Source organism: Desulfuromonas svalbardensis (assembly GCF_055389415.1).
This window is the reverse complement of sequence record NZ_AP042416.1, coordinates 2,765,917-2,996,602: the sequence shown is the minus strand read 5'-3', so window position 1 is coordinate 2,996,602 and position 230,686 is coordinate 2,765,917. Positions and strand designations below refer to the sequence as shown.

Genomic DNA, 230,686 nt, shown 5'->3' with positions numbered 1-230,686 from the left:
GTGTTATTTAAAATTCGTACGCCAGTTGTGCGGTGAGGGACTTACTATTGTCGTCGCTGCCACCGTCATGTTCGTCATAGTCTTTGTCGTATGCATATTCTAAGGTCAAAGCGGTGTCTTCGAACAAGCTGATACCAATACTAGCCATGAAGCGTTGTTCCGGTAAGATTCCAACTAGAGCTTTGCTGCCTTGGCATGCCAAAGCAAAGGCCATTTCGTTACCTACTAGTTCAACAACGACAGCTCCTTCAATGTTGAATGTGTAGGGATTGATCTTTTCGCCCTCAACATTCAGATCTTCTAGGGCCAAAATATACTCTCCAATGAGAGTAACATTGCCGATACCGAGCACACCTTGGACGCCAAAACCTGAGATATAGTCTCCTGCAACGGCTGCATCGCCAAATTCTTCAGTTAATAGGTCGGAATCGAACAATGAACTGGTGTAGCTGGTGTCAACGGCAACATTCCAGCCCCCTGCTTCAAAGCTGTAACCCACATGAGCGCCATATTGTTCAATGGTGCTGGAATCATCCCCTTCGCTGGTGTCACCGTTAAAGGCATAGAGTGCGCTGTGCCAGTTTTCTGCTCCGAAGCCAACTTGAAGGGCGGTCTCTTGCGTCTCAGCCATTTCAAGGGTTAAAGGATCAGAGATCATGAAGGTGGTGAAGTTACCAAAGGGGACATACATCCTACCGGCACTAAGGTAGAAGGGAGTTTCTTTGCTATTACCGATCGTGACAAATGCCTCGTCGATTACAACATCGTCGTCATCTCCTTCTTCGTAGAGAAACAACACATGGCCCTGAACCCAAGGGTGGGCCTGAGCATCAATGGCCAATTCTACGGTGGCCAGTTCGAGGCCACTACTGTTATTACCGCCAAAGTCATTAGTGTGGTTGGCTTCCACTTCAACTACGCCGCTCAGCGTGAGGCTTTGGACCACTTCCTCAGCAATCTGATGTTGTTCCCCTTTGCTGATGGTGGGTTTTTTAATGGTGTGAGGTCCCCCGGTTTGAACTACCGAAAGACGTTGTGCGAGTAATTCATCGACTTTTTTCTCAATTAGGCGTTGCATCTCTGCGCTGAGTTGTTGGTTCGATCCATTTTCGTTGGCTAGGGCGGGTAGGGTGCATAACAGTAGAAGTGCTGCAAAAAGTAGAGCGGTGATTCGTTGGTGTCGCATTTTTTACCTCGCGAGTATGATGGCTGCAAAAGCAGCGAATAAAAAAATCCCCGCAATACTGTATTATTGTATCGCGGGGATGCCGTTTTTCATCCACTAATTTATGAGCAATGCTGCCAAACCACGAAGTTTTTTCTACGATGAGAAATAAACATATAGCGAAAAGTAAGATAGTCCTTAATCCACGAAGGCTGATCTATTTGGCAAACATCATCAAGTAGGTCTTCTGGCTTCCAGGTCATTCTACTAATCACACCTTCCCACTTTGTATTGTCCAAAGCAGTGGTTGTTGTGATGTTCGTCACTGGTTACAGCGGCGGGACCGCGACGGATTTGCACCGTCTTCCCTTTGTTGTCCATTTTTAGTTTGGATAACAGCCTTTAATGGCACTCAATTGGCTATTCATATAGCGCACTGAGTTATTAATGGTCAATCGCTATTTATTGTTGGTCCAAATTTAACGAATAAAATGGAAAAATTAAAACAGTGGCTAGTTTTAGATGGATGATTTAGTCTTGGGACTTATTAAAACTGTTCGGTTGATTAGTTTTTTCTCTGAATTAGAGTAGAGTGGATTGAATCGTGTTTCCTCTTAAGCGTAATAGTTTGTATAAAATACTCTTTCTTTGCATTCTGTGTATTCAGTGCCTCTCTCTTCAGTGCATGGCAGCAAATGAAGAGATAACGGTTCAGTCAAAACAGTTTGTTTCTGAACGGCATAGTTCGTTGTTTCATCGAACATTCTGTCGCAGTTTGCTCTCTGCCCCTAAAAAGATCTCCTATGTTGAGTGTGATCGTCTACATTTAACACCTTGTCAGATCTGTATCTCCTCTGCCCTGAATGATCGTCTAAAGTCTGATCTACATAAACGACGTTACGAACAACAACAACAGATACGAGCTGAGAACGCCAAGAAAAAAAGGGCCGCTGTCCTTAAGAGGCAACAGCAACGACGCGAGTCCCTTCAACTGGAAAAAGAGCAAGAGGCGCGTCAGCAGGTGATTGAACGTCGTCAACAAGCAAAGGATAGAGTTGCAAGAGACGGTGCAGAAGTTGAAAAAGAGCAGCAACGAGCGCAACAACTTTTGGAGCTACGCCATCAACAATATAGAGTTGATGTTGAGAAAATAAAACAACGACTTAAAGAGATTGAGGTCGCATTTACGGTGCAAAATGTCAGTGGGTTTTCATTACCAAAACATTTTTTTTCCATCCAAACTCATATTGTCGGTAATCTCGATTTCCCCCTCGACAAACAATCAATCCGTTATGGCTACACCATTCAGTGTAATGACTCATGCTATGCTTATTCCATACATGATAACAGTGCACCGCTTACCTTTTTGTCGACAAGCAACATAGTGCGTCCCACGATTACTGTCACGACTAAGTACTTTCTGGAAACAGAACAGACTGTTCTTCTTGAGGATGAAAATTTTAAAATAGCCTTGCATAAAATTAGTTATGCCGCTCCGTTGTCAGTTGATATATCCATTAGGAATAAAAGTAAAACAGTCCAAAAAATTGAGAAGATGTCAGTTACACTTAATGATATCACTTATTATTTTGTACTAGACTCAGTTCTCATTCTTCCACCAAAATCATCCCTCAGTCATTTGATGGTCGATATCTTTTCTCCTGATCCAACAATCACTTTATCGCCCCAAATACAGCGACTCAGTCAACCACTCATTTATAGTGATCTGTTTAAGCTTCGCAACAATGTTCATTTAGCACTGTCAGTGTATTGCAAACAGCAATCTATTGATCAGAATACCCCTGAATTTCACCAACAGATTGAGGTGCCTTTGAGAGATCTTTTTTATCAGTAATGTAGATATCTTCTATTGGTTGTTAAGCTCGATGTTCGTGGTAGGTATTGGGGGGGGGCAACCTTTCCAGTGCTCAACACGTTAGATGGAGGCTTCTTAGCAATATTGAAATCAGAATTTGTTTGGACACCAGCAGAGCGAATTCATCATTGAGTTAACCTGTGTAACTCTTTATCGATAGTAATTACATAAAAAGTGTAACAGTACTCACGTAATGAATAGTGGCTATTTCAGTGAAACACTCTTTGTTGTTTGAAAAAGGTCAGCCCTAGGGCTGGCCTTTTTTCGTAGATAGATTATCGTTGTATACATGATTTACCAATCCTGAGAATGGATGGTTTTGATCTCGCTGTGAGTGGAGAATATTCTACACTTGATAGAATATTCTCCATGTTTAGATGCCCCGTTAGGATTAGTCATAATCTAACTGACTGTAATTAATGGATTAATCTTTGTTGGCATACACTGTGAAGATATCTCATGTAGATGAAGTTAATTTGAATCACAACACAGGAGAAAATTATGAAAAGACATTGGTTAGTATTGATGATTGTTATGATGCTGTCGTTACCTGCATTGGCGCTAGCAAGCAATTGTTGCCCGAGCGAAGCAGCAACGGGAACAATGAATCATGAGCAAGGCAGCATGGCTATGAATGGTGAGATGATTATGCTCGGCGCTGAAGTGAAAAACGGAGTAAAAGGGATGGCCCACCTCAAGGATGTGAGCGCAGCAATGACTAAGATGGGGATGACCACCACTCATCACCTGATGATGATGTTTTCCAATGTTCAGAGTGGACAATCCATGGAGCAAGGTAGTGTGGCAGTCAAGGTGACCACGCCTTCAGGACAGCAACTCAAGGCGCTGAAGTTGATAGGAATGCAGGGGCATTTCGGCGCGGATGTGACTTTGGATGAAACGGGAATCTACCAGCTTAGCATCGGTACTCGGTTGGATGATGGGAAAAAACGGATCTACACATTTAGCTATGATAACTAGCAGGCTGTCGGACTTGACACGAACCTACTGCGAATCAGCTGGACTTTGCCCATATTCCCGTCCATTTTCGACAAATAGGCTCACTATTCGCTCTCAAATGGTCGAAAATCTGGTCTCAAGCCAGCTGTTTCTCGCTACGGCTCGTCAAACCCGACAGCCAGCTAGCAGGTGATGATTCAGACCTCCTCTGCGTATGTTTAGACTTGGTTTGACGATACGTGTTGCCAATTGCAGATCATTCATTGTGGCTCAGCCGCTTGTTGCCTTGGAGAATTTCTTTTTGGACGCTGATGTTTGTATTGTTGGCAGATAATGAACAGTTTGCGGGGTGAAGGTATCCATCCCTAAATGGAGGATATTATGATGTTCATTTTTCGTTGCATGATTTTTACACTTTTACTTTTTTCTACTGCGGCTAGCATCTCTTTGGCTGAAACGGAAAACTCCCCTGACCTTTTAGCGAGTATTGTTGCACAAGCTCTTGAAAATAACCCCGATCTTAAGGCTGCAACGGACCGCTGGCAGCTCTTTGAGCATCGGGTCGTTCCAGCGGGTTCACTGCCTGATCCATCTCTTTCATTTAGCCTTGTCAATTATCCTATTGATACGTTTAAGGGCGACCAGACCCCTATGACGGGTAAGGATATTAAGTGGACTCAGAAAATTCCCTATCCGGGAAAGCTCGCCTCCAAGGCTGGCATGGCTAGGCAGCAAGCGTATTGGTATAAGAGTGTTCTCGAAGATGCCAGACTATCCTTGGTGCAGAAAGTCAAGGATGCCTATTATGAACTCTATTTTCAAACCAAAGCCATTGTTGTCACCGAAAAAAGTCTTAAGATTTTGGACGACTTTACCCGCCTGACAGAAACGATGTACGAACTAGGTACAGGAATTCAGCAGGATGTGCTCAAGGCTCATGTTGAGCGTTCTAAGCTGATGGATCGACTCATCGTTGTTAAACAGCAGCGAGAAACAGCCTTGGCTCGACTCAACAGCCTGCGTAACCGACCCACCTGGGAGGCTTTGGATAATCTTCCCGAACTTATTTTGCCCCAGATGATGACCTCTATCGCAGCTCTCCAAGAGCGTGCTCTTGCAACACGACCCATTTTTGACGGCTATCGCTCCATCATTGAGCGAGCCAAACAGCAGCGCAAATTGGCTCGTCTCGATTATCGTCCTGACTTTACTCTTTGGGGTGGCTACCGATTTCGCGAGGAAATTTCAGGCGGAGATGACGGCACCGACTTTATCAGTGCTGGAGTAAGCATTAATCTCCCCTTTAATCGAAAAAAGCGTGACGAGGGTGTTGCCGAGGCAAGTTCTGCCCTGAGCATGGCCCACGCGCAAATGAACGAGATGCGTAATAGGGTGAAATTCAGCATTCATGATGCGTACATTCAAGCGGACAAGGATCGCACTCAGGCTCTGCTCTACCAAACCGGAATCATCCCCCAGGCCAAACAGGCCTACTTGGCCAGTCTCTCCGCTTATCAGGTCGATAAAGTTGATTTTCTGACTTTGTTGGATGGACTGATGGCTCTGTATCGCTACGAGGTTGAATATCACCGCGCTGCAACCGATTATTTGCGTGATCTAGCTCGTCTTGAGGCGGCTGTTGGTACTGATCTTGATCGCGATAGCACGTAAAGGTAATTGGATAAATATTAACATTGTTGGAGCTTTTTCTATGAAACAGCATATACAAAAAATAGTGGCAATTATTCTGGCATTCACCTTTGTTTTATTGGGTGGTGGCAACTATCTTTTGCACAGTTTCCACCAACGACAGCTGGGCCATTATGACGGACCCGGACATGTTCATGCTGAAGATCAGAAGTGGACCTGCGGCATGCATCCAATGGTGATCAGCGATGAACCTGGTTCCTGCCCAATTTGCAGCATGGATCTTACCCCTTTAAAATCGGGGATTGTTGAAGGTGATGTTGACACTTTAGGTGAGCGTAAGATCAAATACTGGGTTGCCCCCATGGATGCCACCTATATCCGCAACGAACCGGGTAAATCTCCCATGGGTATGGACTTGGTTCCCGTCTACGAGGGGCAGGCATCTTCGGGTTCTGTCATCCGTATCGACCCCGTAACCATCCAGAATATGGGTGTCCGTACCGATCTGGTCGAGCGCAGGAGTATCAGCAGGCAGATTAGTACCGTTGGACTGGTCGATTACGAAGAGCCGCACCAGTATTCGGTTAACACTAAAATTGCAGGTTGGATCGAACGGTTGCATGTCGCTGAAACTGGGAAAATGGTCAAGAAAGGCGATCGCCTTCTTGAAATCTATAGTCCCGAGCTGGTTAGTTCTCAGCATGAATTTCTCCTCGCTCTTCAGAACAAAGTAACCTTGGAGCAGAGTCCCTTTGCCGAGATCGGGGCTGGAGCTGGTCGCTTATTGGCTGCCGCTCGCACCCGTCTGAAACTATGGGATATCAGTGATCGTCAAATTAAAGAACTTGAAACAACAGGACAGGTCAAAAAGACCCTGACCCTCTATGCTCCCTACAATGGCATTGTTACCATGAAGTTGGTTAACGAAGGGGCCTATGTGAAATCAGGACAGGAACTTTTTCAAATCTCCGATATCTCCAGCGTGTGGGTTAACGCCGAGATTTACGAATACGAGATACCCTGGGTGAAACAAGGGCAACAGGCCACCGTTGAATTGCCCTATACCAATGGCGATTCTCTGACCGGTGAAGTGACCTTTATCTATCCTTACGTCGATGCTAAAACTCGCACTGTTAAGGCGCGTATCGAGTTTGACAGTCCGGGTTTAGAACTCAAGCCCAATATGTATGTCAATGTTGCCTTGCAGGCCGAGACCATTAAGGATGCGCTGACCATTCCCGTCGAGGCAGTTCTCGACAGCGGTGACAAGCAAACAGTGTTCGTCGCCCTCGGAAAAGGCAAGTTCGAACCGCGGCAGATTAAATCGGGCATGCAGGACGGTAACGGTTTTGTCGAGGTTAAACAGGGTCTTTTCGAAGGTGAGGCCGTGGTGACTTCGGCCCAGTTCATGCTCGACTCTGAAAGCCAACTGCGTGAGGCGATTCGCAAGATGTTAGAGCCGAAAAAAGATGAGAAGCCGGGTGGTAGCGTCGGGGTTGAGTCCGATGAAGGTGCTGACAATAACTTAGATGATCTGTTTTAGATGTTTGGTAGGTGGAATTCAATTCAAGTTTTAAGGAATCAGCCATGCTTGAAAAAATAATAGAGTTGTCGATACGCAATAAATTCATGGTGATCATGCTCACCATCTTCGCAATCGTCGCTGGTATCTACTCCCTGCGCAACACCCCGCTGGACGCCATCCCTGATCTGTCGGATGTGCAGGTGATCGTTTTTACCGAATACCCGGGGCAGGCTCCGCAAGTGGTGGAAGATCAGGTCACCTATCCATTAACCACCCAGATGCTGGCCGTCCCCCATGCTAAGACGGTGCGCGGTTACTCTTTTTTCGGCTACTCATTCGTTTACATCATCTTTGAAGATGGAACCGATCTTTACTGGGCACGCTCCCGCGTACTCGAGTATCTCAACTATGCTTCAGGAAAACTTCCCGCCGGTGTTAACCCTTCTCTTGGCCCTGATGCCACTGGTGTCGGTTGGATATATCAGTACGTGCTCGAAAGCGACAGGCATGACCTGCAGGAACTGCGCTCCATACAGGACTGGTATCTGCGCTACGAACTGACTGCCGTTGATGGGGTGGCCGAGGTGGCTAGCATTGGTGGCCATGTCAAGCAGTACCAAGTGGCTCTCGATCCGAAACGGCTCATGGCCTATGACATCTCCATTTCAAAGGTCAAGAAGGCAATTCAGCGCAGTAACAGCGATGTTGGTGGGCGACTGTTGGAAATGGCCGAAACCGAGTTCATGGTCCGAGGTCTGGGCTACATCAGCTCGGTTGCAGATGTGGAAAATGTGGTTGTTGACGTCGACGACAGTGGCACCCCTATCCTGGTCAGGGACATTGCTAAGGTCCGCTTGGGTCCCGAACTGCGCCGGGGGTTGGCTGAATCGGACGGTGAAGGGGAGGCGGTGGGCGGTATTATCGTCATGCGCGTCGGCGAAAACGCCTTAGCCACCATCAACAATGTTAAGGATAAGCTTGAGGAGCTCAAGGCCGGACTTCCAGAGGGAGTGACCATCAAGTCGGTTTACGACCGTTCTGGGCTGATTGAGAGGGCTGTCGATAATCTTACCTTCAAGCTTATCGAGGAATGTATCGTTGTCGCATTGGTGATCATCGTCTTTCTTTTCCACCTGCCGAGCGCTCTGGTGGTTATAGTTACGATTCCGGTGGCGATTCTGATCTCTTTCATCATTATGAATTCACAGGGGATCAATGCCAATATCATGAGTCTTGGCGGTATCGCCATCGCTATTGGCGCCATGGTCGATGCGGCCATCATCATGATCGAAAACGCCCATAAGCACCTGGAGCGCGACCGGGGCAAGAAACCCCACACTCAGATTATCATGGAAGCGGCGAAGGAGGTTGGGCCGACGCTGTTCTTCTCTCTGGCTGTAATTACCGTCTCCTTCATTCCGGTATTCACCCTGACCGAACAGGCGGGCCGACTCTTTAAGCCGTTGGCTTTCACTAAAACCTATGCCATGGGTGCTGCGGCCATTCTGGCTGTTACGTTGGTGCCTGTTCTTATGGTTTGGTTTGTCCGTGGTAAAATCACCCCCGAGACGGCCAATCCTATCAATCGGTTTTTGATTAGGCTCTACCATCCGGCCGTCGATTTCGTCCTCAAGTGGCGCAAGACCACCATCTTTGTCGCCTTTATGCTCATCCTTTCTACCGCTTGGCCGATAAGTAAGATGGGCTCCGAGTTTATGCCGCCGCTCTACGAGGGCGATCTGCTCTATATGCCTACCACCCTGCCGGGAATCTCTGTTGATAAGGCCAGAGAGTTGCTGCAGCAGACCGACCGCATCATCGCCACTTTCCCCGAGGTCCATCACGTCTTCGGTAAAGTAGGTCGGGCCGATACGGCGACAGACCCCGCGCCCCTTTCCATGTTAGAGACCACCATCATGCTCAAGCCTGAGGATGAGTGGCGCAAGGTTCCCGTGGATCGATTCTTCAGCGACTGGCCCGGGGGATTGAAAAAACCCCTCAACTGGCTGTGGCCGGAAGAGAAAACGATCTCGGTCGATGAACTGATCACCGAGCTGAACAACTCTATCCAGTTTCCAGGTCTGACTAACGCCTGGACCATGCCGATCAAGACCCGCATCGACATGCTCTCAACCGGTATCAAGACCCCAGTGGGGATCAAGATCATGGGCAACGACCTTGCCACCCTGAGTCGTATAGGCGAACAGGTCGAAGCGGTGGTCAGCGAACTGCCGGGCACCCTTAGCGCCTATGCGGAGCGAGTGGTGGGGGGGAATTATATCGACTTCACCATCGACCGCTTGGCGGCGGCCCGCTACGGATTAACCGTTGGCGATGTGCAGGACGTGATTGAGACAGCCATCGGCGGGATGAACATCACCGAGACCGTCGAGGGCCTTGAGCGTTACCCGGTTAATATTCGCTATGCTCTGGACTATCGCGATAGCCTCCCCGCGCTGAAAAGGGTACTGATCCCCACCCCTAGCGGTGCCCACATCCCGATGTCTCAGGTCGCCGATATCCAGATCACCAAGGGACCGCCGGGAATTAAGAGCGAAAATGCGCGACGTACCGCCTGGATCTACGTCGATATCAAGGGTATTGACGTCGGCACCTATGTGAAGCAGGCCAAGCAGGCCGTTACCGAACAGATTCAACTCCCTTCCGGCTACAATATCATCTGGAGCGGCCAGTTCGAATATATGGAGGAGGCTAAGAAGCGTTTGGCCCTGATCATCCCGCTGACAGTGCTAATCATCTTTGTCATCATCTATGTCAGTACCAAGTCGCTGATTAAGACATGTATTGTGTTTACCGCTGTTCCCTTCTCCATGGTGGGAGCCTTCTGGTATCTCTGGTATCTTGACTACAACATGTCGGTGGCGGTGTGGGTGGGGTTGATCGCTCTGGCTGGTCTGGATGCCGAGACCGGCGTGATCATGATCCTCTACCTGGGGCTGGCCGAAAAACTCTGGGGAGACAAAGGACGACTCAACAATCGTGGCGATCTGATGCAGGCCATTCACCACGGTGCGGTCAAACGGATCAGGCCAAAAGTGATGACGATCGGGACCATCATCGTCGGACTGGCTCCTATCATGTGGAGCACGGGGGCGGGCTCAGACGTTATGAAGCGCATCGCAGCGCCTATGGTGGCCGGGGTAACCACCTCGGGGCTCATGGAGTTGCTGGTCTATCCGGTCATCTGGTATCTGTGGAAAGGCTATAAGCTGAACAAATCCATCAAGCCCACCACCGATGGCGATATTGAAGAGAGTTGAAAATGCTCACCTGAATAGTGATAATGACACGTGTTGTCCAGCTTGCTCCCGATCCTAGGCGCAGGCTGGACAGGTGTGCTTGCTACGTGTAGATTATTCTACAGTTATATCTTTCTTTAATCCTAGTAGGCTGTCAGCCTGCTAGACAGGATTTCTATGTGGAAAAAAAATCGCGTTCGGATCCCGTTATTACTACTGTTGGTTGCCGCGATAAGCTCGCTACACTATTTTACCACCACCCATCATTCACATCTGCATGATATCTATCGCCGCCTGTATTACATCCCTATCGTGCTCGGTGGAGTGTGGTATGCGTTGCGCGGTGGTTTAGGGATGTCACTTCTGGTGTCGTTGGTGTACGTGCCTCATATTCTGATTCAGTGGCAACGGATGCCCATGGCCCATCCGGAACAGTATCTAGAGTTGTTGCTGTATAACGTGATCGGTGGCTTGACGGGTTTGTTAGTCGCCAAGGAACATGCGCAACGATTGCGTGCCGAGCAGAGCGCTAAGGAGTTGGGTGATAGTTACGATCAACTGCGACACCAGGCGGATATGATTTTAGAGATCGAAGATCAGTTGCGTCAGGCTGACCGATTGACAGCGATGGGGGAGCTTTCAGCAGGGTTAGCCCATGAAATTCGCAATCCGTTGGCCTCTATCCGTGGTACTGCCGAGATCCTTAAAGATGCTTTTGCCCCTGAACATCGCTATGCCGAATTTACCACGATTCTGATTAGTGAAGTGGATCGCTTGAATCAAGTACTGGAAGATTTTCTTCACTTTGCCCGTCCGTCATCATCGTCTCACCCCCATTTTTCGCCCTGCGAAATATTGCATGAAGTGGTGAAACTGACGGCTGTCAAAGCGCGAAAAAACACCATTGATATTCTTTGTCCTGATCTGCTGCTGCCGATAGCGGTAGGGGATAGTGCCCAGTTTAAACAGGTATTTCTCAATCTGGTTCTTAATGCTTTACAGGCCATGCCGCAAGGTGGGGCACTACGGATTGAAGTCCAACAGTTGCAACAGCGGGTGTTTCTGACGTTTTGCGACAGCGGTCCTGGGATTGCCGCAGCAGATCTGGATCAGGTGTTTCAACCCTTTTACACTACGAAGCAGGATGGAACTGGACTGGGGTTAGCCATCACCCAGCGTATCGTTCAGAATTCTGGTGGCCACATCAGTGTCAGCTGCCCAGAGACGGGAGGGTGTTGCTTTACTCTCGATCTAGCCGTAGCAGAGAATGTTCAATCGAGTGAGGAGCACCATGACTGAGAAGATATTGTTAATTGATGATGATCCTTCGTTGCGCCGAGTGATCGAATTTACTCTGGAGCAGGCTGGTTATAAGGTGTTGACGGCCAGCAGTGGCGAAGAGGGGTTGCAACTGTTTCGTCAGCACCGACCAGCGTTGGTGATCACCGATGTGCAGATGTCGGGGATTAGTGGTTATCAAGTGCTGGAACAAGTGCTGACGATAGAACCAACCACTATGGTGATGATCATCACTGCCTTTAGTACCGTTGAACAAGCGGTGGGGGCGATGAAAGATGGTGCTTACGATTATCTGACTAAACCGTTTAGCAACGATCAGTTGCGGATTGCTGTGGCGCGGGCGTTTGAGTTCCGCCAGTTACAACAGGAAAATACCAAGCTTAAAGACGTGCTCGCTCAGCACAACATGCAAAAAACGATAATTGGCGAGTCGTCAGTGATGCACCAACTGTTTGAACAGGTTGCTAAAATTGCTCCGACAACGGCAACAGTGTTGCTCAGCGGTGAAAGTGGTACAGGAAAAGAGCTGATTGCTCAACGCCTACATCAATTGTCGCCACGGTGCAAAGAGCCGTTTATTGCTGTTAACTGTGCAGCGATTCCTAAAGACCTGCTAGAAAGTGAGTTGTTTGGTCATGTCAAAGGGGCATTCACTGGCGCAGTGAAGGACCGTCGCGGTAAATTTGTTCTTGCCGATGGGGGTACCCTTTTTCTTGATGAGATCGGCGAGCTGCCCATTGATTTGCAACCAAAATTACTCAGGGCATTGCAAGAACAGCATATTGAACCAGTCGGAGGACGGCCACAAACGGTAGATGTTCGAGTTGTTACGGCGACTAACCGCGATCTATTACAGGCAGTACAGGATGGTTTGTTTCGCGAAGATCTCTATTATCGGTTGGCAGTCATACCACTAAAGTTACCGCCGTTGCGTCAACGACGCGACGATATTCCACTCCTGCTGCACCATTTTGTTTCGCAACATCCCAGTGGCCAAGGTGTAACGTTAACGGCTGAACTCGTCGAGGCTCTTAAAAGCTACGATTGGCCGGGAAATGTTCGCGAAGTGCAAAATGCCGTCGAGCAGATGTTAATCCTGCGTCAAAGTGATCAGCTTAATCTGACCAATATTCCCGCCCATATTGTGACGCCTCAGCGTTCAGTATCAGCTGTGCTTAACTTGCCTAATGAAGGTTACTCCCTCGAAGCCCTAGAGCGTGAAGCCGTTGTTCAAGCACTGCGCCATTGTCATGGCAACAAAACTCGTGCCGCAGCCTTTTTAAGAATTCCTCGACATACACTTCTGTACCGATTGGAAAAATATTCAATAGAAACACCAAAGTAAAAACGATAGTAATTTTCTCGATTGTTTTATTTTCTCTTGAACGCTAGTAACATAAAAAAAGGTTAGCTCGACTTTCGAGCTAACCTTTTTTTATTGTGTTGTTGCGTGAACTACTTATTCTGCGCCTCTGAACCAGAAGCGTAAGAGGTCATCAGCTCATGCGAGCTTCGTAGATACCACCTGCACCGTAGGCATAACGGTAGAGGAAATCATTAATATCTTGTAGTTGTCTTTCAGTCAGAGAATCCCACGAACCATTTTTTGCACATTTTGAGTAACGCTTTACAAATACCTGATCCCAGCCTCGTTGAGTTTTAGATTCGACATGTAAGAAGCTCGCTCCCACATCGTTGTTGCGTTGATGACAGCTTCGGCAGTTACTTTGGTATAACTTCCGACCTTCCCGCCACCATAGAGCCTCAGCCCCTAAGATTCTTCGGCAACGTTCAGCTTGTGTTAGTTGTGGTAGGCATTGATTAGGATTAGCCTCCTGTTCAGTCTGTTGGGCTAGAACTAAAAAGGGTGAGGAGAACAGCAAAACAGCTAAAATGAAAATACTCCATTTTTGCTTTATCATAATAATAACCTCCATTGTTTAGGTATTTGGTTGATCACTTTAATTGAGTTATATTCAAGCCATGGAAAGAATATTCATTTTATTGTTTATAATGATAAATTGAATAACATATATAGTCAAATAAAACTATTTTCAGTAAAGCAATCTATAGCTTTAGCCGTGACAAATCTTCCTTGTTTATTTTTTATTAGTGCAGTTGTAAATTTCACTTATTTCATAGAATTGAAAAGTTGGAATAGTAAACAAGTCAGGAAATCGATAGGGAAAGAATTCCACAATTCTCTGTCGGGTTCCTTAGATTGAAAATATAATCTATATGTTGTTTTCAGCCGTTGCTGGCTTTTGTTCGCTCATAATATTGCCTATCTAGAGGGGTAATTAAAATACGATCAGGAGTACACAATACTAAGATATTGCCAGTGTATGGGCGCTAGTGTTTGTCTGGATTTGTTTCATTGCTGTGCAGAAAGGAGTTCTCTTGGATTTAAATTGTTATTTCTGTATGATTTGTTCATGATTATAGTAACCCTCACACTCACAACGCCTCAGTTAGTGTTTTTCATTGAAGCGTATGCTCGAGAATTTGGCGTATCCCTCAATGAGTGCTCCCCTGCACCTTGCCCATTCACTAAAAACAAGATTCTTGCAGAGCTTGTCGATGTAAAATGCGAGCAACTCAATCATTTTTTTAAAAACCTGCACAAAACAGAACAAGAGTGGTTGAAATACAAACTCTCTATGACACATGCTGAGGTCTCAACTTGGCCACTTGATTCTTCGATTAACTATGAATATGGATCATACGGGAAAATATCCGCCGTATTTGGATTACTCCCTCAGCCTTTAGGTGTTTATCGACATTTAGTTTCCTGATTATCATTGAACTTCCGCCAAGCGAAACCAGTGCTCTAGACGACCATCAGTATTTTAGTAGCAACAAAGATCAGGCGGGAAATATACTCGGAAGACCAAACCGTCGAATGAAATATAGTGGTATTCAGGAAAAGTTTGAAATTAGTATCATGAATTTCTGTTCAATTTTTGGATATAAGGTGACTGCAAAGGCAATGCTGCTCCAGCAAAGGCTTCCCAGTATGAGATTGGTCATTTTAAGGCCATAATGGTAGAACCCTCCCCATACCCGAATAGGGTGATCACGGTTGATTACAGCAATAGGGCGAACACGCCAAGAATTGACATATTTTCTTTCTTTGCCCGGCTGTACAATACAATATTCCCACCAATTGCTATGTACTCGCCAATGCTCGATGGTTCGCCATGGGAAACGCAATTTAGTGCTGAGTAGTTTCCCCTGACTGCCAATCATTTCCCGATGTTTTTTAGTCATGATTTGTCCATTGCAGGTAAACGTGGTGGTTATTCGGACAATAATCACGGCATTATTTTTATCTTTGCTGGCATAGTGTTCTGCGACATGGCGTTTAATGGCAAAGTAGATTCCAGAACCAGCAAACGTTCCTGGGCCTACATACCATTTGCCCTCTTGAACGATTTTGGTTGCGGCATCTTTAAAGCTGGTGCCGTGATAAAAAGTAAGTGTAGGTAAAACGATTGAGATTCCCAGCATGAGTAAGCTGTTGAGTATGATTAAGAAACTGGTCATACAGAAAATAGCTGTTCGATGGGGTAAATAAAAAAACCAATCCTTAATATATTTGACTATGCTTATTTTTCGTGTCCGTCCACGTTTTGGCAGTATAAGATCGTTACTGGCATTGTCAAACATCACTGACCAGTAGAGAAACAGGTCAAAATAGATTGCGCTAACCAGTCTTAATGGTGTCATGAGTAGGTGAATTGCCAACCAGTATGTTGGTGAGATGAGGCTACAGAGTAGTAGCAAGTGGAGCTTGCGTGCTGAACTTCCCTTAGATTTCCTGTACGTGTTTCGTAGTGGATTATATAGCCACCATTGGCAGTAATTGAGAGCAAAAAAAATAGGTGACAAGTCCCATAATTTATTTTTCGAAACAAACGTCACCAATGGAATGAAAAACAATAGAAATATGATGAACAAACATGACAGCATTACCATTTTGTTCTCCAAGTTTGGCTGAAAGCATCATGTGGTCGGACCAAACCAACTTATTGTCTTCCGTTACAATGTTCCGGGTCCTGACGGTTAGCCGGTGGCTGTATCGATCCGGAAATCTGGTTGCAGGTTGGCCCAGTGTTGGCGAAGCTTTACCTTGTGTTTTTCGTTCATCGGCAACTCTTTGAGCTTGGCCGGCCACAAAGTGCGTGCAATTTCCATCACCTCGTATAAGTGGGGTTTGATGGCACGATAGGGAATGTCAGCGTGTTCGGCCCAGGCTTCAAAATTGTCGAATCCAGCCTCATACCATCTCTTTGTTTTCCCAAGATTAAGTGCAAAGTCCTGTTCGTCTTCAAAATAGACTCTGGTCGATACGATATCGTAGGCCGGTGCCAGTCGCGGTGTGATTTTATCACTGTAAATAAGGCTCCAGTTTTTCAGGTGGGCGTCCCCGTTGGCCAGCAGGATGTTTACCAGGAGTCGCCGGGCTAATTGCTGGGCGTCGCCAATTCCATCACCAGAAAAGCGGTAGATCAAATTCCCCATCTGCTCATAGTTGGTGAAATTGTACTTATCGTGCGCATACGCAAACATCACCTGCGCGAAGTCCTCGATGTGAATACGCGCGCCGTTGTCTCGGTCAAAGCGCTTGATGGCGTAGGCCAAGTTTTCATCCGGCAGGTTGATCGGCGGTAGGTTGTCGAGCTTGTTGAGCTCTACCATTTTGATTGGTGGCACATCGATGCCGGCCATTGCTGCCAGAGTCATGGCGGTATATTCGTTTGAAGGGACATCCTTATGCTGGGTCGAGGGGGTTTTGATAATCCAGTCACCCAGTGTTTCGTTGTTTGACAAGTTGTAGCGGCCGTCTTGGTGCTTCATGGAGAACTTCATCTGAACACCAGCCAGCGAGAAGAGCTTAGTGGTTTGAGGGTGTTCTATGATAACTGGCTCGGCAGTTCCTAAGTCGTTTAACAGCTCAGAGGATGTCTCGTCCGGCCCAGCAGGTGTAACGATTAGTGCCCCGGGCAGGTCCTGCCCGAGATACGATAAAATTTCAAATTCGTGGTCAATGTGAACTTTAAGAGTTCTGGTGATCAGTTCACGTAGCGAGCCTTCGGGAAGCATGTTAGACAAGACGGGGTGTAGTTTCTGTCTGCGGGACCATGCCTCCTGCATTAACTGTTCTGCGTCGGGTGAGTTAATACTGGTTGACAGGGTAAACGTCGGCCGAGCGAAATCGTCGCGGTACTCTTGATCAAAGACCAATCTGTTGTTCCCGGCTTTGTTAGTGATCAAATATCCCACCAGCGTGTCGTGAAGTGTCAGTCGCAGCAGTTTGTAGGTTTCGTTGCTACTCATCTCTTTTACCCAAAGGCCTTATGGTGCCTCTCCATGGGGAGTCTGAAAGCTTCCTAGGTGCTGAGGTGGGGCGATTTAGACTTTCTTCCTCTCTGGCTAGGGCAGGGGAAAATGCGCGTTCAATAATATTTGATAAGGCGGTCCTTTGTTCGTCTCTCTCTTCGTTCCCAGAGGGGGCGGTAGTGCGCACAAATTGTCTAGAACCAGATAAGACATCGAGACTTTTGCCCTGTATCTTCGGGATAAATTTCCCCCTGTGGCTGACAGGTGGAATTGCTATGTGCTCGATGGAATGGTTGTCCAGCGTGGTCGTTTCGGTTAATAGAGTAAGATCATTGTTCAGAATGGCGTGAACTAATAGCAGCTTCTCCTTGGGGATAATCATCAGTTCGCTGTTTAAGCCACTGGCGATCAGCTCCAAGGTTTCAAGGCGTGGATTTCCCTTTGCTTCAAGGCGTTGATACTGTTGGCGGGTCATTCCTATCCGCTTTTCCATATCGCTTTGTTTAAGGCCTCGCTGTTGGCGTAGGGTTTTCATCATTTTAAGAAGAGAATATACCATTGTCGGCTCCTATGTTGCTTTTAATTTGCTATGTAGTCATATTGGTTGCTTTTTGGGCTTCTGTCAACAAATGTGTTGCGTCTATAGTGGTTCGTAAGCAAATAAGTTGCTTTTATTGGTTATGTAGTCTTATGAGTTGCCTTGTGGCCCTTTGTCAATATATATGTTGCATAGGGTGAAATAGTGGAACATCATTTAGGGAGTCAGTTAAATAGGATTGGGGGCGGACAAAACCAACTTATTGATATGACAGTGGATATGTGTTCCTTCTTGAAATAAGTTTACACCTAGGGGACTTATTATGGTGAAGCCAGAGTTAACCGTCATCATATTTTCGGGCACGGCTGGCACATTACCTAGCGCTTACATAAATAGGAGTTTCTGCTCAAGTTCGCCTGTGACAGAAATCGATGGCAACAATGGCTGTTTGAAGCCAAGAAACGCTATGGTCTGAAAGCATTGCATTCGGCAGTAAGGCATTTGTAGACGGTATCAAGGGGAAGCTGCAACTAGGGCTAGCGGGACGAAAGAAGTAGAAAGCTAGCGATCATTTTGAACCGCGCGAGCAGGCGGCTACTTACAATGTTCATTTTGGGCTTGAAAATATTATTTTAAGCCAAGAATACACGTTTTTTGGGGGACTTTAAATGCTGAATAATCAATATTGATAGCTTGATTCGACCCCGTTTGGAACTAAAATATAATTTATATGTTATTTATTTTATGGTTATGTATAATATTTATGTTATAAAAGTATGGAAGATAAATAACACAAAGGTTATAAAATGAAATCAAAACATCGCCAAATCATGCGAGAGCAGCTGGATAGCACCTTTACTCATCTGTCCAATGTCAAGGGACTTCAACCCCCCGTTAAGGGATGGTTGCGTTCGATCCGTGAAGCTTTGGGGATGTCGGGTAAACAGCTAGGGGAGCGCGTGGGTGTCAGCCAGCCGCGTGTTGTGCGGATGGAAAAAGACGAAGTCTCTGGTGCCGTCACCATGAGAACCATGCGTCAGGCCGCAGAAGCGATGGATTGTATTTTTGTCTATGCCGTTGTTCCTCGCGCCAGCCTGAAAGAAACTATTCGCAATCAAGCCTACGAGGTGGCCGAAAAACGCCTGTCACGAACGTCTCACACGATGTTACTTGAAGATCAGCAGGTGTCTAGCGAGGAACGACGAAAGATGCTCGAATCAAAAATTGATGATTTGGCGCGCGAGATGCCAAATGATTTCTGGACGTAAAAATGATCCATTTTGAGTACCCCGAAGGGGCAACACCCCTTGATCTGGATGAGGCGCAAGGTCTTTTGCTGCCTCACATCAGGACCAGAGCTGAACTCGATCGCTGGGAGGAAGAGAACATTCTCGAAGCTGAAGATGTAGTATTTAGGCGTAAACAGAAAGACATACTGACTGAGAAATACGCATGCACTCTACATAAGAAGATGTTCGGTGATGTCTGGCGTTGGGCAGGTAAATTTCGTCGTAGTCAGAAAAATATTGGCATTGAGTGGATACAAGTACCTATAGCATTGCGTCAATTGTTTGATGAAGTAAATGGATGGCTTGAGTTTGATTCTTTTCCACCAGATGAAATTGCAGCACGGTTTCATCACCGTCTGGTCTCCATTCATGCTTTTCCCAACGGTAACGGCCGTCTGCACGTTTAATGGCAGATATACTTGCTGCTGACAACAACCTCTTTTTCGAGTTGATTGGCAACTTGAGCTAGGGGGGAGCTTTTGAAACTCTGGTGGGCATCGGTAACACGCAGGTAGAGTGTTTCAAGGGCGGTAGAATCGATGCCGAGCTGTAACTTGAACGGACTAAATCGCGATGTATCTATTTTTTCCTGATAATTTGATGTTGGTAGTTCCATGGCCGTGTCTCCTGAAATGTCCAACAAGTTATTTGTCTATGGTACTGATGTTACGGTAATTATATAGCACTCTTGGTTGTGGTTGTCTTGAGAAATGTCCTGTCAGTTGAGCACATGAAATAGGGGGTATGCTTGCGAATTATGGCTTTTAGCGAACTTCTTTAAAGCAGCGAGCTTTCACTTCCGTGTCCTGAAAATGTCTCAAATAAGCAATAGCACAAACAAAAAAAGGGTTACGCAAATGCGTAACCCTTTGATTTTTTATTCTGGTGCCGAAGGCCGGAATCGAACCGGCACGACCAGAAGCCATCGGTTTTTGAGACCGACGTGTCTACCAATTCCACCACTTCGGCACAAGCAAAACGGAGTATAGAGATAAGGGGGCTATGGGTCAAGCATTTATCTTGTGAAACTGTTTTTTCTTTGATCTGACATTTATTTACAGCCTGTTATTAATTTTTTTTATGCTAAACTTTAAAGATTAGAGGTGTTGATAACGTGTTGTATGGGGGAATGATGAGGGAGGCAATGTTTTGGACGGCTGATGGTAAGGGTGGCGGTGTCTGTGGTTTATGCCGCTTTCATTGTCGTATTGGCAGGGGTCAAAGGGGCCGTTGTGGCGTAAGGGAGAACCGTGAGGGGGGGTTGTATAGCCTTAATTATGGCCTAGCTGTGGCAAATTATGTTGACCCGATTGAGAAGAAACCTTTTTTTCATGTTTATCCTGGTAGTAAGAGTTATTCCATTGCTGCTATGGGGTGTAACTTCCGCTGTTTGCATTGCCAGAATTATTCGATCTCTCAGGTTGATTCGAAGCAGAGTGAAATTGCTGGTGTGCCGTTGTCACCGCAACAGGTTGTTGATGAGGCCTTGGCTTCGGGATGTCAAAGTATCGCCTATACGTATAGTGAGCCAACGGTGTTTTTTGAATATGTTTATGAAACAGCTCTTTTGGCGCGTGAGGTCGGTTTAGTCAATTTATTTGTTACTAATGGCTATATTGCTAAGGAACCGTTGCGTTTGCTTGCACCGTTGATGGATGCGGCGAATATCGATTTAAAAGGATTTTCCGCTGATTTTTACCGTAAGGTGTGCGGTGGCGACCTTGAACAGGTGCTAGAGAGCATCCTTTGTTATCGTGAGTTTGGCATTTGGTTGGAGTTGACAACGTTGTTGATCCCTGACTATAACGATGATGAAGTCGAATTAAAGGCTTTGGCGGCCTTTATTGTTAAAAACTTGGGTGAAGATACACCGTGGCATGTCACGGGATTTTATCCCACTTATCGGCTTACTGATGTTCCACCGACTCCAGTGGAGACATTATTGAAGGCGCAACAGGTTGGCTTTGATGCTGGCTTGAATTATGTTTATATTGGTAATACTCATAAGGATGGTGGTGAAAACACGTTCTGTTCTTCGTGTGGGCAAAGAGCGATAGTTCGGCGTGGTTTTGATGTTGTTTTAAATCGTGTAAAAAATGGACATTGTCTCAACTGTGGCACAATTATCGCTGGCGTGGGGATGGAACAGTTAGATTAAGATGGCGTCGCAAAAAGTCCGCCCACCTGCGTTGCAGCGTTTGTTCAAGACTTCGACATACAACATGTATGCCTTCCCCCTTGAACAACCACTACGCCTTGAGGGACGAAGTTTTTGCTTAGCCATCTATTTCGGTTTTGCGAGACCATCAGATTAAGGGAGCTTTTATGTCACAACCAATTGATAGACGTCGTGTTGATGATGGTCGTTATGCAGATGATCGGCGGGAGCGACGTGAACGAAGAATGGGGCCTGATAACTGGACGCGTTCGTTGCGGTGGTTTGCTTTCTCAGGCTGGAGTTTGGTTCTTGGGGCGTTTTTTTTGGTGAGTGTTGCTAAACCAAGATCGACCACTTTTTTTGCACGGATGAATAATTTATCGATGGAACGTGGCTGGAACATGGAATTGATGAATTATGTGTTTTGGATGTTGTTTGGCGGTATTATTGTGGGGCTGTTGGGCCTTGTGATCAATCTAATGCGTCGGCGGAGAAAACACGATTTCTTTTACTTCTCACTCATGGCACTTGGAGTTATTTCGGTGGTTAGTTTCTTTTGGGTGTTTAATCTGTAATGGCGTCGCAAAAAGTCCGCCCACCTGCGTTGCAGCGTTTGTTCAAGACTTCGACATACACCATGTATGCCTTCACCCTTGAACAATCACTACGCCTTGGGGGACGAAGTTTTTACTTAGCCATCTAATTCGTTTTTGCGAGACCATCATCGTTAGTCTTTGGTGTGAGCCAAAAGTCGTTGGCACTCAGTGGGTCGTAAAAACGCAGTTGTTCATAGCCGCTAAGTGGATGTTTTTTTTCTGACGGATTGCCCTCGTGGAGCAAGCGGTCAACGGTAATAAAGCTACCGAGGGCGGCACCATGTTTATCGAGTGCTTGGATAGCATACGCTGAACAGGTTGGATACATGGGACAACGCGGGCTATCTACCACAGAGATATAACGTTGAAAAAAACGAACGCCCTGTTTCAGTGGGTTGAGCAGTTCAGCATCAGTTGAGTGTTGCTGCGGCGTGGCGGTTTGTCCCCACGGCTGCCATGTTTGTGCTTTGCTGTGGGTCGTTATGAGGCTGAGGCAAAGGGTCAGTAGGCATAACGAGCTACGACAGCAGATATTTCGTACATCAATAGGTAACATCATCCCTATTTTTCATCACTTCTTGTCTTCTGATTGTCAGTATTCTCTGGCTTTATTTCACCAGCTTGTCCGTTTTCAGTCTCTGTGCTTTGTTGATAGAACCGTAACCGTTCGGCCATGATTTTTTCGTAGCCGCGCTCGACAGGGTGGTAAAATTGACGCCCTTGTAGGGTCTCGGGTAGATAGTCTTGCGCCTCGTAACCACTGGCTGAATTGTGGGCATAGCGATAGCCTGCGCCATAATTAAGGTCTTTCATCAATTGCGTTGGCGCATTACGGATGTGAAGTGGGACGGCCAGCGCACCACTTTGGCGTACTTCGGCAAGGGCATCGTTGATTCCTGCATATGAGGCATTGCTTTTGGGTGCTGATGCTAAATAGGTTGTGGCTTGGGCAAGAATAATGCGTGCTTCAGGCATACCGACAAAGTGGACAGCTTGTTGCGCCGAAACGGCAAGTTGTAAGCCCCTTGGGTCGGCATTGCCGATATCTTCAGCGGCCGATATCACTAACCGGCGCGCAATAAATAATGGGTCTTCACCAGCTTCAATCATCCGTGCCAGCCAGTATAGCGCGGCATCGGGATCAGAGCCGCGGATACTTTTTATAAAGGCAGAGATGACATTGTAGTGCTCATCCGCCCCTTTGTCGTAGCGTAGAGCGCGTTGTTGCAGTGTTTGCGAAATAAACGGCTCATCAATGGTGGCACCATTGGCTGTTTCAACAATGAGTTGGAGGTTGCCTAGTGCAACGCGTGCATCGCCTTGTGCGAGGTGGGCGAGTAGCTTAATGGCTGATTCATCAACATTGGTCGGCGGCTCGTCAAAACCACGTGGATCGGTTAGCGCTCGTTGCAGCAGTTGGGTAATCTCTTCGACACTGAGTGTTTCAAGCACAAAAACCCGCGCCCGCGAAAGTAGGGCGGCATTGACTTCAAAGGATGGATTCTCGGTGGTTGCGCCGATGAGAACAAGATCCCCCTTTTCGAGTGCAGGTAGAAACGCATCTTGTTGTGATTTATTGAAGCGGTGAATTTCATCGACAAAAACAATGGTGCGTGTCGCGTAGTGGGCGCGATCTTCTTGAGCGCGAGTGACGATTTGGCGAATATCTTTTACGCCATTCATGATGGCCGAAAAAAAGACAAAGCGGCTACTGGTGCTTTTGGCAATCACTTGAGCAAGGGTTGTTTTTCCTGTGCCGGGCGGCCCCCAAAAAATGAGGGAACTCAGTTGATCGTTTTCAATAATTAACCGTAACGGGCAGCCCTCGCCAAGCAGATGTGTTTGGCCAACCACTTCGCTTAAACATTGTGGTCGTAATCGTTCCGCTAGGGGTGTTTGATCGTCACTTATGGTGCTTGAAAAGAGATCCATAGGGCCTACGTCGCTTTGAGGGAAGTTCGATATCAACGTGTTACAGTTGATAATTAATTCAATGATAAATAGGAGATGGTTCGAGAAAACAACAGCCTCCTGATGACACGAAATGTTGGCACTGTAGCACAAATGAGCAACTCGTCTCAATGTTCGAGAATTGGCTGTCAGTGGATAGACTTTGCACGGGGTCTGTGTTAGGTTTTGCGCTGTGATATGATCCTTTTTTATGATGATGAAGAGATAAAGATAGGGGCAGTGATATGAAATCAATCGGTCTTTATGCGAAACGGTCTAATCCTGCTGCGGTAGATGTGGCTCTGGAGTTAAAGCGTTGGCTGTGTGAACGAAATATTGAAGTGTTGGTTGAGCGCAACTTGGCGGCTGACATGGGCGAACCTGAAGGGGTTGCTGGACGTGAATTGCCGCAGCGGGTTGAGTGCATTATTGTGCTCGGTGGTGATGGAACGCTGATCTCGGTGGCGCGTAAAGTTGGCGCATTGAATGTCCCGATTTTAGGAGTCAACTTAGGTAGCCTTGGATTTTTGACCGAAATTACTCTCGATGGGTTATACGATGAACTTGAACGGGTTCTCAGTGGTGACTATACCGTTTCAGATCGCCTTATGCTTGAAGCGGGAATTGTTCGTGATAACGAACAGGTTGCTGACTATCAGGTGCTTAACGATGTGGTGATCAACAAAGGTGCGTTAGCGCGAATTGTTGATATGGAGGTGTGGGTCGATGATCAATATCTCACGACGTTCAAGGCTGATGGCTTAATTGTTTCAACACCAACGGGTTCAACCGCTTATAACCTTGCTGCTGGCGGTCCTATTATTTATCCTGGTCTACACTGTTTGGTGATTACTCCCATTTGTGCTCACACGCTAACCAATCGTCCGATCATTGTTTCGGATGCGTCGGTCATTCGAATTATTATGCGAATTGATGAGGAGCGGGTCTTTTTTACCGCTGATGGTCAAGTGGGCATGGCACTACAGGCACAAGATGTGGTTGAAATTCGTAAGGCAAACATGTGTACTCACTTAATTAAGAGTGCTTCGAAAGAATATTTTGAAGTGTTACGAACTAAATTACGTTGGGGAGAGCGTTAAAAAACGATGCTAACCGATCTCAATATAAAAAACCTTGCTGTCATTGAGAAACTGCATGTTTCTTTTGGTCGTGGTTTTACCGTTCTTAGTGGCGAAACCGGGGCAGGAAAATCGATCATTATTGATGCGATGGGCCTATTGCTTGGCCAACGAATGCGTAACGATCTGGTTCGTAGTGGTGAAGATAGCGCCAGTGTTGAAGCGGTGTTTAGTCTCACTTCTCAGCCGTTAATCAGCCAAATGGTGGTTGATATGGGTTTTGATATTGAAGATGAGTTGCTGATTAAACGCACTTTGTCACGCCAAGGTAAAAATCGAGTTTATATTAATGGTTCATTGGCAACACTGGGCCAACTTCAGCAATTGGTTGCGCCGATGCTGGCTATTTTTGGCCAACATGATCAACAGCAACTTCAACGGGTCGAGAATCATCTGCAATTACTTGATGGCTTTGGGGAGTGTAGCGACCTGTTATCGGAGTATCAACAGCACTACCGTCAACATCTTCAACTTGAACAACAATTACAGCAAATGCAGCTGGCTGACCGTGAGCGCAGCGATCGCCTTGATCTACTTAATTTTCAAATTAACGAGATCTCTGTTGCGCAGCTTCAGGTTGGCGAAGATGTTGAACTGTCCACTGAGCGACTCAAATTACAGCATGCCGAACGCCTTTATTCTAAATGTCAGAATGGTTATGAGCAACTTTATGCTAACAGTGGTGCGGTGTGTGAGCAACTGGGCGCAGTCAGTCAGCAATTAGACGGCTTGCAAGAAGTTGATCCGCAACTCGAAGGCCCTATCTCTGCGATTAAAGATGCTCTGTTTTCCCTTGAAGATGCTGCGGCACAATTGCGGCACAGCGCTGAAGGGGTTGTTTTTGATGAACAACGACAGCGCGAGGTGGAGCAACGCCTCATTGTCATAGGCGAGTTGCAGCGTAAGTATCATCCTGAAATTGAAGGTGTTTTAGCGTATCAACAACAGCTCGAACAGGAGTTGGAAAGCTTGCACCATAGTGCTGCAACCATTGAGTTACTACAGGGGCAGATTGATCAGCAGCAGCAGACGTTATTAGCGGTTGGAAAAACCTTGTCAACGCAACGTTGCGATGCCGCCGCTCGATTGAAGAAGGCCATGGAACTTGAGCTGCACGGGTTGGCGATGGCCAATGCCTGTTTTGAAGTTCAATTTTCCAGCCTCGACAAACCTTCATCTCTTGGTCTTGAGCGGGCTGAATTTTATTTTTCGGCCAATCCTGGTCAAGAAACTCGTCCTCTCGCTGCTACAGCTTCCGGTGGTGAACTTTCGCGAATTATGCTCGCCCTACGCAAGGCCGCACCACGGGTCGATGCATTGGCGACGATGATTTTCGATGAGGTGGACGCTGGCATTGGTGGTGTCGCTGCATCGGCTGTTGGCGAGCGGTTATGTTCCGTTGCTGCTGGACATCAGGTGCTGTGTATTACCCATCTACCTCAGGTGGCAGCATATGGCGATAGCCAATATCGGGTAGAAAAAAATGTGGTCGACGGTCAAACTTCAACTCAATTAGTGGCGCTAGATTATGAGGAGCGTGTATTGGAATTGGCGAGGATGCTCGGTGGTGCGCAAATGAGCAGCCAAACTGTGGCACACGCGCGTGATCTTTTACGGCGCTGCCAACGGCCATCATTGTTTAGTGAGGAACTATGAAATTAAGAAAAGCCTACATTGGTGATGCCAGTGCTATCCACAAATTGCTCGTGGAGCATGCGGGGCAGGGGCTGATGCTTTCCCGCTCATTGGCTGAAATATATCAAGCGATCCGCTCATTCTATGTATTAGATCATGAAGGTGAAGTGCTTGGCACTGTTAGTTTACAAGTGTGGTGGCTCGATCTTGCCGAGGTTCGCTCTCTCGTCGTTGCCGATTCACTCGCAGGTCAAGGTTATGGGCGCAAGTTGGTTCAATCGTGTTTGAATGAAGCACAAGAGCTTGGCTTAAATCGTGTGTTTGCTTTGACTTATCAAGAAGAATTTTTTGGTCGACTTGGTTTTACCACAATCGAAAAAAATGAATTGCCCCACAAAATTTGGGGTGACTGTATGAAGTGCCCTAAGTTTCCAGATTGTGATGAGATCGCAATGGCGATTTCAGTCTGATTAAAGCAACTCGCTAGTGACGGGCCGTAGCGAGAAATAGACTGTTTGAGACCAGATTGTCGAGAATTTGAGAGCGAATAGCTGGCCTATTTGTCGAAAATTATCGGGAATATGGGCCAAGTCAGGCTGTTTCGCAGTAGGATCATGTTAAGTTCGACAGACTGCTTATTTTCTCACTAGAGGTTGTCAGCTCATTATGTTATTTTTCCCGCTAATATATAAATAATTCGTACTTCTAATAATAGATTGGTGAGCATGCTGTGTCGCCGAAACAAAGAGAGAGAGGGTTGCTTTGGATTTAGAACAGATGACCATTGATGCCACTCGAGACATCTTCGAGACTATGATCATGCTGGAAGTGAATGAACAACCTTCTTTGCCTGTGTTAGTAAGTAATTTTACCGATTCTATTTCAGGGATGGTTGGTTTAGCGGGTACGTGCCGAGGGATGGTTGCGATTCATGCGCCAACTGATGTTGCGATGTTAATCACCGCGCGGTTTTTAGGTTTGTCTGTTGATACCTTCAACGATGATGTCACCGATGCCTTTGGTGAATTAGCCAACATGTTAGCTGGTAGTATTAAAATGTACCTTGATGAATCGGGTAGTAATATCACCTTATCGGTCCCCTCTTATGTGTATGGTGCTGATTATCAGGTGGAATGTATTGCCGAATCAAATTGGGTGGTGATTCCATTTGAGTCCGATGACGGTGAATTTCTCGTTGAGCTGCAAATTGCCAAATAAACGTTAGTATTATTGTTGTACTGATATAAAAATACCCCCAGTGCTTCTTTCAGCACTGGGGGTATTTTTGTTTAAAAGGTCATAGCATCTTATTTGAGCTCGATGAAAAGTTTTCTGCTTTTATAATGTGTTATATGCGTTCAATCTGTAGCTCAGTGAGATTGATTTTTGCCGATGTCAGCGCCTCTTCGTTGGAGAGGATGGATATTGGACTCTGAGCTAACTTGTCGCTTAAATGTCGTTTGGCAACATCTAATAACTGCTCTTTTGTTACAGAGAGCAACCGAGAACGAAACTGTTGTCGCATGGCGTGCGTTAGACCTTGTTGGTGGTTGGCAAACTCATTGATGCCTCGTCCGCTTGGTGAAAGAGGGCGGTCGTAAGCGCTGAACACCGAAAGAACTGCTTCTTTAATCTTTTCATCATCAAAGTCACCCTGTTGTAGCCACTCTAACGATTGCTCATATACGGTCAATGTTCTCTCAAGTTGTGGGTCACGATACGACATCAATGAGAATAATCCAGATTCACTATTGCTCGTTGCCATACCGCCATATGCTCCCCCTTTTTCCCGAATTTCGCGATGGAGGTAATTGGCTTTTAGTAGCGCGGCTAACACTTTTAGTGGTGCCGTATCAACATGATTGAATGGTGTGGTGCGGAAAACACGAGTGACGTATGAAACTGGAATCGAAGTGGTCCATCCCAGTTGAATCGCTGTAGGTTCAATTGGAGCAATGGGTTGTGGTGCTACAATCGTTCTTTGTGGAATTTTGTTGATCAATTGTTCTAGTGTTGATTCACAATCTTTAAATTGTTTCTCTTCGGCGGTGATGGCTGCTGATAGGTTCTGACGATTTATAATCGCCGCAGCAATTTGTTGCATGATCTCGACCGTTTCATCAAGCTGTCCTGCTTTGAACTCTGAAACTTGCTTGATCAGTTTAAATTGGCTAAAACCTGACCATTGCTCTCTTTGTTTGGCGGCAGGTGTTAGCTGGCCCGCTGCTGCCCGTGCGGCATAACTGTGTCCAGAGCCAGGAATCGCATTTTGCCATGAACTTTTAATCTGACCGATGACGGTTGCGAGTCGCTCTTGGTCGGTAAAATCAGCGGCAGAGCATATATCCGCCAAAATAGCACCGAGTTGATCGATGTTACGATTGAGGGCTTTACCTCGTAGTTGAAATAACGGTTGGAAGGAATTTAAGTCATCGATGTTATCAAGGATCTCAACGCTGGCACGTATGCCACCAGTCCCAGCTTCTACGCGTTGTGCCATCTCCAAATATGTGAGTTTATCTGTACCAATTTGAGTGAGTAAGCTACTGAAAAGTGGCAGGTATGGGCGGTGTGATTCATCAATGTGGTCACACGTAAAAGACAGGTTGAGATAGCAGAGGCCATTGGTCGGCTGAGGATAGAGGTGTATTGTTTTCTCTGCAAGGTCAATGGTTCGACAGTCCGTAACGGATTCAGCAGGATCGATGTCAGCCATTTCCAGTGTAGGCAGGCAGCTCAGGTCTTCAATGCCCTCTTGAGAGTCCTGAAGTTGTTGAGCCTGTGTAATCAATTTTTGTTTATCGTCTGCACTGAGAGTTGCTTTAATCGCGCTTAAACGCTCTTTTTCTTGGTCGTCCATTTTGGGACCCAATTCAGGGTCAGGACTTAAGCACAGAGTCGTTCGATGTTTGTTCTCGAGTAACCACGTCTTGATTATGTCTTCAAAAAATGGTCCTTCAGCGAGTTTGTGTCGAAGCTTTTTTAAATTGTCGTCGAGTTGTAACGCTGAAATAGGGTCATTGCAATGGAGCCATGGGCCAAGAATCCGGAACATTAAACTGATGGCATAGGGGTAGCTATCGCCACCGACTTCACGGTTACTCAGTTCGAGGCGATGGATTGTCGCTTCAATGCGTTGTGTTGTGAATCCTTCATCAACAATTTGCTGTAATGTATCAAGAATCAATTGTTCGATTTCATCTGTTTTATCTTTGTCTGTACCTTGTAGGCCAACTGCAAAACAGGTTGTTCGATAATCATCATGAAATCCGCATCCCGGGCTGAGGTTAGTGCCTAAACCTGAATCAAGTAACGCCTTGTAAAGGGGCGCTGCTGGATTGCCGAGTAGGAGTTGTGAAAGTAATGTCAGAGCAAGGGTATTGAAGCTGTCAGAGATGTCACTGGTCAACCAACTCATGTGAACCATTGATTTGCCTGTTAGTGACTCTGCTGCATCAATTGGAAAAGTTTCACTTACTTTGACTGGCGTGGTAAGTCGTTTTTCTTGTGGAACCGTACTATCGACATCGCGTGCTTCAAAGAGGCTAAGAACCTGTTTCTCAATGATCTCTAAATGGTCAGTTAATTGAAAGTTACCATAGCTAAAGAAGCAGGCATTGCTCGGGTGGTAAAATTCGGCATGAAAGTCGCGCAGTTGTTGCCACGTTAAATTTGGAATGTCTTCTGGCTCGCCACCTGAGTTGTGATGATAACAGGTCGTTGGATAAAGATGACGAGTTGTTCGGCGTGATAACAAAGAGGCTGGGTCGGCCATGGCCCCTTTCATCTCGTTAAAAACGACCCCTTTAAATGTTAACGGTGAACTGGAGTCATTTGCTGTTTCAAATTCAAGCCGATGGCCCTCTTGAGTAAAATCACGTTCACGCAGCAATGGGAAAAAAGCAGCGTCGAGGTAAATGCCGAGTAGGTTGTAAAAGTCTTTATGGTTTTGGCTTGAAAATGGATAGCACGTCCAATCGCTTGCAGTGAAAGCGTTCATGAAGGTATTTAGACTACGTTTTAGCATCGTGAAAAACGGGTCACGAACAGGAAAGTTTTTTGAACCACATAACGCAGTGTGCTCAAGAATATGGGCGACACCTGTTGAATCGGATGGTGGTGTTTTAAAGGCAACAGCGAATAGATTATTGCTATCGTCAGCATCAATGTGTACAAATCTTGCTCCCGTAACATTATGCTTAATTTGGATGAGTGTTGCATTGATTTCGGGCAGTGCTGTGGTGTCAATGAGGCTAAAAGCTTCAGGGAGAGCATACGTTGACTGATTGTCGGTCATAGAGATTAATACCTTTATGGGTTGTCCTACTCTGAGTAGTAGGATAAAAATGCAAATAATAAATGATATACGAGTTATGGTGATTATAACTCATAATAGATGGTTGAAAATACACTATAACAGTTCCCTTTTCTAGTGCCTCTGCTAAGATGGGTTCTGTTTGTGTATTAAGCTTATTTCATTACTCAAAGAGAGAGGTTTATATGTTGCGTTATGTCATAATAGTTTTGTGCTTTTGTTTATTACCAGTATCTTCATTTGCATTCGGTGGCGCCGGATGCGGCGCAGGTGAGTGTAGTGATTGCCATAGTTTGACAAGCGATGAAGCCTTTAAGTTACTCCCTCCAGGGGCTGAGGAAGTGAATTCTGTTAAGTTTTCTGAAGTCGGCGGATTATGGGAAGTGAAAGGCCAAGCGCGTGGGCAGATGTTCACAGTCTTTATCGATTACTCGAAACAATACCTGATTGCAGGAAACATTCTGCGTATTAGTGACGGTGTTGATATCTCGCGCAACGTCGACGCTACAGAGCTTAATGCTGACGGAGCATTCTTAGTTGGCGATGCTAATGCACCCGTACAGGTTTTCGTTTTCACCGACCCGAAGTGTGGTCATTGTCGCCAGCTTCATCACGAGTTATATAAGGTTATTGAACAATTACCTCAGGTTGCATTTCGTATAAAATTGATGGCGATGATGACAGATATTAAAACAGTAAATAGTATTGTCTGTTCAGGCTCAATACAGGTGTTAGAGGATGCAATGGCTGATAAGCCCGTTGCCGAAATGACTTGTGACAGCCATGTTACCGATGCAACCATGGCATTTGCCAAACGCTGGAATATTCGTTCAACACCAACGTTGATTTTACCTGACGGTAAAGTGTTGCCAGGTGGCCGCCCCGCTACAGTATTGATTAATGAATTAACTCCCTATGTGGAAGCTGCTAAAGCAAAGTAATTTGGTCAAAGGACTAGCAAACTATCCTCTTTTACTAGAACCCTATTGCGAATCAGCTGGACTTGGCCCATATTCCCGTCTATTTTCGATAAATAGGCTTACTCTTCATTCTCAACTAGTCGAAAATTTGCTCTCAGGTCAGCAATTTCTCGTTATGGCTTGTCAATCTCGACAGCTTGCTAGCGCAAAGCTTGATTTAATGTCATCGATCTGTTAAAAGGATCATCAAAGTTTTACTTATCTTTTACATAAATTCAGGAGATTTAAACATATGGGTTTGATGACAGGAAAACGGGGAATTATTTTCGGTGTGGCGAATGATAAGAGTATTGCTTGGGGAATTGCCGAGCAACTTAAGGAGCAAGGGGCAACTCTGGCTTTTACTTATCTCAACGAGGCACTAGAGAAGCGCGTCCGTCCATTAGCTGAAAGCTTGGACGCTGAACTGATTCTTCCTTGTAATGTCAGCGATGATAAAGAGATTGAGGCTGTTTTTAAAGAGGTTGAATCTCAATGGGGTGAGTTGGATTTTGTTGTTCACGCTGTTGCTTATGCTGACCGTGAAGACCTCAAGCGTCCTTTCAGTCAAACCAGCCGTGAAGGTTTTGCCATGGCAATGGATATCAGTGCTTATTCTCTCGTGGCAGTAACACATTATGCCGAGCCGCTATTAAAAGAGGGTGGCAGCATTGTTACCTTGACCTATCTTGGTTCTGACCGTGTTGTGCCGAACTACAATGTTATGGGTGTTGCTAAGGCAGCTCTTGAGTCTTCGGTCCGTTACTTGGCCGCTGAACTCGGTCCTAAGGGGATTCGTGTTAATGCCATCTCTGCTGGCCCAATCCGTACTCTCGCAGCATCGGGTATCGCGAACTTCCGTGCTAAGATTAAGCTGATGGATGATCACGCTCCATTACGACGCACTGTGACTCAAAATGAAGTGGGTAATTCAGCTGTATATTTGTTGTCTGATTTAGGCAGCGGCGTAACAGGTGAAGTTCACCTTGTTGATGCTGGTTTTAACATTGTTGTAACTGCGTAATTGATTTTTACGTTGAATCATCATAAAAGTTGTTAAACAAAAAGGACCCTTACGGGTCCTTTTTGCGTAGGAGGTTGAGTGGACGTACTGGGTCAAACATCTGGATTAAAAGCGGCACAACTTAATGCCCTTGAACGCGTGTATCGTCGTCGCATTGATCCCAGTGAGGTGGTGTCAACCGAATTGGCGCGCTTTATCTGTGGTCTGTCCCATGAAATAAGGCGTCAAATTGGTATTCTTGTTGATCGAACAGGTTCGGTAAAATATGTGATGGTGGGGGATGATCGCGAGATTATGCTGCCAGATTTAACCGATTATGCTCTGGGTCGCAGTGGCTTGCGTGGACTTCGTTGTATCCATACTCATTTGAAAAATGAAGGCCTCTCTCAAGATGATTTAACAGATTTAGCGTTGCTTCGTCTCGATATGATGGTCGCTATCGGCGTCGATGTGAGCGGTTTTCCGGCCTCGGTTTATTACGCCCACATCCTTCCTGAAAATCCAACTAATCAGCAGGTTGAGCAACTTTTTTCACCAACTCTTAGCGCGTTAGATCTTAATTTAAAACAGTTTTTGCATGGTTTAGATCATGAGCTAGAGCGTGGACTTGAAATTGGCCACATTGACCTTTCCGATCCGCGTGAACGAGCTATTTTGGTCTCGGTGAGTCAAGCACGTCGCCGTGAGATCGATGATTCACTGTCAGAATTGAATGAGTTAGCGCGAACGGCGGATGTGTTGGTGTTGGATCAAGTGGTTCAGCGCCCGAAACGACTCAATCCTAAGTTTTTGATGGGTGAGGGTAAGATCAAAGAGGTGGTGATACGTGCATTGCAACAGCGCGCAACCATGCTGGTATTTGACCAAGATCTCAGTCCGACACAGGTACGATCCATCGCCGCTCTCACTGATTTAAAAGTGGTTGACCGTTCACAAATTATTCTCGATATTTTTGCCAGTCGAGCCCATACCCTTGATGGTAAAGTTCAAGTTGAATTGGCGCAGCTTAAATACATATTGCCGAGGTTGTCGGGTAAGGGCACGGAATTATCGCGCTTGATGGGTGGAATTGGTGGTCGTGGTCCCGGTGAAACAAAGCTAGAAATTGATCGTCGTCGTATCCGTGAGCGGATCACTCGCCTTGAAAAGAGATTGAAGCAGATGTCACGAGGTCGGCTACAGCGGCGAAGTCGTCGTGTTCGTGCCGAAGTGCCTATTATATCAATTGTTGGTTACACCAATGCTGGTAAGTCAACACTGCTTAATTCATTGACTCGAAGTGATGTGTTTACCGAAGATTTACTCTTCGCAACACTCGATACTTCGACACGACGGTTACGTTTTCCACTTGATCGAGAAGTGATCATTACCGATACCGTTGGTTTTATTCGTAAGTTACCACCGAGTTTGATGGGGGCGTTTAAATCAACTCTTGAAGAGTTGTCTGACGCTGACTTATTAATGCATGTTGTCGATCTGTCTAATCCTCGCTTTGAAGAGCAAATTCAAGCTGTTGAACAGATTCTTGCTGATCTTGATTTAGGTCATATCCCACACTTGTTAGTGTTTAATAAAATTGATCTTGTTGATCCTGAAGAGTGTGAAGCGTTGTGTCGTCGTTTTAAGGCGGTGGCTGTGTGTGCACAAAATCGTCAGAGTTTCGAAATGTTATTAGACCAACTGCAACAGCGCTTTTGGCATGCCGATGGCGCGATTAAAGCGAAGACTGATGAGCGCGGTAGTGTTGACAGTTGACCTGTTTTTCTATAGCCTTGGCCGGTATTTATTAGTTAATTCATCTATGCAACTGTTGCGTTATTTGGGACAATGAGATTTGAGAGCTATGAAGGATATTAAACGTTTCACCATTGGGTGCATAATTGCCGTTGTCATCAGTTTGACGGGCTGTGTGCCACTGTTCCAGAATAACACTACCGCGGTTGATGCCACGGAAGTTGTCTCCACTTCAGAGAATGTCATTGATCCAGAATGTGTTTTTTTGCCTGAGCAATCCCTAGCCTCTGCCGATGAAACCAGTGCCGATACCGAGTTGTTAACGCAATCGTTAACACCACCTGAAGAAACCGGAGTCGAAGTAGAGCCTGAGCCACTATTTGATTTCCCCGTGATTGAAAATGATCAAGTTCGCTATCTTATCAAGCACTATACTACAAACGGTGGTCGGCGGACTTTTACCCGCTGGTTAGAACGCTCGGGGCGTTATTTGCCGTTAATGCGTGAGATTTTTGCTGCTGAAGGTTTGCCCCGTGATCTTGCCACACTAGCCATGGTTGAATCGGGCTTTAATAGCAATGCTCATAGTTGGGCTAATGCTGTTGGTTATTGGCAGTTTATTGGTTCAACGGGTAAAATGTATGGCTTGGATAATGGCTGGTGGTACGATGAACGGCGTGATGTCGAAAAGGCGACGTTGGCTGCTGCCCAATATTTAAAGGATCTGCATAAGCGTTTTGATGGTAACTGGTATTTGGCAGTTGCTGCCTATAATGCTGGTCCAGGTAAAATGTCACGGGCAATTAGAAAATACCACACCACTGATTTTTGGGAATTATGCCATGGTGAATATTTAAAAGCTGAAACGAAGAACTATGTGCCAAAATTGTTAGCGGCGTTATTGATTAGTAAACAACCTGAACTGTATGGTTTTTGTGATCTGACTTATCAACAACCACTTAAATTTGATCGTGTCGTGGTATCGGAGGCAACGGATCTAGAACTGATTTCTGAGCTGACCCAGGTTCCCTATGCAAAAATCAAGTCACTCAATCCCGAGTTGAAACGTTGGTGTACACCCCCTGATGTTGACCATTATTCATTACGCTTACCCGTCGGAGCGAGTATCGGTTTTGCTGAAAAATATGCTCAGGTCCCAAGTCATGAACGGGCACGTTATAAGCGTCATCAAATTAAATCGGGTGATACCTTGCAGCACCTTGCTAAACGCTATGGTATTCGAGTCGATGATATTATCTCCCTGAATAAAATCAGCAACCCGCGTGCGCTAAAAATTGGTCAAGATTTGATTTTACCGTTGCACCGTGACTTTAGTTCGTTACCGTTAACGGAACTTGCCGATGATTATCAACATTCACGCCGAAAGCATTATACAGTGCGCTCAGGTGATAGTTTGTGGAGTATTGCCCGTAAGTGCGATGTGACGGAAAAACAAATTCGTGTTTGGAATCGTTTGGGTTGGTCGAACGTGATCCAACCAGGGAAAAAACTGTTGGTTTCTGCTCCGCGAAAAGGGCAAGCTCCACGCGGTGTTCAACAAAAGGTTCTTTATAAAGTTCGCTCTGGTGACACCTTGTGGGGAATCGGTCGTCGTTTTGCTGTTCAAACACGCCAGATACGTCAGTGGAACGGATTATCGGAAAATCATATTTTGCAACCTGGTGATACATTAACTCTGCTTGTTCGCGATGGAAAACGTTCGTAGTTTAGGTGGGAAGTACTTTGACTTTTCGTTGACTGATTGTTAGACTCTCGCACTTGTTGATAAATTGAATTTTTGAAATAATGAAAGGTATGATGATCGATGTTGAATTTTTTGACGGCTTTTGTTTTTGCAACTCTCGCGGCAGTGCCGCTTAATTTAGTTTATAAACTTGAGATTATATATTGTGGCTTAATATCAGTTGTGTTGTTTGCTGCTGTATATTTTCTCCTTTCACGTCGAACCATGAACAGGGTGATGGTTCTGGTTCAAAGTGCTCAACACGATATGCAAGCCAACCGTACAGAACGTGCGTTAGTAACGTTAAGGGGTGGTTTTAAATATGCAAAATGGCAATTCTATGTCAAAGGGCAGATCAATGCTCAAATTGGAACATTGCTCTATTTGAAAAAAGATTTTGCAAAGGCATTACCTTATTTGGAGAAGAGTTTTGTCCGCCACTGGGTAGCCATGTGTATGTTAGCTGTCAGTTACATGAAGCGTTCTAATCCGGCTAAAATGGCATCCACCTTTGAAAAAGCAGCAGCAGCTTCACGTAAAGAACCATTTGTTTGGAACCTATACGCATTTTGTCAGGATAAAATTGGTGAGCGCGATAGCGCCATTGCTACTCTGCGTAAAGGGATTAAGAAAACAGGTGGAGATGAGCGCCTCGAAGCTTCTATTGAAGCCCTACAGCAGGGTAAGCGGATGAAAATGGAAGACTATGGTGATCTTTGGTATCAGTTTCATCTTGAAAAAACAGGTGTGCTCGTTAAAAAACAAACAAAGGCAGCGCAGGGTCGACGTAAAATGCCACGCGTGTAATTAATTTTATGAGCAAAAAAAAGCAAAAACAGGCAGCAGCCCCTTTTAAAAGTAACCCCTTCGATTCTATGAAGGGGTTTTCTGTTTCTCAGTTAGAACGTGAGCCGCGACCTGAAAAAAAAGTTGAACACGTTGAGGTGAACGAGGTGGTTAAGGTTGAACCTGAGGTTGATTTTAACTCGGCGATGTCGCAACTCGGTGTTGTTTCACTTGATGACCAACTGGAGGATAGTGATCCGTTTGTTGTTGCTGAAGAGGCTGAAGAGCAAGAAGTTGTTCTAGCTAAAACACCGATAACAGATGAAGAGATTTTCCTTGATAGCTTGGGTGAACTAGATTGTGTTTTCAACGATCAATATGATGACAGTGACGCTGACGAGTTTGAGCCGTCCCGTGGTGGTGAACCGCGTCGGATGAAGCAATTACGTCAGGGTAAGCTAAAGCCTCAAGAAACACTTGACCTGCATGGTTGTTATCGTGAAGAAGCTCGTGAGAGGGTGCGTAATTTTTTAAAAAACCGTCATGCTGAAGGGGTGCAAACCGTATTAATTATTACGGGAAAAGGCAACCGTTCACCTAGTGGGGAGTCGGTGTTACGTTCTGATGTTGAAAGCTATTTAAAGACTCATTCTGCTGCTTGGGTAGTTGAGTGGGGGCGGGCTCCGCGACAATATGGTGGCGAAGGTGCATTGGTTGTTTTCTTACGCCAATCCAAAGAATGATCTTAAATTTATGTTGAATGATCTTATGTTTTAGGTAGGAGGAGAACGATGGCTCAGGATAAAATTTATGTTGTAGGTCACATTAACCCTGATACAGACTCTGTGTGTAGTGCCATTGCATATGCAGCACTGCGTGATCAACAGGGATTAGTAGGCGTTCAACCTGCCCGAGCGGGTAACATTAATCGGCAGACTGAATTTATTTTAGAAGAACTCGCTGTTCCTCAACCGGAATTGTTGCTTGATGTTTCTCCTCGAATCAGCGACGTGATTAGTGGTCAGCGACCTGTGACAATTGCTTCAACAGCTCCGCTTTCACGTGCTCTAGAGTTATTTCATCTTCATAATATCCGAATTTTACCTGTGGTTGATGAACAGAATCATCCTCAAGGAATGCTTTATCTTAAAAAAGTTTCGGAGCGCTTTCTCGTTCCCAGTCAGGAAAAAGAGTTAAGACGAGTTTCGGCGTCACCGCGTTCAATCTGCCAATGTTTAAAGGCTACGGCTTTGCATGAAGTGGATGCTGACGTCCAAGAGGATCTCAATCTTTATGTCGCGGCTATGGCCAGTGAGACCTTTCACGCCAAGATGGTTGCTCAAGATGTGCGTAAGATGGTGTTGATTGCGGGTGACCGCATTGGAATTCTGCGTGAAGCAGTGGAACTTGGGGTGCGGGTTCTTGTCGTGGTTGCCGGTTTAGAAATTCCAGAGGATGTACTAGAGGTTGGCCGCAAGAATGACGTTACCATTCTTTCTACAACATTTGATACTGCGACATCTACGTGGTTAACACGTTTGGCGACACCTGTCGCCTCGTTGGCCGAAACCAATTTTATTTCATTACGTGGTCAAGATCGATTAGATGAATTGCGCATAAGTCTTATGCACTCTGATGTGCCGGGGGTTGTTGTTGTTAACGATTCTGGCACCATTGAGGCTGTTGCAACTAAAAGTCATCTATTGAACCCATCATCAGTTAAATTGATTTTGGTCGATCACAATGAATTAGCTCAGTCGGTAGCAGGTGCTGATAAGGTTGAAATTATAGAGGTTGTGGATCATCATCGTTTGGGAAGTTTACAGACAGATAAACCAATTCGGTTTATCAATCAACCTGTAGGGAGTACCTGTACTCTTGTCGCGACATTATATCAAAATGCCGGCATTACCCCCTCCCCAGCGATTGCAGGGTTAATGTTGTCGGGTTTGCTCTCTGATACCGTGGTGTTAAAGTCACCGACAGCAACAGATGTTGATCGCGAAATTTCACAGTGGTTGGGCCAGTTATCCGGACTCGACCCTTATGAGTTTGGTCAACGAATATTCGCTTCGAGTAGTGCAATGAGTGCCTATGATTCGTTGGAAAAAGTGATCACAACAGATTTTAAAGTGTTCACTGCCAGTAATTTCCAGTTTGGTATTGGTCAAGTTGAGGTGGTTAATTTTCACGAATTTCATTCTTTAAAAGAAGATTTAAAAAGCGAGTTAAACTGTTTACGTGAAAATCGTTCTCTTGATATGGCGGGATTGTTGATTACCGATATTGTTGCAGGAACCAGTGAGCTATTGATTTCTGGTGATCGAAAATTGGCGCTTATTATGGGATACCCACAAGTCAGTGATGATTTATATGAGTTGCGAGGTGTTTTGTCGCGCAAAAAACAGCTAATTCCCCATCTGTTGCGAATTCTCGGTGCCTTACAGTAATCGTTTCGCCGGTTTAATAAAAAAAACCCCGTGAAGGAGGGGCATCACGGGGCAAAGCTTTGTAAATTTCACAAAGCAGCATGAAGCATAAACTATCGGAATCTTTCTTGTAAAACAACTTAAAATTTTCAACTAATTTGTTTTGCGCCGTATTGAGGGCACTGATGTTTTTTTGGAAGGGCGAGTCGCCTGATATAGCTGAATACGTCGAATTTAGAATTCGACTGTAAAAAATTCGACTGTAAAAATATAAATCAAAATAAAACAGGCGAACCATTCGGTTCGCCTGTTTTGTTTAGTTCATATTAATCTTGAGCTTTTAAATTATTTTTTACCACAACCATTGAGGGTAAAGAGTGCCTGAACAATATGACGTGCTTGATCTGAAACAACATGATAGTAGACTTCGACACCGTTACGTTCACCGACAATAATCCCTTTATTTTTCAATAATGCTAAGTGTTGAGAAACCGTTGCTTGAGGTAGCTCAAGACATTCCCATATTTTTTTAACATTACAGGCTTGAGAGATAAGGCCCGCAATAATTTTTAACCGAATGGGGTGGCCTAAAACTTTTAAGATCTCTGCTTCACGCTCGTAAGATTTGTTTTTGTCAAAAGCAATAGGTTTCATAGGTGATGTCCTTATTAATATATTATTTCGTTATCGATATATAATCAGTTGTCTATACTTAAAAATTGAATATATGAATATAGATCAAGTATAATATTACGTCAAGAGTGAAATCTCCATTTCTCTTGCCTTTTTAAGTGCTTATGAGTATCGTTTAGCCTGTTTTATTTAAGCCTAACTAGCTGTTTTGTTGGGCTATAGGTTTGTATTATATTTTAAGGAGTTTTTATGACCGTTTCAATTCTGGTCTTTTTTGTTGGTTTAGTTGTTCTTTATTATGGTGCTGATTTTTTAGTCGATGGTAGTTCGCGGTTAGCTCTGTCGTTTGGGGTTCGGCCACTGATTATTGGTATGACAATTGTATCTTTTGCTACGAGTATGCCAGAGTTAATGGTGTCTTTATTGGCGATAGGAAAAGGTTCGTCAGCAATTGCGGTTGGCAATATTGTCGGATCAAATATTGCAAATATCGGTTTGATTCTTGGTGTTTCAGCTTTGGTGTTACCGTTAAAGGTTCCGCGTGGTCTTTTGTGGCGTGAACTGCCATTTATGATTGGTGTAACGGTTGCCTTGTACGTAATGTGTTTAGATGGACAGCTAGGATTGACCGATGCGGCTGTTTTGCTAACCCTGCTCACCCTCTTTATCCTCTACTGTCTTCGTTACGCTCGTCATACTGGTACGGATCCTGTTGCACCTGAACAAGTTGTTGAAACAGAGCAGGGTCGTCGTGGCCGAGACATTTTGTATATTGTTGGTGGGATTATAGGGTTAGGTCTTGGTGCAAATTGGATGGTTTCATCTGCTGTGACCATTGCCCGTGCAATCGGACTGTCTGAATTGTTCATTGGCATGACAATTGTCGCCTTAGGGACGAGTTTACCAGAGCTTGCGGCTTCATTGATGAGTGCAGCAAAAGGTGAGATGGAAATCAGTATAGGCAATGTGATAGGTAGTAATATTTTTAATATTTTGTTTGTTCTTGGTCTGTGCCCACTGTTTCAACCAATTGTTATCGATCCTTCCGTTTTAAGTTTTGAATTGCCTATTGTGCTACTTTTTAGTTTCGCATTGATCCCATTATGCTGGCATCGATTTGAAGTGACACGACTAAAAGGTGCTTTTCTTTTAGCGAGTTATGTGACTTTTATTACGCTACTTATTCTTCGATGAAAAAGGTGGTTATCCTCGCTGCGGTCATTGTTTTTCTTTCAAATAATGCCTTAGCTGTTGCACCCCGTATATTTAATGAAACAATGCAGTGGTGTTTTAATTGTTCTATTTTATGGCTAGATTCAGTCGCTAAGCTCACATTGACAGTTGAACCACAACTTACTCCTAATACTTATCGCATCATACTGCAAGGAGATAGCCAAGGGGTTGTCGGTTGGTTAAACGGTGATCGACATCAATACTATGAGTCACTTGTGCGGTTAGATTTTCGTGGTCGCGTGACCTCTTTAACTCATATACAACACACACAAATAAACCATAATGGTCGACGTATCCAATATGGCTGGAAGCATATCTTTGTTGAACTTTCCTCTGTCGTTATCGCTGAACGATTGTGGGGAGGGAACGTTGTAGAAACAAAGCGTTACTTCCAAGAAGGTTCCACCTCATCAATTGATGAGAGGGTGACAGGTGATTTCCTGAGTGCGTTTTTCACCTTTCTCTCTGATAGATCACAACCCCTTGCTATCGGCTTGAAATATGACTTTTTGGTATTTTCTCCAGATGGTGACGCAAGACTTCATATTGAAGTAATAGGATTCAATGAAGCGCAAAATAATTGGCAATGCCTGATTAGCTCTGACGGAAATTGTCTTCCTGGTGATGTAAATAATTTGAAGTTTTATTGTGATGATAATCGAATTCCACTCTTTGGTGGCAGTGATACAGTCTTTGGCGGTGTTTCCATACGTGGAACACGCTGCGGGGGGGAACAATGAAAGATAGTTATGGTCAACCCGCGATGTTGCGCTTTTTGGTTATCCTAACGATAGCCTCAGGCACAGGACTGCAGGCATGGATGATCTTGTTCAACAATTTTGCAGTCGATATGGCAGGTTTAAATGGCCAGCAGATTGGTGTCATTGGTTCTGTACGAGAGATCCCAGGACTTCTCGCTTTATTGATTGTTTATGTGTTGCTCATTATTAAGGAGCATCGACTGGCTGCTCTATCGATTGTAACCGTTGGAATTGGTAGTATTGTTACCGGTTTTCTGCCGAGTTATACCGGATTAATACTTTCCACATTGATCATAAGTTTTGGATTTCACTACTATGAAACTACCAATCAATCTTTAACCCTTCAATATTTTGATACACATCAAGCGCCTCATGTGTTCGGTCGCTTGAAAAGTCTTGCTGCAGCGGTAAATATTGTTGTTGGCTCTTTGGTGTTCTGTCTTGGGTACTTTTTTGAATACCGGACTATATTTATCGTAATCGGGGTGATTGTCGTTGCGGTTGGTAGCTGGGGATTATTTCAAAATCCTGTGAGTAAAGATGTTGTTGTTCAGCATCGTCACCTTGTTGTGCGTCGTAAATATGGTTTGTTTTATTTTTTGACTTGTATGGCTGGGGCGCGGCGACAAATTTTTATCGCTTTTGCGGTTTTTCTATTGGTTAAGGAATTCAATTGCAGTGTTACCCAAATTGCTGCGTTGTTTGTGGTTAACAATGTGATTAATTATTTTTTGAGTCCATTGATTGGCCGCGCTATTGTCCATTTTGGTGAGCGCCGTGTCCTATCACTTGAATATAGCAGTTTGATTTTGGTTTTCTGCGGTTATGCTTTTGCAAATTCGTTGACAGTTGTGATGGTTTTATACGTTGTTGATCATATCTTTTTTAATTTTGCGATAGCCATTCGAACCTATTTCCAAAAGGTGGCTGACCCTCAAGATATTGCACCGAGTATGGCTGTGGCATTCACCATAAACCATATTGCTGCCGTAGTGATGCCGGTGATTGGTGGAGCGTTGTGGATGGTCGATTACCGTATTCCATTCATTGCGGGAGCTGTGATGAGTGCGATCTCTTTTGTGGCCGTTCAATGGATACGGGTACCGAAAATAGCGTAATTATTTACCTAGGTTACGGTTTGTCATAATGGTGCACATCAAATGCCTCAGTTTCTTCAGTTGGCATTAGGTCACGCATTGGGTTGTGGCGGAAAGCTACCTTGTTGTGAAAATAGTAAAACAGAGTGAATACAACGACGGCAACGTTGAGGTTGACGAAAACGGTAATTGCTGCTGTGCCGGCAATCATCATAATCTCGCGGTTGGTAACAAAGATTTTTTCATCAGCGTGGTCGTTAAAAAAATTATGTAGTAGTTCGTGGCGCTGGTGCATAAATTCAGCGAGATAGATCTGTAATGGCTTAAAATCAAAGACATCATAGCCAACCTTAATCAGCACACCAACAAATACCGCTTTAGGGATTTGGTTGATTAAGTCTTGAAATAAAATAATCTCAACGAGTACAAAAATTCCCACCATAATGCCAGCGAGTCGTAATGACGCTTTTTCTTTGAGCATGAGAACCGAACGGATCGTAGCTTGAGCTCCTGGTATGCCACCTATGAATGCAATCGCACTATTTGCGATACCTTGGGCTGCTAATTCGCGATCCTGACGTGTTGTCTCACCACCCATGCGGTCAACGACTAGTGATGTCAGTAATGTATCAAGATAGCAGAGTAGAGCAAGCTGAAGAGCAAAGGGAAATGCTTTAAAGAATGAAGCCATTGTAAAGCTGGTTGGGATTTGATTGTGCAGCAAGGCTGTCGCATCGCTCCAACTGCTAAGACTACCTGTTAATTGAACACGCTCAATGCCAAGGTTTAAGGCCAGAGTAGCACAGGTCATAATCACAATGGCAACAAGGGTAGGGGGAAGGTAGTGGGCTACGGGTCCAATGACTCGCCGCATAATAGGGCCAAGGGTGAAAATGAGGGTAACTGTTATAATGGCAATGGTGAGGTTTTGCCATGTTTCACCTGTCAAAGCGTGGTGGCCACTCCAACCAAAGATAGATTGAATTTGGCTGATCCAAATTAGTAGCGCAATGCCGCTCATAAATCCTGATATAACAACATTGGGAACCCAGGCGATAAAACGACCGAGGCGAAATATTGCCATAACCAAGAGCAGAATGCCGCTGAGGAGAAAAACGCTATTAATAAATTGATCGACGTTCATCCCGGCCGTCGACATAATATGTTCATGCGCACTGGCAACAACCACAGCACTTACGGCACTCATCGGAGCCGTTGGTCCTGAACATTGAATACGTGTTCCACCCAACAGTGAGGTAATGAGAGCAATAAGTCCCGCTGAAATCATTCCTGCAAAGGCACCGCGACCCGAGAGAATTCCTAGGGCGGCACCAAGGCTTAAGGCAACAAAGCTAACCGTTAAGCCAATAATGATATTATGGATGATCTCGGCACTTGAATTGTTCTTTTTGCAAGGCTGTGTACGGTCTACGGCTGAGGGCATGGAACTGGTTCTCCTCGAAGTCATTAGAAGGTTAGCGAGCCTGATGATATGGCCAGATAAGTTTTAGAATTACTAAATTAACTGAGTACTTTGCCTTGAAATTATTTTTTTTGCAAGGTCGTTTTGTAGAAAGATTATCTATTTTGTTAAAATAATCTTGATATGTATACAGGTAAATGCGAGATTTAGAAAATTAATTAAAATCATGGGGGGCTGATGCGCTTATTGTTGACTATGTTGATCGCGAGTTCAGTTTTTGTTGCACCACTCTGGGCAGAATCGTTTTCTGAAAACAGTTTACCTGAAATTACTGTAGTTGATACGGCAGCGATTACTACAGCGGGCTCTTCTGTGCTTGATAGGCAAACGTTACAATCGTTACCGCAAGGTGATGGCGCTATTACTGATCTTCTTAAAGTGTTGCCAGGGATTCAGTTTAGCGAAACAGATAATTCATCACTAACTGGTGGGGAAATATTGCCGGCTGAAATTTCTATTTCTGGTGGTCGCGTTTACGATAATAATTTCATGATTGATGGGATTAGTAATAATAGTTTACTTGATCCGACTTCTACAAACTCCAGTAGCCCAACTTTGGTTCCCGGTCATTCGCAGGAACTCTTTCTTGATGCGTCTCTGATCGGCACTATCTCAGTTCAACGTAGTAATGTCTCTGCTCGTTATAGTGGTTTTAGTGGTGGCGTGATTGATGTTGAAACACGTGATCCTTCTGGGGTATTTGGTGGCGAAATATCTGCAAGAACAACACGTTCTGAGTGGAGTAGTTTTCATGTTGATCGTGTAGACAATGAGGATTTTATAAATTCAGAGCAAGCTGACCAACAGCCGAAATTTCGGCAGTATTATGGTAACGTCAGTGTTGACGTCCCCCTTTCTAATACTATGGGGGTCTTGATGGCTTATTCCAAAATTTATTCACAGATTCCATTACAGAATTTTGGTGAAACACAGAAACAATATCGCGATAGGGAAAATCGATTTATCAAATATGTTTATCGTCCCACTGAAAAAACAACGTTTCGTCTAACGTACCTATCGACTCCTTACGAGGGGGAATATTTTCGAGATGGCGTCAAAGATAGTGACTATAGCATCGAGGGCGGCGGCTGGAGCCTGTATGCAAATTTGGAACACCAGTTCCGCTTTGGCGTTGCTGAATTTATCATTGGATTCAAGAAAAGCGAAAATTCTCGCACTGCGCCCCAAAATTATTTTAGCTACCGTAATACCGATTCCGTTGATTGGGGAGAGAAATTTAGTAAAAAAGGTGGCTATGGTAATATTGAAAAAGAACAAAAAACGTTGACGTTTGCCAGCCATTTTGAATTTGAGACTGTACAAACGGGCCCAGTACAACATCAATGGGTTACTGGTGTGACCGTTGAGAGAGTGGAAGGTCGTGAAGAAAGAACAGAGCAAACGACAAATTATAGTACATGGGTTACTGATGACAATGTGGTGTGTAGCGAAGGTGATATCGATTGTATCTCAGGAGAGCAGTTTGCGTGGTATCAAACAACTTATCCCGAATATTCGGCTGAAGGTGAATTGACATCATTGGAAACCTATCTAGAGGATAGCCTAATATGGGATCGTATAACGTTACGTCCAGGAGTCAATTTATCTTATAATGACTTGAATAAAAATATGGATTATGCCTTTCGTAATACTGTGTTCTTTGATCTATTCGCTGATGGTTCATCTATCCTAAGTGCCGGTTCAAATCGATATTATGGGAAAAGTTTACTCAGTCACGCTATTGCGGGGGAACGTAAAGAATATACAACGATGAAACGTAGTAAAGTTCTTGAGGTTGACAATACCCCCGAAGAGTGGGTGGATAAACCGCGTACTTCATTTCGACAAATTCAACTTTCTGATCTTAAAACACCTAAGGTCGATGAGTGGAGTGTTGCCTTTGAACAAGATTTGTTAGGTGGGCGGTTAAATCTTTGCTATATCGATCGTAATAGCGAGAATGGTTTGTCATTAGATATCATGAGTAAAGATGAGGATGGCTATATTTATTCTGAGTGGACGAACCTTGGTAATAGCCGTCACAAAGAAGTCACTGTTGCTTGGGAGCGTGAATGGGATCGGCACTTTCTGTTGGTAGATGGCACGTGGCAGCGTAGTTTCTCTACTAATGAAGATTATTCCGATAACTTTGAGCTTGAAGATTTTGAAGATCTAGTCTGGTATAAGGATCAGGTGAAACTTAAAACTGACTTGCCGCGTGCTGATTATAATCGTAACTGGTCTGCTAATTTGATCTATCGTGTGAACCTTGAGTATGGTTTTTCTTTTACTAATATTACCCGTTACCGCAGTGGCTATGAGGCGATAGGGAAGACCTATGAAGATGATCATCTTTTGCCGAATGGTGATGAAATTGATGTTTACGATGACCGTAGTTACCCCAGTTCAACAACCTTTGATTGGAAGCTAGAGTGGGAGAAGACTCTAACTGAGACTCAAACAATGACGGTAGCTCTTGATGTGTATAATGTTTTCAATCGTAAGTTATATGGCTATGATTATTCTAATAATAAAGTGACCTATCAAATGGGACGGCAATTGTGGGTCGGAGTTGATTACAGTTTCTAGTGATTAGTTATTGAGGGTGTTGGTTCACGAGTCATGGTCCAATTTTGATGTGGTGAATAGTGCAGTAAATCACTGTACTTTGTAAGCTGTTGTGTAGTGGCGAGTTGAAGGTCGTAGTAACCCTCTGTGGCTTCTGTTGGTAATTCAAACTCCACCAAGTTCTTACTTTGACTTTTAATTTTCAGCGGCTGCGGCAGTGAGTTGATGTACACGCCGATATCATTTATTTGGTAGATCCTGTTATCGTTAAAAGCAACTGCTGTCGTGGTTGGTAGTTCGCAAAGTATTTTCATCTTTAATGGGTCGCTAATGTCGACCACTGTCGTTTTTGTGCGGTTAGTTGTGATGTAAGCGTTATTCCCCTGTACGGCTATCTGATTACAGTATCCTGACAAATCTAAAGCGTCACCAATTATTGGTTTTTTCGGGTCTCTAATATCGACACTTAATAATCCCCTTTTCCCATTTGAAATCAATGCATAGCCATCCTTGATTACCATACCTCTCGTTCGCGAACTTTCTTCAACGGTTGCTGGGTATTTAAGTTCACCGATCAGTAACGGTAGTGTTTTTTTATTAATTTGGTAGATTTTTAATCCGTATGGCCTTGTTGCAAGATATAGACGGTTATCTTTTATGACATAGTTGTCATGTGGAAGTGAGATGAATGGCGTTATTTCTTGCGATATATTCGATTCCTCAAGATTGAGAACGAAGATGCCTACTAGTTTGGTGCCGAGGTATAACTTAGACTTGTCTACGATTAGCTTTTCAACGTATTCGGTCCATGTAATAATTTTTTTAGTTCGTATTAATACACTAGGGTTCAGGTTGATGATATGGATCTCGTTGTTCTGCAGCGCAACATATACATATCTATGATCCATGGTGATAGCAGTGATTCTTGCAGCAAAATTGATCGAGTCATATTGTGATATTGAACCGTTTTCAGATTCAGTGAAGAGGTTTAGTCTATAATTAGAAGAAATGGCAAAGTGTTTGTCTCGATGTAAGATATTCAGAGCGCGGCCATATGTTTTATTTAAATCGATTTTAGCTTGAGGTGTGGTGTTTTGCTTGGATGGATCAAAGATGGCGAACCCTTTTTCACCAAGGCACGCGATGAGGTAATTGTTGAAAAGCAATAAGCTCTGACATTTCCCTGTCGTTAAAAAGGTCTTTATGTGGGTGAGTTTGTAGTTGTCGGTTCGGTAATGATAGATATGGTGCGATCCGTTAGAAATATAAATATCATGGTCAACGGCACAAATCCCAAAGGTTGAGATATCTTCAATTCTGTAGCTACCTATCTCCTGAGTCAAACTATTGATTGTAGCAATATAGAGCCCTTTTATACCCATAGAGATGAAAATTGTGTCATCGATCTGTGCAAATTGAGTAGCAGGGTGAGGTAGTTCGATGGTGGTTATTCGTTTTGCCTTACGGGGGTGTGTTATATCAATGATATGCAGTACCCCTTTTTTGTTTTTTGAACCCAGAACATAGGCCCTGTTACCATTCTGATAAATACTCCTAAGAGTTCCTTCAATGTTTATTTTGCTAATTTCTTTTGGTGTGTCATCATGAATATCTAGGAGTATAAGGCCTTGTTTTGCTGTAACAATGATTGCTAAGTCATCTTTGATAGTACTGTCCATAATGGTTTCTTTTGGATTGATGGTAAATTTATGCTGTGGAGTTGATGGGTCAGATATATCAATATATGCAAGTCCAGAAGTACCTCCTGCAATGAGAGCTCGATCCTTTTCAATGGTTATATTCCAGGCTTTGAAATCTACATTAAGTGAAAGAACACCTGTTAATACAGGTTTTTTTGGATTGATGATGCTGTAAGAAAGAATCTCACTTGGAGCGTTTGCTACCCATAGGTGGTTTTTATCACCTGCAATGTTAAATGCACGTCCCCATGTGAATCGTGAACTTAGTGTGTCATGTTCTCTTTGCATGTTGGGGGTAAGTACTGCAGAGAAATTGGACGGTAGATTCTCGCCAGAAATGATGAGAATATTTTCGGTTTTGTTAAATGTGACTCGCGTAATTTCAGCAGGCTCACTTGGTTTTAACCTTATGAACCAAATCAATAAGATGATTAGAATAATCGTGTAGAGCAAGATGGCTAAAGGAAAAAAATATCTTTTGGGGTTGCTGAACTGTTGCAACGACATTTATTGCACCTCAGTATAAAAATTACACGTTGGTGATTCATTGTTTAAAAATTCGTCTACTTGATCTAGTAGCTCTTTTTGACGGTATGGTTTGCATAGGTAGGCATTCATCCCAACGGCTAAACACGCTTGGGTATTCTCATCACTCGCATGTGCTGTGAGGGCGATAATAGGAATTTGACTAGTTTGACGGATGATTTCAGATGCCCTATATCCATCCATGATTGGCATTTGACAATCCATCAATATTAAATCAAATTGTGAATTTTTAATTGCATCAATAGCTTGTTGCCCATTGCTGACCATGGTGAGTTGATAACCTTGCTGTTCAAGAATAAGTTGGACTAATCGTTGATTTGTTAAGTTATCTTCTGCAAGTAATATTTTTTTATCAGAGTGATTTGATACATCAGCGCAATATTTAACAGGTGAGGCTGTGACTGTTGGTTCGTTAATGTGTGAAGACATTACGGCCTGGTAAATATCTTTCACATGAACTGGTTTTGTCAGGCACGTTAAAATACCAAGCTGTTTTTGTGATTCTGTAGTGAGTGTTTGGCTGTGTGAGCTAATATAGATGATTTTATTCCTGAGTGGATGGTCATCTTCAGTGAGGAATGTCCTTGGCTCGCCAAGCAGAGTATTATCTATAAAGATGGTGTCAAATGATTGCGTAGGTTCATTCAATAGTTGCAGTAGCTTTTTTTTGGAATTGATTGTCGAATTCTTAGCTCCAAGTGCAGATAAGTGCGATGAGAGCATTGTCGATAGATCAAAATTGTCTGTAGCAATTAAAGTTGTTTTGTCTATTGTCTTGATAGGCTGTTGTCGTGGCGTCCGCTCGTATGTAAATGGTATTTTGAGCGTAAAGCAGGTGCCATGTGGAACCGTATCGCTAATCTCTATTGTGCCATTCATCAACTCAGTAAGCTGTTTTACAATTGTTAAACCTAAGCCTGTACCGCCGTATTTGCGTGTTGTTGAGCTGTCGGCCTGAGTAAAGGCATTGAAGACATCCTTTTTAGCTTGATCGCTAAGGCCAATCCCGCTGTCAGCAACTTTTAAAATGAGCAATATTATTTTATCGCTAATTTCATGGCACGATAAAGCAACTGAAATTTTTCCACTATTTGTAAACTTGATTGCATTCGAAAGTAAGTTGAGGATGATCTGACGAAGTCGCCCCGCATCGCCTTGAACAAGTGATGGGAGTTCAGGTGATGGAAAGGTTGTCAGCTCTAACCCTTTGTTAATAGCGTTATCAGCAAGCAGCTCAGCTGAAGTCTCTAATGCCGTGGTCGGGTTAAAAGTGGCGATCTCAAGTTCAAGTTTTCCTGCCTCAACCTTTGAGATATCAAGTAGGTCATTAAGAATATTTAGGAGTGATTCCCCTGAGGAGTGAATTGTTTTAGCAAGTTCTTTTTGCGTGTGATCCGTTACATTTTTTTCAAGTAATTCAGCCATCCCAAGGACACCAATCATGGGTGTGCGGATCTCGTGGCTCATGTTGGCTAAAAAACGCGATTTCGCCGCACTGGCTTCAATGGCTTCATTTCTAGCGAGTCCTAGCTTTTCGACGGTTGATAGCAACTCGATGTTACTTTGCTTTAGATCCGCCGTGCGTTTTGTTACTTGAGATTCAAGTTCAAAACTATGTGTTTGTAGAGCGAACTCACGTTTGTTTATCTGGTGCAACATGTCATTGAAGCTTGTCAATAATTCATCGACTTCAACAATATCATTATCTATTTCTGCCCCAATATCGGTAGCGTAAACTTTTTCACTTGTGATAATTTTCATTTGATCAACAAGTTGGTGTAGCGGCTGAGTAATATGTGTCCGCAGCCGAGCTGACATTAGGTACGCAATCGCCAGCGCAGCGCTGAGTATAACGAGTGCAGCAATGGTAAATAGCAGGAGGTTGCGTATTAGTACTTCTTGACTAGCTTGAAGGTAGACTGCACCAAGGTAGACGTCGTTATGAAAAATGGGTGAATAGATGCATAGTTTATTATTTATGAATTGGTGAATGATCTGTTTCTTCTGTATTGCGCGTTTAAGCTGTTCTGGATGGAAGGCGTTTATCTTTAGTTGTTGAGCAAAAGTGGTGCGATCACGGTTTAAATATTGTGCAAATACTTCATGCTTTTTATTCAACAGGTATGCAACACGGATTGTCTGTTCTGTTTTGAGTGTTTCAAGGATGGGGGTTGCTATAAAACTTTTGCGTAACGTGAGGCTTTCATGGCTGTTTTCACCAATAATTTTAGCTAGGGTCGACATCTTGTCGATCATACTATTGCGAAACGTTACTCCTTGCAGGTAGAGAGATACCAGTAGTGTGAGAAAGATCACTATTGAGCACGTGAGCATGACAATACGTGTTATTTTTGAGTTGATTGTTGCGTGATTAGGCTGGGGCATAGTGTTAATGATTGCTTTGGAATTAGCGTGCAAATGATTGGACTGCGACGGGACCACCACGGTCACGCTTAGTTAGCCATATTTAATCACATTATCGTATAGTTGATAGTTGGTTGCGTCAATGTAAATCTGATTGATTCAGTGTAAAAGAGTTTGGTATCTGGTGCTGTGCGAGGTATAACGATTAAAAATACATCGAATTCTATGTAGGTATACGTAAAGGTTATAAATATAAGATGAATGTCATAGATGTTACAGGGCTCGATAAACATTATGGGTCGCGTCAAATTTTGACTCAGGTCACTTTTGCTGTTGATGAAAAAGAAAAAATTGGTCTGATTGGTCGTAATGGCTGTGGTAAATCGACATTGCTTCGAATTCTTGTTGGTTTGGATGATCCCGATGGTGGCAGTGTGACTAAAAAACGTCATGCCTCCGTGGTTTATTTAGCTCAACAACCTGAATTAGATGGGGAGCTGACCGCAGAGCAGTATTTACAACGCTCACTTTCCGAAGTACATAGTCGAAGAGAAAGATACGAAGCTGTATGTCTAGAACTTGGTAACTGTCAGGCTGAAACAGCGGACACCTTGCTACAGGAGCAGCAGCAACTTCAAGAGTGGTTTGATCAACATCAAGCCTGGAATATTGATCATCGTATTGGTGATCTCTGTAGTCGCCTTGGTGTTGTGAATATTCATCAGCCCGTAGGCCAGCTTTCAGGGGGGCAACGTAAGCGGATAGCCTTGGCCGGAGTGCTTCTCAATCAACCAGATTTACTGCTACTTGATGAGCCAACTAACCATCTTGATGCCGAAAGTATCCGTTGGCTTGAGGAAGAATTGATCCGCTATCCCGGTGCCGTAGTGCTCGTAACTCATGATCGTTATTTCCTTGATCGTGTTGTGTCGCGAATGTTCGAAGTCGATGAAGGTAAATTTAAGATATTTACTGGCAATTATAGCCATTATCTTCAACAGAAGCAGGAACAACTTGAGACGAATAATGTGCAGCAAAGTCGATTACTTAATTTGTTGCGTCGCGAAGAAGCTTGGCTGCAACGAGGAGCGAAAGCACGATCCACAAAACAAAAGGCTCGAATTGATCGAGTAGGGAAGTTGCAAGAGCAAAAGCAAGGCCCGCAGCGTGGCGATTTAGCTCTACAGTTTTCAGCTGATCAAAAGCTTGGTGGAACGATTCTTGAGTTAGACCACGTAACATTACAGGCAGGAGACTTGCGTTTAATTGATGATTTGTCGTTGATGATGCGACCCGGTGAGCGGTTGGGAATTTTAGGACCTAACGGCAGCGGTAAGTCAACACTCCTTAAAACAGTTTTAGGGCAGGTGCCACTCGTTGCTGGAAAAATTACTGTCGGTCGGAAAACACACATTGGTTACATCGACCAACAGCGTAGTGGTCTCGACCCTAAAGTCCTCGTTCACGAGGTTCTCGGTGCAGGGGAATGGGTGACCGTTGCTGGGGTGAAGCGCCATAAAACGGGTTATCTTGAAGATTTTCTTTTTGATCATGCTGAACAGCGCAAACCTGTTTCAACTCTTTCCGGTGGTGAACGAGCTCGTTTACTCTTGGCGTTGTTGATGTTGCAGGGTGCTAATTTATTGATTCTCGATGAGCCAACCAATGATTTAGACATCCAAACGCTACAAGTATTAGAGCAGGCATTAATTGATTTTGGTGGCTGTGTACTCATTGTCACTCATGATCGCTACTTGCTTGACCGTATCGCCACGTCAATTTTGGTTTTTGGTGCCGATAGAGAAGCGATTTGCTATGCCGGCAATTATAGCGATATGTGCCGACAGCGTCAGTTAGCGGATGAGGCGCAAATTGTTGAAGAAACAGTCTGTGTTGTTGAAAAAAAACTGGTGACGAGACCTTCAACGAGAGCGCGGAGCGGTTTAACGTTTAAAGAAAAAAAAGAGCTGACTGAATTAGAGCAGAAAATTGAACAATTAGAAGATGAAAAAGCACAGGTAGAACATTCTTTGTCCGAACCTGGAAATGCATCTGTCGATCAGCTTACTGCGTTGGGAGAGAAGTTTTCCGAGGTCGAAAATCTTCTTCATAATTCGTATGAGCGTTGGGAAGAGCTTGAGTTGAAAAAAGAGAGCTAACTCACTTTGGGGTGGTGTTTGTTTACGACTTCCGTGTTGACTTTTTCTTGATATTTCGTATACAGTACACAGATTAATTTCAATGGATTGGTTGGTCTACACTACTATTATATAGATCAAAACTACTTATCTACTGGTTTTCTCAGTTAAAACCGTAATCTTTCTAGGAGGATCAAAAGAATGATCGAAGCGTATCTGCAACACGAAGCAGAGAGAAATGTACAGGGTATTCCTGCACTGCCTCTCAATCCCGCTCAAGCAAAAGGCCTATGTGAACTGTTGGTGACACCACCTGCAGGCAAAGAAGAGTTTCTTTTAAACCTTCTTAAGGAGCGCATCTCCCCAGGTGTTGATCCTGCTGCTGAAGTTAAGGCTGCATTTTTAGCTCAAATTATTAAAGGTGAGACCTCTTCACCTCTCGTAAATAAAGTTGAAGCAGTACAGATTCTTGGAACTATGATGGGTGGTTATAACATCCAGCCTTTGATCGGTGCTCTTGAGAACTCTGAGCTTGCTGACGAAGCAGCTTGTGCACTGAGTGGCATGGTTCTGATTTATGATGCATTTGATGATGTCTTTGCTCTGTGCAAAGCTGGCAATGCTGCAGCGAAGAAGGTAGTTGAGTCGTGGGCTGCTGCTGAGTGGTTCACCTCTAAGCCTGCACTAGCTGAAACCATCAAAGTTATGGTTTACAAGGTTGACGGCGAGATCAACACTGATGACTTCTCACCTGCTGGTGATGCATGGAGTCGTCCTGACATCCCACTTCACTCTTTAGCAATGGGAAAAACATCGTTCCCCGAAGGCAATGCTCAAATCGCTAAATGGCGTGCTGAAGGTCATCAGGTTGCATTTGTTGGTGATGTTGTTGGTACAGGTTCTTCACGTAAGTCTGCGTGTAACTCTGTATTGTGGGCCATTGGTGATGATATTCCTGCGGTACCAAACAAGCGTCGTGCTGGTGTGATTATCGGTGACGTTATCGCTCCGATCTTCTTTAACACTGCTCAAGACTCTGGTGCACTTCCATTGCGTATGGACGTTGGCAAAATGAACAGCGGCGATGTGATCACTATTGACACTAAGGCTGGTAAAGTAACGGGTGCTGATGGCGCAGAAATTTCGACATTTGAAATTGCTCCTAGTACTGTGAGCGATGAGTTCCGTGCTGGTGGTCGTACACCTTTGATCATCGGTCGTAAATTGACTGAGCGTGCATGTATCGCTCTTGGTATGCCAGTTCCAACGATGTTCATCGATGCGGATAATCCAGTACCTAAAGCGGGTCAAGGTTTCTCTTTGGCGCAAAAAATGGTTGGTAAGGCATGTGGCGTTGCAGGTATTCTTCCTGGTACAGCGTGCGAGCCTAAGATGACCACTGTTGGTTCACAGGATACAACGGGTCCTATGACTGCTGATGAGATCAAAGAGCTTGCTTGCTTGAAGTTCCAAGCTCCTCTGTTCATGCAGTCTTTCTGCCACACTGCCGCATACCCTAAGCCAGCTGATGTTAAGATGCACAACACTTTGCCAGCGTTTATTTCTGAGCGTGAAGGTGTTGCATTGAATCCAGGTGATGGCGTTATCCACAGTTGGTTGAACCGTCTATTGTTACCTGACACTGTTGGTACAGGTGGTGATTCCCATACTCGTTTCCCAATCGGTATCAGCTTCCCTGCTGGTTCTGGTCTCATCGCATTTGCTGGTGCTCTTGGTTTCATGGCACTTGATATGCCTGAGTCTGTTTTAGTTCGTTTTAAAGGTGAGCTTAACGAAGGTATCACTCTTCGTGATGCGGTTAACGCTATCCCTTACTACGCAATCCAACAGGGCCTTTTGACTGTACCTAAAAAGAACAAGATCAACATCTTTAACGGTCGTGTTCTTGAGATGGAAGGGCTGCCAAATCTTTCTGTTGAGGAAGCTTACGAGCTGACTGATGCTGCTGCTGAGCGTAGTGCTGCTGCGGGTTGCATCCAACTTTCTGAAGATACTGTTTGCACCTACTTACGCTCTAACGTTGCGTTGATGGAAAGCATGATCAAAGACGGTTATTCTCATGCGGGTACGTTGCAAAAGCGTATTGATGCTGTGAACGAGTGGTTGAAGAACCCTGAGCTTCTCAAAGCTGATAGTGATGCTGAGTACGCAGCAGTGATCGAGATCGATCTCGCTGATCTGACTGAGCCTATTTTGGCATGCCCAAATGATCCTGATGATGTGAAGCTTCTTTCTGAAGTTCAAGGTACAAAGATCCAAGATATCTTCATCGGTTCTTGCATGACAAACATTGGTCACTTCCGTGCTGCAGCGAAAATCTGGGAAGGCAACGTCTTTAATCCAAACGATCGCGTATGGATCTGCCCTCCAACACGTATGGATCAAGCTAAATTGAAGGATGAGGCACTTTTCGCAATCTTCAACCAAGTTGGTGCTCGTATTGAAACTCCAGGCTGCTCTCTGTGCATGGGTAATCAAGCGCGTGTTCCCGATGGTGTGAACATGTACTCCACATCGACTCGTAACTTCAATGATCGTATCGGTAATGGCGCACAAGTTTACCTTGGTGGTGCTGAGCTTGGTGCTGTGACAGCACTCAAAGGTGAGCTACCTACACCTGCTGAGTACTTGGCCATCTACAAAGAGAAAATTTCTCCTTGTAAAGATGAAGTATATAACTACCTTCAGTTCGACGAGCTTGGTGAGTTTGACGCTGTGTATAAGCGTTGCGATATTTAATCATCAGCTAAATGTTTGATAGAGATGGCCGCTTCGAATGAAGCGGCCATTTTTTATTGCTTCTGCACTGACAAAACTTTAATGTAACTAAGTGCTTGTACCTTTCTATCTGCAACGTAAATTACGTTGTCCCATTTTGGAGTGTGCATATGACAGGAAAAATTCGTCTCGTGAGTATGGTCGTGTTGTTACTGTTGGTCGTTGGTAATTGCTGGGCTGATCGATTTCGTCAGCTTTCTCTTGACCTCGCCGCGGGCGCACGTACCGATCAACTCGACTGGTCGTTTGCTGGAGTCAATAACGCACCAAATGTTCTCTCCGAGCTGGAGTGGGATGATCTGCAAATCTATCAATTGACTGCTGTTGGCACCTTGGTGGTTGAGAATAATCGAGTACCGTTTGCCACCTATTTGCGCTTCAAGGGTGGTTATGGTTGGATTGTTGATGGTGATGTCCAGGATTCGGACTACGATGGTGACAATCGCAGCGATGAGTATTCGCGATCCTACAGTGATGGCGGTGACGGGGATGTTTTCGACATTAGCGCCGCAATCGGGCCGCAGTTTAGTTTTTTTAACGATACGTTATTTCTCGCACCATTGGTCGGTTATTCATACTCTGAGCAGAACCTGGTTATGCAGGATGGCTTTCAAGCTGTTAGCGATAATCTTCGTGTCCCATCGGTAGGCTTTACCATGCCAGATCTCGATTCCAGTTATGAGAGTGAATGGAAAGGGGGCTGGGTTGGTCTCGATATGCGTTGGTTGCTTAGCGATCATTTTGTGTTTGATGGGACTGTTGAATACCATGATGTCGCCTATGATGCTGAAGCGGATTGGAACTTAAGCGACAAAATTTTTATTCACGAAGCGAACGGCGAGGGGATTGTTGCCGAGTTGGCTATGAAGTATTTACTTGGCGATCGCTGGGCGTTAGCTGTTGATGTTCGTTATTGCCGTTTTGAAACTGACTCTGGATCTAATAGATATGACACTCCGGGTGGTTCTGGGATATTGAAGCTCAACGAGGTTAATTGGGAATCGTTCTCTTCAAACATTGGAGTGAGCTACAAATTTTTCTAGTTGGCACCTTGGTGTTTTTGACTTAATTAAAATATAATCTCAACAAAAGGTTGAGTAGGGTGCAACGAAACCCAACGATAATCCAGCAACAGAGATCAGTATTTTGTTGGTTTGATTGAAAATGGCCGCTTCTAACGAAGTGGCCATTTTTTATTCAGTCAATTTATGAGGAAAGATATACCGTTAATCGCGTATCCGTTGACAAATTCCTTGGTAGCAATCGATGCGCCGATCACGTAGAAATGGCCAGATTCTGCGTACCTGTTCACTGCGCTTTAAATCGATTTGTGCATGTACTACGATTTCATCTTTTTCATTTGCTTGAGCGATAAACTCTCCCTGTGGTCCGACAGCAAAACTGTTGCCCCAAAAATTTGCTCCTTTAGTATGACCACTAGGGTCTTCTTCGAAACCCACCCGGTTAACGGCAATCACTGGAATGCCGTTTGCCACAGCGTGACCACGCTGAACCGTGATCCATGCATCCAGTTGTCGTTTTTGTTCGTCACTATCGTCGTGCGGATCCCAACCTATTGCTGTTGGGTAAATCAGAATATCTGCACCGGCAAGGGACATAAGACGCGCGGCTTCGGGGTACCATTGATCCCAGCAGACCAATATCCCAAGCTTACCTACACTGGTACTGATCGGATTAAATCCGGAATCACCAGGGGTGAAATAAAATTTCTCATGATAACCTGGATCGTCTGGAATGTGCATCTTACGGTAGGTTCCAGCAATGGTACCATCGCATTCGAAGACAACGGCTGTGTTGTGATAGACCCCTGGGGCTCGACGTTCGAACAATGATGTAACGATGACAATATTGTGTCGCTGGGCAATTTTTGAAAAATAATCGCTACTTGGTCCGGGTATCGTCTCTGCAAGGTCAAAGTTATCGCAGCGCTGTGTTTGGCAAAAATAGAGGCTGGTGTGTAGTTCTTGTAAAACAACCAACTGTGCACCGTCGGCAACAGCTTGATCAATCGCAGTGCTTGTTGTGGCAATGTTTTTCTCGCGATCGCCATTGCAGCGCTGTTGGACCATCGCGACATTGAGGTGGGTTCCTTTTTCAACTAAAGCACGTGTCATGTAGAGTTCCTTGAGGCAGTTGCATGGTCAAACAATGTAGCGACCCATGCTGAATGATGACTGAAGAGCAATTTATACCAACGATTTCATGGGCTGGAAATGCAGTTTGAATCACTTCAAGAGCACTTTTGTCAGCGGGATCAGCATAGGTTGGAACCAACACTGCACCGTTAATAATAAGAAAATTAGCGTATGTCGCCGGAAGGCGCTCGCCGTCATGGTCAAATTGTGCTTGAGGCCACGGTAGTGGTAACAGGTGATATGGTGATCCGTCAATAGTCCTGAATTCAGTAAGTTGCTGTTCCATTGCTTTGAGGTGTACAAAATGTTCATCAGCTCTGTCATCGCAAGCCGTATATACAATGGTATTATTCGGGCATAATCGTGCAAGTGTATCTATATGGGAATCGGTATCGTCACCAGTAAGGTAACCGTGATCAAGCCAGAGAAAGTTTTGAATCCCCATCTGTGTAGAAAAAAAGTGTTCTAACTGTGATTTACCAAGAGATGGGTTTCTGTTTCGGCTCAACAGGCATTGGCTTGTGGTTAGTAAAGTTCCTTGACCATCTGATTCAATGCTGCCACCTTCTAGGATCAGTGGTTGGGTGATCATGGGCGCACTAAAGGCATGTTGTTGTGCTAGGTGATGGTTCATTTGGTTGTCTTTGTCAGAGGCAAACTTTAATCCCCAGCCATTAAAGCCAAAATCATATAAAAGAGGCTTGCCGTCACCATACACAGTGATCGGGCCGCAGTCACGGGTCCACGTATCGTTCATATCGATGGCGTAGCACTTAATATTGTCAGAGTGAATATTCTCCTGATTGAGCCGCTGAAGAATATGATCAATATTTGCTGTGACAATCACTACTTTTTCGAAACGACAGATTTGTTTCACTAGTTGGATAAATACCTGTTCAATTTGATCTAGGATGTCAGCCCAATCGCTGTCGATGGTAGGCCATGAAAGCAGGATGCCATCTTGATTTTCCCATTCAGCAGGTAAGCGGATCTGTGCGTGATTCAAAGTTTTTCTCCACGGTAGACAGTATTGTGTTTTAGCAGGCTGTCGGACTTGACACGAACCTACTGCGAATCAGCTGGACTTGGCCCATATTCCCGTCCATTTTCGACAAATAGGCTCACTATTCGCTCTCAAATGGTCGAAAATCTGGCCTCAAGCCTGCTGTCTCTCGCTACGGCTTGTCAAGCCCGACAGCCTGCTAGGCTTGTGAAATTGATTCAGCACCAATTATGACACGAAACTGTCTGTAGTGAAATAGCTTGAAGTGGTGGGGAGATAATTCTGTGTTGCAGAGGTGGATGCCGAAAATAATCGGCATCCACCTTAGGAGTTAGCAGCCAGTTAGAGCGTCACTGCCTGCAGATGGTGCTTTTTGTGTTTTGATTGAAAGCTTTGCTTGGTCACCAACGGTAATTTTTTTAGCCTGATCTTTAGAAATTGTGATGGTGATCTCGGTCCCTTCAACCTTCGTAACTTCACCTTTAATGCTTTTAGCAAAGGCTTGACCGCTGAATGTTGCAAAAACTGCTGTGATTGCCAATAGTGTGATCCATTTTTTTGTCATGTTGTACCCCTTTGTTTAAGTGTGATGTTTACTGATCCAATGTCTGTTTACTTCTTATGGCACTGACTACAACTTGTTGGTGCCGCTTTGTTGCCTTTTTTCTTTTCCGCCTTGTGACAATTGAGGCAAAGATCGTGTCCCTCTTTTTTGTTGGTGATCGCAATTTGGGCTGGTTCTTCTCCTGTGTGGCATGCTGAACATTCCATTTTCTTACCATGCTCTGCATGGTTGAAAGTGACGGTTCCTTTTCCTGTGTAGCTGTACTGGTCGGCTGCAAAGGCACCGCTAATACCGATAAAAGTAAATTGAGCGAGAATGAGAGCGATGAGCAATACTTTCTTTTCCATTGTTACCTCCTTGAGTAAAGAAAAAATGTTTTCAACCTGTTGCAACCTTTTTACGTTATTTAAAACAAGTTATCAGTCGATATCTACCTGTATATAGCCCTATGTCGACAGCTATTCCTTTAATTTCAGGTGGTTATAGATGTTGAATTGTTTAACCTTGTTTACTGTTCGTTGCTCTTTCTAGGTAATTCTGCTAGAGTTCAATGCTATGGAAACAGTTGATATGGATAAATTTGAATCTACGGCCAATATTGATGGTGCTGCCATAAAGAAGATACGTGAGCAGCAAGCGTTGACTCAGCTTTATGTCGCCAAAATGGTTGGTGTTACGACTGATACCATCTCGCGTTGGGAGAACAATCGCTATCCAACGATTAAGAGGGCGAATGCACAACGGCTTGCTGAAGCTTTAGAAGTGTCTATAGATGACATTCTATGTAGTGACGCTGAAGACTCAACCCCGCCTGATGCTAATAACCGTCGTTTATCGCGAAAATTATGGCTACTGATCGGTGCCATGATCTGTTTATCTCTTACGATATTTATATTTTGGTTGTTTTACCGTCCTGAAATTAAATCTGAGAGAGTTTTACCGAGCTATGGTTCGCCCAATGCGGTGATCCCCGTTCAGTTACGTTTGAGTGGTGCAGGAGTTCGAGGTGTCGTACGCGAAACGCTTCCTCGTGGGTGGTCTTTTGTTGCCGCATCGCCTCAACCCGATAGTGTCGATCCTGAAACGGGATTAATTCGTTGGATTGTTCAATTGGATGAGAAACCGTTTAAAATTTATTATCTCGTCAAGATTCCAGTTGATTCACCCCTAAATCAGATGGCTGCATTTGATGGTGAGTTGATCGCCCATACGGCCACTGGTCGTAACCAGTGTGAATTGATTGGTGCCAACAAGCTCGTTGTGGCAAAGATCCATTGGGCAGATTTGAATGGCGATGGATTGATTGATGATGATGAGATGTTGGATGCCTCTTATTTAAGTGAAAATATGCCAAATTTGCCCTTAGATTTAGATGCTGTTGAAGAGCTTTGGATTGAGGAACAATATTACTGGAATGACGAATTATTGCGTTTTATGTCAGGAATTTCCCCTGAAAAGATTTCCCCTGAAGTTGACCACAATAAATAGCGTAATCACGTCCTTTTAGAGTGCCAATAGACACAGATTGTTTTATACTCTTTTTTTAAATTATTATTGCGTGCATGCTTGAATTGATCATTATCAAGTGTAATTCGTGTCTTTATTTTAGGTGAGCAGACTCATGGAACAAGTATTACAGATGTTGGACAGTGAAATGTCCTTAGTTGAGAAGCAATTTAAGCACGATCTCGATTCTGAAGTTTTATTGATACGTAAGGTTGGCGAATATGTGCTTGCCAGTGGCGGTAAGCGGATGCGTCCAATGTTGGTTCTTCTTGCGGCACGCTTAACGGGATATCAAGGCGATAAACACATTGGTGTTGCGAGTGTGGTTGAATTTATTCATACCGCGACGCTGTTACATGATGATGTTGTTGATAGTGCTGATTTGCGACGTGGTGAAGCTTCTGCCAATTCAGTGTGGGGCAATGAAGCCTCTGTTCTGGTTGGTGATTTCCTTTTTTCTAAATCATTTTCACTCATGGTTCGTACTGGTAGCTTATCGATTTTGCAGGCGTTGTCGGATGCAACGACTATGATGGCTGAAGGTGAAGTTCTGCAGTTGATCAGTACTTGTGACCTTGATTTGACTGAAGAGCGCTACATGCAGGTAGTTCGAGACAAAACCGCGGTGCTCATTGCCGCAGCGTGTCGCTGCGGTGGTGTCCTTAGTGAAGTTGATGAGGTTCAGGAGCAAGCCCTCAGTGATTTTGGTATGCATTTAGGGATAGCGTTCCAATTTATGGATGATGCACTTGATTATGTCGCTGATCAGGCAGAGTTTGGTAAAGCCTGTGGTCAAGACCTCGAAGAGGGCAAGATGACGCTTCCTTTGATAGAGACTCTGCGTAAATGTACTTCTGAAGAACGTGAAATGGTCGCAGACGTTGTTGAGAAAGAACTTCTTAGTGATGAGGATCTTGCCTCTGTTACCCAATTAATTCACAGTTATAATGGCATTGATTATACCCGAGTCCGTGCAAAGGATTTGATCGAAAAAGCTAAAGGTTGTCTTGATGTGTTTGACGCAAGTGAAACTAAGAGTGCTCTTTATGTGTTAGCTGATTACGTGGTGAGCCGTACAAAGTAGGTTGCGTAAAATCGCTGAAGTTAGTTCGTTAAATGCCCTTGTTTCGGTTCATCGATGCAAGGGCATTGTTGTTTTTGATCTATTAGACACCATGAAATTAAATGATAAATCATCATAATTTAAAAATGATATGAAATAAATTTAGCGCTTTATTACGATAAGGTAGACGTTAGGGCAATGTTGTCCCATGGAAGTTGTGACTAACACACTCTTTTTTTAGTCGTGGTAAATTATAACTCACCCTGTTTGGAATACTATCTGCATAAGTAATAGGTGATTTCAATTCAAGGTGAGAGAATCTATTTATGCAGCATGAAGAACTTGTCCATAAAAGCTTTTTTGATTTTTCAGATCGAAGTTATACGATTTGTATTTATCGACGTGGTGGGGACAGCTATATTGCCAAAACAGAATTCAGTCCTGAAGATATGATTATTAATGATGGCATGGACATGACAACCTTATTAGAAATGCATCGCCGATTATTGCCATTGGCGATCATTTCTCGTCAAATGCGCCCCCCTCAAAAAAAGTAGTGTATTAAAAAAGCCACTATACGATTTATCGTATAGTGGCTTTTTACGTTTAGAACTAATTTTCTATTGTTACTCTTCAATCTCTGGCGAAGTTTTCTTCGCTGTCGATGTTTGTCTCTTCGGTTTTGTTTCTTCGTTCGTGGATTGTTCTTCTTTGGTAGCCGCCTTACGAGGTGTTCTGCGTTTTACCGGTTTTTTTACTTCTGTATCTTTTTCGTTTGTTGTCTCAGCTGTTGTTGTCGTTTTATCAACGGTTGAACGACGTCGAACGGGACGTTTTGGTTTCTCCGTTACAACGGTTTCATCAGTTGTCTGTGTAACCGTTACTTCAGGTGTTGTCGTTTCAGGTGTTTTCTTTGTTGTTCTACGCCGGCGTGTTGGTTGCTTCTCAACTGATTCCTCTGCTGCGCTGTCAGTATCTCTGTCTACCACTTGTGTTGTTTCCACAGTTGCTGTCGTATCTTTAGCGGGAGCCGGAGCGGCTTTCTTACGAGGTGCCCGACGTTTTGGTTTTGCATCTTCCTGTGTTGTTGTGCTTAGTTCTTCAGCCGTTGATGTTTCTGTTGTTTCAGCAGCTTTTTTTGGCGTCCTACGACGGCGAACGGGCTTTTTCTCAGGCTCAACGTTCGGTTCCTCTTCTGACTTTGCTACGGTCGTAGAGGGCTGATCGCTGTTTTTCTCATTGTTCTCTGCTTCAGTCACCTTAGGTGCTGGCTTACGTCGTGGTGCTCGTCGTTTTGGTTTTTCTGTAGTAGTTTCCGTGTCCGCGGTATCATCCTTAACTGTATCGTCAGTGTTTTCTTCAGGTTTTGGTGTTGCTTTTTTTGCTGGGGCCCGACGACGTCTTGCAGGTTTCTTAGCGGGCTCATCCTGAATAACATGTTCAGATTGTTTGTTAGTTTCAGATGTACTAACAACAGAAGGGACTGTCTTATTTTCATCAGTTGTGGTTGGTGTTGCTGTTTTAGTTGATGCTGATGAAACCGAATTGTTTTCAGCTTCGGCTACTTCAGCTGTTTTTGGTTGTGTCGTTGATTCATCAGCTGAAGACGATTCGCTCTTCTCGTCCGTACTGTCTGTGGCGTTCGTATCGTCGGTTCTCTTTTGGTCTGGACGACGTCTGTTGGAACGCCGACGCCGACGTGGTCTTTTTCGCTCTGTTGTTTCTTGACTCTCTGTCGATGTTTCGTTGGTCTCTTCTGTCGTTGTCGTGTCAGCTTCGCTACTAGAAGGTTTTTCGGGGTTCTCTTCTGTGCTTTCATTGGATTGGCCACGCAATGACATATCCATATCAACAAGAGGTGCTGTTTCCGTATTGCTTCTATTTTCTTTTTGTTCTTGTGATTGTTTGATGACCTCAAGTTCTGTTTGCTCTGGTAAAAAGAGCGAATCGGCAGTGATCGAGATTGTCAGATTATAGCGTTGCTCAAGGTCATGTAGTTCGCGTCGTTTGTTATTGTGAAGATAGTTTGCAACATCAACCGCCGCTTTGCACAATACTTTGCTTACATTACCTTTAGCTGTACTGGCTTGGATTTGACGCAGCAATGAAACAGAACATGATTCTTCACTCTGAATGCGCCCCTTGCCCTGACAATGTGAACATACGCGATAAGCGCCTTCACCTAGATTCGCCTTAATGCGTTGGCGGCTCATCTCTAGTAATCCGAATTGATGGCTGATGCGGCCAACTGTCACGCGGGCTTTATCTATTTTTAAGGACGTTTTAAGTGCTTTTTCGACTTCGCGCGCATTTTTACGTTGGCGCATATCGATAAAGTCAATCACGATCAATCCGCCCATATCGCGCAGGCGTAATTGTCGAGCCACTTCAACTGCGGCTTCAAGGTTAACACGGTGAGCCGTTGCTTCAACGTCTTGTTCACTCGACATTTTCCCTGAGTTAACATCAATGGCAACGAGCGCTTCGGTTTGATCGAGGACAATGGAACCGCCTGATGGTAAGTTTACCGTATTGCTAGAAAGTTGAGATATTTGCTCTTCGATTTGATAGCGAGAAAAAATTGGTCGCCGTTCCTGGTGCAGTTTAACCAGAGAGACATGTTCAGGCATTACTGCTTTGAAAAAATCACGCGCTTCTTGGAATACTGCGCGGTCATCAATAAGAACTTCATCGATATCAGTACTGAAATAATCACGAATAGAACGGATGACCAAGTTTGATTCTTGGTAGATTAAGGCTGGAGCTTTAGCTGTTTCATTATGACTAATAATACTATTGTAGGTATTCAGTAGGTAATCGAAGTCACGTTTCAGCTCTTCTGCTGGCTGATCGATGGCTGCGGTACGAATGATGTAACCCATGTTTTCTGGCAGTTCGAGCCCTGCCATGGTTTGTTTGATCCCTTTGCGCACTGAGTCATTGTCAATTTTGCGTGAAATGCCGCGAGAGCTGCTCTCAGGCATGAGCACCATGTAACGACCAGGTAGGGAGATTTCTGTGGTGAGTGCTGCGCCCTTGTTGCCGCGCTCCTCTTTAACCACTTGAACAAGGATTTGTTGGCCCCGTTTTAGAATGTCGGTTATGGCTGGGCGGCGGGGGTGAGGTGTATCGTCATCACGTTTCGGGTAAAGCGAGGGGTGGATCTCACCAATTTGAAGAAAACCTGGTCGTTGAGCACCGTAGTCAACAAAGGCAGCTTGTAACCCTTGTTCAACACGTATGACTTCACCTTTGTAGATATTGCTTTTTGTTTGTTGGCGACCTGCTATTTCAATATCTAGCTCAGTCAGAATTCCATCTTCAACAATGGCGACCCGATCTTCTTCTGGAAGGGTCGCGTTGATCAACATTTTTTTGCTCATGTATAACCTTTTGTGACGTTGTCTTTGACAACGTGAGATACGAAACTATTGATTCGTATCTGTCATTAATTAGGTGGTTTGGTTGCTATCCAATAAAGGTTAGTACCTAAACCGCTTCCTAACTTAACATATAAGTGTGCGAGGTTAAGTAGGACGATAAATTGTAATGCAGCGAATAGCGGCCACTGTGCGACGAGAATACCATCGCGTTGGGGCTCTGCTGCAATTATGAGAGTAAATAGATCGAGCCTATTCCTCATCATAAATGGTTCCAACCGTAGTTCATTGAACCGTAGGATCTGAATCACATGGTGTTACACCGAACTGTCACCACGAAGGTGAGCTGCCTAGAGATTCAAGCGCTATCTATTTGCTGCGAAAATAGCTTAGACGTTGGCGATTGAATATTGGCTACAGCTTTGTGTCTTAGCGATCAGGGCCACTCTCTACTTTGTGTAAAATTAAGCAGACGGTATGAATGAACAAAATGAGTCTGTATTCGAGGCATGTTGATTTATGTAGGTAAATCGAATGCTTCTAACCAAAAACGAGTATACCAGATATGGCAAAATAGGGGAAGCTTTCATCTTTTTATCATTTAATTCGTTGTGTTTTGGGTTGGGAGGTTAAGAGGCTGGACGATAGTTTTTATTTGCTACTCTGTGAATCATCTTAAGGCTGAATAAAAATTTTTTAGGCTTGATGAATTTTATATTTATGTTTATAGTCTCATTATCTTTTTTCTATCGTTTATTGGTGGTGAAAAAGATGGTTAAGTGTTGCTAAGCCATGGCAGTTTACTGCCAGCAACATAGAAAAGAAGCCCCCCATCCCCTTGGGGCGCGAGCCCTGTTCCATCCCTCCTCCGGAACAGGGCGTTTTTGTTCCAGTTGTACTCATCTCTTCTTTTGATCCCTTACAATTTTCACGTTTCATCAATTTCCCCACTACCCCTAGTTGTCTACTTTTGTGTATCCCTTATTATCTTTAATATGTGGGTATCGTTATGTTGACTGCTGTAACGTAGATGTTGAGCTTTGAGGAAAGTCTTGGCGAGTTCTGTTATCTTGAGATCAGACATTATGTTATAATTTTAAATTGTACATTACAATGATGGGAATTGAGATCGTAGGAGTCTTTATGTTGGGTCAGTTATCTGGTGTTCGTTACAGAATGTGGTTATTTACTTTCTGTTATATTTTTTGTGCGACGATTGTGAGTGCTCAAGCTGCTGAATTGCTTGAGCAGAAGGTGCAATCGTTTCAGCTTGAAAATGGTTTAACTGTTTTGGTTGTTGAGCGCCATGACACACCAACCTTTACAGCTTATATGACGGTAGGCGTTGGCTCTGCTGATGAGGATGGCGCAAACAGGGGGGTAGCTCATCTTCTTGAACATATGCGCTTCAAAGGTACCCAGACGATTGGTACGCGTGATTATGCTGCTGAAAAGCCGTTAATTGAGGCGATTGATGGTGCCGCATTGCAGCTAGAAAAGATGCAGCGGTGTCAACCCGAAGCTCATGTGGCGATCGCAGCACTTAAGGAAGAGATGAGTGCCTTGCAGCAACAACAGCGTCAGTTGGTGGTCAAGGATGAGTTTTCGCAGATCTATGCACGTCATGGCGGCGTTGGCTTCAATGCCTTTACCGGTAAAGATCTCACCAGTTACTTGATTTCATTGCCAGCCAATAAATTGGAGCTATGGATCTCCTTAGAAGCAGATCGCATGCAAAACACTGTCTTGCGTGAATTTTATACCGAGCGTGATGTCGTTCTCGAAGAACGGCGGCGTTCGTATGAAAGTAAGCCCTCAGGGATGATGTATGAGGCGTTAATATCAACGGCTTTTCGCGTCCATCCCTATCGTCACCCCGTGATCGGTTGGAACAGCGATATTACCAACTTGAGTAAGGAAGAAACGGCTGATTTCTTACATCGTTACTATGCCCCGATTAACACTGTGATCGCATTGGTTGGCGATGTTGATGTTGCTAAGGCCCAAAAATGGGTGCAACAGTATTTTGCTGCGATCCCTGCGGGTGTAAAAATTCCACCTGTTACGGCAATCGAACCCGAACAAAAGGGGGAGCGGCGTACCGAAGTTCGTTTTGACGCTGAGCCTCAATTGTTGATTGCTTTCCATAAGCCAACGTTGCCTTCGCGTGACGATTATGCTTTTGATCTCCTTGGTCAATGGTTAACCGAAGGCCCCACCTCATTGTTATATAAATCTCTGGTATTAGAGCAGCAAATTGCAACTTCGGTATCAAGCTATGGCGCTCCAGGAGGTCGGTACGATAATCTCTTTGTGTTAAGTGCGACTCCGCGATATCCACATACAACAGTAGAGCTTGAGCAAGCGATTTATTCTGAACTCGAAAAATTGAAAAATGAGCGGATTGAGGATGAGCAGTTAAGTCGTATCAGGAAACGGTTACGTGCAGATCGGTTGCGTTATTTGCGTACCAATAATGGACTGGCAAACATGTTGACTCGTTATCATGTGATTGCTGGAAGTTGGCGGTATCTGGTTGAGTATGAAGATCATGTTGCCAAGCTCACATCAGATGATATAAGGGCCGCTGCTGAGCGTTGGCTTACACATGATAATCGGACAGTTATTACTCTTGTTCAGGAGAAAGATTGATGCGTTTTCTGCAACGTTTTACTGTGCTCTTTATGCTGTTAGCCCTTTTTTCTGTACCGGTATGTTCTGCCGAACAACGACCCGATCAAGTGGAATCGAATGCGCTAGAATTTACCATAGAGTATCCTGAAAAGTTTCAATTAAATAATGGGATAGAGGTATTCTTTAAACAAGATTCTGAACTTCCTTTGGTTGATGTTTCGGTCATTGTTGATGCGGGAAAAATCGGCGTGCCGAACAATATGGCGGGGTTAGAGAAACTGGTTGCGGCGCTATTACGTAATGGCGGGGCAGGTCGGTGGAATGCCGAACAGTTAGATCAACAGCTAGAGGAATTGGCTGCACAGGTTCAGGTGAATTCAAACACCTATACGACCAACTTTGACCTATCTCTTTTACGTGAAGATGCGCAGCTGGGCGTTGAAATATTGGCGGCTATGGTGCAGGAACCAAAGTTCGATTCGCAGCGCTTTGATGTAAATCAACAGCAACTGTTGGAATCGATTCGTCGTCGCGGTGATCATACGTCGAGGTTGGCGCAGCAAGTACTCTTTGCCAAGCTTTATGCAGGTCATCCTCTGGCCAACTCATCCCGTTACGATACGGTTGCGCCGTTGAAAATAGAAGATGTAGAGCACTATTATCATCACCATTTTTCTCCACATCATACACGTATTGTTATATCGGGTGACTTAACTGCAGCTGAGGCAAAACAGTGGCTTGATCACTCTTTTGGTGCTTGGCAAGGTCTTAATGGTGAGAATGTTCTGCCCAGCTTTAAGGACTCCAACCCAACAGGTTTAGTGCTTATTCATCGGCCGATACCGCAAACAACAATACTGCTGGGTGAGATTGGTATTGAGAAAAATAATCCCGACCTGCACGCTGTTCAGGTGATGAATTATATTTTAGGTGGCGGTGGATTTAGTTCAAGGTTGATGCGAGAAATCCGCTCAAATAGGGGATTAGCTTACTCTGTGTACTCCTACTTTTCTGTCGGTCGTCGCCTGCTCGGTCCTTTTATTGCCGGATGTGAAACTAAAAACGAATCAGTCGCTGAAGTGGTTAACTTGTTGCGCGGTGAGATGGAGACCATTCGTCAGCAACCCATTACAGAGCAGGAGTTGACTCAGGCCAAAGATAGCCTGATCAATTCATTTGTATTTACCTTTGAAAACACCCATGCCTTAACTAAGCGGATCATGTTACAGCAGATGTATGGTTATCCCGAAAATTATCTTGAAGAATATCGCCAACGTATCGCGGCGGTGACCATTGCTGATGTGCAACGGGTGGCCATGGAATATATCCATCCAGAGCAACAACTGTTGATTCTTGTTGGTGATCGCGAGGCGTTACAGCCATCACTCAAGCTGTTGGCTGAACCTGTTGAAGAGATCCCGTTGGCAGAGTTGCTTTAGGAGTTCGTTGGGCTGGGTTGATAGACTTCAAGGCTGAAGTGGCCATTCTCGTGAACAGCGTAATGACAGGTTTGCCCCCAATTGCCGACAACAATCACAGGGTGTTGATCTAGTTGTTGATGGTAAGCTTGGTGGAAGTGGCCACAAAGGAATGCTTCGCATCCATTTTTGAAGTGTTGTGAGGCGTGTTGTTTGATGCTTGCTTCAGGTAGAGCGCGTTGTCGTTTTGTTTGCGAGGCGCGCCGCTTGCGACTGGCATTGCCTAGTATTTCAGAAATACCCCAAGTTGTATCGGCTGGCAAAATGCGCATGAGCATTTTGGCAAATGAGCTACGGAAAAAACGGCGCAAGCGCAAGTAGTTTGGTGTTGCAGCAACGGTATCACCGTGACAGAGGTAAACATTAAGATTATCAAGTTTCAGGGTGCCACCATCAGGGAAGATGGTGCTTTTGAGCGATTCACTAAAAAATGGTCCCATATTGAAATCGTGATTCCCCTCAACCATCACAATCTGGGTGCCATTGGCTTGAAGCTGTTGTAGCACTTGCAGTAAGGGGAGGTAGGCGCTGAAAACGCAGTGGCGATAACCAACCCAAAATTCAAAGATATCGCCGAGTAAGATCAAATGGCGTATCTGTCCACATTGGGTGTTTAAAAAGTCGACCAAGTGGCGGTAAGATGCATCGTTTTGGTCAGTTAAGTGCGCGTCGGCAATGAATATATCTTTCATGGCGCGCACTATAACAGCAGAACTACGTTGCGGCAACAGATCTCTTTTAGCCTGAGATTGTAAAACTATTAATAGAAGAGGGCGTTCATGACGCAAAATTGTCCAACACAGCGCAATATTGATGAAGTCAGGGTTACCGTGAAGCCACGCTTGTTGCTTCATGCCTGCTGTGCGCCATGCAGCAGTTCAGTTGTTGAACGATTGCAACAGGAATTTGAGCTGACGGTGTTTTATTACAATCCTAATATTCATCCGCAAAGTGAGTATCAAATACGCTGTGATGAGATCATTCGGTGGTGTGAGAGAATTGAGCTACCTCTTATTGTCAGTGAGTATGACCCGCAAGTGTGGCATCACTATGTGAAGGGCTACGAACAGGAACCTGAACGGGGCGAACGCTGCACATTATGTTATCGATTGCGACTAGCGCAAACCGCTCACAGAGCTAAGCAGGATGGCTATGATCTGTTTACGACGGTGTTGTCTATTTCACCCCATAAGGATGCGGACCGCATTAATCGATTAGGTGACGAGTTAGCGAGTGAAGTGGGTATTGATTTCTATCAAGCTAATTTTAAGAAACAGGGTGGTTTTCAACGCAGCTTAGAAATTTCAAAAGAGCAGGGTTTTTATCGGCAAAATTATTGTGGTTGTCGCTATTCGCTTGCTGAAAACGAACGGCGCAAACAGCAACGTTCTTCTGAACAACGCCAAGGCAACGATTAGGTGAGGGGATTACGAAACCAATGGTAAAACCAAGCGTTGATTTCACTCGTCAAGCGAGTGGGCGTAAAGTGATTATGCTGTTGCTGGTGGCAGCAGTGATCGGTTTGGTTACTGGAACGCTCGCTGTAGCCTTTCGGCTTTTGCTTAAAGAGGTGACCACCCTTTTTTGGTCGGAACCTTACGACCTTGTTGCGGCGACGTTATCGATGCCATGGTACCAAATCATGCTGATTCCAATCGTAGGTGGATTGGTGTTGGGTCCGATTGTTGAGCGTTTGGCCCCCGAAACACGGGGCGCTGGTGTTCCTGAGGTGATTGAGGCCGTTGTCGTGCGTGAGGGTAATATCCGTCACCGAACCACGTTGCTAAAGATGTTTTCTACACTGCTATCATTAGGGTGCGGTGCTTCTGTTGGCCGTGAAGGTCCTGTTGTCCATATTGGCTCATCGGTTGGCTCATCATTAGCGCAACTCTTGCGTATGTCACCTGAGTGGAAGCGGGTCTTTCTAGCCTGTGGTGCTTCAGCGGGAATTGCGGCAACGTTTAATGCGCCGATGGCAGGCATGTTGTTTGCTGCGGAAATTATATTGGTCGATTTTCAAGTAAACTACTTGAGCCAAATTGCTGTTTCAGCGGTTACCGCTACGGTTGTGTCCCATCATTTTTTAGGTTCATTCCCTGCATTTAATGTCCCGCAATTTCAACTCGTCAGCTATTGGGAGATCCCCCTTTATTTGGCCTTAGGTTTGTTGGCCGGTGTGTTGTCGATTCTGTTTATCCGTACTATTTCAAAAGTAGAAGACCTGTTTGATGCAGCAACGATTCCACGCTGGCTTCGACCTGCGGTTGGTGGTGTTGTTGTTGGCGGGATTGCTTTGTTTTGCCCTCATGTTCTAGGGGTTGGTTATCTGGCTATGAATGGGGTGTTAGATGGCCAATTACTGCCAGTGTTGATGGTGACTATTTTGTTGGCGAAGTTTATTGCCACATCGTGCTCTGTAGGAGCTGGTTTCTCTGGTGGAATTTTCGCTCCATCATTAGTAATGGGTGGTTTACTTGGTGGTGCTTTTGGCAGTGTGTTACACACCTTTGCACCCGAATCGGTTGCCAGCTTCCCTGTTTATGGTTTGGTTGGTATGGCAGCAATGGTCAGTGGTACGACCTTGGCGCCCATTACCGCTATTTTTACTATTTTTGAATTGACCTATAATTTTGAGATTATTTTACCGTTAATGACCAGCTGTATTGCCAGTTTGGTCGTTGTGCAAACGTTCTATGGTTTGTCGATATATGAAACGCGCTTGGTTCGCAAAGGGGTGAAAATTGTCCGTGGTCGCGATGTAACGTTACTACGTTCACTGCAAGTTGTTGATTATATGGAAGCTGATTTCGAGAAAATATGTGAAGGGTTGTCATTAGGTAAGCTTGTTGAGATGGCACAAGAAAGTCATTATCCCCATTTTGTTGTAGTGAATCGTTACGATAAAATGGTGGGTATGGTTTCCATGCGCGATTTAAAAGCATGCTTAAGTGAGATGGGGGAGTTGTGTGAACTGGTTCTAGCTTCTGAAATTATGACACGTAATGTACTGAGTATTACCCCTGATCAAAACCTTGAAACGGCTTTTGAAATTTTTGAAGGAAAACATATTTCAACACTGCCTGTTGTTGATGTTAATGACCCGCATAAGGTTGTGGGAATTCTGAAAAAGAGTACACTTATACAAGCTTACAATCAAAATATCTTGAAGATCGGCGTTTAACTTTATCGAGAAAGGATCTGTCATGGTTTATAATAATCTTCTTGTCGAAATTGATCAACAGGTCGCTTGGGTGACGATTAATAGACCTAAAGCACTTAATGCTCTTAATCCTGATACGATTAATGAGCTGTCTGCTGCTGTCAGTTCCTTAGAGCAACATCCATCCGTTAAAGTCATTGTTTTAACAGGCTCAGAGGAAAAAGCCTTTGTTGCGGGGGCTGACCTTGCTTTGATGAAAACGTTTAGTCCAATGCAAGCGCGAAATTTTGCCATCCAAACGGGATCGTTGTTTCGTCAAATTGAAAATTCACCACGGGTTGTTATTGCCGCAATTAACGGTTATGCCCTTGGTGGCGGCTGTGAACTGGCTATGTCTTGTGATCTGCGCGTGGCTGCTGAGCAAGCGAAAATGGGACAGCCTGAAATTAATTTAGGTATTATTCCTGGCTGGGGTGGCACCCAGCGATTGCCTCGCCTCGTCGGGGTAAGCCGAGCCAAAGAGATGATGTTTACCGGTGAGATGGTGAGTGCGCAACGGGCGTTACAGATTGGGTTGGTCGATCATGTGTTTGCTCCGGATGAGCTGCTTTCTCGCACCCAGAAGCTAGCGCAAACGATTGCCTCAAAACCACAAACGGCGATTCGGTTGATAAAAGAGGCCGTGCAAAACGGTATGGATATGGATAAAGAGAAAGCGATTCGCTATGAAGCTGATCTCTTTGGTTTGTGTTTTACCACAGAAGATCAAGGTGAAGGGATGACCGCTTTTTTTGAAAAACGTCAAGCGGTATGGAAAGACTGCTAGAGAAAATAACTGATCATAATGTGGGTGGTAAACTGGGAGATGTCTTCTTTGAAACCATGCTCAGAATAGAGTGTGTTCGAACTTTCAATGCTATTTTTTAACGCCCATTCTAGAGCAATATCAAGTTGCCATTGTTCCCACGTTAGCCCTGTGCCAATCGTGATATGGTCTTTGACAATTGCTGGAAAATAGGGGAGGAGATTGTCGTCAGGGATGGGATTGTTACCGTGGTTATAGCCCAAGCGAATCTTGCAGTAATCTGTGACGCAATATTCGCTACCGATGGCAATAATCCACTGATCATCCCAATTCATAGGATAGTTGACAACGATCCGTTGAGTCGCATTGCTATTGTTCGGATCACTCAGTGTAAATTTAATGTTTTTCATTGATGTCGACCAGTTGATCCAATCAACATCAAAGGCAATTTTAAATTTTTTATTGATTTGGTAACTGAAACCAAGACCTGCCTGTTGTGGCCAATCAAGACCGTCAAGCTCAGTGTGATATCTAACCGTGTCCAATCCAATGGATGAATAGTTGAGTTTGGTCTTACCGTGATCAAATTTCAGTTTTGTGCGGCTAAGGTATACGCCACCAATGGTTAATTCGCCAAATTGATATTGAAAGCCAAAGCGCAATGCCGAGGCAAAGGCTCGTGCATCCGTCATCTCCATGCCAAAAAAAGCGACCTCGCCTGTTTCGGTAATCTTGCCGTCGTTGTTATTGTCAACAAAGAGACTCGTGTGAGGGAATAGACTCATTTCAGCGTTCACATAGCCTAAATTTAGGCTCGCACCGAGCTTTAACCGCTGGTCTTGACTGTGCCAAGCAACCGTCGGAGTAATCTTTGCGTAGCTAATGCAGCTAGAAAGTTCATCCCTCTCTTGATCCGTCGTGTCTGCATTAGTGAAAGGGGTGCGTAATGATCCATAGTGAACACCCATACCACCCTGACCAAAAAAACCTAACCCTAAGATAAACGGGCTATTGTCAAGAGGTTGCGCCCAAGCTAGTAGAGGAAGATGAAATGTTTGTTTACTGGCCTGAGTGTCGTTGCCGTGCTGATCTTGATGATGGTTGCGCGGTTGCATGATCGTATCACCAACGCTGACTTGCGGACCGCAACAGCTGGCAAGGCCTGCTGGATTAATATTCATCGCCGTTACATTATCAACAAGGGCTAAATCCGCTCCGCCCATAGCGCTGGAAATAGCACCATAACCGATCATGTTCATTCCATTCGTTGCCATGAGTGATTGCGGAAGCATTATGGCGACAATGACAATCGTGTAGAATAGATAAACGGTACCTTTAAGCATTGGCAACTTTCGTATAACTATCTTTAATGATTAAATTTAGTAGGATCTTTATGTTTTTCAACATTAACATTAACATTAACATTAACATTTATTTTAATTTATAGCAAATAAGGGCTGACCTTTTATTTAGTAAATATTTAAACTATGAGGTGTGATTAAGTTTTGTCTTGAACCTATTTTGGGGCATCATGTAACGTGTGAATCGTTATCAAGATGTTGATTGAGATGAAAGGGGAGTGTGTGATTGATCTAGCTAGGTCGTTGGAGTTGAGTCAACAGATCATTGATAAAGTACGCGGGAAACGTCATGTATTGATTGCTACGCACGATAATCCCGATCCTGATTCATTGGCCGCTGCCTATGCGTTAAGTCATCTGCTGTTGATGAAAACAGGTGTGCAAGCGCTGATTGCAAGTGGTGGTGTGATAGGGCGGCGTGAAAATCGTACGATGGTTGAAAAACTAGAGATAGAGATAACACCTCTGAGTTCGGTGGATTGTTATCAATACGATATCGTTTGTATGGTTGACAGTCAGCCTCGGACAGGAAATGGAAGTTTACCCGATGATTGTCGAATCGATATTATTATCGATCATCATCCCCTGCGTGTTGGTACTGATAGCTCATCAATCAGTGATGTTCGCGAGGAGTATGGTGCTTGTGCGACAATTTTATATGAGTATCTTCTCGCCCAAGATGTATATTTAGGTACGCGCCTCGCAACAGCGCTTTTTTACGCAATTCGTTCAGAAACGCAAGATTTGGGTCGTGAATGGTCACCACCTGATCGACGTGCCTATCAAGATTTATTATCATTGAGTAACAATCGAATCTTATTCGAAATTGCCCACGCTAAGGTGCCAAGTCATTACTTTTTAAATTTTAATCAAGCTCTCGAGTCTGCACGAATTTTTCATGATATTATGGTGTTTAACCTTTTTGAGGTGGAACATCCCGATATGGTGGCTGAATTAGCTGATTTTCTGCTGCGGATGGATGGAGTTTCAGTTGTTCTTGGCATGGGGTGCTGTAACGAAGAGGAAGTTCTGTCGTTTCGAACCGATCGCGAGGATCTTTTTGCAGGAAAAATCATCCGCGAGGTTGTCGAAGGCTTAGGGACTGCAGGAGGGCATGGGATGACTGCTGGTGGTCAGATTAAGCCGATGCAGGGTAATCATGCCGTGCAGCGAGAACTGGAGAATACGCTGACAAAGCGTCTGATCAAAGTTCTAGGGTACGAACCGACTCGCGGTCGTCGTTTACTCGCTGTTTAAATATGGAAATTGATATGATTGACAGTAGTTGTTACTGAGTATAGTATTTAGCGATTGATCTTAATACCTGAATCAGAGTGATACTCGATTATAATAACTCTTTTGATGTCCGCGTGGTTCACTGGTACAGGTATCAGTCGTTTTTTTTTGAATGTTGTTTTCAAATTACTAAGGTTTCGTCCATGATCGTTCGCATCTTTTTTAGTTTATTCCTTTTGTGTTGGGCTGTTTCAGCTCAAGCGGCAATCGAGTTGTCGCGTCAAGGTGCGTCCCCTCAACGGATTAATGAAGTTTATCACCATGAAGCAATCCCGTACTTTGCTATCGATGATGTGCTTCCAGCCCTTGGAATGAGTGGTTATTGGGACGCGGTCGAGCATCGCTATCGCATGAGAACTCCTCGTGGACGTGCAACATTTTTCCCTGGTGGTCAATATCTAAACATTGGTGAAACGTATGTTCCTATTAAGCATCCTCCCCGTTTTATTGATGGTCGGTTGCGAGTTTCCGAATCCTTTGTGTTAGATCAGTTGGCTGATCTGCTGCCGACCCCTATTTACTATCGTAACTTAAATCCAACATCACAGATTGATCCCTCAACAGAGGGTGTGTTTGATCGGTTGTTTGCCTTTTTGCTACAGAAAAAAAAGAGTTCTAATGCGCCGGTTTTGCGTGCCGTTGCTATTGACCCAGCGCATGGTGGTGAAGATACTGGAACCATTGGTCTTAGTGGTGTCAAAGAGAAGACCGTTGTTCTTTCTGTTGCTAAGAAGCTTGAAACGCGAATTAAAATGCAACTGGGTGTACCGGTGTATTTAAGTCGTGATGATGATTACTCTCTTTCAGCTCAGCAACATTTGGCCAGTGCACGCCATGATGAGGTTGACGCTTTTTTGTTACTGCATGCTCAGTCGTCATTATCACCCGATTTAAATGGTATTCACCTGTATGTTCGCCCCGCACAGAGTGAGTTGAACCGTGATCAGCAGCTTGGTAATGGCAGTATGTTGTTGGCTTTACGCTTAAGTGAAGCGTTACGCGATGCCGGATTTAACGTGGCCGAAGTGTCGCAGGCTCCCCTTATCTCACTCGTTCAAGGCGATCTGCCAACTGTTCTTATCGAGTTGGGCTATCTATCAAATCCAGAAGATCAATCGATGTTGATGAGTTCTCAGGGCCAACAGCGCTTGGCTGAAGCGCTCTATCAAGGATTACAAGAGTTCTCCAACTCACAACAGTAGTCTGTATCTGTTATCTTATTAAGTCCGTTATTTAAAATATTAAAGGATCTCTTCAATGAATATTATTCGTCATGATGAACGTAAATTTGATCAACTTCGACCCGTTACGCTACAGCGCGGTTTTACCCGTTATGCTGAAGGCTCTGTTTTAGCGACCTTTGGTGATACCGTTGTTTTGTGTAATGCAACGGTTGAAGATGGCGTGCCCTCCTTTATGCGCGGTGAAGGGAGAGGTTGGGTAACTGCTGAATACTCAATGCTCCCCCGTTCAACGCAAAGCCGAAACTCTCGAGAATCTTCACGGGGTAAAGTCGGCGGGCGTACTCACGAAATTCAGCGTTTAATTGGTCGTGCATTACGTGCTGTGATTGATTTTGAATTGTTGGGTGAACGCACCATCCGTTTGGATTGTGATGTGTTGCAGGCCGATGGAGGCACGCGCACGGCTTCAATCACGGGAGCCTATGTTGCTCTCGTTGAAGCTGTGAATCAATTGATCGCCGAAGGCAAACTAACAAAATCGCCACTTAAAGATTCTCTTGCCGCGATCAGCGTTGGCATTGTTGATGGCAACGCTCTGCTTGACTTGAATTACATCGAGGACTCAAGGGCGGAAGTGGATATGAATTTTGTTTTAACCGGTTCTGGCGCGTTTGTCGAAGTACAGGGCACTGCTGAATCAGAACCCTTTACCAGTGAACAACTTGATGAAATGCGCGCTTTGGCCATCAAAGGATGTGCTGATTTAACGCAGCTGCAGTGTCAGGTGCTGGAGGGTTAGTATGTCGTTGATTATCGCCACACAAAATACAGGGAAACTCAAAGAGATTCGCCGTGTGCTCGCAGACGTTGGGATTGATGCTGAAGGGATGGAAAACTATCCTGAACTTGTTCCTGCTATTGAAGACGGTGAAACCTTTAAGGAAAATGCCCAAAAGAAAGCGCAGGCCATTGTGCTGCAAACGGGTAAGCCTTGCTTGGCGGATGATTCAGGTTTAACTGTCGAAGCATTACAGGGGCGCCCTGGTGTCTACTCTGCTCGCTATGCTGGTGAAGGGGCAACCGATAGTGAAAATAATCATTTGTTGTTGACAGAGATGTCTCAAATACCAGAGGGTCAACGACAAGCCGCTTTTTGTTGCGTGATGGCCTTATGCTATCCCAACGGTGACTGTCTTTTTTTTCAAGGACGGTTAGAGGGTCATATCTTGAAGGCAGAGCAAGGTGATGGTGGTTTTGGCTACGATCCGTTGTTTCAAGTCGATGGAGATCACCGCAGTCTGGCACAAATTAGTATCGATGAAAAAAATAGTATTAGTCATCGCGGTCAAGCATTAAAGCAGATGGTTTCCAGTATTAATAGTTTCAGCATCCTTAATTAATTTAAGGGTGCATGGTGAATACGCTGGTGGGTTTGGTGTTGGTGTGGTATGAATATTTGCGGTGCTTAATTATTATTGCGAGTATAGTGATGAAAATTACGATAGAGGTAAGTTATGACGTTAGATTCAGTCTTTTACAAACAGATGCTAGATAACCTTTCTGAGGCAGTCTATTGTGTTGATGTCGAGCGGCGTGTTTTGTATTGGAACAAAGCTGCCGAGCAGTTGACAGGTTATTCTTCAGAGGATGTTGTTGGTTGTCTATGCAAAGATGGCCCAATGCATCATGTCGATAGCGAGAATAACTTGCTGTGTGATAATGGTTGCCCTTTGAAGGTGTGTATCGAAGAGGAAAATCCCCAAGAAGCCTTGGTGTTTTTTGCGCATAAGGATGGCCGTCGTATCCCGATTACCGTAAAGACCAACGCTGTTTATGACTGCAATGGTGTCGTTGCGGGTGCAATTGAAACGTTTTCTGATGCGTCAGAAATGTTGCAAATAAAAGAGATGAATAGTGAGCTTCGTCAGCAAACCCATCTTGATCACCTGACTGGGATACCCAACAAACAAGCTTTTATGGATGCGATGGATCGCGAATGGTTCCGTTTTAATCGTTATAATACTCCTTTCTCAGTCCTCGCTCTTGATGTTGATTTTTTCAAACAATTCAACGAAGCCTATGGTCGTGCTACGGGGGATAAGATTTTACAGTGGTTGGTGACACGGTTGCGCGCATCATTGCGACGAGCTGATATTATCGGCCGCATTGAGGGTGATAAGTTTATGGTGTTGCTCTCTTTCTCTAACCGCAAGTCAACGATGAAAGTTGCTACCATGGTTTTAGATATGGTGCGTAATGAACCATGTCTTGACCTTCCTATCGCCATGACGGTAAGTGTCGGTGCCGTAACTGTCGAAGAAAATGAAACTCTCGAGAGTGTGATTGATCGGGTTGATAAAGCTCTAGATCGTTCTAAAGAGATGGGACGTAATCAAGTGACATTTTGGGGCTAAGCCTCCTTGACTTTTAGATAGAGTGATGATAAAAGCCAGCGTTCAAGTTAACGATTGCGTTGAGTTCTGCGAAGGTGACGCTAGCGTTACACTAAAGCTGATAATTCATTGTTGAATTGAGCTTATTAACGAGATTATTTCGGAGGACATTGCACCATGGAAAGAACATTTGCGATTATTAAGCCCGATGCATTTGCTGCGGGTAGTGCTGGTAAAATTCTTGCTCGTATTTATGCTGAGGGTTTTAACGTAGTTGGTTTGAAAAAATTGTACATGAGCCAAGTTGAAGCTGAAGGTTTTTACTATGTACATAACGAGCGCCCTTTCTTTGGTGAATTGACCGAATTTATGAGCAGTGGCCCTTGTATCGTTTTAGCTCTTGAAGCTGAAGGTGCAATTCTGAAATGGCGCGATCTAATGGGGGCAACAAACCCTGCTGACGCGGCTGAAGGCACATTGCGTAAAGAGTTTGGTTCAAACATTGGTGAAAACGCAACTCATGGTTCTGATGCTCCTGAAACAGCAGCATTTGAGCTATCTTACTTCTTCTCTGGTCTAGAGTTGCTGTAAGTTGCGAATAAGCGGCGAAGCTGCTTGAGAATTAGAAGCCCTTCGGATACAATCCGGAGGGCTTTTTTTGTCTAATCAGAATTCTATCAACATTACTTCGCCCGAGCGTACAATGTCGGCAATATTGGATCAATAGTTATGGACATGGAACAACAGAAAGTAGATCTCAAAAATTTTAGCCCTGATGAGTTACTCGAATTTATATCAGGAATGGGCAAAGAGCGTTTTCGTTGTGATCAGTTATTGCGCTGGATTTATAAACGCGGTGTTACCGATCTCGATCAAATGACCGATCTATCAAAAGTCTTACGTGCTGAACTCAGCAAGAAATCAATTATCTCTGATTGGACTCCCGAGGTTGTTGAAACCAGCACTGACGGAACTCGAAAGTATCTGTTTCGTTTAGAGGATGGGTCAAGCATTGAAACGGTCCGCATCCCAATGGAAAAGGATCATTCCACTCTCTGTATCTCCACCCAGGTCGGTTGCGCGATGCAGTGTGATTTTTGTTTAACGGGTACCTTTGGTTTCAAGCGCAACCTAACGACGGCCGAAATTGTTAATCAGGTGTGCGCTGTTGCCAAAGAGGGGCCGATTAACAATATCGTTTTAATGGGGATGGGGGAGCCGCTGCATAATATTGAAAATGTTATTCGTGCATTGAAAATATTTTATGCTCCGACGGGCCTAGATTATGGCACCCGAAAAGTGACACTTTCTACCTGTGGTCTCGTTCCTGAAATGGCTGAACTAGGTAAGAGGATCACCGTTAACCTTGCTGTATCGTTGAATGCAACCACTGATGAGGTGCGTGATAAGCTGATGCCGGTCAACAAGCGTTATCCTCTCAAGGAGTTGATGGCCGCCTGCCGAAACTATCCCTTGGCTTCTTATCGTCGTATTTTCTTTGAATATATTTTGATTCGCGACCTCAATGATTCGATTGCTGACGCAAAACGGATGATTAAACTGCTTCATGGGATCAAGGCCAAGGTGAATCTGATCCCTTTCAATGAACACGAGGGCAGCAGTTACCGTTGCCCCGATATGGCTACCATTGATGCCTTCCAGAGATATTTGTTAGACCACGATGTTGTTGCCATTCGTCGGGCAAGTAAAGGGCAAGATATCTCTGCAGCCTGTGGTCAACTAAAGGGTAAATTAGAAAAAAACATCTAGCATGCTGTCGGACGTGACGGGCCTTGTTAAGCCCGGCAGCCTGCTAAATATCCATTTGGGTTTTATGGCAGTGATCGTGGTACACAAAATCCGATTGTTTGCTATGTCATGATTGAATATTAAGGAGATACATTATGGAACAGACTGTGATCGGAGTAATTGGTGGCAGTGGCTTATACGAGATGGAAGGGTTGACCCAGATTGAGGAGGTTCGTTTACAGACTCCCTTTGGTGATCCTTCAGATGCCTATATTACTGGATTTCTCGGCGATGTGAAAATGGTCTTTTTGCCCCGTCACGGTCGTGGACATCGCTTACTCCCATCTGAGGTTCCGTATCGTGCCAATATCTATGGTATGAAGATGCTTGGAGTTCAGCAGATCATTTCCGTTTCGGCTGTTGGTAGCATGAAAGAGGAGATCGTTCCTGGCCATATTGTTATCCCTGATCAGTTCTTTGATCGCACAACTGGCAAACGTGCATCGACATTTTTTGGCGATGGTATTGTTGGCCATGTTCAATTTGCTGACCCTGTCTGTTTGCAGCTCAGTGACGTGGTCGCTCAAGCCGCCCAACAGGTTGGCGCTACGGTTCATAAAGGTGGAACGTATATTTGTATTGAAGGACCTAACTTTTCAACCCGTGCTGAATCCAATATCTTTCGTGGTTGGGGGGTCGATGTTATTGGCATGACCAATCTGCCAGAGGCACGGCTAGCGCGTGAAGCTGAAATGTGCTATGCGACAGTAGCCTTGGCCACTGATTATGATTGTTGGCACGAAGGGCATGATGATGTGTCTGTCGACGCAGTTATTGCCGTGATCCATAAGAATGTTGCCATGGCAAAAAAGATTGTCGCACAGGCTGTTCAGATGATTGCAGATGAGCGTCAGTGTGGTTGTGGCCAAGCACTTCAGTATGCTGTCATGACAGATAAAACTCAAATTCCAGCCGAAGCGCGTCAACGGTTAGAGTTGTTGATTGGTAAATACCTTTAGGAGAATAAGATGAGTATACTTGTTGTTGGTTCCGTTGCCTTTGATAGTGTCGAAACCCCCTTTGGCAAAGTTGATGAAGTTCTCGGTGGTTCAGGTACTTACTTTTCGACATCGGCCAGTTTTTTTACTGATGTCAATCTCGTTGCTGTTGTCGGTGAGGACTTTCCACAAAAGCATATCGATTTTCTCGCTTCACGTCAGATCGATTTGAGTGGTTTGAGTACCGCTTCAGGCAAAACGTTTCGTTGGAGTGGTAGCTATGGCTACGACTTGAATGAAGCCAAGACACTTGATACGCAACTCAATGTTTTTGCGAACTTTTGTCCTAAACTCCCTGAGTCATATCTCGATGCTGAGTATGTATTTTTAGCGAATATTGATCCTGAATTACAACTCGATGTTCTTAAACAAGTGGTTCGGCCTAAGATCGTTGCCTGCGATACCATGAACTTTTGGATTGATGGTAAGCGCGATGAGTTGATCAAAACTCTTAAATATGTAGATATTTTATTGATTAATGATGGTGAAGTTCGTCAGTTAGCTGATGAACCGAACATGGTTAAGGCGGCGCAAAAAGTTCTAGAGATGGGCCCTAAAACATTGGTTGTTAAGCGAGGCGAGTACGGCGCGACCATGTTTACTGAGCATGGTGTCTTTTCAGCGCCGGCCTATCCACTCGAATCAGTCTATGATCCAACAGGAGCTGGCGATACCTTTGCTGGTGGCTTTATGGGCTACCTTGCCAGTGTTCGTGACCACTCCGATGCTGCCATGCGTCAAGCCATTGTTTTTGGCAGCGTCATGGCTTCATTTAATGTTGAAGATTTTAGTTTGGATCGTATGCGTTCCCTTGATTTTGCCGAAGTTCGCGATCGCTATCGTAAGTTTCAACTGTTGACAACATTCAATGGTATTGATTAGTTGTTGTCCTTCTATTTTGATCGTTATGGTTTTTTATTCAGTTAAACTCCTTTGAGGGAATTTGCCATGCTTAAATGCAGTCTATATCTATCCATGATTGTGGTTGTTTTGTCTGTAATAAGTTGCGCGCCCAAAGCTAAACCTGTTGATTTAGGTCTTTCGCACTACAAAATGGCTCAATCTTATATCGCAGCAAAAGACTATACCGATGCGCTTGATGAGATGCTCCAAGCTGTGCAATATAAGCCGAATGATCCGGATTACCATGCGACGTTAGCGATGGTGTATTTTGAAAAAAAAGCCTTCGTGTTGTCAGAAACACATTATGAAAAATCGTTGCAATTGCGTCCCAACGATCCGACGGTGCAACATAATTTTGCCTCACTCTATTTGAGTATGCAGCGGTGGGATGATGCGGCCCAGTTGTTTCGTCACGTTGCAGATAATCTATTGTTTCGTTACAAGACTCGTGCGTTGATTGGTCTCGGTGTTGCTAATTATCATGGTGGTCACCGCATGAAAGCTGTTATGGCGTTTAAAGAGGCAATTGATGTAGATTCAACCAATTCGAATGCCTTATTTTTATTGTCAAAAACCTATTATTCAATGGGGAAATATGATCTGACTCGGCAATATTTAGAGCGAACATTGTTGTTGTTTCCAGATAATATTGATGTTCATTTTTTACTGGGTGAAGCGTTACTGCAACTTGAAGAAAATGATGCCGCTGCGATTGAGTTTAGAGAGGTTGCAAACCGAGCGGATCAAACTGAACAGGGTAAAAAAGCTCGCGAATATTTACAACTTTTAGATGAGAGGATGTAGATGTGTCACCGTATCGCTGTCTCTTGACAGTGTTGGTTGTCGTGCTATGATCTGAGTATCTAACCTATTTATTCGTTTAATTTTTTTAACTATTTTGTTGGTTGCATCAAGATGATGGAGGTCATTATGCGTGAGTTTAAAACGATTTTATTTGCCACAGATTTTTCGGACTGTTCAACCGTAGCTTTCGATTATGCGTACTCTCTGGCACAAAAATGTGAGGCTAAATTGGTGTTGGTCCATGTTATTAGTGAGCCAGTAGATCTGCGCGGATTTTATGTTCCTCACGTCTCTTTTGATCTGCTGGAAAAAGAGATCGAGGATGGCGCAAATAAGATGATGACTGATTTTTGTCAAAAACATTTTAACGATGATGACAATTACGAGATTCTTGTCGTACCAGGCTTAGCTCATACTGAAATTATCAAACAGGCAGAATTGCATACTGCCGATCTTATCGTTTTAGGTACACATGGTCGTGCTGGTCTTGATCATGTACTGTTTGGCAGTACTGCAGAGAAGGTTGTTCGTAAATCGACCATCCCTGTCATGACTGTTAGCAGTGCTGATGAAGCAAGTTAGGCTGATTTCGTCGTTTGATTCGTTAAACCTGTTTTAGATTGATTAAAAGGTGGCCATTGTGCCACCTTTTGTCGTTTAAAGGGGGCTTCTTTTCTTGTCAAACGATGAGGATAAACGGTATGGTGATCTGATTATTTAAGACACTCATGTTTTATAGTTTTTTTATCACATAGCTATGTTGTTCATTGCTTATGTTGTTGTCGAGAAGGAGTTTAGGTGGTCCATCAACTCTCAACCATATTTCGTTTAACTGAGGTAGCTCTCACTTTAGATGAAGAAGAAACTCTTCTCCCTCTAAAGGTGGCGGAATATGTTCAGTGCTGCGTCGAGGATATTCAGCAATGGCGTATTGTTCGTTCCAGTATTGATGCGCGCCGAAAAGGTCGTGTCCTGCGTATATACACAGTAGAGTTTAGTCTCGACGATGCTGGCAAGTTGACTGAACAAGCACAGCAGGATCGCCGCCTTAATGTCGTGACACCACAACTCGCAGTCCATGAAGTTTCGCTGGCTACATCGCCTAAAACAGTCGTTGTTGTCGGCATGGGACCTGCGGGATTATTTTCAGCATTGTGGTTAGCAAAGGCTGGACAGCGGGTCATTCTTGTTGACCGTGGTCAACCCGTTGAACAACGGGTTGCAGATGTTGAATCCTTTTGGCAAGGTGGCCCCTTAAACGAAAATAGTAACGTCCAATTTGGTGAGGGCGGAGCAGGGACTTTTTCAGACGGTAAACTGACGACACGCGTTAAAAATCCGCTTACCGTGCCCATATTGCAAACTTTTGTTGATCTTGGTGCACCAGAAGAGATTTTGATCCAAGCGAAGCCGCATATCGGTACTAACCGCTTGCGCCACGTGTTACGTAATTTTCGTAAACAGTTGCAACAGCTTGGTGTTGAGCTACGTTTTGATAGTTGTGTGACCGATATCCAACGCCGCGACACTATCGTTGAGTCGGTGACCATTAACGATGACGAGATGATTCGTTGTGATGTGGTGGTTTTGGCCATAGGCCACAGTGCGCGTGATACCTATGCGTTGTTAGAGAAAAAAGAGTTTACGTTACAAGCCAAACCGTTTGCCCTAGGTGTTCGTGTTGAACATCCGACGGAGTTGATTAATAAAATTCAGTACGGAATTGCCAACCATCCACGTTTGCCAACCGCAGAGTATAATTTAGCCTATAATGATAAAGCTACGGGACGCGGTACTTATTCTTTCTGTATGTGCCCAGGTGGGCATGTGGTGCAAAGTAGTAGCGAATCTGAGGGTGTTGTAGTTAATGGCATGAGTAATTATAAGCGTGATGCCGAGTATTCCAATAGTGCCTTAGTGGTCTCGGTTCGCCCCGAAGATTTTGGCGATAGTTCACCGTTAGCGGGGGTTCGCTTTCAGCAACACTGGGAGCATCAAGCCTTTATCGCAGGTGGGCGTTCGTATCAGGTTCCAGCTCAAAATATGCTGGACTTTCTCGGCACGGGTACTGGTGGGGATATTAATTCAAGTTGTCGATCAGGCGTTTGTGCGGCTCAATTGAGCGAAGCGTTGCCTGATTTTGTTGTTCAAGGTTTGCAACAGGCATTGCCGCAGTTTGACCGTAAAATGAGAGGCTTTGTGACCCGCGAAGCAACCTTGACTGGAATTGAATCACGCACCTCAGCACCTGTGAGAATTGTTCGCGATTCGAGTGGGCAAGCAGTAGATTGGCTCGGGGTTTATCCTGTCGGTGAGGGTGCAGGCTATGCTGGAGGTATCATGAGTGCCGCAATTGATGGTGTCTCAGCGGCATTGTTGATCTGTCAGGAATAACAATATCACTACCTTGTACGGTAGTTTGTATGAAATAAAATGATGAAACGTAGACCGATAATATAAAGGGAGTAACTGCTTTGGAAAAAGTTTTTGTAGCCGAATTAAAAGAACGTGATCATGTCGACTGCCCTTTTTTAGTACGCGATAAAATTATGGCAATGGCTAAAAATGGCAAACCCTATATGACCCTGAAGTTGATGGATCGTAGTGGTGAAGTTGAGGGCCGAGTCTGGGACCGTGTCGATGAGTTTGATCGCCTGTTCCAGAAGGATGACTTCATCCGTGTTCGTGCCAAAGCCAGCGTTTATATGGGTAAGATGCAACTTATCGTTCAAGATATTGTTGTCGTACCAGAGGACTCCGTTGATCTCGGAGATTTTCTCCCTGTCTCGCAAAATGACCCACAAACGATGCTTGATGAAGTTCGTACTTTAATTGCCACCATGGTTGATCCGCACTTTAAGGGGTTGATGGAGGCTTTTTTTAACGACCAGGAATTTGTCAGTTTATTTGCTAAAGCTCCCGCAGCTAAAGCGATGCACCATGTCTATTTAGGTGGACTATTGGAACACTCCTTATGCGTGGCCCGTCTTGCTGCCGATATCTGTGTGCGTTATCCAAAGGTTGATCGCGATCTTCTAATTAGTGGCGCATTATTACATGATATTGGTAAAGTCGCTGAACTGCGCTATGCACGTAGCTTCGATTACAGCGATGAGGGTAAGCTTCTCGGTCATATTGTTATTGGTGTCGAGATGGTTGATGAAAAGGTTCGATTATTGCCTGATTTCCCCCGAGTCAAAACCATTTTGATCAAGCATCTTCTTCTCTCGCACCATGGTCAGTATGATTATGGCTCGCCGAAACGACCTAAGACCCTTGAGGCCGTCGTGCTTAATTTTCTCGATGATATGGATTCTAAAATTAACGGAGTTCAGGCTCACATTGAAAAAGAGCAGCAGAGCGAAACAGGTTGGACAGGTTACCATCGCATGTATGATCGTTACTTTTTTATTGGTGACCAAAATAGTGGTGCCGATACAAATACAGTCGAGCAGCCTCAGGTGTTAGAACCTGTGGTAGCGCCGATGGAGAAATCAGTCGTTGCGACGACGGCAAAGCCTGAAAAAAAATCCCAGCCACGTAAAAATGAACGTCAGGCAAGTCGCCAAACGACAAAGCATAATAGTCCGTTGAGCACGACCCTTGAGGCACAATTATCTGGGTTGAATTTAGATCTATTTGGTTCGAAAGAGGAGCAATAAGTTATGATCGTAAAAACTCTAGCTGTCGGCCCACTGCAGGTTAATTGTTATATTGTTGGTTGCTCACGAACTAAAAAAGCTTTTGTTGTTGATCCCGGTGATGAAGGGGAGAACATTCTTGCCGTATTGGCGCAAGAGGGGCTTGATCTGCAATTGGTTGTTAATACTCATGGTCATTTTGATCATGTCGGGGCTAACTTCTATGTGATTGACAAAACAGGGGTTGATTTGTGCATGCATCGTGACGATTTACCGTTGCTTAAAGTTGCCGCTCAGTATGCCAGTGGTTATGGTTTGCCCGCTGTTGAATCTCCCGAACCCAAGCGTTTTCTTTCTACCGGTGATCTTATCGAAGTGGGCGATCTTTCCTTCGAAGTGATTCATACTCCTGGTCATTCCCCTGGTGGAATTTGTCTCTACGGCGAAGGGCATCTCTTTTCAGGTGATACGTTGTTTGCTGGATCCATTGGCCGCACAGATCTTCCTGGTGGTGATATCGATCAACTGTTGGGTCATATCCGCTCTGATTTGATGGTTCTACCTGATGCGACGGTTGTTCATCCCGGTCATGGTCCCGATTCAACCGTTGGCCGTGAAAAAAGTGTTAATCCTTTTGTTAATGGTCAGTATTAACGTTGTGCATAACGTGCTGCGCTAAGTTTGTGAGGGACGATGTTTAAAGGTAAAAAAGTGGTGCTCGGCGTGTGTGGTGGTATTGCGGCTTACAAAGCGATTGAACTGCTACGGTTAATGGTCAAAGCAGGGGCCGATGTCTCTGTGGTGATGACAGCAAGCGCTCGTGAATTTGTTACGCCACTGACATTTCAAACCTTATCAAGCAATCCTGTTCATAGCGACCTGTTTGATCTATATCAAGAGAAAGAGATTGGCCATATCTCCCTTGCTGATGGCGCAGACCTGTTTGTGATCGCGCCCGCTACGGCCAATGTTATTGGTAAAATAGCTGGCGGCATTGCCGATGATCTATTGACGACTACCGTCATGGCGACACGGGCTCCCGTACTGTTTGCCCCAGCAATGAATGTTCACATGTACGAGAACCCGATCTATCTGCGTAATGAGAAAAGCTTACGTGAGCTAGGCTACTATTTTATCGATCCCGCGTTCGGTGCTCTGGCTTGTGGTTACGAAGGGCAGGGGAAGCTTCCCGATCCCGAAGCCATATTTGCAGCGGCGCAAGGTGTCTTGGCACCGCAAGACCTTGTGGGGCAAAAAATACTGGTTACAGCTGGGCCCACACGTGAGGAGCTTGATCCGGTGCGTTATCTTAGTAATTACTCTTCAGGTAAAATGGGTTACGCTGTTGCCCGCGCAGCGGTACAACGTGGTGCCGAAGTGGTGCTGGTATCAGGACCAACGTTTTTGACTGCACCTGCGGGTGTGGAGCTGGTTCCCGTGGTGAGTGCTGAACAGATGCGCGCGAGTGTTTTATCGGCATTGCCTAGCGCAACAGCCGTTGTTAAAGCCGCAGCGGTGGCTGATTACCGGCCGGTAACTATTGCTGAGCAAAAAATCAAAAAAAATGATGCTGAGTTGACGGTGAGCTTGGAAAAAAATCCGGATATTCTTGCTGAAGTTGGTGAGAAAAAACAGGGGCAAGTGTTGGTTGGTTTTGCCGCTGAAACCCAAAATCTCCTTAAGCATGCCAGCGAAAAGCTTAAACGGAAGAAACTCGATCTAATTGTTGCCAATGACATTACCCAGAGCGGTGCTGGATTTGATGTGGATACCAATATTGTCAAACTATTGCATGCCGATGGTCGAGTTGAAGAGTTACCCCAGCTGAGTAAAGATGAAGTGGCACACCAGTTGTTAGATCGCGTGGTTGAACTGCTAAATTAGAGTTGGGTATCACGCATGTTCCGACAACAGATCGAGGAGCTCGTGGGGTTGGGTGATAGAGTGACGAAATTTTTCTTTCAACTCTACAATTAGTTGCGCACTTTGCTCTTTAGGCAGTTTGCCGTCCAACCATAGTTGATTCAAATTTGTGCGTAATTGGTTGGCTACATATAGTGCTCTTTCCCCGGCAGGGTCAGCTTGACGATAAGGACTTACAGGGTCACTGAGAATACTAATTATCGCATTAAGAGCCAATTCGAGGTATTCTTCGCGTTCAACGATACTGACCTGCCAGCGAGATCGCTTGTCAATAAATGTCAGCAGTTTGCGCCACCGTTTAATGCGGCTGATTAAGACCATTGAGTTGAACAGTTGTTTATTGGTGCCAAATGAAAACAGGGTGTTTTCTAAGACATCACGTAGCAACTCATCGTTCTGGCTAAAATCGTATTGAGCCATATTTCGTGCTTGTTGCCAGATCTCTTCAGGTATCTGTGATTCAAAGCGGAGTTCCCAATAGGCATGTTTGAGAAACACGGTATTATAGCTTCGTACCATTTTGAATGGCACCATATAGGAGTGCGCAATGGTATCGGCAGCAAGGTGCGATAAATATCCATAGGCGCAGGCACGTTGCGCATCATTGGTTGCTTGAGCAAGAATTTTATCACCAATATTCCAGCTATGGCAGTGCTTGAGATAGTGGGTGTATTTTTTGCCGATGGTGATGTCGGCACTCATGCAGCCATAAAGGAAATCAGCAGGAAAGTTCGTTAGAATCTGTTGTATGTTTGCCGGTAAGCAAGAAACGTGGCTTAACAGCTGACAGCCTAATTGAAGATGAACACCAAAGCCCCATGCACAAGCATTTTGTGGGATGAGTGCCAACACGATAATCAATAGCAATATCGTTTTGAATGGACGCATGGTACGACCTCTCGATACTGTTTGTTTAAGTGGATGGGTTGAATAAATACCGTAACGCGATCCAACTTTTATCATAAGCCATATATCAATAGACCACCAGACGAAATCAATCAATATGCCGAATACGCTAGAACAAGCAAAATATGAGCTGTTGCTTCAAGCCCGATCAATTCTAACCGAACTCAAGAGTTTAGGTGTTGATGATGTTTATCTTCAGCCTGCTCCTGAAGCCTTACCTCTTTGTGCCGAGGGTGAACAACCCAGTACTGGTGAGTGTCGCGCTGAAACTTTAGATGAGCTGAAAAGCTTCAATCCATGCCAAGATTGTCCTGCCAGAAGTGGTGCGGAGCAAAAGGTATTTGGTGAGGGGAATCCACATGCTCAGGTGGTTTTTGTTGGCGAACGGCCAACAATGAACGACGTCAGTGCTGGTGCTCCATTCAGTGGTGAGGGGGGACAGCTCCTAGATCGCATTCTTTTTGCGATGGGATTATCGCGTAGCGACGTTTATCTTTGTTATCTTGTGAAGTGCGCATCTGCACAAAATTGCCCCGCAACGCAGAATGAGATTGCTGCGTGTGAGCCGGTACTTCAACGGCAATTAGCAGCGATACGGCCGCAGATTGTTGTGGCATTGGGAACATTGCCCGCACAGGTTTTGTTGAATAAACAACAAGAGATGAGCCATATGCGTGGTACGTGGTCGAACTATCAAAATATCCCTCTGATTGCAACGTTTCACCCCCATGACCTCATCCGTAGTCCGGTGACCAAACGAGAGGTGTGGGACGATATGAAGCAGGTACAGCATCGTTTAAAACAGGATGGTTTATCATGAACAAAATAGTTCAATATGGTGCTTGGTTTGCGGTTGTTGTGACTCTTGTTCTGGGTGTTCCTGCCTTTGCCGAAGAACCAATTAAAGTGGCCGATGTCCATTACCAACTGGCACAACGTCATCTTGAGGCTGGGCGACCATTTTGGGCCGTCCATTCTTACCGTCGTGCTCTGGAAACAGGGGCTAAAAACCCCAATATTCATCGTGAGCTGTCACAGGTTTTATATGATTTAGGCTTTGTTGATCAAGCCATAACTGAGATGGAAAAAGCGATTGAAACAGCGCCAATTAACGATTTTCTGCATATGGAGCTTGGGGTGTTTTGTTTAGCTTCTGGCCTTCTGCAACAGGCACAAGCTGAATTCAGCCGGGTCCTCGAATTAAATCCAGGCTTTTCCTACGGCTATTACTATTTGGGTGAGGTGTTTTATCGCCTGGGTAAATATGATGATTCAAGTATGGCACTGGTGATGGCGCAACAACTTGGTTTGCCGGGGTTTGATTTAGAACGAAAATTGGTTGATCTTGGTTGGCAGTTACCCGTAAAACCGTGGGTTGAAACCACGACCGAATATTATTTACGCCGGATCACCCTAGATAGCCGGTCAGTGGTTGATGAGGTGATGAAGCGTTTAGGTGACGGCGAACTGTTTGAGGAGTTAGCACGGCAATTTTCGACGGATATAGAATCTCAAAACGGTGGCTATGTCGGCGCCATTGCATTAGCAAATATGCCACCAGAGTTTGCTCAACGGCTTGCAGGAGTTGATAGTTTCTCCACTCCTATTTTACTTAAAGCAGATGGTGTCTTTCATTTAGTCCAGCGTATTGCACCGTTTAATGCTGTGGCGTGGCAAGCTGAAATTGCCAGCATAAAACAACAACGGCAGGTGAGGGTCATTGAGACCCCTCAACACGCTGTTAGTGCTAAACATGGTTACCTTCTGTTGAGCGGTGTTTTCCGCAATCGGGATTATGCCGAGCAACGGGTTGAACGGTTATTAAAGCAAGGGATGAACAGTACCCTCAATCAACGCGGTGAGGGGGAGCATCTGCGCTACGAAGTGATTGCTGGTCGTTATGAACAGCATCATGATGCCCAGAAAGCAGCGAGTGCTTTAAAGGAATCTGGTTTAGATTCCTATATCCGTAGCGAAAAATAATGCAGGGTTAGCAGACTGTTGATAGCCTGCTAGTCAGCGCAGCAGGCGATCCATTCGATCTCGATGTTGCATCCCTTAGGCAAAGCTGACACTTCAACGCATGCTCTGGCAGGAGCTGGATCACTGAAAAAACGACCATAGATCTCATTCACCACTGCGAAATTATTGAGGTCAGTGAGGTAAATGGTTGTTTTAACGACATGATCAAAAGTGAGTTGTGCTCCAGCGAGTGCAGCTTCCATGTTGGCCATGACGCGCTCTGTTTCTAGTTTAATCGAACCATCAACGAGGTTTCCCGTTTGCGGGTCGAGTGGTATTTGACCAGAAAAAAAGAACAGATTTCCCACTTTGATCCCTTGCGAGTAGGGGCCAATGGCTGCGGGGGCAGCTGTGGTTGAAATCTGTTGTTTATTGATAGATTGAGTTGTTTGCTTCATAAATATGCTCCTTGTTGAGATTGTAAACTATTCTCATTGTTCTACTCTGAGTTATCCTGAAAGTAAAGAGGGTCAGTATGGAGAGTAAAAATCGATCATTGCGTGTTTCAGCCCATGGTGGACATAGTGGTGAATTTTGTCTCCACGCCAAAGATACTTTAACACAAGTTGTTGAAGCTTATGCTGATCAAGGGTTTGCGTGGCTTGGATTGACGGAGCACATGCCGCCGATGACCGATGACGGGCTTTATCCTGATGAAAAGGCCGCAGGTCTAACCGCTCAACAGTTACAACAGCAGTTTGATCGCTATGTCACCACGGCGCGCCAGTTGCAAAAAAAATACGCCAAGAAGATGGCAATTTTCGTAGCGATGGAGACTGAGTTTTACGCCGGTAGTGTGCCGTGGGTTCAACGGTTAAAGCAGTTGTACCAGTTAGATTATTTGGTTGGCTCGGTACATCATGTGATGGAGCAATGCTTCGATTTCAGTCGTGACGATTATGCAAAAGCCGTTCACTGTGTGGGCGGCTATGATGCCCTCTATTGCGCCTATTTTGACGCGCAATTTTCTATGCTTGAAAACCTGAGTCCTGCTGTGGTTGGTCACTTCGATTTAGTGCGCTTGTATGATGATGATTATGCGCAACGATTCAAGCAACCTGAAATTGCCCAACGCATCGAGCGAAATTTGCAACGTATTGCCCAAAAAGGGCTGCTGCTCGACTTTAATGTCAGAGCCTTAGCAAAAGGTGCCAGTGAGCCGTATGTTTCGGCGCCTATTCTTAAACGGGCATTGGAGTTGGGCATTGATCTTGTTCCTGGAGATGATTCGCATGGTGTCGCTTCTGTCGGTGTAGGTCTCGATGAAGCCACTCGGCTATTGACTGACGCCGGTTACCATTGTCAGTGGCGCTTGCCTGTTTAAATATGTTTCATGAAAGGAACGCTCCGCCATGTTGATGAAGAATATCCTCGATCAAAGCACCACTTCGCTCAGCTTCGAGTTCTTTCCACCTAAAACGGATTTAGGTTGGCAGCGTTTGTTTGATAATATCGCCCAACTTGCACCACTCAATCCATCATCCGTGAGTGTTACCTATGGTGCGGGGGGGACAACCCGAAGTCAAACCAATGAATTGGTGCTGCGCATTCATCGTGAAACGGGTATCACCGTTGTTCCTCATCAAACCTGCGTTGCTGCAACAAAAGATGATGTCCACGCAATTCTGTCACACTATCAGCAAAGTGGTATTGAGAATGTTCTCGCCTTACGTGGCGATAAACCACAGGATGTTGATAATTGGTGTCCACCAGAGAACGGCTTTAACCATGCGGCTGACCTTGTCGCCTATATTCGCCAACATTTTCCGACTATGAGTATAGGTGTTGCGGGCTTTCCCGAGGGGCATCCTGAAATGCCTAATCGGTTGCTCGAAATCGATTACCTTAAACAAAAAGTTGATGCCGGTGCCGACTATATTGTGACTCAATTGTTTTTTGAAAATCGCGATTTTTATGACTTTTGTCAACGCTGTGAACTGGCTGGGATCACTGTGCCGATTATCGCTGGCATTATGCCATTGCGTAATCGCAAAGGGATGGCCCGTATGGCCGAACTCGCTGCGGGCGCGCGTTTTCCTGCTGAGTTACTTCGGCGTGTGTATGCTGCTGGCAATGAAGAAGAAGTGGAACAAATTGGTATCGATTGGGCAACAGAGCAAGCACGCGATCTCATTGCCAACAAAGTGCGCGGAGTCCATTTTTATACCCTCAACAGTGCCACAGCAACGGATTCAATTTACGAGCGATTAGGCCTGAAATAACCACGATATTCTGTTATTTTTTGTGTTTATACATTGTATGTTTTATTAATTCTTGGAGTTATGTGTGGATATTCGTCGTTTAGAAGTTTTTTGTAAGGTTGTCGATTTAGGTAGTTTTACCCGCGCTGCTGAGGCGGCACTACTTTCTCAACCCTCAGTGAGTGAACACATTCGCACCTTGGAAGATCAGTTTGGTGAAAAGTTAATTGATCGTCTCGGTCGTAGCGCTCAACCCACCCATGCTGGTAAAATCCTATATCAGTATGCACGGCGTATTATCAACCTGAAAGATGAGGCAACCCAAGCCTTGAGTCAATATCAAGGCAAATTGGTCGGTCAATTATCGGTGGGAGCGAGTACGATCCCTGGTGCTTATTTATTGCCGTGCCAGATAGAGTCCTTTAAGTCCGCACATCTTACCGTTGAGCTGATGTTGAAAATTTCGGGAACATCACAAATTGTTGATGAAGTTCTTGATGGCCGCTTAGAACTTGGTTTAGTTGGTACACAATGGAAAGATCAACGTATTGAATGTGAACAGATGTTTGGCGATGAACTGGTATTGACCGTCCATCCTGATCATCCTTGGGCATCACGTCAGAGTGTTTTACCGGCGGAATTGATGGACACGCCATTTATCCTTCGTGAACCGGGTTCAGGTACTCGAATGGAGATGGTCCAGTTTCTTAAAGAGGTGGGCGTTGAATGCTCCCACTTTCAAGTGGTGGCCGAGATGGGCAGCAATGAAGCTGTGCGTCAGGGGGTACGATCACAAATTGGTGTGTCGATCTTATCGTTATTGTCCGTACAGGAAGATCTTGACCGTGGCATGCTGAGCCGAGTGGCGATTCAAGGAGTGGCCATGCCGCGCTCGTTTTATTTGATTCAGCGTAAAAATCGTCAACTGAGTCCGCTCGCTATGGCCTTTTATCATCATCTGCGACAGGACAATGGTATCAGCTCATCTTAATTGAGGGGGTCGGTTCGCTGATTTCAAGCTGATATGATCTTATTTTTATCTACGTAGCTGTTTAACTATTATCCCTGCTGCACAGCGGTTTGTGCCGCAGGGAAGTCAAAAATCTCTTCACGTTTACTTTTTATTCTCCTTTACTGTTCGAATTTCTATTTTTAACATCCGTGAATCTAAACATAAAAAATCTGAGTTATTGAATTAAATGTAAGAATATCCCTCTGATACAGAGGCTATGATTCATCTCTGCTTAGTGTGTAGGTCGGTGGCTAATATAATATGACTTGACACTTTTCACCCTCTCTGTTTATATGGTGATTGGCTAAGTGTTTGAAATAACAACGCTTTTAAAGTCTCGCTAAAAAAAATTGTACAAATTTTGTTCACGAATAAAAAAGTGACATTTAGTGTGAAAATAAGGAGGATTACATGGCAGTAAAAAAGTTTAAAAAAATTATGGCCGCAAACCGTGGTGAGATTGCAATCCGTATTTTCCGTGCTTGTACTGAGCTCGGGATCAAAACGGTAGCGATCTATTCTGAAGAAGATAAGTTGGCTCTGCACCGTTACAAGGCTGATGAAGCCTATCAGATCGGTAAGGGAAAAGGGCCTATTGATGCGTATCTCGGCATTGATGATATTGTTGAGTTAGCTCGGGCAAAAGGGGTTGATGCGATCCACCCTGGTTATGGTTTTCTGTCAGAAAATGCTGAGTTTGCTGAAGCCTGTGAGCGTGCTGGTATCTCCTTTATTGGACCTACCGCCGATATCCAACGTCGCTTAGGCGATAAAGTGGCAGCACGTCACGTTGCCATTAAAGCGGGTGTTCCAATTGTTATGGGTACACCTGATCCCGTTAAGACTGACGAACAAGCCTTGATCTTCGCTAAAGAGTGCGGCTATCCCATCATGGTCAAAGCGGCTTCTGGCGGCGGTGGTCGTGGTATGCGTGTAGCGACTAATCGCGAAGAGCTTCTTGAAGGACTTAAGTCAGCATCGTCAGAAGCACTGGCGGCGTTTGGTGATGGTACGGTTTTTCTTGAAAAATTTGTTAAAAATCCGAAGCATATCGAAGTTCAGATCATGGGCGATAAGCACGGTAACCTTGTTCACTACTTCGAGCGAGATTGTTCCATTCAGCGTCGTCACCAGAAAGTGATCGAGTTAGCACCATCGCCGTCGTTAAGCCAAGCCAAGCGTGAAGAGATTTGTGCTTTCGCGATGAAAATCGGTAACGAAGTAGGCTACGTCAATGCGGGTACTGTTGAGTTTCTGATGGATGCAGAGGAGAACTTCTACTTCATCGAAACCAATCCGCGTATTCAGGTTGAGCATACCGTCACCGAGATGGTGACCATGCGTAACCTCGTACAAACTCAAATTCGCGTTGCCGAGGGTTTCAAGCTCTCTGATCCTGAAATTGGTATCTCCTGTCAGGAAGATATCGAACTGCGCGGCTATGCCATTCAGTGTCGTGTCACAACGGAAGATCCAACCAATAACTTTGCTCCAGATTTCGGCACCATCAAAGCATACCGCACGGCGGTTGGTTTTGGTGTACGTCTCGATGCGGCAAACGGTTACGCTGGCGCACAAATTACCCCACACTACGATTCACTGTTAGTTAAGGTATCGACAATAGGCCTCACCTTTGAGGACGCCTGTCGTACCATGAATCGTGCGTTGCAAGAGTTTCGTGTGCGTGGTGTTAAGACCAATATCGGCTTTTTAGAGAACGTCGTTACTCACGAACCTTTCTTGAAAGGTACGTGCGACACCTCGTATCTTGATAAACATCCTGAACTGTTCGATATGAAATTTAAGCAGGATCGTGCCAACAAGTTACTGCATTACATTGCTGATGTGTCGGTGAACGGTTACCCAAATATTAAAAAGAAGCTCCATTTTAGTGACTTACGCGAGGCGGAACTTCCACATGTTCCTCTCGAAGCCATTCGTCCACGCGGTACACGTGATATCTTGATGGCTAAAGGGCCTAAAGGTCTTGCTGATTGGGTTCTCAACGAAAAGCACTTGTTGCTAACGGACACCACCATGCGTGATGCCCACCAATCCCTCTTGGCTACTCGGGTTCGTACCTACGACCTAGAGAAAATTGCTCGAGCTACCAGTCATCTTGCTGGTGGCCTGTTCTCTCTTGAGATGTGGGGCGGGGCAACATTTGATGTCGCCATGCGTTTCTTAACTGAGGATCCCTGGGAGCGTTTAGATCGTATGCGCACCCAGGTACCTAACCTGTTGTTCCAAATGTTGCTCCGTGGTTCCAATGCGGTTGGTTACACTAACTATGCCGATAATGTCGTTGAGGATTTTGTTGCAAAATCTGCTGCCGGTGGCATTGATGTGTTCCGTGTTTTCGATTCTCTCAACTGGACCAAGGGGATGAAAGTCGCCATGGATGCCGTGCAAAAGAACAACGCTATTTGCGAAGCATCTATCTGCTACACTGGTGATATTCTCGATCCTAAGCGTGATAAGTACCCGTTAGAGTATTATGTCAACATGGCAAAAGAGCTAGAGAACATGGGCGCTCATATCCTTGGTATCAAAGATATGGCTGGTCTCCTCAAGCCGTTTGCTGCTGAAAAACTAGTCAAAGCACTGAAAAATGAGATTGGTATTCCAATCCACCTCCATACTCATGATACTTCGGGTAATGGTGGCACCATGTTACTTATGGCTGCACAAGCGGGTGTTGATATTGTCGATACCGCTCTGTCTTCCATCTCAGGTTTGACCTCACAGCCAAGCATGAACGCGCTGTTGTCGACAACCAAAGGCACTATGTGGCATCCAAATGTTGATAGCGAGGGGATGCAAACACTGGCTAACTACTGGGAGACTGTTCGTACCTACTACGAGCCATTTGAATCAGAGCTTCGTTCAAGTACTGCTCAGGTTTATGAGCACGAAATCCCAGGTGGTCAGTATTCCAACTATAAGCCACAGGTTGAAGGCCTTGGTTTAGGTCATCGTTGGGAAGAGTGTAAAGACATGTACCGTCAGGTTAACCACATGTTTGGTGATCTGGTTAAGGTTACCCCTTCTTCCAAAATCGTTGGTGATATGGCCATGTTCATGGTGCAAAACAACTTGCAACCACAAGATGTTATGGATCGTGGACATGAATTAACCTTCCCACAAGGGGTAGTCGATTTCTTTAAAGGGATGCTCGGCCAACCATACGGCGGCTTCCCGAAAGAGTTGCAAAAAATTATCCTTAAGGATGAGCAGGCATTTACCCACCGTCCAGGTGAGTTTTTAGAGCCTGTTGACTTTGCCGCCAAGAAAATTGATCTAGAGAAGAAGGTTGGTCACGCTGTTAAAGATCGCGATGTGTCATCCGCTGTTCTTTACCCAGGTGTGTTTGAAGAGTTTGATCGTCATCGTCAAGAATTTAGCGATACATCAGTACTTTCAACACCACTGTACTTCTACGGACTAGAGGTCGGTGATGAAACCAGCATCGAAATTCAGCCGGGCAAGACTCTGATCGTTAAATTGACCGCCATTGGTAAAGTTCACGACGATGCTACCCGTGATATCTACTTTGAGCTAAACGGCGAGCCACGGCAGATTTCGGTCAAAGATCACTCCGTTGAGAGCGATGAAGCTGAGCATCAAAAAGCCGAGCGTGGCAACGATAAAGAGATCGGTGCTCCAATGCCGGGTAAGATCTTCAAATTGAACGTCAGCGTTGGTGATGAGGTCAAAGCAGGTCATACCCTTATCGTTACTGAGGCGATGAAGATGGAGACCAACATCAAAGCTAAAATTGATGGTGTGATTAAAGAGGTGTTGTATAAAGAGGCCGATCAAGTTAAGCAGGATGATCTGTTGATCGTGTTCGAATAAACAACATAGTTAAACAGTATCATCTGAAACGGCCAGATTCTTTAGAATCTGGCCGTTTCTCGTTTAAGGTTGTGTAGGTCGGCCACTGGCCGACGGTCTTGAATTGGTTGTTTTTGTATTAGATGCTGGAAGGGCGTAGCATGGAACACCCTTACTGCCCCCGTCATGCTCGAGAAGGTGGGCATCCAGAGGTTTTTATCTGCGTTTCTGTAAGGGGGATGTGAATTTAATAAGCATAGAAATTTCTAAGGCCAAAAAAAGTTACTCAACCCCGCTCTATTTAAAACGAGAATCCCACCTTGGAAACCCCGCGAACTTCTCACTCACTATTGGTCGAGTGTTAAAGCGCATCTAATTGGTGTCACGAATTCTTTGTTCATTTACCTTCTTGGCTTGAATCTAAGCAAAGAGAAAGTTATTGTGAGCTTATGCTACACAGTGACGATGAAGTGAATAAGGCGATTCGTAAGGCAACGCGTACAGCACGATCTTTTGGCTCACAAGAATTCATCGACAACATGGAGCTTCGCTTAAATCAAACATTGCGTGCACGAAAAACGGGTAGGCTTAAAAAAGAATGTGGGGAATGCCCCGAGTTAATTCCATAATATATTTATCGGATTTGGATGAGGAAAATATGAATATTAATGATGCTGAAAGAGACGCTTTATATAAAGTGATTTATTCCCGTAGAGATGTACGAAAAGATTTTATTCCTGACTCGATTCCTAATGATGTATTAGAACGGATCCTTAAGGCGGGGCATCATGCTCCAAGTGTTGGCTTCATGCAGCCTTGGGATTTTGTATTGGTTACTGAAGAGCAAACAAAGAATGCTATAAAAAAAGGGTATGAATCAGCCCGTTTAGAGTCAGCCCAGCAATTCTCCAGTGAAAAAAGAGATGAATACAAAAGCTTTAAACTCGAAGGCATCTTAGAAGCACCACTGGGAATATGTGTCACGTGTGATAAAGAACGAAATGGTCCCGTTGTCATCGGCCGAACTATCAAGCCTGAGATGGATGTTTATAGCACCGTATGCGCTATCCAAAATATGTGGTTAGCAGCAAGAGCAGAAAATATCGGTTTAGGCTGGGTGAGTATCATTCATGATGAGGTGTTGAGAAAAGAATTAGATATACCTAGCAATATAGAGATCGTTGCTTATTTATGTTTAGGTTATGTTTCAAAATTCAATGATAAACCTGAATTGGAAGAGTTCGGTTGGTTGCCTAGAGAAGATTTGAACCAACTTATCCATAAAGAAAAGTGGTCAAGTAAAGCATAGTGCATTTCACTATCTCTAAACATGTCGTGTCAACAGCCTCTTCGCAAGTTTGACGAATCACAGTTTTTAATTGTTTAGTTGGGAAGTGAATAGGGGGATTTCGAGATATACAAGCGGTATTCGAGCGTAGTCCTTTTTTAGTTGATATCAAATATAGAAAGAAATTGGAGTCATGATGAATAACAAAATTGTTGGAATTGTACTGATCGTTCTTGGTGTTGCACTGGCTATTTGGGGGTATAACATTTATGATTCGGCTGGTTCTCAAATTACTCGGGCCTTAAGTGGTGACACACCCGTTAAGGCATGGGCTGGTATGGTTGGCGGTGCCATTTGTGCTGTGGTTGGCATCATCAAAGTAAAATAATCAACCAGTATAAACGCGGAGCAAGGCAAGGCAGCAATGTTGCTGTTTTTGATGTGATATGAAAAGTATCCGTATCACTCTCTGCATTTTAGGAAAAGGAGATTTATCGATGAATAAAGTACTTTTAATAATCCTAGCGATATTGTTACCACCCGTAGCTGTTTTTCTTAAAAGTGGGGTTGGCAAAAACTTACTGATTAATGTGGTTCTATGCTTGTTTTTCTATGTGCCAGGAATTATCCATGCGCTGTGGTTGGTCACTAAGTAATAAAAGCACTGTTAAAACGGCAAATAATCGCCTACGGCTGGGCAACCTTAAACGCTACGATGTAGCAAGGTTGCCCATTGCCTTGGTGGGCGGCATTATCCAACTAGCTATTTCGCACTAATCCCAAACTCCACCCGACTAACTGATCCATCCTTTGGTTCAGCATAGATATCTGTTGTCATCAAAAATAGCCGAGGTTTCAGTTCGATATTGATAGCAATGAGACTATCGTGTACGGCCATGGCGCGAGCCTTGGCGAGTGCTGCCATCTCATCATCTCCGGCCTGAATGTTGGCCAACAACAGTTTTTCCATCTCTTCCGTTGGTAGGCTTTTCAACAGACCGACCATATTGCGTGGCCGTGGGAATTCGGCATTTTTGTACACCTTCTTTAACAACTTCGGATATTCTTCGGCGCTAATCTCTAACTGTTGAATGCTGACAGTTTTCTGCTGGTCGTCATCTAGATCACTCCATTTAACGTTTTGTATCATTTCGGTCAGTTGTTGCTGACGATAAGCCTCGGGATCGTTGTTTTGATCGACGTAGGGGCTGATTTCTAAAATCAGCGACGGACGGTTGGTTAAGATCTCGCCTAGATTCGCGAGTATTTGTCCTTGATCGTCACTGATGTTAGCGCGGCCGAGAGTAAAGGGGATACTGCTAACATCTTCGCCACTACCGATCATCGATGATAGCAGGGCGAATGGTGATGTCGCCGCCTTAACCAGTAGGTTGCGTAATACTGTGAAAATGGTTCCAGCAAGGCTGAAATCGGGATCGTTGAGGTTGCCAGAAATGGGAATATCGAGATGAATCTCTTCGTTGCGATCTTTTAGCAGTGAGATCGCTAGGGCAACGGGTAGTGATGTGGCCTCGTCACTGTCAATGGAATCACCAAAGGTAAACTGATCAATCATCACCTTGTTGTCGGCCTCGATCTGTTGGTGTTCAATGGTGTAATTGAGATCGAGATACAGCTTACCTTTATCAATTGCGTAACCGAGATAGGATCCGGAGTAGGGGGTCATCGGTGACAGGTCGATATTTTTAAAGCTGATGGTTAGGTCGGCGTACATATCGCGGCTGAGTGGGTTGATCTTGCCGGTGATGGTCAACGGTGCGCTGTTTTCTAACTGGCCGCGCAAATCGACGTCGGCCTGCATCTCTTCATCTGATGCGAGACCAGTAATCCGCCCACCTAGATCATGCATGGTGGTGGCAAAGGTGCTGGGTAGGTGGCGGTCAATAAACGAGACGGTGCCCCCTTGCAGGGTAACGGCATCAATACGGATATCAGCCGGAGGCTCAGTATTTTTTGCCTCTGTTGGTTCTCTTGTGACCACTTTTTCAACCTCGGCTTCCTGAGGTTCCTCTGCTGTTTCAAGTGCTTCTTTTGAGTTGACGCTGGTCAAGTTCATCTGGCCATTATCGGCCACTTCGATATTAGCTTGATAGTCGTTGAGTGCCACCTCTTTGATGTGGAGGGCAAAGGGGGCAATGTCGCCTTGAATACCCGATAGGTTAAGACCCTCCCAGCGTACCAGTTGTTCACCTTGACCATCGAGCAGGTCAAAACGGTGAATGGCGACATCACCAGAGAACGTCCCCTGCATTCCATTCGGTTGTTGATTGAGACCTACCTTCACAGTTGAAAACAACTGGCCGTCTTTAACCTTAAGTTTCAATTCAGACGGGATGAAATCGTTAAAGTCCGCCAGCGGGAAGGACTTAATGCGCGAGTTAGCAACGATGCTCAGCGGGGTGTGTACCACTGTGCCATCGACACGCACATCGCCTTTTTTGCCAACTTTGGCCGTCAGCTTAAAAGGGCTCTTCTTGGCTTTTGGATAGCTAAGGTCCTCGGCGTGCAAGCCGAGCTGATTGACAATGAGTAGCGGTTTCTTGTCACTGGTTTCGTCACGCAATTGCAACCTAAATGTCTCTAGATCGAAGCTGGTAAGGTCGATACTCCACGGCTTAGCTGCTTGCTGCGACGTTACGGTCTGTGGTGTTGCCTCGGCTTTCGCAGGGCGAAGCAACTTTTCAGGTGAGAACGTGCCATCGGCTAATCGGGTGGCTATAATATCGCCGCTAATCAGGTTGAGTTGACCAAGGTGAATCTGCTGAGTGTTGAGGTCAACCGAAGTTCCGCGTAGCTGCAATTCGCTGAGATTAAAGCGATCTTTGCCAGAAAATGGTACCCGCAGATCACGTAGCGTCAGCGCTCCATCGTGCAACTGAGTGTTGCCATCAGCATAAGCTACTTGGCCCGCTATATCGAGCTGTCCGGCAATGGGGGCGGTGAGAATTGCCTCCAGGTAGGGATAGTAGGGCTGCAGTTCAAAACCGTTGGCGACAAAGGTCATATCAGCCATCGCTGGAACGACACCTAGTTGGCCATTAACTGTGACGTCTAGTTGGCGGTCGGTTTGCATGTGCAGATCGAGTGTCGCCTGTTGCTCGGGATGGGTGGAGAAATTGGTCACCGAAAGTGATAGATTATGAATCCGTTCTGTCACATCCGACGATAGCGATTGATCATGAAAAGAGATTTGACCGTCCTGCATTGACAGCGTACGAACCAGTAGCAAAGGCAAAGAACTCTTTGTCTCTTCGGTCGCCAGATCTTCATTCTCTGGCGGCGGGGTAGATGAGGTAAACAGGCGCACCAGATTCAATTGGCCTTGGTCATCACGACTGAGCGTCAGATGGGGTTCACACAGGACAATGCTAGATAGGGTGAACTCTTGTTTAAAGAGGCTCACTTTTTCGACATCTACCAATAGAGACAGCATGGCGAACAGCGGTGTACCATTTGGCTCATTGATAACCAAATCGCTGAGTGCGAAGTCACCGCTCACGAGTAACTTAGGTAGCTCATCCGTTGTGACCAGATAGGTGAGATTGATTTCGCAATCTAGGACGCCACTCTTGACATCAACCGGTAGGGGCACGGGTGCATTTTGAGCATAATAGGCCAAGTCGGTATTGAATAGTTCAAGGGAGAGGTTTGTTTCTAGCGAGTTGTTAAACGGCTTCGACTGCCCCTCGGCGTGAATATCTGCCCCGTTAAGGAGCAGCGAAAGTTCTGGCGTGACATACTCGTCGGCCAAATATGAGACATTGCCGATCACTGGCACACTCAAGGCCAGTTGGCGAATTTCATGATGGGAACTTTGCGGTGAGGCCTGATCGTTAAAGTCGATCTCACCGGTGGTAATGACGATGTTGTTAAACGAGAATAGGAAGGGTTTGGTTTCCTCTTCTGTGATAACGGGTTCGGCTGGTGGCGCATCATCGTTCAAATGCATGAAATCAGAGAAGTTGAACTGCTGTGCGCCGAGCAGGTCGATTTTGATATATGGATGATCAAGTTCGATGCGCCGTAAAATCAACGCCTGATCGATAATAGAGCGCAGGCTGACAGACACCATCAGCCGATCCCACGCCACAAATGGCTGAGTGCTGTCGGCTTCAGTGAGCGTGACACCTGAGAGTTCAAGTTTCAAGACGAACGGATTAAAATAGGCCTTTTCAATACTGAGGCTACGTTCGGTATTCTCGGCAATCCAGGCGGACCCCTGTTTTTTTACCTGCCAGGGGACAATCAGCATCGATAGCAGCAACAATCCAACAATCACAGTAACGGTAATCAGCGATTTTTTCATCCAACCTGTCATAAGCGTTCCTCCTTGAAACTTAGTTAAAAGTTTAGCACAGGAATTGTTCTCAGACAGCGATAAATAGGTAAATTATTATGAGATGAAATTTTTGAAATTAATAAACTAGGGACACTCCCCGTATTAATCTTATTTGGCTCTACCTCAAAGAAGGGGAATAAGACAAACGGAAGACAAAAACCAAAAAAGCCCTCAACTGAATTCAGTTGAGGGCTTTAAAATGTAAATGGTGCGCCAGGAGAGATTCGAACTCCCGGCCCTCTGATTCGAAGTCAGATGCTCTATCCAGCTGAGCTACTAGCGCAATTGATGTAGTTTATCTCGCATTTAAGCGGTGATGTCAACAGTCAGTATAAACTAGGGTCACTCACCATATTAATATTGTTTACCGTCCTTCTGTCCTCTATTCTTTCAATATGCCTAGAATAGCCCGCATCATCGCCTCTCTCTTTCCCCATCATGTCACTCAACGTGGCAAAAATCGTGCTACAATTTTTTTGACGATGAAGATCGTCAGGTTTGTCTGCAACTTCTGAATAAATATTTAAAAAAGTTTTTCTTACAAATATGGACGGTTGCTCGTTCTATTGAGTTGAATCCTGTAGTAATAAACAAAATTGGTAAGGCTGAGGGATCACCGCTGGTCGAGAGCTAAAGCGAACTTTACTGGTGAAATAAATTTTTTGTTGCATTCACGGTCTTGGCTTGAATCTGAGCAAAGATAAAGTTATTGCGAGTTTATGCTACACAGTGACGATGAAGTGAATAAGGCGATTCGTAAGGCATCGAGTACAGGGCGACCTTTGGATCATAGGAATTTATCGACACTATGGAGTTTCGCTTAAAGAAAATACTGCGTTAACGCAAGCGGGGTAGGCCTAAATAATAAGGTGCGGAATGGCCCTTGTTAGTAAAGCCGTTAAATTTATGAGGGAGAAAATATATGAGACGATACTTTTCAGCCATAGCAATGCTGTTTCTTTTGTTTACATTTGGTTGCGCACCTACTGTACCGAGTTTCACGGTCAACGTCGATACGATTGGTGATGCTGAAGAATTCAACACGTCTTACGTGTTGATACCGGGGAATAAAGATACAACAGCTGAAGATTTAGAGTTTAAAGAATATGCGAGTTATGTAGAGCGCGCTCTATCAGAATTAGGTTTTATAAAAGCTGAAAGTTTCGATGATGCTGCTACCGCGATTTTTCTTGGATACGGTATTGGAGAACCGCAAGAGCAACAATACACATATTCTGAACCAACATGGGGTCAGACCGGCGTCTCATCTACCACCACCACAGGGTCCGTTAGTTCGAATGGGTCTTATTCGGAGACAACAACATACACGCCAACGTATGGCATAACAGGTTCAACCACGCACTATGATTCCAACATAACGTATCTCAGATTCATGTTTTTGGATGCAGTTGATTTAAATGAATATAAAAAATCTAAAAAAGAAATACAAATTTGGAAAACAAAAGTATCGAGTTCTGGTTCAAGTGGTGATCTAAGAAGAATATTTCCCATTTTAGTTGCGGCATCCCAAAATAATATTGGGAAAAATACAGGCACTATGATCACTGTAAATCTTCTAGAAAACGACCCGAGCGTTCTAGAAATTAAAGGTATTGCTGTAAACAAACCAAAATAAATTCTAACCATATAATGAAGCGGACGGGAAACGTAAAATGGGGGCAGACCCTGCAATGCAATATTGCGTGGCAAGTAATCAAATACGTCACAGCAATTAGCTTGATTGTCACAAACTAAAAGATTGCCATACAAGACTCGCCATTACCAGCTTCCTTTGCAATCTTGCGCCTTCCTTTGAAACTTGCTATCGTTATTGCCATTTATCGGTTCCAACCATGAAACGGTCCTACCGTTCCATTGCCAAAAAATATGCCCGAAAATACTCACGCAGTGATTCGCACCAAAAGGAAAATAAGTAATGATTATCGCAATTGAATTCGGTTTGTATCTGATGCTCATGTTGACCATCGGATACATCTCTATGAAAAAGACTAAAAACAACGAAGACTTTATCATCGGAGGGCGTACTCTCGGTCCGGCAACTTCAGCGATTAGCGCTGGAGCATCGGACATGAGCAGCTGGTTGCTCCTCGGTCTACCTGGTGCTGTTTTTAGCTCCGGTTTGGGTGGTGGTCTGTGGATCTCTCTCGGTCTGACTCTGGGAGCTTACGCCAACTGGTATATCGTGGCCCCGCGGCTGCGCGCTTATACAGAAAGACTCAATGCCATCACCTTACCGACTTACCTGTCTAACCGCTTTGACGATTCTTCGAACCTGATCAAAACGATTTCGGCGGCAGTAATTCTGATCTTTTTCACGCTCTATGTCGCTTCAGGGCTCAAGGGCGGTACGCTCCTATTCGCCCACAGCTTTGGTGCCACGGAGCAAACAGCGCTGACGATCACCACCTTGGTGGTGGTTTCCTATACCTTTCTTGGTGGCTATCTTGCCGTGTGCTGGACCGACCTGATCCAAGGCTTGCTGATGTTGGCCGCTCTGACATTTTGCGCGCTGCTGGCTTTCTTCGCCGTATCTGGTTCGGGTATCGATATTACGGCGGTCAATCCCAAGGCCTTTTCATGCCAGACAACCTGGATTAGTGGCGCGTCCCTCATGGCCTGGGGCTTCGGTTATTTCGGCCAGCCCCACATTTTGGCCCGTTTTATCGGCATCGACCATGTCTCCAGTGTGGTCAAAGCCCGGCGTATCGGCATGAGCTGGATGATCTTGTGTCTAACCCTATCGGTAGTTATCGGCCTGAGCGGCATCGCTTACAACGAGCTGGCGCCCTTATCAGGTGTAACCGGACCAGATGGTAACAGCGAACGGATTTTCTTGGCCTTGGTCAGCGCCCTGTTCCATCCGATATTTTCGGGGATTATCTTGGCCGCGGTGTTGGCGTCCGTTATGTCGACGGCAGATTCGCAGCTATTAGTACTGTCTTCGGCTTTGACCGAGGACCTGCCGCTGTTCAAACATTGCAGCCCTAGCCGAAAGGCTTGGATCAGCCGCTTTGGTATCATCGGTTTTGCGCTGCTGGCCTACATCATCACTTCATTTAGCAGCGGTTCCATTCTCGGTATGGTGGGCTATGCTTGGGGCGGTTTTGGCGCCGCGTTTGGCCCGCTCATCATCCTGTCTCTGACATGGCGCGGTACCACCCGCTACGGCGCTCTTGCTGGTATGATTGTCGGCGCGACAACGATTTTTATCGTGAAAAACTATGTCACAATCGAGGGAGAATACTTCTATGAGTTGCTGCCGGGCTTCATTCTAGCCTTTATCGCCATTATCCTCGTCAGCCTGATAACGGCCAAGCCCTCGGATGAGACTCTGCGCAAGTTTGACGAATCACAGCCTTAGCTGCTCAGATGGAGATCATAAATCTTTTAGACTGGTTCAACTAACGTGCGTAATTACTGTATCTATTGAAGATTATCGTAGTCATATAAGTTGAAAAATCGCAGTTACAGATCTAAACAGCTCCTTCGTAACATAAGGGATTTATCTGTAATTTGATTTCCTTTTGAACCTTGAAACAAAAGAGTAGAACCTTTCGGTTCTGCTCTTTTTTTTTCAGTAACCGACCACTTTTGCGAATGAACAGCTAATGTTTGCCAGTGAGTGTGATGGATTGTTTTTTTTAAGTGGTGGGTGAGAGCTGTGATGATGTTGATGGTTTGCTACGTGGTGCGATAGCGCACTTTTGGCCGATGCATGCCCAAACAGAGTTAAGTGATCGCCAGCGTAAGGTGATCAATCGTTTGCTTGAGGCTGGCATTGATGGTTTGGAAGGTGGTTTGACTCATCGCACCTATGCTGGACTTGCCCATGTTGAAGTATCGGTTCAAGCGCTACAACAATCCCTTGTTACTCTCCTATCTTTAAAATTCGCAACGCATTCCTAATTGCACACTCTGTTCACGGTAGTTACCATCGCCAAGCATGGCACTGTACTCCAAATTTAAGGTGGTATTGTTGTTAAACAGAGCAGTGATTCCGATTGCTGCTGCACCAAAGTTGTCAGAAACACCAGCCGTTTCGGTATGAAATACGGGTGTTTGTGCTTCGTTGAGTTGGGTGCTGACGTGGGAGCTATTATCACCGTAGCGGTGTTGATAGCTGGCGCTAAAGGATGGACTCCACGCGCCGTAGCTGGTGGTGTAGGTGTTGGAGATTTTTGCGCCAATTCCTGGTTGCCACACTTCACTACGTTGACTAGCTACCGCTAGGTTCAAGGAGTCGGCGCCGCTCTCGGTATAGGAATCGATCTTGCTGTTGAGGTATTGTACCGATAGGTGGGGGGCGATGTCCCAGCCGCCAAGGTTATAGTTGCGGCCAATTCCACCATAAAGGCTTAACAGGTTGCCGTTAGGGTTGCTGCTGGCTGTACGATCAATGCCGCTAAACCGAATACGTCGCTGATTGTCATAGCTGTTGAGGCTGTAACCGAGGGAGGCGTCTACATAGAACTTGCCAAGCATGCGACTAGCATAGAGGCCAAGGGTTCCCCCTTCGCCTTCACTGTCACTGCTGGTGTGGCTGAAGTTTGTTTTTGTTTCATGTAGGCCGGCGAAAATACCGACGATCAACGAGTCACCGATAACACGATCGCCGCCAAAGGTGAGAACTGTCGTCGTAAAATCATAACCTGTTTGATTGGTCGATGTACTCTGCCGACCAAGAACCGCTTTGGCGGTCATGAACAGGCCAAAGTCTTTGGCAGGCGGTTTAGTAAAGATGCCGAGGCTGTTCAGATCAACATCGGTGCTGGCTAATAAAATACCGTTAAACGGGTCGCGGTTGTGAGCGGCGCGTAAACTTTGGCCGCCGCTGATACCACTGCCAGCGCGGACAGTTGTGAGGCGCTGGCTCAAGTTGGCCGCATGCACGCTGCCGACGGCGAAGCTGGTCTTGAACTGAGCTGTGCTGCTTTGCTCGCTTAGGCTATCGAGGGCGGTGGCAACCTGTCGGTTATCGCTGAGGCAATCGATAGCAGCTAATACTTGATCGAAGTCACCGCTGGCGTTATCCACACCGTTGCTCATTGCGGTCAATATCGCATTTTGGTTGCTATTGAGTTGATTGATTAATGCAGTGTTCTGATAATTACGATCAACAGCCAGTACCACCTGATTGCCATCATAGTGGGTCGTTAATGCTAGAGTCGGTGTGAGTTCAGGGTTTTCGATCTCAACTGCAAAACTTCCAGTAATTGTGTCGGCACATAGCACTGTTAATCGATCACCGTTAGCGGGGACATAGCTGACTAGCAATTGCGCTCTCAGAGTGCCATCTAACGTTGCATCACCCGCTACCGTTAAGCAGTCATAATGATTGGCACTGGCTACCCCAACAGTGAGAGTTCCCGCAGCACTCTGGCTGTAGGTGCCATTGATATTGAGAGTGCCGATACCGTCACCAAGGCTGATCTCTCCTGAGTTGTTAACGTTGCCATTAATGGTGCCATTACCGCTTAGCTGCGCGCCATTGTGGACGTTAAGGCTGGAGAAATCGTTGTTGCCATTTAACGTGACTTGGCCCGCTTGCACTTCGGCGCGCCACGCTCGGCCGCTAAAATCATCATTGAAAATGAACGAAGTTTCAGCATCGTTTAAGATGTCGTTACTGTCGATATCATAACGGCTACCAAAATAAACCACCGCTCCATCAACAGCGCCATCGTTGATGATATCACCTTGAACGTTAGAGGTACCGTGTACAAAAAGTTGGTTGCCAGTGTTTTCTGTCTGCTCAATGGCGCCGTTGTTCCAATAACCACCCATGCGAATTGCAGCGGCCTGTTGTGATGCAATATCGCCGCTGATATCGATGAGGTTATCGCCTTCGCGGGCAAAAATTCCCAGTGAGTCAGCGCCTGTTACTTCGATATTTCCTGAGTGGAACAAACTGTTAGAACCTTCGCGAATAACAATACCGTGGCCAAAATCTCCAGTGGTATTGATGGTACCGCTATTGGTCAGGGTATTGGCGCTACCCGAAGCATAGAGGCCGTAGCCGAAGGAACCAGCAGTGAAAATTTCGCCGCTGTTGGTCACGGTGTTGTCAGTGTATTTGACATAGATCCCCCATGCTGATGCACCTGTGGTGGTGATGGTACCGCTATTGTCTAGAGTGTTATTGATGCCCCGGCCAAATATCGCGATGCCTTGTTCGCCGCTGGTCGTAATCTTGCCACTGTTGGTCAGCAGGTTGTCTTGTCGATAGGAAAAAATCCCATAGCTGAAACGACCTAGTGTTGAAATGCTGTTGTTGTTGGTCAGGGTGTTGTTACTGGAATGAACATACAAACCTCTGGCCTCATCACCTTGAGTGATAATTGTTCCATCGTTAATCAGGTTGTTATTGTCGGCTATGGCCATCAAACCACTGGATCTTAAACCCAAAGTGGAGATAGTACCGTTGTTGGTCAGGGTGTTGTCGGTGTTTTTGAGGATACTTGAGGTATTAAAACCAATACGCATCGCGTCTGCGTCACTCCCTGTTGTGCTGATAGTGCCGCTGTTGGTGACAGTCGTGTGGTTACTTTCTGCGAGAAAGGTCCCATAGGAATTTGATCCTTCGGTGATAATGCTACCGGTATTGATGAGAGTATTAAAATCGCCCCAGCCATACAGCCCTTCATCGTTATAGCCGCTGAGATGAATGGTGCCGTCGTTGATCAACTTGTTGTTATCACCGTTGGCAACATAAATACCGTATTTAAAACCTGACGACGAATCACAAGTGATAGTACCGAGGTTGGTCAAACTATTGTCATCACCATTGGCATACATGCCTGTGGTGATATCGGCGCTGTTGACTTCGACCATTGGGCTTGCTGTGCCAGCATCGACGTTAAAAACCATGATAACGGTGAGCAAATAGAGGGTGAAAAGAACAATCGTTCTTAGCTGGCTCATTGCTGACTGCGGTTTATTGATACTTACCATTGCATTTCTCCACTTGATTCTATGGCTGATCGGTTACCCGATATAATATATGTAGTGAATGTTGACTTTTACAAGGGACACTTGTCCACAGTTCAAGCCAACAAATGCCATACTAATGTTAGTGACTCTATTAATGCAAGGGCTGCCTACCATTTATGTGATTTTGTGTTGTTGACGTCAATGGAACGAATTTTACTTTTTCGTCGCCTACTTGCTCACTAACGCTAGAGGAACTTAGAATTGTGGTCAAATAAGAGAATTGGACAAAGAGATGCGGGCAAGTCTTTGATTGACTTGGGAAGGGAACGTCTAAGGGTACGGTGTTGAATCAACGGACAGGTTTCAGTTGCGGAAAACACGATCTGACCGATTAAATTCAACTATTATACAGTGCAATTTAAAGTGAAGCCACCGTGCTGATTCGATCATTTAACCAATTGCTGAGCATTGTCTCTAAAATGTACTCGCCATGGCATTGGATCTTCGAAATGGCTGAGCTCCTGACTGGCAACCCATGCTAGTTCTTGTTGCGATTTGAGTTTATCGCCACGAATTGGATAATAATATTTTCCGAGTGCCCAGCGCGGCAGTAACCAATTATCATTGTTAGCAACTGATTGTTGCATTGCACTGTCCCCTTTATCTTTATTGCCGCCCTTGCTCGAAGGTAGGGCGTAATAGCAGATTGCCTTGGCGAATTCAACGGCACCACCGCCAAACTGCGGATCAACCTCTTCAATTCGGTTAATCATTATCAGTGCGTGATTAAGCCAATCAATATTGATGATCTTACCGTAGAGGTACATCCCTTCCTTAAATTCATATTGGATGGCCGTCACCCAGAACAGCATCGCTTCGGATTCGTTTGCAGTGAGTGCATCAACGGCTTGCCATGGTTTCAGCCCCTGTTCAACTCTATTGCGGAAGTGCATATTGGTGTACATCGCCCACTCAGCGTAAACAATGGCTTGTTTGAAGAGTTGTGATTTTTCAGCTTTTTTATCCGTGTAGGCGGTTCCTAGCAAGATGTACTGGGTGCTCAATGTTTGTAGGGCTTCGTAATTTTGAGGATCGGCCTCTAGCACCAATTGGTAGGCTTGAATTGAAGAGGAGAGTTTCTTGGCATTATCGGCTTGAGAAAACTTCATTCTTGCCTGTTGCAATAACTGATCGGCAGATTTATGGGTATTAAGCGATACGGGTTCTTGCCACGTTGGATTCCATTGCATGGCGCAACCACTGAGCATAAAGGTGATCATTATGAGTGAAAATATTTGATAAAATGGCACAGCACAGGTTCCTTTATATTTACGGGGAGATGATGAGGTCTTTTGTATTAAACGTTTTCGCTACCACACTGACATTATAGGAAGTATGCCACAGTTTTTTAAGTTATCCAGCGGATGCGTGAGCAGTGAATTTACTTTGACGCAAAAAATGTGTAGTGGGTTTGATCATGGGATATCATGGCTGTGTTGGTTGAGAATGAATACGCAAATAAGGAACCTCTTTGTACTGAACCATACGCACGGTGGTGTGGGAGGACGGCGGGGTGGGGGAATCCCCGCCTCCTACCCGATTGTGCACCTTAATACTGCGCTGTTTTTTATCTGATAAATATCGTTCTTTTTGCGCCTAAAACTACTGTGTTGGGTTGAATTTATCTGTTGTAGCAGATTACTGGCCTAAGGGTAATTTTTTGAAGCGACCACCGTAGATGATCGGATCTCCTTGGTAGCCAAGTTTCTCAAAGTTAAGATAATCAGTGCGTTGAGTTAGCTGTTCAACATCACACCCTTTTCCTTCTAGAAAATGTAAGTCTGGTGTCTGGTGCGCGAGTTGTTTGAAATCGACAGCACGGTTGTCCTGATGACAGCGGTCGCACGTTTTTTCTTTTTGCAAGCTCGGGTGGCACTGGACGCACGTCAGGGCCATGGTTGCTGGCATCACTTCATGTTCCACACGCCAGTAGGTCCAAGTTTCTTTCCATAACCACTCACCACTGTAGGGTAGTTTTGCAGCGTTCATGCCATCGGCAAAGGATTTACCCCAGTCGTAATGCTTCCAGTAGGCGGTGCTGTCGTTGGCATCGCGCGGAAACAGATGCGGTATCAGTAGGGTGTGATGCAAGGTGTCAAAAGCCTGCACCCCCTTCATGATCTTGAAGGGCGTTATTCGAGCATTGGGATCGTTGCGCATACCGACGGGTGAAGTTAGTGGGATGACCTTAGCATTGGTATCAACGGCATCACCGAGAATAACGCGCTCCATGTTGCCATTAAACCAGTTGTAGTCCGGTTGAACGGCACGCTTCCAGCGGAATTCCCCCTTTTTGGCATTGTAATCAGGCAGCCCTTTAGCATCGCCAAGATCTTGCAATATTGGCTGGCGTTGCCTGTCGCCCGCTTTTGACCAGTCCCACCACGTTTTGGTCGGCGTGCATTTGGCATAGACCGGTGAATGGCAGGTGTTGCAGTCGATGCTGGCGCTGTGCTTGTTGAGATGATGATCGAGTAAGCTGTTGCCAAGGTGCGGTGTGGCCGAATGGCAATCTTCACAGCTGACAACCCCTTCGGCAGCGGCAACAGAAGAGCTGCGGCCGGCGATTCGGTGTTGGCGTGTGGTGTGACATTCGCTGCAACTGAAATCGAGGTTTCCCATATGGACATCGCATTCTGGGTGCGGTTGGGCCAGATTATTGCCCATGTCGGCGTGTTTGATGGCGTCACCGCCACCACCGCTAAAGTGACAGCTCCCGCAACTCTGGCGGCTGCTGTGGCCGACGTTTTCAGCAACTAATTTCAGGTCAACACGGTCGTCGGGCCAGCCAGCATTTGCCGGTGATTTTTTGTAGGTACCAGTGGTGTCATGACAGACGAGACAGTCCATGTGTCTGGTGTCATTGAAATCAAAAGAGGGGTCGGTCCAGCCATATCCTGCGTGACAACTTGTGCAACGAGACTCGTTGCTGATGATGCTCACTCAGTAGTTGTTAAGGGCTGTGGTGCCCTTGCCGTGTCGTATCGCGCGGTTTTGATCTTGGGTGTGGGTGGAAGGGCCGCGCCACAACCAGTGTGCCGTATGTAGCAGGTCGTTGGCTTCATCCTCATGGCAGCGCAAGCACTCAGCGGTCACCTGTAATGCGTCGGGATTATCTGGTAGCTGAACCAGCTTATTATGTTCAGGCACCTTGTTTAGGTGACAGCCGCTACAGGTAACTGGGCCTTTGTTTTGTTGTTGATGACAAGGGGTACAGCTCTGATGGTAGGCCGCTTTGAGGCCTAGTCGTTCGGGATAGTCTGGATGGAAAGCTTGTTGATGACAGGCCGAGCAACGCACTGTTTCAGGGTGACTACTATAGGTGCTGTCGTCCGCCGGGCGCAGGTGGTGACAGATGCTACAGTCACCGCTGCTTGCGGCATGTTGGCCATGATTAAAACGCACAGGGCCGTAATGATCTTCCTGTGCCTTTATGAGTGGGCTGTCGAGGAGAAAATAGGTGTCTTTTGCATCCTTGATCGATAGCTCTGTTGCGTGTAGACGTTGGCTGCGGCGGATGGGACCTTCCTCCTTAACCTTGTCCACTATGGGGACGGTCTCCTGTGCTCGCAGACGTGCCTGTTCCTGTCCTGGCGCAGACCAGACAACATCGTCACCTTGTCTTGCCATCACCGACATGTCGGCTATCATCGGCATATTTGCCAAACTCGGCTGGGTCATCAGGATGGTCAGCACTACCAGTGTCAAAGCCATTTTTAATCGGAAAAATTGTTGTATCATGAGGGTATCTCCTCCCTGCTCTGCGATAGAACCGGTAAATAGGTGACCAAAACGCGGTAGACAAACATCAACGTGGCGATAAGGCCGAAGGTGATCAGCAGCTCCCCCAGTGCCGGAGTATAGTGATCCTGAGTTATCGGCGGTGTGTAACCGATGATAAACACGTTGATGCGGTTTAGGACTACGCCACCAACAATGAGGGCGGCGGCGATAAACAGATAACGCCGCGATTGACGCCGCTGCGGGGATAACAACATCAGTAAGGGGGCGATGACACCTAGTCCCAGTTCAACAAGGAATGAATTGGTTTGGAAGGTGCCATCAAATAGATAAACCCAGCTACCGCGCCACAATAGATCACCGACTTTCAACACTAGATAAAAACCAAGCAGACTGATGGTGATGCGCGATAGTGGTGCCAGTATCGGCATTTCGTTGTCAGTGTCCAGCGAACTGCTGACGAGGGTTGCTTCAACAATCACCATGGGATAGCCGACGGCAATGGCCGAAGTGAGAAACAGCAGCGGCAAAATGGGTGTGAACCACAATGGGTGCAGTTTAGTCGGCGCAATGAGCATTAGCGTGCCGAGGCTCGACTGATGCATACACGACAGCACAACACCAGCGATGATGAATATCCACATGGTTTTACTGAGCATTTTGTCAGCCATATGAAGAAAAGATTCCACTGGACGGTTTAAATAGGTGAGTAGACCAGGCAGTGACACACGGCCTTTGAATTGTTCGATCACCACGGGGAGAAATTCAATGTACAACACATGCAGATAAACCATGACGCACATGGCCACTTCAAACAGGGCCGAGTTGGTATTCCAGTAGACTAGCGGCTTCCAGATAGCCCAAGAGCGGCCGATATCCACCAGCAGACCGAGGACAACAAAGGTGTAGCCGAGCATGGCAGTGAGCAACGCTGGTCGTATCACCGATTCATAGTGATGACGGCCCATGATGTGAGCCAGTGCAGCGGTGGTAAAACCACCTGCGGCCAAAGCTACTCCGGTGGCAACATCAATACCGACCCACAATCCCCACGGACGTGCTGTCGATAGATTGGTTACCGCGCCAATCCCGCCGGTAAAACGGAACAACACGGCAACGCCGCCAGCGGCCATAAAGGCAAGCATCACCAGTACACCGGGGGTCCACAGAGGGCGTCTGACCGGTAACGGATTACATGGTGCGTGGTGACTCATGAGACACCTCCGGGATGTTGTGGATTATCTGACTGATGAGGACGCTGATTTTTTTGGTTGCGGTACATAACCCCACCCAGCAGTGTAAAAAGCAGGGCTGGCGACCATAGGTAGCTGAACAGCGAGTGTTGAATGTTTTCTGTCAGGCGCGGTATTGGTTTGTCAGGAAGTGTGAGAAAACCGAGTTTGGCAAAGGGTACTCTGGAGAGATAAAGCCACGATGTACCGCCGACCTCTTTTTCGCCATAGATGTGATCGACATAGCGGCCGGGATAATCGGACTGTCGTTTTTTAGCTAGCTTGAGTAGCGTGGAACGTTTGCCGAAGGTGATCGCTTCCGTCGGACAAATGGTAGCGCAGGCTGGGGGCTTGTTCTGCTCAATCAGCAGGGGTTCGCAAAAGGTACACTTCATCACCTTCGGTGTGATGGGGTTGTCGTATTCGTAGGCCGGAATCTCAAACGGGCAGGCCACCATGCAGTAGCGACAGCCGATACATTTACTAACGTCATAATGAACGGTGCCATTGCTATGTTTGCTTAGGGCGCCAGTAATACAGGCTGAGGCACATGCGGGATCTTGACAGTGCATACACTGCACCTTGACAAAATCAGCAACTAACAGCCCTTTATTGTCGATGCGATCGCTGTGATAACGGTTGACCACGGTGAGGTTCGTTGCATCAGGTCGCCGTTTTTCGTCAAATACGCTCAGATCATCAAAGGGTCGAGCCGCTGGCGGCAGTTCATTGATGGCGTTGCATGCCTGTTCACATTTACGACAGCCGATGCAACGACTGATATCCACCAGGCAGCCGTAAGGATCGGCCGGTGCTTTTGATTGCCACGCCTGCGCCGGTCGCGGTGATGCGACCGCTGTGAACGCTCCGACAGCGGCCAACTTGAAAAAACTGCGTCGTTTTAATTGCATGTCCCCCCCATTTATTCATAAATTCAATACAAGCATATAAACAGATAATCATATACAATGCAAGCAATTGCGAACGATACTCACTTTCAAAAACTGTGCTAGGTAGGAAGTATTTGTGTAACTGTAAAAGATTGAGAGAAATTATTTTAAATCTTAACTCATGTTGGATTAATCAGGCTGTTGCATGTCAGGGTATATAGGTGTTTTCAGCTTTCATTGTGGTGATTGAAGCAGAAGAGTTGGAACCTGTTTTAAGTTACTCTGAGTTTTACTATTGTTGTAAAAGTTGTGGGCAAGCTTGGTATTTTGAATGCGTTCCTGATGAGGTGACGTTTCCGTTGTTTGGCATAAAACTTCAAAGCTATGAACAGTAAATTGCGTGAAAATGAGATAGATGCGCAAAAAAAGTTTATTATCCTATTAGCGCATAACGGTTTCAGTTCAGAAAAATATCGACATATAGGATGTGACAACTATAAATTAAATGGTAAAGAACTCTGTCACAATCATTTATCACTCGGCTAGAGGGTGTAAATGCTGGAGGGGAGAATACACTTTTCATTTGTATTATGGTGAGATTCGACGATACCTTCAGCACACGCATGAAGTTGTAATAGTGTTCTTTATATGTCTGGTATTGACAGGCGATCAAGGTCATAAATATATTTGGGAGGATTACTATGTTGGTTTGGCAAGGTTGGGGGATTACAGCTGCTCTTTTTCCTGTTTTATCTGTTTTGTTGATGGAGTTATTTGTTAATTCTCCGTTAGGAGCAAATCTCCACGATCCAAAGTCTTGGTCACTTTGTTTAGGGTTTTCTTTGTCAGCAATTCCTATCTATATTTTAGGCACTAAATTAAATGATAAGCCCGGCAGAATGCTTGTTGATCAAGAGACAAATGAAGTTGTTGAATTGAAGACAAAGCACACTTTTTTTTGGGTGCCGTTGCAGTACTGGAGCTTTGTCATTATTGGTATAGGTGGCTGGATGTATCTTGTGGAGATTGGTGCAATTTAGGGTGGTTTCCACGTCGCTATTTTCCAGTAACTTACCCAGAAAACTTTGACACTCGTTTTTGTAAGCGTATTAGAACTTCACGTCATGATTTGCAATTTTATCGGCGTTGATAAGTGATGGGCATAATAAGTACGGCCTCAATCGGTGGCGGTGGAAACGGTGCGGCTCGTTTAACTGTTTTAATAGCGTCCTTATCAAGGATGGCATAGCCAGAACTTTTAACTACCTCAACAGCACGTACTTGACCATTGGCACAAATAACAAATCGTACCTTGGTTTGTCCGCTTATTCCAGCATGTTGTGCCTGACGGGGATAACGTAATGCTCGGCCAATTTGTTTGCTAATGTAAGCAAAATTCTCACCTAAGTATTTAGCTCGTGCTTGCCCTTCAAGTTGTTCTGATGGTTCGCTAGTCGTTGATGATAAACCTGTTGCCATCGTGCTTGTTGTTGGTGCTGGGGGCGTAAAAGGGACCGATTGTACACTTGGCGCGTTTTGGCTAGTGTCCGTTGGTTCAGGCTGTGGTTCAGGCTGTGGTTCAGGCTGTGGTTCAGGCTGTGGTTCAGGCTGTGGTTCAGGCTGTGGCTCAGGCTGTGGTTCAGGCTGTGGCTCAGGTTGCGGCTCAGGTTGCGGCTCAGGTTGCGGCTCAGGTGCAACGATATTTTCATTATTATTCGGCGCGACAGAAGTCATACTTTTTTTGGACTGGCTGCTTTGGCCTGGCTCTGGAACATCAAAAAAATCGACGGCAATATTTATGGCGCTATTGTGACCTGGCGCAGCATGGCAAAGTATCACAACACCAGTAATAATAACGATATGAATGCTTAGTGAGATAAGGACCGCTTGCACTTGATTGGTCATAATTCGCCTGAACTTGATATTAAGAGTTTGTTTCAGTAAGCAGACTTACCTTATTGAAACCCTGCGCTTTAATTTGTGTCATAACGGTGATAAATGTTTGCAGAGCAATTTGACGATCTGCATGGATTAATACGGTACTTGAGCGGTCGTAATTGACCATTAGCGCAGCAATTTGCTCAACGGCAATAGGTCGTTTTTCGAGGAACAATTGGCCGCTATCGTTAATGGTAAGCGATATCGATTCAACGTGATCAACCTTAGGTGCTTTCCCTTGTGGAAGATTGACCGATAGCGCGCCACTGGTGATAAAGGTGGAGGTGGTGAGAACGATGGTCAGCAATACCAACAAAATATCGATAAAAGGGATAACATTGATGGCGTCAAATTCCTTCTCATCCATTCATAATCTCCCATTCCAATAGCAACTCTTTGGCACGGCGAATCAAAAAATTATAAAAAGCTACGGTAGGGATAGCGATCACCAGCCCAACAGCGGTGACTTTGAGAGCCAGTGCGAGGCCAACCATGATCTCCTTGGTGTCAACTGAACCTTGCTGACCCATGGTGTAAAAGGTGAGCATGATCCCTAATACCGTACCGAGTAGACCAATAAAAGGTGCGTTACTGCCGATGGTGGCAATGATATGCAAGCGTTTGGTAAGAGCCAGCTCTAACGCCTTTTTATTAGTGAACGAACCGAGGTCTATATGGCGATAAAATTTTCGCCGTTCAATAGCCACGGATAGCGCAATAATACTCATGCACACTAGGAGGCCAATCACTCCCCAATCAATTGCCTGCTTTAACCATTCCATACTCGTACCCTTTATGCTGATGGCGTTGGAGTCGTAACTCCAACGCCGTTTAAACTTAATGACTTAAATCGATCACTTCGATAGTGGTGATCGCCTGAACATCACGATCATCGGTGTTATCAGGGCCAACAATAACGCGAAACTTAGCGCCCTGTGATAACGCTTCACCATCACTCATATCGGCCATTAAAATTTCGTCGGCCAATGTGGAGACGTACAACTCGCCCATGGAGAATGTGGCGCGATAACCATCGGGGGCTGAAAGGATAACTACTTGATCCATTGTTAGTTGCGCGCCAGCGCCTTTAAGGACATTGATTAACGCTGTGCCGTTAAAGGTGTGCAGTCCATGGTAACCGCGACCAATGCCAACCACTTTTTTGCTGATTTTATTACGTGGATAGCCATCGAGGCTGGTGATCACTAGCGGCTTGCTGAGGGCACCCTTAATATTGATTTCGGTACTATAAAGCTCGGCATCGCGATTTACAGCGATGTTAGGACGGACATTAATGACATCAATGTTGACGACACCTTCTAGGTAGCGGTCAGTATAAAAATCACCGGTAACGATCAACTTTGGCAGGGCTACCGTGCGTTCTAACTGTTGCATGGCAAATGAGTATTCCTCGGGCTCATGACATTTCGCACAATTTGTTTTGGTAGGAAATACCGCCGTGGCTTGATAGGACAACACGACCTCAGCAGGGTTGTGGTAAAAGATTTCGCCCCATGAAAGTACCACTTTTTTTCCTTGGGCATCACTTAACACAATGGTGGCATCTACCAGTTTTTTGAACGTTGAATCCTTTTGTTCAATGTTCGCCATGGAGAGTAGGGTGCGCAATGAAACCGCACGGTGCTTAAATACACCGTGATAAACGCCATCGCTGGTGACCTCGTTTTGCTGTACTTCGATCGTTTGCAGCCGTTGTAGATCATCTAATGTCAATTGCATGGGGTTGTTGACCGTGCCAGTGATGGTGAGAATCACTTCTTTTGAAGCAGACATCTCGGTTGTGCCGGCGATAGAAGTTGTGGCGATAGTGCTTATGACGGCACAGATCATGAGTATGAAGAGTCTGAAATTGTTATGTTTTTTCACGAACGACCTCCGTGGCGATGGTTACGAATTCTTAAAAAATAGATCAACATCAGCAGGCACATCAGGCCATTGCCGAGAAGGATCAACGGTAATCCGGTATCTTGCTTAATGTTGACAACCAGTCGTGGTTGTTGCCCCTGTCTAGGCTTACCTGCAAGAGCGAGATGATAGGTGGTTCCTTCATGCCAGAGGGGGTGAAGTACCGAGACTTCTTTAACTTGACTTTGATCGTTGGTAACAAATTTAAGTTGTGCACGGCTTTGTTGCAGGTGGCCAGTAAGAGAGCCTTGATCATGGTAGGTGTTCTGTTGATCAACCACTTCCACTAACGTTTGCTTTATCATGATCTGTTTGCCAGTTTTGGCGGCCATCGTTTCCTTTAGTCCCGAAAACTCAGTGAGTGCATGACCTGAAAGGATGAGCAAAAAACACAGATGCATTAAGGTTGGACATAGCAACAATAAAGTCGTACTGGTTCCATTATTATGCCGGCGTTGCCATAGTTGATTGATGCGTTGGCACGAACAAGCAAGGGTGTTTGCACCCAGCAAAAGTAACAGCACCATCAGGCTTACCAGCCACCAGCAATGGCTATCGAAGTGGTGATTCAACCAAGAGAAAAACAGTTCTGAGTTGAGTTGGCGGTAACGACCATCAAATTTGGCATATAGCCCACCAATCACTAGGTTCAGACTGAGCAGGTTGAGAATCCAGAAGCACAGGCGAGTGCTGGTCAGTTGGTTCCATAGGCTGTTTATCATTGGGCCTCCTGCACTTGGACCGTGGTGTTAACCCCAGTTTTTTGCTGTTGTTGCACGCCTTTAGTCGCATGAATCGGTTTCGGTAGCATGGGTAAAATAGTGAACAGCACCACGGCCATGGTTGCGCCGATCAATGCAAAGCGGGCTTTTTTGCGCTGATCAAATCCTTTAATAAAAGCCATGTGTAGATAACTACAATAGCAGCACCAGAGCGCCGCAGAGTGCATATGTCGGGTTCCCCAATGAAACAGACCACCCCAGCCTAAATAAGTCCAAATGCAGCCTGTTAACTGAGTAATGCTGTAGAACACGAATCCCAATACCGCGTAGCGATTGAACAATGGTGTATCTAACCGTCGCCTTAAAAATTGGATGGCTAGCCAGCCACTCAGGATAAAGCAGCCTTGAGATAACCCTTCAAATATGAAAAAAAAGTGAGCACTCCAACTTGGAGTGAATGGGTTAGGGTGGTGACACGATGGCGGCCATATAACGACCGGTAAAATGAGCGCGCATAGTGGAAATAGGGCTGATAGGGCAACCCGTTGCTGGCTATTGTTTTGTCGATACAGCAGAACAATAAGTGTTGCTAAACACCAAGGAAGAAAATAGCTGGCGTTAAACACCCCTTCAAGCGAAAAAAAATCATAGCGCCAGCAACGACTGAGTTGGCTGAAGGTATGAATTAACCAGCCGACAAAAAGAGTCCGGCTGGTGAATCGTTCGTTCTTGCAGAGATAGCAAAAAAGGGAAAATAGATAAAAAACAGCAGCTATTTTGAAGAGTAAGGTATAGATCGGTAGATCAAGTGGGAGCTGGAACATGGGGCCTCACAACAGTAAAAAAAATCCGGTGGTAGCGTAATGCTACCACCGGGATAAATCTTTAAAACTTAGCGTTCATACCAACTAAAAAGCTGCGACCCGGCATCAAGTTACCGACGTTGACATAATCGCGGTCAGTGAGATTGTCGAGTTGTAAAAAGAGTTTGCTATCTACGCCAACGACCGCTGGAAGTTGTTGCTCAAAACGTAGGTTAAGCAAGAAGTAGTCAGGTGCTTTTGTCCAGATTGGATCAACTTTACGAGTTGCTTGAAATTCATAAAACTGACGTTGAGTGTACGAAGCCTGAGCACTAACCAGTAAGCCAAAATCGAAATCGTAACGCAGATCAAGATTTGAACGATGGCGAGGCCGACCCTCTAGGTCACGACCCGCTTGTTTATCTAGCGTGATCATGTAGGTGTAGTTGAATGCTGCCTGAAAATGAGCGGTAAGGTCGGCATTAAGGGTTGCTTCAACCCCTTGAATACGTACTTCACCAACATTGCTGTAGTGAACAGTATTCAATTTTTTGTCACCTGTTTTCTGAATGAGATCTTCTACGTCGTTATAAAAATAGGCGACTGAACCGTTAACACGACCACTAAACTCGTGATTTACGCCGATCTCATAAGCGGTAGTTTTCTGTGGCTTGAGGTCGGGATTACCACCAGACATTTTGCTGTACAGCTCTTTTAAGTGTGGGAAACGGGTTTTCTTGCCGATTGAGGCGTGAAATGTTGTGGAATCGCTGGCGGTAATGACCACACCCATTTGGGGATTGAACACACCATCAGCATCGGGAGCAGGTTGGTCGTCAGCTTTGCGTGGATCGTAATAATCCCAGCTGGTGCCAATAACGACCGCCAACCAATCGGTGACAGCAATCTCATCTTCAAGCGCCAAACTGTATGTGTCACTTTCAAACTCGCCAGCGTCTTGCCACGCATCACCGGGGGCTGCGATCTCATTTTGCTGTGAGTTGTCACGGGCAAAACTGGCACCCATTTTGATGAAACTGTATGGGCCAAGATCAATAAATGTCTGTAGTTCACCACCGAATGTGTAGTTGTCGTAAGCAGATTTATAGAACCAATCTGAGTTGGAGTAATCTGTGTCTTTAAGGGTGTCTTCGTGGTCAACATAGAACATCCGCGCTTTGACACGTAATTTTTCACTAAAGCGATGCTCACCAACTAAACTGACCAGCCATTGTTGCCAGTCATCGAAATACCAATCGCTATCGGGTATCCCTTTTTCGTCGTTGATATAGTTGGCAGTTAGATATATTTGAGTGTCATCGTTGGGTGTGTAGCCAAGTTTTGCATTGACGCTTTGTTTGATATAACCGCTATCATCGCGCTTACCACCATCTTCATCCGTTGACGTGCCGATGCCAAATTTACCGTGTTCATCAAAATCGTCAGAGAGGCGGAAACCATCACTTTCACGAAAACTGTAGTTAAACCAGTAGTTAAATTTGTCGGTGCTACCGCCATGAGTAATGGAGTAGTTTTGCGTACCATAATCACCAAATGAGGTGGAGAGCTCGGTCAATGGCTCTGCTGTACCACGCTTGGTGATGATATTGATAACGCCGCCCATGGTATTAGCACCATACATTACCGAAGAAGCGCCCTTAGTAACGGTGATCTTGGCAATGGCATCAATGGGGATCTGCGACAGATCGAGTGAACGGTAGTATTGCTCGTAAACGGCGATACCATCGATCAAAACTTTAAGATCACTCTGTTCAAAACCACGCACGCTGACATACGCTTGACCTTTGCCGCCTGTTTGAACATCAACACCCGGCATCATAGATAACGCATCGGCCACATTTTCAGCACCACGTGCTTCAAGGTCGCTTGACGTCACTTCGGTAACTGTGGTGGCGAGGTTGACGGTTTGCTGCTCCCCAGTGACGATCACCTCGCCAAGGGTGAAAATAGCTTCGGACTCATCGGCTTCAGCCGACCATCCTGTTGTTGCGACCAACATAAATAATATGCTGACCATGAAGGTTATACGTTTTGTTTTAATCATGATTACCTCTCAATAAAAGAATCAATATGGGTGGAAAATGGCAGTGCCTGACAACAATGATTTGTGGTGTTGATAAAAATAGCAGGATCAATGTTTAAGTCGGTGGCGTTATGCATCTTGGTGCATAACGGTTATTGGCCGTTATGTATCAGTGTATATAACGCAAGATCAAGGATAAAAGAGTTTTTAAAACAGTTAGTTATTGAATATGTTTAACTTTGTTCCATTACGAAACAGAGTGTTCAGAATTGGGACAACTAATTTACTAATAATTGAGTGTATGTATATTTTTTAGTTAAGACGATACCTTGAGGTGGCAGCAACTACTTATAGGTCGAGAACTTGTTTTGAGGTTAGTCAGGCGTGAGTAGTAGAACTCCTCTTTTGTTGCTGTGGGTAATATCGTAACGTGTAGGATGTGGTGATTAATAAAATCGGTGTTCTTAACTGGACTAGCCTTCCTATGTTCAAGAAAATTTGTAATGGAATGTAGATGTTGAAGGTGATATGAATTCACTTGATTAGTTTTTTGTTGGATATTTATAGTTTATTGTTTGGGTTTAGGATGTTTGTCGTCTCTTTTAATCGGTTGGTGGGTGCGAAGTTTGTACTACCGTCAATATTCAGAAATGGTAGAAGCTTAGAATTATGAATGAAGGTCAAATAACATGGGATTTTGTCGGCATATTAATATTCTTTTTTTGTTGTCACTGTGGACTTCTGCTCTATTTTTGTCGGTACTTGAGAATTCGAGGTGTGGCTGATGTCAGTTTTACTGCAACTCTTGTTATGGCACTAACGGGAAACATACAAAAGTTCTACAAATCCTTTTATGAAACGCACAGCAAAGAGTATGGCAAAGTAATAACAAAGGCCTTGATTGTCTGGCAATTCTCATCAGTGGGGTTAATTATTGTTCTCCCTGTTGTGCTGTCATTTATGGGGTAAACGTTGAGGTAGCCGCATGACTCTCGAAAGAGGGCAGGTTTTGAAATGCCGTGATGTTATGGTAACCTTTTATTAGATCGTATTTATTATGCGTAGTTTTTGTCGCGTATTACTGCTGGTTATCAAAACTGATTGGCATCAAAAGGAGTAGAAAAATGAAAATTGCATCTCTTGCGGTATTGCTGGTGTTTTTCATGTCATTTCCTGTTCTGGCTGCTGATGGTTTGATCAATATCCAAAGTGCTTTTTGTGTCGAAGAAACGGCGGATCGGCTCGTTGAAATTTTGAACGAAAAGGGGATGACGGTATTTAATCGGATAAAGCATTCCGATGCTGCTGCCATGGTTGGCGTTGAATTACGTGATACGGAGTTAGTCTTATTTGGCAATCCAAAAGTGGGCAGCCCTCTTATTAAGTGTCGGCAAAGCGTGGCAATTGACCTACCGCAAAAAGCATTGATCTGGACAGATTCAGCATCCACGACATGGTTGTCGTATAATGATCCTCGATATTTAGAGCAAAGACATGACATCTCTGGATGTGAGCAAGTTATATTGAAAATTGAACAGGCACTTGCAGTAATTGCAAAAGCTGCGACAACAAAATAATGGCTTGGTCAGATATGATGCTATCGTTGCGATTACACGTGTCATCGCACCTTATGTTTCTAATCAGTGGTATGAAATGTCTCCATTGAGGTTCTCAACCTGAGAATGTTCCTTTCGCCTACACCAGAGGGATTCTATGCGACGGATTCGCATTACATGTTTCATCTTCTTGTTACTGTTAGTTTTGTTGGCAATGAGTGGTTGCACCCACCATGGAAAGTTGCTCAATCAGGGAGTTGTTGTCAACAATACTGCGAGTTAACTCAAAGAAGTTAAGATACTTCACACACCAACCAATCGCTTTGTGGCCATCAACCAGATCTTGCCTTACGAATCCTTCAGTATGGGGTTTTATGAAAAGAAAATGCGCGGGGAAAAGGCGATAATTTCATGGAAGAACGACCAGAGTGATTTTGTTCATAAGCGAGAGGTTGTCTTACCCGCACCTGAACTCTCATTACGACCAAGTACGGACGTCATGACTTTGATTTACACCGTCGTCCCTAGTGGCGAAGTGTTTGTCACGTTGGTCCACTCTATGTAGTGCAAAATGATTTACCTGTGAAATGTAACATTTCCAGTTTTGTTGATATTTATACTGTCTATAATGCAAAGGCAGGGAGGCTTTGTTGACGTACTCAACTATCGTCATCTTTCTCCCTCACATTATTAACAATACGCCACATGTCTGCCACGATAGTTAATGCAGATGATTTGCTCATGGAGATAGCTGATGCAACCGATGTTACGTCCCGGACGTTATCGACATTATAAAGGCAACGATTATCACGTGCTCGATATTGCTCGTCATAGTGAAACTGAGCAATGGTTTGTTGTTTACCGCTGTTTGTACGGCGATCATTCACTGTGGGTGCGGCCACTGACCATGTTTACTGAGATGGTGAATGTCGATGGCTGTGAACTGGAACGTTTCAAATATTGTGGACCGATGGATGGTGATGGTGGAACTGATTAAGGTAACTAATTTTATATTGGCACGAATGCGTAAATCTCATGAACGATAAGATCACACCCTAGAATCTCCATAGTAATCTAAAAATTGTCACGCCATTACTATTCATCAGGACATACAATGGATAAGTATTTAGCTTCAAGCAGAATAATTGACTGGCAACACCCTGAGATCATAAAGAAAGCTAACGAGCTTTCACGGGGGTGTGGTGACCCGACTACTATTGCCAAAGTTTGTTTTGAATATGTGCGTGATGAAATTAAGCACAGTAATGACTACAAATTAAATCCCGTCATGTGCATAGCGTCCGATGTTCTTAAGTATAAGACGGGCTATTGTTACGCAAAAAGTCATCTGCTTGCCGCATTACTTAGGGCAAATAGTATTCCAGCAGGTCTGTGTTATCAAAGGCTTACCATTGATGATGAACAGCCGCCATTTTGTTTGCACGGACTTAACGCGGTCTATCTCGCAGATCTTGGATGGTATCGTATTGATGCGCGAGGTAATAAGAAGGGTGTTGAGGCTGACTTCACACCACCCGTTGAAAAGCTTGCGTTTACGATTGGTGTTGAAGGGGAGGCTGATTTTCAAGAGATATGGCCAGAACCATTGCCTGAAATTATTGCCGTACTTGAGTCATCAAGTACGTTTGAGGACGTGTTAGCGAATTTGCCAGATATTGACATCGTTACCAGTTAATTGTCCTTCGGTGAATCTAATTTTGTTGAATGTTTTAGGGGCTTCCCTGTTCGACCGATTCGCATCGATTCAACGGTTATCGTTCAGTTAGGATCAGGCGATAAGTGTTCAAAATTAAACGATAAGATAAATTCTCCCTCGAACTTCAAATTCACACGAAATACCCCCTCTTTTCTTGCAATTTACTCTAATACTCGACATTATCGTAACGATGTTAAATTCTGTATACGGATGAACTCTTGGCGAAGTTTGCCTATCTAAAAATTACCCCCGAAGAATTCAGGGAGATTATTTTAAATGCACGATGTGATGAGTATTTGTTGTTATTGCGGTTGTGGCTGCGGTTTATATTTGAATGTTGATGATGGTCGAGTGGTCGGTAGTAGCGCGAGTAAAAATCATCCTGTTGCTAAGAATAACCTGTGTGTAAAAGGCTGGCATGTCCATGAGTTTATTCATCATCCTGATCGATTGACGCAGCCCCTTATGCGTAAAGATGGTGAATTGACACCGTGTTCGTGGGATGAGGCGTTGGACGCGACAGCGCAAGCATTGATGCGGATTAAAGCGGAGCAGGGCAGTGATCAGATTGGTGTGCTGGCTTCGGCGAAATGTAGTAACGAAGAGAACTACCTGTTACAAAAATTTACCAGAGCAGTGCTTGGTACGAACAATATCGACCATTGTGCGCGGTTGTGACATGCGCCAACTGTGGCAGGTCTTGCCACAACATTTGGTTCGGGGGCCATGACCAATTCGATTGCTGAAATTGAATTTGCTCAGGTGATCCTCGTTTCGGGTTCTAATACGACAGTGGCTCACCCACAGGTGGCGCGGCGTATTTATGATGCGGTGGATTGTGGTGCGAAGTTAATTGTGATCGACCCTCGTTCAACGCGAATTGCCCGTTTAGCTCATATCCATCTACAAATTGAATCGGGGAGCGACATCCCGCTTCTTAACGCCATCATGCGCTGCATTGTCGATGATAACCTCCAAGACGCATCGTTTATGGCGGCACAGACCGAAAATTATCAGGCACTCCATGCCACACTTATGGCGGTTGACCTCGATAAGGCGGCGACGATTACAGGGGTGGAAAAGTCGCTGATTCAGCAAGCGGCACGGCTGTATGCGACAGCAGAACGCTCAACTATCTGCTATTGCCTTGGTGTGACTCAGCATATTTGTGGAACCCACAATGTGCAATCATACGCAAATTTAGCGATGTTGACGGGTCAGGTGGCGCGTGAATCGACGGGAGTGAACCCGTTGCGCGGCCAAAATAATGTCCAGGGTTCGTGCGATATGGGTGGCTTGCCGAATGTCTATCCCGGTTATCAAGCGGTGACCGATGAGGCGGTGCAGAACAAGTTTGAACAGGCATGGGGTGTTCCGCTGTCGAACACCGTTGGTCGACCACTGCTAGAGATGACCCACGGTGATTCGACTGATAAAGCGTTGAGCGCGATGCTGATTGTCGGTGAAAATCCGATGCTCTCTGATCCGGGGTTAAGTCATGTTGAAGCGACGTTGAAATCCCTCGACTTTTTGGTTGTCGCCGATCTGTTTTTAACTGAAACGGCACAACTTGCTGATGTGGTTTTTCCTGCCGCATCGTTTGCTGAAAAAACGGGAACGGTGACCAATTCAGAGCGCCGGGTGCAATTGATGAATCAAGCCATTGAGCCGATTGGTGACTGTAAAAATGATGGCGATATCATCATGGAATTAAGTCGCCGCATGGGCTATGAGATGGTTTATCCGAACAGTGCTGCGGTGATGGACGAGATCGCTGCATTGACCCCGCTGTATGGTGGCATGCACCATGATCGCCTTATGGGGTCGTGGGGGTTACAGTGGCCGTGTCCTGACCGAAATCATCATGGCACCCAGTATCTGCACAAGGATGAATTTTCACGTGGTAAGGGCTATTTCTCGCCCGCCGATCATATTGAGCCTGCCGAAGCTGTCGATAGCGATTACCCTTTTGTACTCATTACCGGTCGTGCCTATCACCATTATCATACCGGAACCATGACTCGGCGCAGTTCAATGTTGAATCGAGAACACGATATACCGTGGCTGGATATCCACCCAGATGATGCCAACCGTTTAGGCTTGAACTTTTCGGAAAAGGTTGTTGTCGCCTCACGCCGTGGCCAGTGCACCTTTAGTGTCTGTATTACCGATAGTGTTAAGCGAGGTGATCTGTACTGCGATTTTCATTTCCACGAAGCGCCAGTCAACTTACTCACCTTGACCGCTGCCGATCCTATTGCCAACTGCCCCGAATTTAAACGCTGCGCGGTGCAAGTGACCAAGGAGGTGCTATGAGCCACACGGCCTTACTTGAAAAAGAGAATCTTACGTCGCTGTTGGTGCAACTGTGTCAGCAGCAACGGCTGGTGGCACCCGTTAGAAATAGCTATGGGGATACCCTGTTTAGCGTTATTGATGATCCGACAGCGGTGGAGATCGACCTGATTAATCAACCGCAAAACTCGATCAAATCGTTCCTGTTTCCGCAAACGGAAACCTTGAGTCTCTATCGCCTTGAACACAATGGTGAAACGGGGCGCTCAGGTTATCAATTTACTGCCACGCTTCCTGACGTCGCGCCAACACTTTATTTTGGCGTGCGTTCCTGCGATATGAATGCGGTGCTGTATTTGGATAAGATCTTTAATCCCAAGGCTGGAGTTGATCCTTACTATCAACAGCGGCGCAAGGGGGCGACGTTTATCACCTTGGCGTGTCAGTCTCCTGAAGCCAACTGTTTTTGTGATAGGACGCAAACGGGGCCGTTTATGCAGCATGGTTTTGATCTGCAATTAACGGACATTGGCTCTCATTATCATGTCACCACAGCGCAGGATGAATGCCCGAAAGGCTACGATCTCTTGACGAAATTTAGTTCATCTTTTTGTCCGGCAAACGATTCTGATGACATGACGATGCATCAGGTGAATGCAGAAGCGCAGGCGATGTTGAATCTCGATGTGGATGTGGAACGCTGTGTCACATTGCTCAAGGATTCCGTGTTGCCTTCTTCACTGTTGCAACAGCTTGCCGTACGTTGTCAAGGCTGTGCGGGCTGTGCTTTTGTTTGTCCAACCTGTAGCTGTTTTACTATCAGTGATCAAAAACTGAGTGATCAAAAACTGAGTGATCAACATGGTGAGCGCGTTCGCCGTTGGGATGCCTGCACTTTTTCAGGGTTTACCAAAATGGCGGGGAATCATAATCCTGTCGATGGTGAATCGGAACGGATGACTAAGCGGTTTTTGCATAAATTGCAGCACGATGTTGCTCTCTATGGTCAGGTGAGCTGTGTCGGTTGCGGTCGCTGTGTTGATATGTGTTTTGGTGGTGTGGATATTGTCCGTTTTATCAATGGTGTATGCGCTGTTGATGATGAAGGGGCAACGACCGCAATAGAGGGCGAGGGGAATTAAAACGATGGGTGAAAATTTTTATATACCACAGCAGGCCACTATTGCTGAGATTATTGTAGAAAATAGCTTGGTCAATACCTATCGAGTTGTGCTTACTGATGTGGAGTCTTTCCCTGCAATGCAAACCATGTTAGCGGGTCAGTTTGTGATGGTGTCGGTGCCCCATTGCGGTGAAGCACCGATCTCTCTTTCGTCATTAGCGACGCCAGAGAGTAGGACATTTAATTTGACCGTGCGTAAGTCAGGCCAATTGACCGATGCTCTGCATGAATTGTGTTGTGGTGATACTATCGGAGTGCGTGGCCCCTATGGCCAGCCGTTTAATCTGAGTGAAATTGTTGGAAAAAGCCCGTTATTTATTGCAGGTGGAATAGGGATCGCTCCACTTCGTCCAGTTGTCGAGTACTGTTGCGATAATCGCAGCCGTTTTGGCAAGGTGGCGCTGCTTTATGGCTGTAAAAATGCCACGGAGTTCTGTTTTGAAGACGATCTAGAACGGTGGGACGAGGTTGGTATTGCCTGTCAACTGACTGTCGATCAACCTGATCCAGATTGGGATGGAGAAGTGGGGCTCGTTACTCAACACCTAACAGCGCAAACTATTGCAAATCATGATCAATTTTACGTATGTGGTCCCGGGGTGATGATCCGTTTTGTCATAGAGCGCTTGGAACAGCTTGGCGTAAAGCGCGAGCAGATTGTGACCACTTTGGAGCGTCACATGAAGTGTGGTGTCGGTGTTTGTGGTCATTGTCATATTGAAGAAAAACTGGTGTGCGTGGATGGCCCAGTTTTTCGTGGCAATGATTTGCCAAAATTAACCAAACTATAACAGATGTGTTACTCTGCATCGTGTGAGAGATTCTCTTGTGAGAACTATCATCCAATGGCATGAACTCCCCACTTGCCATTGGGTTTAAAGGGTTGGGGGACGAAGATAGGAGTGATGTATGGAGTGGTACCTTGCCGTGTTGAAGAACTATGCTGGCTTTAGTGGTAGGGCGCATAGAAAAGAGTATTGGATGTTTTTGCTCTTCAACATGATTATCGCTGTAGTGTTGGGTTTTGTTGAAGGACTTTTTGGTAGCCCAGGTATTCTTGGTTCACTTTATAGTTTAGCGGTACTTGTTCCGAGCATTGCCGTTTCAATGCGTCGTTTACATGATACAGGTCGCAGCGGTTTGTGGCTGTTGATTGGTTTTGTTCCGCTGGTTGGTGCCATTGTGTTACTTATTTTCTTTGTGCAAGATAGTATGCAAGGTGAGAATCAGTATGGCTCATCGCCTAAATAGTTAGCACTCGTTTGAACGTATAAAAAAAGCCCCTCGTGAGAAATTCTCGCGAGGGGCTTTTTAGTGATTTAAACACTGCTTCGAATTGAACGTCTGTGTGCCAGCGCAGATGATTGCGTCCAACGTTGTCACTTGGCTTCCTGCAATTCTCTACGCTGGCACACAGACTGAGTACTAAAACTTAACGCAGGTTGTAAAATACGTCGATGCCGTTGAAGATTGAGATACCTTCTAGCTCGTCCTCAATGCGGAGTAATTGGTTGTATTTACAAATGCGATCAGTACGGCAGAGTGAACCCGTTTTGATCTGACCAGCGTTGGTTGCCACGGCAAGGTCAGCGATGGTTGTGTCCTCTGTTTCGCCGCTACGGTGAGAGATAACTGCGGTGTAGCCAGCGCGTTTTGCCATCTCAATTGCTTCAAGTGTTTCGGTCAGAGTACCGATCTGATTAACCTTGATGAGGATTGAGTTAGCAACTCCCTTGCTGATCCCCTCTTTTAAGATTTTGGTATTGGTGACAAAAAGATCATCGCCAACAATTTGAATCTTGTCGCCAAGTTGGTCGGTCATCAGCTTCCAGCCCGCCCAATCGTTCTCCGCTAGGCCATCTTCAATTGAGATGATGGGGTAACGATCAACGAGGTCAGAATAAAAAGCGATGGTCTCTTCAGCTGTTTTAATCGGTTGCTCTTCGTTGGCGAAGTTGTACTTACCGTCGTTGAAAATTTCAGATGCGGCAACATCGAGAGCTAGGAGAATGTCAGTGCCAGCCTTGTAGCCCGCAGCATCAATCGCTTCCATGATCACTTCAAGTGCTTCTTCATTGCTTTTTAAGTCGGGTGCAAAGCCGCCTTCATCGCCAACGGCAGTGTTGTAACCTTTATCTTTAAGGACTTTTTTCAGAGCGTGGAAAATTTCTGCACCCATACGTAGCGCTTCTTTAAAAGAGGGCGCGCCAACAGGCATGATCATAAATTCTTGGATATCAACGTTGTTGTCGGCATGCTCACCACCGTTGATGATGTTCATCATAGGTACTGGTAGCTCTTTGGCGTTAGGACCACCGAGGTACTGGTAAAAAGGGAGACCCGACTCTTCAGCAGCGGCACGAGCGCAGGCAAGTGAGACACCAAGCATTGCATTAGCGCCGAGATTACTCTTTGTCTCGGTGTCGTCAAGCTCAATGAGCTTCGCATCAATACCTGCTTGATCGCTGGCTTCCCAACCGATCAGAGCATCGCAAATGGTTTCATTGACATTATTGACCGCTTTTTCAACTCCTTTACCTAAGTAGCGAGATTTATCACCATCGCGCAGTTCAAGAGCTTCACGCTCACCTGTTGATGCGCCACTTGGAACTGCTGCACGACCTAATACGCCACTCTCAAGTAAAACATCAACTTCAATGGTTGGGTTACCGCGTGAATCGAGAATTTCACGTGCATAAATGTCCATGATTTCGCCCATTTTGAACTCCTTTAATTTAACTGTTGTTTGGGATAAATAAATTTGCGAACTATAAAAAAATGATAAAAGTATCGAAGCTGAGCGTTGTAATTGATTGTATACGCTCTGACGCTTAAAACGAGTTATTTATAGCATAAGATGTAAAAAATTAAAGTCAATTTTGTTGTGCCAACGAACTTCTTTGCCAACGTTGTTAAGTTGGAACAATTGGCGCAGCATATTTGCTTGGATTTGTAGCGTTAAATTTGGCGATTTATTGCCTACTATTAGTAGGTTACCTGTGTAGGCCGATGTGTAGATGCCGGTTGCTTTCATCTGTTTTTAATGATACGCTATTCGATCCTAGATGTGGGTAGAGATGTTGCTGTGTTGAGTGGCATATCACTTAAGTTTTGTCCGTATTCCGTGGCGACACTGAGTATTCTATAAGTTCTTCTTCGGTGAAGTTCTGATACCAATCTAGGTGTTCTGTTTGCATAGTGCTGAGGTTTTGTGAGTCAAGATACCTACCGAAGTTGTTTTACCCTTAGTGATCCGATGTTGTCCCACTCATTGGTGGGACCGCAAAATGGTCACCTTCGCCAGTTAGAATCGTTGCTACAGGTTAGCCTGAGTTCGCGTGGTTCTGATATCCAAATAAGTGGTGCTAAATTTGATGTTGATCTAACTGAACTCATATTACACCAACTGGTCCTGTTGCTCCAAAAGGGTTATCCACTGTATCCACCAGATATCGATTATGCCGCCAATATTTTACGTACCGATTCATCCATAAAACTAGCGGATATTTTTTTTGATACCGTTTTAGTCTCGGCGCGTAATAAATTTATTGCACCAAAAAGTCTAGCGCAAAAAATGTATATCGATGCGATTCGTCAGCACGATATTGTGTTTGGCGTTGGTCCTGCTGGTACGGGTAAAACGTATCTGGCTATGGCTTTAGCTGTCGCAGCATGGCAAAAGAAACAGATTAGTCGTATTGTCTTGGTGCGCCCTGCTGTTGAAGCGGGTGAAAAACTTGGTTTTCTCCCTGGAGATATCGCCGAGAAGGTTAACCCCTATCTGCAACCTCTGTACGATGCGTTGTTTGACATGGTTGACCGTAGTAAGGGGCAAGCGATGATCGATGAAGGGATTGTTGAGGTGGCTCCACTCGCGTTCATGCGTGGTCGGACATTGAACGATTCTTTTATTATTTTAGATGAAGCACAAAATACGACCAAGGAGCAGATGAAGATGTTTCTGACCCGTATTGGTTTCGGTAGTAAGGCTGTTGTGACAGGTGATGTTACTCAAATTGATCTTCCTAGTGGTAGACCATCAGGTTTGTTGCAAGCGATTAAACTTTTGAACGACGTTGAAGGGATTGCTGTGAATCGTTTCAGCGATATTGATGTGGTACGTCACCCCATAGTACAACGGATCGTTAGAGCGTACGAGAAGGTTTGATATGGCACCGAAAAAAAAACAAAAAGCGATTCAATCGCATAAGAAAGTAAGCCGCGGTCAATTTTTTCTGAATGCAGCAGCGCACAAAAGATTGTTATTATTGCTCCTTGCTGCATTGTTGACCTTGATCATTATTCCCAAAGGGGGATTGATTCCCGACTATTACCAGCCCGGTGATATTGCTTTACGAGATATTAAAACACCTCGAGGAATTCTTGTCACTGAGCCTGCTTTGACTGAAAAGAAAAAGCAGGATGCCGAGTTGGCTGTTGTGCCTGTTTATGATTATGATTCACGGCCAAGTATTGCTGTGGCAGGCAAACTAGCGGAAGTGCTACAGCAGCTTAACGTTGAAGCCCAATGGGTTGAGGAGCGAGCGGCAGCTGAGGCTGAAGTTGCTGCTAAAGTGGTTGCTTCACAGGATGGTGTTCAGGTAGATCCGTTGATTGAGGCTGCTGCTGGTGGTAACAATGGTAGCCCTATTGATGTTGACCTCGCTCCTATTCGGGTGAAGATTGATGTTCAAGATGTTGTTGGTACAGAGCTCAATGAAGATCAGGTTTCTGTTCTACAACGTGTTGCTGTTGATACGGAGTTTGTTGCTCTGTTTGGCAGTGAAGTTCGCCGTGCCTTAGGGCGAAAAATTGTTGGTAATCTCGACCTGTTTAAGACTAATTGGCAGGGTGCGATCTCGATTCGCGACCTGGCGACACAAGAGGAATATGACGTGGTTGAAACCGCCAATATGGTGGGACTTAACGAAGTCTTTTTATCTCTTGAAAATGGCTTGTTCCTTGATAGCGTGTCTCAAGATGATGCGGATCTGCTTCTCAGTGTTGTCCAAAAGATGATTCGGCCTAATCTGACCTTCAATCAAAGTGAAACGGAATCTCGCCGTCGTGCCGCAGCTGATGCTGTGTTGCCTGTACTGTTGCAGGTTAAGCCAGGTGAGATGATTGTTCGCGAAGGGGAGCGGGTTACCGAAGAGCAGGTGCGTAAATTAGAGGCATTACAATCGTCGGTAGATGGTTTGAAAATGTTACGCAGCGCCCTCGGTTTATTTCTTGCTGTGTTGTTGCTTTTCTATACGGTTCATCGCTTTGCTAAGGTAAATATTCGTAAATATGCTCCTGAGCTGCGCGATTTGATTTTCTTAGCCCTAATTTTTAGTAGTTTGTTTGTTGTCGCTAAAGTTGGTATTTTCATTTCAATGGCGATGCAGAGTGCGTTTCCTTATGTTGATTCTGCCTGCTACTATTATGCGCTACCATTTGCCGCTGGAGCGATGCTCGTTCGTATTGTTCTAAATTCTGAAGTGGCTTATGTATTTTCGCTGTTATTTGCGATTTTAATCGGCATGTTGTTCGGCAATAATTTATTGATGGCGGTTTATGTTTTAGTCGGCAGTGTGACAGCTGCTCACTGGGTGCGGCACAGTAAAGCGCGGAGTAATCTCTATCTAGCGGGATTCTATCTGTCATTGGTTAACATGGGGATGGTGCTTGCTATTTTCACCTTCTCTGACAATGTGTTTGATATTCAGTTGTTGTATCGACTTGGCTTTGCTTTTGTCAGTGGTTTTGGTTGTGCTGTGATGGTCAATGGAACGATTCCGATGATGGAATCGTTGTTTAAATACACCACCGACTTTAAGCTGTTAGAACTAGCCAACATGAACACCCCAATTTTACGTGAGTTGATGATTCAGGCCCCAGGCACATATCATCATTCCATCATTGTTGGTAATTTAGTTGAGAATGCTGCGGAGTCGATTGGTGCGAATCCACTTTTAGCACGGGTTGCAGCGTATTATCACGATATTGGTAAAATTAAAAAGCCGCTCTATTTTGCTGAAAATATGCGCTTGCCTGAGAACCGTCATGATAAATTAGCACCATCCATGAGCGCTTTGATTTTAATCTCCCATGTTAAAGATGGTGTGGAGATAGCGCGCGAGCACAAACTCGGTAAGAATCTCATCGACATTATTCATCAGCATCATGGTACGGCACTGATCAAATTCTTTTATGATAAAGCACAGCAGCGTGATAAAGAGGCGCAGGTTAAAGAGCAGGACTACCGCTATCCCGGACCGAAACCGCAAACTCGTGAAGCGGCGTTGATTATGCTTGCTGATGCTGTTGAGGCCGCTGGACGAACGCTGTCTGAACCAACTCCAGCACGGATTCAAGGAATGGTACAAAAGATCATCAATAATATTTTTATTGATGGCCAACTGGACGAGTGTGAGTTGACCCTGAAGGACTTGCACGAAATTGCGAAAAGTTTTAATCGGATATTATCGGGGATTTTCCATCATCGTGTGGAATATCCTGAACCGGCTTATAAAGAGCGGGATAAAGAATTAAAAAAAGAACCGAAAAGGAAAAATGGCGATGATATACATCGAGAATCAACAAAAGAATCACGAGATAGCGATGGCGGGTCTAAAAACGGTAGCCAAGACGATCTTAAGCGCCTTGGAATGTCCTGAGGAAACGGAGTTGTCCATCGTTATCGTTGACGATGAGCAGATTCAAGAGATCAACCGCGACTATCTTCAACGTGATAAGCCGACCAATGTCATCTCTTTTTCTCAACAAGAGGGTGAGGGGGCTGGAATTTGCCCCGAACTGCTCGGTGACGTTGTGATATCGGCTGACACGGCTCAGCGTGATGCACAGGATGCCGAGGTGAGTTTTTTCAGTGAAATAAGTTTTTTGCTGATCCACGGTATTCTTCATCTTATTGGTTATGATCATGAACGTGGCACTCAACAACAGGCGGAGTTAATGGAACAAAAGGAGAGCGAATTGTTCAAACTTCTGCAACGGGATGTTTTTCCGCAACTTGAAGCCGCGAAATCTAGCGAATCTGCCGTTGCGGACGGAGTCTGATTATGTCCGATTTTGGCTCAAAAGTGCCGTGGTGGCGTAAAATAAACCTGTTCGGTTGTTCACAACACGTTACCTCTGAGGAGCACCTTCAAGAGCTGATTCACGCCTCGGAGGAGGATGGGATCATCAATGCCGCCGAAGGGGAGATGTTTAGTTCCATTATCGAGTTTGGTGAAACCATTGTTCGCGAAGTGATGGTGCCACGTACCGAAATGCATTGTTGCCCTATCGATGCCTGCTTGGACACTTTGATCGGCACGATTATCAAATATGGACACACCCGTATTCCTGTTTACGAACAAACCATTGATCGCATCGTTGGTGTGGTGTATGCCAAAGACTTATTGAAATATTGGGGCGAATCGAAAACGGAGATCTCATTAAAGCAGTTGATGCACACCACCTATTTTGTTCCTGAAACAAAACGGGTTGAGGAGCTTCTGCGTGAATTTCGTACCAAGCGTAAGCATATCGCCATCGCTATTGATGAGTATGGTGGCACCTCTGGATTGATCACTCTGGAAGATTTGATTGAAGAAATTGTCGGTGACATTAAGGATGAATATGACACCGAAGATCCCCTTCTTGTTGAAGAGAAGGATGGGACCATTCTTGTTGATGCCCGCTTGGGCCTCGATGAGCTGGAAGATTATTACGATCTGTCTGAATTTGAGCGCGATCAGTTTGATTCTGTCGGCGGCTTGCTGCTCCACCATCTAGGTTATGTTCCTCAAGTCGACGAAGAGGTGGTTCTTGAGCGTCTAAAATTGGTTGTTGTCGCCAGTGATGAGCGGGCAATTTACCAAGTCCGAGTTTGTCGCATCGCCTCTCATGGCGCTAATGATCACCAGGCACCATTAGGTGACGGCAATAGCGGTTATGACGCATCAATCGAACTCCATGACAACTAAACCCGTTAGTGGAATGAAAAAGAGATTCATAACATGGTTTGCCCCTATTTTGTCAGGGGTGTTACTGGCGTTAGCGTTCCCAAGTTTTGGTTTTGGTTGGTTAGCATGGGGCGCGTTAATTCCTCTGTTTAGTGTGATGGAAGAGAAACCGTGGCGCAGTGGCTTTGCTGCTGGTGTTGTTTTTTTTGCTGCCGTACTCTATTGGCTCAACACCGTGATGGTGACCTATGGTCAACTGCCGCTTGTCGTATCGATTGTGGTCTACCTGCTATTAGTTATCTATCTTGCCGCGTATTGGGGGGGGGCTTGTTGGTGCGCATGCCGAATCAAGCAGCGACTCAATCTGCCTCTTATCTTAGTGTTGCCCATTGTGTGGATCGTTTTCGAATATCTTCGCACTTATCTCTTAACGGGATTTCCTTGGGCGAATATCGCTTACTCTCAAGCTCCCTATCTTAGCTTGATTCAAGGTGCTGATTTAGCTGGGGTGTATCTTCTTGTTGCTCTTTTAGTGTTGGTCAACACCACTGGTGCACTGTTGTTACGGGCCTATGTAACAAAGATCGTACTTCCTTGGCGGGTGGTCGGTTTGGTTGCTGTTCTTTGGTCGCTTAATTACGGTTATGGCCAATGGCGATTGATTCAACTTCAACCTACCACCGGTGAGCCGTTGCGCGTTGCATTGGTGCAGGGCAATATCGAACAGTCGTTAAAGTGGGACCCTAGCCGCTTAAATGAAACGCTGGAAACGTATCGCGACTTAAGTGCCAAAGCACAATCGCCCGATCTGATTGTGTGGCCAGAAAGCGCGACTCCTTTTTTTTATCAAGATGGTGGTGGTCGTGCGGCTAAGGTTCATTCTATTGTTGCAAGCAGTCAGGCAAATTTATTGTTTGGTAGCCCCGCCTATAAGCAACTACTTGATGACAACGGCAAGTCGTCAAAACGGTATCGTTATTTAAATAGCGCCTATTTGCTGACGAAAAACAATGAACTCGTTGGTCGTAGCGATAAGGTTCATCTTGTACCCTTTGGTGAATATGTACCTCTTGCAAACCTGCTTAGTTTTGTTGATAAGTTGGCGCAGGGTATCGGTGATTTTGTTCCCGGTCAAAATAGTCCTCTACCATTGAATGGTCATCAGGTTGGTATTTTGGTGTGTTATGAAGCGATATTTCCTGCTGTGAGTCGAAGTTTGGTTCGTAATGGTGCTGATCTTATCGTAAATATCACTAACGACGCGTGGTTCGGTAAATCATCAGCGCCGTGGCAGCATTTAGCCATGACCCGATTCCGTGCTGTTGAAAATCGGGTATGGCTAGCACGCTGTGCCAATACCGGTGTAAGTGCGTTAATTGATCCCTTGGGGCGGGTGGTTCGCCAGTCCCATTTGTTTCAAGCTGAAACCGTTGAAGGGGATGTTTATTTTTGTAATGAGACTAGCCTTTACACCCGTACTGGTGATAGTGTACCGCTTTTGCTCAGTATCGTAGTGTTTTGCTGGTTATGGCAGTGCCGAAAAAGATCATTGAGTCGCTGTTAAGGGCAAATAAAATAGTGATGGCTGTAGGGAGATTTCATGTTTCGTGAAGAGATTGAACGGATAAAACTGGTATCTGAAAAGCTCGATGAGCTGAGGAGGTACCTTTGACATACCCGCTAAACAAGAACGGGTATGTGAACTCGAAGCTGAAATCGCTGATCCTGATTTTTGGAATAAAGGTGAACGCGCTCAGGTATTATTGAAGGAACGAACGGTGCTGCATAAACTTGTCAGCACGTGCGAGACAGCCGCACAGACCATCGAGGATTTAAACGTCTTAATCGAGTTAGGTACTGAAGATCAAGACGAAGAGATGCGCCTTGAGGTTCAAGAGTTGTTGCCCGAACTGGAACGAAATATTCACCAGATGGAGTTTGCACGCATGCTCTCTGGTGAACACGATAGTAATAGCGCTATTTTAAGTATTAATGCAGGTGCTGGTGGAACCGAAGCTCAAGATTGGGCTGATATGTTGCTGCGCATGTACCTACGTTTTTGTACGATAAAGGGTTACACCACCAAAATTACTGATTATCAACCTGGTGACGATGCTGGAGTCAAAAGTGTCACATTTACCGTTACCGGTGATTATGCTTATGGTTGGCTTCGACCTGAAATGGGGATTCATCGTCTGGTTAGGATCTCCCCTTTTGATGCGGCATCGAAGCGTCACACCTCTTTTTGTTCAGTGTTTATTTTTCCAGAGTTAGATGACAGTATTGAGATTGAGGTATTGGATAAAGATCTGAAGATAGATACCTTTCGCGCCAGTGGTGCTGGCGGGCAACATATCAATAAAACCGATTCAGCGATCCGAATTACCCATCTTCCCTCTGGTATTGTTGTCGCGTGTCAAGATCAGCGTTCACAACACAACAATAAAGCCGAAGCGATGCGCCAACTCAAAGCGCGGTTGTTCGAACAAGAGCAACGACGTAAAGAGGAGGAGGCCAATGTTCTCACTGGCGATAAAAAAGAGATTGGCTGGGGCAGTCAAATTCGGTCTTACGTTCTTCATCCTTATCGAATGGTAAAAGACCACCGTACAGGTTTTGAGGTGGGCAATGCCGATTCAGTTCTAGATGGGCATATCGAAGGTTTTATCGAAGCTTATTTGTTGGAAAATAGTTAGCAGTCTGTCCATTTTAATTCCGACAATCTGCTAGGTTTTTATGATTTTATAGCATTAGGCAAGGAAGGCACTTGCTACTTTGATCAGACACACGAAGAAAGGAACAACCGTTTCATGGAAGAGTTAAATGAGTTTGTCGCCCAACGAATGGCGAAAGCAGATGATCTACGTCAGCAAGGCCTTAATCCTTATGCCAATGATTTTAAGGTTGAACATTTATCTGAAGAGATTAAGTGCGCCCATGTGGATCACGATTCTGAGGCATTAGAAGGATGTGAGCAGGTTTATGTCATCGCAGGGCGGATTATGGCCCGACGTGATTTTGGTAAGGCAGCTTTTATTCAAATTCAAGACCGTAAAGGCCGAATTCAGGTCTATGTCGGTAAAAATAAGATTGGTGATGAGAGTTTCGCCCTGTTCGGTAAGCTTGATGTGGGTGATATCGTAGGTATTAGTGGCAAGGCCTTTCGGACCAAAACCAATGAGCTTTCATTGCGGGCTGAATCGCTGCAACTGTTAACGAAATCGTTGCAGCCGCTTCCTGAAAAGTTTCACGGGTTGACCGATGTTGAAACGCGTTATCGTCAACGTTATGTCGATTTGATTGTTAATCCAGAAGTGGGCGAAGTATTTAAAAAGCGCAGTCGCATTATCTCACTTATGCGTGACTTTATGCAGCAACGCGATTTTCTTGAAGTTGAAACACCGATGATGCAACCTGTTGCTGGTGGTGCTACCGCGCGTCCGTTTGTGACACATCATAATACCTTAAAGATGGATCTGTTTTTACGCATCGCTCCTGAATTATATCTAAAGCGTTTGGTTGTTGGTGGTTTTGACCGCGTGTTTGAGATTAATCGTAACTTCCGTAATGAAGGGATCTCCATTCGTCATAACCCTGAATTTACCATGATCGAATTCTATCAAGCCTATGCAACTTATCATGATCTGATGGACCTTACCGAAGAGATGATTGGTCATATTGCCGAGGAAGTATGTGGCAGTCGGGTGATTAGTTATGGCGGGCGAGAAGTCGATTTGACTGGGCCATGGACGCGATTAACGGTTCGAGAAGCAATTGTTCAGTATGGCGATATCAGTGCCGAAGATCTTGAGGATCCAGCTAAGGCTCTTGCCTATGCACGTAAACTAGGGCTTGATTTTGATGATTCAATTGGTCACGGAAAGCTTCTTACAGAGCTGTTTGATGAGGTCGCTGAACCAAACCTGTGGCATCCAACTTTTGTTACCGAATATCCAACCGAAGTATCACCATTATCGCGGCGCAATGATGAAAATCCAGATGTTGTTGATCGCTTTGAGTTGTTTGTTGTTGGTCGTGAACTTGCCAATGCATTTTCTGAGCTGAATGATCCGATTGACCAAAGAGGTCGTTTTATTGGTCAAGTGGCTGAAAAAGCGGCGGGTGACGATGAAGCGCATGCCATGGATGAAGATTATATTAAAGCCTTGGAATATGGTTTACCACCAACCGCAGGTGAGGGGATTGGTGTAGACCGTTTAGTCATGTTGCTCACCGATTCAGCGTCAATTCGCGACGTTATTTTATTCCCTCAATTGCGTAAAACTGCGCGTTAAGGTATTGAGCATGGGCTATGAATGGTTGATCAGTTTACGTTACCTCAGGGCGAAGCGTAAGCAGACCTTTATCTCAGTGATCTCGTTTATTTCGGTGACTGGGGTAACGCTTGGAGTTGCAGCGCTCATTCTAGTTTTAGCCATTATGACTGGGTTCCACGATGGAGTTAGGCAGCAGATATTGGGGAATATCCCCCATATCCTATTACAAAAGCAGGGTGACAGTCTTACTCATTGGGCTGACATTGTTGATCAAATAAAGGGGCATTCATCGCAAGTTGTTTCCGCACAACCTTTTGTTGTCAAGGAAGCGATGATGCTTGCTAATGGAAATGTCGCTGCTGTTAACGTTAAGGGTATTTCACCGCAGAACAGGATTTTTGAACAAGAGTTTTTGACACGAGGGGGCACGGTACGCGAAGCGTTGTTTGAGTCGACGCAAAACGTACCTGGGATTATTATCGCTTCCGATACGGCAGCGAATCTTGGAGTCAGTTTAGGGGATCGAATTAATGTCATTCCCCCTGATTTCAATCTTACCCCTTTTGGGTTGGTCCCCAAGATAAAACCTTTTGAGGTGGTGGCGATAGCACGACAACGGGGTGGGTTTTTAGATACCTATTATGCGTATATCGATTTAACTCAAGCGCAACGTTTTATCGGTACGCCAGATCATGTCAGCGGCATAGAGATTGAGGTTGATTCCTTTGACCATGCTATTGGTGTAAGCAGTGCGTTACGCACTAAATTTGAATATCCCTACTCCGTGCGTTCTTGGCAAGATATGTTCGGTTCTTTCCTTGCTGCCTTACGACTCGAAAAATTGGGGCTGTTTATTGTCCTCGGTATTATTGTGCTTGTTGCCGCATTTAATATTGGCACAACTCTGATAATGGTCGTCATGGAAAAGCACAAAGATATCGCTATTTTACGTTCTATGGGAGCGACGTCGCGAAGCATTTTAAAGATCTTTGTATTTGAAGGGCTTTTAATTGGTGTGAGTGGAACCCTACTGGGAACGTCGCTTGGATTGTTGTTAGCACTCAATGCTGATGCCATTATCAGTTGGCTTGAGCATACGTTGGGCGTTACTATCTTTGATAAAGCGGTGTATGGAATGGAACATTTTCCATCTCAAGTGGTAACCTCTGATGTTGTTGCTGTTGTCGTTATGGCAATGGTTATTTGTTTGCTTGCCACGGTTTACCCTGCATCACGTGCGGCACGTTTAGATCCCGCTGAATCACTCCGTTATGAATAGCAATGGGCTAGATATGATTGATAATACGACAGTACAAAGCGTCGAGTCTAATGTGGTGCTACGGACAGAAGGTTTAACCAAGTCGTTCATGACAGAGGGTGGTCAGTTGACGGTTTTGAAAAATGTCAATCTGTCAATTGCAGCGCGTGAGCGCATTGCAGTGGTTGGCGAATCAGGGTCTGGAAAAACGACCCTTATGCATATTCTTGGCACGTTAGATCGCCCCACCTCTGGCCATTGCTACTATGAATCGACGGATCTTTTTTCTTTGAAAACAGATCAGTTGGATCATTTTCGTAATCAACAGTTGGGGTTTGTGTTTCAGTTCCATCAATTATTGCCAGAATTTACTGCGCTGGAAAATGTCATGATGCCTGCACTCATTGCTGGGCATAGTCGTCGGCAAGCAGCTGAAATGGCTCAAATATTGTTGGCTCAAACGGGTTTACAAAAACGGTTGTCTCATAAACCGGGACAACTATCGGGTGGCGAGCAACAGCGCGTTGCCATCGCTAGAGCGTTAGTCTTGAAACCGCGTATTTTGATTGCTGATGAACCAACAGGCAATCTTGATTCCACAACATCTGATGGTATTTATGCGCTCCTTGATCGAGTCCATGATGAATATGATTTGACGATGATTATTGTTACCCATAATGATGAGTTAGCGACTCGAATGGACCGCACGTTGCGTATCTGTGATGGTTGCGTGTCTGGCTGATCTGATAAGCTGAATGGGTGATCTCACGATGATAAATAGCATAAGTCATTAATCATCGATGCAGGTTTAAGTTTACACAGGTTCCATGATTGATTATAGTGTGCAGGTTTAACTAAGGCATTGAAGTGTTACACATTCTATTGTTGTAAAACGAATGGGTTCGAATTGTATTAACCATTTTAAATCAGCTGAATGTGTACGCTTTTACGGTATTTTACCCAATATAATAGTTCCGAAATCTCAGGAGATTTGACACGATGCTCAAAAAGTTTGCTTTTTGTTTTGTGTTACTAGTGACAATGTTGTCTGGTGCTGCGTTGGCTGCTGAAGTTGTGTCAGCAATTCGCGTTGATGGTGTAAGTCGGATTGATGGCGCCAAGATAGAAGAAGTATTACAAACGAAGGTTGGTACCGTCTACAGTTTAGATCTTGTTGATGACGATGTTCGTGCTATTTACGATCTAGGTCATTTTAAAGATATCGAAGTTGTCACTGAACACCATGACGGCGCTATGACACTGGTGTATCGTGTTCAAGAACGGCCATTAGTTCGCAAAATAAAGATTGTTGGTAACGATGAGCTGAAGCGCTCTAAAGTTCGGTCTGCGCTTGTTATTCGTACTCCAAGTATTCTTCATCCTAAAACTCTGCAAGAGAGTGTTGGGGCCATCAAGCAACTCTATGTCGATGAAGGTTTTTATGCCGTTGACGTTGCTTCCCGTGTGGAGATGACAAAGGGCAATGAAGCTATTGTCTATTTTGATATAGTTGAAGGGACGAAAGTTACCATTGATGATATTGGATTTGAAGGAAACACTGTCTTTTCAGCGCGCAAATTGCGTGGCTTTATGCAAACCAAAGAGTGGTGGCTCTTCTCTTGGTTAAGCAGTACCGGAACCTATAATGAGGGGATGCTCGAAAACGATATCAACCTCATCAAAGATGAATATTTCAATCAAGGTTATATTCGTGTTCGCGTTAAACAACCCCTAGTAACTTTGTCAGATGATCGCGAAGAGATAGATGTCTTGATTGAAATTGATGAAGGCGATCAGTTTTATCTTGGTGATATGGCTGTTGAAGGCGATCTTCTTATTGAAGGTGATGCACTTCTTAAGCTTTTACGTTTTCGCTCTGGTGATGTCTTCAGCCGTAAGCAACTTCGTGACGACATTAAACGCTTAAATGATTACTACGCTAACCGTGGCTATGCTTATGTTAATGTTTCACCGACCACTTTAATCAACCAGGAACAGAAAACTGTTAATGTAACGTTTAATATTGAACAAGGTGTTGAAGTTCATATTGGCAGAATCAATGTTTCAGGTAACAGTAAAACTCGCGATAAAGTTGTCCGCCGTGAGGTCACGTTGGTTGAGGGCGATCTTTATAGCGTTAGCCGTTTAGAAACCAGTCGTAAGCGGGTCAATAACCTTGGTTTCTTTAGTGAAGTCAACATTGATGCGATCTCAACCGATAGCGATGAACTGATGGATGTTCAGGTCGATGTCAAAGAACAAGCCACAGGGACATTTAGTGTTGGCTTTGGTTACTCATCGACAGATGGCTTAATTGGTCAAGGTTCCGTCAGTCAAGATAACTTTCTGGGTAGAGCTTTAAAGTTGAATCTCTCAGCATCTATTGGCGGTGATTCAAATACCTTCCAAGTTGGTTTATTGAACCCATATTTTATGGATAAGAACTTAGCTCTTGGTTTTGATCTCTATCGTACTGACCGTGAGTGGGATGAGTATTCTAAAGAAGCGATTGGTGGATCGATCAAATTAGGCCTACCGATCACTTATAATATGCGAACATTCTTTGTTTATAAATACGAACAAAAAGAGATCTACGATGTCTACAGTCTTGCCTCAAGAGGTGTGCGTGAGCAAGAGGGTGAGTCGACATTGTCATCAATCTACGGTTCGATCTCTACCAATACCACCGATTACCGACCTGATCCATCCCGTGGTTATATGTCTGAGTTTTCGGTAGAGTATGCTGGTCTCGGTGGTACGGAAAAGTTTGCCAAAGCGATCATCGACCATCGTCATTTCTTCCCGATTAAGTGGGGAATCGTCTTTTCAGCCCACGGTCAAATTGGTTTTATTCATAAAGTTGGTGGTTCTGATGTTCCTATTGATGAACGTTTCTATTTAGGTGGATTGAACACTGTGCGTGGTTTTGAATCGCGTGAGGTTGGCCCTTGGGAATGGGCGAGAGAATATGATCTCGTTGATGGTAAGGTGGTTGCCGATGCAACGGACCCAAGCGGTTATAAAACGAAAGAATCCGATACAGAGCGGGACTTTATTGGTGGTGTTAAAGAAGCGTTCTTTAACTTTGAGCTAACTTTTCCACTGTTAAAATCTGCCGGATTAAAAGGTTTACTGTTTGTCGATGTGGGTAATTCTTGGGATCAAGGCGAAGAGTTCTTCTCTGATATGCGCTACAGTAGTGGTGTTGGGGTTCGTTGGAATAGTCCTCTCGGTCCATTGAGACTTGAGTGGGGGTATAATTTAGATCCCAAGGAATGGGAAGATGATTCACAATTTGAGTTTTCTATTGGTAAGTTTTTCTAATTTTTGTTGAGTGTTAATTTTTAGGAGAAAAAAATGAAGCGTATTATCGTCGCATTGTTCATGGTTTTATGTGTTGGTTCAATGGCAAGTGCAGCAGATTTGAAGATCGGTTTTGTTGATCTACAAAAAGCTTTGATGACGTCAGCGGCAGGACAATCAGCAAAAGCCAAAATGGATGCTGAACTTCAGACAATTCAAGCAGAAATACTAAAAAAGCAAACGGATCTTACCGCTCTTCAAGAGTCTCTTAAGAAGCAGGTTGCATTGTTGTCAGCAGAAGCTCGCCAACAAAAAGAGAGTGATTTTCAGCAGCAGGTAAGAGATTATCAGCGTTTCACCAAAGACCAGCAAGATGCGATGGCTGGTAAAGAAGCTGCATTTACCAAGCAAATCTTACGTGATCTTGGCGCACAAGTAGTTACTATGAGTAAGAGCGAGGGAATTACCGTGATGCTCGAAAAAGGACAACTCGTTTATGCAACGGATGCCATCGATTATACTGATGCGTTGATTAAAGCTTACGATGCGTCTTATGCTGATAGCCACCAATAAACGAAAGTAATAGTCGATGGCAACTCTAAAACAACTGGCAGCACTCGTTGATGCTGAAGTGGTCGGCGACGATTCGATACATATCAAGCAGCTAGCTCCGATTGATGGAGCTAGCTGTGGTGATATTACATTTATTTCTAATCCGAAATATTTACCCTGTTTAGCGACAACTCAGGCATCAGCAGTTTTAGTTGATCGACCTTTGGATCGTGAAGATATTGCCTATCTGGTTTGCAATAATCCCTATTTAGCTTTTGCGAAAATTTTAACGCATCTCAATGTGAAACGACCTGAACCTCTAGGTGTTTTACCGGGTGCGTTTGTTTCTGAAACAGCAACTTTAGGTGATCGAGTTACGGTTCATGCCGGTGCGACTATCAGTGACGGTTGTGTTATTGGCGACGATACGATTATTTATCCAAATGTTGTGTTGTACCCACAGGTAAAAGTCGGTTGTGACTGTACTTTACATGCTGCAACAGTTGTCCGAGAAGGATGTGTACTCGGCGATCGAGTGATTGTTCAACCCAATGCGGTGATTGGGTCAGACGGTTTTGGTTTCGCACCTGATGGTGAATCGTATTACAAAATTCCACAAATCGGCATTGTTGTGATTGAAAATGATGTAGAAATTGGTGCGGGATGCTGTCTTGATCGTGCGGCGATGGGGGTTACTCGTGTTGGCGAGGGATGTAAACTCGATAATATGGTTCAAATTGCCCATAATGTAACGGTTGGACCTCATACGGTATTGGCTTCACAGTCAGGTATTGCAGGTAGTGCTAAAGTTGGCCGACATTGTACCTTTGGTGGTCAATCTGCTGTGGCAGGACATATTGAGGTGGGTGATAACCTAACTCTTGGTGGTCGTGGCGGAATTACTGGTTCAATAAAGGGTGACCAGATTGTTTCAGGAATCCCTGCGATTCCACATCGTGAATGGTTAAAGTCGTCTATGACGTTTAGTCGCTTACCTGAGATGCGTAAACAAATCGCCTCGTTACAACGGCAACTTGAAACATTACAATCTATTGTAGAGAAAGATTAATCACATATGCTTATGAATGCAGTCGAGGTAATGAAGCGCTTACCGCATCGTTATCCATTTTTATTGGTTGATGGTATTGAGAGTTTTGTTGAAAACACGTCAATTGTTGGCATTAAAAATGTCACGATTAATGAGCCTTTTTTCCAAGGCCATTTTCCTGGACACCCAATTATGCCCGGAGTTCTGATTGTTGAAGCCATGGCTCAGGTCGGTGGTGTTTTCGCAAGTCTTAATGACGGCATTGGTGATGATAAGGTAACGTATTTTACGGGTATTGATAAGGTCAAGTTCCGCAAGCCTGTTGTGCCTGGCGATGTGTTACGTTTGGAACTTCAATTGATGAAATGCCGCCGTGGAATTTATCAATTTTCCGGTAAAGCTTACGTTGGAGAAACCCTCGTAACACAGGCAGAACTTAAAGCTACTTTTGTTGATCGGGAGGGCTAGTGATGATTCATCCTACTGCTATTATTGAATCTGGTGCTGTTCTTGGTGAAAATGTCAAGGTTGGTGCTTATTCAATTATCCGTGAAAACGTTACAATCGGTGATGGTACAGTTGTTGGTCCGCATGTTGTCATTGAGGGTGATACGACTATCGGTTGCGACAATGAAATTTTTCAATTCGCTTCGATCGGTGCGATACCTCAAGATCTTAAATTCCATGGTGAAGTGACAAAGTTAATTATTGGTGACCGGAATAAAATCCGTGAATTCACTACCATGCATTTAGGAACTGAAGACGGTTGTGGTCAAACAGTAATAGGGTGCGATAACCTGTTCATGGCATACACTCATGTCGCCCATGATTGTATTGTAGGTAACCATATTATCCTCGCTAATAACGCAACGTTGGCTGGACATGTTGAAGTTGACGATTTTGCCATTCTTGGTGGCATGTCGGCAGTTCACCAATTTACCCGTATTGGTGCTCACGTTATGGCGAGTGGAGGATCGATGATTGCTCAAGATCTTCCCCCCTATGTGATTGCACAGGGTGATCGGGCTAAAACTGTCGGTTTAAATTTGATCGGCTTAAAACGTCGTGGTTTTAGCTCTGAAACGTTATCGGCAATCAAGAAATCTTATAAACTAATTTTTCGAGCAGGACTACGTCAAGAGGAAGCTTTGAAACAAATTTCTGAGACTATTGAGCAGTTTCCTGAAGTGGTAGCGTTTACTGACTTTATCCGAAAAAGTGAGCGTGGTATCGCCCGATAGTTTTTTTCGTATGTTTTATCGCATCACTTAGCAACACAGTCATTTTTAATCCTGATGAGCAAGGCTTTTCCGCTAGAACCGAAAAGATCGTCTCTCCCGCCTTCGCGGGCATGACGAGCATGAGACAAGAACACAATGCGGAAGATTGATACGAATCATTTTTTCAATAACGGTGTTGATTGAAAATATAACTGTTAACTGTAGGCATCCATACGTGGGTGCCATACGTTTTTTTACCTATTTAAAAGGATTGCCCCTCATGGCCATTGGCTCTGATTGTTCTGGTCTACGTCGTGCGTTAATTGTTACTGGTGAAGCTTCCGGTGATCTGCATGGCGCCAATCTGATTAAGGCCGCGAAAAACTGTGACCCACAACTCTCTTTTTTTGGTGTGGGTGGTGAAAAAATGGATGCAGCGGGTTGTCAGATAATACTTCCTAGTTCCGAACTCGCCGTAATGGGGTTGGTTGAGGTGGTTCGCCATCTCCCACGAATTTGGGGTGTGTTTCAACGCCTCAAGGCGATTATTCACGGATCTAATCCACCCGACGTTCTCGTCTTAATAGATTCCCCCGATTTCAATTTAAGACTTGCTAAACAAGCAAAAAAAGCTGGGATTCCGGTTCTTTATTACGTTAGTCCACAGGTATGGGCGTGGCGAAGAGGTCGTGTTAAAGGTATTTCAGCCGTGGTTGACCGTTTAGCCGCTATTTTCCCATTTGAACCCGAATATTATCGCGGTTTACCTATTGATGCTCGTTATGTTGGCCATCCATTGCTTGATGAGGCTAAATTGTCAATACCGACGGCTGAGTATCGTAGTCGTTATTACTTAGATCAAAACAGCACTGTTGTGGGCCTTTTCCCCGGTAGTCGAGGCAATGAATTGAAGTACTCATTTCCGACGATTGTTGAAACCGCCCAGAAAATTAAAAGTGCTCATCCTTCTGCCCATTTTATTGTTCCATTAGCGCCAGGGGTGGTTGAAGCGGATCTTAAGGTGCAGTTCGATATCGCCGGTGTCGAAGTGATATTTGTACGGGATACGATTTACGATACGGCTGCAGCATGTGACGTTGTGTTGTGTGTGTCTGGCACAGTAACCCTGCAAATCGCCTTAGTTGAAACGCCTATGGTGATACTGTACAAAGCTGCTCCGCTTACCTATGCTATCGGTAAACACCTTGTCTCTGTTGAACATTTTGGATTGCCAAATATTGTTGCAGGTAAAACAATTGTTCGCGAGTATGTTCAAGATGAAGCGAGTCCACTGACATTGTTCAACGAAGTTGATAAAATTTTGACTGACGAGAGTTATCGTAACGAGATGAAACAAAACCTTTCGCACGTTAAAACTAAGATGGGTGAACCGGGTTGTTCAGCCCGTGTTGCACAAATGGTGATCGAGTTAAGTTGCCGTACTAAGCAAGGAGAAAGCTAACCGTGGCAAAAGGTGGTATCAAAGTTTATAAACGGCTTCTTGGTTATTCAAGGCCATACAGCAAACGAATCATTATTGCCATGATTGCGTCGCTTGGTGTTGCGGGTGTTGATGTTTCTATTGCTAAGTTGGTTCAACCTTTTATTGATTCTATTTTAGAAAACCCAACGAGATCTGCTGTTAACTTAGTTCCTGTCATTGTTATTAGTCTTGCAGCAATCAAGGGAATTTCACGCTATATCCAAGAGTATTTTATCAAAACAGCGGGTCAGCTCGTTGTTCAAGATTTGAGAAATGATCTCTATAATCATACGCTTGATCTATCTATGGGGTATTTTTCTAAATCCCCTGTTGGTAATATTATTTCAAGAATTCTCAACGATGTTGGGATGTTGCAGAAGTCAGCAGCTGATGAGTTAGTGGTCGTGGTTCGAGAGGGATTAACCCTTGTTGGTTTAGTTGGCTTGTTGTTTTACAATGATTGGCGTTTAGCGCTTGTTGCCTTTACTGTTCTGCCTATCGCCCTTATCCCAGCGGCACAAATTGGTCGGCGAATTAAGAAGTATGTACGAAAAAGTTTAACGAATATCAGTAATCTGACCTCTATTTTACAAGAGTCTTTTAGTGGTATTAAAGTGGTTAAGGCCTTTGGTACTGAGGACGCTGAACAACATAAATTTCATAGTGAGAATTGGAACTTTTATCAGCGGATGAAAAAAGTGATCCGTTACGATTCTGCCACTGCACCGATTATGGAGTTGTTGTCTTCTTTTGGCGCCGCAGGGGTGTTGTGGTACGGTATCCATCGCGTGATGGTTGGTGATATTACCAAGGGTGCTTTGATGTCATTTATTGCTGCCATGGGAATGATGTATGGCCCGATGAAACGGCTGATTAAAACCAATAATATTCTTCAAAAAGCCGTTGGTGCTGCCGAGCGTGTTTTTGAGATGTTGGATACACCACGAGATATCGTTGATGCAACGGATGCGATTGTGTTGCCACCAAGTCGCGGCCATGTCTGTTTTGATAAGGTACAGTTTTGCTACGATACCAATGAACCCGTGCTGAAAAATTTCAGTGTTGATGTTCTGCCTGGAAAAATGATTGCCTTGGTTGGAGCTAGTGGAGCAGGTAAATCAACACTGATTGGATTGTTAGCACGTTTTTATGATCCGACTAGTGGAGTGATTAGTATTGATGGTTACGATATTTCCAAGATAACTCAAAATAGCTTAAAACAACAAATTGCATTGGTTGATCAAGAGACATTTTTGTTTCACGACACCCTGTATAATAATATTCGTTATTCACGTATCGATGCGACAGATGAACAGGTTAAAGAAGCAGCTAAAATGGCTTACGCTGATGAGTTTATCAACGAGATGGCAGAAGGCTATCAGACTCAGATTGGTGACCGTGGGGTGCGCTTATCTGGTGGACAACGACAGCGAATCTGTATAGCGCGTGCTATTTTACGTGATGCACCGATCCTGTTGTTGGATGAGGCAACCAGTGCTTTGGATACCGAAAGTGAAAAAGTTGTTCAACAAGCCCTCGCCAATCTGATGAAGGAGCGAACTACGTTCGTTATTGCCCACCGCTTGTCCACCATCATGCATGCCGATGAGATTTTAGTTATGGCAGGTGGCGAATTGGTTGAACGAGGTTCGCATCATGAATTGCTCGAAGCCAATGGTACATATCGCCGTTTATATGATTTACAATTTCGCGATTAGTGGGTAAAAACTGATGAAAATAAAAAAAATGAGTCAGTGGCTATTGCTTAACCTCGCACCGCCGTTGGCTGCATTGTTAATTCGTATTATTGCGCTGTTGTCACGTAAAGAGATTATTGGTGCCGAAAGCGTGCGCAAACTTTGGCAGAATGGTGAAGCGGTTATTGTTTCGTCGTGGCACGATCAGCTGTTGATGATTCCTCAGGGCTACGATGGCCCGGGCAGTCAAATATTAATTAGCCGTTCGCGTGATGGTGAGTTGATCGCACGGACGGTAAAATTTCTAGGGCATCATGCCGTACGCGGATCCTCTAGTCGAGGTGGTGGGGCGGCATTTAAGCAATTATTACGGTTAGCCAAACAACCGTATGATATTGGTATTACACCCGATGGACCACGTGGGCCGCGCCATGAGATGAAAGATGGCGTTGTTCAGTTAGCACGATTATCGGGTCGTGCAGTGGTTCCTGTGGCATTGGTCACGAGTCGCGGACATCGATTTGCATCATGGGATCGTTTTTTGTTACCCTATCCATTTAGTCGACTTGTCTTCTCCTATGGAGAGCCACTTTATTGTCAGCGCGATGACGACCCCGAACAGTTTAAACAAAAATTACAACAGGCAATGGTTGATAACCACTGCCGTGCTATAGCACGACTGGAGAGTTATGGTTTATCTTCTATATGATTGTGTCGTTTGGATAACGGCTCTGTTTCTTGTTCCGTGCTACCTTGTCCGTGGTTTATTACAGGGAAAGGTGCGTCGTGGTATTCGTGAACGGCTTGGTTTTTTTCATAAACAGCGGTTTGCTGGTTTTGAAGGGAAAAAAGTATTTTGGATCCACGCTGTTTCGGTTGGTGAAACTCGTGCTGCGATTCCGCTGATTAAGGTTCTGCGCAAGAACTACCCTGAAGCGATATTGTTAGTTTCGAACGTTACTGAAACAGGTCATGCTATCGCACAAGGGGTTAAGGAAGTTGACGATACATTGTTTTTCCCTTTGGATACTTCATGGGTGGTAAAGCGTGTTTTGCAGCGCATACAACCTGACCATGTATTGATTGTTGAAACGGAACTATGGCCGAATTTTATCCGCCAATGTCATCGTCAGTCAATTCCAATTCAGTTGGTTAATGGACGGATTTCGGATCGTTCGTTCCCCCGTTATTTGCGCGTTAAAAAAATCCTTCAACCCGTGCTTGAGCAACTATGTAATTTTTGCATGCAATCTGAAACAGATGGGCAACGGATTGTCGAACTTGGTGCACCCGCTGATCGTATCACGGTGACTGGGAACCTTAAGTTCGATATGGAGTCAACCTTACCGCCAGATTTATCTAGTCAACAGTTGCGGCAGCAGTTTTCTCTACCATTGCAAACACGTATTTGGGTCGCGGGAAGCACTCACTCTGGTGAAGAGGAACAGATCATTGAGGTGCATCAACGGTTGTTGAAACATCATCCTGATTTAATATTAATTTTAGTTCCACGTCATCCCGGACGGTGTAAGTCGGTTGGTGAATTATTAACACAGGCATCACTTTCGTGGCGGTTGAGATCGCAACAACAGGAACAGCCTTTAGAACCAGGTGGTGTCCTTCTTGTCGATACCATAGGTGAAATGCTCAAGTTTTACCATATGTCAGAGTTAGTGTTTGTCGGTGGTAGTTTAGTGCCAACGGGTGGCCATAACATCCTCGAGGCATCGTTGTTAAAAAAAGCCGTTGTTTTTGGTTCTCATATGCATAATTTTCGGGAAATTGCTGTACTCATCGAAAAGGCACAAGGCGAAGGTCGCATTCATAATGTTGATGAACTTTATCTGCTCGTTAACTCCCTATTAAATACACCAGAGAAATGCCGAACAATGGGTGAGCAGGGCTGGTCCTTGTTGCAACGTAATGCTGGGGCGAGTAATAAAACATTAAGTGAGATTGTGCAGTGCATACACGATTAGCGCTGTATTATCGCCGTTTAGCAACACGAGGTGCACAAAGTAAAGGTGATCGCTTATTCCTTGCTTTTTTAGTGCCATTTGGTTGGCTTTATGGCTGTATTAATTATGTGCGTGTAAAGCTGTATCAAGTAGGTGTGTTCTCTTGCTATAAAGCATCTGTCCCAGTTGTTTCAGTTGGTAATCTTGCTGTCGGTGGTACTGGAAAAACACCGATGGTTGATTATTTGCTCAAGCAGCAACAGGCTCAAAAGCGAAAAGTTGCTGTGATCAGTCGTGGTTATGGTGGTGAAAAAGGTGATGCTGTTCGTGTTGTCTGTGATGGAAATGGTCCGATATTGTCAGCGACTCAATGTGGTGATGAACCGTACCTTATCGCTCGACGTAATCCACAGGCGATTGTAATTGTTTCGCCGCAACGAAGCGCAGGGATAGATTACGCAATTAAAACGTTTGGAGTTGATCTTATTGTTTTAGATGATGCGTTTCAGCATTTGGCTGTGGCACGCGATTTAGATCTGCTGTTGTTTGATAGCCGCTATCCTCTCGGTAATGGTCATCTACTACCCGCTGGGTTGTTACGCGAATTTCCCGCTGCTGTGCAACGGGCAGATCTGTGTATTATGACACGCTATAACCAACAGAGTGCGAAACCTTTGTCATGTGATCAGCCTATTATTCGTGCCCAGCAATCTTTAGCACAGAGCGCGCAAGACTTATTGGGGCACGATTACTCACTTGAGCAACTTCGCCAGAGTAAGTGTGTTGCATTCGCAGGTATTGCAAATCCTCATGATTTTTTTACTTCTCTTGAAGACAGTGGTGTGACGTTATTGGCGACATTGCCTTTAGTGGATCATTGTCAATTTACCCCGCATGTGATTGAATCAATTAAGATCATGGCTGCTGAGGCAGATTTTATACTAACAACTGAAAAAGATGCCGTTAAACTTAATGACAAGATGTTTGATATTCCATGTTGTTCTTTTTCGTTAATATTCGAACCCATAGAGGTTGATCTGCTAGAACAAACGATCGATGCTTTATTTAATTAATTTATGACACCGATGTCTTTGCTGGAGAATCTATTATGGCCATAAATCCTCAATTACTTGATCACTTAGTTTGCCCAAAATGTAAAGGCGAACTTGTTTTATCTGAAAAGCAATTTCTTACATGCAAACACTGTCAATTGGTTTATCCCATCAGAAATGATGTGCCAATCATGTTGATTGATGAAGCTGTAAGTGTGGAAGAATAATTACATGTTTTCAAGTCAGCTAGGACATCATGAACTGAAACGAATCTTAGTACGCGGAACTAATTGGATTGGTGATGCGGTGATGACCACTCCAGCACTTAATGCGTTGCGAAGCCATTACCCTCATGCTGAGATTGTGATGCTTGCTAATCCGTTAGTCGCTGAACTGTTTCAATTTCATCCCAGTGTTGATCGGGTCATTATCTACGATAGAAAAGGATACCATCGTGGAGTAGCTGGATTTATTCGGATGATTAAGGAGATTCGTAGTAATCGTTTTGACGCAGCATTTTTATTTCAAAATGCTATCGAAGCGGCTTTGCTTGCAATCTGTTCAGGAGTACCAAGGCGTGCTGGCTATACAACGGATGGTCGTCGTTTGTTGTTGAATTATCCAGTGACTGTTACTGCTGCTGATAAGTTAATGCACCATACCGATTATTATTGCCAACTCCTTCAGCGCTTAGGTGTCAGTGATGGCGACAAGCAGCTTTGTCTTGCTTGCACTGAGGATGAGCAGCTGTGGGCTGCATCAGTGCTAGAAAGTGACAATGTGATTGCTATCAATCCTGGTGCTGCGTATGGCTCAGCGAAACGTTGGTTACCAGAACGTTTTGCCGAAGTCGCAGATACGTTAGCGAGCCGGTACGATGCTAAAATTGTCCTGACGGGTGGCCCTGGTGAGAAAGAGATCGGCTGTGAAATCGCTTCTGCCATGAGTGCCCCTTCAGTTAATATGGTTGGTAAAACATCGGTTCGTGAGATGATGGCTCTGTTAGCGCACAGCCGTTTATTGGTTTCGAATGATTCGGGTCCCATGCATGTTGCTTCGGCTTTCTCAGTGCCAATTGTGGCGGTGTTCGGTTCAACAGATCATACAACGACCTGCCCAGCTTCGCAGAATGTTAAAATTGTTCGCAAACAAATTGATTGTGCTCCCTGTTTGTTACGCCAATGCCCAACTGACCATCGTTGCATGACCGCTATTACAACAGATGATGTTTTGGCTGCCGCATTTGAGCTCTTAGGGTAACTACAATGAGAATTTTGATTGTAAAAGTCAGTGCTCTTGGTGACGTCATTCATACCCTACCGGTGCTAGCTTATTTGCATAGTATTGATATGACTGTTCAAAGTGGTGAGCCACTACAGATTGATTGGCTGGTTGAGGAGGGGTTTGCCCCTGTTTTAGATGGTCATCCATTGATTCATCGAGTGATTCCATTGAAAACAAAACGCTGGCGTGCTCTTTCACCATTAGCCATGATGAGAGAGATGTGGTTGTTTACCAAAGAACTCCGTCGGCAACACTATGATTTCGTTTTTGATCTGCAGGGGAACAGTAAAAGTGGTTTATTTACCCGTTTGAGTCGCAGTTCAAAGCGTTATGGCTTTGATCGACACCATATTCGAGAGTGGCCGAACCTTTTAGCAACCAATCATCGTGTTCATTTGTCCGATGTTGATCATCATGTTGCACAACGCTCTCTTGCTGTTGTCGCGGCTGCACTTCCTAATGGAAGGGAGCGGATCAATGCTGGGCCTCTTCATGTTATCCCCCTAGCGCGGGAGCATGTTCACCAGCAAATTGAAAAACTGCAATTGTCACATGAAAAACTTGCTGTCTTACATTATGGTACAACGTGGAAAACAAAGTTGTGGAACTTGGAATATTGGCAACAATTGGCGGCTAAGTTGGTTGAAAAGACCGATGTGGTTCCGTTACTAACATGGGGCAATGATCAAGAGCACCACGCTGCACAGTCTATTTCTGAGCATGTAGCGGGTAAAGCGATTGTATGGCCACGTGGCAGCCTGCCTGAGCTGGTTGCATTGCTTGATCGTGCAAATGTTGTGGTGGGTTGCGATACGGGACCGATTCATATCGCTGCGGCTCTTGGAACTCCGACTGTTTCAGTGTTCCGCGTAACAGATGCAACACGCAATGGCCCTATGGATGAAAACCATCGTTGCTTACAATCATCATTACCTTGTTCCCCTTGTTTACTCAAACAGTGTGAACGCGATGATGTGTGCTCAAAATCAATTGGTGTCGATGAGGTATATAGCGCGATTATTGAATTAATTGGCTGATGGGAAGATACGGGAGAGTGTTATGCAGCAAAAAATAGATCAACATATTAATCAGCATATTGAGGTGTTTCAACAGATTGTTGCACCAATGTCTGCTGATATTGCAGCCTGTGCAGCGTTGATGTGTGAGTCCCTACGACGTGGGAATAAGATTCTTGTTATGGGTAATGGTGGCTCGGCGGCCGATGCACAACATTTTGCTGCAGAACTGGTGGGTCGTTTCTTGAAGAACCGATCAGCTCTTCCTGCTATTTCTCTGACAACTGATACCTCTATTTTAACCGCTGTCGCCAATGATTTTGGTTATGATCAAGTGTTTAGTCGTCAGGTTGAAGCGTTAGTAAAACCAGGCGATGTTGTCGTTGGCATCTCCACCAGCGGTCACTCTGAAAATGTACAAAAGGCCTTGGCGCTAGGCAAAACGATGGAGGGACAGACTGTCGCTCTTCTTGGTCGAGATGGTGGCTCCATTGCATCACAAGTAGATATTGCCTTAACCGTCGCGTCTCCTGATACGCCGCGTATCCAAGAAGCTCACTTAACCATCATCCATATTCTGTGTGATTTAATTGAAACAGAACTATTTTCAGACGATGGGTAATAGCTGATGGAATCAATCTCTCCTGAACAATTTAATCAACTTATCTGTTCATCAACCATTTTAGAAAAAGATGGACACGGTGAAAAGGTTTTGTTAACTGTTGAAGGCGATATCGTCAAAATCTTCCGACGTAAGCGTCTACTGACTACTGCATTACTGTTTCCTTATGCGCGTCGTTTCGCAAAAAATGCCCGCCGCTTGCAGCAATTGAATATCCCTACTGTGTCAGATTTGCGCTTGGGGCATTGTTGCGATCCTGTTCGAGATTTGGTCTGGTACCGGCCGCTACCTGGGATGACCTTGCGTCAATATTGTTTAAAGGACGGAGCCGAACCTATCATGGATATTCTGGCAAAATTTGTTGCCAGCTTGCATAGTAAGGGTGTTTTGTTTCGCTCTCTGCACTGGGGAAACATCATCGTCATGGAGGATTTATCTCTTGGGTTAATTGATATTGCGGATATGCGCTTCCGTCGTCGATCTCTTACTGTGGCGGAAAGGGTGCGTAATTTTCGTCATATGTTGCGTTACAATGATGACCAACAGTTTTTTAATAGTATGGCGGAGTCATTCTGGGATCGTTATCATGTGGCTTCGGAGTTATCTGATACGGCAAATCAGAATATAAAGAAATTACTGTCTAACCATGAAGCACAGGTGCTATGAAACTCGCTTTTGCATTGTTCAAATATTTCCCTTACGGTGGTTTACAGCGTGACTGTATAAAAATTGCCCGTGAGTGTTTAAAGCGTGGACATCATGTTGATCTTTATTGTCTTGAGTGGAGCGGGCCTAAAATTTCAGGGATCAATATTCATGTCATTCAGGTCAATTGCTGGCGTAATTATCGCCGCTACGAAATCTTTTCTCAGCGCGTAAAGCAGCAGATCGATACCTTGGGTTATGATGGTGTAGTGGGTTTCAACAGGATGTCGGGATTGGATCTTTATTTTGCTGCTGACCCCTGTTTTTCCTTGAAGTGTGAACAACGGAAATTTTGGTATCGGTTTATACCGCGGTCTAAAAGCTTTTTGCGGGCTGAAAATGATGTCTATGGGCTGAACAGCTCGACACAGCTAATGCTGTTATCCGATCAAGAGATACCTGCAATTCAGCGACTGTATGGTACTCCTGATCGACGCTTTCACATTTTACCACCCGGTGTTGATCACGATCGTTTAGCCCCCGACGACTATCTTCAGCAGCGTCTTGATTTTCGCCGGCATCTTAAAATAAGTGACAGCCAAAAAATGCTCTTGATGGTTGGTTCTGGCTTTCGCACCAAGGGGGTGGATCGTGCTCTTGATACCATGGCAAGTTTGCCAGAACCTCATCGCCAAAATTGTGTGTTGTTCATTGTTGGTCGCGATAATAGTGCCCCCTTTGAGCGTCAGGCGCGTCAATTGGGTCTGGAAAGTCAGGTTCGATTTATGGGCGGGCGCGACGATGCATCGAAGTTCTTTTTTGCTGCCGATTTGCTGATCCATCCCGCCTATCGTGAAGCCGCGGGAATGGTGCTGCTCGAAGCTGTCGCGGCTCAATTACCGGTTTTGGTCACTGATTCTTGTGGTTATAGCTTTCATATTGAGCGTTCACAAGCGGGTCGCGTTCATAGCTCGCCCTTTGATTTACAGCGGTTCGGTTGTGAGTTGCTAGAGATGCTTGAAGAGGATTCTGCTATTAGGCAGCAGGCAGCACGTGACTATATTTCCCAAACAGATATTTTTGGCCTAGCCACAACAGCGACTGATGTCATAGAACAGGTGCTCTCATGATTGTATTACCGAAATTATGGCAACAGCAGTGGCAGGGAGATGACCTCTTTGAGCAGGTTCTTAATTTGCAGGGGGAAGAGTATCGCAATATGGACGGCAGAAGAACCCTCCGTTTTGAAAAAGATGGTCGGGGATATTTTGCTAAACTCTACTCTGGACTCGGTTGGCCACGGATTCTAAAGAGTGTATTGACCTTACGTAAACCTCCAGTGTTATCAGCGCAAAACGAATGGCTCGCTATCCGTAAATTAGAAGAGCTGGGTGTCGACACGATGACTTTGATCGGTTATGGAGAGCAGGGCAGCAGCCCAGCAAACCGACAATCCTTTATCATTACTGAAGAGCTGCAACCAACGGAAAGCCTTGAGGATTTTTGTCGTTTGTGGTCGCAACAGCCGCCAGCTGTGTCTTTAAAGCGCGCTCTTATTGAAAAATTGGCCACTATCTCACGAACGTTGCACGAAAATGGTGTTAATCATCGTGATTACTATTTGTGCCATTTTCTTCTCGACCTCTCGGCAGGGCGAGATCACCTTGATCCGAAAAACTTGACCCTTTATTTGATCGATCTGCATCGGGTTCAGTTTCATACAAAACTCCCTCAACGTTGGCGTTTAAAGGATTTATCAGCGCTTTACTTTTCGAGTATGGAGATTGGTTTGACCCGGCGCGATTTTTACCGCTTTATTAAACATTATAGCCAGCAACCTTTACGCGATGCGTTGGTTGATAATACGTGGTTGTGGCGCTCCGTAGATCGACGCGGACAGCAGTTATTGCAGCGTTTTTACCGAAAGTATAAGTCGTGAGTCGAATGGGACAATTCTTACTTAAGCATCGTTGGTTGTTGTTGATATCTTTGCTATCGCTGTTGTTGAAATTGGCCTTTGTGCTCCAGGGGGCCGTGGTTAATCCCGATGCCGCGACCTACATTGCTGCTGCTGACAAATATAGTCAAGGATTGTTCAGTGAAGGACTTAAGTACTATCGGATGCCGTTTTATCCGCTGCTGTTGACCGCCGTGCACGTTATCGTGCCAGATTGGATCGTCGCTGGCAGGCTGTTGACCGTTGTGCCGTTATGGCTAACGTTGTTCCCCCTCTATGCTCTAACTCGACGACTGTTCAGTCATCATAGTGCTCTGTGGACGGCGTTATTGTTTGCCGTGATACCGACCTTTAATACATCATCTGCTGACATCAAGCGTGATCCCTTATTTTTATTGTTTACCATCACGGCACTGCTGTTTCTGGTGATGTTTTTCCAACATCATCGCAAACGAGATATTGTTTGGTTTTCGTTCTTGACCGTACTGGCGACCCTGACTCGAATCGAGGGGGTGATATTACCTGTCGTTGCCTTGGTGTCGGCACCAATTTGTGGATGGGGTAAAGGGGGCTTGAAGTTCGTTACGCGCACAGTGCTTGGGCTGATTACCGTACCGTTGTTTTTGATGCTGTTGTTGTGGGGATTAGAACTCATGGGACTGAGCACCACCTCACGTTTGAACGAGGTGATGTTCTGGATCGAGAAGTTTGCGAATTTGAAGCTGTTTGCTGGCTACCAGAATCTCATGGCCAGTCTGAAAGAGTTTCAAAGTACATTGCCTCGTGCTGATTTACACAACAACCTTATTGAGGTGACTCGTCATTATGCACCGCTGATCTATCTGATCGGTTTGATGGAGATGATGGCTAAAGCCATTTTCCCAACATCATTACTTGCATTGTGGGCATTACGTTGTGCGGAAAAAAAAGCGTTTTTAGTTGAAAGCTGGGTGTTGTTATTGACATGGTTTGGCTTTTTCTCACTCAATGTTCTGTTTTGTCTTACGAAAAATTTTACTACCGAGCGTTATCTATGGATTCCAATCATTTTAACCTTTCCTCTGCTTGGTTATGGCGTTTCACTGTGGTGGGAAAAACGTGAATTAAGACCGTTGATATCAACCCTGATCGTTGCTCTGATCATCGTTGCTCCTTTAGTTAAAACAGTTGCCGTTGCCTCTAAGAAACAAGACACTACGATACAAACCGCCAGTCAGTGGTTGCGTGATTATGATCCGCAATGTCAAATTTCTGTTCTGTATAATGATCGTCGTTTTCCTCTTTATGCGGAACGGGTGTCTGAGGTGAATAAAGTTCGTAAGCTCAGCTATCTGCGCAAATCGGCTCAGCGCAATAAAGGAGTTGATCTCGTCGCTCTTTATCTGAGTACAAGCAAAAATGAGGATTATCAGATTCAGGGCTTCAATTTAATACAGCAATTTAAGGGAGATCGAAAAACGGTGGTGGTCTTTAAACGACGAATTCAGGGAGATTGATTAGCGAAAGGGAAAGGCTTCAAGGAGATTTTTTTTGATTTGATCAATATTAGTTCGTTCGTAACTGTCATAAATCGTATCAAGCTCTTTTATTGTTGTGGTTGCTGAAAAGGGGTAGGGTTGCATCTCCTCAAGATCAAATACGGAATAATAATCGGCAAATTTAAACCCTTCACCACGAACCAAATTTGATAATTCCAGCCAAGCGTTTGGGATTCCTAATGAGTCAGCTACCACCAGTCCGTGTAAACTCGATGATAGGATCATCTCGCATTGATCGACCTGTTTTAGGAAGTCGATTGTCTCAGAAAAAACATCGATAAATGTCACCCCTGATTGTTTTAGAAATTCAATAACAGCAGTGTTTTGCTGATCGACATAGTGCGGGATAATTCCGACACGGAATTTTTTCACTGATTTTTTTTCAGGAAGAAGAATGTCACTGAGTAACCCAGGGTCGCCAAGTGTTGAAATCTCACGATTTATGATTGTCGACGCTGTGAATTTACCTCGTACCGCGTGGATCATATGCCGAGTAGGATATGGGGTACGTTTCTCGATAATCCCTGTTCCCCACACGTGCACTCGGTGATTCCAGAAGTGATTATTAAGGCGTTGATAGAGGCTCCCGCAGGCGACGAGATCACAGTGGCGTGGTTTGGCATAAACGATATGTCGACCAGAGATTGCTTCGCATAACATCGGTGACAACCAGTCACCAAAGTTTTTTTTACCGTTTTTTAAACCAGTTGACCAGTATAGTTTCAATGCTGGTGATTGTTTTTTGAGTGTCAAATGATTTACCTTAATTTCATGATTTGTTGGCGACTTAAATCTTTGTTAGCATTGAGGTAGGTTGTAAATACCCTGTGCCATCTTTCTTGATCATCTTCTGAAAGATCTATGTGCTGTAGTTGTTCAGCGAGGAGTAAAGAAAGTGTCGTCGAATCAATTTCGATGTTGATCACCCGCAACGATCGAAAAAGGTGGGCAAGTTGGTAAACAAATTGGTTCAGACTCTGTTGACCAAACTGAGCATATTGAAAATCGATGATTCTGTCGTACTCTTCACCGCGGGTGCTAAGCAAAAACTGTTCATAGTGTGGATCAGGATGGAGACATCCCGCCTGGTATAATTGAAAAACAAGTCGTATAAGGCGCTCTAAACCATATTTTTGTTGCGATTTTCCGTGTTGAATAAAATCTGGGTAGGTGAGTCCATCCTCGATATATTCTAACAATTGAATACTCTCGTAACACATCCATGATGAACGAGTTTCACCATAGCCATATAATTTTGGCACCGGAATCTTGTTTTGTTTGGCAATAATGAGGCTGATCGCTTCATCTCGACCAAATAAGCGGTGTCTGAAAATTTTACGACCGAAGCTACCTCTAAAATTAAAGCTTTTGGCTACACAGAGGTGTTTTTCTGTACGTATGAGAAAAACACGTCGAGTTGAAGTGTTTTTTAGCATTTTGAATGGCAGTGTGCTAGACCAGCCGTTTTTATACTGCTGTGTGATCTCTAGGGCAAAGTTTTGCCATGATAGATCAGACAGCCACCATGTGGTATCACCCGATTTTTTGGTGTGAGGCAAGCTCTTCTCTATCATTTTAAAAGGCTTTTTCTCTGTAACTAGCCACATTTTTACATCTGAAAAAAAAGACATATTCTATTCAGGCTTTATTGTGCGCAGAAGTTGCTCATTGATCTGTTCCGTTTTGTCGCCATAGATCGCCTCCAGCATATGCTGTGCTTCATAAGCATTATCACTGCCGTGGATACCAATAATCTTTTGTTTTACCTGGGTGCCATCGTTGATGCTTTTTCTGATTTTGTGCTTATAAAACATATTGGTATTGGTTACCAGTGGATAACGTTTTTTTCGTGGGTCATTCTCTGCATAACTTTGTGGTGAAAAATCATAGGCTACGACAGCGATACAGGGGGGAACGGTGGTTGTCCGTTTATGCTCAATCCAGTTGCCACCGCGTACCATTCTCATCACCCGTTTCTGTTGTTCGCTATCAAGAGTCTCCTTGTGCAGAAGGGTGAATTTGCGCTCAAGCTGTTGGTATGTGTCTTCCACAGCATTAGCATCGACGACATCGCTACGGATAAAGAACACTGCGAGCTCAGGTAGCTTTTCGGCATAAGGCTGAAGCAACCTCCGCTCTTGATTGATCAAATACTCCTGCCAAGCCGTTTGACGGGGCCAGCGAACTAAGAGGTCGTAAGGCATATCCCAATGGATCAATTTTAGATAATTGTGCAACGAACATAAGGTATAAGGTCGTGCTAAATCAATTCCATTCACTTCGCCTAACTCTTCAAGTTTCTCGGCGTATTGTCGTTTTGGTTGCGGATTGGTGGTTAAATCGCAACCAGCTGGGATTCCCGACTCAAGCCCCTTATGGTAAACAAGGTGATACGCCAGTGAGTTAAAGTGGTATTGAGGTGATGGAACATAAAAGAGCCCCTGATATCTCACACGGTTCGCTAGGATCTCTTGCGCCATAACGGGGGGATAGTAGGGCATGCCGAGATAGGACGTGCCAAGTTTAGCCGTTGTGCTATAGAGATCGCATTTCATTGTACCGCGATGAGAACCGGCGAGTTCGGCAATCTGATCCATCTTACTGGGTTCGATCAGCAGGTCGACATCTTCTTTGAACGTTGCTTCCTGTTCAAGGTTTAACGGTACCTCTTCAAACCAGCGCAAGACGACGTAGGGGATGTTGCGTTGCTCAAACTCACGTAGTACCTCCAAGACGCGACAAACCTTAAGCCGGACGGTCTTATCTTTGCGGTGCTTTTGTCGCCATTTTTGTAAGTAATAATGGCGATGAATTGGTTTGAGAAGACATTTCAACATGGTCATCTATTTCCCAACATTTGGTTTGCATACGAGAATATCTTCCATAATTAAAAATGGGAGATCGGAACCGTAGAACATGTTCAACGCATCAACTGGCGCACACACCATTGGCTCACCGCGTCGGTTCAGGGATGTGTTCAATACCACACCATTACCTGTCAACTTTTCCAACTCTTCAAGCAAAGCATAGTAGCGTGGATTGGTCTCTTTATCGACCACCTGAGCGCGTGATGTGCCATCTTCATGGATCACTTCAGGGATACGCTCATTCCACTCTGGGTTGACTTTAAAGGTGAAAGTCATATAGGGAGCAGGGTGAGCTGTTTGCAGCAGGTCAACGGCTGAAGTGTCAATTACACTTGGGCAAAATGGCCGCCATCGTTCGCGGTACTTAATCTGTTCATTGATCCGGTCAGCCACCCCTTTGGCGCTTGGGCAACCAAGAATACTACGACATCCGAGAGAACGTGGACCGAACTCCATTCGTCCTTGAAACCAAGCAACGGGGTTTCCCTCAGCTAAAAGGTTAGCAATCGTTTCAGCAACGTTATCAATCTTTTCCCACTGTGGCTTATTCTCATGCTGCTCACAGGCTTCAATACACTGTTCGTTGGTGAATTTAGGGCCGAGATAAACATGCTTGAGCTTCTCAACTTTAATCCCGTGTAGGTGCGCAGCATACGATGCTGCACCAATTGCCGTGCCCGCATCGGATGCTGCAGGTTGGACAAAAAGTTCCTTCACATAGGGTAGATCAAGAATGTATTGGTTTAGTTTGACGTTGAGCGCACTGCCGCCAGCGAAACAGATTTGACCTGTTTCCTGAAGAATATCTTTAAGATAGTAATCGATCATCTCTAAAGACAGCTTTTCGAACAGCCGTTGGATACACGCTGCATAGTCGATATATGGCTCATCAGCACTGTCACCTTGGCGCTTTGGTCCTAACCAGTCGATAAGCTTTTGGCTGAAATAGTAGCCTTTGCCATCCTCTTTGTAGCGACGTGTGCCAACAGTATTAACCAACTCAGTGTTGATAATGAGTTCACCATTCTCAAACTTAGCTAGGCGGGAGAAATCATATTTATCTGCATCGCCATAAGGTGCCATCCCCATCACTTTGAATTCGCCATCAAGCATTTCAAAGCCTAGATATTCCGTCATGGCTCCGTAGAGACCGCCCAAGGAGTCAGGATCATAAAACTCTTTGATCTTATGGATCTTACCATTTTCGCCATAGCCGAAAAAGGTGGTGGCATATTCCCCTTTACCGTCAATACCGAGAATCGCTGTTTTCCCCTCGAAACCACTCAGGTGATAGGCACTGCTGGCATGAGCGAGATGGTGTTCAACGGGTACGAACTCAATGTCGTTCCAACGGATACCTACTTGGTGCAGCATCGATTGAACATTTTGAATGTTTCGATCATAGCGGCGGTTGCCATTGAACAACGCTGTAAATGCGCGGTCAGGTGCATACCAGTAACGCTTCGCATAGTGCCACCGATCCGGACGATCAAGACCAATTTTTGCGTAAGGGAAAGCGACAATGTCGACATCTTCGGGTTTAATTCCCGCGTATTCTAAACAAAACTTAGTGGCTTCAAGAGGCATGCAGTTTTTTGCGTGTTTATCTCTTGTGAAGCGTTCCTCTTCTGCTGCTGCAATAAGTTTGTCGTCAATATATAACGCCGCAGAGGGATCGTGAGTCAGTGCGCCAGAAAGGCCGAGAATCACTTTTGACATATAGAGTTATCTCCGTTGGTAGAGGATAAATTGTGTATAAAAGTCCAGATACTTAAGTCGTGTAAATGTACACGTTTGTAGCTGAAATAAGCAATTTAGTATTTTGACACAATATTGTCGTGATGTGTCAAAATATTTGAATGGTTGGGGTTAATTTTAAGATTTCTAATTCAATTTCATCAGGGAACTTATCTTGTGACTGAAACTGTTCTTGATCCAAGGTCAAAATCAGCTCACACAAAGCCACGAAGTCACAAAGGGTGGATCTTAAAACCAAAAGACAATAGACCTTGACCTTGATTTAGCCCTCGCCCTCCTTAGTGTCTCTGTGCCTCCGTGTGACAACGGCTTTGATCTTCAAGAGATTTAGTGCCTATCACAAGGGTAAATGGTCATCGAACCAACCCTTCAGTTTAGGGTCCTCATCCCAATTGCGGAGAAAACGTGTGCGATCTGCTTGAAATCTGCCGCGAAAACGACGTTGCGAGCGGAACTCACTCATGGCATCAAGATCAATGAGCCAAACTCCGTTGTCTTGGATCAGGAAATTGGTCCCCTTGCAGTCGCCGTGGCTAATTTCCAACTGAAATAATACCTTGAAAATAGAGGTAAATGCTTTCTTGACGGCTTCTTTGTCTTCAGGTTTTACCTGAGGGTCTAGTAGGTATTCGTCGGCACTTGGTGCCATAACCTCTGCACAGATATAATAGCCACCAAGTCGCAGCGGGCCAAAGCGTTTTTCGATCATCGCTACCGGCTGGGGAGTTTTTATATGGCTAATGCTCAGGCGATGAGCATTGCCCCATGACGTCCAAGCACGCGTTGGCCGCCAGCATCGTTTAAGCGCATGCCACCAATTCTTAATATTGTAGCGTTTGATCACCCAGCGTTTCTTGCCGATTTCGACGGCGACCACCGTCGCACTGTTGCCGTCTTTAAGCATGTTGCCACGTGCCATAAGTTTATCTGGGCCAGCTTGAAGGGCAACAAGGAGGTCTGGGTCAATATCGCGTCGAAAAATTGAGATTTGATCAAACGAGTTATGGCGTACGAACTCACTACAGCTTCGGAAGCTCTTTTTGACGTAGTTAGCGCGTCGCTTATTGCGGCATTGGGGTAATTCGTTGTCAATTATCGTAGACCAGTTTTCAGCCGACGGGTCAGTGCTTTGTTGGCCATAGTGTGCGAGTGCTTCAGGGAAAAGTGATTCACATTGTGGCGGTAGCTGAGCTAAAAGCAAGGCTAAATTGTTACGCCGTTTTTCCCGTGAGAGTGGTGTTCCTTGTTGGTCTTGTTGCTGAATATCATCGCCATCAATTGAATAGATGACCTCATCACTGATAAGAAAATTTTCCAGATGAAGATCGTTTTGCCAGATGCCACACTGATGCTGCTTAATAATGATTTCCAGCAGGTTTTTTAAAAAATGAAGGCGTTGCTGGTCAGTGTCGAAGCTCTTCCATTGATCTAAGGCCGTTTGTGCTGCGGGAAGATAGTCGAAGATGAGTACAGGCGTTGCGTCATCAAGCTTGCCACTGAAAAGTAGGGCAGGAGTGCTTAATTGGTTATCGATTAAGAGGCTGACACCCTTTTTTTCACGTTGGCAGTGACGTTCGGCACTTTGTGGATGAAGAAAAAGTTTGATGAGTACCTTACGATTGTTCCACATTCCACGGCAAGCAAGGCGCTTGCCTGCGAGGTGCCGAAGTGGCTGTTCGCACACGAGTTCTGAGGTAGCGTGATCGGCTAAATGTAGTGTGGTTGGCCACGAGGTTATCGTTGATAACATAGTTTAACGGTTACGTTTCAAAGTGATTCGTTTGTCAATTTGGTGCCATAACTGTTTTGCATCGTCGCTGAGACGTTTCATGCCGAAATATTGACGCATAAAACGCACCTTGTCGCGAGGAGAAATATTTGAAGTTCTGCGTGCAAGTGCTGTTAAATCTCGAACTCTGCGACCCTCTCCCCATGGTCTCCACCGTGTCTTTTCTAGGTCAATTAAGCAGGCCTTTTGTGTCGAATCATTTGGAATGAAGATATGTTTGGGGAACAGACAGCGATGTTCGAGGTTTTTTTCGTGCAATGTTGAGACCAGTTGAGCCACTTGTTGCGACAAGTGGTTTCTGTCGTTCTTTGCCAATTCATTCTCTTCGAGAATGTCAAAAAGTGAACGATAGTTTTCGAGATATTCGGTAACCAGAATCGCTTGAAGATCACCATTAAGCAGCCGTGTTGCACAGTACACCGCTTTCATGGCAGGAACTTCTAGCTTTTGGTAACGGCGAATGAATTGGTACTCTTTTTCGAAGGTCGCAATTCCACGAAAAGGATGATGTAATGTGTGGCTACGGTAATTACTCTGCCTTTTAATGACAATCCGTCGTTTCTCTCCTGATGCTGTCGTGAGGCTATGGATGCATACCTTACTCCAGCCATTTTGACCACGGCCCTCATTGCCTTCATCAACGGCTTTAAGTTCTAAATCCCAGAATTGGTCAAAAGTCGACAGCTGGTTGTCGTCAAGCAGTTGTTGCCATTGTGGATTGAGGTAGATCGTTTTTGATATCATTGGAACCTTACGTTTAAATTGTTATGGCAATGTTATGACAAGGGAGAATGTAACTATTCAGGTTGTCAGTTTTATAGCATTTTTAGTGCTGTGAAATTAACATAAAAACGTCTCAACGGCTAAAATAGTTCTTGACCTTACAGGCGATAACCGGCTCACACAAAGCCACGAAGTCACAAAGGATGGATCTTAACACCGAATACTATGAACTTGGCTTGGTTTAGAACTCCTTGGTGTCTGTGTGCCTCCATGTGCTGAAATAGCTTTTGACCTGCAAGCGACAAACATTTCTAGCCTCGTGATGACTTCATGATCAGATCTGATATTAAACAAGTTTAAATGATTTTGGCTTTGCTTTATCCGTTTTCATCAAGGAACTTATCATGAGGCTAAAAAAAGCCCTTAATCTTACAGGCATAACCGGCTCACACAAAGCCACGAAGTCACAAAGGATGGATCTTAGCACCGAATACTATGAGGCTTGGTTTGGTTTGGAACTACTTGGTGTCTTTGTGCCTCCGTGTGCTGAAATAGCTTTTGACCTGCAAGCAACAAACATTTCTAGCTTCGTGTTTACTTCATGATCAGGTCTGGAATCAAACAAGTTCAAATGATTTTGGCTTTGGACTTTGATTTCATCCGATCTTATCAGATTGTATCAGCGGCTGAAACAGCTCTTGACCTTGCAATCGGCTCACACAAAGCCACGAAGTCACAAAGGGTGGATCTTACCCCCCCCCCCCCGAATCTTATGGACTTGGGTTTGATTTAGATCTCCTTTGTGTCTTTGTGCCTCCGTGTGCAATAAGGTCTGATTTTATGTCATGTCAACGGTAACCTGAAACAGCTCTTCACCTTGCAGTCGACAAATGGCACCGACGAAAATTTAAAAGCATCAAAGTATTTTTGAGATTATAGCCAATTTAGAGTATAAGCTATGAAGTCTAGCGGCATTGAGTTGTTCTTGGTGTGATGATGTGCTGGATGTGTTTACAATATTATGCTTACGTAAATTTAAAATCGGGATAAACGACCGTTATGACAATTGATCAAATTCAAGACTTCCTGAAACAGCTTCCACAAATCAATGCTCTTGTCGTTGGTGATTTGATGCTCGATGAGTATTTATGGGGCAAAACAGGTCGTATCTCTCCTGAAGCCCCCGTTCCTGTTGTTGATATTACCCGTGAAGATCTCCGATTGGGTGGTGCAGGAAATGTCGTCAATAACTTACAGGTTCTTGGTTGCCGTGTTGCCGTGTGCTCTGTTGTCGGTGACGATAGTGACGGCCGTGTTCTCCAGTCGCAAATTGAGTGTAATCACGATATTGATGCTTCAGGAATTATTTTTGATCCAACTCGCAAGACCAGTCGTAAAACCCGCATTATTGCCAGTAGTCAACAAATGATGCGTATTGACCGTGAGAGTCGTACTCCTCTTTCTTCTGAAACGGAGTCACAGCTGTTGGCCGATATAGTTCGACGTATTCAATCGACTGATAATGGTAAAAAAATTGATGTGATTTTTCTTTCTGATTATGGCAAAGGAATTCTCACTGATTCCGTACTTACTCAGGTGATTCAAGCTGGGCGTTTAAAGGGAATTCCTGTCGTTGTTGATCCTAAGGGCAATGATTATCGCCGTTATCGTGGCGCAACATTGCTTACACCTAACCGTGCTGAAGCCTCTGAGGCTGCAAATATAGAAATTAAGGACGAAGAATCACTCGCTGCTGCGGGAAGGAAAATCCTAGCAGACGTTGAACTCGATGCTCTGGTTTTGACACGAAGCGAAGAGGGGATGTCTCTTTTTCAGCAAAATAAAGACCAGATTAACCTTGCGACTCAAGCACGTGAAGTGTTTGATGTTTCTGGTGCTGGCGATACTGTTCTTGCACTTATTGGCATTGGTCTCGCTGCTTCATTAAGTCTTAAGCAGGCGGCCATTGTAGCCAACATTGCAGCAGGAATTGTTGTCGCAAAAGTTGGAACCTCAACGGTTAGCTGTCAAGAGATTCTCAGTGTCCTTAGTGAAGTGGGGCTGCCCGAAGAGAACAAGATTCAACTCGTTGAACCCTTGAGTGATATTTTGAAACATGCACACAATCATGGCAAAAAAGTGGTGTTTACCAATGGTTGTTTCGATCTTCTCCATGCTGGTCATGTCAGCTATTTGCAACGCGCCCGTGAACTGGGCGATCTGCTTGTCCTGGGTTTAAATAGTGATGCCTCAGTGCAACGCTTAAAAGGGCCAACGCGACCACTGGTGCCGCAGGATGATCGTGCCCAGGTGATGGCCGCTTTAGCCTGTATTGATTATGTCGTTATTTTTGATGAAGATACCCCGTTGCAGTTGATTGAGGTCTTACGGCCAGATATTTTGGTTAAAGGGGGCGATTACACTCCCGAAACTGTTGTTGGACGTACACAGGTTGAAAGCTGGGGCGGGCGCGTGGAACTGATCTCCTTTGTTAAAGGTCGATCAACAACGAATATTGTTGATCAGATTCAATCACGGTAAATTGACATCAAAATAAACCATGCGACGATGTGGTATCTGATTAGCGCCTTACAACCTGCTCGCAAGTGATGACTTTTTAGGCTGTCACCCAAACTTGGCGCTAAGAATGGTTTTTTTTAATCAATGTACTGATTTTTTATCGTTGACACCTCGTAGATTATCTGATTTTATGACTCGGTTTTGGTTAGTTAGATGTTTTTCTGCGGATAAGAGTAGGCCTATTTTTTTAATATACATGAATATAATCTTATGAGTTATTGAATCGTTAATTGCGAATAAAGAATGGAGTACCAGTTTTATGGATAACGCAAAAGAGATGAATATGGATGAAATTTCTATCACAGATTTACTGAAAAAACTGTGGCTAAGGCGTGGACTGCTGGTCATTTTACCGATCGTTTTTTTAATTTTGGCGACGATTATATTGCTCTTTACCTCTGTGAAAACCCAGTCTCCGACCATATTTTATGTCCAGTTACAAGGGATCAACAATGCTAGTTATCCCAATGGCACCAGTTTCTCACCACAGGATCTACTTATCTCTGAAGTTCTTGAACGTGCGGCATCACAGCTTAAACTTGAAGGTAATGTTGATCTACGTAAGGCTATTCAGGTTGAATTTGGTGTGCCCACAACTGCGGGGCAGCATCGCATTTATAAGATGAAATTAGCGGCAAAGGGCTTAACAACGACAGATATTGAAACGATTAATAATCAATATCTAGCTGGACTGAAAAGTTCATCGCAGCGTGGCCTGAAAATAACCATAAATCATTCCTTGTTGGGGCTATCCTCAGAGCAGGCTGGGGTGTTGGCCAATGCAATACCTCGGGCGTGGGGTGATATTTTTACCCAGAAATATAGAGTTTTGGTTGATACCGGTTTGGAGAATGTTGCCGTCACCCAATCAATCAATAACTTAACAACAACTTCGGACATTATTGCTGCTCAAAACACACTTAAGCGATTAAAGCATGGACTTGATATAATAAGCTCTGATAACCGACTTAAGGCTGTTGTTAGCGCTTCGGGACTAAATAGTTCTGATCTGAAATCAGATTTGCAAAATTTCCAAGAACTTTATTTTCACACCATTTTCACTATGTTGTTTGTTAATGCAGACTCTATTGCTCAAACGTTTAAATCTGAGCTAATTCTTAAAATAAATGAAATTGAGCTGAACATTGAAGAGCTGAATCGCAGCCTCGTCGATCTTATCAAGTTCAGAATGCAAAACAACCAAACAGTTGGAGCGCAAGATTCACGAGATGCTGTTCAACTCGGCGAAAACACCATTAATCAAGTTGTTGCATTAGCAAACCAAGCGTCCCTTTCTGATTATATGCAGAAGGTTTTGACCGCACGCCGTGATTTGTTTGCCAAAAAATCAGCATTGCAAACTGAACTTAACCGTGCTAGTTCCGAAAAAATCATTAAGGGTAGTGACGACTTTTCGAAGAATGCTGGTGAGCAATATTCGTTTCTTGTGCAAGAATATTCATCACTGCTCAACAATGTAAGGAAGATAACCCGTCAAGCATATGGCAATTTTTATCAGCCAGTAGGCACTCCATATGTGATTAGTTCTATTCTCCCAGCTAAATCTAAGTTGATACTGTTATTGTCGGTTTTTCTCGGCGGATTTTTAGCCGTGATAATCGCATTACTATGGCCGGAGCGTTCTTGATCTTGTTGCCCAAATACCCCAGGTAAAAGCTTAGGCCAAGGTCAAGGGCTGTTTTCAGCCACAGGATAAAATCTGATTAAAACGGATTATGAAAACCCGAGAGCAATATCTTGGTTTTGAATCAAACCTGATCGCACACTGAGGCACTAAGACACTAAGGAGGTCTAAATCTAGCCCAAGTTCGTAGTGTTGTGGGTTAAGATCCACCCTTTGTGGCTTCGTGTCTTTGTGTGAGATAGTTGTCGCTTGTAAGGTCACTCATATCCAGAGCAAACACAAAGCTAAAACTCCTTTAATTTGTTGGCCCTAACAGTTGGCTTTCACTATCATTAAGGTGATAATTTTAGATTATAATCTCCAATTGATGGTGTATATGCGGTATAAATTCTCTTCTTTTGCGTATGGTTAATATAATATTTTAATTAGACTGGGTGGCGAACAGGTGGGATGTTGATGATTTTAAATTTGTTTCCAATCAGTCTTGATCCTGAGTAATCCCGAGGCTAAAACAAGTTTTATGGGTGTGCCCCTAGTTTGTCTGACCCAATATTTTTTAGAATTTAAATTTTATCTGTTTTGTTTAATCAGTTTTACGGAGATTACTGAAATGATTGATTGTGCTGCTATTGAAAATAAAGCCGTCAAGATTGCTGTCATTGGTCTTGGCTATGTCGGTTTACCCTTGGCTGTAGAGTTCGGTAAGTATTTTCCGACCATGGGGTTTGATATCAATCAGTCTCGTTTACAGGAGCTACAATCTGGGCACGATAGCACCTTGGAGGTCAGCGATGAGGAACTCGCCAATTCTCCACAACTGAAATACAGCGCTAGTCTTAATGATCTAAGTGATGCGCAAGTTTATATCGTCACGGTACCAACGCCGATCAATGATCACAAGCAGCCCGATTTAACACCATTGATTAAGGCCAGTGAAGTGATCGGTAAAACCCTCAAAAAAGATGATATTGTTATTTATGAGTCCACAGTTTATCCGGGGGCAACTGAAGACGACTGCGTCCCTGTGCTGGAAAGTTTCTCTGGTCTGCTCTTTAACCAGGATTTTTTCTGTGGTTATAGCCCCGAACGCATCAATCCAGGTGATAAACATCACCGTGTTACCACGATTAAGAAGGTGACCTCCGGCTCTACCCCTGAAGTTGCTGATTTCGTGGATGCGCTATATCGGTCAATTATCACCGCCGGCACCCATAAGGCTAGCAGTATCAAGGTGGCCGAAGCGGCCAAGGTGATCGAAAACACCCAACGTGATGTCAATATTGCTTTGATCAACGAACTGGCATTGATTTTCAATATGATGGGGATTGATACTGAAGCTGTCCTTGCAGCTGCTGGTACCAAATGGAACTTTCTCCCTTTTCGTCCTGGTTTAGTTGGGGGGCACTGTATCGGCGTTGATCCTTATTATTTGACACATAAAGCACAGTCTATTGGTTATCATCCCGAGATCATTCTTGCTGGGCGACGTCTCAATGATGGTATGGGGGCTTATGTTGTATCGCAACTGCTGAAAGCCATGATGAAGCGGCGCATGCATATTAAAGGTGGAAAAGTGTTGGTTCTGGGGCTAACCTTCAAGGAAAACTGCCCTGACCTGCGTAATACCCGTGTTGTTGATATTGTTCGCGAGTTAAAAGAGTATAGCGTTGCCGTTGATGTATATGATCCATGGGTGGATGCTGCTGAAGCGCAGGCCGAATATGGGATTACGCCCGTCGATGCTCCAGAGGAAAATGGTTACGATGGAATTATACTCGCTGTAGCGCATCAACAGTTTGTCGATATGGGGGAAAAAAATATCCGTGCGCTGGGGAGGGCTGAGCATGTCCTCTATGATCTGAAATATGTTCTGAATGCTGAAGAAGCGGATATGAGGTTATAGCTACAAATTTATTATAATGCTTAACATAAGATTTAGCCCGGTGCTCGGCGCTTTAAACTGCTTTAAGGAATTTAATAATGTCTCGATATGCTGAAATAAAAGTTGAATTAAAAAACAGCCCCAAGACTTGGCTCGTTACCGGCTGTGCTGGGTTTATTGGCTCCAATTTGCTGGAAGCATTACTAAAACTTGATCAGCAGGTTGTTGGTTTGGATAATTTTGCCACAGGCCACCAGCGCAATCTGGATGAAGTTCAGAGCCTCGTTACTACTGAACAGTGGGCTTGTTTTCGTTTTATTGAGGGTGATATCCGTGAGATTGAAACCTGTCATCAGGTTTGCAAGGGTGTTGATTATGTTTTACACCAAGGTGCATTAGGATCAGTCCCCCGATCTATTAATGATCCTATTTCCAGCAATGCAACCAATATTGATGGTTTCTTGAATATGCTGGTAGCAGCACGTGACGCTGAGGTGAAAAGCTTTACCTATGCTGCTTCAAGTTCAACCTATGGTGATCATCCCGCCCTGCCTAAGGTGGAAGAAAATATCGGCAAGCCACTTTCGCCTTACGCCGTTACCAAATATGTTAATGAGCTCTATGCGGACGTGTTTGCTCGTACTTATGACTTTAATACCATTGGTTTACGTTACTTTAATGTCTTTGGTAAGCGTCAGGACCCTAACGGTGCTTATGCGGCGGTGATTCCAAAATGGACTGCGGCGATGGTTGCTGACCAAGAGGTGTTTATCAATGGTGATGGTGAAACCAGTCGTGATTTTTGTTTCATCGAAAATGTTGTTCAGGCCAATTTGCTGGCTGCGACAGCTGACGAAGCGTCTAAAAATCAGGTGTATAATGTCGCAGTAGGGGACAGAACGACTCTTAATGATTTGTTTAATGGCCTTAAGGTTGCGTTGAACCGTAATAAAATAGAGTATTCTCTCGAACCCACATATCAAACATTTAGGCCTGGTGATGTTCGTCATTCGCAGGCGGATATCGGTAAAGTGCAGCGCTTGTTAGGTTATGAACCGCAGTACCGAATTAATGATGGTATAAATAAAGCAATGCCGTGGTATGTCGAGAATGTGTAAGCAATGTATGAGGAATAAATGAAAATATTGGTCACAGGTGTGTGCCGATTTTATAGGTTCAGCAGTCATTTGTCATCTCATCAACAACACGACTGATTCGGTTGTAAATGTGCTTTCCTCAGATGTCAATTGTCAGGGAGTGGTTATCGATGTGAAGCTCTTTTTTTTAAGAAGGATGAGATTGAACATTAGGGGGGCGGTATTGGTGCCTTTAAGTGTCAGATTCTCAAAGGTTTAGGATGCTTCCTTTTGGGGAGCAATAGTCAGATTTCCTGATTAGCATCAAACTTCCACACTAGTGAGTACCTCGTCGCCAACATGCCCTTGAGTGCCCGTATTTAGAGGTTTTATGCATGCTCCTGAGCTCTAGACTTCGCGAGAGAGACGATCTTTTTGGTTGTAGCGGAACATCAGTGCTAACCAAACAAAATTTTGTGAGACTTGCTAATTAAATAACGCTATGGAGTGTGACTTTAATTTATGAATTCCATTGATATCAATAATCCTCAGGAATGCTGCGGCTGTGGCGCTTGCGTTGCCGCATGTTCGAGTGCACGCATCAAGATGCAGGTAGATGCCGAGGGCTTTCTCTCGCCGGTTGTTGATGCTGATCATTGCACCGATTGTGGTTTGTGCCTAAAAATCTGCCCCTGGCAAACCGTGAGCGACCTAGGTGCGCGAGTTGTTCCCCCAAAGGTTTATGCGGCATGGCATTTGGATCAGGATATTCGGCGACAAAGTACTTCCGGCGGGGTTTTCACTGCGCTTGCTGAAGAAATTCTATCGCGAGGTGGCGCCGTCGCGGGCGCGGCGTTTGATGAGAACATGGTCGTTCGTCACATTCTTGTGGAGGAAGTAAAGGATTTGTCGCGACTTCGCGGCTCAAAATACATTCAAAGCGAAATTTCATCCGATATTTATGACCAGATGCACACCTTGTTGAACCAAGGTCGATATCTTCTTTTCTCTGGCACGCCATGCCAAGTTGCGGGGGTTCGTAATTTTCTGGGTCAGGACTACGAAACGCTCTATTGTTGTGATTTAGTCTGTCATGGGGTCCCTTCTCCGGGGTGGTTTCAAAAGTATCACCGTTCGCTGAGTAAGGGTGCACTGTCTCTTACCCAATTTAACTTTCGTGATAAAAAAATAGGTTGGAAGCGTTTCGGTATAAAGAAAACATGGTCAGACGGTTATTCTGTTTTCGATAGCATATATGAAGATCCCTTTATGGCATCATTTTTGAGAAATTACTGCTTGAGAGCATCCTGTTATGACTGCCATTTCACCACATCCGTTCGCCAGGGCGATATCACTCTGGCAGATTTTTGGGGAGTTGCGACAAAATATCCTGAGTATGATCGAGAAGATCGGGGGACTTCCTTACTATTGATCAATACTGAAAAGGGTCAAATGTGGCACCGCCGCTGCGAGCAATCCATTTTTATGGGTGTTGCAGACCTTAATCATGCCACACTTGCCAATCCTCAACTGTCGCGTCCTGTTGTCAAACCACCAGAACGGGACTCTTTTTTCAAGGATATGCTCACCTCGCCAGTCTCAGAAATGCGCGCCAAGTATCAGTTGTATCCGCCCCCTAAACGGGCACTTTGGCTTCGCGGCTTTGGCTTTATTGCTCGTCAGTTTAAGCGAGTCTGTGCCTCAAAATGACAGCGACCCAACGCCTTGTTCTCAACACTGCAGCGACTTATTTGCGCACTGTTCTTGCCGCTGGACTCGGACTCTTCAGCAGCCGGTGGGTTCTTAATGCCCTCGGGCAAACCGATTTTGGTCTGTTCAGTGTGGTCGGATCACTCATTATTTTTGTCACGTTTTTAAACAATGTTATGGCAGGTAGTGCCTCTAGGCATTTTGCTTACGCCATAGGTCAGAGTGATTGTGTTGAGGTTAACAAGTGGTTCAATACTGCCCTCAGCACTCATTTATTTTTCCCCTTTGCTTTGATCATCATTGGCTGGCCTATTGGTGAGTATTGCATAAGTCATATACTTACGATCCCCACGGAGCGGATCGAAGTTTGTAACTGGGTTTTTCGACTTTCTCTTGTTTCTGCTTACGTAACTATGGCGTCTATACCATTTGTCGCCATGTTTAGAGCCAAACAAAATATTGCTGAACTTGCACTGTGGGAGACGTTACAATCTGTTTGTGCCTTCACCCTTGCTTTGTCACTTAGTCTGGCCACTGGAGACCGCCTGCTTTTTTTTGCCGCGGGGATGGTTGCCATCCCAGTGTTTATTCAATCGATACTGGTCTGCCGTGCTCTTTTCGTCTTCCCTGAATGTCGAGTTAAGGTTTGTTACTGGTTTAATGCAGCGAGGACCAAGGAGATATTTGGATTTGCATCCTGGAGTCTGATCGGGATGTCTGGCGGTCTTCTTCGTAATCAGGGGTCAGCGATTCTATTGAATCTCTATTTCGGACCATCGGTAAATGCAGCATATGGTATCGCGAACCAAGTTACCGCACAGGCAGGAAATTTGTCTTCCGCCATGTTCGGTGCATTCTCCCCTGAGATAACTGCCAGTGAGGGTCGTGGAAACCGAGCACGGATGCTCGACCTTTCTCAACGTGCCAGTAAGTTTGGCATGTTGCTCATGTTGCTTTTTGCCGTACCGTTGATCGTGGAGATGGAGAACATACTCGAACTGTGGCTCGTTGAACCCCCAATGTATACAGCAATGCTCTGTCAATTAATGGTAGGGACATTTCTGGTGGACCGTCTAAGTGTCGGCTATATGTCTGCGGTGAATGCTTATGGAAAGATCGCGGGCTACCAGGCAACTATCGGAACGATTCTTTTCATGACCTTGCCGTTGGCGTGGTTTTTCCTTAGTAGCGGAGCGCCGCCTACAAGTGTTGGTCTGGCATTTGTACTCATTCAGGTTCTTTGTTCTTTAGGGCGAGTACTTTGGGCTCGGCATCTGTTCAGAGTGACTGTTCGCGGTTGGCTTATGGCAATTGTTTGGCCCTGTTCTATTGTGGCAATCGCTACGGTGCTTTCAGCTATGGTTCCTGTTTGGTTGATGCCGGCCACATTATATCGCCTGCTTCTTGTTTGTATAGTTAGTGCCATTGCTACTGCGCTGACATCTTGGTTCTTCGCACTTGATACCAGAGAACGAGCGTTCTTTGTCGATAATGTGAAAAAGATATTTTGTTCAATTCGGCGAAAATGAAAACTTGCTCTGAATGAACGTTTTTTGGCCTTGATGGATACCGCTATCATATCCTTGAATGTCATGTCTCAATGTTTGTTTGTCATCGCAATTAATGAGTTTGGAGAGTGAAATGGACGACCTGAAAACACGTAAAAGTTCAAAGTCCGTCGGTATTATGACGTTTCATTGGGCGCACAACTATGGTGCTATTTTACAGGCATGTGGATTAAGCCATTACCTTACAAAAAAGCTTTACGTAGATGTGCAAATAATCGATTTTAGGACAAAAAGACAGGAAAGGGTGAATAGTATTTTACCTAAAATCGTGTTTGATAAAAATATTGTCAAAAGTGCTGGCTACTTTTTTTTAAAGATGTTGCTTTTTAAACCATTGATAATAAGAAAATTTCGATTTCAAAAATTTTCGAAATTATTTTTTAGCTTTACCCCACACTATAGTAATTGTGATGAAATAAAGAATTCACCACCATTGGTTGACTATGTCATCACTGGCAGTGATCAGGTTTTTAATTATCGGATTCTTCCAGAAGATGAATTGAATGCCTACTTTTTGGCCCCTTTTACTTTGAAGAATACACGGAAAATTGCGTATGCACCAAGTTTTGGACGTGCTGAAGTTTCGGAGTCAATCAGTGCCACAATGGCAGCCTACTTGAAAGATTTTTATGCCCTTTCGGCAAGGGAACAAGATGGGGCGTTACTTCTCCAACATATGACAGGGGGCACCGTCCCGACAGTTGTGGACCCTGTCTTGTTGCTTGAGGCTGAAGAATGGAAAGAGATCGGTAAACCCATCGAAAAAATAAAGGGTCCTTATATTCTATGCTATGCGTTAAATGGTAGACACTTTCTTGGTGAGATGGCCGCTAGAATAAAGAAAATTACCGGTTTGCAAGTCGTTCTTATGACCTCGAAAATACTTACCGGGATTAAATCTGATATTACTGTGTATAATGCAGGACCACAGGAGTTTTTATGGTTGTTAAGCAATGCAACTTATGTTGTCAGTGACTCATTTCATGGTATGGTCTTTTCGACTATATTTGAAAAGAGTTTTTATGTGCAAATAGCTGCGCCTCAAGGTGCTGAAAGAATTCAGAGTTATTTGCAGATGCTTTCTTTAGAGTCGCGTGTTATAAATAAAAGTGAACAGATTGAAGAGGGTAGCTTGACCATTGATTATACATACCAAAGAAAAGTGCTCTCTGACTTAAGGAGAAAATCAGAAGAATATTTGATGTCTTCACTTTCATAAATCTATTGTTTTAGGTTTGTAATTGGGCTGAATGTTTTTGCATTTTTTTAATCAATAAAGTGGTAATTATTTGCTCGGTAAAACTTTTAAAAAATATAATAAGGTTTCCATAGTTGATAAGGCATATTTATTTGTCGTATTTTCCCTCATTGCGTTACTTACTTATGTAATGTTCGTCAGTCGTGAAGGCTTTGGATCTGGGGAATTGCATGGAGTGGGCCGCATTGTTCTTGCGATTGTTTTATTGCTGGCAGTTTATCTGATAAATAATATAAAATATTTAACAGGTGTCAACTTCTTTACGGGTGTTGTTCTTTTTTGGATCCCTTGTGCTTTCCTGTCATGTATAAATAATTTGATAGATGTTTCTTTTGCTGAATATATTGTTACTGTATCCAAATGTCTGCTGTGGTGCTTCGTTTACCTGTTTTTCTATATTTTCTTTAGGAAAAATCCAAAGGTGTTGTTTGTTGGAAACGCTTATTTTTTTGCAATTGCAGTGTTTTCATCGGTAGCATTTTTTTACATTTACTCGTTTACCAATAAGCTGTCAACTGTTGTTTACTACCAATTAAACGATGTATTTTACATACTATTGACTTTGCCTTGGTTGATCTCAGTAAAGAACCTAATTTGGCGTCAATTTGGTTTTTGTCTTGTTGGGGTTATTGTTTTATTTTCTATGAAAAGAAGCGCGTTTATAATTTTTTTATTTGCGATGGTCGTTTATTTGTTAATAGGTTTATTTAAATCAAGAAAAAAAACAAAAAAACTAGTTTGTTTATCCGCGGTAATACTTTCAGCTTGTACCGGTTTTGTTTATTTTAATCAATCTACTGGAGGTTATTTAATTCATCGACTTGGTTCAAGTATTGAAGATCAAGGTTCTGGACGAATTCAAATTTATGAAGAAGTTTTGCGTTCGTTTGCTGATTCTGGTTTGGTTAACCTTATAATTGGGCATGGTTATAATAATGTAGTGACTTTTACATCTGCGGGTTTATCAGCACATAATGATTTTTTAGAAGTACTTTTTGATTTTGGTCTTTTAGGCTTTTCGTTGTATTTGTTTATGCATATTTTAATTTTGAAGAAAACGATCAGCTTATTCTTTGAAAAACACTTTTACGCTGGGCCTTTCGCGGTCTCTTTTGTTATTTTCTTTTTAATGTCCATGGTTAGCCACCTTATAATTTACCCTACATATTTTTTGTTTTTAGTGGCTTTTTGGGGTGGTATCTTTGGCTCAACTGATAGCGTGGTGCCATGTGGTCGCTCGATTCATTAATAATTGTTATTTATAAAAGGTGATTTATGGTTGGCGTTAGCGTTATTATTCCGGTGTACAACCGGGAAAATTTTATTGGAGAAGCTATTCAAAGTGTTCTTGATCAGGACTTTGATGGTGATATCGAAATCATTGTTTCAGATGATGGTTCAACTGATAAATCCATCGAAATTGCAGAATCTTTCGGCCCGCTCGTTCGTGTTCTTCACAAGCCTATTGATTGCCTGAGTCAAGGTGTTTCTGGAGCACGAAACCGTGGCATCCTGGTTGCCACTCAACCATATATTGGTTTTTTGGATTCCGATGATTTTTATCTTCCTGGTCACCTGATTTCCCTCGTTTCAGTTTTGGAATTGCGACATGATATCGGTTTTGCATTTTCTCGCATGCAAGAGGTGAAAGAGGTTGACGGTTTAAGACAATATTCCCCTTGGACTAGACCCATTATCACTGATAGAGATGTTCGATATTTAGGATTAACTCGTTCGAGGCTCCTGTCTATGAATGTTTTAATTTTAAGAAGTGATGTTTTCGACAAGATTGGCAAATTCAATGAAACATATTCGAATGGTGAAGATGGCGACCTGTGGATTCGGCTGGGTGAGCATTTTGATGGTTTTTTTTTAGACCAAGCAGGGGCGGTTTGTCGCCGGGAACACGGCGCAGCTCAACTTAGTAATAATCAGCCCGATATTATTAGGGAGTGTGCCTTGAGAGTTTTTTCCGCAGCCCTTGAACGTGTTGCCACACAACCAATTAAAGATAAATATAGGTTTTTTTTATTAAAACTGAAGGTTTACGGCCTTAAATACTCTGGCATTAATACTCCTTTATATATCTTCCATTTGGTTAGTATGTTGTTTTGGCATCCGTTCCTATCTATTGTCTATCTTATTGAATATTTACATTTAAACAGAAAAGGCACAAAGGTGGTGACATGATTATCCTGTATAAAAGAATTTGCGGTATTTTACGTTATATTAGAAATGAGATTCACGCTAAACTTAATCCACTTAGTTATGCTAGGTCTATCGGTGTTACTTTAGGTTCAAATGTCCGTTTTTACGGAATGAAATCATCTATGTTTAGTTCTGAGCCATGGCTTATTACTATTGGTAATAATGTATATATCACTGCCAATTGTGCATTTGTCACACACGATGGAGGTACCCTCATTCTCCGAAAAGAAGTTCCAGATTTAGAGTGGACTGCGCCTATTACGGTTGGTAATGACGTTTATATGGGAGTAGGTACACTCGTCATGCCTGGGGTAACCATTGGAAATAGGGTAATTATAGGTGCCGGCTCGATAGTATCTAAAGACATCCCCGACAATAGCGTGGCAGCCGGTGTCCCGGCACGGGTAATTAAAACGACTGATGAATATTTGGAAGTCATGAAAAAGAAGAGTCTCAAATGCGGACATCTCCAAGACTTAGACAAAGAAAAGTTTCTAAAAGATCATTTTGGAATTACTACAAAAGCGTCCATTCTAAGATGAAGATTTGTAAATCATGATGTTTAAAATTATAATAGGTGTTTTGCGTTGAGAAAAAACTGGATTGCGTATGTCGGCCCATTTCAATTCCCTTGGGGGCAACCAGGTTCCCGCCGTGTTTGCGGTGTCGCCAGTTCAATTGCAGAGGCTGGTTTCGATGTTGTCGTTGGCTGTGGTGGAACTGAGCCTTTAGTGCCAGTCAACCTTAACGAGGGAGAGTTGCCAGGTTCGATTACCTACCTTGGTTTGGGTGAGACGCCCCCCTCTGGGGCACCCATCCTACCAAAATTGCTCCAGCTATTGGTTCACTGGGGGGAAAAGACTGTCGAGTGGCTCGATGTCCAACCAGTTAAGCCATCCCATGTCATTGTTTATGGTGGCAGTGCTCAATATATGTTTCATCTTCTTCCTTGGTGTCGGCGCAACCGTATTCCGCTCATAGCCGATGTTGTTGAATGGTATGACCCGAAGCACATGGCAGGAGGATTTTTCGGGCCGTTTCATATGAGCGCTAAGTGGGCCTTGCACCACCAATACCCGAAATGTGACGGTATCATTGTCATCAGTTCATATCTTGCAGAGCATTATCGTAAGAAGGGCTGTCGGGTGGTATGTATCCCACCCACACTTGATGTCAGCAGAATTCCTATCGAATTCACCGGCGATAGTGATTGTGCATCTCGACTGACCTTGGTCTATGCTGGCACGCCGGGGAAAAAGGATTTACTTGGCAATGTCATCCGCGGCATCGCCCAAATTGATCCTGATGGTGAGCGCGTAGGTCTTTTGGTTATGGGTCCATCGCCTGAACAGGTGAATTCTTTATTGAATGGTACTGATATGCCGCCATCCGTAGAGGTACTCGGACGTGTGTCTCAGGCAGATGTTGCTAAGATTATTCAGCGGGCTGATTTTAGTGTATTATTGCGTGATCCGCAACTTTTTGCTCAAGCCGGATTTCCTACCAAGTTTGTCGAGAGTATGGCAAATGGCACACCGGTCATAGCTAATCTAACCAGTGATTTAGGTTCATATCTTCATGATGGCACTGAAGGTGTAATCTGCCAGGACCATTCTGTCAATGGCTTTGCGGACGCTCTGCAGCGTGCCTTGCTCTTGTCGCCAGCAGAGCGATCTGAGATGCGCCTTGCCGCTCGTAGGCAGACGGAATGTTCCTTTGATTTTCGAAATTATACGGTAGCGTTATCAGAATTTTTTCAGGAGATTCGGTCATGAAGAGCATTGCTTTACTTTTTTATACATTTCAAAGAGTTAGGCGGCGGGTTCGAATGCTTATCCTACGTCCACTCTTTGGTAGTTACGGTTTCGGGTTTTCATTCGACCCTGACGGATTTTACTCTTACAAAAACATTCACGTAGGCAACAATGTAAGCCTCGGTTTTCGCCCTATTCTCATGGCAGATCTCTCTGTGATCAGAATTGGTAATCACGTCATGTTTGGTCCAGAGGTTGAAGTGATCGGAGGCGGCCATAACTCGTCTTTTATTGGGCAACCAATGGCTTCTGTTCATGAAAAAACTGGCAATGAAGATCTTGGCGTAGTCATTGAAGATGATGTCTGGGTTGGTACACGAGCCATTATTCTGCGAGGCGTTTGCGTCGGAAGAGGTTCAATTGTGGGGGCTGGTGCTGTCGTGACGAAATCGACACCTCCGTATTCTATTGTTGCAGGGAATCCGGCAAATGTTGTTAAGTTTCGCTGGGACGTTGCTACTATCCTAGCTCACGAAGAAAAACTCTATTCAACGGATAATCGTTTTTCCCGAGATTCTCTTGAGCAATGGCAATGTGAGATGAAAATGTTGCCACCTAAGCGATTAGTCAATGTCTGATACCCCTTTGCGCATATGTATGGTTGCACCTCTCCCTCCGCCTTACGGTGGAATTAGTCACTGGGCATCCATGGTGTCGGGTCATGCACAAAGGAAGAGTAGCCTTCTGTTGGAGATTGTCGATATCGCACCACGTTGGCGCGCCATACATGACCAAGCATTATGGAAGCGGCTTCTTGGAGGGACTCTTCAGACTTTACGTGATGGTTGGCAACTTTTTGGATGCCTGCGAAGAAGTCATCCCCAGGTCATTCATCTAACAACTTCTGGGCAATTAGCGGTTCTTCGGGATCTCGTTGTGATGTTTTTGGCTCGGCTTTATTCAGTACCTGTTATCTACCATATACGGTTTGGACGGGTGCCAAAAATTGCAAAAAAATCAACATGTGAATGGTTTTTGATGCGGATGGCTATGAACAAGTCAGATACCATTATTGCGATTGATAAAGAAACATTTAAGGCATTGAAGACATATCTTCCAAATTTAAGAGTTGTGTATGTTCCCAATTGTGTCAATTTTTCTGATCTTCCTGAGAGAAAAAATTTACCTCACCGGGTACGCAAGGTTTTATTTATTGGCTGGGTGATACCCACCAAGGGGATAGAGGAACTGATAGCGTCATGGGCTCAATTACAGCCACAGTGGTGGCAGCTTGAAATCGTCGGCCCTGGTGATCAAGATTATCAGCAGATGCTGATTGACAAATATCGACCTAGTAGTGTCGTTTTTCGTGGTGAACTTGATCATGTTGAAGCTATGGTTGCTTTGTCTGAATCCGATTGTTTTGTCTTGCCTAGCTTTACTGAAGGGTTTCCTAATGTCGTTCTCGAAGCCATGGCACTGGCAAAACCGATCGTCGCAACCAGTGTTGGGGCTATCCCTGAAATGCTAGATGATGGATGTGGACTGTTGATAAAGCCGCATTCTATTGATGAGTTGAAGGAAGCGCTCCAGTCAGTGATGATTAATGAGAAACTGAGAAATTCAATGGGGCTGCGTGCTTTTAAAAAGGCACATTCTAATTATTCTCTCGATGTTGTTTTTGAAAAATATATGAATATTTGGCAGTTAGCTGCAAGAAAGGGTTAGTCTTTAATTATGTTTACAGACAAAATACTACTTATCACCGGCGGCACCGGTTCCTTCGGTAATGCTGTACTTCGCCGTTTCCTCAACACCGATATCAAAGAGATCCGTGTATTCAGTCGAGACGAGAAGAAACAGGAAGATATGCGTATTAATTTGGCTAATCCAAAGGTCAAATTTTATATTGGCAATGTGCGCGAATACGACAGCATTCTATCTGCCATGGATGGAGTCGATTATGTTTTTCAGGCCGCGGCACTGAAGCAAGTTCCTTCCTGTGAGTTCTATCCACTTGAAGCTGTCAAGACTAACGTTTTGGGCACTGAAAACGTTCTTAATGCTGCAATTGCTAAAGGAGTTGAACGGGTCATCGCTTTGAGTACCGATAAAGCGGTTTATCCAATCAATGCTATGGGCATATCCAAAGCGATGATGGAGAAAATCGTCGTCGCTAAATCGCGCTTTACCGACTCAGAGAAAACAACTCTTAACTGTACTCGTTACGGTAATGTGATGGCCTCTCGCGGCTCTGTTATTCCTCTTTTTATCAAACTGATCAAGGAGGGAAAGCCTTTAACGATAACTGATCCAAATATGACTCGCTTTTTGATGTCTCTTGATGATGCCGTCGATTTGGTTCTCTATGCCTATGAACATGGGCAGCAGGGTGATACCTTTGTGCAGAAAGCACCTGCTTCAACCATAGGTGATTTGGCTCAAGCACTTAAAGAGTTATTTAATGCTGATAATGAGATCAAGACTATTGGCACCCGTCATGGCGAGAAACTCTATGAGTCGCTGATGACTCGCGAAGAGATGGCTCACGCTGAGGACCTTGGCGGGTACTACCGCATCCCTGCTGATAATCGTGATTTAAATTACAATAAATACTTTGTCGAAGGGGAACCGCAACATTCGGCCGCCGAAGATTATCATTCTCACAATACTGATCGTTTGAATATTGAACAGATTAAGGAAAAGTTGATGTCTCTCGAGCTTGTGCGAGATGAACTTGCTGCATGGACTAACAGGTAAAATTTTTTAGCCACCAATTTTACGAATTCGTACCAGTAAACGCATGCAAGGTTTTTGGGTGTTTCTTTAGTTACGGCTTATATTTCTAAAATTTGTGATATTCATGGTTGATATTAAAGAGGATTGTTCTATGAAGAATGTTCTGGTGACCGGCTCTGCTGGTTTTGTTGGCAAAAATTTGGTTGAAACGCTACGCCTTCGCGAGGATGTAGCGCTTATAACTTACGATATTGATGATGATCGTTCGGTTCTCGAAGATGCCTTGCGTAAGGTGGATTTTGTCTTCCACCTAGCAGGAGTTAACCGTCCGCAAAATGATGCAGAATTTCGTACTGGTAATGTTGATTTGACTGAAGAGATTCTTGGGTTTCTGCAAAAGCAGGGTAGGGCAGCACCTGTTTTACTCTGTTCATCTACTCAGGCAGCACTAGAGAATCCTTACGGTGAGAGTAAGCGGTCAGCTGAGGAGGCTGTATTCACTTACGCTCAAGCGATGGGAAGTAAGGCTTTTGTTTACCGATTGCCGAATCTGTTTGGTAAGTGGTGTCGGCCTAATTACAATAGTGCTGTTGCGACGTTTTGCCACAATATTGCCAATGACTTGCCGATTCAGATTAACGATCCAAGCGTCATCATGACGTTGGCTTATATCGATGATGTGGTTGCGGCTTTTATCTCAGCGTTTGATGGTAGTGCAACGATTCAGAATAAGTATGCTGTGGTCGAACCAGTTCATATTATTAAGTTAGGTGAGGTTGTCGAGCTGTTAAATCAGTTCAAGGCCAGTCGTGCTGAACTCAGTCTCCCCGATTTTTCTGATCCTTTTGCTAAGAAACTTTACAGTACTTATCTAAGTTACTTGCCAACTGATAACTTCAGTTATCCCTTGAAGATGAATGTCGACGAACGTGGTTCGTTCACTGAATTCCTTCGTACACCAGACCGTGGACAAGTTTCAGTCAATATCTCCAAGCCTGGTATCACTAAGGGCAATCATTGGCATCACACTAAGAATGAAAAATTTTTAGTAGTTAGCGGGCAGGGTGTGATTAGGTTCCGCAAGATCGGTAGTGATGAAATTATTGAGTATTCCGTTTCTGGTGATAGATTAGAGGTGGTGGATATTCCGACAGGATATACGCATAATATCAGTAATACTGGCGATGTTGACATGGTGACAGTGATGTGGGTCAATGAAGCGTTTGATCCTGAGAATGCAGACACTATCTTTGAACTTGTATAACTTTTAGCCACGAATTTCACGAATGGACACGAATAATCATATCCGGCATAAAGACCTTTCCTATGAGATTATGGGAGCATTTTATGAAGTTTACAATGTTTTCTAGAGAAGGTCTATGAGCGAGCTTTGCTTGAAGAACTTAATATTCGCGGAATCAAGGCAGTAGCTCAAAAAGAGATATCAGTATTGTTTAAGGGTAAAGAAGTTGGGCATTATATTGCTGATATTGTGGTTGAAAATAAAATTTTGCTTGAGCTGAAATTAGTAGAGTTTTGGTCAAGGTTCACGAAGCACAAGTTCTGAATTATCTCAAAGCGACAAGATTACGCTTGGGCATATTGATTAATTTTGGTAATGAGGGAATCGAGTCTAAGAGATTTGTTCTCTAAATGAATTTAAATTCGTGCCATTTGTGGCTAATGTTTGACTTGAGGTTTAAATGAAGAAAATAAAGGTAATGACTGTTGTTGGTACTCGCCCTGAAATTATTCGGCTTTCACGGGTTCTGGCGGCGCTGGATAAATATACTGACCATGTTTTGGTGCATACTGGGCAGAACTACGATTTCGAACTGAATGAGGTGTTCTTTCAAGATCTGGAAATTCGCAAGCCCGATTATTTTCTTAATGCAGCAGGGAAAAACGCGGCCGAGACCATCGGCAATACCATCATCAAACTTGATCCTATCCTCGAAGAGGCGCAGCCTGATGCTCTCCTGATTCTTGGCGACACTAATAGTTGTTTGTCGGCTATTCCTGCCAAGCGGCGCAAGATTCCCATCTTCCACATGGAAGCTGGAAATCGCTGTTTTGACCAACGGGTGCCAGAGGAGACCAACCGTAAGATTGTTGATCATACTGCTGACATTAATTTAACCTACAGCGATATTGCCCGAGAATATTTGCTGCGCGAAGGCTTACCACCGGATAGGATTATCAAAACAGGTAGCCCGATGTTTGAGGTCCTTAACCACTATGCTTTAAAGATTGATAATTCGGATGTGCTGAGTCGTTTGGGACTTGCACCATATGATTATTTCGTGGTCAGTGCTCACCGAGAGGAGAATATCGAATCGGATCGGAATTTTGACAATCTTGTTGGTATACTCAATGGAGTGGCAGAAAAATATGGAAAGCCTGTGATTGTTTCGACCCATCCTCGGACGCGAAACCGTGTTGAGAAAAGAGGAGTTACCTTTCATAGCAAGGTGCAATTGCTCAAGCCCCTCGGATTTAGTGATTACGTGCAACTGCAGAAAAATGCGTCTGCTGTATTATCTGATAGTGGTACGATCAATGAGGAGTCCTCGATTCTTAACTTTCCTGCGTTGAACATGCGCGAGGCCCACGAGAGGCCGGAAGGGATGGAAGAGGCGGCGGTGATGATGGTTGGTCTGGAATTGGATCGGGTGTTTCAAGGCCTAGAAATTCTCAAGGATCAGCCCCGCGATAATGAGCGTTTATTGCGACCGGTGGCTGACTATAGCATGTCGAATGTGTCAGACAAAGTGGTGCGAATTATTTTGAGCTATACTGATTATGTGAACCGTGTTGTCTGGAGGAATCAGTAGGTATGAGGATTTTGATGCTTACCCAGCTCTTTCAGCCTGAACCGAATCATCTCAAAGGGCTCGAATTTGCCAAGGCAATAGCGAGTTCTGGTCATGAGGTTCAGGTTTTGACAGGTTTTCCGAATTATCCTGGGGGGCAGATTTATTCTGGGTATCGGCAAAGACTTTTTCAGCATGAAGACATGGATGGTGTGGCGGTGGTCCGCGTCCCTTTGCTACCCGATCACAGTAATTCTGCCTTTAGGCGTATTTTCTGCTATGTCAGTTTGGCATTGACCATGTGTATCCCTGGATTACTTCTGGTGAGAAAGCCGGATATTGTCCATGTTTATCAAGGCCCAGCAACACTTGCACTGCCTGCGTTGTTGTTGCGTCTTTTCTTGCGTGTGCCTTATGTTCTAGATGTTCAGGATATCTGGCCGGAGAGTGTGACAAGTTCTGGGATGCTCAGGCCTGCTTGGCTGGGAAGAGTTTTGAGCTTCTGGTGTAATTTGACGTATCGTTTTGCTCAAAAAATTGTGGTTCTATCTCCGGGATATCGCCAGTTATTGATTGATCGGGGGGTGCCGGCTGAGAAAATTGAGATTATTTATAACTGGTGTGATGAGAATCAAGTAGTTGATGCTGCACTGCCTGAGGCGGCGAAGTATGTTTTTGATGAGTCTCGATTTACGGTTGTCTATGCCGGGAACCTCGGGGTGGTTCAGAAACTCGATGCAGTGCTTGATGCTGCAGAAATTCTAAGCGTTCAATCTCCAGAGGTCAGATTTGTTTTTATTGGAGACGGTGTCGACTCACCGCGGCTTCAACGTATTGTTGCGGATGGAAATTTTGACAATGTCATCTTCGTTCCCCGGCAGCCTTCATCAAGTATTGGGGCGATTTTGAGGCGAGCGGATGCACTGCTTATTCACCTTCGTGATGACCCATTGTGCAGGGTAGGTATCCCTCAAAAAACACAGGCATATATGGCTGCAGGACGTCCTATTATTGTTGGCGTCAAGGGGGATGCTGCTGATCTTGTAGTAGAGGCCGGTGCGGGTATCCCCTGTGAACCAGAAAATCCTTTGAGTATTGTCGAGGCGATCATGAAATTGCAGGAACTCACCCTCCAGGAACGGGAACAAATGGCACAGCGGGGTTATTCTTATTACCAGAAAAAACTTAGCTTTCGCGTGGGAACGAAGAAGATGATATCTGTATTGGAGGGCTGTCTTAAATGCAATTAGATTCGGATATCATTCGAAAAATGGAAAGTAAGGATCTTGAACACGTAGTTCAGACCCATCTTGAAAGTTTTCCAGGGTTTTTTCTCTCATTTTTAGGGCCGCGATTTCTGAGACTATATTATTCTGGAGTGATTGACGCACCTGAAGGGATCTCCTTTGTTTACCTTGACTCTGCTGGTCAGCCTTCAGGGTTTGTGGCTGGGACGACCAATCCTCGTGGGTTTTACCGGAGATTGCTGGTTAGGGATTGGCTGAAGTTTTCTTTTGCCTCTTTTAGAGCCATCTTGCACAGACCTTCCGCCATTGTAAGGGTGGCGCGGGGCATCCTTCACCCCGCTAGCAACCCAATTGGGCCTGATGTTGCCGGTCTTTTTTCTATAGGAGTGCGGCCAAACCTACAGGGAGTTGGTGCAGGGAAGGTTTTGGTGTCGAAATTTATTGATGAGGCTAAAGCTCGTGGATGTAAATGTGTTTTCCTGACGACCGATCGGGATGAAAATAATGCCGTTAACACATTTTACGAACAGTTGGGATTTTCCCTGGAGCGCCAACATGTAACACCTGAGGGGCGTCGGATGAATGAATACTGGATTTCTCTGTGAAGGAAATAATGTAATGAGTGCCTTTTTACCTTTTGCTTTACCTGATATCGGTGATGATGAAATTGCCGAAGTTGTTGATTCACTTCGTTCTGGTTGGCTGACTACTGGCCCCAAGACCCAACGTTTTGAAAATAATTTTGCAGAGTTTATTGGTTCGGAAGTTGAAGCGGTTGCTGTTAACTCCGCTACGGCCGGTCTTCATTTAGCACTAGAGGCAATAGGCGTTGTGGCCGGCGATGAAGTGATTACCACACCATATACCTTTACCTCTACGGCTGAGGTGGTTCGCTATCTCGGCGCTGATCCCGTGTTTGTTGATATTGATCCGAAGACACGCAACATCGACCCAAAATTGATTGAGGGTGCAATAACTTCCCGTACTAAGGCTATCATCCCTGTACATTTTGCTGGTCTTAGTTGTGATATGGCAGCGATTTTAACTATTGCCAAGCGGCATGGACTGAAGGTTGTTGAAGATGCTGCTCATGCCCTTCCAGCAACCTTTGGTGGCCAATTGGTGGGTAGTCTACAAAGTGACGCTACGGTTTACAGCTTTTATGCAACCAAGACGATTGCGACCGGAGAGGGAGGGATGGTTGTTACTACAAATCCCGAAATTGCCAAGCGCTGCCGGGTCATGCGACTCCACGGCATAAGCCGAGATGCTTTTGACCGATACTCCTCTCAAAAACCTGCATGGCACTATGAAGTCGTTGCTCCAGGTTTCAAATATAACATGACAGATCTTGCTGCGTCTCTTGGAATACACCAACTGAAAAAAGCTTGGGCATTTCAGGAAAAGCGCCAACAGATGGCAGCAAATTATGATATGGCTCTAGCTGGGCTGCCACTAGAGTTGCCTCCTCAGGCTTTAACGGAGGATACCCATGCTTGGCATCTGTATGTTATACGTTTGCAGGATAATGTCAAAATTTCCCGTGATCGGTTTATTGAGTTGATGGCCGAAAAAGGAATCGGATGTAGTGTTCATTTCATCCCTCTCCATTTTCATCCGTACTGGCGCGATCATTATGAATTGATGCCAGAGAGTTTCCCTGGAGCGACTCGACTTTATCAGGGGGCAGTCAGCTTGCCACTTTATACCAAGATGACGCAGGCCGATCAGGAGCGAGTGATTGATGCTGTGACCTGTATCCTCAAGGGGAGTGTTTGTTGATGGCTAAACGTCTTTTTGATCTCTTTTGGACAGTACCTGGGACTGTTCTTCTTAGCCCCTTGTTGTTGGTGATTGTTGTCTGGATCAGGCTTGATTCGTCTGGGCCTGTGTTTTTCAAGCAAGATCGCGTTGGTCGTTATGGTGAAATTTTCAAAGTGCTTAAATTTCGTACAATGGTGGTTGATGCAGAAAAACGTGGACTTAAGATTACCGTAGGGTGTGATTCGCGTATTACTCGGCCCGGGTATTTTTTGCGGAAGTATAAGTTGGATGAATTGCCGCAGTTGTTCAATGTCCTTGCTGGCGACATGAGTTTGGTTGGGCCTCGACCAGAAGTTCCTGAATATGTAAATTATTATCCTGAAGATCTTCGGGTAAAAATATTGCAGTTAAAACCAGGGATTACAGATCGGGCATCTATTGAATATCGCGATGAGAGTAATTTACTTGCTGAATCGAAAGACCCATCTAAAACATATATTGAAGAAGTTTTACCTGCTAAGTTGAAATATTATTCAGACTATGCTGATAAACATACTGTCATTATCGATTTTATTTTGATTATTAAAACATTCTTGTCGTTGGTGCACAAAAGGTCTTGAATTTAACTTTTTAGTGTATAACACCAAGACTGTTCAGGATGAACAGCTCATTTTAGTTGACGTTGGTAGTCATGATGAGGTGTACCGTTAAGGGTGTTCAGTGAAGTGGGAACTATGGGACAGGCACTTACTTCTTGACCTGCGATTTTCCTTGTATTACTATCGGCGACAACTCTGATAAAAGGATTGTTTGATTATGACTATGCCCCGTTACTCCCAGCTTTCTCTTGATGACACACTTTGGTATCACTGTGTCTCCCGTTGCGTTCGTCAAGCGTATTTGTGTGGTAGCGATCATACTACTGGGCAGAGTTATGAGCATCGTCGTGATTGGGTGATGCAACGCATTAAGCAACTTGCGGCTATTTTCACCATTGATGTAGCGGCTTATGCGGTGATGAGTAATCATTATCACATTGTTGTACGGGTGGATAATGAACGTCCCGATGTATTAACGACTGAAGAGGTGCTTCAGCGCTGGACTCAGCTCTACAAAGGGCCGATATTGATTAGCCGTTATTTGTCTGATCAACGGTGCGATATGAGTGATGGTGAGCTTTTTCGTGTGGAACAGCTGGCCGTGGTGTATCGACAGCGGTTATGTAATCTTTCGTGGTTTATGAAAAATTTGAACGAACATATCGCTCGTAAAGCTAATAAAGAAGATAAAGTTAAGGGGCATTTTTGGGAGAGTCGCTATAAATGTCAGGCGTTGTTGGATGATAAGGCTCTGCTGACGGCAATGGCTTATGTTGATCTGAATCCTGTGCGGGCAGTGATGGCTGAAACCCCTGAAGAGTCTGAGTTTACCTCGGTTTGTGAACGGATGAGAGAGATTAAGTCATGTCAGGTTGCTGTTGATGTCGGTGACGACATTGTGACGACTGAACAGCCTGAGGTCGAGTCCTCCTCAGCTTCTTTGATGCCCTTTGATAGTTCAGGGCTAGATGTTAATGCCATTCCCTTTGCGTTGCATGATTACCTTGAGTTGGTTGATTGGGGTGGTCGCGTGTTGTATCCTGATAAGCGTGGCGCTATTGAAGCGGATGCTCCGCACATTTTGCGACGCGTTGGTATTGATCCGGCGTTGTTTATTCAGTGTGCGGGTGATTTTATGTATATTTTTGGCCTGACCGTTGGGTCACCGCAGTCTATGGCTGCGTGTTGTGCGCGGCGACAGGTGAAGTTTTTGCGTGGCATGAAGGCGGCTCGTGAGATGCTGGGTGCTGCTTGAGTTGGCTTTAGTATGGAACCGTTGACTTAGTAGTTCTCTATTAATTTGGCCAAGCACTTTTTTAATTCGGGCATGTCTTGCTTAACGGTACCCCATACTGCAGACAGATCGACACCGAAATATTGATGAATCAGTACATCTCTCATCCCGGCCATGTCCCGCCAGGGCACTTCTTGAGAGTTGTTTCTCGTTGTCTTAGATAGGTTTTTGCTCGCTTCACCAATAATCTCTAATTGTCGGATTACACCATCTTGAACCAAGCGTGATCGCATGAAGGTTTCATAGTTAAAGCCTTGAACATAGTGTTCGATCTGTTCCACGGCATCAAGGATGTGGAGAAGGTAGACACGATCATCTCTTTTCATTGGTAGATGATCCGTAGCTCTGACTTGATTCTGTCAATAAGATGAGGGCTGATTGCTGCTTCAGTCAAAAGGTCAACTTCTATGCCGAGAGCTTCAGATAGTTCTCTCTTGATGCGTACCAGGGTTAGTAGGCTTTTGCGCTCCGCAAAATCAACCAGCAAGTCTAGATCGCTATCAGGTCCAGCTTCATCTCTGGCATAGGAGCCAAAGATCCCAATTCGAGATGCGCCATAGTTTTGCAATATCGGCAGTAGTTTCTCTTCGAGATTTTTAGTATCCATAGTCAAGCCTCCAGTATCCTTAATACTACAAGATTGTAACTAAAATGAAAACACATTTACGGGCTGGCTCAGATTCGTTGGAGATTATGCAGTTTTTAAAACTATGGAAATCTATGGGACAGGCAACTACTTCTTGGATAGGTTCTGAATTGATAACTAGTCAATGGTACCCCCCCCTTTTTTATTTACAGGGATATGCAGGATAAATGCTTAACCCCTTATTTTAAGTTTTTTATGGTTTTGTTCTTCCATCCTGTCCCTCCCTGTTAAATTTTCATTCGATTTATGTTTTTATCTTGCTGCAGAACGATGGGGCAAGTAACACCTTCTTGACAATGGTTCAGTAAGGGGATTGTGCTGTTTCTGGCGATCAAATTCTTAACCCAAAAAACATAATTGAACGAAGAAAAAGCGGATAATTGCGGATGAAAGCAAGTCCGGAAGTCTCTAACCCCGAAACAATCTCTTGATTTAAGGGGGTACCCGGTGTCATTTACGTTAATCCGCCCTTATCTACCGTTCGACAAAAAGGTTTGTTGCTGGTTGCGATGGCAGCGTGTTGCGCTCGGCGGCAGGTGATGTTTTTGCCTCGAATGAGATGCAGTGTAGGAAATACCGGGTGCTGTTTGAGAGGGGTTAGATGTTAGCAGGTTGGTCTCTTGTAATTATTGTATGTTGACTTTGTTGTTGTGCTATAGTCTTGCCCTTGTTCAGTGCTTACTCTGTAGATCCAAAACGTTGTCTTTTCAGTGATGTAATGAATTTTAAATTGATAGATAATGTACGGGAAATAGTATGAAAGTTATATTACCTGTAGCAGGTAAGGGCCCCCGTTTAAGGCCACACACTCACGCCAAGGCGAAATCGTTGGTGCGGGTCGCGGGTAAGACGGTGTTGGAGCATATTGTCAGCCGTCTTGACGCTGTTGAAGTCGAAGAATATATCTTTATTGTCGATGATAATGGTGATCAGATCCGTGATTTTATGCAGGAAACTTTTCCGTTGTTGAACTGTAGTTATGTTGTTCAGAAGGAGCGCCTTGGACCGGCACATGCGGTGTTTTTAGCGGCGCCACGTATTAACGCCGGCGATGATGTACTGGTGGTGTTTAACGATACGATCTTTATTGCTGACTTGCTCAAAATACCTGAGATCTGCGCCGAATCCGATGGCTTAATCTACTCGAAAGAGGTTGTCGATTATCAGCGTTTTGGTGTCAATGTTGTCAACGACGGTGCCATTGTCGATATGGTTGAAAAACCCGACACGCCGATTTCAAAGCTTGCTCAGGTTGGATTGTATTATCTCAAAGATGCCGACGCCTTTATGACCTATTTGGCTGACTGTATCGACGCTGGTGAGACGGTTAAAGGGGAATATTATCTCCCTGCGGTGTTTATGCGCATGATTAACGATGGTAAGCGCCTATTAGCCCCAGAGATCGATGCCTGGCTTGATTGTGGTAAACCTGAGACGCTACTTGAAACCAATCGTTTTCTGCTCAAGGAACGTCATCATAACCATGGTGAGGTGGTCAACTCAGTGTTGATTGAACCTGTTCATATTGGTTATGGGGCTGTTGTCCGTAACTGTGTCCTTGGGCCGAATGTTTCCGTTGCTCGCGGCAGTGTTGTTGACGGTTGCGTCATCAGTGATTCGATCATCAATGCCGATAGCCGTGTCTGCCATGTGATGTTGAATTCGACGATTTTGGGTGATTCAGTGAAGCTGCAAGGCTCTGCGCAAAAGATGAATGTTGGCGATCACTCGATTCTTGATATTGGTTAGGACAACACTAAAGGCTGTAATTGAACGCAGATAAAAGCGGATAACGGCGGATGGAACTAAGCTTGAAGACCGGTGCATTTAGCCACGGACGCACACGGAAAAAGGCGGACGGGAACCTTTAGGGGTAAAATCAAAAGGCTATTCTTGGGATTTCAAAAAGACTTAGTCCGCTTTTGTCTATGTGTGTCCGTGGCAAATATCGAACGATTGGGTAGAACTATGGAGTATGAAGAACTGACTTATGCAATCAACGGTGCTGTTTTCGAAGTTAATCGTATTTTAGGACCTGGATTCATGGAAAAAGTCTATGAGAATGCTTTGCTTGCAGAATTGAAATATCGAGGCATTAAGGCTGAAAGCCAAGTTCCAATAAAAATTGATTATAAAGGAAATATTGTCGGAGAGTATTTGGCCGACATTGTGGTTGATCAACGTATAATTATAGAGCTTAAGGCTACAGAGTTTCTACTTAAAGTTCACGATGCACAAATTCTCAATTATTTGAAAGCAACTGGTCTCAAACTTGGTCTGTTAGTTAATTTCACTTACCCTAAGGCAGAAATTAAACGATTTATTCTTTAAATTGTTTTAGCCACAGACCCACACGGAAAAGGGCGGACGGGAACCTTTATGGTAAAATCAAAAGGCTAATCCCGAGGTTATACAAAGATTTTGTCCGCTTTTGTCTGTGTGAGTCCGTGGCAAATTGATCTGGGTTGAAATCAGATCTGATCCAGAGTAATCCCGAGGCTAAAGAAACGGTTGTGGCTTGAAGGTCAAAAGCTGTTTTCGCCGCTGATATAATCTGATAAAATCTGATGAAGGCAAGATCGTAAGGATCTACATAATTAATCAGGAAATTTTTTAATAGTGAGTGGTGTTGATATGAAAATTTTAGTGACTGGTGGTGCTGGATATATTGGTTCGCATGCCTGTTTAGAGTTATTGAATGCGGGTCACGAGGTGATCTGTGTCGATAACCTTTCAAACTCATCAATGGTGTCGCTGCAGCGTGTCGAGGCGATAACGGGGCGATCCATCGAGTTTCATGAAGTTGATATTCGTGATCGCGACGGCTTAGCTAAAATTTTTACCATCCATTCGATTGATACAGTGATTCACTTTGCTGGTTTGAAGGCAGTGGGGGAGAGTGTTGAACAACCGCTCAATTATTTTGATAATAATGTCTCTGGTACCGTAACATTGTGTCAAGCCATGGCTGCGGCAGGTGTGTTTAGTTTGGTGTTTAGCTCATCGGCGACGGTGTATGGCGATGCTACGGCGATGCCACTGCATGAGGGGGTTGAAACGAAACCGCCGACGAATCCCTATGGTCGTTCAAAATTGATGGTTGAAGAGATGTTGCGCGATCTGTCACACTCTGATTCACGTTGGTCTATTGCTCTGTTGCGTTATTTTAATCCAGTCGGTGCCCATGAAAGTGGTTTGATCGGTGAAAATCCACGTGGTATTCCGAATAATCTTCTCCCCTATATTTCCCAAGTTGCCAGTGGAAAATTAAAACAACTGGCGGTGTACGGTGATGATTATCCAACGCCTGATGGTACTGGGGTACGTGATTATATTCATGTGGTTGATTTAGCGATTGGTCACGTCAAGACGTTGACCTACCTTGAAAGCCATAATGGCGTTCAGGTGTGGAATTTGGGTACGGGGCAGGGTTATTCAGTGCTGGAGATGGTTCGCGCTTTTGAGCAGGCCAGCGGATGCAAGGTGCCTTATGCGGTTGAGCCACGTCGTAGTGGTGATATTGCCCAGTGCTGGTCTGACCCCTCTAAGGCTAAACGGGAGCTTGGCTGGCAAGCGCAGCGTGATCTGTCTACCATGATGGTGGATGCCTGGCGTTGGCAGCAGATGAATTCAGATGGTTATGAATCCAGCAATTGATGTTGAATGATTGCGATGATTTGTCTGTTGGTTGCTCAAATTTACATAGATAATCGAAAGAAAAACGATTATCTATGTAAAAACATGCTATTTATAGAGTTATGAATTGCATAGATGAAATAAAACAATTTAAAAATATCCCGTTTGCTCATGGTGCTTTGCTGTCGTTGTTAGATGGTTACAAAAGGCCTAATGACAAAATCTCCCGAATGATTACTGATGGTGATATTGTAAAGATCAAAAAAGGGCTATATATCCTCTCTTCAGCCCAGCGTACAGCACCTGTTTCTCAATTCCTTTTAGCGAATTTAATTTATGGTCCTTCGTATGTATCTTTAGATTCAGCTCTTTCATATCATGGTTTGATTCCTGAAGGGGTATTTGAGTGCAGCTGTGTGACCCCTAAGCGGGTAAAACGCTACGAAACTCCGTTGGGCCGTTTTACTTACACCCATTCGCATGAATCACTTTATGGGATAGGGATTGTGAGTGAAACAAATGCTGACGGTTCCAGTTTTCTTATTGCAAGTGCTGAGAAGGCGCTGTGTGATAGAATTATTTTTGCAAAAAACCTTTTGGTTACATCCGTTATAACCATGCGACAGTTTTTGACTGAAGACTTACGTATAGACCTTGATGACCTCACTCATTTTGATTTGTCTGTGATCGCTAAGTGTTGTGGTTGTGGTTATAAAGTACGGCAACTTAACGCGCTATATAAAGTGGTGGAGAGCGTAGTATGAGCGTGATTGAGCAGATGTTGCAAAAATATTCTATTGTTACCAATGAAGATTATAACAATGCTCTACGTGAAGTGATGCAGGAAGTTGCCTTGGCGGGACTCTATCGTGGCGGTTTTTTTGATAAAGCAGCTTTTTATGGCGGAACCTGTTTAAGGATATTTCATGGCCTGCAACGCTTCTCGGAAGATTTAGATTTTTCGTTACTGCAATCAGATCTTGATTTTTCTCTTGAACCGTATTTTCGCGCAATCGAAGATGAGTTTAATGCTTTTGGTTTTGATGTGAATATTTCAGTTAAGAAGAAGAGTCAACAAAGTGATATTGAATCAGCTTTTTTAAAAAAAACATCAAGTATTTATGATGTGCAGGTTGTTGGATCAAAAATGATCAAAATAAAATTTGAAGTGGATACGTGTCCACCTCTTGGATTTTCGGTTAAAGAACAGTTGCAGATTCATCCCTATTCATTTTATGTGAAATGTTTTTCATTGCCTGATCTCTTTGCTGGAAAAATGCATGCCTTGTTATTCCGTCAATGGAAAAATAGGGTAAAGGGTCGTGATTGGTATGATTTTGAGTGGTATATTAAGCGAGACGTTGAGTTGAATTTGAGCCACTTTGTTGAGCGCGCCACACAGAGCGGTGATTTGGTAGATGGTGTGTTATCTCAGACAGATTTTTTATCTTTGGTTGAAAATAAAATTCAGCAGTTAAATGTAGATTTGGCTCGTCAGGATGTGGTGCGTTTTATTAAGGAGCCAGACCTGTTAGATATCTGGTCGCACACTTATTTTAGTGATCTATTGATGAAGTTGCGATTTGTATCATAATTTTGGAATATCATGGCTAACTATGAAATGATTAAGGGAGTAAATTTGTTTTGATCTCAGCTGAACTTCCCCATATTACTCACCACGGCGGCGCTTCAGGTGTGACTGGTTCGTGTCACGAATTACAGTGCACATCGACAGAGAGTATTCTCGTTGATTGTGGTTTGTTTCAAGGTGAGGATTATCATTCCCCTGAGGTTGGGTTTTCGGTCGCGAGTATTCGCGCTTTAATTGTCACCCATGTCCACCTCGATCATGTTGGTCGTATTCCCTACCTTATTGCCGCTGGTTTTAGCGGCCCTATCTATTGTTCACAAGCTTCTGCAACTCTGTTGCCCGTTGTACTAGAGGATGCGATGAAGGTGGGCGTCACCCGTAATGAGCGTTTACTTCAGGAAGCTTTGCGGCGGATCACGTCGCAAGTCGTTGCCTGTGATTATGGTGATTGGGTTCCTGTTGAGAATATGCAGGAGCGAGCTGTGGCGATTAAATTGCAACCAGCAGGTCATATTCTTGGTTCGGCTTATGTGCAAATTCGGTTAGCGAAAACAGCGGATCAACCACTGCAGCGGGTTTTGTTTTCTGGCGACCTTGGTGCGCCCTATACGCCGCTATTGCCTGCCCCTCGCTCGCCTTATAGTGCTGATGTGTTAGTGTTAGAGAGTACCTATGGCGATCGTTTGCATCAACAACGCCGTCAACGCCGGCAGCAGTTACGCCAGATTGTTGAGCGCTCTTTCGAAAATCGCGGTGTTGTTCTGATCCCTGCGTTTAGCATTGGCCGAACGCAAGAGCTCCTTTATGAGCTTGAAGATTTGATCCATCATTTGCGCCACCAAAGAGTTGCTAATGGTTTGGTGTGGGATGATGTGGAGATTATTGTCGATTCACCGTTGGCTGCAGACTTTACTCAAATGTACAGAGCATTGCGTCCTTTATGGGATAAGGAAGCGCGATCTCGGCTTCGTCGTGGTCGACATCCTCTTTCGTTTGAGCAGATTACAACTATTGATAGCCATCATGATCATATGCAAACGGTGCGTTATTTAACAAAAAAAGCGCGTCCCTGTATTGTGATTGCCGCCAGTGGCATGTGCAGTGGCGGTAGAATTGTCAATTATCTTAAGGCTTTGTTAGGTGATGAGCGTACCGATGTTGTATTTGTTGGCTACCAGGCTCACGGAACACCTGGTCGGGATATTCAGACTTTTGGCCCTAACGATGGTTACGTTGTTTTGGATGGTCAGCGTTATGATATACGGGCTGGGATTCATACTCTCAATGGTTATTCGGCTCATGCCGATCAGGCTAATCTGCTGAATTTTGTTCGTCGCATGCGTCGGCCACCGCAACGCGTTATTTTGGTTCATGGTGAACTCGAAGCGCGCGACACCTTACGCAATAAACTTTTCAGTCAGTTTCCGACCATTGACGTTCAAACGGCGACTGAAGTGTCATGACGGCGACAAGGCACAGATTCAATGCTGTAGATTGATACGAAGTAATCAAGTATTTGCACTGGCTTTAATCAAGACCTGATCGCACACGGAGGTACAAAGACACCAGTGAGGTCTAAGTCAAACCAAGTCCATAATATTCGGGGTAAGATCCACACTTTGTGACTTCGTGGCTTTGTGTGAGCCGGTTTGCGCTTGAGGGTCAAGAACATTCAGCCGCTGATACAATCTGATAAGATCGGATAGGTCAAAACCAAAGCACTTGCCTAGGTTTACAATCAGTCCTGATCATGAAGTAATCCCGAGGCTAAAGAAAAAGGTTGTCGCTTGCAAGTCAAAATCTGTCTTCCCAGCCTCATGATAAAATCGGATAAATTCCGGATGAGGGCTAAAAAAAGCAAGACCTTTGGTTTGTTTGTAAAACAGATTTTATCCTGAGTATCTATCAGATCTTTTATTTTGGAAAAAGTTGCTCTATGAGATTTCACCCGCAGGGCTGGCTCGCTAATTAGCTTAAATTAAACAAAATTATTTACCGGTACCATATCTCTGTTGTCGAATTATGTCTTAGAATGTGCTAAAACTCCTGTTATGAAAAATTTTCTCCAAAAAAAGTTGCCACTGATTATTGGCACCAATATTGTTATCATTGCTTTGGGGTTATTCTTAGCCTTTGCGGTGCGTTATGATTTTACCTTCATGCCACGAAATTTTGCCATCTTTTGGCAATTTTTGCCTGCTGTCATTGCGATTAAGATCATCGTTTTTTGGCGCTATGGTTTATTTAATGGTTGGTGGCGCTACGTTTCGATGACAGATCTGATTTCGATTTGCAAGGCCAACATTATTGCTTCAGCTGGTGTCGTGGCCTATGCGGTCTTTATTTATCGACTCGAATCGATACCGCGTACAGTGCTGTTTTTAGATGGATTATTTAGTTTTCTTTTTATTGCAGGGATCCGTTTTTCCATTAGAGCTTGGCGTGAAAATTATTATCCAATGTTATTTAACAAAGATGATGATCGGCGCATCTTGATTGTCGGAGCTGGTAGTGCAGGGCAGATGATTGCGCGTGAATTGCACCTTAATCGTAAATTGAAATATACGGCTGTTGGATTTGTTGATGATGATCCGCGTAAACAGCGGGAAAAATTTCATGATTTAACTGTTTTTGGTGGCTGTGACAAAATTCCCCGTGTCTGTCGGCGGGAAAAAGTTGCAGAAGTGGTGATTGCGATCCCTTCGGCGAATGGGGCAAAAATTAAACAGATTGTCGCTCTCTGCCAGCAGGCAGAAGTGCCATTCAAAACATTGCCAAGCGTTGGCAGCTTGATTGATGGTTCCGTTTCAGTGCAACAGCTTAAAAATGTGTCACTTGAAGATCTTTTAGGGCGTGATCCTGTCCAGATTGAAAATCAAAAAATATCGAACTACTTAGCGGGTAAGCGTGTATTAATTACTGGCGCAGGTGGTAGTATTGGTAGTGAGTTGTGCCGTCAAGTTTGTCGTTTTGCTCCTGATAAATTAATTCTGTTTGAAAATGCAGAAACCCCTTTATTTGAGATTGAAAAAGAACTTTGTGGGCTCTATCCTGACATGCCAATTTTTCCAATTATTGGTGATATCCGTTATCGTGCTCGTGTTGAAGCGATTTTCGATGAGTTTATGCCACAGGTTGTTTTTCATGCGGCGGCCTATAAACATGTACCAATGATGGAGTTGAACCCTGCTGAAGCGGTGAATAATAATGTGCGTGGCACACAGGTTATCGCTGAAGCGTCTGATCTGTTTCGTGTTGAACGCTTTGTCACGGTGTCGACAGATAAGGCGGTTAATCCGACTAATGTGATGGGGGCCACCAAGCGCAGCGCAGAAAAAATTGTTCAAGCATTATCACGACGGAGCAAAACCCGTTTTGTAACCGTGCGGTTTGGTAATGTTTTAGGTAGTAATGGTAGTGTTATCCCAACCTTTACCGAGCAGATTAAAGAGGGCGGCCCAATTACGGTAACGCATAAGGATATTACGCGCTTCTTTATGACGATACCTGAGGCTTCGCAGTTAGTTTTGCAGGCTGGGAGTATGGGCAATGGTGGTGAAATCTATCTATTGGATATGGGAGAACCCGTTAAGATCCTCCATTTGGCGGAAGAGCTCATTCGCTTGTCGGGTAAGGTTCCTTATGATGAGGTCGGAATTGAATTTACTGGTTTGCGACCAGGTGAGAAACTATATGAAGAGCTGCTGTTAGATGGTGAAGGTGTTCAGCCGACAAGCCATAAGAAGATTTGTGTCGCCGCCTCAGTTATTGAAGATGAGGTTGTTCTTCAGGAGCAACTCACTTTACTCTTTGATGCCGCACGCAAAATGGACCTTACTCAAGTGCTTGATTTGCTGCAACAGATTGTTCCAGAATATCAACCAGCTGAACATGGTTCTGCGCGAAAAATACTTAATGATAAAGAGAGTTAACGGTAAACGGTTTGATTTTATCACTCTGTTGAATTTGTCGTGTACAGAATGATATGGCTATGATACATCACCCTCGGGTTTAGCTTAACTTTCTTGTTTTTGTGCGACTATCTCTCTTGAATTGGATCATTTTATGATTAAAAGTATGACTGGTTATGGTAAAGGGCAGCTCGTAGGGAGTGATGCTCAATATAGTGTTGAGATTAAGACGGTCAATCATCGCCATATTGATGTGGGTGTTAAGTGTCCTCGTGCGCTTTTGTATCTAGAGCGAGAGATTAAAAAACACATTTCAGGTCGCTTGTTTCGCGGTAAAGTTGATGTCTTCATCAACCGTGAAACGACTGAGGAAGCACTTTTAACACCCGTTTTAAATGATTCCTTAGCTGCTGAGTATGTGAAATTGTTTACTCAAATGAGCAGTCAATATAATTTGTCGAGCGATATTCCTGTTTCGTTGATTGCAGCACAAAGAGATGTCATTCAATTACGTGAAGTTGATATGGATGAAGAGGTTGTTCGCGATCAGCTTCAAGGGGCGTTGATGTTAGCAATTGATGCTGTTGAAAAGATGCGTCAGCAAGAAGGAGCTGCTTTGCAGGCTGATATTCAGATGCGTCTTGATCTGATGGAAACCCTCTTGACAACAATTGAAACACGTTCCCCACAGGTAGCACTGGAGTGGCAACAGAAGCTTCAGGGTCGTTTGGCTCGTTTGCTTGATGATGTTGAACCTGACCCTCAGCGCATCGCTCAGGAACTGGCTATTTTTGCCGACCGGTGTGATATCTGTGAAGAAGTTGTACGTTTTAAAAGCCATTTGCAGCAATTTAGGTTATTATTTGACTCCACTGAGGCCGTTGGCCGACAGATGGATTTCTTGCTACAAGAGCTTAATCGTGAAACGAATACCATGGGGTCTAAATCAAACGACGCAGAGTTGACGAGTCATGTTGTTATGATTAAGGCTGAATTGGAAAAAATACGTGAACAAGTTCAGAATATTGAATAACGAACGAAAAGAGTGCTCTATCAACACAAAATCTTCGGGCCTGACTTCGCCTCGCGCCGTATCTGCTGCGTTGCAAAAACTTGAAGTGAGGCTGGCCATTCCTGCGGTTTTACGCCTTGCATAAACAACACGATGCTATGTCATGCACTCGAAATTTTGTAATGACAAAGCACTAAGAGGTAGACTGAACATGGAACGTCATGGTTTGTTATATGTAATTTCAGCACCATCTGGAGCGGGTAAGACAACATTGTGTCATGCTCTTATTGACTTATTGCCAGAATTAGGCCATTCTGTGTCGTTTACAACGCGTTCAATTCGTGTTGGCGAAGTGGATGGAGTTGATTACCATTTTGTGACTTCAGCCATGTTTCAACAGATGGTTGACAATAAAGAGTTTGTCGAGTGGGCTGAGGTTCATGGTAATTGTTATGGTACGGCAGTTAAAACTCTAACGGATGCCTGTGACAGTGGACGTGATATTCTCCTTGATATCGATTTTCAAGGCGCGGAACAGTTAAAAGAACATGGTGTCGAAGCAGTATTTATATTTATTGCTCCACCGAGCTTCAGTGAGTTAGAGCGTCGCCTACGTGGCCGAGATACCGATAGTGCAGACGTTGTCGCATGTCGTATTAAAAATGCTCATGGCGAAATGCAAGAAGCTAAGTGGTACGACTATGTTATTATTAATGATGATTTTGATGTCGCTTTGATGGAACTTAAATCCGTAATTTGTGCAGAACGATGTCGGAGTCGTCTCATGTTTCCGATTGTAGCGCAAAGTTTAAATATAAATACTAGTAGATAGCTTAAGGAGTTATACAGATGGCACGTGTTACCGTTGAAGATTGTTTAGATGAGATTTCAAATCGTTTTTTGTTAACCATGGTTGCGGCTAAACGAGCCAAGCAATTGTATCGCGGTGCACCACCTTTGGTGGAAAATGTTTCTGGTAACAAGAAAGTGGTTCTGGCGCTACGTGAGATTGCTGCTGGGAAAATCGAATTTGAAGCTCAAGATACGAGTACCTACTAAGCCCTTTCGTTGAGTTATGATTGGCGGCATCGTTTGATGCCGCCTTTTTTATTCTTCCCATCTTTTTTTGATTTTATCATCCATGGTGAATCATTTTGAACTGCCTTGATGAAATACTTACCGCTGTAGCTGAGTACCTTCCAGATACAGACCTTAGTTTGATCCGTAATGCCTACCTGTATAGTGAACAGATCCATCGTGAACATCTTAACCGATCCGGTAGTCCCCTCTTTGATCATCCTGTTGCGGTGGCGAAATTACTTGTTCGTCTTAAAATGGATGTAACGACCATTGCGGCTGCACTCGTGCATGATGTATTAGAGAGAGAATTGTCTTCAGTTGATCAACTTCGTGAACAGCTTGGCGAGCCTGTGGTTTTGTTGGTCGAAGGTCTAACCCGTATCAATATGATCATCTTTCAAAAAGGTGGTGGTCAACAAACCGAAAGTTTTCGTAAGATGTTGTTGGCCATAGCGCGCGACTTTCGGACAATTCTTATTAAAATGGCAGATCGTTTGCACAATATGCAGGTTCTGCACGCATATCCAGCCAATGAACAACAGCTGATCGCTCGTGAAACAATGGATGTCTATGCTCCGTTGGCAAACCGACTTGGTATTAGTTGGATGAAATCCTCACTTGAAGATCTATCTTTCAAGTATCTCTATGCTGATGCCTATGCTGACCTTGATCGACGTGTGACCTTCTTTAAAACCGATCAGTGTGATGAGTATGTTCAGCAGGTTCGTGAGCAGATTGATACTAAATTGCGTAGTCAGGGGATTGATGGTGATGTTTATGGTCGCTCGAAACACCTGTACTCAATTTATAAAAAAATTCAACGACAACATATTGATATTGATCAGATGTATGATTTGATCGCCTTTCGAATCATTGTCAGTTCTGTTCGTGAATGTTACGCCGCTTTAGGGATTATTCACGAAGGATGGAAGCCGATTGCCTCGCGCTTTAAAGATTTTATTGCCATGCCGAAATCGAATATGTATCAATCGCTGCATACGTCAGTGATAGGTCCATATGGTAAGCGGATGGAGGTGCAAATTCGTACCACAGAGATGCATCGTGTTGCCGAGGAGGGGATCGCTGCCCATTGGATGTATAAAGAGGGTAGCGCGACTTCTGGTGCTGCTGACGATAATCGTTTCAGCTGGTTGCGTCACATGGTTGAATGGCAGCGGGAGATGAATGCCTCGCTTGAAGTTGTTAGTGAGCCACACGTTGATCTTTTTCCTGAGGAGGTCTATGTCTTTACGCCGCAAGGTCATGTTCGTGAACTGCCACGTGGTGCTTGCCCGATAGATTTTGCTTATGCGATTCATGGAGACATCGGTCATCGCTGTGTGGGTGCTAAGGTCAATAATAAACTGGTTTCATTGAAGACTGAACTATTTAATGGTGATGTGATTGAGGTGTTGACCTCGCCAAATCAAACTCCGAGTAAAGATTGGCTCAATTTTGTAAAATCATCGAAAGCGCGTAACCGAATTCGCCATTGGATTAAAACGCAAGAGCGCGAAAAAAGTATTGAGTTAGCGCATTCTATTTTGGATAAGGAATTGCGTAAGTACGGGCGTAGTTTAAATAAATTGTTGCCTGACCCTGTCATGCTTGAGACTGCTAAAGATCTTGGTTTTAAGGATGTGCAGGAGGTTCTTGCTGCTGTTGGTTATGGTAAACTGTCAGCTCGACAGGTTGTTGGTCGTGTTTTGCCCGCTGATACAGTCAGGCCGCAACGTAAACTATCTGGTTTGGGCCGTGTTTTAGATAAGATTCGTAAGAAGCCTTCACATAGTGCGATCCGTATTCAGGGGATTGATGATGTTTTAGTTCGTTTTGCTAAATGCTGTAATCCACTCCCTGGTGACGATATCGTTGGTTTTATTACCCGTGGACACGGCATTACGATTCACGCTGCCGATTGTTCACATCTGCTTGAAACTGATGTCCAGCGACGCGTAGACGTTGAATGGGACCTGAGTACATCCGCCTCGCGCAACGTTAAAATTAATGTTTATTGTCATGATGAAAAAGGGCTGTTGGCGAATATTACTGCCTGTATTTCAAACTGTGAAGCGGGTATCTCAAGCGCAAGAGTTAATACAACCAAAGACAATAAAGGGATCAATGAATTTGAAATTGAGGTGAAAAATGTTGAACACCTTAAAAAAGTGATGAAAGAGTTGAAGGGATTGTCGGGCGTCTATCGAGTCGAACGGCTGCGCGAGCGGTTTTAGTGCTTCATGCTTTGCACTTCAATTTTTATCATGGCTCAAAATATATGATTAAAATAAAAGGGGAACTGAATCAAATGATTCAGTTCCCCTTTTTTGTTTTTCACGCACGAACTACTTAGTTTAGCCCTTAGTGACTGCTCCTGAACGGATGCAACGGGTGCAAACTTTCATAGATTTAACAGCGCCGTTTTTGACAGCCCGAACCTTTTGCAGGTTAGGATACCAAGTTTTACGGGTTTTGTTATGTGCGTGGCTGACGTTGTTTCCTGTTACCGGCTTTTTGCCGCAAATTTCGCATGTTCTGGACATATGTCTATAGACCTCCTGAATATTTAGAACGCGTATAACTAGCATAATCTTTTAACTGAAGCAAGAATTAATTATTCCAGTCGTCCAAGTTCTCTTCGCTTAATATGTGAATTCCGTGTTGTGATAATAATGCTGTGGTGACACCTTTACCGTCAATGAGTTGTGTCCCTTGATAGACACTATATACGCCACATGACGGGCTTCTCTCTTTAAGTAGGGCAAGGGTGCACCGTGAAAGCTTTGCAACCTCTAGGCTTTGTTTTGCCCCTAATATGAACTGTTCTGCCTTGTCTTCCCCGTTTGTGTTGAGCAACTTAGCGCAACCGTTCAATACTGTTTCACCGTCACCGTGAGAAAATGAGCAAGAGGGCCGTGGTGTTGCGAGGCCACCGAGCTGTTCGGGACAGCATGGGATTGGAAGCATGTTGTTTTTTTCTAAAAAATTAATAACTTTTGCACATTTTTTAATCTTTGCGTTGTAGCGAGTATTTAAGCCAAGTAAGCAAGCACTTACCAATACCGGGCGTGACATTATGTGTGATCCAGAGGAGGGTTGATAAGCTCCTGCGTGGAATCTTGGACTTGCGCTGAAACGATCACTTTTCGTCCGGTAATACTGAGTGCCCCCTGAGCAAACCATTCAATGGCTTGAGGGTAAATTTTATGTTCTTGAACAAGAATACGGGCAGATAAACTTTCATCCGTATCGTTATCAAGCACTGGAACAACGGCTTGAGCAATAATAGGCCCTGTGTCAACGCCGCCGTCAACAAAGTGAACCGTGCAGCCTGCAAACCGAGCACCATAATCCAGCGCTTTTTGTTGCACATGCAGGCCTGGAAACGACGGCAGAAGGGCAGGGTGAATATTCATGATTCGGCTCGGAAATGCATCGAGGAAACGTTGGCCGATAATTCTCATGAAACCTGCTAATACAACGAGTTGTACATTGCTTCTCTTAAGGGCTGATACCACTTCGCTATCAAAGTCGTCTCTTTTTTCAAAGCTTCGGTGGTCAATACATTGTGTCATAATTCCAGCGCTAGAGGCTCTATTGAGAGCGCCTGAGCTGGGGTTGTTGCTTATGACTGTGACAATCTCAGCATTGATGCTCCCTGTTTGACAGCCATCAATAATAGATTGTAAATTTGTGCCGCCACCGGAGGCCAGTACGCCGATTCGAAGTTTTTCAGCCACGCTGATCTCCTGTCTTTGCGCTGTTATACGAGTTTTACACTTGGGGCTTCATCAGCACTTTTTTCGATGATACCGATCTCCCATGCTGACTCATTGAGACCAGATAAGCGGATCAGAATATCTTCACATTGGTTACTTGGAACGATCATTACCATTCCTAGGCCATTGTTAAATGTTCGGTGCATCTCTGTGTCGTCAATGTTGCCACCTTCTTGTAGTGCTTTAAAAATAGGTGGTTTTTCCCAGCTATCACGAGCAATCGTTGCTTGACAGTGGCGAGGCATAACCCGAGGAACATTCTCTAACAGTCCACCACCAGTAATGTGCGCCATCCCCTTAATCTCAAAATCACGAATAATATTAAGAATCGTTTTGACGTAGATACGGGTCGGTGTCAAGAGTTCCATACCAATTGATTGCTCAAAGCCCTCAAGGGTATCTGTTGGTTTAAGCCCCATTATTTCAAAGAACACTTTACGTGCTAGGGAGAAACCGTTTGAATGGAGTCCGTTTGAGGCAATACCGATGATTTTGTCACCAACGGTGATACTCGAACCATCGATGATTTTATCGTTGTCTACAGCCCCAACAGTGAATCCAGCTAAATCGTATTCGCTTTCGGAATAAAAACCAGGCATCTCTGCGGTTTCACCGCCAACGAGTGCACAGCCAGCTTGTATACAACCCTCTGAAATCCCTTTGACAACTTCCGTTGCTTTTTCGGGAGAAAGTTTGCCGGTGGCCATGTAGTCAAGGAAAAACAACGGCTCAGCGCCTTGAACGATAATATCATTCACACACATGGCAACAAGATCAATGCCGACGGTGTCATGCTTATCCATCATAAAAGCGAGCTTTAGTTTTGTTCCTACCCCATCTGTCGATGAAACAAGGGTTGGTTTTTTATATTTGTCAGCATGAAATGAAAACAGACCGCCAAAACCGCCGATGTCAGTTAAGACTTCAGGGCGGGAGGTTGCTTTAACTAATGGCTTGATCATGTCAACAAAACGGTTGCCAGCATCGATATCTACGCCAGCATCTTTGTAAGTAACTTTATTTTTGTCCAATTTAAACTCCTCGTACGAAAGTGGCGTCAATTAATAAAACATGGACTATCAGTTGTCAATGTCAAACTCACCTTTTTAACGATTCAGGTTGTTCCTTCTCTGTGTCACTAATCGCCCCTTTACAGTGAGAGGGGGGTAGCATAAAATGGAAAAAATGATGTTATGATGATAATACTTGTGTTAGCCGCTAACCTCATTGCTGGGTGGCGACTGTGCTTTAACTTTGTAGTTATTTTAGTTTTGTTTGAAAGTCTATACTAAATTCGATGAATTGTCAGTTGTCCTGAATGATTAAAGTGAGTGTTTTTCTACTATGAAATGGTGTTTACGCCAGATGGTCGCCAATGATTTGCCACAAGTTGTTGCGATTGAGCAGTCTTGTTATCCTCATCCGTGGTCTACGGATCTCTTTCAACGTGAACTTGATAATCCGTTAGCGCAGTTGTTTGTCTGTATTTGCGCTGATGAAGTGATCGGCTATCTTTGTTTGTGGAATATTGCTGGTGAAGTTGAAATTCATAATGTTGCGACAGCACCAGATTGGCAGAGAAAAGGTGTTGCTGCGTTGTTAATGCAAGCGCTGTGGACTTATATTGACGAACAACGAATTGATCGGGTTTTTCTTGAAGTTCGTTGTAATAATGATGCGGCAATCTACTTGTATAAAAAACATTTATTTCGTGTTACCGATCGCCGAAAAGGGTATTATTCCGACGGTGAAGATGCGTTGTTGATGTGTTGGCAACGAACGATTGATCAAGTCTGAAGGTCAAAAACATTTAGCCGCGGATTCAATCTGATAACATCTGATAGGTCAAAGGCTGTTTTTAGCCTCAGGATAAGTGCCGTGATCAGATCGGTTTAAGGGCTAAGCAAAAAGTAAGTCATTTGAACTGGGTTAACATCAGATTTTATCGGACCTCATCAGCGGCCAAGCCCTTGAACTGGCTTGAAATTAGATCTGATCATGAAGTAATCACGAAACTAGAAATGTTTGTTGCTTGCAGGTCAAAAGCTATTTCAGCACACGGAGGCACAAAGACACCAAGTAGATCTATATCAAACCAAGTTCATGATTTTCGAGGTTAAGATCCACCCTTTGTGACTTCGTGGCTTTGTGTGAGCCGGTTTTCGCTTGTAGCTCAAGAACATTCAGCTGCGGATACAATCAGATAAGGTCAGAAACTAAAGCACTTGCCTAGGTTTACAATCAGATTTTATCCCGAGGCTAAAGAAAAGGTTTGAAAAAGATGATTTGGAATAATGAAAGGCAGTCAAGACGATGAAAAACCTTAAAACGGTTGTACTAAATAATAGCGAAATTGCACCCGGTTACTTTCGCATGATGATCTTAGCGCCAGGTTATCCTCAGCAAGCTCAGGCGGGTCAATTTGTGATGTTGCGTGTTCAACCACAATCGCAACCATTATTACGGCGACCTTTTGGCATCTTTCGCACTGGAACATTGCCAGCTCAATGTACTGATTTGCCTGAACGTGATTTTGTTGAATTGCTCTATAAAGTGGTTGGCACCGGAACGACGATGATGTCAGAACTTAAAAATGGTGATCCCGTTGAATTGCTCGGCCCGCTTGGTGAAGGGTTTTTACTCGAAAATAATAGTGTAAATCACCTTCTGGTGGGTGGTGGTATTGGTTTAGTGCCACTCTATATGCTAGCTGAACAGTTATGCCAACGTGGTGATTCAGTACGATTATTGATGGGTGGTCGCACCCGTGACGATATTTTAGGGATCACTGAATTTGAGCGACTTGGTGTTGAAACGTATGTGTCGACCGATGATGGCAGTCTAGGTGAAGAGGGGCTCGTTACGGCTGTTTTATCGCGTAAGTTGACCCGTTTTCCTGATGCTAAAGTTTACGCATGTGGGCCCATGCCGATGTTAGCAGCGGTACGTACGATTTGTCATGCTGCCGACGTTGATTTACAGGTATCGCTAGAAGCTCTCATGGCGTGTGGAATTGGTGCTTGCTTGGGCTGTGTGGTGCCAAGTAAGGATCATAGTGACGAAGAACCTGATTACCTCTGTACCTGTAAGCAAGGCCCCGTTTTCGACGCTGAGGCGTTAGCCTGGAGCCAAGGGAGAATAAGCAGTCATGATTGATGGCGTCGTAAAAAATCCGCCCTTCTGCGTTGCAACGGCAGCTCATGACTTCGACATAAGTAACTATGCCTTCACCCCTGAGCAACTATTACGCCTTGGTGGACGCAATTTTAACTTAGCCAACTCATCTTTTTTTGCGAGTCCATTATGATTGATCAAACACCATCGCTTGCTGTCGATTTAGCAGGCTTGAAGCTTCGTAATCCAGTGATGCCTGCATCGGGAACTTTTGGCTATGGTGCAGAGTTTAGTCCTTATCTCGATCTGAATAAAATTGGGGCTATTGTTACTAAGGGGATCTCACTGAACCCGAAGGCGGGTAATCCTACACCTAGAATCGCCGAAACCTCATCGGGAATGCTCAATGCTATCGGTTTACAAAATGTCGGCATCGATACCTTTGTGCGCGAAAAGGTCCCTTTTTTAGAGCAACTTGAAACACCTGTTATTGTAAATTTTTTTGGTAATACGTTAGAGGAGTATATTCAGGTTGCCGACAAGTTGTCAGGGATCGATATTGTTTCAGCGGTTGAGCTAAATATCTCTTGTCCTAATGTGAAGCAGGGCGGGATTGTTTTTGGCACCGAGCCATGTGCTGCGGCACAGGTGGTATCTGAAGTTCGCCGATGTCTTGACAAACCACTGATTGTCAAATTAACTCCGAACGTCACCGATATTACTGTCATGGCACGTGCTGTTGAAGAGGCGGGAGCTGATATTATTTGTTGTATTAATACGTTAACGGGGATGTCCGTTGATATTCATTCACAGCGACTACGGCTGGCAAATGGAACGGGTGGCCTTTCGGGGCCAGCAATTAAACCCGTTGCCTTACGTATGGTTCATCAAGTAGTTCAAGCTGTTTCGCTGCCTGTAATTGGCGTTGGTGGAATTATGACGGCAGAAGATGCGTTAGAGTTTTTGTTGGTTGGTGCGCAGGCCGTTCAAGTTGGAACCGCTAATTTGGTAAACCCGGGAGCGATGGCTGAAATTGTTGATGGTATCAGTCAGTTTTGTTGTCAAAAAAATATTGACAATATTCAGGACTGGATTGGTAGTTTAAAGGCTTAATCATGCTTCTTAAGTAACGGTGAACAATGGATGTCATAACAACTCATATTAATGCTGACTTTGATTGTCTTGGTGCAATGGCTGCTGCAAAGTTGTTGTATCCTGAGGCTGTCCTTGTTTTTGCAGGAGCTCAAGAGCCAGCGCTAAGAGAATTTTTAACGACACCTGTTGGTCGAAGTCTCGAGTTTAGTCGTAGCAAAGATGTCGATTTTACCGCGGTAAAACGTCTGATTCTTGTTGATGTTAATAGTCCTGATCGAATTGGGCCGTTTGCTCCGCTGTATGACCGTCATGATGTTGAGTTACATATATATGACCATCATCCTCTCCCTGCTGTGAACAGGACTGCGTCGTTGGCACATATTGAGTCTGTTGGTTCAACGGTAACCGTTTTGGCGAAGCTGTTGCAAGTCAGGGGGATTATCCCTGATGATGACACGGCAACCATGATGATGTTGGGACTGTATGAAGATACCGGTAATTTGACGTTTCCGAACGTGACTCAGGATGATTATGCTGCGGCGAGTTTTTTGCTTGGCTGCGGAGCTGATCTGAATCGAGTGGGGCAGGTTCTGATTCGTGAACTGTCCGTTGAACAGGTCGAGTTGCTCCATCAATTGCTGCAATCATTGCAACTAATATCGATTAATGGCGTAGATGTCTATTTGGCACAAGCTTCGATCGATTGTTATGTCGGCGATGTCGCCATTTTAGCGCACAAGATTCGTGATATGGAACAGCTTGATGTGTTGATTGTTGCCGTCCGTTTAGAAGACCGTATCTTTTTGGTTGGTCGTTCGCGCATTGACGATTTGCATGTTGGTCATGTCATGGCAGAGCTTGGTGGTGGTGGCCACGCAACGGCCGCCTCGGCAACGGTTCGCGATGAAACACTGGTTCAGGTGATGGCGCAATTGCCTAAAATTATTGAACAGCATATTGTGCCGCATTGTCAGGCGCGACATTTGATGTCAGCCCCAGTGCGTTGTGTCGATGGCGCCGATTCAATCCATTCTGCCCGCGAGTTGTTGACCCGTTACCATGTTAACGGTCTCGCTGTTGTTGACCATGGCACGCTTGTCGGTATTCTTTCGCGCCAAATTGTTGAACGAGCTGTGCATCATGGCTTGGCTGATATCGCTGTATCGGAATACATGACAACAGAATTCGGATCTGTTTCGCTACAGAGTCCGCTTGACGCAATTCAGCAATTAGTTGTTGAACAGCATCAACGCTTTGTTCCTGTTGTTGATCACGATAAATTGGTTGGTGTTGTTACTCGAGCCGATCTGCTTCGCCATACGGTTTCTGAGGGGCGAAAGCTGCACAGCGATTCTCGTCAGGTGATAAAGGGCGACGCGTACAGCTTAACCAAGCGCCACGTTACCCGGTTAATTAACACCCAGCTTCCGGAAATCGTGCGCCAACGACTTAAAGAGATCGCTTTTGTTGCCGAAGAAGATCACTTACGTGTTTATGCTGTGGGTGGCTTTGTTCGCGATTTACTCCTGCATAAGAAGAATCTCGATATTGATATTGTTGTTGAAGGCAATGCCATTGAGTTTGCTCACTCCTTTGCAAGTCACTTTGATTGTCGAGTGAGTAGTCATCAAAAATTTATTACGGCTGTCATTGTCTTTAATGATGGTTTTAAAATCGATATTGCTTCGACTCGCACAGAACACTATCTTGAACCTGGTGCATTGCCGTTGGTTGAAGAGGCTTCGATCAAGTTGGACCTATATCGACGTGATTTCATTATCAATACCTTAGCGCTTTCATTGAATGAATCCACTTTTGGTGAATTATTGGACCACTTTGGCGCGCAACGAGACTTGCATGATAAGGCGATTCGGGTTCTACATAATCTTAGTTTTGTTGAAGACCCAACCCGAGTTTTTAGGGCCATACGCTTTGAGAAGCGTTTAGGTTTTAAACTTGGATTACACACCGAGCGTTTGCTTCGAAGTGCTGTAAGTATGGGGTTTATCGAACGGGTTAGACCGTTTCGGCTGCTTAATGAATTGATGATTATCCTCAAAGAGGAAAACCCGTTTCCCGCAGTTCAACGTTTGGCGGATTTAAAGTTACTTCAATTTGTAAGTTTAAACCTTATTGTTAATAGTAAAACCAAAGATCATTTCAGTCAGGCTGACAAGGCTTTGAATTGGTTTGAGTTATTATATTTACATGACGCGGTGAATCGTGAAGTGGTCTATTTTCTTTGTTTGAGTTCATCACTATCGTTTGACGATATGCAGCAACTTTGTCAACGGCTTGCCATGCCAAAGCGCTGGGAACATCTATTTGTTGTTGAACGTCAACGTTATTTAGATGCGTATCATAATTTAGAACGCCAGCATCATCGTATCGAACAGGTCTCGGATCGCGAGCTGTACCATCAATTTAAAGGGGCTAGTCACGAGTTGGTGTTGTTTTTTATGGCCATAACCCCCCATGAAACGGTACGATCAGCACTTTCGCATTATGTGACAAAACTTAAGCTGATCACGGTAAAGTTGGATGGTGGTGATCTTTTTTGTCTGGGGGTGAAACGTGGTCCTGAAATGGGGAAGATGTTGGCAACATTGCTTGATGCTCGTCTCGACCGTCTAGTCGTTACACGTGAAGATGAGGTATGTTTTGTTCAAAACGTTAGCGAAGACTTGGAGTAGATCAAAGTCATAGTTCACTTAATGAGCGTTTTTATGGAAGCTTTATGATTTATGGAACATATTTTAGTTAAAATTTCAATTATGCTTGTTCCCGCATTGTTAGCCGTGACGGTTCACGAGGTTTCTCATGGCTATGCGGCAGATCGTTTGGGGGATCCAACCGCTCGTCTTTTGGGCCGTTTAACATTGAATCCACTTCGCCATCTTGATCCTGTTGGGACACTGGCGCTGTTGTTCGTTGGCTTTGGCTGGGCACGACCTGTCCCCGTGAATTTTTCGAATTTACGCAACCCGAAAAAGAGTATGTTGTGGGTCGCTTTGGCAGGTCCAGCAGCAAATTTTTGTTTAGCGATTCTTTCGGCGATTGTATTGCAAGCTGTTGGTTTTATTGATTCAGCCTTGCCGTTAAATATGAGTGCAGTGACAAAGCCTTTGGCTATGATGGCTGCATTTAGTCTTTATATTAATGTGATTTTGGCAGTATTCAACCTCATGCCTATCCCTCCACTGGATGGTGGTAGGGTGTTAACGTCTTTATTGCCAACACATCAGGCCGCTTTGCTTTCGCGTTTGGAACCATTTGGTTTTATGATCGTGATTGCGTTGGTGTTTTTTACTCAGTTTTGGCAACTGATCCTAGGGCCAATTATTATGGCTGTCGTTTCATTGTTGGCAAATCAGCAAATGATTGTTGTTAACGATGTGATTCAGTTCTTGTTTAGTCGTTAATCGAAGTGAGTCACCCTGTTGCCTATGAGGTGAAGGTCAACTCGTTTGAAGGACCATTGGATCTTCTTCTGCATCTTGTAACAAAAAATGAGATGGATATTAATGACATTCCTATGGCCAAAATCACGACTCAATATCTTAACTACCTCGATCAAATGGAAGCACAAAACCTTGATGTAGCAAGTGAATTCTTGGTTGTGGCGGCGACCCTTGTTCATATTAAATCAAAGCTCCTTCTTCCTCGTCATGCTAACGAAGAGGATGTTGATGAGGACGAACTTGATCCACGGGTAGAGCTTGTTCAGCGTTTACTCGAATATCGTCGTTATAAAGAGGGGGCGGAAGAGCTTTCGGCTTATCCTCAACTTAACCATGATGTTTTCTCACGTCCTGAACTGTCTGATGTTCAGGATGATAGTGTGAGTACTGCGGAGGAAAGGCATGGGGATGTTGGGTTGTTTGAATTGGTTGTAGCGTTACGTGATCTATTGAAAGAACCTGTCCCGCCTAGTTATCATGATATTTCCGCAACCGGGTTGACAGTTAATGAGGCTACAGTGCGGTTACTGGAACGGATGAAAGGTCGTGAACAACTGTTGTTTAAGGAATGTTTTGTTTGTTTGCCACGGCGTGAAGAAGTTGTTGTGATGTTTATCGCGGTTCTAGAACTAGTCAAGCGGCAAGAATGTCGTGTGGTTCAACTGAATCCGCGTGGCTCTCTTTATCTTTATCCTGTGCATTAAAAATACATCCTGAAGGCTCAAAAATTATGAATTCTGAACCGTCAAAACTTAAGCCTCGTCTTGAAGCAGTGTTGTTTAGTAGTGATGAACCCTTGCGACTTGAGCGCTTGCAAGCTATCTTCGAAGTTGATATCGATGTGTTGCGTTGTAGTTTGCATGAGTTAACTGTTGATTATGCTCAAGATAATCGCGGAGTTGTGTTACAGGAGATCGCTGGCGGTTTTCAATTTCGTACCCGAGCAGAGTACGCACCGTGGGTCGCAAAGCTAAATCGCTCTCGGCGCAACCGATTGTCTAAAGCTGCAACGGAAACCCTTGCTATCATTGCTTACCGACAACCCGTAACCCGAGCTGAAATTGAATACTTACGTGGTGTTGATAGTGGCGGTATCGTTCGATCGTTAATGGAGAAACAATTAGTGAAAATTGTGGGGAAAAAGGATGTTCCTGGACGCCCGCTATTGTATGGAACGAGTCGTCATTTTTTGGAGTATTTTGGACTTAAAGATTTAACTGGTTTGCCACAATTGAAGGAGTTTTCAGATCCTGATGATGTCGCACTTTCTTTAGAAATGGACTTTGATCGTTAATGGAAGAATCACAACGGATACAAAAATTAATTGCAAAAGCAGGACTTGGGTCGAGACGGCAAGCTGAGGTGTGGATTTCACAAGGGCGTGTGACGGTCAATGGTGAGGTGGCACAGTTGGGTGATAAAGCCACGTTGTCGAGTGATCGGGTTTGTCTTAATGGTGTTGAACTGCCCCGTTTGGAGGAGAAACAATATTATATCCTCAATAAACCTATGGGGTATGTGACGACGCTTAAAGATCCTCAAGGTCGGCCAACAATCCTTCACTTTTTGCAAGATGTTAAGGTGCGCCTTTTTCCCATTGGCAGATTGGACCTTAATACTGAGGGGTTGTTATTGTTGACTAACGATGGTGAGTTGACTCATAGTTTGCTTCATCCGCGACATAAAATACCCAAAACATATCGAGTGAAGGTGAGCGGACAGTTGACTCGGTCTGCTCAACAATCGATGGAAAAAGGTGTTGTTTTGGAGGATGGGGTGACCGCTCCAGCAAAAATTGATCACATCAATTATTCAGGTAAAAATACCTGGTTTGATATGACGATTACCGAAGGGCGAAATCGACAAGTGAGACGCATGTGTACAGCTGTTGGTTTTAGTGTTAGTGCTTTAAAGCGAATACGGATGGCTAATATTGAATTGGGTGATCTGCCGCCCGGGCATAAGCGAAAGTTACATTTACGTGAAATTCAAAAATTGAAACAAGGTTGATGAACCTAATTTGTTTGCATTGCTGTTTTCATTAATTAGGATGGCTCTTTTTGTTAGTATTGTGGCAACGTGAATTCATTTTCCTTTGAGAATTCAGGCTATTATGCACTTGACCTTGAGGATGAACTGCATTAGTGTTAACCCCTGTTTAATTTTTATGATAAAAGTCATTTTCTAATGTTAGAGGGCTGCTGTGGCAAATAAAGACAAAATACTCGCAACTGCGCAGAAGTTTTTGCAAAAAAACAACCTTCCTCGAGCTATCAAGGAATATCTCAAGGTTATTGCAATCGATTCTAAAGATTTTCGAAGCCGGCAGAAGCTCGCTGAATTATACAGTAGAATCAAGAATGTTGAAGAAGCCCTGACTCATTACGACGTGGTTGCGACCTATTATGCTGATAATACGTTTTATTTAAAAGCGATTGCAGTGTACAAGCAGATGCAACGTTTGGTGCCTGAAAATTTAGAATATACTTTGAAATTGGCTCAACTAAACGAACAACAAGGTCTTGTTGGTAATGCCTTGTCTGAGTATAGAGCACTCTTGCATGCTTACGAAGTCTCCGCAGAAAATGAACAGGCAGTAAAAATTCTGGATCGCATGCGCGAATTGGATCCTGAAAATATTACCATCGGGATTCGAATTGCTGAGTTTTATGCACGTATTGGTGACGATGTTTTAGCGCATGAATCTTTTGCTAGTGTTGAAAAGAAACTCAAACAACTCTCTAGTTACAAGCAATTGCAAAATTTTTATGAACATTTTATGACTGTTTGGCCTAACAATGTAGACATTCACATTGGTTATGGTCTCGCAATGATTGAGCATGGCGAGCCATTAGGTGGCGTCCAGTTTCTGACTAAACTACAGCGCCAGCATCCTAAAGATGAAAATGTTCTGTTTGCTTTGTCAAAGGGATTTCATCAATGTTCTGAATTTACTCACGAAGTTGAGTGCCTTGAACGACTCATTGGTGGGAATAAGCAGAATCTTGACTATTACCTTTCGATTTATCGTGCCGTGTTGGATGCCGATGATACGACAAAGGCTTTAACATATCTTGAACAGGGAAAAGAGTTCTTTTTTGCTGAAAAAAGAGTGGCTGAAATTAAGCCATTTTATGAGCAAATACGTGAATTGCTTCCCGATAACCGTAATGTTTTGACTACACTCCATGCGGTGTATGAAGAGCTGGGAGAGGGTGAAAAATTATTTGATGTTCTTTCCTCTGATCTTGGTGCCGAGCAACAATCTTCTGGTAGTGATTTTGACGTTGACTCGCTCGAGTTTCAGGATGAAGGCTCTGTCGCTGCGAGCGAGATTGTTTTTGAAGAACTTGAGTTTGATACTGTTAGCGAACCTTCCGTAGCTTCGTCTCAAGATGTTACGTTTGATGATATCTCTTTTGATTTGGCTGAGGATCTGTCTTCTGCGGGTGAGGGTGATCTTTTTGATTTAAATTCATCTGATGATGCCGTGACCCATGTTGACATACAAGCAGACCTTGAAGAGGCTGATTTTTATTTACAGCAAGGATTACTTGAAGAGGCTCAGCAGGTTTATCAGCGCCTTGCCACGACACATTCTGATCATAAAGGTGTGTTGCATCTTAAAGAGCAAATTACTCAACGTCGTGAAACCTCTGGAGGTCAATCTGTCCCTGATGTTGAGTTCGACGATTTAAGTAAAACGACTGAAGTAACTGTTGATCTTGATCTAGGCGGTATTGGTTTTCCTCTCGAAGAGTTGAATCCTGTTGAAAGTTTTGATTTCAATAACAGCACCTCTGATATCGAAAACAGTATTGATGAGCTTCATGTTGAAACAACAGATACGGGGCCAGGACTTGCAGATTCTCAACGTGGTATTGTTACGGTTATTACCGATGATGATACGGAATCTTCTTATAACCTTGGAATTGCATATAAAGAGATGGGATTGCTTGATGATGCTATCGCTGAATTTGATAAAGCGATTAAGAGTCCATCGAGAATGTTAGATTGTGTCTCATTGAAAGCAGCGTGTTATGTCGATCAACAAAAATTTGATGAAGCTGAAAGCGTACTTACTTCAGGTCTAAGTGATCCTTCACTCACAATGAAAGATCAAATTCTTTTATATTATGAAACAGGGTTGCTGTACGAAGCGTGGCATCGTTATGCTGATGCACTTTCTAGTTACCAGGTTGTGGCCGATAATGATCCAAGCTTTCGTAATGTCACGGTTAAAATTGGAGAGCTGAAAGATTTAGTTGATGATATGGTTTCAGAAACAAGTCGAGTATCTTATCTCTAATGGATAGATGGTGGTTCTGGCTAACTTGATAGGATTTCTGGAATGGATTATATCGAACATTTTGGTTTAGATAGAGAAGCATTCTCAAATGCACCTGATGCGCGCTTTTATTTTGATAGCGAGCAGCACAGTCAGGCTTTAGTGCGTTTTTTGCGTATTGTTGATTCAAACAAAGGCCTAGCTGTTCTTGTTGGTGGCATTGGTTCTGGAAAAACAACTCTTGCTCGCCGCCTTCTTGATACCCTGTCTGTTGATTTGTATGAGTCATCTTTACTTGTTATGGTTCATTCTGGCATTACTCCAGGATGGATTTTGACGCGAATTGCTATGCAGCTTGGTGTTGTTAATCCCGCTGCTGATCGCATGACAGTTTTGAAACAGCTTTACGAAAGACTCTTGGAGATAGAACAAGAGGGGCGTCGAGCTGTCGTTCTGATTGATGAAGCGCAAATGTTACAAACGCGTGCCTTGATGGAGGAGTTTCGCGGGCTATTAAATCTCGAAATTCCGGGGAAAAAACTGTTAAATCTTATTTTCTTTGGTTTGCCAGAAGTTGAAGAGTGTTTACGCCTCGATGAACCCTTAGCCCAACGGGTGGCTTTACGCTACTATTTGCATTCGTTAGATGAGGATTCAACTGTCGCCTATATTAAACACCGCCTTCAGGTGGCTGGGGCTAAAAATATGCTATTTTCTGGCCCCGCTGTTCAGTTGATTTATCGTTATTCTGGTGGTGTTCCTCGCTTGATTAATACGCTATGCGATAACTGCCTGTTTGAAGCATTTATGCAAAAGCTTCCAGGTGTTGTGCCTCAAATTGTGCAAAGTATTGCTGGTGATCTTGGCTTGACTGATCTAAAACATGTTGGTACTCAAGATGGAGTTGATCAACATTTAGGGAAAATTGAGGCATTGTTGGCTAAAATGGAACAAAAAAGGTAACAACAGTCATCATGTTAAGTAATTTTAGGCCGGCTTAGCCGGCCTTTTTTGTCTGACACTGATTAATTTAGGAATTTGTCTCAGCAATGAACTCAAAGATTAAAATATTACCTGAAAAACTTTGCAATCAAATTGCAGCAGGTGAAGTGGTGGAAAGACCTGCTTCAGTCGTTAAAGAGTTGGTCGAGAACTCTCTTGATGCGGGGGCCGACGAAATTGTTATAGAAATTGATCGCGGTGGTAAAAAAAAGATTGTTGTTACAGACAATGGTTGCGGTATGGGACACGATGATCTCTTTTTGTGCTTTGAACGTCATGCAACGAGTAAAATTAAAACTGAAGATGATCTCTTTCATCTTGTTTATCATGGCTTTCGTGGTGAAGCTTTACCGTCAATTGCAGCGGTGTCACGGTTGTCAGTAATAAGTCGAAGTGAAGACAATGATTGTGGTTTGAAAATTGATATTGTTGGTGGACAGGTAAAACATACAGCTGAAGTAGGTGTTCCTTGCGGAACAATATTTGAGGTGAAGGATCTTTTCTTCAACCTCCCAGCTCGAAGAAAGTTTTTACGTAAAGATGAAACCGAATTTGGTCATATCTCAGAAATAGTCACTCGTTTAGCCTTAGCTCATCCTTCTGTTTATTTTAAGTTGTTTCATAATGGTCGATGTGTTCTAGATTTGTTTCGTCAAAAGTGCTCTCTCGATCGGGTGGCTATGGTTGTTGGCCGAACAATTGTTGATGAACTTCTTCCTGTTGACTGTGATCAAGGTCTGTTGAAACTGTCGGGTTTTGTCGCTCGTCCAACGGTAAACCGTTCGACAACCGCAACTATTTATAGCTTTGTTAATGGTCGTTTTGTTAAAGATCGTGTTTTGCATCATGCTATTATGGAGGGTTATCGACAGCTGTTGATGAAGGGTCGTTATCCTGTTTGTGTCTTATTTTTGCAGTTAGACTCCGAAATGGTCGATGTGAATGTTCACCCGACGAAACATGAAGTGCGTTTTCACGATCAACGTTCAGTACACCAATTTGTAAGTCAGTCAGTGCGTAGTGTATTGCGTGACTCTTCACGTGAACTGCCGTCTATTGCAAGTATGCCCTTTGTCTCCTCAACTCTTAATATAGAGAATATTGAGCATGAATCTGTAAGAATTAAACATTCATCCGTTATTCCTATGCTGGGAGGACAGAGTGCTTCACATAATAATTACATTTCTGAACCAACGGTTGAGTACGGTGCTGCGCCGCATCAAGCACAACCGTTAAGTGATGTTGATCAACAATCACCTCCTCTGCTCGTTGATGATAAAGGATATTTTGAATCATTAACCATTATTGGGCAGTATCATATGAGTTACATCTTATGTGAGGATGGTGACGATTTAGTGTTAATTGATCAACACGCAGCCCATGAAAGAATTGGCTATGAGCGCTTTAAAAAACAATACGCCTCTGGTGAAATTGTTGCTCAGGAGCTGTTATTTCCCGAAATTCTTGAATTAAGTATACGTGAGGACACTGAATTGCGGGAACAGAACAACCAAATGAAGCGTTTAGGGTTTGAGTTAGAGCATTTTGGTGGGTTAAGTTGGGCTCTTAAATCGGTTCCAGTATTTTTAGTAGAAAATGATGTGAAATCAATGGTGTGCGATGTTCTTGCTGAACTAAACACTGTGGGTAACAGTGCTTTAACTCACGATGCATTTGATGCTGTCTTGATTAAGATGGCCTGCCATGGCATGATTCGTGCTAACCAAAGACTAGAGGTTGTTGAAATCAAGGCTTTGCTTCAACAACTTGATGATGTAGATTTTAATCAACATTGCCCTCATGGAAGGCCGATTTTGCAGCGTTTACGATTAAATGAAGTTGAAAAGATGTTTCGGCGAATATGATGGTTGATGAAAAAATGCCAATTATTGTTATTGGCGGTCCGACGGCATCAGGTAAAACTGATTTTGCTCTGAAATTAGCTGAGCATTACCCTGTTGAGGTTGTATCGGCTGATTCGCGTCAAGTCTATCGTCAGATGGATATCGGTACAGCGAAAGTCACAGCTGATGAGAAGCGGGTGGTACGTCATCATTTAATTGATATTATTGATCCCGATCAGGATGTTAGTGTTGCTGATTTTACACGGCTTGCTCATGTTGCGATCAAAGATATCCTGAGTAGAAAAAAAATACCTGTCGTTGTCGGTGGTACAGGATTGTATATACGAGCCTTGACCGAAGGATTGCTCGATGGTCCCACTGAAAATGGCGAACTTAGGGCTCAACTGCTTGCTGATGAATCGATGGAAGAGGGTATCCTACATCAGCGTTTAATTGAAGTTGATCCAACTTTGGCTCATGCTTTACATTGTCGTGATTTGACACGGATTGTACGTGGCTTAGAGGTGTTTGAAGCAACGGGTACACCACTTTCTGAATTGCAAAAGCAGCACGGATTTATGGAGCAGCCATATCGAGCACTTAAATTTGCACTATCGGTTGAGCGCCCATTGCTTTATGATCGAAT

The 230,686-nt window shown here is 44.5% G+C and carries 195 protein-coding genes, 2 tRNA genes, 3 pseudogenes and 1 riboswitch (1 of these 201 cut by a window edge); of the genes and pseudogenes, 149 read left to right on the top strand and 51 right to left on the bottom strand.

The window, feature by feature from the left end; genetic code table 11:
- Window positions 1-7: 7 nt before the first annotated feature.
- Window positions 8-1,186 (bottom strand): LbtU family siderophore porin, encoded by a 1,179-nt coding sequence (locus ACZ5KY_RS13450; RefSeq protein WP_464244409.1) that lies wholly within the window; start codon window positions 1,184-1,186, stop codon window positions 8-10.
- A 199-nt stretch (window positions 1,187-1,385) separates the two neighbouring features.
- Window positions 1,386-1,596: riboswitch (cobalamin riboswitch) on the bottom strand.
- A 173-nt stretch (window positions 1,597-1,769) separates the two neighbouring features.
- On the opposite strand from ACZ5KY_RS13450, the gene ACZ5KY_RS13445 reads away from it, so the two are divergent.
- The 7 genes from ACZ5KY_RS13445 to ACZ5KY_RS13415 all read left to right on the top strand — a co-directional run bounded on the left by ACZ5KY_RS13445 (window position 1,770) and on the right by ACZ5KY_RS13415 (window position 13,080).
- Window positions 1,770-3,020 (top strand): cell envelope integrity protein TolA, encoded by a 1,251-nt coding sequence (locus ACZ5KY_RS13445; RefSeq protein WP_464244408.1) that lies wholly within the window; start codon window positions 1,770-1,772, stop codon window positions 3,018-3,020.
- Between the two features lie 522 nt (window positions 3,021-3,542).
- A complete protein-coding gene (locus tag ACZ5KY_RS13440; protein WP_464244407.1) occupies window positions 3,543-4,022 on the top strand; it encodes a hypothetical protein in 480 nt (159 codons plus the stop codon).
- 360 nt (window positions 4,023-4,382) lie between these two features.
- Window positions 4,383-5,672, top strand: coding sequence for a TolC family protein (locus ACZ5KY_RS13435; protein WP_464244406.1), 1,290 nt, complete (start codon window positions 4,383-4,385; stop codon window positions 5,670-5,672).
- A gap of 40 nt (window positions 5,673-5,712) precedes the next feature.
- Entirely contained in the window at window positions 5,713-7,194 is a 1,482-nt protein-coding gene (locus ACZ5KY_RS13430; protein ID WP_464244405.1) for an efflux RND transporter periplasmic adaptor subunit, read from the top strand.
- Window positions 7,195-7,238: 44 nt separating this feature from the next.
- A complete protein-coding gene (locus ACZ5KY_RS13425) occupies window positions 7,239-10,457 on the top strand; it encodes an efflux RND transporter permease subunit (protein ID WP_464244404.1) in 3,219 nt (1,072 codons plus the stop codon).
- A 156-nt stretch (window positions 10,458-10,613) separates the two neighbouring features.
- Window positions 10,614-11,735 carry a two-component system sensor histidine kinase NtrB gene (locus tag ACZ5KY_RS13420; protein ID WP_464244403.1) on the top strand — a complete coding sequence of 374 codons (1,122 nt, stop codon included), beginning with the start codon at window positions 10,614-10,616 and terminating at the stop codon, window positions 11,733-11,735.
- Window positions 11,728-13,080, top strand: coding sequence for a sigma-54-dependent transcriptional regulator (locus ACZ5KY_RS13415; protein ID WP_464244402.1), 1,353 nt, complete (start codon window positions 11,728-11,730; stop codon window positions 13,078-13,080). Before ACZ5KY_RS13420 ends, ACZ5KY_RS13415 begins: the two co-directional genes overlap by 8 nt.
- Window positions 13,081-13,231: 151 nt before the next feature.
- Here the strand turns inward: ACZ5KY_RS13415 and ACZ5KY_RS13410 are convergent, their stop codons facing one another.
- Window positions 13,232-13,657, bottom strand: a complete 426-nt coding sequence (locus ACZ5KY_RS13410) for a c-type cytochrome (RefSeq protein WP_464244401.1) — start codon at window positions 13,655-13,657, stop codon at window positions 13,232-13,234.
- A 513-nt stretch (window positions 13,658-14,170) separates the two neighbouring features.
- Here ACZ5KY_RS13410 and ACZ5KY_RS13405 point away from each other — a divergent pair.
- Window positions 14,171-14,530 (top strand): hypothetical protein, encoded by a 360-nt coding sequence (locus tag ACZ5KY_RS13405; protein WP_464244400.1) that lies wholly within the window; start codon window positions 14,171-14,173, stop codon window positions 14,528-14,530.
- 124 nt (window positions 14,531-14,654) lie between these two features.
- Here ACZ5KY_RS13405 and ACZ5KY_RS13400 read toward each other — a convergent pair whose 3' ends face one another.
- From ACZ5KY_RS13400 to ACZ5KY_RS13390, 3 genes and pseudogenes are all read right to left on the bottom strand, one after another.
- A complete protein-coding gene (locus tag ACZ5KY_RS13400; protein ID WP_464244399.1) occupies window positions 14,655-15,404 on the bottom strand; it encodes a poly(ADP-ribose) polymerase family protein in 750 nt (249 codons plus the stop codon).
- A gap of 396 nt (window positions 15,405-15,800) precedes the next feature.
- The gene (locus ACZ5KY_RS13395) at window positions 15,801-17,075 is read right to left on the bottom strand and encodes a type II toxin-antitoxin system HipA family toxin (protein WP_464244398.1); all 1,275 of its coding nucleotides are present in this window, start codon (window positions 17,073-17,075) and stop codon (window positions 15,801-15,803) included.
- Between the two features lie 313 nt (window positions 17,076-17,388).
- Window positions 17,389-17,637: pseudogene (locus ACZ5KY_RS13390) on the bottom strand (helix-turn-helix transcriptional regulator); the annotation flags it as partial.
- Between the two features lie 330 nt (window positions 17,638-17,967).
- Here ACZ5KY_RS13390 and ACZ5KY_RS13385 point away from each other — a divergent pair.
- The 3 genes and pseudogenes from ACZ5KY_RS13385 to ACZ5KY_RS13375 all read left to right on the top strand — a co-directional run.
- Window positions 17,968-18,111, top strand: a pseudogene (locus ACZ5KY_RS13385) (transposase); the annotation flags it as partial.
- Window positions 18,112-18,422: 311 nt separating this feature from the next.
- Window positions 18,423-18,884, top strand: coding sequence for a mobile mystery protein A (locus ACZ5KY_RS13380; protein ID WP_464244397.1), 462 nt, complete (start codon window positions 18,423-18,425; stop codon window positions 18,882-18,884).
- Window positions 18,885-18,886: 2 nt separating this feature from the next.
- Complete coding sequence (locus tag ACZ5KY_RS13375) at window positions 18,887-19,312, top strand: mobile mystery protein B (protein ID WP_464244396.1); 426 nt, start codon at window positions 18,887-18,889, stop codon at window positions 19,310-19,312.
- Here the strand turns inward: ACZ5KY_RS13375 and ACZ5KY_RS13370 are convergent.
- Both ACZ5KY_RS13370 and ACZ5KY_RS13365 read right to left on the bottom strand, forming a co-directional pair.
- A complete protein-coding gene (locus tag ACZ5KY_RS13370) occupies window positions 19,309-19,521 on the bottom strand; it encodes a hypothetical protein (RefSeq protein ID WP_464244395.1) in 213 nt (70 codons plus the stop codon). The genes ACZ5KY_RS13375 and ACZ5KY_RS13370 overlap by 4 nt on opposite strands.
- A gap of 267 nt (window positions 19,522-19,788) precedes the next feature.
- Window positions 19,789-19,874: transfer RNA gene (locus ACZ5KY_RS13365), tRNA-Leu, on the bottom strand.
- 163 nt (window positions 19,875-20,037) lie between these two features.
- On the opposite strand from ACZ5KY_RS13365, the gene amrS reads away from it, so the two are divergent.
- Complete coding sequence (gene amrS, locus ACZ5KY_RS13360; protein WP_464244394.1) at window positions 20,038-21,063, top strand: AmmeMemoRadiSam system radical SAM enzyme; 1,026 nt, start codon at window positions 20,038-20,040, stop codon at window positions 21,061-21,063.
- Window positions 21,064-21,230: 167 nt separating this feature from the next.
- Window positions 21,231-21,638, top strand: a complete 408-nt coding sequence (locus tag ACZ5KY_RS13355; RefSeq protein WP_464244393.1) for a hypothetical protein — start codon at window positions 21,231-21,233, stop codon at window positions 21,636-21,638.
- A 124-nt stretch (window positions 21,639-21,762) separates the two neighbouring features.
- Here ACZ5KY_RS13355 and yidD read toward each other — a convergent pair whose 3' ends face one another.
- Both yidD and ACZ5KY_RS13345 read right to left on the bottom strand, forming a co-directional pair.
- Entirely contained in the window at window positions 21,763-22,218 is a 456-nt protein-coding gene (yidD, locus tag ACZ5KY_RS13350) for a membrane protein insertion efficiency factor YidD (RefSeq protein ID WP_464244392.1), read from the bottom strand.
- Between the two features lie 2 nt (window positions 22,219-22,220).
- Window positions 22,221-23,591: a replication-associated recombination protein A gene (locus ACZ5KY_RS13345; protein WP_464244391.1), complete on the bottom strand. Its 1,371-nt coding sequence runs from the start codon at window positions 23,589-23,591 to the stop codon at window positions 22,221-22,223.
- Between the two features lie 263 nt (window positions 23,592-23,854).
- Between ACZ5KY_RS13345 and ACZ5KY_RS13340 the strand changes: the two genes are divergently transcribed.
- From ACZ5KY_RS13340 to ACZ5KY_RS13325, 4 genes are all read left to right on the top strand, one after another.
- Window positions 23,855-24,709: an NAD(+)/NADH kinase gene (locus tag ACZ5KY_RS13340; RefSeq protein ID WP_464244390.1), complete on the top strand. Its 855-nt coding sequence runs from the start codon at window positions 23,855-23,857 to the stop codon at window positions 24,707-24,709.
- Between the two features lie 6 nt (window positions 24,710-24,715).
- On the top strand, window positions 24,716-26,404 hold the full coding sequence (gene recN, locus ACZ5KY_RS13335; protein WP_464244389.1) for a DNA repair protein RecN: 1,689 nt from the start codon (window positions 24,716-24,718) through the stop codon (window positions 26,402-26,404).
- Window positions 26,401-26,853 (top strand): N-acetyltransferase, encoded by a 453-nt coding sequence (locus ACZ5KY_RS13330; RefSeq protein ID WP_464244388.1) that lies wholly within the window; start codon window positions 26,401-26,403, stop codon window positions 26,851-26,853. The genes recN and ACZ5KY_RS13330 overlap by 4 nt, the downstream gene beginning before the upstream one ends.
- A gap of 292 nt (window positions 26,854-27,145) precedes the next feature.
- Entirely contained in the window at window positions 27,146-27,601 is a 456-nt protein-coding gene (locus ACZ5KY_RS13325; RefSeq protein WP_464244387.1) for a chemotaxis protein CheX, read from the top strand.
- A gap of 130 nt (window positions 27,602-27,731) precedes the next feature.
- Here the strand turns inward: ACZ5KY_RS13325 and ACZ5KY_RS13320 are convergent, their stop codons facing one another.
- Window positions 27,732-30,680 carry an insulinase family protein gene (locus tag ACZ5KY_RS13320; RefSeq protein ID WP_464244386.1) on the bottom strand — a complete coding sequence of 983 codons (2,949 nt, stop codon included), beginning with the start codon at window positions 30,678-30,680 and terminating at the stop codon, window positions 27,732-27,734.
- 203 nt (window positions 30,681-30,883) lie between these two features.
- Here ACZ5KY_RS13320 and ACZ5KY_RS13315 point away from each other — a divergent pair, with 203 nt between their 5' ends.
- From ACZ5KY_RS13315 to ACZ5KY_RS13285, 7 genes are all read left to right on the top strand, one after another.
- Window positions 30,884-31,639, top strand: a complete 756-nt coding sequence (locus tag ACZ5KY_RS13315) for a thioredoxin fold domain-containing protein (RefSeq protein ID WP_464244385.1) — start codon at window positions 30,884-30,886, stop codon at window positions 31,637-31,639.
- Between the two features lie 271 nt (window positions 31,640-31,910).
- Window positions 31,911-32,681, top strand: a complete 771-nt coding sequence (gene fabI, locus ACZ5KY_RS13310; RefSeq protein WP_464244384.1) for an enoyl-ACP reductase FabI — start codon at window positions 31,911-31,913, stop codon at window positions 32,679-32,681.
- A gap of 78 nt (window positions 32,682-32,759) precedes the next feature.
- On the top strand, window positions 32,760-34,436 hold the full coding sequence (gene hflX, locus ACZ5KY_RS13305; RefSeq protein ID WP_464244383.1) for a GTPase HflX: 1,677 nt from the start codon (window positions 32,760-32,762) through the stop codon (window positions 34,434-34,436).
- An 88-nt stretch (window positions 34,437-34,524) separates the two neighbouring features.
- Window positions 34,525-36,141, top strand: coding sequence for a LysM peptidoglycan-binding domain-containing protein (locus ACZ5KY_RS13300; RefSeq protein WP_464244382.1), 1,617 nt, complete (start codon window positions 34,525-34,527; stop codon window positions 36,139-36,141).
- Between the two features lie 99 nt (window positions 36,142-36,240).
- A complete protein-coding gene (locus ACZ5KY_RS13295) occupies window positions 36,241-36,966 on the top strand; it encodes a tetratricopeptide repeat protein (protein WP_464244381.1) in 726 nt (241 codons plus the stop codon).
- Between the two features lie 8 nt (window positions 36,967-36,974).
- Window positions 36,975-37,688 carry a Smr/MutS family protein gene (locus ACZ5KY_RS13290; RefSeq protein ID WP_464244380.1) on the top strand — a complete coding sequence of 238 codons (714 nt, stop codon included), beginning with the start codon at window positions 36,975-36,977 and terminating at the stop codon, window positions 37,686-37,688.
- A 48-nt stretch (window positions 37,689-37,736) separates the two neighbouring features.
- On the top strand, window positions 37,737-39,395 hold the full coding sequence (locus ACZ5KY_RS13285) for a putative manganese-dependent inorganic diphosphatase (protein ID WP_464244379.1): 1,659 nt from the start codon (window positions 37,737-37,739) through the stop codon (window positions 39,393-39,395).
- 324 nt (window positions 39,396-39,719) lie between these two features.
- Here the strand turns inward: ACZ5KY_RS13285 and ACZ5KY_RS13280 are convergent, their stop codons facing one another.
- Window positions 39,720-40,019 (bottom strand): ArsR/SmtB family transcription factor, encoded by a 300-nt coding sequence (locus ACZ5KY_RS13280; RefSeq protein ID WP_464244674.1) that lies wholly within the window; start codon window positions 40,017-40,019, stop codon window positions 39,720-39,722.
- 237 nt (window positions 40,020-40,256) lie between these two features.
- Between ACZ5KY_RS13280 and ACZ5KY_RS13275 the strand changes: the two genes are divergently transcribed.
- From ACZ5KY_RS13275 to ACZ5KY_RS13265, 3 genes are read left to right on the top strand one after another with little or no spacing between them, the layout of a single operon-like run.
- Window positions 40,257-41,201: a calcium/sodium antiporter gene (locus tag ACZ5KY_RS13275; protein WP_464244378.1), complete on the top strand. Its 945-nt coding sequence runs from the start codon at window positions 40,257-40,259 to the stop codon at window positions 41,199-41,201.
- Window positions 41,198-41,980, top strand: coding sequence for a hypothetical protein (locus ACZ5KY_RS13270; RefSeq protein WP_464244377.1), 783 nt, complete (start codon window positions 41,198-41,200; stop codon window positions 41,978-41,980). The genes ACZ5KY_RS13275 and ACZ5KY_RS13270 overlap by 4 nt, the downstream gene beginning before the upstream one ends.
- Complete coding sequence (locus ACZ5KY_RS13265; protein ID WP_464244376.1) at window positions 41,977-43,119, top strand: MFS transporter; 1,143 nt, start codon at window positions 41,977-41,979, stop codon at window positions 43,117-43,119. The genes ACZ5KY_RS13270 and ACZ5KY_RS13265 overlap by 4 nt, the downstream gene beginning before the upstream one ends.
- A 13-nt stretch (window positions 43,120-43,132) precedes the next feature.
- Here the strand turns inward: ACZ5KY_RS13265 and ACZ5KY_RS13260 are convergent, their stop codons facing one another.
- Window positions 43,133-44,542, bottom strand: a complete 1,410-nt coding sequence (locus ACZ5KY_RS13260) for a SulP family inorganic anion transporter (protein WP_464244375.1) — start codon at window positions 44,540-44,542, stop codon at window positions 43,133-43,135.
- A 216-nt stretch (window positions 44,543-44,758) separates the two neighbouring features.
- Between ACZ5KY_RS13260 and ACZ5KY_RS13255 the strand changes: the two genes are divergently transcribed.
- On the top strand, window positions 44,759-47,170 hold the full coding sequence (locus ACZ5KY_RS13255; protein WP_464244374.1) for a TonB-dependent receptor plug domain-containing protein: 2,412 nt from the start codon (window positions 44,759-44,761) through the stop codon (window positions 47,168-47,170).
- Here ACZ5KY_RS13255 and ACZ5KY_RS13250 read toward each other — a convergent pair.
- Window positions 47,167-49,356, bottom strand: a complete 2,190-nt coding sequence (locus ACZ5KY_RS13250) for a hypothetical protein (RefSeq protein WP_464244373.1) — start codon at window positions 49,354-49,356, stop codon at window positions 47,167-47,169. The genes ACZ5KY_RS13255 and ACZ5KY_RS13250 overlap by 4 nt on opposite strands.
- Window positions 49,357-51,711: a hybrid sensor histidine kinase/response regulator gene (locus ACZ5KY_RS13245; protein ID WP_464244372.1), complete on the bottom strand. Its 2,355-nt coding sequence runs from the start codon at window positions 51,709-51,711 to the stop codon at window positions 49,357-49,359.
- A 305-nt stretch (window positions 51,712-52,016) separates the two neighbouring features.
- On the opposite strand from ACZ5KY_RS13245, the gene ACZ5KY_RS13240 reads away from it, so the two are divergent.
- The 3 genes from ACZ5KY_RS13240 (at window position 52,017) to ACZ5KY_RS13230 (ending at window position 57,739) form a co-directional block, all read left to right on the top strand.
- Window positions 52,017-53,918 carry an ABC-F family ATP-binding cassette domain-containing protein gene (locus ACZ5KY_RS13240; RefSeq protein ID WP_464244371.1) on the top strand — a complete coding sequence of 634 codons (1,902 nt, stop codon included), beginning with the start codon at window positions 52,017-52,019 and terminating at the stop codon, window positions 53,916-53,918.
- Window positions 53,919-54,098: 180 nt separating this feature from the next.
- The gene (locus ACZ5KY_RS13235) at window positions 54,099-56,657 is read left to right on the top strand and encodes a bifunctional aconitate hydratase 2/2-methylisocitrate dehydratase (RefSeq protein WP_464244370.1); all 2,559 of its coding nucleotides are present in this window, start codon (window positions 54,099-54,101) and stop codon (window positions 56,655-56,657) included.
- A gap of 149 nt (window positions 56,658-56,806) precedes the next feature.
- Window positions 56,807-57,739 (top strand): hypothetical protein, encoded by a 933-nt coding sequence (locus tag ACZ5KY_RS13230; RefSeq protein ID WP_464244369.1) that lies wholly within the window; start codon window positions 56,807-56,809, stop codon window positions 57,737-57,739.
- Between the two features lie 183 nt (window positions 57,740-57,922).
- Here the strand turns inward: ACZ5KY_RS13230 and ACZ5KY_RS13225 are convergent, their stop codons facing one another.
- The 4 genes from ACZ5KY_RS13225 to ACZ5KY_RS13210 all read right to left on the bottom strand — a co-directional run bounded on the left by ACZ5KY_RS13225 (window position 57,923) and on the right by ACZ5KY_RS13210 (window position 60,767).
- Window positions 57,923-58,831 (bottom strand): carbon-nitrogen hydrolase, encoded by a 909-nt coding sequence (locus ACZ5KY_RS13225; RefSeq protein WP_464244368.1) that lies wholly within the window; start codon window positions 58,829-58,831, stop codon window positions 57,923-57,925.
- Entirely contained in the window at window positions 58,812-59,858 is a 1,047-nt protein-coding gene (locus tag ACZ5KY_RS13220) for an agmatine deiminase family protein (protein WP_464244367.1), read from the bottom strand. Before ACZ5KY_RS13220 ends, ACZ5KY_RS13225 begins: the two co-directional genes overlap by 20 nt.
- Before the next feature lie 328 nt (window positions 59,859-60,186).
- Complete coding sequence (gene extJ, locus ACZ5KY_RS13215; RefSeq protein WP_464244366.1) at window positions 60,187-60,420, bottom strand: selenite/tellurite reduction operon protein ExtJ; 234 nt, start codon at window positions 60,418-60,420, stop codon at window positions 60,187-60,189.
- Window positions 60,421-60,467: 47 nt separating this feature from the next.
- Window positions 60,468-60,767, bottom strand: a complete 300-nt coding sequence (locus ACZ5KY_RS13210; RefSeq protein ID WP_464244365.1) for a cytochrome c3 family protein — start codon at window positions 60,765-60,767, stop codon at window positions 60,468-60,470.
- Window positions 60,768-60,990: 223 nt separating this feature from the next.
- On the opposite strand from ACZ5KY_RS13210, the gene ACZ5KY_RS13205 reads away from it, so the two are divergent.
- The 3 genes from ACZ5KY_RS13205 (at window position 60,991) to ACZ5KY_RS13195 (ending at window position 63,546) form a co-directional block, all read left to right on the top strand.
- The gene (locus ACZ5KY_RS13205) at window positions 60,991-61,908 is read left to right on the top strand and encodes a helix-turn-helix transcriptional regulator (protein WP_464244364.1); all 918 of its coding nucleotides are present in this window, start codon (window positions 60,991-60,993) and stop codon (window positions 61,906-61,908) included.
- A 133-nt stretch (window positions 61,909-62,041) separates the two neighbouring features.
- The gene (locus ACZ5KY_RS13200) at window positions 62,042-63,010 is read left to right on the top strand and encodes a polyprenyl synthetase family protein (protein WP_464244363.1); all 969 of its coding nucleotides are present in this window, start codon (window positions 62,042-62,044) and stop codon (window positions 63,008-63,010) included.
- Between the two features lie 305 nt (window positions 63,011-63,315).
- Window positions 63,316-63,546: a hypothetical protein gene (locus ACZ5KY_RS13195; RefSeq protein WP_464244362.1), complete on the top strand. Its 231-nt coding sequence runs from the start codon at window positions 63,316-63,318 to the stop codon at window positions 63,544-63,546.
- A gap of 69 nt (window positions 63,547-63,615) precedes the next feature.
- On the opposite strand, the gene ACZ5KY_RS13190 is transcribed toward ACZ5KY_RS13195, so the two are convergent.
- Both ACZ5KY_RS13190 and ACZ5KY_RS13185 read right to left on the bottom strand, forming a co-directional pair.
- On the bottom strand, window positions 63,616-66,372 hold the full coding sequence (locus ACZ5KY_RS13190) for an Rne/Rng family ribonuclease (protein WP_464244361.1): 2,757 nt from the start codon (window positions 66,370-66,372) through the stop codon (window positions 63,616-63,618).
- A 750-nt stretch (window positions 66,373-67,122) separates the two neighbouring features.
- Window positions 67,123-67,308 (bottom strand): hypothetical protein, encoded by a 186-nt coding sequence (locus ACZ5KY_RS13185; RefSeq protein WP_464244360.1) that lies wholly within the window; start codon window positions 67,306-67,308, stop codon window positions 67,123-67,125.
- A gap of 204 nt (window positions 67,309-67,512) precedes the next feature.
- Between ACZ5KY_RS13185 and ACZ5KY_RS13180 the strand changes: the two genes are divergently transcribed.
- Window positions 67,513-69,021 carry a M16 family metallopeptidase gene (locus tag ACZ5KY_RS13180; protein ID WP_464244359.1) on the top strand — a complete coding sequence of 503 codons (1,509 nt, stop codon included), beginning with the start codon at window positions 67,513-67,515 and terminating at the stop codon, window positions 69,019-69,021.
- Window positions 69,021-70,442, top strand: a complete 1,422-nt coding sequence (locus ACZ5KY_RS13175) for a M16 family metallopeptidase (RefSeq protein ID WP_464244358.1) — start codon at window positions 69,021-69,023, stop codon at window positions 70,440-70,442. The genes ACZ5KY_RS13180 and ACZ5KY_RS13175 overlap by 1 nt, the downstream gene beginning before the upstream one ends.
- Here ACZ5KY_RS13175 and ACZ5KY_RS13170 read toward each other — a convergent pair.
- Window positions 70,439-71,173, bottom strand: a complete 735-nt coding sequence (locus tag ACZ5KY_RS13170; protein ID WP_464244357.1) for a UDP-2,3-diacylglucosamine diphosphatase — start codon at window positions 71,171-71,173, stop codon at window positions 70,439-70,441. The genes ACZ5KY_RS13175 and ACZ5KY_RS13170 overlap by 4 nt on opposite strands.
- 87 nt (window positions 71,174-71,260) lie before the next feature.
- Here ACZ5KY_RS13170 and ACZ5KY_RS13165 point away from each other — a divergent pair, with 87 nt between their 5' ends.
- The 3 genes from ACZ5KY_RS13165 to ACZ5KY_RS13155 are packed head-to-tail and all read left to right on the top strand — an operon-like array spanning window position 71,261 to window position 74,467.
- A complete protein-coding gene (locus tag ACZ5KY_RS13165) occupies window positions 71,261-71,899 on the top strand; it encodes an epoxyqueuosine reductase QueH (protein ID WP_464244356.1) in 639 nt (212 codons plus the stop codon).
- 20 nt (window positions 71,900-71,919) lie between these two features.
- Window positions 71,920-73,662, top strand: a complete 1,743-nt coding sequence (locus ACZ5KY_RS13160; RefSeq protein ID WP_464244355.1) for a chloride channel protein — start codon at window positions 71,920-71,922, stop codon at window positions 73,660-73,662.
- A gap of 22 nt (window positions 73,663-73,684) precedes the next feature.
- Entirely contained in the window at window positions 73,685-74,467 is a 783-nt protein-coding gene (locus ACZ5KY_RS13155) for an enoyl-CoA hydratase/isomerase family protein (protein WP_464244354.1), read from the top strand.
- On the opposite strand, the gene ACZ5KY_RS13150 is transcribed toward ACZ5KY_RS13155, so the two are convergent.
- Complete coding sequence (locus ACZ5KY_RS13150; RefSeq protein WP_464244353.1) at window positions 74,464-75,789, bottom strand: OmpP1/FadL family transporter; 1,326 nt, start codon at window positions 75,787-75,789, stop codon at window positions 74,464-74,466. The two genes, ACZ5KY_RS13155 and ACZ5KY_RS13150, sit on opposite strands and share 4 nt — an antisense overlap.
- Window positions 75,790-76,029: 240 nt before the next feature.
- Here ACZ5KY_RS13150 and ACZ5KY_RS13145 point away from each other — a divergent pair, with 240 nt between their 5' ends.
- The 15 genes from ACZ5KY_RS13145 to coaBC all read left to right on the top strand — a co-directional run bounded on the left by ACZ5KY_RS13145 (window position 76,030) and on the right by coaBC (window position 90,719).
- Complete coding sequence (locus ACZ5KY_RS13145; protein ID WP_464244352.1) at window positions 76,030-77,064, top strand: DHH family phosphoesterase; 1,035 nt, start codon at window positions 76,030-76,032, stop codon at window positions 77,062-77,064.
- A gap of 182 nt (window positions 77,065-77,246) precedes the next feature.
- Window positions 77,247-78,305 carry an N-acetylmuramoyl-L-alanine amidase family protein gene (locus ACZ5KY_RS13140; protein WP_464244351.1) on the top strand — a complete coding sequence of 353 codons (1,059 nt, stop codon included), beginning with the start codon at window positions 77,247-77,249 and terminating at the stop codon, window positions 78,303-78,305.
- A 64-nt stretch (window positions 78,306-78,369) separates the two neighbouring features.
- On the top strand, window positions 78,370-79,086 hold the full coding sequence (gene rph / locus ACZ5KY_RS13135; RefSeq protein ID WP_464244673.1) for a ribonuclease PH: 717 nt from the start codon (window positions 78,370-78,372) through the stop codon (window positions 79,084-79,086).
- A gap of 1 nt (window position 79,087) precedes the next feature.
- Complete coding sequence (locus ACZ5KY_RS13130; RefSeq protein WP_464244350.1) at window positions 79,088-79,687, top strand: XTP/dITP diphosphatase; 600 nt, start codon at window positions 79,088-79,090, stop codon at window positions 79,685-79,687.
- A 114-nt stretch (window positions 79,688-79,801) separates the two neighbouring features.
- Window positions 79,802-80,701 carry a GGDEF domain-containing protein gene (locus ACZ5KY_RS13125; protein ID WP_464244349.1) on the top strand — a complete coding sequence of 300 codons (900 nt, stop codon included), beginning with the start codon at window positions 79,802-79,804 and terminating at the stop codon, window positions 80,699-80,701.
- A 156-nt stretch (window positions 80,702-80,857) separates the two neighbouring features.
- The gene (ndk, locus tag ACZ5KY_RS13120; protein ID WP_464244348.1) at window positions 80,858-81,271 is read left to right on the top strand and encodes a nucleoside-diphosphate kinase; all 414 of its coding nucleotides are present in this window, start codon (window positions 80,858-80,860) and stop codon (window positions 81,269-81,271) included.
- Between the two features lie 144 nt (window positions 81,272-81,415).
- Window positions 81,416-82,450, top strand: a complete 1,035-nt coding sequence (gene rlmN, locus ACZ5KY_RS13115; protein ID WP_464244672.1) for a dual-specificity RNA methyltransferase RlmN — start codon at window positions 81,416-81,418, stop codon at window positions 82,448-82,450.
- 134 nt (window positions 82,451-82,584) lie between these two features.
- A complete protein-coding gene (gene mtnP / locus ACZ5KY_RS13110; protein ID WP_464244347.1) occupies window positions 82,585-83,448 on the top strand; it encodes an S-methyl-5'-thioadenosine phosphorylase in 864 nt (287 codons plus the stop codon).
- A 9-nt stretch (window positions 83,449-83,457) separates the two neighbouring features.
- Window positions 83,458-84,369 (top strand): PfkB family carbohydrate kinase, encoded by a 912-nt coding sequence (locus ACZ5KY_RS13105; RefSeq protein WP_464244346.1) that lies wholly within the window; start codon window positions 83,458-83,460, stop codon window positions 84,367-84,369.
- 66 nt (window positions 84,370-84,435) lie between these two features.
- A complete protein-coding gene (locus ACZ5KY_RS13100) occupies window positions 84,436-85,194 on the top strand; it encodes a tetratricopeptide repeat protein (protein WP_464244345.1) in 759 nt (252 codons plus the stop codon).
- 126 nt (window positions 85,195-85,320) lie between these two features.
- A complete protein-coding gene (locus ACZ5KY_RS13095; protein WP_464244344.1) occupies window positions 85,321-85,776 on the top strand; it encodes a universal stress protein in 456 nt (151 codons plus the stop codon).
- Window positions 85,777-85,992: 216 nt separating this feature from the next.
- The gene (locus tag ACZ5KY_RS13090; protein ID WP_464244343.1) at window positions 85,993-87,588 is read left to right on the top strand and encodes an NAD(P)/FAD-dependent oxidoreductase; all 1,596 of its coding nucleotides are present in this window, start codon (window positions 85,993-85,995) and stop codon (window positions 87,586-87,588) included.
- Window positions 87,589-87,668: 80 nt separating this feature from the next.
- Window positions 87,669-88,856 (top strand): 3'-5' exoribonuclease YhaM family protein, encoded by a 1,188-nt coding sequence (locus ACZ5KY_RS13085; RefSeq protein WP_464244342.1) that lies wholly within the window; start codon window positions 87,669-87,671, stop codon window positions 88,854-88,856.
- 3 nt (window positions 88,857-88,859) lie between these two features.
- On the top strand, window positions 88,860-89,489 hold the full coding sequence (locus ACZ5KY_RS13080; protein ID WP_464244341.1) for an MBL fold metallo-hydrolase: 630 nt from the start codon (window positions 88,860-88,862) through the stop codon (window positions 89,487-89,489).
- Window positions 89,490-89,528: 39 nt separating this feature from the next.
- Window positions 89,529-90,719, top strand: a complete 1,191-nt coding sequence (gene coaBC / locus ACZ5KY_RS13075) for a bifunctional phosphopantothenoylcysteine decarboxylase/phosphopantothenate--cysteine ligase CoaBC (protein WP_464244340.1) — start codon at window positions 89,529-89,531, stop codon at window positions 90,717-90,719.
- A 9-nt stretch (window positions 90,720-90,728) separates the two neighbouring features.
- Here the strand turns inward: coaBC and ACZ5KY_RS13070 are convergent, their stop codons facing one another.
- Entirely contained in the window at window positions 90,729-91,646 is a 918-nt protein-coding gene (locus ACZ5KY_RS13070) for a zinc dependent phospholipase C family protein (protein WP_464244339.1), read from the bottom strand.
- 115 nt (window positions 91,647-91,761) lie between these two features.
- On the opposite strand from ACZ5KY_RS13070, the gene ACZ5KY_RS13065 reads away from it, so the two are divergent.
- Both ACZ5KY_RS13065 and ACZ5KY_RS13060 read left to right on the top strand, forming a co-directional pair.
- Window positions 91,762-92,484 carry a uracil-DNA glycosylase gene (locus ACZ5KY_RS13065; RefSeq protein ID WP_464244338.1) on the top strand — a complete coding sequence of 241 codons (723 nt, stop codon included), beginning with the start codon at window positions 91,762-91,764 and terminating at the stop codon, window positions 92,482-92,484.
- Window positions 92,481-93,647 (top strand): tetratricopeptide repeat protein, encoded by a 1,167-nt coding sequence (locus tag ACZ5KY_RS13060; protein ID WP_464244337.1) that lies wholly within the window; start codon window positions 92,481-92,483, stop codon window positions 93,645-93,647. Before ACZ5KY_RS13065 ends, ACZ5KY_RS13060 begins: the two co-directional genes overlap by 4 nt.
- A gap of 29 nt (window positions 93,648-93,676) precedes the next feature.
- Here ACZ5KY_RS13060 and ACZ5KY_RS13055 read toward each other — a convergent pair whose 3' ends face one another.
- Window positions 93,677-94,084, bottom strand: coding sequence for a RidA family protein (locus ACZ5KY_RS13055; RefSeq protein ID WP_464244336.1), 408 nt, complete (start codon window positions 94,082-94,084; stop codon window positions 93,677-93,679).
- Between the two features lie 77 nt (window positions 94,085-94,161).
- Between ACZ5KY_RS13055 and ACZ5KY_RS13050 the strand changes: the two genes are divergently transcribed.
- The 8 genes from ACZ5KY_RS13050 (at window position 94,162) to ACZ5KY_RS13015 (ending at window position 102,680) form a co-directional block, all read left to right on the top strand.
- Window positions 94,162-95,010: a histidinol-phosphatase gene (locus ACZ5KY_RS13050; protein WP_464244335.1), complete on the top strand. Its 849-nt coding sequence runs from the start codon at window positions 94,162-94,164 to the stop codon at window positions 95,008-95,010.
- 28 nt (window positions 95,011-95,038) lie between these two features.
- Entirely contained in the window at window positions 95,039-95,908 is an 870-nt protein-coding gene (gene metF, locus ACZ5KY_RS13045) for a methylenetetrahydrofolate reductase [NAD(P)H] (protein ID WP_464244334.1), read from the top strand.
- Between the two features lie 64 nt (window positions 95,909-95,972).
- The gene (locus ACZ5KY_RS13040; RefSeq protein ID WP_464244333.1) at window positions 95,973-96,878 is read left to right on the top strand and encodes a selenium metabolism-associated LysR family transcriptional regulator; all 906 of its coding nucleotides are present in this window, start codon (window positions 95,973-95,975) and stop codon (window positions 96,876-96,878) included.
- A gap of 432 nt (window positions 96,879-97,310) precedes the next feature.
- Window positions 97,311-100,757 carry a pyruvate carboxylase gene (locus ACZ5KY_RS13035; RefSeq protein ID WP_464244332.1) on the top strand — a complete coding sequence of 1,149 codons (3,447 nt, stop codon included), beginning with the start codon at window positions 97,311-97,313 and terminating at the stop codon, window positions 100,755-100,757.
- 428 nt (window positions 100,758-101,185) lie between these two features.
- Window positions 101,186-101,365 (top strand): hypothetical protein, encoded by a 180-nt coding sequence (locus ACZ5KY_RS13030; protein WP_464244331.1) that lies wholly within the window; start codon window positions 101,186-101,188, stop codon window positions 101,363-101,365.
- A gap of 29 nt (window positions 101,366-101,394) precedes the next feature.
- Complete coding sequence (bluB, locus tag ACZ5KY_RS13025) at window positions 101,395-102,045, top strand: 5,6-dimethylbenzimidazole synthase (protein WP_464244330.1); 651 nt, start codon at window positions 101,395-101,397, stop codon at window positions 102,043-102,045.
- Window positions 102,046-102,220: 175 nt separating this feature from the next.
- Entirely contained in the window at window positions 102,221-102,412 is a 192-nt protein-coding gene (locus ACZ5KY_RS13020) for a DUF3185 family protein (protein WP_464244329.1), read from the top strand.
- 109 nt (window positions 102,413-102,521) lie between these two features.
- Window positions 102,522-102,680 (top strand): YqaE/Pmp3 family membrane protein, encoded by a 159-nt coding sequence (locus tag ACZ5KY_RS13015; protein ID WP_464244328.1) that lies wholly within the window; start codon window positions 102,522-102,524, stop codon window positions 102,678-102,680.
- Window positions 102,681-102,787: 107 nt separating this feature from the next.
- Here the strand turns inward: ACZ5KY_RS13015 and ACZ5KY_RS13010 are convergent, their stop codons facing one another.
- Window positions 102,788-106,363, bottom strand: coding sequence for a DUF748 domain-containing protein (locus tag ACZ5KY_RS13010; RefSeq protein ID WP_464244327.1), 3,576 nt, complete (start codon window positions 106,361-106,363; stop codon window positions 102,788-102,790).
- Window positions 106,364-106,590: 227 nt separating this feature from the next.
- Window positions 106,591-106,667, bottom strand: a tRNA-Arg gene (locus tag ACZ5KY_RS13005).
- A 639-nt stretch (window positions 106,668-107,306) separates the two neighbouring features.
- Between ACZ5KY_RS13005 and ACZ5KY_RS13000 the strand changes: the two genes are divergently transcribed.
- The 3 genes from ACZ5KY_RS13000 to ACZ5KY_RS12990 all read left to right on the top strand — a co-directional run bounded on the left by ACZ5KY_RS13000 (window position 107,307) and on the right by ACZ5KY_RS12990 (window position 110,311).
- A complete protein-coding gene (locus ACZ5KY_RS13000) occupies window positions 107,307-108,020 on the top strand; it encodes a hypothetical protein (protein ID WP_464244326.1) in 714 nt (237 codons plus the stop codon).
- A 300-nt stretch (window positions 108,021-108,320) separates the two neighbouring features.
- Entirely contained in the window at window positions 108,321-109,766 is a 1,446-nt protein-coding gene (gene putP / locus ACZ5KY_RS12995; protein WP_464244325.1) for a sodium/proline symporter PutP, read from the top strand.
- Between the two features lie 284 nt (window positions 109,767-110,050).
- Window positions 110,051-110,311 (top strand): hypothetical protein, encoded by a 261-nt coding sequence (locus ACZ5KY_RS12990; protein ID WP_464244324.1) that lies wholly within the window; start codon window positions 110,051-110,053, stop codon window positions 110,309-110,311.
- Here ACZ5KY_RS12990 and ACZ5KY_RS12985 read toward each other — a convergent pair.
- From ACZ5KY_RS12985 to ACZ5KY_RS12965, 5 genes are all read right to left on the bottom strand, one after another.
- Window positions 110,288-113,356, bottom strand: a complete 3,069-nt coding sequence (locus ACZ5KY_RS12985) for an autotransporter family protein (protein ID WP_464244323.1) — start codon at window positions 113,354-113,356, stop codon at window positions 110,288-110,290. The two genes, ACZ5KY_RS12990 and ACZ5KY_RS12985, sit on opposite strands and share 24 nt — an antisense overlap.
- Before the next feature lie 425 nt (window positions 113,357-113,781).
- The gene (locus ACZ5KY_RS12980; RefSeq protein ID WP_464244322.1) at window positions 113,782-114,645 is read right to left on the bottom strand and encodes a hypothetical protein; all 864 of its coding nucleotides are present in this window, start codon (window positions 114,643-114,645) and stop codon (window positions 113,782-113,784) included.
- A 388-nt stretch (window positions 114,646-115,033) separates the two neighbouring features.
- Entirely contained in the window at window positions 115,034-117,136 is a 2,103-nt protein-coding gene (locus ACZ5KY_RS12975; protein ID WP_464244321.1) for a tetrathionate reductase family octaheme c-type cytochrome, read from the bottom strand.
- A complete protein-coding gene (gene nrfD, locus ACZ5KY_RS12970) occupies window positions 117,133-118,350 on the bottom strand; it encodes an NrfD/PsrC family molybdoenzyme membrane anchor subunit (RefSeq protein WP_464244320.1) in 1,218 nt (405 codons plus the stop codon). The genes ACZ5KY_RS12975 and nrfD overlap by 4 nt, the downstream gene beginning before the upstream one ends.
- Window positions 118,347-119,279: a 4Fe-4S dicluster domain-containing protein gene (locus tag ACZ5KY_RS12965; RefSeq protein ID WP_464244319.1), complete on the bottom strand. Its 933-nt coding sequence runs from the start codon at window positions 119,277-119,279 to the stop codon at window positions 118,347-118,349. The genes nrfD and ACZ5KY_RS12965 overlap by 4 nt, the downstream gene beginning before the upstream one ends.
- Before the next feature lie 200 nt (window positions 119,280-119,479).
- Between ACZ5KY_RS12965 and ACZ5KY_RS12960 the strand changes: the two genes are divergently transcribed.
- Both ACZ5KY_RS12960 and ACZ5KY_RS12955 read left to right on the top strand, forming a co-directional pair.
- Window positions 119,480-119,653, top strand: coding sequence for a hypothetical protein (locus tag ACZ5KY_RS12960; RefSeq protein WP_464244318.1), 174 nt, complete (start codon window positions 119,480-119,482; stop codon window positions 119,651-119,653).
- A gap of 306 nt (window positions 119,654-119,959) precedes the next feature.
- Window positions 119,960-120,298 carry a hypothetical protein gene (locus ACZ5KY_RS12955; protein WP_464244317.1) on the top strand — a complete coding sequence of 113 codons (339 nt, stop codon included), beginning with the start codon at window positions 119,960-119,962 and terminating at the stop codon, window positions 120,296-120,298.
- A gap of 97 nt (window positions 120,299-120,395) precedes the next feature.
- On the opposite strand, the gene ACZ5KY_RS12950 is transcribed toward ACZ5KY_RS12955, so the two are convergent.
- The 7 genes from ACZ5KY_RS12950 to ACZ5KY_RS12920 all read right to left on the bottom strand — a co-directional run bounded on the left by ACZ5KY_RS12950 (window position 120,396) and on the right by ACZ5KY_RS12920 (window position 126,712).
- Entirely contained in the window at window positions 120,396-121,163 is a 768-nt protein-coding gene (locus tag ACZ5KY_RS12950) for an energy transducer TonB (protein WP_464244316.1), read from the bottom strand.
- Between the two features lie 19 nt (window positions 121,164-121,182).
- Window positions 121,183-121,563 (bottom strand): ExbD/TolR family protein, encoded by a 381-nt coding sequence (locus tag ACZ5KY_RS12945; protein ID WP_464244315.1) that lies wholly within the window; start codon window positions 121,561-121,563, stop codon window positions 121,183-121,185.
- Window positions 121,556-121,978, bottom strand: coding sequence for a TonB-system energizer ExbB (exbB, locus tag ACZ5KY_RS12940; protein WP_464244314.1), 423 nt, complete (start codon window positions 121,976-121,978; stop codon window positions 121,556-121,558). Before exbB ends, ACZ5KY_RS12945 begins: the two co-directional genes overlap by 8 nt.
- Before the next feature lie 55 nt (window positions 121,979-122,033).
- Window positions 122,034-123,083: a hypothetical protein gene (locus ACZ5KY_RS12935; protein ID WP_464244313.1), complete on the bottom strand. Its 1,050-nt coding sequence runs from the start codon at window positions 123,081-123,083 to the stop codon at window positions 122,034-122,036.
- Entirely contained in the window at window positions 123,080-123,844 is a 765-nt protein-coding gene (locus ACZ5KY_RS12930) for a hypothetical protein (RefSeq protein ID WP_464244312.1), read from the bottom strand. The genes ACZ5KY_RS12935 and ACZ5KY_RS12930 overlap by 4 nt, the downstream gene beginning before the upstream one ends.
- Window positions 123,841-124,668 carry a cytochrome c biogenesis protein CcsA gene (gene ccsA / locus ACZ5KY_RS12925; RefSeq protein ID WP_464244311.1) on the bottom strand — a complete coding sequence of 276 codons (828 nt, stop codon included), beginning with the start codon at window positions 124,666-124,668 and terminating at the stop codon, window positions 123,841-123,843. Before ccsA ends, ACZ5KY_RS12930 begins: the two co-directional genes overlap by 4 nt.
- A gap of 61 nt (window positions 124,669-124,729) precedes the next feature.
- Window positions 124,730-126,712, bottom strand: a complete 1,983-nt coding sequence (locus ACZ5KY_RS12920) for a TonB-dependent receptor plug domain-containing protein (protein ID WP_464244310.1) — start codon at window positions 126,710-126,712, stop codon at window positions 124,730-124,732.
- A 1,103-nt stretch (window positions 126,713-127,815) separates the two neighbouring features.
- Here ACZ5KY_RS12920 and ACZ5KY_RS12915 point away from each other — a divergent pair.
- From ACZ5KY_RS12915 to ACZ5KY_RS12885, 7 genes are all read left to right on the top strand, one after another.
- Window positions 127,816-128,268 carry a DUF302 domain-containing protein gene (locus ACZ5KY_RS12915; protein ID WP_464244309.1) on the top strand — a complete coding sequence of 151 codons (453 nt, stop codon included), beginning with the start codon at window positions 127,816-127,818 and terminating at the stop codon, window positions 128,266-128,268.
- A 733-nt stretch (window positions 128,269-129,001) separates the two neighbouring features.
- Entirely contained in the window at window positions 129,002-129,244 is a 243-nt protein-coding gene (locus ACZ5KY_RS12910) for a DUF1653 domain-containing protein (RefSeq protein ID WP_464244308.1), read from the top strand.
- Window positions 129,245-129,361: 117 nt separating this feature from the next.
- Window positions 129,362-129,943, top strand: coding sequence for a transglutaminase-like domain-containing protein (locus tag ACZ5KY_RS12905; protein ID WP_464244307.1), 582 nt, complete (start codon window positions 129,362-129,364; stop codon window positions 129,941-129,943).
- Window positions 129,944-130,240: 297 nt separating this feature from the next.
- A complete protein-coding gene (gene fdhF / locus ACZ5KY_RS12900; protein ID WP_464244306.1) occupies window positions 130,241-132,280 on the top strand; it encodes a formate dehydrogenase subunit alpha in 2,040 nt (679 codons plus the stop codon).
- The gene (locus ACZ5KY_RS12895; RefSeq protein WP_464244305.1) at window positions 132,277-133,401 is read left to right on the top strand and encodes a 4Fe-4S dicluster domain-containing protein; all 1,125 of its coding nucleotides are present in this window, start codon (window positions 132,277-132,279) and stop codon (window positions 133,399-133,401) included. The genes fdhF and ACZ5KY_RS12895 overlap by 4 nt, the downstream gene beginning before the upstream one ends.
- A gap of 4 nt (window positions 133,402-133,405) precedes the next feature.
- Window positions 133,406-134,233, top strand: a complete 828-nt coding sequence (locus tag ACZ5KY_RS12890; protein WP_464244304.1) for an FAD/NAD(P)-binding protein — start codon at window positions 133,406-133,408, stop codon at window positions 134,231-134,233.
- A gap of 118 nt (window positions 134,234-134,351) precedes the next feature.
- Window positions 134,352-134,693 carry a DUF805 domain-containing protein gene (locus ACZ5KY_RS12885; RefSeq protein ID WP_464244303.1) on the top strand — a complete coding sequence of 114 codons (342 nt, stop codon included), beginning with the start codon at window positions 134,352-134,354 and terminating at the stop codon, window positions 134,691-134,693.
- Between the two features lie 181 nt (window positions 134,694-134,874).
- Here ACZ5KY_RS12885 and eno read toward each other — a convergent pair whose 3' ends face one another.
- Window positions 134,875-136,161, bottom strand: a complete 1,287-nt coding sequence (gene eno / locus ACZ5KY_RS12880) for a phosphopyruvate hydratase (protein ID WP_464244302.1) — start codon at window positions 136,159-136,161, stop codon at window positions 134,875-134,877.
- Window positions 136,162-136,698: 537 nt separating this feature from the next.
- Here eno and ACZ5KY_RS12875 point away from each other — a divergent pair.
- The 27 genes from ACZ5KY_RS12875 (at window position 136,699) to ACZ5KY_RS12745 (ending at window position 166,265) form a co-directional block, all read left to right on the top strand.
- A complete protein-coding gene (locus ACZ5KY_RS12875) occupies window positions 136,699-137,610 on the top strand; it encodes a PhoH family protein (RefSeq protein ID WP_464244671.1) in 912 nt (303 codons plus the stop codon).
- 1 nt (window position 137,611) lies between these two features.
- Window positions 137,612-140,104: an HD family phosphohydrolase gene (locus tag ACZ5KY_RS12870; protein ID WP_464244301.1), complete on the top strand. Its 2,493-nt coding sequence runs from the start codon at window positions 137,612-137,614 to the stop codon at window positions 140,102-140,104.
- Complete coding sequence (gene ybeY / locus ACZ5KY_RS12865; protein ID WP_464244300.1) at window positions 140,049-140,507, top strand: rRNA maturation RNase YbeY; 459 nt, start codon at window positions 140,049-140,051, stop codon at window positions 140,505-140,507. The genes ACZ5KY_RS12870 and ybeY overlap by 56 nt, the downstream gene beginning before the upstream one ends.
- Window positions 140,508-140,509: 2 nt before the next feature.
- Complete coding sequence (locus ACZ5KY_RS12860; RefSeq protein ID WP_464244299.1) at window positions 140,510-141,418, top strand: hemolysin family protein; 909 nt, start codon at window positions 140,510-140,512, stop codon at window positions 141,416-141,418.
- A 13-nt stretch (window positions 141,419-141,431) separates the two neighbouring features.
- Window positions 141,432-142,961, top strand: coding sequence for an apolipoprotein N-acyltransferase (lnt, locus tag ACZ5KY_RS12855; protein WP_464244298.1), 1,530 nt, complete (start codon window positions 141,432-141,434; stop codon window positions 142,959-142,961).
- Window positions 142,962-142,997: 36 nt separating this feature from the next.
- A protein-coding gene (gene prfB, locus ACZ5KY_RS12850) for a peptide chain release factor 2 (RefSeq protein ID WP_464244297.1) occupies window positions 142,998-144,093 on the top strand; the annotation gives its coding sequence in 2 pieces (ribosomal slippage) (window positions 142,998-143,066 and window positions 143,068-144,093; 1,095 coding nt in all).
- A gap of 114 nt (window positions 144,094-144,207) precedes the next feature.
- Window positions 144,208-145,692 (top strand): lysine--tRNA ligase, encoded by a 1,485-nt coding sequence (gene lysS / locus ACZ5KY_RS12845; RefSeq protein WP_464244296.1) that lies wholly within the window; start codon window positions 144,208-144,210, stop codon window positions 145,690-145,692.
- A 10-nt stretch (window positions 145,693-145,702) separates the two neighbouring features.
- Window positions 145,703-146,953, top strand: coding sequence for a lipoprotein-releasing ABC transporter permease subunit (locus ACZ5KY_RS12840; protein ID WP_464244295.1), 1,251 nt, complete (start codon window positions 145,703-145,705; stop codon window positions 146,951-146,953).
- A gap of 13 nt (window positions 146,954-146,966) precedes the next feature.
- Window positions 146,967-147,674 (top strand): ABC transporter ATP-binding protein, encoded by a 708-nt coding sequence (locus ACZ5KY_RS12835; protein ID WP_464244294.1) that lies wholly within the window; start codon window positions 146,967-146,969, stop codon window positions 147,672-147,674.
- Between the two features lie 257 nt (window positions 147,675-147,931).
- Window positions 147,932-150,256, top strand: a complete 2,325-nt coding sequence (bamA, locus tag ACZ5KY_RS12830; RefSeq protein WP_464244293.1) for an outer membrane protein assembly factor BamA — start codon at window positions 147,932-147,934, stop codon at window positions 150,254-150,256.
- A 33-nt stretch (window positions 150,257-150,289) separates the two neighbouring features.
- Complete coding sequence (locus ACZ5KY_RS12825) at window positions 150,290-150,808, top strand: OmpH/Skp family outer membrane protein (RefSeq protein ID WP_464244292.1); 519 nt, start codon at window positions 150,290-150,292, stop codon at window positions 150,806-150,808.
- Window positions 150,809-150,824: 16 nt separating this feature from the next.
- Window positions 150,825-151,856: a UDP-3-O-(3-hydroxymyristoyl)glucosamine N-acyltransferase gene (gene lpxD, locus ACZ5KY_RS12820; protein WP_464244291.1), complete on the top strand. Its 1,032-nt coding sequence runs from the start codon at window positions 150,825-150,827 to the stop codon at window positions 151,854-151,856.
- Between the two features lie 6 nt (window positions 151,857-151,862).
- Window positions 151,863-152,303 (top strand): 3-hydroxyacyl-ACP dehydratase FabZ, encoded by a 441-nt coding sequence (fabZ, locus tag ACZ5KY_RS12815; protein ID WP_464244290.1) that lies wholly within the window; start codon window positions 151,863-151,865, stop codon window positions 152,301-152,303.
- Window positions 152,304-152,305: 2 nt separating this feature from the next.
- Window positions 152,306-153,076 carry an acyl-ACP--UDP-N-acetylglucosamine O-acyltransferase gene (gene lpxA, locus ACZ5KY_RS12810; protein ID WP_464244289.1) on the top strand — a complete coding sequence of 257 codons (771 nt, stop codon included), beginning with the start codon at window positions 152,306-152,308 and terminating at the stop codon, window positions 153,074-153,076.
- Window positions 153,077-153,335: 259 nt separating this feature from the next.
- Window positions 153,336-154,517 carry a lipid-A-disaccharide synthase gene (lpxB, locus tag ACZ5KY_RS12805; RefSeq protein WP_464244288.1) on the top strand — a complete coding sequence of 394 codons (1,182 nt, stop codon included), beginning with the start codon at window positions 153,336-153,338 and terminating at the stop codon, window positions 154,515-154,517.
- 2 nt (window positions 154,518-154,519) lie between these two features.
- Entirely contained in the window at window positions 154,520-156,256 is a 1,737-nt protein-coding gene (msbA, locus tag ACZ5KY_RS12800; RefSeq protein WP_464244287.1) for a lipid A export permease/ATP-binding protein MsbA, read from the top strand.
- A gap of 13 nt (window positions 156,257-156,269) precedes the next feature.
- On the top strand, window positions 156,270-156,944 hold the full coding sequence (locus tag ACZ5KY_RS12795; protein WP_464244286.1) for a lysophospholipid acyltransferase family protein: 675 nt from the start codon (window positions 156,270-156,272) through the stop codon (window positions 156,942-156,944).
- The gene (locus tag ACZ5KY_RS12790) at window positions 156,925-158,214 is read left to right on the top strand and encodes a 3-deoxy-D-manno-octulosonic acid transferase (RefSeq protein WP_464244285.1); all 1,290 of its coding nucleotides are present in this window, start codon (window positions 156,925-156,927) and stop codon (window positions 158,212-158,214) included. Before ACZ5KY_RS12795 ends, ACZ5KY_RS12790 begins: the two co-directional genes overlap by 20 nt.
- Window positions 158,199-159,266, top strand: a complete 1,068-nt coding sequence (lpxK, locus tag ACZ5KY_RS12785; protein ID WP_464244284.1) for a tetraacyldisaccharide 4'-kinase — start codon at window positions 158,199-158,201, stop codon at window positions 159,264-159,266. Before ACZ5KY_RS12790 ends, lpxK begins: the two co-directional genes overlap by 16 nt.
- A 35-nt stretch (window positions 159,267-159,301) precedes the next feature.
- The gene (locus ACZ5KY_RS12780; RefSeq protein ID WP_464244283.1) at window positions 159,302-159,472 is read left to right on the top strand and encodes a Trm112 family protein; all 171 of its coding nucleotides are present in this window, start codon (window positions 159,302-159,304) and stop codon (window positions 159,470-159,472) included.
- 4 nt (window positions 159,473-159,476) lie between these two features.
- The gene (gene waaF, locus ACZ5KY_RS12775) at window positions 159,477-160,505 is read left to right on the top strand and encodes a lipopolysaccharide heptosyltransferase II (protein WP_464244282.1); all 1,029 of its coding nucleotides are present in this window, start codon (window positions 159,477-159,479) and stop codon (window positions 160,503-160,505) included.
- A 5-nt stretch (window positions 160,506-160,510) separates the two neighbouring features.
- Entirely contained in the window at window positions 160,511-161,566 is a 1,056-nt protein-coding gene (waaC, locus tag ACZ5KY_RS12770; RefSeq protein ID WP_464244281.1) for a lipopolysaccharide heptosyltransferase I, read from the top strand.
- Between the two features lie 22 nt (window positions 161,567-161,588).
- Window positions 161,589-162,167 carry a D-sedoheptulose 7-phosphate isomerase gene (gmhA, locus tag ACZ5KY_RS12765; RefSeq protein ID WP_464244280.1) on the top strand — a complete coding sequence of 193 codons (579 nt, stop codon included), beginning with the start codon at window positions 161,589-161,591 and terminating at the stop codon, window positions 162,165-162,167.
- 6 nt (window positions 162,168-162,173) lie between these two features.
- Entirely contained in the window at window positions 162,174-162,833 is a 660-nt protein-coding gene (locus tag ACZ5KY_RS12760; RefSeq protein WP_464244279.1) for a hypothetical protein, read from the top strand.
- Window positions 162,830-163,942 (top strand): glycosyltransferase family 4 protein, encoded by a 1,113-nt coding sequence (locus ACZ5KY_RS12755; RefSeq protein WP_464244278.1) that lies wholly within the window; start codon window positions 162,830-162,832, stop codon window positions 163,940-163,942. Before ACZ5KY_RS12760 ends, ACZ5KY_RS12755 begins: the two co-directional genes overlap by 4 nt.
- Window positions 163,939-164,751: a lipopolysaccharide core heptose(I) kinase RfaP gene (gene rfaP, locus ACZ5KY_RS12750; RefSeq protein ID WP_464244277.1), complete on the top strand. Its 813-nt coding sequence runs from the start codon at window positions 163,939-163,941 to the stop codon at window positions 164,749-164,751. Before ACZ5KY_RS12755 ends, rfaP begins: the two co-directional genes overlap by 4 nt.
- Before the next feature lie 5 nt (window positions 164,752-164,756).
- Window positions 164,757-166,265: a glycosyltransferase family 39 protein gene (locus ACZ5KY_RS12745; RefSeq protein ID WP_464244276.1), complete on the top strand. Its 1,509-nt coding sequence runs from the start codon at window positions 164,757-164,759 to the stop codon at window positions 166,263-166,265.
- Here the strand turns inward: ACZ5KY_RS12745 and ACZ5KY_RS12740 are convergent, their stop codons facing one another.
- The 6 genes from ACZ5KY_RS12740 to ACZ5KY_RS12715 form a co-directional block, all read right to left on the bottom strand.
- Complete coding sequence (locus ACZ5KY_RS12740) at window positions 166,266-167,060, bottom strand: polysaccharide pyruvyl transferase family protein (protein ID WP_464244275.1); 795 nt, start codon at window positions 167,058-167,060, stop codon at window positions 166,266-166,268. It lies immediately after the preceding gene.
- A gap of 5 nt (window positions 167,061-167,065) precedes the next feature.
- Entirely contained in the window at window positions 167,066-167,866 is an 801-nt protein-coding gene (locus ACZ5KY_RS12735; RefSeq protein ID WP_464244274.1) for a BUD32 family EKC/KEOPS complex subunit, read from the bottom strand.
- Between the two features lie 75 nt (window positions 167,867-167,941).
- Entirely contained in the window at window positions 167,942-169,144 is a 1,203-nt protein-coding gene (locus tag ACZ5KY_RS12730; protein WP_464244272.1) for a hypothetical protein, read from the bottom strand.
- A gap of 6 nt (window positions 169,145-169,150) precedes the next feature.
- Complete coding sequence (locus ACZ5KY_RS12725) at window positions 169,151-170,893, bottom strand: carbamoyltransferase family protein (RefSeq protein WP_464244270.1); 1,743 nt, start codon at window positions 170,891-170,893, stop codon at window positions 169,151-169,153.
- Window positions 170,894-171,269: 376 nt separating this feature from the next.
- Window positions 171,270-172,682, bottom strand: coding sequence for a lipopolysaccharide kinase InaA family protein (locus ACZ5KY_RS12720; protein ID WP_464244269.1), 1,413 nt, complete (start codon window positions 172,680-172,682; stop codon window positions 171,270-171,272).
- 3 nt (window positions 172,683-172,685) lie between these two features.
- Entirely contained in the window at window positions 172,686-173,465 is a 780-nt protein-coding gene (locus tag ACZ5KY_RS12715; RefSeq protein ID WP_464244268.1) for a lipopolysaccharide kinase InaA family protein, read from the bottom strand.
- Window positions 173,466-174,503: 1,038 nt separating this feature from the next.
- On the opposite strand from ACZ5KY_RS12715, the gene hldE reads away from it, so the two are divergent.
- The 22 genes and pseudogenes from hldE (at window position 174,504) to ACZ5KY_RS12605 (ending at window position 199,542) form a co-directional block, all read left to right on the top strand.
- Complete coding sequence (gene hldE, locus ACZ5KY_RS12710) at window positions 174,504-175,985, top strand: bifunctional D-glycero-beta-D-manno-heptose-7-phosphate kinase/D-glycero-beta-D-manno-heptose 1-phosphate adenylyltransferase HldE (RefSeq protein WP_464244267.1); 1,482 nt, start codon at window positions 174,504-174,506, stop codon at window positions 175,983-175,985.
- A gap of 298 nt (window positions 175,986-176,283) precedes the next feature.
- Window positions 176,284-177,672 carry a GumC domain-containing protein gene (locus tag ACZ5KY_RS12705; RefSeq protein ID WP_464244266.1) on the top strand — a complete coding sequence of 463 codons (1,389 nt, stop codon included), beginning with the start codon at window positions 176,284-176,286 and terminating at the stop codon, window positions 177,670-177,672.
- A 607-nt stretch (window positions 177,673-178,279) separates the two neighbouring features.
- On the top strand, window positions 178,280-179,572 hold the full coding sequence (gene tviB / locus ACZ5KY_RS12700) for a Vi polysaccharide biosynthesis UDP-N-acetylglucosamine C-6 dehydrogenase TviB (protein ID WP_464244265.1): 1,293 nt from the start codon (window positions 178,280-178,282) through the stop codon (window positions 179,570-179,572).
- A 77-nt stretch (window positions 179,573-179,649) separates the two neighbouring features.
- Window positions 179,650-180,669: an NAD-dependent epimerase/dehydratase family protein gene (locus ACZ5KY_RS12695; RefSeq protein WP_464244264.1), complete on the top strand. Its 1,020-nt coding sequence runs from the start codon at window positions 179,650-179,652 to the stop codon at window positions 180,667-180,669.
- A gap of 480 nt (window positions 180,670-181,149) precedes the next feature.
- Window positions 181,150-182,337, top strand: coding sequence for a Coenzyme F420 hydrogenase/dehydrogenase, beta subunit C-terminal domain (locus ACZ5KY_RS12690; RefSeq protein WP_464244263.1), 1,188 nt, complete (start codon window positions 181,150-181,152; stop codon window positions 182,335-182,337).
- Window positions 182,334-183,866, top strand: a complete 1,533-nt coding sequence (locus tag ACZ5KY_RS12685; protein ID WP_464244262.1) for a lipopolysaccharide biosynthesis protein — start codon at window positions 182,334-182,336, stop codon at window positions 183,864-183,866. The genes ACZ5KY_RS12690 and ACZ5KY_RS12685 overlap by 4 nt, the downstream gene beginning before the upstream one ends.
- Before the next feature lie 112 nt (window positions 183,867-183,978).
- Window positions 183,979-185,124, top strand: a complete 1,146-nt coding sequence (locus tag ACZ5KY_RS12680; RefSeq protein ID WP_464244261.1) for a polysaccharide pyruvyl transferase family protein — start codon at window positions 183,979-183,981, stop codon at window positions 185,122-185,124.
- 70 nt (window positions 185,125-185,194) lie between these two features.
- Complete coding sequence (locus ACZ5KY_RS12675; RefSeq protein ID WP_464244260.1) at window positions 185,195-186,412, top strand: O-antigen ligase family protein; 1,218 nt, start codon at window positions 185,195-185,197, stop codon at window positions 186,410-186,412.
- Window positions 186,413-186,438: 26 nt separating this feature from the next.
- Window positions 186,439-187,353 (top strand): glycosyltransferase, encoded by a 915-nt coding sequence (locus ACZ5KY_RS12670; protein WP_464244259.1) that lies wholly within the window; start codon window positions 186,439-186,441, stop codon window positions 187,351-187,353.
- The gene (locus ACZ5KY_RS12665; protein ID WP_464244258.1) at window positions 187,350-187,913 is read left to right on the top strand and encodes a DapH/DapD/GlmU-related protein; all 564 of its coding nucleotides are present in this window, start codon (window positions 187,350-187,352) and stop codon (window positions 187,911-187,913) included. The genes ACZ5KY_RS12670 and ACZ5KY_RS12665 overlap by 4 nt, the downstream gene beginning before the upstream one ends.
- A 45-nt stretch (window positions 187,914-187,958) precedes the next feature.
- Window positions 187,959-189,146: a glycosyltransferase gene (locus ACZ5KY_RS12660; protein ID WP_464244257.1), complete on the top strand. Its 1,188-nt coding sequence runs from the start codon at window positions 187,959-187,961 to the stop codon at window positions 189,144-189,146.
- Window positions 189,143-189,763, top strand: a complete 621-nt coding sequence (locus tag ACZ5KY_RS12655; RefSeq protein ID WP_464244256.1) for an acyltransferase — start codon at window positions 189,143-189,145, stop codon at window positions 189,761-189,763. Before ACZ5KY_RS12660 ends, ACZ5KY_RS12655 begins: the two co-directional genes overlap by 4 nt.
- A 109-nt stretch (window positions 189,764-189,872) precedes the next feature.
- Entirely contained in the window at window positions 189,873-190,853 is a 981-nt protein-coding gene (locus ACZ5KY_RS12650) for a glycosyltransferase family 4 protein (RefSeq protein ID WP_464244255.1), read from the top strand.
- A gap of 9 nt (window positions 190,854-190,862) precedes the next feature.
- A complete protein-coding gene (locus ACZ5KY_RS12645; RefSeq protein WP_464244254.1) occupies window positions 190,863-191,885 on the top strand; it encodes a polysaccharide biosynthesis protein in 1,023 nt (340 codons plus the stop codon).
- A gap of 130 nt (window positions 191,886-192,015) precedes the next feature.
- Window positions 192,016-193,128, top strand: coding sequence for a polysaccharide biosynthesis C-terminal domain-containing protein (locus ACZ5KY_RS12640; protein ID WP_464244253.1), 1,113 nt, complete (start codon window positions 192,016-192,018; stop codon window positions 193,126-193,128).
- A 126-nt stretch (window positions 193,129-193,254) separates the two neighbouring features.
- Window positions 193,255-193,517, top strand: a pseudogene (locus ACZ5KY_RS12635) (GxxExxY protein).
- Between the two features lie 50 nt (window positions 193,518-193,567).
- Entirely contained in the window at window positions 193,568-194,698 is a 1,131-nt protein-coding gene (gene wecB / locus ACZ5KY_RS12630; RefSeq protein WP_464244252.1) for a non-hydrolyzing UDP-N-acetylglucosamine 2-epimerase, read from the top strand.
- 2 nt (window positions 194,699-194,700) lie between these two features.
- Window positions 194,701-195,927: a glycosyltransferase family 4 protein gene (locus ACZ5KY_RS12625; protein ID WP_464244251.1), complete on the top strand. Its 1,227-nt coding sequence runs from the start codon at window positions 194,701-194,703 to the stop codon at window positions 195,925-195,927.
- Entirely contained in the window at window positions 195,918-196,529 is a 612-nt protein-coding gene (locus tag ACZ5KY_RS12620; RefSeq protein ID WP_464244250.1) for a GNAT family N-acetyltransferase, read from the top strand. Before ACZ5KY_RS12625 ends, ACZ5KY_RS12620 begins: the two co-directional genes overlap by 10 nt.
- A 13-nt stretch (window positions 196,530-196,542) precedes the next feature.
- A complete protein-coding gene (locus ACZ5KY_RS12615) occupies window positions 196,543-197,706 on the top strand; it encodes a DegT/DnrJ/EryC1/StrS family aminotransferase (protein WP_464244670.1) in 1,164 nt (387 codons plus the stop codon).
- Window positions 197,706-198,308, top strand: coding sequence for a sugar transferase (locus ACZ5KY_RS12610; RefSeq protein ID WP_464244249.1), 603 nt, complete (start codon window positions 197,706-197,708; stop codon window positions 198,306-198,308). Before ACZ5KY_RS12615 ends, ACZ5KY_RS12610 begins: the two co-directional genes overlap by 1 nt.
- A gap of 196 nt (window positions 198,309-198,504) precedes the next feature.
- Window positions 198,505-199,542 carry a transposase gene (locus ACZ5KY_RS12605; RefSeq protein WP_464244248.1) on the top strand — a complete coding sequence of 346 codons (1,038 nt, stop codon included), beginning with the start codon at window positions 198,505-198,507 and terminating at the stop codon, window positions 199,540-199,542.
- A gap of 26 nt (window positions 199,543-199,568) precedes the next feature.
- Here the strand turns inward: ACZ5KY_RS12605 and ACZ5KY_RS12600 are convergent, their stop codons facing one another.
- Together ACZ5KY_RS12600 and ACZ5KY_RS12595 are read right to left on the bottom strand one after the other, a co-directional pair.
- Window positions 199,569-199,907 (bottom strand): HepT-like ribonuclease domain-containing protein, encoded by a 339-nt coding sequence (locus tag ACZ5KY_RS12600; RefSeq protein ID WP_464244247.1) that lies wholly within the window; start codon window positions 199,905-199,907, stop codon window positions 199,569-199,571.
- On the bottom strand, window positions 199,904-200,188 hold the full coding sequence (locus ACZ5KY_RS12595) for a nucleotidyltransferase family protein (RefSeq protein WP_464244246.1): 285 nt from the start codon (window positions 200,186-200,188) through the stop codon (window positions 199,904-199,906). Before ACZ5KY_RS12595 ends, ACZ5KY_RS12600 begins: the two co-directional genes overlap by 4 nt.
- A gap of 795 nt (window positions 200,189-200,983) precedes the next feature.
- On the opposite strand from ACZ5KY_RS12595, the gene ACZ5KY_RS12590 reads away from it, so the two are divergent.
- From ACZ5KY_RS12590 to ACZ5KY_RS12540, 11 genes are all read left to right on the top strand, one after another.
- The gene (locus tag ACZ5KY_RS12590; protein ID WP_464244245.1) at window positions 200,984-201,976 is read left to right on the top strand and encodes a sugar phosphate nucleotidyltransferase; all 993 of its coding nucleotides are present in this window, start codon (window positions 200,984-200,986) and stop codon (window positions 201,974-201,976) included.
- A gap of 219 nt (window positions 201,977-202,195) precedes the next feature.
- Window positions 202,196-202,558 (top strand): GxxExxY protein, encoded by a 363-nt coding sequence (locus ACZ5KY_RS12585; protein ID WP_464244244.1) that lies wholly within the window; start codon window positions 202,196-202,198, stop codon window positions 202,556-202,558.
- Between the two features lie 303 nt (window positions 202,559-202,861).
- Complete coding sequence (gene galE, locus ACZ5KY_RS12580) at window positions 202,862-203,884, top strand: UDP-glucose 4-epimerase GalE (RefSeq protein WP_464244243.1); 1,023 nt, start codon at window positions 202,862-202,864, stop codon at window positions 203,882-203,884.
- A 101-nt stretch (window positions 203,885-203,985) separates the two neighbouring features.
- Window positions 203,986-204,627, top strand: a complete 642-nt coding sequence (locus ACZ5KY_RS12575; protein WP_464244242.1) for a type IV toxin-antitoxin system AbiEi family antitoxin domain-containing protein — start codon at window positions 203,986-203,988, stop codon at window positions 204,625-204,627.
- Window positions 204,624-205,457 carry a nucleotidyl transferase AbiEii/AbiGii toxin family protein gene (locus ACZ5KY_RS12570; RefSeq protein WP_464244241.1) on the top strand — a complete coding sequence of 278 codons (834 nt, stop codon included), beginning with the start codon at window positions 204,624-204,626 and terminating at the stop codon, window positions 205,455-205,457. Before ACZ5KY_RS12575 ends, ACZ5KY_RS12570 begins: the two co-directional genes overlap by 4 nt.
- A 50-nt stretch (window positions 205,458-205,507) precedes the next feature.
- A complete protein-coding gene (locus tag ACZ5KY_RS12565; protein ID WP_464244240.1) occupies window positions 205,508-206,917 on the top strand; it encodes an MBL fold metallo-hydrolase RNA specificity domain-containing protein in 1,410 nt (469 codons plus the stop codon).
- Between the two features lie 588 nt (window positions 206,918-207,505).
- On the top strand, window positions 207,506-209,386 hold the full coding sequence (locus ACZ5KY_RS12560; protein ID WP_464244239.1) for a polysaccharide biosynthesis protein: 1,881 nt from the start codon (window positions 207,506-207,508) through the stop codon (window positions 209,384-209,386).
- A 133-nt stretch (window positions 209,387-209,519) separates the two neighbouring features.
- Window positions 209,520-210,398 (top strand): YicC/YloC family endoribonuclease, encoded by an 879-nt coding sequence (locus ACZ5KY_RS12555; protein ID WP_464244238.1) that lies wholly within the window; start codon window positions 209,520-209,522, stop codon window positions 210,396-210,398.
- Between the two features lie 190 nt (window positions 210,399-210,588).
- The gene (gene gmk, locus ACZ5KY_RS12550; RefSeq protein ID WP_464244237.1) at window positions 210,589-211,209 is read left to right on the top strand and encodes a guanylate kinase; all 621 of its coding nucleotides are present in this window, start codon (window positions 210,589-210,591) and stop codon (window positions 211,207-211,209) included.
- A 17-nt stretch (window positions 211,210-211,226) separates the two neighbouring features.
- The gene (gene rpoZ / locus ACZ5KY_RS12545; RefSeq protein WP_464244236.1) at window positions 211,227-211,436 is read left to right on the top strand and encodes a DNA-directed RNA polymerase subunit omega; all 210 of its coding nucleotides are present in this window, start codon (window positions 211,227-211,229) and stop codon (window positions 211,434-211,436) included.
- Between the two features lie 95 nt (window positions 211,437-211,531).
- Window positions 211,532-213,691, top strand: coding sequence for a RelA/SpoT family protein (locus ACZ5KY_RS12540; protein ID WP_464244235.1), 2,160 nt, complete (start codon window positions 211,532-211,534; stop codon window positions 213,689-213,691).
- 120 nt (window positions 213,692-213,811) lie between these two features.
- Here the strand turns inward: ACZ5KY_RS12540 and rpmB are convergent, their stop codons facing one another.
- The 4 genes from rpmB to purM form a co-directional block, all read right to left on the bottom strand.
- A complete protein-coding gene (gene rpmB, locus ACZ5KY_RS12535) occupies window positions 213,812-214,000 on the bottom strand; it encodes a 50S ribosomal protein L28 (RefSeq protein WP_464244234.1) in 189 nt (62 codons plus the stop codon).
- 67 nt (window positions 214,001-214,067) lie between these two features.
- On the bottom strand, window positions 214,068-214,532 hold the full coding sequence (locus tag ACZ5KY_RS12530) for a 2-thiouracil desulfurase family protein (RefSeq protein WP_464244233.1): 465 nt from the start codon (window positions 214,530-214,532) through the stop codon (window positions 214,068-214,070).
- The gene (purN, locus tag ACZ5KY_RS12525) at window positions 214,532-215,197 is read right to left on the bottom strand and encodes a phosphoribosylglycinamide formyltransferase (RefSeq protein WP_464244232.1); all 666 of its coding nucleotides are present in this window, start codon (window positions 215,195-215,197) and stop codon (window positions 214,532-214,534) included. Before purN ends, ACZ5KY_RS12530 begins: the two co-directional genes overlap by 1 nt.
- A 23-nt stretch (window positions 215,198-215,220) precedes the next feature.
- On the bottom strand, window positions 215,221-216,267 hold the full coding sequence (gene purM, locus ACZ5KY_RS12520) for a phosphoribosylformylglycinamidine cyclo-ligase (protein ID WP_464244231.1): 1,047 nt from the start codon (window positions 216,265-216,267) through the stop codon (window positions 215,221-215,223).
- Window positions 216,268-216,580: 313 nt separating this feature from the next.
- On the opposite strand from purM, the gene rimI reads away from it, so the two are divergent.
- The 13 genes from rimI to miaA form a co-directional block, all read left to right on the top strand.
- Complete coding sequence (rimI, locus tag ACZ5KY_RS12515; RefSeq protein WP_464244230.1) at window positions 216,581-217,033, top strand: ribosomal protein S18-alanine N-acetyltransferase; 453 nt, start codon at window positions 216,581-216,583, stop codon at window positions 217,031-217,033.
- A 516-nt stretch (window positions 217,034-217,549) separates the two neighbouring features.
- Window positions 217,550-218,392: a dihydroorotate dehydrogenase electron transfer subunit gene (locus ACZ5KY_RS12510; protein ID WP_464244229.1), complete on the top strand. Its 843-nt coding sequence runs from the start codon at window positions 217,550-217,552 to the stop codon at window positions 218,390-218,392.
- Complete coding sequence (locus ACZ5KY_RS12505; RefSeq protein WP_464244228.1) at window positions 218,385-218,543, top strand: hypothetical protein; 159 nt, start codon at window positions 218,385-218,387, stop codon at window positions 218,541-218,543. Before ACZ5KY_RS12510 ends, ACZ5KY_RS12505 begins: the two co-directional genes overlap by 8 nt.
- Entirely contained in the window at window positions 218,540-219,463 is a 924-nt protein-coding gene (locus ACZ5KY_RS12500) for a dihydroorotate dehydrogenase (RefSeq protein ID WP_464244227.1), read from the top strand. Before ACZ5KY_RS12505 ends, ACZ5KY_RS12500 begins: the two co-directional genes overlap by 4 nt.
- 26 nt (window positions 219,464-219,489) lie before the next feature.
- Window positions 219,490-222,138, top strand: a complete 2,649-nt coding sequence (locus ACZ5KY_RS12495; RefSeq protein ID WP_464244226.1) for a CBS domain-containing protein — start codon at window positions 219,490-219,492, stop codon at window positions 222,136-222,138.
- A 51-nt stretch (window positions 222,139-222,189) separates the two neighbouring features.
- Window positions 222,190-222,867 (top strand): site-2 protease family protein, encoded by a 678-nt coding sequence (locus ACZ5KY_RS12490; RefSeq protein WP_464244225.1) that lies wholly within the window; start codon window positions 222,190-222,192, stop codon window positions 222,865-222,867.
- 5 nt (window positions 222,868-222,872) lie between these two features.
- Window positions 222,873-223,610: a segregation and condensation protein A gene (locus ACZ5KY_RS12485; RefSeq protein WP_464244224.1), complete on the top strand. Its 738-nt coding sequence runs from the start codon at window positions 222,873-222,875 to the stop codon at window positions 223,608-223,610.
- A gap of 26 nt (window positions 223,611-223,636) precedes the next feature.
- Window positions 223,637-224,200, top strand: coding sequence for an SMC-Scp complex subunit ScpB (gene scpB / locus ACZ5KY_RS12480; RefSeq protein ID WP_464244223.1), 564 nt, complete (start codon window positions 223,637-223,639; stop codon window positions 224,198-224,200).
- Entirely contained in the window at window positions 224,200-224,916 is a 717-nt protein-coding gene (locus ACZ5KY_RS12475) for a pseudouridine synthase (protein ID WP_464244222.1), read from the top strand. Before scpB ends, ACZ5KY_RS12475 begins: the two co-directional genes overlap by 1 nt.
- A 193-nt stretch (window positions 224,917-225,109) precedes the next feature.
- Window positions 225,110-227,215, top strand: coding sequence for a tetratricopeptide repeat protein (locus tag ACZ5KY_RS12470; RefSeq protein ID WP_464244221.1), 2,106 nt, complete (start codon window positions 225,110-225,112; stop codon window positions 227,213-227,215).
- 42 nt (window positions 227,216-227,257) lie between these two features.
- Window positions 227,258-228,157 (top strand): ExeA family protein, encoded by a 900-nt coding sequence (locus tag ACZ5KY_RS12465; protein ID WP_464244220.1) that lies wholly within the window; start codon window positions 227,258-227,260, stop codon window positions 228,155-228,157.
- Between the two features lie 86 nt (window positions 228,158-228,243).
- Window positions 228,244-230,061: a DNA mismatch repair endonuclease MutL gene (mutL, locus tag ACZ5KY_RS12460; protein ID WP_464244219.1), complete on the top strand. Its 1,818-nt coding sequence runs from the start codon at window positions 228,244-228,246 to the stop codon at window positions 230,059-230,061.
- A protein-coding gene (gene miaA, locus ACZ5KY_RS12455; RefSeq protein ID WP_464244218.1) for a tRNA (adenosine(37)-N6)-dimethylallyltransferase MiaA crosses the window boundary here: on the top strand, window positions 230,058-230,686 show its 5' portion. Its footprint extends 301 nt past the window's final position; the window shows 629 of its 930 coding nt (coding positions 1-629); the start codon lies at window positions 230,058-230,060; its stop codon lies off the right edge, out of view. The genes mutL and miaA overlap by 4 nt, the downstream gene beginning before the upstream one ends.

Bases quoted from the DNA above. Each gene is read 5' to 3' on its own strand.
- rpmB (WP_464244234.1), bottom strand. From the start codon at position 214,000: ATGTCCAGAACATGCGAAATTTGCGGCAAAAAGCCGGTAACAGGAAAC.
- ACZ5KY_RS12965 (WP_464244319.1), bottom strand. From the start codon at position 119,279: ATGCAATTAAAACGACGCAGTTTTTTCAAGTTGGCCGCTGTCGGAGCG.
- ACZ5KY_RS13440 (WP_464244407.1), top strand. From the start codon at position 3,543: ATGAAAAGACATTGGTTAGTATTGATGATTGTTATGATGCTGTCGTTA.
- mutL (WP_464244219.1), top strand. From the start codon at position 228,244: ATGAACTCAAAGATTAAAATATTACCTGAAAAACTTTGCAATCAAATT.
- ACZ5KY_RS13180 (WP_464244359.1), top strand. From the start codon at position 67,513: ATGTTGGGTCAGTTATCTGGTGTTCGTTACAGAATGTGGTTATTTACT.
- ACZ5KY_RS13290 (WP_464244380.1), top strand. From the start codon at position 36,975: ATGAGCAAAAAAAAGCAAAAACAGGCAGCAGCCCCTTTTAAAAGTAAC.
- ACZ5KY_RS12685 (WP_464244262.1), top strand. From the start codon at position 182,334: ATGACAGCGACCCAACGCCTTGTTCTCAACACTGCAGCGACTTATTTG.
- ACZ5KY_RS12555 (WP_464244238.1), top strand. From the start codon at position 209,520: ATGATTAAAAGTATGACTGGTTATGGTAAAGGGCAGCTCGTAGGGAGT.
- ACZ5KY_RS13020 (WP_464244329.1), top strand. From the start codon at position 102,221: ATGAATAACAAAATTGTTGGAATTGTACTGATCGTTCTTGGTGTTGCA.
- ACZ5KY_RS13170 (WP_464244357.1), bottom strand. From the start codon at position 71,173: ATGAAAGATATATTCATTGCCGACGCGCACTTAACTGACCAAAACGAT.
- ACZ5KY_RS12475 (WP_464244222.1), top strand. From the start codon at position 224,200: ATGGAAGAATCACAACGGATACAAAAATTAATTGCAAAAGCAGGACTT.
- ACZ5KY_RS13345 (WP_464244391.1), bottom strand. From the start codon at position 23,591: ATGGATCTCTTTTCAAGCACCATAAGTGACGATCAAACACCCCTAGCG.
- ACZ5KY_RS12625 (WP_464244251.1), top strand. From the start codon at position 194,701: ATGAGGATTTTGATGCTTACCCAGCTCTTTCAGCCTGAACCGAATCAT.
- ACZ5KY_RS13400 (WP_464244399.1), bottom strand. From the start codon at position 15,404: ATGTTTGACAATGCCAGTAACGATCTTATACTGCCAAAACGTGGACGG.
- ACZ5KY_RS13195 (WP_464244362.1), top strand. From the start codon at position 63,316: ATGCAGCATGAAGAACTTGTCCATAAAAGCTTTTTTGATTTTTCAGAT.
- ACZ5KY_RS13395 (WP_464244398.1), bottom strand. From the start codon at position 17,075: ATGAGTAGCAACGAAACCTACAAACTGCTGCGACTGACACTTCACGAC.
- ACZ5KY_RS12585 (WP_464244244.1), top strand. From the start codon at position 202,196: ATGGAGTATGAAGAACTGACTTATGCAATCAACGGTGCTGTTTTCGAA.
- ACZ5KY_RS13270 (WP_464244377.1), top strand. From the start codon at position 41,198: ATGAAAAAGGTGGTTATCCTCGCTGCGGTCATTGTTTTTCTTTCAAAT.
- ACZ5KY_RS12640 (WP_464244253.1), top strand. From the start codon at position 192,016: ATGAAGAATGTTCTGGTGACCGGCTCTGCTGGTTTTGTTGGCAAAAAT.
- scpB (WP_464244223.1), top strand. From the start codon at position 223,637: ATGAATTCTGAACCGTCAAAACTTAAGCCTCGTCTTGAAGCAGTGTTG.
- ACZ5KY_RS12950 (WP_464244316.1), bottom strand. From the start codon at position 121,163: ATGACCAATCAAGTGCAAGCGGTCCTTATCTCACTAAGCATTCATATC.
- ACZ5KY_RS12620 (WP_464244250.1), top strand. From the start codon at position 195,918: ATGCAATTAGATTCGGATATCATTCGAAAAATGGAAAGTAAGGATCTT.
- ACZ5KY_RS12610 (WP_464244249.1), top strand. From the start codon at position 197,706: ATGGCTAAACGTCTTTTTGATCTCTTTTGGACAGTACCTGGGACTGTT.
- rlmN (WP_464244672.1), top strand. From the start codon at position 81,416: ATGGAACAACAGAAAGTAGATCTCAAAAATTTTAGCCCTGATGAGTTA.
- ACZ5KY_RS12920 (WP_464244310.1), bottom strand. From the start codon at position 126,712: ATGATTAAAACAAAACGTATAACCTTCATGGTCAGCATATTATTTATG.
- ACZ5KY_RS12730 (WP_464244272.1), bottom strand. From the start codon at position 169,144: ATGTTGAAATGTCTTCTCAAACCAATTCATCGCCATTATTACTTACAA.
- ACZ5KY_RS13255 (WP_464244374.1), top strand. From the start codon at position 44,759: ATGCGCTTATTGTTGACTATGTTGATCGCGAGTTCAGTTTTTGTTGCA.
- ACZ5KY_RS12955 (WP_464244317.1), top strand. From the start codon at position 119,960: ATGTTGGTTTGGCAAGGTTGGGGGATTACAGCTGCTCTTTTTCCTGTT.
- rpoZ (WP_464244236.1), top strand. From the start codon at position 211,227: ATGGCACGTGTTACCGTTGAAGATTGTTTAGATGAGATTTCAAATCGT.
- ACZ5KY_RS12530 (WP_464244233.1), bottom strand. From the start codon at position 214,532: ATGTCACGCCCGGTATTGGTAAGTGCTTGCTTACTTGGCTTAAATACT.
- lnt (WP_464244298.1), top strand. From the start codon at position 141,432: ATGAAAAAGAGATTCATAACATGGTTTGCCCCTATTTTGTCAGGGGTG.
- gmk (WP_464244237.1), top strand. From the start codon at position 210,589: ATGGAACGTCATGGTTTGTTATATGTAATTTCAGCACCATCTGGAGCG.
- waaF (WP_464244282.1), top strand. From the start codon at position 159,477: ATGTTTTCAAGTCAGCTAGGACATCATGAACTGAAACGAATCTTAGTA.
- ACZ5KY_RS12890 (WP_464244304.1), top strand. From the start codon at position 133,406: ATGGGTGAAAATTTTTATATACCACAGCAGGCCACTATTGCTGAGATT.
- ACZ5KY_RS13095 (WP_464244344.1), top strand. From the start codon at position 85,321: ATGCGTGAGTTTAAAACGATTTTATTTGCCACAGATTTTTCGGACTGT.
- ACZ5KY_RS13055 (WP_464244336.1), bottom strand. From the start codon at position 94,084: ATGAAGCAAACAACTCAATCTATCAATAAACAACAGATTTCAACCACA.
- lpxB (WP_464244288.1), top strand. From the start codon at position 153,336: ATGGCCATTGGCTCTGATTGTTCTGGTCTACGTCGTGCGTTAATTGTT.
- ACZ5KY_RS13190 (WP_464244361.1), bottom strand. From the start codon at position 66,372: ATGAGCAAAAAAATGTTGATCAACGCGACCCTTCCAGAAGAAGATCGG.
- ACZ5KY_RS12910 (WP_464244308.1), top strand. From the start codon at position 129,002: ATGCAACCGATGTTACGTCCCGGACGTTATCGACATTATAAAGGCAAC.
- rfaP (WP_464244277.1), top strand. From the start codon at position 163,939: ATGATTGTATTACCGAAATTATGGCAACAGCAGTGGCAGGGAGATGAC.
- ACZ5KY_RS13030 (WP_464244331.1), top strand. From the start codon at position 101,186: ATGCTACACAGTGACGATGAAGTGAATAAGGCGATTCGTAAGGCAACG.
- ACZ5KY_RS13285 (WP_464244379.1), top strand. From the start codon at position 37,737: ATGGCTCAGGATAAAATTTATGTTGTAGGTCACATTAACCCTGATACA.
- ACZ5KY_RS13295 (WP_464244381.1), top strand. From the start codon at position 36,241: ATGTTGAATTTTTTGACGGCTTTTGTTTTTGCAACTCTCGCGGCAGTG.
- ACZ5KY_RS13010 (WP_464244327.1), bottom strand. From the start codon at position 106,363: ATGACAGGTTGGATGAAAAAATCGCTGATTACCGTTACTGTGATTGTT.
- ACZ5KY_RS12575 (WP_464244242.1), top strand. From the start codon at position 203,986: ATGAATTGCATAGATGAAATAAAACAATTTAAAAATATCCCGTTTGCT.
- ACZ5KY_RS12945 (WP_464244315.1), bottom strand. From the start codon at position 121,563: ATGGATGAGAAGGAATTTGACGCCATCAATGTTATCCCTTTTATCGAT.
- ACZ5KY_RS12720 (WP_464244269.1), bottom strand. From the start codon at position 172,682: ATGTTATCAACGATAACCTCGTGGCCAACCACACTACATTTAGCCGAT.
- ACZ5KY_RS12760 (WP_464244279.1), top strand. From the start codon at position 162,174: ATGGAATCAATCTCTCCTGAACAATTTAATCAACTTATCTGTTCATCA.
- ACZ5KY_RS12695 (WP_464244264.1), top strand. From the start codon at position 179,650: ATGTCTCGATATGCTGAAATAAAAGTTGAATTAAAAAACAGCCCCAAG.
- exbB (WP_464244314.1), bottom strand. From the start codon at position 121,978: ATGGAATGGTTAAAGCAGGCAATTGATTGGGGAGTGATTGGCCTCCTA.
- ACZ5KY_RS12835 (WP_464244294.1), top strand. From the start codon at position 146,967: ATGATTGATAATACGACAGTACAAAGCGTCGAGTCTAATGTGGTGCTA.
- ACZ5KY_RS12930 (WP_464244312.1), bottom strand. From the start codon at position 123,844: ATGATAAACAGCCTATGGAACCAACTGACCAGCACTCGCCTGTGCTTC.
- ACZ5KY_RS12870 (WP_464244301.1), top strand. From the start codon at position 137,612: ATGGCACCGAAAAAAAAACAAAAAGCGATTCAATCGCATAAGAAAGTA.
- ACZ5KY_RS12895 (WP_464244305.1), top strand. From the start codon at position 132,277: ATGAGCCACACGGCCTTACTTGAAAAAGAGAATCTTACGTCGCTGTTG.
- bluB (WP_464244330.1), top strand. From the start codon at position 101,395: ATGAATATTAATGATGCTGAAAGAGACGCTTTATATAAAGTGATTTAT.
- ACZ5KY_RS13265 (WP_464244376.1), top strand. From the start codon at position 41,977: ATGAAAGATAGTTATGGTCAACCCGCGATGTTGCGCTTTTTGGTTATC.
- ACZ5KY_RS12755 (WP_464244278.1), top strand. From the start codon at position 162,830: ATGAAACTCGCTTTTGCATTGTTCAAATATTTCCCTTACGGTGGTTTA.
- nrfD (WP_464244320.1), bottom strand. From the start codon at position 118,350: ATGAGTCACCACGCACCATGTAATCCGTTACCGGTCAGACGCCCTCTG.
- ACZ5KY_RS13415 (WP_464244402.1), top strand. From the start codon at position 11,728: ATGACTGAGAAGATATTGTTAATTGATGATGATCCTTCGTTGCGCCGA.
- ACZ5KY_RS13155 (WP_464244354.1), top strand. From the start codon at position 73,685: ATGGTTTATAATAATCTTCTTGTCGAAATTGATCAACAGGTCGCTTGG.
- ACZ5KY_RS13300 (WP_464244382.1), top strand. From the start codon at position 34,525: ATGAAGGATATTAAACGTTTCACCATTGGGTGCATAATTGCCGTTGTC.
- galE (WP_464244243.1), top strand. From the start codon at position 202,862: ATGAAAATTTTAGTGACTGGTGGTGCTGGATATATTGGTTCGCATGCC.
- ACZ5KY_RS13065 (WP_464244338.1), top strand. From the start codon at position 91,762: ATGCCGAATACGCTAGAACAAGCAAAATATGAGCTGTTGCTTCAAGCC.
- ACZ5KY_RS13250 (WP_464244373.1), bottom strand. From the start codon at position 49,356: ATGTCGTTGCAACAGTTCAGCAACCCCAAAAGATATTTTTTTCCTTTA.
- ACZ5KY_RS12670 (WP_464244259.1), top strand. From the start codon at position 186,439: ATGGTTGGCGTTAGCGTTATTATTCCGGTGTACAACCGGGAAAATTTT.
- ACZ5KY_RS13380 (WP_464244397.1), top strand. From the start codon at position 18,423: ATGAAATCAAAACATCGCCAAATCATGCGAGAGCAGCTGGATAGCACC.
- ACZ5KY_RS13240 (WP_464244371.1), top strand. From the start codon at position 52,017: ATGAATGTCATAGATGTTACAGGGCTCGATAAACATTATGGGTCGCGT.
- ACZ5KY_RS12560 (WP_464244239.1), top strand. From the start codon at position 207,506: ATGAAAAATTTTCTCCAAAAAAAGTTGCCACTGATTATTGGCACCAAT.
- ACZ5KY_RS13070 (WP_464244339.1), bottom strand. From the start codon at position 91,646: ATGCGTCCATTCAAAACGATATTGCTATTGATTATCGTGTTGGCACTC.
- yidD (WP_464244392.1), bottom strand. From the start codon at position 22,218: ATGATGTTACCTATTGATGTACGAAATATCTGCTGTCGTAGCTCGTTA.
- lysS (WP_464244296.1), top strand. From the start codon at position 144,208: ATGGAAGAGTTAAATGAGTTTGTCGCCCAACGAATGGCGAAAGCAGAT.
- ACZ5KY_RS13355 (WP_464244393.1), top strand. From the start codon at position 21,231: ATGTCACAACCAATTGATAGACGTCGTGTTGATGATGGTCGTTATGCA.
- ACZ5KY_RS13200 (WP_464244363.1), top strand. From the start codon at position 62,042: ATGGAACAAGTATTACAGATGTTGGACAGTGAAATGTCCTTAGTTGAG.
- tviB (WP_464244265.1), top strand. From the start codon at position 178,280: ATGATTGATTGTGCTGCTATTGAAAATAAAGCCGTCAAGATTGCTGTC.
- ACZ5KY_RS13430 (WP_464244405.1), top strand. From the start codon at position 5,713: ATGAAACAGCATATACAAAAAATAGTGGCAATTATTCTGGCATTCACC.
- ACZ5KY_RS13315 (WP_464244385.1), top strand. From the start codon at position 30,884: ATGTTGCGTTATGTCATAATAGTTTTGTGCTTTTGTTTATTACCAGTA.
- ndk (WP_464244348.1), top strand. From the start codon at position 80,858: ATGGAAAGAACATTTGCGATTATTAAGCCCGATGCATTTGCTGCGGGT.
- ACZ5KY_RS13235 (WP_464244370.1), top strand. From the start codon at position 54,099: ATGATCGAAGCGTATCTGCAACACGAAGCAGAGAGAAATGTACAGGGT.
- ACZ5KY_RS12795 (WP_464244286.1), top strand. From the start codon at position 156,270: ATGAAAATAAAAAAAATGAGTCAGTGGCTATTGCTTAACCTCGCACCG.
- ACZ5KY_RS12505 (WP_464244228.1), top strand. From the start codon at position 218,385: ATGATTGATGGCGTCGTAAAAAATCCGCCCTTCTGCGTTGCAACGGCA.
- ACZ5KY_RS13330 (WP_464244388.1), top strand. From the start codon at position 26,401: ATGAAATTAAGAAAAGCCTACATTGGTGATGCCAGTGCTATCCACAAA.
- ACZ5KY_RS13435 (WP_464244406.1), top strand. From the start codon at position 4,383: ATGATGTTCATTTTTCGTTGCATGATTTTTACACTTTTACTTTTTTCT.
- mtnP (WP_464244347.1), top strand. From the start codon at position 82,585: ATGGAACAGACTGTGATCGGAGTAATTGGTGGCAGTGGCTTATACGAG.
- ACZ5KY_RS12725 (WP_464244270.1), bottom strand. From the start codon at position 170,893: ATGTCAAAAGTGATTCTCGGCCTTTCTGGCGCACTGACTCACGATCCC.
- ACZ5KY_RS12510 (WP_464244229.1), top strand. From the start codon at position 217,550: ATGAAAAACCTTAAAACGGTTGTACTAAATAATAGCGAAATTGCACCC.
- ACZ5KY_RS12495 (WP_464244226.1), top strand. From the start codon at position 219,490: ATGGATGTCATAACAACTCATATTAATGCTGACTTTGATTGTCTTGGT.
- ACZ5KY_RS12860 (WP_464244299.1), top strand. From the start codon at position 140,510: ATGTCCGATTTTGGCTCAAAAGTGCCGTGGTGGCGTAAAATAAACCTG.
- ACZ5KY_RS13100 (WP_464244345.1), top strand. From the start codon at position 84,436: ATGCTTAAATGCAGTCTATATCTATCCATGATTGTGGTTGTTTTGTCT.
- ACZ5KY_RS13405 (WP_464244400.1), top strand. From the start codon at position 14,171: ATGATTATAGTAACCCTCACACTCACAACGCCTCAGTTAGTGTTTTTC.
- fabI (WP_464244384.1), top strand. From the start codon at position 31,911: ATGGGTTTGATGACAGGAAAACGGGGAATTATTTTCGGTGTGGCGAAT.
- ACZ5KY_RS12885 (WP_464244303.1), top strand. From the start codon at position 134,352: ATGGAGTGGTACCTTGCCGTGTTGAAGAACTATGCTGGCTTTAGTGGT.
- rimI (WP_464244230.1), top strand. From the start codon at position 216,581: ATGAAATGGTGTTTACGCCAGATGGTCGCCAATGATTTGCCACAAGTT.
- ACZ5KY_RS12500 (WP_464244227.1), top strand. From the start codon at position 218,540: ATGATTGATCAAACACCATCGCTTGCTGTCGATTTAGCAGGCTTGAAG.
- ACZ5KY_RS13035 (WP_464244332.1), top strand. From the start codon at position 97,311: ATGGCAGTAAAAAAGTTTAAAAAAATTATGGCCGCAAACCGTGGTGAG.
- ACZ5KY_RS13175 (WP_464244358.1), top strand. From the start codon at position 69,021: ATGCGTTTTCTGCAACGTTTTACTGTGCTCTTTATGCTGTTAGCCCTT.
- ACZ5KY_RS12665 (WP_464244258.1), top strand. From the start codon at position 187,350: ATGATTATCCTGTATAAAAGAATTTGCGGTATTTTACGTTATATTAGA.
- ACZ5KY_RS12600 (WP_464244247.1), bottom strand. From the start codon at position 199,907: ATGAAAAGAGATGATCGTGTCTACCTTCTCCACATCCTTGATGCCGTG.
- ACZ5KY_RS13165 (WP_464244356.1), top strand. From the start codon at position 71,261: ATGACGCAAAATTGTCCAACACAGCGCAATATTGATGAAGTCAGGGTT.
- ACZ5KY_RS12905 (WP_464244307.1), top strand. From the start codon at position 129,362: ATGGATAAGTATTTAGCTTCAAGCAGAATAATTGACTGGCAACACCCT.
- ACZ5KY_RS12715 (WP_464244268.1), bottom strand. From the start codon at position 173,465: ATGATATCAAAAACGATCTACCTCAATCCACAATGGCAACAACTGCTT.
- ACZ5KY_RS13160 (WP_464244355.1), top strand. From the start codon at position 71,920: ATGGTAAAACCAAGCGTTGATTTCACTCGTCAAGCGAGTGGGCGTAAA.
- hldE (WP_464244267.1), top strand. From the start codon at position 174,504: ATGACAATTGATCAAATTCAAGACTTCCTGAAACAGCTTCCACAAATC.
- metF (WP_464244334.1), top strand. From the start codon at position 95,039: ATGTTGATGAAGAATATCCTCGATCAAAGCACCACTTCGCTCAGCTTC.
- amrS (WP_464244394.1), top strand. From the start codon at position 20,038: ATGAGGGAGGCAATGTTTTGGACGGCTGATGGTAAGGGTGGCGGTGTC.
- ACZ5KY_RS13370 (WP_464244395.1), bottom strand. From the start codon at position 19,521: ATGGAACTACCAACATCAAATTATCAGGAAAAAATAGATACATCGCGA.
- ACZ5KY_RS12590 (WP_464244245.1), top strand. From the start codon at position 200,984: ATGAAAGTTATATTACCTGTAGCAGGTAAGGGCCCCCGTTTAAGGCCA.
- ACZ5KY_RS12605 (WP_464244248.1), top strand. From the start codon at position 198,505: ATGACTATGCCCCGTTACTCCCAGCTTTCTCTTGATGACACACTTTGG.
- ACZ5KY_RS13050 (WP_464244335.1), top strand. From the start codon at position 94,162: ATGGAGAGTAAAAATCGATCATTGCGTGTTTCAGCCCATGGTGGACAT.
- fabZ (WP_464244290.1), top strand. From the start codon at position 151,863: ATGCTTATGAATGCAGTCGAGGTAATGAAGCGCTTACCGCATCGTTAT.
- ACZ5KY_RS12915 (WP_464244309.1), top strand. From the start codon at position 127,816: ATGAAAATTGCATCTCTTGCGGTATTGCTGGTGTTTTTCATGTCATTT.
- eno (WP_464244302.1), bottom strand. From the start codon at position 136,161: ATGGGCGAAATCATGGACATTTATGCACGTGAAATTCTCGATTCACGC.
- ACZ5KY_RS12790 (WP_464244285.1), top strand. From the start codon at position 156,925: ATGGTTTATCTTCTATATGATTGTGTCGTTTGGATAACGGCTCTGTTT.
- lpxD (WP_464244291.1), top strand. From the start codon at position 150,825: ATGGCAACTCTAAAACAACTGGCAGCACTCGTTGATGCTGAAGTGGTC.
- ACZ5KY_RS13000 (WP_464244326.1), top strand. From the start codon at position 107,307: ATGAGACGATACTTTTCAGCCATAGCAATGCTGTTTCTTTTGTTTACA.
- ACZ5KY_RS13320 (WP_464244386.1), bottom strand. From the start codon at position 30,680: ATGACCGACAATCAGTCAACGTATGCTCTCCCTGAAGCTTTTAGCCTC.
- wecB (WP_464244252.1), top strand. From the start codon at position 193,568: ATGAAGAAAATAAAGGTAATGACTGTTGTTGGTACTCGCCCTGAAATT.
- gmhA (WP_464244280.1), top strand. From the start codon at position 161,589: ATGCAGCAAAAAATAGATCAACATATTAATCAGCATATTGAGGTGTTT.
- ACZ5KY_RS13425 (WP_464244404.1), top strand. From the start codon at position 7,239: ATGCTTGAAAAAATAATAGAGTTGTCGATACGCAATAAATTCATGGTG.
- ACZ5KY_RS13015 (WP_464244328.1), top strand. From the start codon at position 102,522: ATGAATAAAGTACTTTTAATAATCCTAGCGATATTGTTACCACCCGTA.
- ACZ5KY_RS13420 (WP_464244403.1), top strand. From the start codon at position 10,614: ATGTGGAAAAAAAATCGCGTTCGGATCCCGTTATTACTACTGTTGGTT.
- ACZ5KY_RS12595 (WP_464244246.1), bottom strand. From the start codon at position 200,188: ATGGATACTAAAAATCTCGAAGAGAAACTACTGCCGATATTGCAAAAC.
- ACZ5KY_RS13105 (WP_464244346.1), top strand. From the start codon at position 83,458: ATGAGTATACTTGTTGTTGGTTCCGTTGCCTTTGATAGTGTCGAAACC.
- bamA (WP_464244293.1), top strand. From the start codon at position 147,932: ATGCTCAAAAAGTTTGCTTTTTGTTTTGTGTTACTAGTGACAATGTTG.
- ACZ5KY_RS12645 (WP_464244254.1), top strand. From the start codon at position 190,863: ATGTTTACAGACAAAATACTACTTATCACCGGCGGCACCGGTTCCTTC.
- ACZ5KY_RS13060 (WP_464244337.1), top strand. From the start codon at position 92,481: ATGAACAAAATAGTTCAATATGGTGCTTGGTTTGCGGTTGTTGTGACT.
- ccsA (WP_464244311.1), bottom strand. From the start codon at position 124,668: ATGTTCCAGCTCCCACTTGATCTACCGATCTATACCTTACTCTTCAAA.
- ACZ5KY_RS12680 (WP_464244261.1), top strand. From the start codon at position 183,979: ATGGACGACCTGAAAACACGTAAAAGTTCAAAGTCCGTCGGTATTATG.
- putP (WP_464244325.1), top strand. From the start codon at position 108,321: ATGATTATCGCAATTGAATTCGGTTTGTATCTGATGCTCATGTTGACC.
- ACZ5KY_RS13450 (WP_464244409.1), bottom strand. From the start codon at position 1,186: ATGCGACACCAACGAATCACCGCTCTACTTTTTGCAGCACTTCTACTG.
- ACZ5KY_RS12655 (WP_464244256.1), top strand. From the start codon at position 189,143: ATGAAGAGCATTGCTTTACTTTTTTATACATTTCAAAGAGTTAGGCGG.
- ACZ5KY_RS13140 (WP_464244351.1), top strand. From the start codon at position 77,247: ATGATCGTTCGCATCTTTTTTAGTTTATTCCTTTTGTGTTGGGCTGTT.
- recN (WP_464244389.1), top strand. From the start codon at position 24,716: ATGCTAACCGATCTCAATATAAAAAACCTTGCTGTCATTGAGAAACTG.
- coaBC (WP_464244340.1), top strand. From the start codon at position 89,529: ATGTTTAAAGGTAAAAAAGTGGTGCTCGGCGTGTGTGGTGGTATTGCG.
- ybeY (WP_464244300.1), top strand. From the start codon at position 140,049: ATGGCGGGTCTAAAAACGGTAGCCAAGACGATCTTAAGCGCCTTGGAA.
- ACZ5KY_RS13275 (WP_464244378.1), top strand. From the start codon at position 40,257: ATGACCGTTTCAATTCTGGTCTTTTTTGTTGGTTTAGTTGTTCTTTAT.
- ACZ5KY_RS13340 (WP_464244390.1), top strand. From the start codon at position 23,855: ATGAAATCAATCGGTCTTTATGCGAAACGGTCTAATCCTGCTGCGGTA.
- ACZ5KY_RS12570 (WP_464244241.1), top strand. From the start codon at position 204,624: ATGAGCGTGATTGAGCAGATGTTGCAAAAATATTCTATTGTTACCAAT.
- ACZ5KY_RS13205 (WP_464244364.1), top strand. From the start codon at position 60,991: ATGGATAAATTTGAATCTACGGCCAATATTGATGGTGCTGCCATAAAG.
- ACZ5KY_RS13080 (WP_464244341.1), top strand. From the start codon at position 88,860: ATGATCGTAAAAACTCTAGCTGTCGGCCCACTGCAGGTTAATTGTTAT.
- ACZ5KY_RS13260 (WP_464244375.1), bottom strand. From the start codon at position 44,542: ATGCCCTCAGCCGTAGACCGTACACAGCCTTGCAAAAAGAACAATTCA.
- ACZ5KY_RS13375 (WP_464244396.1), top strand. From the start codon at position 18,887: ATGATCCATTTTGAGTACCCCGAAGGGGCAACACCCCTTGATCTGGAT.
- ACZ5KY_RS12875 (WP_464244671.1), top strand. From the start codon at position 136,699: ATGTTGTCCCACTCATTGGTGGGACCGCAAAATGGTCACCTTCGCCAG.
- ACZ5KY_RS13210 (WP_464244365.1), bottom strand. From the start codon at position 60,767: ATGGAAAAGAAAGTATTGCTCATCGCTCTCATTCTCGCTCAATTTACT.
- waaC (WP_464244281.1), top strand. From the start codon at position 160,511: ATGAGAATTTTGATTGTAAAAGTCAGTGCTCTTGGTGACGTCATTCAT.
- ACZ5KY_RS13150 (WP_464244353.1), bottom strand. From the start codon at position 75,789: ATGCTTAAAGGTACCGTTTATCTATTCTACACGATTGTCATTGTCGCC.
- ACZ5KY_RS13125 (WP_464244349.1), top strand. From the start codon at position 79,802: ATGACGTTAGATTCAGTCTTTTACAAACAGATGCTAGATAACCTTTCT.
- ACZ5KY_RS12465 (WP_464244220.1), top strand. From the start codon at position 227,258: ATGGATTATATCGAACATTTTGGTTTAGATAGAGAAGCATTCTCAAAT.
- ACZ5KY_RS12840 (WP_464244295.1), top strand. From the start codon at position 145,703: ATGGGCTATGAATGGTTGATCAGTTTACGTTACCTCAGGGCGAAGCGT.
- ACZ5KY_RS12705 (WP_464244266.1), top strand. From the start codon at position 176,284: ATGGATAACGCAAAAGAGATGAATATGGATGAAATTTCTATCACAGAT.
- ACZ5KY_RS13225 (WP_464244368.1), bottom strand. From the start codon at position 58,831: ATGACACGTGCTTTAGTTGAAAAAGGAACCCACCTCAATGTCGCGATG.
- ACZ5KY_RS12780 (WP_464244283.1), top strand. From the start codon at position 159,302: ATGGCCATAAATCCTCAATTACTTGATCACTTAGTTTGCCCAAAATGT.
- ACZ5KY_RS12985 (WP_464244323.1), bottom strand. From the start codon at position 113,356: ATGGTAAGTATCAATAAACCGCAGTCAGCAATGAGCCAGCTAAGAACG.
- extJ (WP_464244366.1), bottom strand. From the start codon at position 60,420: ATGACAAAAAAATGGATCACACTATTGGCAATCACAGCAGTTTTTGCA.
- ACZ5KY_RS13230 (WP_464244369.1), top strand. From the start codon at position 56,807: ATGACAGGAAAAATTCGTCTCGTGAGTATGGTCGTGTTGTTACTGTTG.
- ACZ5KY_RS12825 (WP_464244292.1), top strand. From the start codon at position 150,290: ATGAAGCGTATTATCGTCGCATTGTTCATGGTTTTATGTGTTGGTTCA.
- ACZ5KY_RS13410 (WP_464244401.1), bottom strand. From the start codon at position 13,657: ATGATAAAGCAAAAATGGAGTATTTTCATTTTAGCTGTTTTGCTGTTC.
- ACZ5KY_RS12490 (WP_464244225.1), top strand. From the start codon at position 222,190: ATGGAACATATTTTAGTTAAAATTTCAATTATGCTTGTTCCCGCATTG.
- ACZ5KY_RS12745 (WP_464244276.1), top strand. From the start codon at position 164,757: ATGGGACAATTCTTACTTAAGCATCGTTGGTTGTTGTTGATATCTTTG.
- ACZ5KY_RS12690 (WP_464244263.1), top strand. From the start codon at position 181,150: ATGAATTCCATTGATATCAATAATCCTCAGGAATGCTGCGGCTGTGGC.
- ACZ5KY_RS12615 (WP_464244670.1), top strand. From the start codon at position 196,543: ATGAGTGCCTTTTTACCTTTTGCTTTACCTGATATCGGTGATGATGAA.
- ACZ5KY_RS13185 (WP_464244360.1), bottom strand. From the start codon at position 67,308: ATGAAACGTGAAAATTGTAAGGGATCAAAAGAAGAGATGAGTACAACT.
- lpxA (WP_464244289.1), top strand. From the start codon at position 152,306: ATGATTCATCCTACTGCTATTATTGAATCTGGTGCTGTTCTTGGTGAA.
- ACZ5KY_RS13130 (WP_464244350.1), top strand. From the start codon at position 79,088: ATGTCGTTGATTATCGCCACACAAAATACAGGGAAACTCAAAGAGATT.